The organism is Achromobacter sp. GbtcB20, from assembly GCF_019091095.1.
Taxonomy (GTDB): domain Bacteria; phylum Pseudomonadota; class Gammaproteobacteria; order Burkholderiales; family Burkholderiaceae_B; genus Achromobacter; species Achromobacter mucicolens.
In genome coordinates this window covers 395,002-617,041 of record NZ_JAGXJZ010000001.1, presented here as the reverse complement: position 1 = coordinate 617,041, position 222,040 = coordinate 395,002, and the positions used below count along the sequence as shown (strand labels likewise).

The following is a 222,040-nucleotide window of genomic DNA, read 5'->3' as shown; positions in this document are numbered from 1 at the left end:
AGCCCGCTTGCACCACGTCTCCGGTGCCGGCGATCGCACCGCCGATCACGACGTGATTCGCGCGGTTGAACACCAGCGTGCCGTGGTTGATGAACGCGCCGCTTCCGATGGCGCCGCCTACGGCGCCAACGCCGAGTTGCAGCGTGCCGCCGTCAATCTGCGTCACGCCGTTGAAGTTGCCGTTTGAGAAGATGACCAGGGTTCCGCCGCCCGTCTTGGCAAAGTGGCTGCCGTCTCCGCCCAGCACCCCATACACCAGCGATTGCCGTCCGTCTTCGATGTCGATCGCGCCGGTGCTGTTGACGACCACGTCACGATGGAGGGCGGCATCGTCCTGGACCTGCAGCGTTCCGCCGTCCAGCGTCACGGCAACGTCCACGATGCCAAGACTGTGGTCGTCGGCGATGGCCAACGTGCCGCCCCTGATGCGCCATGGCGTGCGTGCCTGCGAGGGCAGATTGATCAATTGCCATGTCCCTTCGGAGGTTTTCTCGAAAGCAGAGAAGCCCTGGTAGACGTCCTCGCTGGCAACGTACGCTGCGCCGCCCAACTTCCACACGTCGAAGGCCACTGAAGAGCCGGTCATCGGGTCGACGCTCGCCGCGCCGTCGAGCACGAGCGTGTTGTTGGTGGATCGGGTGGCATCCACCATGCCCCGGATTTCGCTGCCGGCCTGCAACCGCAGCACCGAATTGTGGGCCGTGTCGGCGTACAGGATCGCCACCGATTGCGCCGACCCCGTGCCTGGGACAATGCGGCCGGAGTTCGTGATCACGGTGTCGGCGCCCACGACGTGTATGCCATAGCCGCCCAACGACGTACCGCCAGCGCCAGACCCATTGGGTCCGCCCACGGCGCCGCCGCCTCTGCCTCCCAAGCCGCCGGGTGCGCCCCCCCCGCCGCCTCCGGCGCCGGTCTCGTTCCCCGTCGCGGACCCGCCGTCCGTGCCATTCAGGTTGGTGGACGCGCCGGGCTGCCCGCCGGCCGCGCCCAAGACTGTACCGCCGCCGTGCCCGGCCGCCCCCCCGCAACCACTACCGGCGCCAGCGCCGCTTCCGCAACCAAAGGGATTGATGCTGCCTCCCGCCCCGCCGCCGCCACCGCCATATTGATGGTTGCCCGCGGTCCCATCCAGCCCTGGCTGACCGCCGTTGCCGCCGTCGCCTGGCAGCATGGGCACGCCACTCAAGGGAATATCGCCGCCACCGCCGCCACCGCCGCCCGCGCCGCCCACGCCATCGCCGCCTCGCCCTCCTGCGGCCGACCCCAGGTTGAACGAGCTGCCGCCGCCGCCGCCGCCGCCGCCACCGGCCCCCCCTTGCAGCAGGTCGCGGTTGGTCAACACCGCGCCGTCCGCGGCCAGCTCGACGCCGTGCCCGCCCTGGCCGCCATTGCCCCCGTCTCCGCCGCTGCCGCTCACCAGGCCCCCGCCTCCACCGCCGCCTCCTCCCCCGCCGCCAGCGCCGCCGATCAGGCGTTCCGCGTTGACGAAGGGCGTGGTGTCCGTGATCACGACTGCCGTGTGCCCCGCGCCGCCATCGCCGCCCCGCATGCCGGTCGCGCCACCCAGGCCGGCCACACCGCTTTCACCGATGATGTCCGCCAGCGCGGAGACCGGCGCCAGCAACGCCATGCCCGCGATGAAACACGTTGCGCGGCGGCGTTTGAACCCACTTGGGCCAGCGTTTCCGAAACCGGTGAATAGGGATGTCGTTGTTTTGACGTGGCCGGTTTCGGCTGAAACCGAATGCACACCGTTTCCCACAAACTCGTACCGTGAACGCATTTGCCCTCCATGCACAGATTGGCTGATAAAACCGCATCGACATCGCCTCGCACGCCGGGACGAGAAGCGCAACAACCCCTCTCATCGGAGGCGAACGACACAAGCGGTTTGCAATAGGGGTGAATGCTAGGAAACTCTTCAAAATAAATATTGAGCACAAATACTCAGATTTAATCCGGTTACCTAAGAATTAACGTTTCTGTATATCGATCTTTTGATTGACGCGCGCCGAAATTAATATTCCGCTATAAGGCGAGATTTTTTAATATTTTTATTAATACCGTCACATCGATCGAAATACTCGCGACGCGGCCTGGATCAACGACAGCATGGATTCATTGCATGTCGGCACGCCGTGTCGATGCCCAGGCCACCCACCGCGACCGCGCGCCCTCGCCCGCGGGTAAGGGCGCCCGGCAATCGGCGCTACAATCCGCGCCGGATTTCCGCTGCGTGCGCCCTGCGCCACCCGGCCCGCGCCCAAGCGCATGGCATTGCCCCCGACAAGCCAGGCGAACCCTGTCGCACTTCCCCCCACCCCATTGATCGTTTGTCCGGTCGCACCGGATGCTTTGTGCTGTTCTGGAAATCGAGGATTTCATGTCTCGGCAGTTGTTGGGCCTGGTGCTCGGGCCCCTTCTTGGCTTGTTCGTTGTCTGCATCGGCAACGCCTTCATCTCTTCCCTGACGACCTTGCAGTTGGACGCGGCCGGCGAATCGGCCACCGTCATCGGCATCATTTCGTCGTCATACTTTATCGGCCTGACGCTGGGCGCGATCTTCAATGACCGCCTGATCCTGCGCATCGGCCATATCCGCGCCTACAGCAGCTTTGCCTCGCTCATCGCCGTGACGGTGCTGCTGCAGGGACTGATCTTCAACCGCGAAGCCTGGTTCGTGCTGCGCCTGATCAACGGCTGGGCGAGCGTGGGCGTATTCCTGGTCGTGGAAAGCTGGCTGCTGCTGGCGGGCGATGCCAAGGTGCGCGGGCGGCTGCTGGCGCTGTACATGATTGCGCTGTATGGCTCGGGCATGCTGGGCCAGCTGGAACTGGGCGCCATCACTCAGCTGGGGCCAATGGCGCCGTTCATGGTGGCCGGCCTGCTGGCGTCGCTGTCCGTGATGCCCATGGTCATCATTCCGCGCGTCTCGCCGCTGGTGGAACGCGTCGAGCCGTTGCTGCCGCAGCATCTGGCGCGCATGACGCCCACGGGCGTGATGGGCTGCTTCGGGTCAGGCGTCGCGATTGCCGCCGTCTACACGCTGCTGCCGCTGTATCTGCAGCGCATTGGGCTGGACGTTGCCGAGGTCGGCAAGATGATGGGCGCCGTGATCCTGGGCGCCATGGTCCTGCAGTATCCGGTGGGGCGCTGGTCGGACCGGCGCGACCGTCAGGTGGTGCTGATCGCGTTGGCCGTGTTCTGCGCCGTTCTCAGCCTGCTGATCCTGTTGCTGCCGCCCGCCTCGCCGCTGCTGATGCCGCTGTTGTTCCTGCTGGGCGGCGGCGTCTTTGCCATTTATCCGGTGGCCGTCAGCCATGCGGCGGATCGCGCGCCCGCCGACGCGCTGGTGCGCATGATCCAGGGCTTGCTGCTCATTAATTCGCTGGGCTCGGCGCTCAGCCCCCTGGCCATCTCGCCCGTGATGACGAAGTTCGGCGAAGCGGGTCTGTTCTGGTGCTTTGCGCTGCTCAACCTTGGGCTGGTCACCTTTTTCGTCTGGCGCCGCAACGAGCGCCCGGCGCCGGCGCCGGTGGCGCCCTTTGCAGCGGCCGCGCAGATGTCGCCAGTGGGAGTGGAACTGCGCGTGACCGAAGACCTGTTCCAGGGCGCGCTGGACCACGAGATGACCGAGGACCTGACCCACGCGGTGCCCGGCGCCGAGGCAGCCGAGCCCGTGCTTTCCACAGTGCAGGAGGTCCCGCCGGCGGCCTGACCGGCGGCTGCATCAGCCGCGCTGGTTCAACGCGCGCGCAATGCGGTTGCGCGCCACCGTCGTGCGCGGCACCTTGAACGGGAACCAGCTGCGCACGTCCTCTTCCAGCCCGATGCCGTGCATGAAGTTGTAGATGGCCTTCTTCAGGCCTTTGCCCAGCGCGTCGTGATCCACGCCCGTGGGGTCATGAAAGCCCACATCGTTCTTGGCAAACGTGACCTCGGGCAAGGGTTTGAGCTTGATGCCGTATTCGTCCGGATTCTGACCCACCGGCGAATGCACCGTACAGGCGAAGCGGTGAAAGAACCCGCTCTGGATGCAGTCGTTTTCGAATAGCTGGCGCACGTACTCCAGCGCATCGACGGTGTCCTGCACGGTCTGCGTCGGAAAACCGTACATCAGGTAGGCATGCACCAGCACCCCGGCATCGCTGAACGCACGCGTCACGCGCGCCACCTGGTCGATCGACACGCCCTTTTTCATCAGGTTCAGCAGCCGGTCAGAGGCGACCTCCAAGCCGCCGGAAACCGCAATGCAGCCGCTATCGGCCAGCAGTTCACACAGTTCCGGGCTGAAGGTCTTTTCGAAGCGGATGTTGCCCCACCAGGAAATCCCGGTGTTGCGTTCGATCAGCTCGGCGGCCAGGGCCTTGAGCGCCTTGGGCGGCGCAGCCTCATCGACGAAGTGAAAACCCGTCTGCCCTGTCTCGGCCACGATGGCTTCGATGCGATCGGCCAGCACGGAAGCCGACGCCCCCTCATAGCGGCCGATGTAGTCCAGCCCCACGTCGCAGAAGCTGCACTTCTTCCAGTAACAGCCGTGCGCGACGGTCAGCTTGTTCCAACGCCCATCGCTCCAGAGCCGATGCATCGGGTTAAGCATGTCGAGCAGCGACAGATAGCGATCCAGCGGCAGGCCGTCCCACGTGGGCGTGCCCACTTCGGCAAATGCAACGTCAGGCTCGACCAGGTTGACGTAGCGCACCGCACCGCTGTCGGCATCGCGCACGAAGGTGCGCACCAGGCGCTGACGCGATCGCTTGCCCTGCACGTGTTCCAGCAGCGCCAGCAGCGGCCGCTCGCCGGCGTCCAGCGTGACGAAATCGAAGTAATCGAACACGCGCGGGTCTTTCAGTTCGCGCAATTCGGTGTTGACGAAGCCGCCGCCCAGCACGGTAACGATGCTGGGATCCTGTGCCTTGATCGCCTGTGCGATACGAAACGCGGCGTACACCGCGCCGGGAAACGGCACCGACAGCAGGACCATGGTCGGCGTATGGCGCGCCAGCGCGGCCTCGGTAAGCTCGCGCAGCGTTTCGTCCACCAGGTTTAGCGGGGCATCCAGCGCCTGGGCCAGCGGATCGAACGTGGGCTGGCTGCCCGCAAGCGACTCGGCATAGCGCACAAATTCAAAGCGCGGATCGATCGCGTCGCGCAGCACGTCGGCCAGGTCGTTCAGGTACAGCGTGGCCAGGTGCTTGGCCCGATCCTGCAACCCCAGCGCGCCGAACGCCCAGCCCAGCGGATCGCCGCCGTCCTCGTCCAGATAGACGTCCAGCGTCGCAAAGCGCGGCCCTTCGGGCAGGTAGTTGCGCCCCGCAATGCGATGCGCCAGCGTGGGGTCGCGGCCTTGCAGAAAGCCGATCACCGGGCCGATGGTGGCCAGATAACGCGCCTGCATGGCGACGAATGCCTGGATGGGCTGCGTGTGCTTTTCAAGGGGCAGCGCGTCGATGCGGCTTGCCACGGCCCGCAGGCCGTCGGCCGAGAGCAGGCGCAGCACCAGGGCCAGCGCCAGATCTTCCTGGAACGCAGTGACGTCGCGCGACCGCAGGAAGCCGGTCAGATAGGCGGTGGACGGATAGGGAGTGTTCAGCTGCGTCATCGGTGGAATCACCGACAGCACGCGCAAAGGCAAGGTCGACATGAGGCACGGCAGGGCTGCCGTCAAAAAGCGGGGATCGGTGCAATTATAGGCAGCGCGGCGGGCGGGGACGGACCCCGCCTTACAGCACCCCGTCCAGCCAATCCAGCACGCGGCGATTCAACAGCGACCGGTTCGCGGACTCGCAGTGATCGCCCGCCCCCTCTTGCGCCGAGAAGCGCAGCAGCGTCTTGGGACAGCGCAGCTTATCGAAGAACTGCTCAGTGCCGGCGGCCAGCGGGTCGTTTTCGGCCAGCGTCATCAGCGTGGGACACCGAAGGCCTTCGATGCGGCCGTCCATCGTAAAGGGCTCCACCGCGCGCAGATAGTCGCGCAGGTTGTCCACGCCGTGCACCCAGAAGCCGCGCTGCACGATCTTCCACGTGAGCGTGCGACTGGCCATGACGAACTCCCACATGCGGTCGATGACGGCTTGCGGGAGTTCTCCCAGATTCATCGCATTGTCCGGGCTGGCGCCCAGCTTGACCGCCAGGGGCCGGAATGAGCCGGCGATGCTCCACTGGCCCGGATCGGCAATGCAGGCGGCCAGGCGCGGTTCGCCCGAGGCGGCGCGCGGCGCCAGATGACCGCCCAGGCTCCAGCCGCTGAGCGCGATGCGCGTCGCATCGACGATCGGCAGCGCGACGGCGTAGTCCACCACCGCGCTCACCACCGTCTCCCAATCGGGACGCATGGGCACGCCCTGTTCGTACAGTGTGCCGCCCTGCCCGGGGCCGTCGAACACCAAGGCGTGGTAGCCCCGTCGCGTGGCGGCGACTGCGCTCGCGAAATACATGTCCGTCACCGTGGCGTCATAACCGTTGGTGAAGATGACCAGCGGCCTGACGGCGGTCTCGTAGCCTTCGGCCGGCACCAGGTAGGCGGGCAGGCGTGCGCCCTCCAGCGCAATGCTCAGGAGGTGGACAGGATGCGGCGAGAGCGCCAGGCCCCGGTCAAACGCGGCCATCTGCGTGCGATAGGCATTCAGCAGCCGAGGATCGGCGGGCGCGCCGTACAGGGGCCGGTACGCCGTCGCGTAGAAGGCGCTGGCGCGCAGATACAGCGCGCGCGCGCTGGCCATGAGCTGGCGGGCTTCGGCATCTTGCGCCTCGCCAGCCAGCCGGTCGCCCGCCGCCATCCAGGCCTCAAAAAACGCGTCGTCGTCGCCGTTGCCCACCGCGCGGCCCACGGCCAGGATTTCCCCCAGGTCCGCCCCGCCATAGGGCATGTAGGCGACGGGCCGCATGCCGAAATCGTCGTGCAATTCATTTTGGAAAGCCAGGCCCATGGGGTTCTCCGAAGTCAGGGCGGCGATGGCGCCGCAATCACAATCTTCAAACCGGCGGACTATCGTTCAATACGGCAGGCCGGCCGGCTGGCACATTGCGCGGGTCCCTCATTATGGCAACCGAAGGAGTCATCCATGCCCATCAATGCGACCCCCACGCCCGGCGCCAAGCTGCTGTCCCCGCACGATCACACGCTCATCATGATCGACTTCCAGCCGCAGATGGCGTTTGCCACCCATTCTATCGATGCCGTCACGCTGCGCAGCAACGCCGCGCTGGTGGCCCATGCCGCCGCCGGCTTTGGCGTGTCCGCCATTCTGACGACCGTTGCCGAAAAGGGCTTTTCGGGCCCCATGTTCGAGGAAGTCACCACCCCGTTTCCCGGCCAGCCGCTGCTGGACCGCACGTCCATGAACACCTGGGAGGACGCCGCCGTCATCAAGCAGGTCAATGAGATCGGCAAGAAGCGCATCGTGCTGGCTGGCCTGTGGACCAGCGTCTGCATCGTCGGCCCGGCCCTGTCCGCGCTGGACCAGGGCTTCCAGGTCTACGTCATCACCGATGCCTGCGGCGACGTGTCGGACGAAGCCCACAACCGCGCCATTGAGCGTATCGTTCAGGCAGGCGGCCAGCCCATCACGGCACTGCAGTACCTGCTGGAAATGCAGCGCGACTGGGCGCGCATCGATACTTACGACATGACGACCGGCATCGCCAGAAAATTCGGCGGCGCCTATGGCCTGGGCATCATCTACGCCAAGTCCATGTTCAACGCCCACGAAGGCTGACAGGAGCTCACCCATGAAGGTCTACCTTGTTTCGCTGGGACTCGGCCTGCTGGTCGGTATCATCTATGCCCTGTTCAATGTGCGCTCGCCCGCGCCGCCCGTGATCGCCCTGGTGGGCCTGCTAGGCATCCTGGCGGGGGAACAGATCCCCCCGCTGGTCAAACGCTTGCTTGCGGACGAGCCCACCCGCACTTCGTTCATTCATGAACAGGTAAAACCGCATATGTTCGGCGAACTGCCAAGCTGCCCCAAGCCTTCCGCCGACGCTTCCCGCCAACCCGCCGACGCATGTGGAGACAAGCGCAATGGCTGATACCCTGGATCCCGCGCGCCAAGGCGCCCCCGACCTCATCCTGCATCAGGGCCGGTTCACCACCCTGGACTCCGCCAATCCTACCGCCGACGCGGTCGCCATCAAGGACGGCCGGTTCACGCGCGTGGGCGCCGCCGGCGACATCCTGCCGCTGGCAGGCCCAGCCACCCGCGTCATCGCGCTGGGCGGACGCGGCGTGCTACCCGGACTGATCGACAACCACCTGCACATCATCCGTGGCGGCCTGAACTACAACATGGAACTGCGATGGGACGGCGTGACCAGCCTGGCCGACGCCATGGCCATGCTGCGCCGCCAGGTGGCCATTACGCCCGCGCCGCAGTGGGTGCGCGTGGTCGGCGGCTTTACCGAACACCAATTTGCGGAAAAACGCCTGCCCACCATCGAAGAGCTGAACGCCGTGGCGCCCGATACGCCGGTGTTCATCCTGCACCTGTACGATCGGGCGCTGCTGAACGCCGCGGCCCTGCGCGCCGTCGGCTACGACAAGAACACCCCGGCGCCCCCCGGCGGTGAGATCGTGCGCGATTCCGCGGGCAACCCGACCGGCCTGCTGCTCGCCAAGCCCAACGCATCGATCCTGTACGCCACGCTGGCCAAAGGGCCCAAGCTGCCGTTCGAGTACCAGGTCAATTCCACCCGCCACTTCATGCGCGAGCTGAACCGCCTGGGCGTCACGGGCGCCATCGATGCCGGCGGGGGCTTTCAAAACTACCCCGAGGACTACCAGGTCATCCAGCAACTGGCCGACGCCGGCCAACTGACGATCCGCCTGGCCTACAACCTGTTCACGCAAAAGCCCAAGCAGGAAAAGGAAGACTTCCTGAACTGGACGGCCACTTCGCAGTACAAGCAAGGCACCGATTATTTCCGCCACAACGGCGCGGGCGAAATGCTGGTGTTTTCCGCCGCCGACTTCGAAGACTTCCGCCAACCGCGCCCCGAAATGGGACCGGAGATGGAGGGTGAACTTGAGGAAGTGGTGCGCATCCTGGCGCAGAACCGCTGGCCGTGGCGTATGCACGCCACCTACGACGAGACCATCGCGCGGTCGCTCGACGTATTCGAGCGCGTGAACAAGGACGTGCCGCTTGCCGGGCTGAATTGGTTCTTCGACCACGCCGAGACCATCTCAGAACGCTCCATCGACCGCATCGCCGCCCTGGGCGGCGGCGTGGCCGTGCAGCATCGCATGGCCTACCAAGGCGAATACTTCGTCGAACGCTACGGGCCGGGCGCCGCTGAGGCGACGCCCCCCGTCAAGCGCATGCTCGACAAAGGCGTCAACGTGTCGGCCGGCACCGACGCCACCCGCGTGGCTTCCTACAACCCGTGGGTATCGCTGTCGTGGCTCATCACCGGAAAGACGGTGGGCGGCCTGCGCCTGACGCCGCAGCGCAACTGCCTGGACCGCGATGCCGCCCTGCGCATGTGGACCGAGAACGTCACCTGGTTCTCCAACGAGCAAGGCAAAAAGGGCCGCATCGCCGTCGGCCAGCTGGCCGACCTGGTCGTGCCGGATCGCGACTTCTTCTCGTGCCCCGAGTCCGATATCGCGGACACGAGCAGCCTGCTCACCGTTGTGGGCGGCAAAGTGGTCTGGGGTGCGGGCGAGTTCTCGGCGCATGACGAAGCCGCCCCGCCGCCCGCCATGCCCGACTGGTCGCCCACACGTCTGTTCGGCGGCTACGGCGCCTGGGGCGACAGCGAAGGCAAGCCGCTGCAGGCCACCTTGCGCGAGGCCGCGGCCGCCTGCGCCTGCGCCAACGACTGCAACGTCCACGGCCACCAGCACGCCGGCGCCTGGGCCAGCAAACTGCCCGTCTCCGACCTGAAAGGGTTCTGGGGCGCCCTGGGCTGCGCCTGCTGGGCAGTCTAGGGATGCACCACGCGGCCGAGGCGTCACCCCCTCGGCCGCAAGCGATTCGCCTGAACCTTCACTTGGCGGTGATCCCCCCTTCGCGGATGACCTTTGCCCATTGGTCGATTTCGGCGTTCAGGCGCGCCTTGGAAGCGTCCACATCAAGCGGGTCCGCGTAAACACCTTGCTGCAGCATCTGCGCCTTGGCATCGTCCTTGGCCAGCGCCGTGGTCAGCGCCTTGTTGATCTTGGCCACGATGGGAGCCGGCGTACCGGCCGGCGCCATCACCCCGAAGAGCGAACTGACATTGAAACCGCTGAACCCCTGCTCCTCGGCGGTGGGAATGTCCGGCAGCATCGAGATGCGCTGCGGCGTAAGCACGGCCAACGGACGGAGCTGGCCCGATTTGATGAAGGAGATCGCGGCGGGAACCGTCTCGGTCATCGTCTCGACCTGCCCACCGACCAGGTCGGTCATGGCCGGGCCGCTGCCGCGATAGGCCACGTGCACGATGTTGACACCCGCGATCTGCTTGAACAGCTCCATGGCCATGCGCTGCGGCGCGCCGGCGCCCGACGAGGCGAAGTTGAGCTTCCCCGGATTCGCCTTGGCGTAGGTCACCAGTTCGTCCAGCGACTTGATGGGCAGCTTGGGATTGACCACGGCCACCAGCGGCACGAAGCCGACCACCCCAGCGGGCGCGAAGTCCTTACGCAGGTCGTACGCAATGCTGTCTTTCTCCAGGGTCGCCATGACCGAGTGCGAGGTCAAGGCGCCCATGAGAAGCGTGTAGCCGTCGGGCTGGGCGCGCGCCACCTCGGCGGCGCCGATGTTGCCGCCTGCCCCGCCCCGGTTCTCAATGACAACCTGCCCGCCGATCTCTTCGCTCAGACGCTGACCCACGATGCGCCCGATCACGTCGGTCGCCCCGCCCGGCGGATAAGGAATGATCAGGCGAATGGGTTTGCTGGGATAGTTGTCAGCGGCCTGCGCGGATGCAAGGCCGGGGACGGCGAACACGGCGGCCGCGATGTAGGTGGCCGCAACAATGCTGATGCGCCTGCGCGCAGCGTGCTTACAGATCATGGTTGTCTCCCGTTGCGTTCTTATGGCTAGAAAGCTTTAAGCGCATATTCGCAAACTCTCGCCTGCGCAAAGAGAAAAACTTTTATGGTCTGTCTAAAAAATCCTTGCGGGTCTTAGGCCATTTGGATGAGGGAACGGGGGCTGCCCGAGAACGACGCGCTTCATGGCAGTCCGCCGGGTTGTCCCGCGCAAACGCGATTCAAGGCGCGGTGCGCGACTCGAGATCGATATCAGCCGGCCATTGGACTTTGGGCGCAAGACGCAGGGCTAAGTGATAGGGGGGCACGTCGTTGTTCCAGTCACGAGGCGGGTTTGGGTACTGGGGTAACGCCCCCGGCCCCTGGTTCATGAACGCGCGCGCCATGGCCCACATGTGTTCGCCGTTGGCGTTGCTGCCGGCTAGTTGAAAGCGGTCAATGACGTGATTGGTGCCCGGCGCCACCACAGCGATATCAACGCCCCACGCGAAGATCGGCACACCACTGGGACTCGGCGCCTTGCGGCTCCAGGCTTCGGCTCGGAGGTCTTTCCAGTCGAATGCCACCGGGCGAACACCCCAGCCTTGTCGACTAATGGGTCCGCCGCTGTGGAACCGATAAACGTAGATCTTGCCGCGCTTGCGATTGAATCGAATGGGCTCGTCTCGCGGGGGCAGAATGCCCGTTCGAAGCATTCCAACACCACCGATCAACATGCCAATCGCGAGGACTAACGTCAGGAAAAACCAAAATGGATCTGTTTTGAGCTCTCTCATGCTCAACGTCATGATCAAAGCGATCGAACATGGAAACACGCCAAGCGCGGAAAGAACTACAACGGTGCGATTCAACAGACGTGAAGTATGCAGCTCTAGACAGATATCGCTAACGAAATTGGGTGGCATACCAACAGGGGGCATGCGTTCATTTGGAGGGCAGTCTGGGGTGGGCAGATCGGCGCGCCATCCCGTAGTCGGTTTATCCAACAGCGGTTTGCTAGCGCTCATTATTTAACTTCCACCAATTCCGTCCGCGCCATCATCTCGGCGTCGTGGGCGTTCGGTAGATACTCAACGCGCACTCTTGCCGTATCAATATCGTTCGCTATAGACAATTCGATGTTTCCGTGGACGACTAGAAAGTTGGTTTGGTCTCCCTCTGCTGCCGTAACCACCCTCTCCGCAATGGTTGGATTGGTGCTATCGGGGAGGTAGTCCAATCGTTTTAACCGCGTGCGCTGCTGGTCTGGTTTAGGACCATCGTCCGGATGCACTCCTGAGGCGAGAACTTGCTCACCGGAGTAGCGATTTACGATAAGTTGCCACTTATAAGCCGCACGGGAGGCGTCGTATCTGGGAATCACAATCTGATACTTGAGTCGTGGAATAACTGCGAGTCCCGCCTCCATTCCCCCCATAGCAGCCGCCATTCCCTCGTAGTGCGATACACGCACGTCCGAGTCAAAAGCCAGATATACATCCACGCCAATGACGGCAGCGTTTAATGCGGCCACTGCCGAATTTGCATCGGAAAACTTGTGGTCCTTAGCCATTCCAAAGTAACTGTAGTAACTCCAACGCTCCAGAGGAGACGACTCGGCTTCTTCTCCGAATTTCCAAAATGCATACGCCACCACCCCCGCAAGAATCGCCCAGCCGACGGGCCCGAGGATCCAATTTGCGCTCAAGATGGCCGTCGATTTAAAGTAAAGCGCATATGTCATGAATAATGCCCCCCCGGCGTAAAAGGCAGACGATCTGAAATACCAGGTTTGAGCCGAAATCCCGCTCGCAGCCGCCGCACGTCCTGCAGCCCTGAAGGATGCAATAGCGTCAACAAATCCAGAAATAGCGCCGAGGATTCCACCAAACCGTGCCAGTGCTCTACCGGCGTCTGCAACCAGGCTGATGGCCCCACCCCCCGTTGCAGGAACGAGAAGCACTTTCCGCGCGTGTTCGGCGCTGCCCTTCATCGTCAGTCCCACTACCTCAATACTTCCCCCCAACACCCCGATCGACGCCGAGTACACCGCCAGCACGGCTTCTTCGTGTTTGGCTCCAAAGGCGACATCCACGGCCTCAACCGATTTGCGCAAACCCTGCGCTAGTAGGTACGTGCCGCCAACAGCAACCAACAATTCAGCGCTTCCGACCGTTCCTCGGGCAATCGCAGCAGCACTGCGCGCGCCCCTCAACCCGGAGCGTGCAAGGTCGGCAGCCTGCAACGCGCTGAGCTGAAGACCGGCCAAGGCCTTGCGCGCCTCCGGCTCCAGCGTACCCGCCAGCACCTTGAGTTCGCTCAGCGCTTCGCCAGCCCGGCGCGTAGCATCTCCGATGACCTCTCCCGTTTGCTGGATGGCGTCCTGGGCAACGCCGCCAAAGCGCTTGCGCAGGTCATTTGCATTACCTTCGACCCACAGCACCACGTCGACCATTTGCTCCGCCAACTTGGGATCGCTCAGGGCCAGACTGAGGACACCAGCAGTCAGCACCGAACGCACTTGCTTGTGCGCCTTACCGGTCGCTTTCTCAATGGCCGCTGCAAGCCTGTTTCGGTCTTCCCCGATCTGCTTGCACATCAACGTGTAGAACTCGCCCAGCTTCATCTGAACGGCGACCTGGGTCATGTAAGTGCGCGAATACAGCAAGAGCAACGCGCTGTTCACGCACGTGGCGACGTTGCGCACGCCGGCATCAACCTTCAGTTCCAGTCGGCTCACCGCGCCGTTGTAAGCCGCCAGCACGCTGGCGATTGCGTCCTGAACGTTAGACCAGATGAGTTTGTTGCCCAGGTCGCTACTGTTCATGATCTTGGTGACCGGGGCGTAGAGCTTGCCGAAGTCGTTCCAATCCAGTTCGCCCTGATTGCTGAACGTGGGGACCAGGCTTTGCATCAGGTTTTGGTCAAGCGCGAGCAAGGTCTTGAACACAATGCTCTGCCCATCCTTGATCCAGGCTTCCCAAGCGCGCGCCGACGGCCCGGAGACGGGTCGAATATTGCCCTCGGCATCGGGTTTAGGCGTTGCTTCGGTGATGCCCCCGCTCAGGCACAGCTCCATCGTGCGGATGTAACCCAATACTGAGTACGCATTTTGCGCATCGTAGTCATAGTGCTCCGCCAGACGGAACATCGGGTTGTTAAGGATCTGGTCTGTGTACAGTTCGGCAAGCTTATCCACTTGCGTCTGCAACCGCGCCTTGTGCGCTTCGAACGCCCTCTCCCAACTGGCGCGCGCCGCTTCGTCGTATCGCTCATCAAGGCGCGCAAGCAGCTTCCCAGCCTTGTGCTCGACCTGTTCGGCTCGCTCGCGAGCGGGATCGCCGAATACCGGCGGCCCGCCAGACTCGCTAGGCATCATCTGCCAGGCCACATTTGGGCTAGCGGCGATGGCGTCGTCCGCGGCCACCTTGCAAAGTTCACGCAGACGTTTGAGGCTTTCGGACGTGAAGAATTTGTAGTTGTTGAGCGGGTCTGCCTCATAAGCCTGCCGCTCCCTTAGCCAACCCAGGCGCTGATGATTGATTTCCTGGACCAACCCGACCGGGTCGGGCAGGACCAACGCCAACACGCCGTTCGGCAACTGCTCGCGCTGTGTCTGGGTCCGCACGAAACCCTCTAGCGCGTTCAAGCGATGATTGCGCGAGCAAAAGCCGTGCACGCTGACAAAATCGCCGATCGTGGGCGTGGCGTATTCCAGTACCTGCTGATCGACCTGAAGGCTCTGCTCCATCATTGCGATGCCTACGCTCGCGGGGTCGTTGCGGGCAGTCTGTAAGTCAAGCTCGTAAAACCTGGCGGCCACTGGCGACTTTTCGCCCGCGAAACTGTGGAGATAGCGATTCAATACGCGGTCGGACCACGGATCGCTGGAAAACGCGATCCACGCGGTCTTGAACAGTTTGGTATCGATGTTGATGAAAGAAGCGGGGACGTCGTGGTCTCGGTGGATGCATCTTTCGCTCAGCGGCTCTGGCGCTGCCCGCGGCATGGCAAATGGGTTGAACTGGCGAAGCGCCCCGTCGGGCGTCACCTCATAGGCCTGCCACTCTTGTTTGTCGAGCAGCACATAGAGATACCCTTCACGCAGGGCACGCGGCTGGTCGAGCCGCATCGGCACGGCAGCCAGATCGCCGCCGCCGGCAAGCGGCCGCTTTGATGTGGCGGTGGGCGTGGGCGCGTAGGCCAATCGCAACGGAAGAATCGGCAGCCCAGTGCGTTCGCAGGCGTTGCATGTGCCCGTAGGGTTGGGTAGCGCTTGGCGGATCGCCAGGCCCAGGGTCTTGCTGACGCTCATAAGTTCCTTTGCTTGGCGCAGTGAGGCCGTATTCGGTGATGACCTCCCGCCTCAATGCAAACGCTGTGCCAGCTAGGTTGCGTCGTTTCCGTTGTCCTTTCTTATCAACTGCTTAGGCGTGTTCCGCCGCCAAGCATGGCGATCTCAATCTCGTCGCAACAGCGATAGTGTTTTTTTCTTTGGATATTCGGGCCATTCGTGGCCCGAACATCCTTAATGATTTGAAAACACACGAAAAAAATCGGGCCAACTTTGGCCCGGTTGAGCCAAAGTTGGCCCGATCATCCATGTTTAGGCGAATCGCGGATCTTGTTGTCGACGCATTTTTTCCCCTCGCTTCTGCCCATCCGCCCTGCCCTCAGTGCGCCGACGCATCCAGAAACCGATGCACCACCCGCACCGCTGCCGCGCCCTCGGCAATGCTCGCCAACACATGCTTCACCGACCCCGCGCGCGCCGCGCCCACCGCAAACACGCCCGGCTGCGAGCTTTCGTAGTCCCGAGCCTGCATCGACCCCGCTGCGGCACGACCCGTATGGATACAGCCCTGGTCGTCTGTGTCCAGCCACCCGTCCAGCCACGCCGTGTTGGCTTGACCTGTCCTCGCCTGCACATCGCCCTCCTGCATCCCCGTCGCAACGATGAGGCAACGTGCTTCGATCATCCGGCCGTCGTCCAGCCACACCCGATACGGATAGCAGCCGCCATCGAAGCGGCTTACGGTGCGCAGCGGCATCACGTGTGCGCCAAAGCGCTTGCTCTGGTCCTCGGCGCGGCGCAGCAGCGGGCCTTCGCATAGACCGGTGAACGTGCCCGGAAAGCCCGTGAACACGTCCAGCCCTGGCACGTCGCCACAGGAGAGTGAGCCGCCCACCAGCACGGTCTGCAGTCCCTCGGAGGAGGCGTAGGCGGCGGCGGCCAGTCCGGCCGGCCCGCCTCCGATCACCGCCAGGTCCATGACGGCGTCCTCTTGTTCGCTCTTCTTCACCGACCGCAGGATGGCGCCTCCATACGGACGGCGCTGCAGATAGCCGATACGACGCAGCATGAACGCGCGCAGGATGATTTCCGCCAATGGCCGTTCGGCCAGAATCAGCGCCTCGAGCGCAGCGCGGCTCAGCCGCAGCAGGCGGCATGGTGCATTGGCGCGCACCGTGACCGCGTTCGGCCGGTCGGTGAAGAGGTCCAGGCTGCCCGTGAATTCGCCGTCGCGATGGACCAGCAGACTGCGCATCACGCCGCCGGCCGCGGGTTCCAGTACCTCGGCATAACCCTGGAGCAGGATGTAGAACGCGGCTTCGCGATCACCGCTGTTCAGCAGCACACGGCCCGGTTCGGCCGACATCTCCTCGCCATAGCGGGCCGCGCGTTCGATCAGCGCGCCCCGCAGCATGGGGAACGCCTGCGCATGCAGCGCGGCAAGATCGGCCGGTGGAGGGAGGGCCGGCGCGGCGCCGGCGGCAGGAACACGCATTGAACGGTCTCGGACCACCCGAGATAAGTGACAGTGACCCCATCAAGATAACGTCGCGGCGCGGGCACGTCTTGCCCACTTGCGTCCTGCTTTGTTTGAAAGAGCAATGATCGCAGCGCTGCTGCAACGGCCCCGCCCCCGAACCGCCTGACGCCGAATCGGCGGGGAACCCGCCTTCTTGCCGGCCGGCGTTCCCACGCGCTGCGTCCAGCTCGCCTGCCGCATTTGAGCGCCAATTCAGCGCAGCAATGCGCTGCCAAAGCGATTGCGCGCTATCTCAACCGCCGTGTTCCCTGCGCCAAGCACCAGGCGCCACGCCGACCACGCTCGTGAACACCCGGGTCATGTGCGCCTGGTCGGCAAAGCCGCACAACAGCGCAATGTCGGTGATCGACCGCCCCGGCGTGCGCAGCAGTTCCTGCGCCTTTTGCACCCGTTGCTCCAGCAGCCAGCGATGCGGCGTGGTGCCGACCGTCTGCCGGAACGCCTTGATGAAGTAGCTGCGCGACAGATTGCAGGCCTCTGCGATGTCCGCAATCGACGCGTCTTCCCGCAGCGACGCCAGCAGCATGTCCTTGGCCCGCGCCTCCAGTTTGCGCGACAGCACCCGGGCGCCGCCCGACTCTGCCCAGCCGCTGGTCGCCCCGGCCCCGTATTGCGTCAGCAGGTGGGTGCCAAGCGCCAGATTCAGATGCTCTACAAAAAGGCTGCTGGTCTGCGCGGGGTTTGCCACCACGCTGGCCAGCACCTGCGATAGATGGCCCAGCACAGGATCCGGCTGGCCCGCGCGCGGCAGCAGGCTGCTGACGCGCGCCCCGCCCTTTTCGTCGTTGATCCGCTCAATGAAGGCGCGCGACAGCTCGACCAGCAGGAAGTCGAATCCGCTAAGCATGTCGGCCCGGTAATCATCGGTGAAATCGCGGATGTAGATCGAACCCGCAGCAAAGTCATGCGTGGAGGCGAGATTGCCCTGCAGGATGCGGCGGCGATGGCCGCCCTGCAGCGCCACGCCCACGAGAAAGCCGCGATCGGACGCGGGCGTCTCCACACTGCCGAAGTGATCGTTGTGGGTGCGCTTGCGATAAAACGTCAGCCCGCCGCCATGGAACTCCTGGTCCAACGCCAGCTTGCTGGCCGAGCAGCCCAGCGTGTCGGTGGACCGCGCGGGTTGCGAGTCGGAAATCAGGGGCTGGGTGGCGGGCATGGAGATGTCCAAATCAGGGCAAACGCGCTTTCGGGCTCGAAGATAGCAGGCGATGCTGCCTCGCAACAAGCAACATTTGGCAAGAAGCCCCCGCGCGCTTCCGCCTGTCAGCGCGGGACGACGTTGTCCACAAACGCAGCCAAGTCCCGGTTGAACCTTTCCGCCTCCTCCATGAACGGCGCATGCCCGGATGCCGCATATATCGTGTTCCTCACGCGGGGGTTCAGTTGCCGCGCCCGCTGGATCGACGGCGCTGGCTGGACCAACGCGTCTTTTGCTCCGTAGATCAGCAGCAGAGGCTTGCGCGCCGAGCCAAGGCCGCGCGCCGCCTCGACCGTCATGGCTTGCACGGCGGCCTGCATGTCGAAGGACGCCATCGCGGCATTGGCCAGGAGCCGTTGGAACGTGTCGGCATCGGGCGGCTGCGCAAAGCACAATCCGATGAACTCGCGCTCCGCGTCCAGATGGGTTTTCAGGTCGGACGACACCATGTCGCGGTACAGCGCGGGATGCTGCACGATCTGTTTCGCATCCAGTTCGATCACGCCACCCACGTAGACGGCGCCCGCAATCCCCGCATCGCCGTACATGGCGAGGTAGTTGGTCGTCACCGCGGCGCCAAGCGACCAGCCGACGACGACGGGGTGGGCGACGCCGGTCGCCTTCATCACAGCGGCCAGATCGTCGGCCCAGCGTCGCCCGTCGGTATACGCCGCCGCATCCGCCGGCTTAGCCGACAGGCCATGGCCCCGCAGGTCGTAGGTGATCAGCCGATACCGTTGCAGCGCCGGGCTGGCGAGTTGGGCCTCCCAGTTGAGGCGGCTGCCCAGCAACCCGTGCACGAAGATCACTGGCGGACCATCGGCATTGCCGGCCTCCTGGACGGCGAGCGTCACCCCATCGGGCGCGGTGACCGTGTATTGCCTGGACTGCGCGTGCGCGGCCGCCGAAGCCACGATGAACAAGGCTGCCGCCGCCACTCGGCGGAAAAAGGTTCTGCGTTGCATGCTGATGCATCCGAAATAGGGAAGGACGGCCAGTCTCAACCCTCACACCAATGTCAATGTCAAGCGCCTATCTGCTAATCTTTCCCCCATGAAAACGCCCGTGCTTCACACCCCCATGTCGATCGGCGAATTGGCCCGCAAAACGGGCGCAAGCCTGCGGTCGCTGCGCCATTACGACGACCAAGGTCTGCTTTTCTCGGCCCGGGCAGACAATGGGTACCGTACCTTTCCCGCGACCGCCGTCACGCAGGTAAGGCAAATCCAGCGCCTCATCGCTGCCGGCTTCTCGTTGGCGGAAATTCGCGGGTTTCCCGATTGCATGCGGCTGATCGAAGGCGCGGCGGCGTGCCCGGAGACGTCCGAGGTGCAGCGCCGGCGGTTGGCATCCGTCGAGCGCCAGATCGCTGACCTCGAGCGCCGCCGCGCCCGGCTGCGCCAGATGTTGGAAGATTCAGGCTCTGCTTCTCCGCACTGAAACACGGAAACATCCACAACCTGTAGCGCACGCTTTCCTACCGGGATTTCATGGCTACCGAACCGCCCCGCTCCCCCGTCAAGACCGCGCCACGCTGGTTGCGCTGGCTGCCCGGTCTGGCGCTGTTGCCGTCCTACCAGGCGGCGTGGCTGCCCAGGGACATTGCCGCCGGCCTCGTCCTGACGACCATGCTGGTCCCGGTGGGCATCGCTTACGCCGAAGCCTCGGGCGTACCCGGCGTCTACGGCCTGTACGCCACCATCATCCCGCTCCTGGCGTATGCGCTGTTCGGTCCAAGCCGGATCCTGGTTTTGGGACCGGATTCCGCGTTGGCGGCGCCCATCCTGGCCGTCGTGCTTAGCGTCTCCAACGGCGATCCCATGCGCGCCATCGCCGCAGCCAGCATGATGGCCGTGGTCTCGGGCCTGTTTTGCATCGTGATGGGTTTGATGCGCCTGGGATTCATCACAGAGCTGCTGTCCAAACCCATCCGCTACGGCTACATGAACGGCATCGCGTTGACCGTGCTGGTCAGCCAGTTGCCCAAGCTCTTCGACGTGTCCATCGACGACGCCGGCCCATTGCGGGAAATGCAGCAGCTGGCGCTGGCCGTCGCCGATGGACAAGCCCTCTGGCCAAGCTTTGCTGTGGGCGCGGCCAGCCTGGCCGTGATCCTGGTGCTAAAGCGTTTTGATCGCGTGCCAGGCATCCTGATCGCCGTGATCCTTGCCACGCTGGCGGTCGAGCTCGTCGGATTGGATGCCAAGGGCGTCAAGGTGCTGGGAGAGATTCCGCAAGGCTTGCCCAGTTTTGCCTTGCCCTGGCTCAGCAACGCCGATCTGGTCAAGATCGTGCTGGGCGGCTGCGCGGTGGCGCTGATTGCCTTTGCGGACACCAGCGTGCTGTCGCGCACCTACGCGGCGCGCACGAACACGCGCGTGGATCCGAATCAGGAAATGGTGGGACTGGGCGTCGCGAACCTGGCGGCGGGTTTTTTCCAGGGCTTTCCGATCAGCAGCAGCGCATCGCGCACGCCGGTGGCCGAGGCAGCCGGCTCGCGCACGCAGCTCACCGGCGTCGTCGGTGCGCTGGCCGTCGCCGCGCTGCTGATCGCCGCGCCGAACCTGCTGCGGCACCTGCCCAACAGCGCGCTGGCCGCGGTGGTGATCGCCGCGGCCATCGGCCTGTTCGAGTTCAAGGATCTGCGGCGCATCTACCGCATCCAGCAATGGGAATTCTGGCTGTCCATGCTGTGTTTTGCGGGTGTCGCCGTCTTCGGCGCGATCCCCGGCATCTGCCTGGCGGTCGTCATCGCCGTCATCGAGTTCCTGTGGGACGGCTGGCGTCCGCACTTCGCGGTGCTGGGCCGCGTGCCGAACCTGCGCGGCTATCACGACCTGAAGCGTTATCCGCATGCCACGCTGATCGACGGACTTGTCCTGTTCCGCTGGGACGCCCCGCTCTTTTTCGCCAACGCCGAACTCTTCCAGCAGCGCCTGCTTGAAGCCGTGGAGGCCTCGCCCACGCCCGTACGGCGCGTGGTGGTGGCTGCCGAACCCGTCACCAGCGTGGACGTCACCTCAGCCGACATGCTGCGCGAACTGTGCGAAACCCTGTCGCGCGAAGGGGTCGCGCTGCACTTCGCGGAAATGAAGGATCCCGTGCGCGACAAGCTCAAGCGTTTCGAGCTGTCGCGGCTATTCAGCGACGACCGCTTTCATCCGACCGTTGGCAGCGCGGTGGACGATTACCTGCAAGGCGACCACGCATCCTAGACCCGGCTCCCTTTTGCCGCGCTGGACCGTCGACGCACGCTTGCCGCTCAAGGCGTCACCTGATACCCCCGCTGCTGCATGCAGGCGGCATACGCGGAAGACGCTGCCGCAGCCTGCTGGTTCTGGGTGGCGCGGTCCTGACGCCGATCCTGCCGCTGGCGCGACCCGCCCACCACCATTCCCGCCGCCGCTGCGTCCTTTGCCTGGTTTTGCCGGTACGCCTGCTTGGTGTCGTCGTCCATGCGGTCGTAGACCTCCTCGTGCTGCCGTCCGCGCGCACCGGCCACCGCGGCGCCAGCGGCCGCGCCAGCCGCCGCGCCACGCGCACGGCCACCAGCCTCGCGCGAATCCGGGCTGCTGCTGGCCGCGCTGCCTGTCTGCGACTGGCATGCCGCGATGTCTTGCTGGGTAAGTTCGGGGGATTGGCCTTTGAGCGGCGTGACGGTCTGCGCGGACGCAGTCAGGCAGACGCCAGCGGCCAGCATGGCCACGCAGGGAAAGATGATCGTATTCATGACAACCTCCATGGAAGTCAGAGCCCTGATTCACCAGCGTAGCGCTGGGTTCTGCGCCGGTGCAACATGGGTTATGCGGCTGGCCTGGGCGCCTTGGCGCAGCTCGCTTCGTGCTTGCCCAACCAAATATCCAAAACTCTTATATCTGAAATGTCCACAAACCTATAGTTCTTTAGAACCCGTTGACATAAAGAGGGGCATTGCCGATGATGCGGAAGGCCGCAAGCGCTGGGCCGCCCATAAGCACAACACCGCGCCTGTTCCGCGGGACGCGGCAACCAGAGAGGCAAGCCATGGAGACAACCCCACGCAACCCCGCACGGCGCCGCATGCTGGCCGGCAGCGCCAGTGCCCTGGCCGCGGCCGGGCTGGGCGCCGCGGGCATTGCGCGCGCCAGCGATGCGCCCGCCAAGCCCGCAGGCGCAGCGCCCGCCGCTACCCCCGCCGCGCCCGCTGCCAAGCAGCTGCCGCCTTACGCGGCGTGGAAAGACGCCGACAGCGTCATCGTGCACAGCGCCAACACCATCGAGACCCGCCGCAGCGCGTTCGGCGATGGCGTCATCACGCCGTCGCGCCAGCTATACGTGCGCAATAACCTGCCGCCGCCCGACGCCGCGATCCTGAACGACCGCGATGCATGGAAGGTCGAGATCGAAGGCGTCAAGCAGCCCCGCACGTTCACCGTGGGCGAACTGAAGACGCTGGGCATGGAAACGCTGGCGACCGTGTTGCAGTGCTCGGGCAATGGCCGCGGGTTCTTTCCCCACAAGCCCAGCGGCACGCCGTGGGAAGTGGGCGCGGCCGGCTGCGTGATGTGGACGGGCGTGCCGGTGCGCACCCTTGTCGAACACCTGGGCGGCCTGGCGGGCACGCCTGCCTTCATGACCGGCACCGGCGGCGAAGTGCTGCCCGAAGGTCTGGATCCCAAATCGCTGCTGGTGGAACGCTCGGTGCCGCGCGAGGCGATGCAGGACGCCCTGTTGGCCTGGGAGATGAACGGCGAGCCGCTGTCGCTGGCGCACGGCGGCCCATTGCGCCTGATCGTGCCGGGCTACACCGGCGTGAACAACGTCAAGTACATCAAGCGGCTGGCGTTCACCGCCGAACAGAGCCCCGCGAAGATCCAGCAGACCGGCTATCGCCTGACGCCCATGAACGCCAAGCCCAGCCCCGACCAACCATCGGTCTGGGCCATGGAACCCAAATCCTGGATCAACGCGCCGGGCGCAAACGGCCAGCCGGTGAAGGCCGGGCGGGTGGTGGTGCGCGGCGTGACCTTTGGCGGCATGCATGCGGTCAAGCGCGTGGACGTGTCGATCGACGGGGGCAAGACCTGGAAACAGGCCGCGTTGATCGGACCGGATCTTGGCAAGTACGCCTGGCGCCAGTTCGCGCTGCCGGTGGAACTGTCCGCCGGTCAGCACATGCTGGTCAGCCGCGTCGAAGACACCGAAGGCAATGTGCAGGTGGAAAACCGGTTCGAAAACGCGCCGGGCTATATCAACAGCAGTTGGCGCGACCACGGTCTGGCCATCAACGTGTCCTGATCGAGGCAGCATCGATGCACAACAGTCAAGTCATGCAGCATGCAGCAACCCGCCGCCCGATCGGGTGGCGGGCTTCCTTTGCGCTCGCGGCAGGTGTCTGGTTGCTGACGGGCGCGCAGGCGTGGGCGGCCGAACCGCCCAATGCCGAAGCGGGCCGGGCCTTGTTCCTGAAAGCGACCACCCCGGCCTGTTCCGTCTGTCACACGCTGGCCGACGCCGGCGCGGCAGGCACCATTGGTCCCAACCTGGACGAGCTCAAGCCCGATGCCAACCGCGTCACGCAGGCCGTGCGCAACGGCATCGGCGTGATGCCGGCCTTCGATGCCTTGAGCGATGAGCAGGTGCAGGCGTTGGCGAAATACGTGTCGGGCGTGACCGGGGCGCAGTAGCCGGCCCGTGCATCGCGGACAGCGGCATCGTGGTAGGCTTTCCGCCAGCCGGATTGCCTACCCATCCTCACGTTCACGACGACACGCACCATGACGCTCAGATCGCTCGCCCTGCTGCTTTCCGCGGCGGCCCTGACCCCGGCGCTTCATGCGCAACCGGCTGGCCACGGCGCCGCCTGGACGCCGACAGGCCCGACGGCATGCCGCTTTTCGGGCTGGACCACCAACGACAAGCCCGCGATCCCGGTGCGCGCGGCAGCCTCCTACAGCGCCAGGCAGTTGGGCGCGCTGCCGACCACGCGCGGCGACAGTCCCGACCCCGATGTGGATCTTTACAGCGTTACCTTCGACGTGACCGAGGCGCGCGACGGCTGGCTCAGGATTCGCAACGCCAGCGACGCCATGAGCGGCAGCGACCGCCACCCGCCTCGCCCCGTCTATCAAGGCGAAGGCTGGATCGCCGCCGCGGACGCGCAGGTCGGCATCCAGTCGGCGCGCGGATACGCGCGCCCCGACGCCGCCAGCGAACGGCTGCTTGACCTGGGCGGCGACTGGCTGACTGAACGCGCCACCTTGCGCGGCATCGTGGCCTGCGATGGCGAATGGCTGCTGCTGGATTACGAGATGCGCAACAGCGCCACGTTCGAACGGCTGGCCGACAAGGACCGCACGCGCGGCCGCGCGTGGTTTCGCGGCGTGTGCGCATCGTCCGAGACCACCTGCGACATGCGCTCGGTCGACGGGTAATCCGCGCTACCGGCGCTCAAGCGGCCAGACTTCCACCACGCCGTGCGCCACGGCGCAGGGCGTGCGGGACACCTTTTCGATGGCCTCGGCCATATCGGCCGCTTCGATGACGGCAAAACCGGCAATCGGCAGCGGCGCATTCATGAACGGCCCCTTCGCCGTCACCACGCCGGACGCGTCCGGATTGCGCACCTGAACCGGCGTGCCCGCGATCCCCATCAGCACCCCTGCATGCTGCAATGCCGCGTCGTGCGCATGCGCAGCCTCGCGCACGGACACCGGGGTGCTGTCGTAGCCCGCCTGATCGCCGTAGCCGATTGTGATGAACATGGGCATGGTCTTCTCCTTGAGATTGGCGCCGCGCCTTGTGGCGAGACGCGTGGCGTGCTCATGCGCTACCACCGCACCCGCGCCGGATTGCCAACCACCTTTGCACCCGCGGGCACATCCCGCGTCACAACGCTGCCCGCGCCGATGATCGCATCGTCCCCCACCGTCACACCGGGCAGGATGATCGCCCCACCGCCGATCCACACCTGCCTGCCGATGTGCACGGGCCGCCCGAACTCCAGCATCGCGCGCCGCTGCTCGGGGTCGTGCGGGTGGTCTGCCGTGTAGATCTGCACCGCCGGGCCGATTTGCGTGCCTTCGCCGATGGTGACCTGCACGACGTCCAGGATCACGCAATTGAAGTTCATGAAGACGTTCGCGCCCAGCGAAATGTTGTAGCCGTAGTCGCAATGAAACGGCGGGCGGATCAGCGCGCCCTCGCCGACACTGGCCAGGCGCTCGCAAAGCAGCGCATGCCATTGTTCGGGCGGCTCGCCCAGCAGCGCGTTATACCGCTGCATCCAGGCGCTGGCGGCCAGCTGGTCCGCCTGGATCTCGGCGTCGGCGGCCGTGTACAGCGCTCCGGCCAACATCCTCTCTTTCTGCGTGCGTGTCATGGCAGTCTCCTGTCCGGTACGTTGCAGCATACCGAACATTGCCGTGCCGCTACGCCGCTTGCGGCAAGACTCCGACGTAACGGCCGCGCGGCCGGATGACCTGCGCAACGCTGAGTTGCTCCAGGCCGTGCGCCAGAAGGCCAATGCTGCGCGCCGTGGCGAACAGCCCGAATGCCGCATCGTCCGGCAGGCCGCAATGCGCCGCCAGCGCGGCCAGGGCGACGTCGATGTTGGGATGCAGACCCGTCAGTTGCGTGGCCTTGCCAATGAAGCGCGTGATGACCTCGGCCGGTTCGAAGCGCGCCAGCAATGCGGCTGCGCGCGGATCTCCGTCGGGATACAGGTGATGGCCAAAGCCCGCCAGCGGCAGGCCCGTGGACAGGTAATGCGCGATCACGTGGTCTTCGCCCTGGCGCGCCACGTCGTCGAACAGCGCCTTGACGCGGCCGGACGCGTCGCCGTGCAGCGGCCCGGACAAGGTGGTGAGGCCGGACAGCAGGCACGCCGGCAGCGATGCGCCCGTGGACGCCGCGATGCGCGTGGCGAATGCCGAACTGGTCAGTTCGTGATCCACCAGCAGGACCATGGCGGTGCGCAAAAGCTCAGCGGATTGCGGCGATAGCTTCCACGCCTGCGCAAAACGCAGGTGCAGCGGGCGCTTGCCATGCTGCGCGCCAAATGCATTGGCCAGTTGGCCGACAAGGCTCTGGCACTCGGTGTGCAGCACGCGCGTCATGCGGCCGCGGGTGGAATGCCCGGTGGCGGCCAGCGCGGCCAGCGACGTGAAGGCCGCGACCCGGCCGGGCGTAGACACGCGCGCCGCGCACGAAAAGTCTGCCAGCTGATCGGAATTCCACAGCAATTGGGCCACCTCCTCCAGGCTGGCCGACGCGGCCAGCGCGACGGCATCCTGCCCGCGGTAGTACAGGCGTTGCCGGTGAAAGGTGGAAATGGCCGTGGGAATGCTGGGCTCGGCGCCGAAAAGCGTGTTGGTCGCCAGGGTTTCGTGCTTGCGGCCCGCCTGCTTGCGCTTGGCCAGCCCAGCAACGTCTTCGGCGCGATACAGGCTGCGGCGCGTATCGGCCGGATCGGGCATGACTTCCAGCTTGCCGCGGCTGACGTAGGCGTAGATGGTTTGCGGCCGCACGCCAAGCTGGCTGCACGCTTCGGCCATCGATATCCAGGTGCCCATGATCTTCTGTAGCAAAGTTTATATGTTGATTTTATAGATCAATATTGCTTTACAAATCAATCATTAAATACCATGGGATCCATGTTCAACGCGGACCCGCAGCCGGTCCCCCAACAGAGCCGAACCGACATGAAGCCCCAGGTCCTGCAACTCAATCCCATCCTGATCCCCGCGGTCAACGACGAGCTGGCCTCGCGGTATCAGGTGCACAAGTTCTTCGAGATTCCGGATCAGGCAGCCTGGCTGCGCGAGCACGGCGCCGGCATCGAGGCCGTCATCACCGGCGGCCACACCGGCATCTCGCGGGCGATGCTGGAACAGCTGCCGGGCGTGAAGGTGGTGGCGGTCAATGGCGTGGGCACCGACGCGGTAGACCTGGCCTATTGCCGCGGCCGCGGCCTGCCGGTCACCGCCACGCTGGGCGCGCTGACCGAGGACGTGGCCGACCTGGCGATCGGCCTGTTGATCGCCGCCTGCCGCAACCTGTGCGCGGGTGACCGTTTTGTGCGGGAAGGCCTGTGGGAACAATTCCCCTCGCCCAGCGCCATCCCGCTCGCACGCCGCTTCAGCGGCATGCGCGTCGGCATTGTCGGCATGGGCCGTGTGGGCCGCGCCGTCGCCACGCGCGCCGCGGCCTTCGGATGCCAGATCCGCTACACCGACTTGCGCGCCATGGACGACCTGCCGCATGAATTCGTGCCCGACCTGATCGAACTGGCGCGCAGCTCCGATGCGCTGGTGCTGAGCGCCGCGGCCGACAAGGCCGAGGGCATCGTCAACGCCAAGGTGCTGGATGCGCTGGGCCCGCGCGGCTTCCTGGTCAACGTAGCGCGCGGGCGTCTGGTCAACGAGGCGGACCTGACCGAGGCGCTGGTGGCCGGGCGCATTGCGGGTGCGGGGCTGGACGTCTTTGTCGATGAACCCCGCGTGCCGGCGGCCCTGCGCCAGTCGGATCGCACCACGCTGCAGGCGCACCGCGCAAGCGCCACCTGGGAGACGCGTGCCGCGATGGGCCAGATGGTGCTGGACAGCATCGCGCAGGCCTTGGCCGGCGAACGTCCGTCGATGAGCCTGACGACCTGAGCCGCAAGGCACGCATTGAGAACTGTCATGACGGACCTGGTCTTTCCCGCGCTTGCACCCACCCTGCTTCCGATCGCCGGCAGCGCGGCACGCTTTCCGGTCGCGCGCGTCTTCTGCATCGGACGCAACTACCGCTGGCTGCCCGACGAGCCGCGTCCCACCGACATGCCGGCGTGGTTCATGAAGCCTGCCAGTGCGGTGTTTCCGGCCAGCGGCGCGTTGCCTTATCCCGCGGACACGGCGGACTTCTGCCACGAGATCGAACTGGTCGTGGCGATTGGCCGCGGCGGAAAAGACATCGAACCCAAGGAGGTCGAAGCGCGGCACATCTGGGGCTATGCGGCAGGGCTGGACATGACCCGGCGCGACGCGCAGCAGCAGGCCAAGCGCGCGGGCGGCCCGTGGGAACCGGCCAAGGCCTTCGATCATTCCGCGCCCTGCACGCCGATCGTGCCGGCCACCGTGTGCGGCCATCCTCGCCAAGGCGCGGTGTGGCTGACGGTCAATGGGCAAGACCGCCAGCGCGCCGACTTGTCCGGCCTGCTGTGGTCCGTGCCCGAGCTGGTGGCGATGCTGTCGCGGTCGGTAACGCTGGCGCCCGGCGATCTCGTCTACACCGGCACGCCTGCGGGCGTTGGCCCGTTAACGCCTGGCGACGTCGTCAGCGCGGGTGTGGCCGATATCGGGGCTTTGACCATGACCGTTGCCCGCCCTCGCGCCGCCTGACGGCTCACGCCGATTCCTTCCATCACCCATCGCTATTCCATCCGCCCCAGGAGACACGCTTTGAACGAAAGCACCACCCAAAAGATTGCGCTGGTCACCGGCGCCGGCAGCGGCGTCGGCCGCGTCACCGCCGTCGCGCTGCTGGACGACGGCTGGACCGTCGTGCTGGCCGGCCGGCGCGCAGACCCTTTGCAGAGCCTGCAGGCCGAGGCCACCGCACGCGGCCAGACTGCGCTGGCCGTGCCCACCGACGTTACCCGCCCGGAAAGCGTCGAAGCCCTGTTCAACACCATTGAAAGCCGCTTCGGCCGGCTGGACCTGCTGTTCAACAACGCCGGCGTCAACGCCCCCGCCGTGCCCATGGACGAACTGCCGCTGGAAAAGTGGTTCAACGCCATCAACACCAATGTGACGGGCGTCTACCTTTGCGCGCGCGCGGCTTTCGGGTTGATGCGACGCCAGTCGCCGCAGGGCGGCCGCATCATCAACAACGGGTCGATCTCCGCGCATACTCCCCGCCCCTTCACCGCGCCCTACACCGCCAGCAAGCATGCGGTGACGGGCCTGACCAAGTCGCTGGCACTGGATGGCCGCGCCTTCAACATCGTGGCCGGGCAGATCGACATCGGCAACGCGATGACGGAACTGTCCGAACGCATGACGCGCGGCGTGCTGCAAGCCAATGGCACGGTCGCGCCCGAGCCCATGATGGACGCCGTGCACGTTGCAAAGGCGGTACGCCACATGGCGTCGCTGCCGCTGGACGCCAACGTCCTGACCATGACCGTCATGGCCAGCGCCATGCCCTTTACCGGGCGCGGCTAAGGCCCTGACTGCGCCCCCAACCCGCGCCCCGGATGCAGCACGCCAGGGCGCTTCACAGAGTTGACAGAAGTTGACCACCCCGAGGAGACAAGCATGACCTTCACCACGCTGGCCAAGACCCTGGCCTTTTCGGCAGTCCTTGCCGCCGTGCCCGGCCTGGCCGCGGCGCAGAACTACCCCGCCCGTCCCATCAGCATCATCGTGCCCGCGCCGCCGGGCGGCGGCATCGACATGATTGCGCGCGTCGTCGGCGAAAAGCTGTCGCAGTCGCTGGGCCAGCCCGTCATCGTCGACAACCGGCCGGGCGCCTCCAACAACCTGGGCACCGCGCTGCTCGCCAACGCCAAGCCCGACGGCTACACCATCGGCATCGTGGGCGGCAGCCACAACATCAACAAGTACCTATTCAAGAACCTGGGCTGGGATCCGCAAAAGAGCTTCGAGCCGATCGTCTACACCCACGAAATTCCGCTGGTGTTCGCGGTCTATCCGAAGATCCCGCCCAAAACCCTGCCCGAACTCGTCGATTGGATGAAGGCGCATCCCGACGACGCCAAGGTTGCCACGTCTGGCCGCGGCAGCGCGCAGGAAATGGCGGCCGAAATGTTCCGCATGGTCAGCGGCGCGCCCATGCTGCTGATCCCGTACAAGGGTTCGTCCGCCGCGCACCCCGATCTGCTCGCGGGCCGCACTGTCCTGTACATCGACACGCTGAGCGCGATGCAGGAGCAGGTCAAGGCCGGCAATGTGCGCGCGGTTGCCGTGTCCACCGCGAATCGCACCAAGGCGCTGCCGGACGTGCCGACCGCGCAGGAACAAGGCTTGAAGGGCTACGACGCCAACACCAACGGCGGCTTCCTTGCGCCAGCGGGCACGCCCAAGGAGATCGTCGCCAAGCTCAACGCCGAGATCAACGCGGTGCTCAAGCAGCCGGCCGTGCGCGCCAAGCTGGAAGCCGCGGGCATCGAAGTCCAGGGCGGCACGCCGCAGGAATACGCGGCGGTGATCCAGTCGGACCTGGACAAGTGGGGCAAGGTCGTTAAAGAGGCGAAGATCGAGGCCGAGTGACCTTTGACCGGCATGCAAGAGACTGCGCCGCCGCCGCAGCCGCTTGCACGCGCGTGGCGCGATCCGATGGAGCCCGGATCGCGCTACGCCGCCTTTCCGGTAACCCTGAGTATTGCCAAGGTAACAGGGCGTTAAGGGCCTTTTGCCCCTGCCTGGCGCGGCCCATCCGTCGCGAATACCCCGCAATTCCTGCGCATACGCACGCCCGCGCCCGCCCTGGCCGCGGGCGCCGGCGGCATGCGCCGCCCTCCATGCCGCGCAAGAGTTGCCTTGACACCCTTCTCGCCCCCCTTCTATGGTCGAGCCCGCCGGTCGATTTGGCACTATTAATTCCCCATGCAGCCCGTCTTGCGGCGCCCACCGGCACCGCGACCCGATGGCGCGCCGGCGGCGACTGGCGATGGCTGCATATCGCGATAGAGAGAGAAGAAGGACATGGCGTCTACACGCAAGTCGGAAGGAAAGGGTTTGCGAACGGGCAACGCGGCAGCGGCCGCCCTCCTGGTGGCGGCGATCACTGCCGCATTCGCGGCGATGAGCCCGACGCCTGGGAACGCAGCGCAAGAGAAGGCCGCAGCACCGGCCGCCGGAGCGCCGGCCGCCGGAGCGCCGGCAGCCGCACTATCCGCTGCCTCGGCATCGGCTGCCGCGGAACCGGCTAACCCCGCCTCGGCCACGTCCGCGCCCACGCCTTCCGCTGCCGCCAGCGCGCAGGCCGCCCTGCCTGACGCCGCATCGGTCCTCTACGCGATCCACCAGGTCGACAGCAAGGGCGCCGACTCCGCAGACGTGGCTAACGGCAGCGTGGCCACCTATTGGTTCGGCCACGCCTTCGAAATGGATGGCACGCCGTACTTCACGGGCTTCGTGTGGGAAACCGCTGAACGCTATGGCAAGCCGGGAGAGGACGATGTCGGTCCGATGACGACGGTGAATCTTGCCGAGGCGACCTTCATCCGCGATCCCGCATCGCCGTCGAGCCCCTGGAAGTTCCGTGGCATGGAACCGACCATCGGCGAGTTCGGCGCGTACGAGCGGCCGCCGGAAGTCGACACCCGGCGCAAGCCGCGGGAATACCGCACGGCAGCCGGCAAGCTGCTGCTGGCGGTGCCCACCGAGACGTTCGACAACGGCATCACGATCAGCGGCTACACCCTGCTCGTCTTCACGCCGCCGGAAAAGCGCCAGGACGAAGCCAAGGACAAGGTGTGGGCGTATGCGGGCGAGGTGATTGCAGGCGAGGACAACGGCCCAGCCTGTGCGGATGGCGACGTCATGCCGTGCACGCGCAGCGAGGGCGAACTGGTCTTTAGCGCCACCGGCACCGCCGACCTGCCGCGCGTGACCGTGCAGTTCTCCGGCACCACCATCTCCGGCCCGGGCAAGACCCGCAAGCTGGGTCCGGCCGACGCCGTCATCTACACCTACGACACAACGCGCAAGGCCTACGTGGCGCAGCAATGACCCCCGGGGCCTTGCCGCCGATCAAGCCGTGACCGGCGCGGGTTCGCCGGCCAGTTCCGGCCGGTTGCCGCCCATTTTCTTGGCCCGGTAGAGCGCCTGGTCCGCGATGGCCAGCGCGTCCATGATGGTGGGCGTGTCGCCCTCGAAGCGGGCCAACCCGATGCTTACCGTCGCGGCAATGCCGATGCCGTCCATCCGGTTCGAGACGGTGACCGCGAAACGCTCGGCCATGGCCTTGCCCAACGTGTGGGCGCCCTTCGCGTCATCCCCCCACAGCAGCGCGGCAAATTCCTCGCCGCCGATGCGCGCAAGAATGGTGTCGTCACCGAGGACCTCGCGCGCGGTTTCGGCAAATGATTTCAGCACCTGATCGCCCGCCTGATGTCCATAGCGGTCATTGACGGACTTGAAGTGATCCAGGTCGAATGCCATCACCGCCACTGTGCCCCGCCCTTCCTTGCCGTTCAGGATGCGCGCGCCTTGTTCGACGAACCAGCGCCGGTTTCCCAGCCGCGTCAGGTAATCGGTCTGCGATTCCATCAGCAGCTGGCTGTGGGTTTCGTCGCGGATGAGCTTGAGCAGCATCATGGGCAGCACCACGGAATACAGCACGCCTTCATAGATGGTGAGCTTGCCAGCCAGCGCCAGGACCTGGCCGCCGGACTCGGTCGCGAACCACGGCAGGACAAGCGCACGTGCGGCATACACGGCGGTATGCACCCCGGCAACCGCAACCACGATGTACCGTGAGCGCCGTGGCTTGAGCGCCTGGCAGCGCAACAGCTCCCAGGCCGTCAACCCGCTGACGAGCGCAATCGGCACCGAGCTTACGTGCGTCCACATGACGTCCAGCCAGCGCACGCCGCCGATCACCCAGGTCAGCCCCATGCCCACCAGCACACAGGCGGCGGTGCGCACATAACGCCGTCCGCTCAGCGCGGCAACGCCATTGAGCACCAGCAGGTAGCCACCCAGGATGACCAGATTGCTGATCGCCGCGCCGCTGACACCAGGCAAGTCGCGGCGATACAGCGCTGCCGCGCAGCCGACAGCCAGCGTGGCGAATCCAGATGCCAGGATGCGCAGTTCCTTGCTGCGTTTGGGATTGGCCCGCTGCTCCCAGAACATCAGGCCGGCGCTGACAAGCAGTGTTCCGACTGCCAACAGGTAAAGAGTGAGAAGATCGACGTACATCTCGAAAGTCAGGAGATTTCGCCGAAATATCGCGGCGGCTGCGGGATTTTACGGGGCTTTCCCACGCGTGCAACATCCTTACCGGGGCCTGTCATCCGACCCCGGATTTTTGTTCCATCGACAGGTCATTCTTGCTGATACGGCCCCCAAAACCGGAGATTCCAATCCACGGAACTGGCCCGGCGTTTCACCGCGCGCGCTGCCCGCTCTGCAAACCGCGGCATCATCCCCGGCGCGCGGCTTCGATGGTCGCAATGTCGATCTTCTTCATCGTCATCATCGCCTCGAATGCACGCTTGGCAGCTGCCTGGTCAAGATCCGTGACTGCCGCGAGCAGCGCCCGGGGCGTGATCTGCCAGGACACGCCCCATTTGTCCTTGCACCAGCCGCAATCGCTCTCCTGGCCGCCATTCGAGACGATCGCGTCCCACAGGCGGTCGGTTTCGGCCTGATCGTCGGTCGCGACCTGAAAGGAAAACGATTCGTTGTGCTGAAATGCGTCGCCGCCATTGAGCCCCACGCAGGGAATGCCCATGACGGTGAAGTTGACCATCAGGATGTCGCCCTGCTGACCCGACGGGTAGTCGCCGGGCGCGCGATGGACGGCGCCCACCTCGCTGTCCGGAAACGTCCGAGCGTAGAAATTCGCCGCGTCCAGCGCGTCGCCGTCGTACCACAGGCAAATCGTGTTTTTGCTGGCCATCTTGCTCCTCCTTGGCAGGAAAGTGATGCGCTCAACCCTTGCTGCAATGCGCGACGTTCAAGCATAGTGCACGCGGCGCCGGCCGAAAACCGGGCACGGATCGCGCCTGAGCAGGCCGCGACTGAGCAGGCCGCGTCAATGCCCGCCACACCGATGCCGGCCGCCCCACATGCCGGCGCACGTTCACACCGCAATGCGGCCGTCGATGCACGTCACGGATTGCCCGCCCACGCGAATGGCGCCGTCCGCACCGAACGCGATGTTCAGCCTGCCCGACCGCCCCACCGCCGCGCCCTGCGTGCTGAGGTATTCCGTCCCGAACTGCTGCACTTGCCCCGCATCGCGGATGAACGCCGCCACCGATCCGTTGCCGCTCCCGCACACCGGGTCTTCGTTTGCGCCCAGGCTGGGCGCAAAGGCGCGGACCTCGATGGCGCTTTCCGCGCCTTCGCCGTACGCCCCATACACCACGATGCCGGCGGCCTGGTTGCGGCGGTCGAACTCGGCCATGCGGGAGAAGTCCGGGCGCAGCGTCAGTACGGCCTGCGCGCTGGGCAACTGTGCGATCGTCCACACCGGGCCCACATTGACAAGCTTGGGCGCGGGATCGTGCAGCACCGCCGAACCCAGTATCCCTTCCATCTCATCGACAAGGTCCGCGCCAAGCTCGGTCAACTGGGCCACGGGAAGCGTGAAGGCAATACGCGGACTGCCGCCGGCGATCTCGGTGACCGACAGGTCGATCAGGCCCGCGGCGCATTCCTGCACCAGCCTGCCGCCGCGCGCCTGGACGATGCCAGCTTCCAGCAGCGCGTGCGCCGTTCCCAGCGTGGGATGCCCCGCAAAGGGCAGCTCGGCCTGCGGGGTGAAGATCCGGACTAGATAGTCAGCGCCGGACTGCGTTGGCGGCAGCACAAAGGTGGTTTCCGACAGATTCGTCCAGTTGGCGATACGCCGCATCTGCTCGTCGGTCATGCCCTGCGCCTGCAGCACCACCGCGACGGGATTACCGCGATAGGGTTCGCTGGTAAATACATCCACCTGCTTGAATGGCACGCTCATGACTTGCTCCTTAACATGAAGCGCCGCCCGGACAAGTCCGGGCGGCAGCTCTCATTCAATACCCGGATGCCTGTCCGCCAGCCGTTGGCGGCGCACACGCAGCGCATCCAGCTTTTCTTCCAGCGCCGCGATCTCGGCATCCACGTCCTGCACACTTTGTTCAATGTGCTCGTACGCCTGCTGCAACAGCACCTTGGCTTCCTTGCGGCTGGAAGCGGTCGGTGTCTCGCCGCGCAGCGGCCGGTTGGCGGTCTCGGGCAGGAAGAACGAGGTGATCAGCCCGATGAGCGACGCCGCCATCAGGTAATACGCCGGCATCATCAGGTTGTCGGTCTCTTCGACCAGCCACGCGGCCACGGTGGGGGTAAGCCCGGCGAAGATGATGGCCACATTGAACGAACTGGCCAATGCGCTATAGCGGATGCGCGTGGGGAACAGCGCCGGCAGCGTGGAGGCCATGATGCCGATCAGGCAGTTCAGGAAAATGGCGATCAGCAGCAGTCCCAGGAAGATCAGCGCGGTGTTGTCGCTGCCGATCAGGAAGAACGACGGGATCGCAGTAACCAGGAGCCCCAGGCTGCCGACCAGCAGAAACGGCTTGCGCCCGACCTTGTCGCTGACGAAACCCACCACCGGCTGCACGAACAGCATGCCCACCATCACCACGACGATGATGAGCACCCCGTGGCCTTCGGTGTAGCCCAGGCTGCCCGACAGGTAAGTCGGCATATAGGTCAGCAGCATGTAATAGGTGATGTTGGTCACCAGCACCATGCCGATGCTGACCAGCAAGGCGCGGCGGTATTTGGCGAAGATCTCGCGGAAGGACACCGACGGCTTTTCCTGCACGGCGTCGCGATCTTCCTTTTCCATCCGTTCGAGCTGCTGCGTGAAGGCCGGGGTTTCTTCGGCCGCATGCCGCAGATACAAGCCCAACAGGCCCAGCGGCCCCGCCACGAAGAAAGGAATGCGCCAGCCCCAGTCCAGAAACGTCTGCTCGCCCAGCATGGTCTGCAACAGCACGACCATGCCGGCGCCCACGACAAAGCCGGCTATCGAGCCGAAGTCCAGCCAGCTGCCCAGGAAACCCCGCTGCCTGTCCGGCGCGTACTCCGCGACGAAAACGGCCGCACCGGTGTATTCGCCGCCGACGGAGAAACCTTGCGCCAGCTTGCACAGCAGCAGCAGGATCGGCGCCCACAGGCCGATCGTGGCGTATGCGGGAATGAGGCCAATGCAGAACGTGCTGATGGCCATGATGATGATGGTGAGCGACAGCACCTTCTGGCGCCCGAAGCGATCGCCCATGACGCCGAAGAACACGCCTCCCAACGGTCGCACCAGAAACGGCACGGAAAACGTGCCGAGCGCGGCGATGGTTTGCACGGCGGGCGAAGCGTCGGGGAAGAACACCTTGCCCAGTGCGAACGCCACGAAACCGTAGACGCCAAAGTCAAACCATTCCATTGCATTGCCAAGCGCCGCCGCCGTGACGGCTTTCTTGAGCTTGGTGTTGTCGATGACCGTGATGTCGCCGATCTCCAGCGGACGGATCTCTTGCGACGACGTGGGGGTTTCTGCCATGGTGCGACATCCATAAAACGAGACATGCCGATTATGGACCCGATTTCGGCGACGGTCATCGCCCGCTGCATTGCGCAAGGCGCGAACGCGCGCCCATAATGCCCCACCCACCAGATACTCGCCGGAGCCATCGATGCCACAGCCCCCCAAGCCGCCGCTGATCTACCTGGAAGACCTGTCCGTCGGTGACGTCTTTGTCAGCAAGACCCATGCCTTGGACGCCGAGCAGATCGTCGGCTTTGCGTCGCAGTTCGACCCGCAACCCTTTCATCTGGATCCGGAGGCGGCGCGCGACACGCTGTTCCAGGGGCTGGCGGCCAGCGGCTGGCATACGGCGGCGCTGACCATGAAGCTGCTGGTCGAGAGTTTTCCCGTGGCGCGCGGGGTCATTGGCGCAGGCGCCGAACTGGCTTGGCCGCTGCCCACCCGGCCGGACGATGTGGTCAAGGTGACGAGCACCGTGATCAGCATCACGCCATCGCGCTCCAAGCCCGATCGCGCCATCGTGGTCGTGGAATCGATCACATCGAATCAGCGCGACGAGGCGCTGCAGAAGCTGACGAGCAAGGTCGTCGTCTTCCGCAAGCCTTGATAAGCCGCAGCGCCGCCCGATCAAGCCGCCGCGGCGTCGGGCACCTTGGCGATGACCTTGATCTCGAACTGGAATCCGTACAGCCAGGTGACGCCCACCGCCGTAATGTTCGGATACGGCGCCTCGCCCCAGAATTCGGGCACCACTTCCCACATGGTTTCGAACTGCGACTGCGGATCGACCATGAAGACCGTCACGTCGACGACGTCGTCAAACGTCGCACCCGCCGCGTGCAGGATGGCGTTCAGATTCCGGAAGGCCATCCGCACCTGCTCGCGCAGGTCGGGCTCCGGCGACCCGTCGTCATGGCTGCCGACCTGGCCGGACACGAACAGAAAGCCGTTGGAGCGAACCGCCGGCGAATAACGGTTGCGCTCGTAGAGCGCATGGCGATTGGGAGGAAAAACAACGTCGCGTTTGGTCATGGCGTTCTCCTGGTGGTGGGCTGTCCGACAGCCCGCGTTGACATGGGCAAACTGTAAAAGCGCCCGTCCCAGGGATAAACGGTCAACTGCATCCATCACTATTTGTAGAATCCAAACAATCCCAATTCTCTTCGAGCAGCCATGGACAGATTCGACGCAATGACCGCGTTTGCGCGCGTGGTGGAAACCGGCAGCTTCACCAAGGCCGCCGAAACCCTGCACATGAGCAAGACGAGCGTGACGCAGCTGGTCCAGCAGCTTGAGGCACGCCTGCGGGTGCGCCTGTTGAACCGCACCACGCGCAAGGTCAATGTCACGGCCGATGGCGCGGCGTACTACGAGCGCGTGATCAAGCTGCTGGCCGACATGGACGATGCCGAAACCAGCCTGTCCAGCGCCGCGGAAGCGCCGCGCGGCCGGCTGCGCGTGGACGTGCCCAGTCCGCTGGCGCGCATGGTGCTCGTGCCCGCCTTGCCGGACTTTCACGCGCGCTATCCCGACATCCAGCTCGACATGGGCGTCAGCGATCGCATCGTCGACCTGATCGGCGAAAACATCGATTGTGTCGTGCGCGGCGGCGAGCTGACCGACCAGTCCCTGATGGCCCGCCGCGTCGGCGACCTGCAACTGGGCGTCTACGCCGCGCCCTCGTACCTGAAGCTGGCCGGCAAGCCCGCGCACCCGCGCGAGCTTGAAGACACGCACCACCGCATCGTGGGTTTTCTGTGGCAACGCACCGGGCGCGCGCTGCCTTATGCCATGCGTCGCGGCAAGGAGGTCGTCAATGTGCACGGCCGCTACGTGCTGGCGGTGGACGATGGCAATGCCTACCTGGCGGCGGGGCTTGCCGGCATGGGCGTGATGTGGCTGCCGGACTACATGTCCGCGCCGCACCTGGCCAAAGGCGAGCTGGTCCCGGTCTTCGAGGACTGGCGCCTGGACCCGATGCCGATGTACGTGGCGTTCCCGCCCAACCGCCACGTCAGCGCCAAGCTGCGCGCCTTCATCGACTGGATCGTCGAGGTGGTGGGCGCATATTCGCCCGCGGGCCGCACCTAGCGCGAAGCCACTACCGCGCGGCCGCGCCTATTTCCTGGCAAGCTCCCCCGCCAGTTCCAGGGCCCGCGCCAGAAACGCCGACGCATCGTCCTTGCGATAGCTGACGATCACGGGCGACACGAAGGCATCGGCCTCGATGCGCACGTGGGCCACATCCTGGCGCTGCAGGCGCTGCACGGAGGCGGGCACCACGGTCACCCCCAAGCCCGCCGCGACCAGCCCGATCGCGGTCTGCAGTTCGTTGGCCTCTTGCACCACCTGCAGCGAGTAGCCGGCCGCGCGAAACAGGCCCAGCACATGATCCGCGTAGTTCGGGCGCGGACGCGCCGGATACAGCACGAAAGGCTCGCGCGCCAGGCGGCTGACGGCGACGCTGCCAAGGCCGGCCAGCGGATGATGCAAGGGCACCGCGGCCATCAGCGGCTCGGTCATCAACACGCGCCGCTCGATCGCGGGGTCGTCCAGCAGGATGCGGCCAATGCCCAGATCGATGCGCCCCGCCTTCAGCGCCTCGAGCTGCGGCAACGTGTTCATTTCCATCAGGCCCACTTCGACCCGCTCATCCGCGCCGCGCAGCAGCCGGATCAATTCCGGCACGAAACCGTAAAGCGTCGACGGCACGAAGCCGATGCCGAACCAGCGCCGCTCGGTCTGGCCCAACCGGCGCGTGCCTTCCAGCACTTCGTCCAGACGGGCGGTCAGCAGGCGCGATTGCTCCAGCAGGAAACGGCCCGCCTCGGTCAGGCGCAGCGCCCGCGTGGTCCGTTCGAACAGCTGCACGCCCAGCTCTTCCTCCAGCTGCTTGATCTGGCGGCTGAGCGGCGGCTGCGCAATGTGCAGCCGCGAGGCTGCCAGCGTGAAACTGCCTGCGTCGGCCACCGCCTGGAAGTACCGCAAGTGCCTGAGTTCCATGGCGATTAAGACCCTGGAGGTATGAATTGAAACCCATATAGTCTTGGACACTTGAAAAAAAGGCAAGCGATACTGCGCCCATCGGGCAGGCACCGTCGATCAGAGTATTAATCGCGCTCGGACCTCGCCACCAATAAATCAAGCGTCACGGAGACAACCATGCGCATGCGCCACGTATTCAGACCCTTTGCCCGCGCATTGCTGGCCGCCTCGCTGCTGGCCGGCGCAACCGCCGCGCAGGCCGATGCCTATCCGGATCACCCGGTGAAGTGGATCGTGCCTTTCCCGCCCGGCGGCGCGATGGACAGCATCGCGCGCACGCTGGGCGAATCGATGGGCAAGCAGCTGAACACGTCCTTCATCGTCGAGAACCGCGCCGGCGCGGGCGGCAACATTGGCGCGGCGGCGGTGGCGCGCGCCAAGCCCGACGGCTACACCATCCTGATCGTCGCCAACGGCATGGCCGTCAACCCGGCGCTGTACCAGGACCTGAACTACGACCCCATCAAGGACTTCGCGCCCATCTCGCTGCTGGCGGTCGTGCCCAATGTGCTGGTCACCAATCCGGCGCGTACCGGCGCAACCAGCGTCGCGGACGTGATCGCTAAGGCCAAGGCGCAGCCCAAGCACTACACATACGCCTCCGCGGGCGTTGGCACCTCCATTCACCTGGCCGGTGAGATGTTCGTGTCGATGACCGGGGTGGACATGCTGCACGTGCCTTACAAGGGTAGCGGCCCCGCCGTCGCCGACCTGCTGGGCGGCCAGGTGGATTACATGTTCGACAGCATCACGTCCGCCAAGCCCCACATCGCGAGCGGCAAGCTGCGCGCGCTGGGCGTCACCACCACCAAGCGGTCGGCTGCCCTGCCCGACGTGCCGACGATGCAGGAGGCCGGCGTGCCCGGTTATGAGCTGATGCCCTGGTTCGCAGCCTTTGCGCCCGCCGGCACGCCGCCGGAAGCGGTAGCCAAGCTAAATGACGCCATGCGCGCCGCGCTGGCCGATCCCAAGGTGAAGGCGACGCTGGATTCGATCGGCGCCGAGCCGATCGGCAGCACGCCGGACGCGCTGCGCGACCATCTGGCCAAGGAAACGGCGCAGTGGAAGGATCTGGTCAAGGAACGCGGCATCAAGATCAATTGACTGCAGGCCGCGGCGCCGCCGTGGGGATGGGGTATCGTTGACAGCTCCCCTCCCTGCGAAGGATGCATCATGGCCCTCAAACATGCGGATCCCGGGCAAGTCATCGATCTCAAGCCCTACGGGGCCGCGCTAGCGCAAAAGCAGTCGATCGCGCTTTTCAAGTCCGAAGACCTAGAGGTCATGCGCCTGGTGCTGCTCGCCGGCAAGACCATGGCCTCGCATGACGTCGCCGGCGAGATCACCCTGCAGTGCCTGGAGGGCAGCATCGAGGTCACCGCCGAAGGCGCCACGCAAGTCCTCTACCCCGGCCACCTGATGTACCTGCCGGGCCGCGCGCCGCACGCGCTGTTCGCGCTGGAAAACGCGTCGGTGCTGGTGACCGTGGCGCTCAAGCGCGCGTAGCGCATGCGGCCGGGGTGAGGCGCTGACCGGCTTTGCTCGATGCGCCCGGTCCTACTTCGCCGCGCGCCCCTTGACCTCCTTGCCCAGCACCTGAACGAAGGCGTCATTGAACGCGGGAATATCGTCCGGCTTGCGGCTGGACACCAGCACGCCGTCCACGACCACTTCCTCATCCACCCACTGCACGCCCGCATTGCGCAGGTCATCCTGCAGCGACGGCCAACTGGTCATCTTGCGCCCCTTGACCATGCCGGCCGAGATCAGCAGCCAGGCGCCGTGGCAGATGACCGCCACCGGCTTGCCCGCGTCCATGCAGGCGCGCACCAGTTCCTGGGCCTTGGGCTGCATCCGGATCTCGTCGGCATTGACCACACCGCCGGGCAGCAGCAGGGCATCAAAGACGTCCGGCTCGGACGCAGCCTGCAGGAACGTGAGGTCCACGGGGAACTTGTCGCCGGGCTTGTCGTGGTGCATGCCCTGGATCGGGTCAGTGCGCGCCGATACCACCACGGTGCGGGCGCCTTCTTCGTGCAGACGGTCGCGCGGCCCCGTGAGTTCGACCTGCTCGAATCCGTCGACGGCCAGAATTGCGATGTTGATGTCTTGAAGTGTTGCCATGTTTGCTCCTGTGCGGGGCCTGCGAACACTGCTGCGCAACGCACGCGCACGCTCGGCAGGCCCTCTGTAAATAAGATTTAAGGCCGCACCGCTGCGACCGGCTTGGGCGCCTCTGCGGGCGTGACGCGCCAGATCGTGTTCGACAGGTCGTCGGCCACGATGAGCGCGCCCTTCGGATCGACCGTCACGCCCACCGGACGGCCGCGTGTCGTGCCGTCGTCGTCGCGAAAGCCCGCGACGAAATCAACGGGCGGCCCGGACGGGCGCCCATCCGTGAACGGAACGAAGACCACCTTGTAGCCCACCGGATCGGCGCGGTTCCAGCTGCCGTGCTCGCCGACGAACACACCGTTGGCAAACCGGTCGCCCATCGTCGCGGTCGAGAAGTCCACGCCCAGCGCCGCCACGTGCGAACCCAGGCTGTAATCCGGCGCAATGGCCGATGCAACCTTGGCGGGATCCTGCGGCCGCACGCGTTCGTCCACGTTCTTGCCCCAATAGCTGTAGGGCCAGCCGTAGAACGCGCCTTCCTTGACGGTCGTGAGGTAGTCGGGCACCAGGTCCGGCCCCAACTCATCGCGTTCGTTGACCACGGCCCACAACTGGCCCGTGTCCGGTTGGATCGTAAGCGCGGTCGGATTGCGCAGGCCCGTGGCATAGGTCTTGTATTCGCCCGTGCTGGCGTTGATGCGCCAGACGCGCGCCCGATCCACTTCCGCCGTCATGCCGCGTTCGGTGATGTTGCTGTTCGAGCCGATGCCCACGTACAGATACTGCCCGTCGGCGCTTGCCGTCAGCGCCTTGGTCCAGTGGTGGTTGATCTCGGCGGGCAGCGGCGTGACCGTTTCCGGCGGTCCGCTCGCCTTGGTCTGCCCCGGTTCATAGGCGAACCGCACCAGCGCGTCCTGGTTGGCCACGTACAGCTGATTGCCGACGAGGGCCAGACCGTACGGCGCGTTAAGGTTTTCCGCAAAGACGGAGGCCTCGTAGGTGCCATCGCCCTTGGTGTCGCGCAGCAGCGTCAGCCGGTTGCCGCCCTTCACCGGACTGGTGCCCCGGGCCTTGATGATGCCCGCGATCACGTCCTTGGGTTTGAGGTCGGGGGCACTGCCGCCCCGGCCCTCGGCGACCAGAATGTCGCCATTGGGCAGCACAAGCGTCTGACGCGGAATCTTCAGGTCCGTGGCGATGGCCGAGATCTTGTAGCCCTCGGGCACCGTCGGCACTTTGTCGCCCCATTTGGCGGGCTTGGCGATCACCATGTCCGGCAACAGCCCCCGCTCGGGCTTGGGCAGATCGGGCGACGGTCCATACTGGCCTGCGGTCTGCGCGCCGCACACGCCTGCAATCACCAGCATCGAAACGCCGGCAAGCAATCTCGTCTTCTTCATAGCGGCCCCCGGATGTGCGGCGTGCGAAAGCCCAGCCAGAGGGCAACGAGGGCCAGCACCGCGCCCACGACAGACAGGATCAAGCCGTTGGGCATGCTGGCCCACGCGTCGCGCGCATGAACGAACGCATTGAACAGCCCCACCAGCCAGGCCGCCAGCAGCACCACGGCATAGGGAACCACACCGCGCGCCCGCTGTGTGGCCCTGAACAGGTCGACGATGGCAAACAGCAGTGCAATCGCCCCAAATATCAGCCCGCCAACGAGCAGCCAGGACGCGAAATTATTCCATTGGATGTGAAAAGTCTGCGCATACGCACCGTCCGCGAGCGCCGCGCCAAGAAACAACGGGAACATCCCGGCAAGGAACACCGCGGGGAAGCGGCGCACGGTAAGGGCATACCGGTTTTCGATGAGTGTGGTCACGGGAATCGCCTCGTGGGTTGCGGGCACAACCTGCTGCCCGTGGTGGGCGGCGCAGCAAGTGGCATGCCTATAACGCCTTGCGGAGGGTGCTACACGCCGATCTGGACGGATAGATCCCCCAGCCACGCGCTGGCCATCGGTTGGCGCCCTGCCAGAAAGCGCAGCGGCCCATCAGGCGCGATGCGCCAACTTGCGGACCCGAAGCGCGCCATGCCCCGCAGAGCGCAACGTGTGCGGATCAGTCCCGCTTTGCCACCTTGAACCGTCCACACGGCAAGGCGCAACGGCACCGCGAGGCGCAGGCCTGGCCGAAATTCAACGCTTGCGACGGCCGTCCCGCCGGTCGCCATGGACGCCTGCTCTTCGGCGACTAAAGACGCGTACGTTCCATCTGCCGGCAAAGGCACGAAGTGGCCCATCTGTTTCGGAATGCCCCACAACTGCCTACCGCCCGCCGCAGCCGCCTCGTCGTCGACCCAGATCGGACCCACGGTGCACGCCGGCGCCAGCAGCCCCGCGTGCCGCACTGCCGTAGCGAAGAGCAACTCGTTGTAGGCCAGCGTGCCGCCCGATTCGTAGGCCGTCCAGACCGTGGCGCAAATGGCGTGGCGTCCCAGAGTGACCAGGCGCGCATCGCCGGGAGGAAGCATGGGCAGGTCGGCAAGCGGCACACGCCACATGCTGAGGAGTGCATGGCCGCTCAGTTTCCACGGCGCCTGCGGATACGAAGATGGCGAATCCGTGGGCATTGCGTCGTCCGCCAAGCCCTGCGTCATGCCGCTCGAAAGAGGCATCATGCTGGCAATCTCCTGTTCGGAAGCGATGGTGCAAAGACAACACCGCGCACGTTGCACTCGATCTTAAACGTCCCTGCGACAGAACGCCGCACGCGATTCAATTCGGTCAGAATGCGTGAAGTTCTGTAATAGAATCCCGCCCATGCCTACTCACCGGGACTCTGCGCAAAAGCCCCGCGGCCTGCCTTGGCGGTTTCTCGTCTGCCTGGCAATGGCCGCTTTCGTGCTGCGCGCCCTGATCCCAAGCGGCTTCATGGCGGCGCCGTCCACGACGTCGCTGATGCTCTCGTTGTGCGAAGCCGGTGGCGCGATCAGCGTGACCTTCGACCTGCCGGCCGAGCCGAAGTCCAAGCATGCGGCAAGCGATGCGTGCGCCTTCGGCGCCCTGGCCGCGCATGCGATTCTGCCGGAGACGGGTCTTGCGCCCGTGCTGACGGCGCAAGCCGCCTACGCGGCCCCAGAAACGCCCGTCCACCGCGCGGCGCCGCCCCTGCCCGCGCTGGGGCCGCCCCTCGGTTCACGCGCCCCGCCTTCCCTGTCTTCCTGATCCGCCGCGCCCGCGCCTAGCGCCGGGCCCGGCCGCGCCTTGCCGACCGGCTTTTCCGCGGTCGGCAGATCTTGTCGAAGACATCGAAGAAGAGGGATTCTCTTGACCATCGCTCGTTCGCACGCGTGCCTCGGCACGTCCCTGCTCCTGGCCGCTTTCAACGCCGCCGCCCAAACCTCCCCCGCCACCCTCGCCCCCATCACCGTGATGGGCGACGCCGAAACCGCCCTGACGACGGAAGCCTCCACGGGCTCCAATCTGGGCCTGACGCCCATGCAGACGCCGGCCAGCGTCGATATCATTTCGCGGGAACAGATCGAGTCCCGCGGCGATGCCAGCGTGATCGAGGCCATCACCCGCGCGCCGGGCTTTTCGGCCGCGCCCCATCCAGGCAACGGCAACAGCGCCTTGTCGGTGCGCGGCTTTACCGACAGCACGTCGGTCATGCGCCTGTACGACGGGCTGCGCCAGTACGGCGGCGTCGGCCTGACGTTTCCGTTCGATACGTGGTCGGTCGAGCGCATCGAGGTGCTGCGCGGGCCCGCGTCCGTAATCTATGGCGACGGCGCGATCGGCGGCGTCGTCAACGTGATCCCCAAGCGTCCGACGCGCGGGCCCATCCAGAACGAGGTGCAGGCCACCATCGGCACGCAGGATACGGCGCGGATAGGCTTGGGCAGCGGCGGCGCGCTCAGCGATACGTTGTCGTATCGCCTGGACGTCAGCGGCAACTACACGGACGGCTACGTGGACCGGGGCCAAGCGGGCGATGCCACGTTCTCCGGCGCGCTGCGGTGGGACGCGACGCCGGACCTGAACATGACGCTCAGCTACGCCTACGGCTACCAGCGCCCGATGCGGTATTTCGGCACGCCGCTCATCAACGGCGAGCAGGACGACGCCGTGCGCAAGCAGAACTACAACGTGTCCGACAGCTTCATGCGCTTTCGCGATCAGTGGACGCAACTGGACACGGTCTGGACGCCCAACGACGCGACCACGGTGCGCGCGCGCCTGTACCACGTGCAAAGCGACCGCGACTGGCGCAATGCCGAGCGGTACGTGTACAACCCCGCAACGCGCCTCATCGACCGCTCGGACAACACGCAGATCACGCACGACCAGACCCAGACCGGCCTGACGACCAGCGCCGTGTTCAAGGGCCAACTGGCCGGCCTGGACAACACGGTGTCCGTCGGCTTTGACGTCAACCACGCCACCTTCAAGCACATCAACAACACATACACCGGCAGTTCGGGCCCCGTGGATCCCTATGATCCGGCACATGGCCACTACCAGAGCAACGTGCCGTTCATCCCGCGCTATCGCAACGAGGCCGACCAGTTTGCGCTCTTCGTGGAAGACCGCCTCGCGCTGACGAGCAAGTGGTCCCTCATCGGCGGCCTGCGCTACGACCATGCGAAAGTGACGCGCGACGATCTTGTCACCGGCCAACGCGCCCTGTCCAGTACGTATGCCGACGTGGGTTGGCGCGTGGGCACCGTGTACGACCTGACGCCGGATCTGGCTGTTTACGCACAGTACGCGGAAGCGGCCGATCCGGTCAGCGGCCTCTTGATGCTCAGCCCGGCCAACGCGGGGTTCGACATGTCGCGCGGCAAGCAGATCGAAATCGGCTTGAAGCAGAATTTCCTGGATGGCCGCGGCGAGTGGACGCTGGCGGCCTACGAGATCCGCAAGACGAACCTGTTGTCGCGCGACGCCGATGATCCCAGCCTGCGAGTGCAGGTCGGCGAGCAATCGTCCCGGGGGCTGGAGGCATCGCTGTCGCTGGCGCTGGCGCCCGGCTGGACGATCGACGCCAACGCCACCGTGCTGCGGGCCAAATACGACGACTTTTCCGAGTCGGTCGGCGGCGCGGCCGTGTCGCGCGCGGGCAATGTGCCGCCCAACGTGCCGCAACGCCTGGCAAACCTGTGGCTGAGCTGGAACTTCCAACCGGGCTGGACGGCAATGGGCGGGCTGCGGTATGTGGGCAAGCGCTATGCGGACGGCGCCAACACGGTCGAATTGCCCTCCTATACGACGACCGACCTCGCGCTGCGCTGGGACGTCGACAAGGACACTGCCATCACGGCCCGGGGTTTCAACGTCTTTGACCGTGCGTACTTCACCACCGCGTACTACACCAATACGCAGTGGTTCTACGGGCCTAGCCGCCGGTTCGAGCTGACGTTGAACCACCGGTTCTAAGGGGCGCCGACCATGGACGCCAAGGCGCGCCTGCGCAGGCTGACCTACCTGGCTCACCGCTGGCTGGGCGTAGCCGGCTGCCTGCTGATGTTTGGGTGGTTTCTCAGCGGGATTGTCATGCTGTATGTCGGCTACCCGAAGCTGACGCCTCACGAGCGTTTCGCCAGCCTGCCCGTACTGACCGTGGACGCTTACCGTATGCCCGACGCGGCGCAAGCCGCGCCCGGCCCTGCCGTGCTGACGTCGGTGCGCGGCGAGGCGACGTTCATCCTGCCGACCCCGGATGGTCCGCGCGCATGGTCCGCGTCGACAGGCAATCCTGACGGGACGGTGACGGCGGACATGGCGGTGGCCGCCGCCCGCGCGTTCTGGCCGGCGGGCGCCGCGCGCCATGCGGGCCTGGTGGACGAGGACCGCTGGACGCATTCGCGCGGGCTGGACCGCCATCGCCCGCTGCATAAAGTGAGCATGTCGGGGGAAGCGGCCGGCACGCTGTATGTCTCTTCGGCAACGGGCGAAGTCGTCCTGGACGCGCCCCTTGCGCAGCAGCGCTGGAACTACGTGGGCGCGTGGCTGCATTGGCTGTACATGGCGCGCGACCGGTCCGTGGATCCGGACTGGAGCTGGACAGTGATCGTGCTGTCCGCCCTGAGCACCGTGCTGGCGATCAGCGGCGCGGTGGTCGGCGTGTGGCGCTGGCGCTTTCGCGGCCGCTACAAGTCCGGCGCACGCACGCCGTACCGCGAGGCCTGGATGCGCTGGCACCACATCGCGGGCCTCGTCTTCAGCGCGTTCGTGTGCACATGGATCTTCAGCGGCCTCATGTCGATGAATCCCGGCGGGATTTTCTCCGCGCCCCACGCAGGGCCCGACAGGCAAGCCATGACGGGCGTGCAGGCAGGCACGGCGGTAGGCACCGCGGTAGGCACAGCAAGCATGGCGCCGTTGCCGGTGCTGCAAGCGCTGCATGACGCGGGCTTTCAAGCTGTCCAGCTCGAATGGCGGTGGATGGCCGGAGACCCGTACGTGCTGGCCCGCGACGCATCAGCCAACAGCCGGATCATCCGCCAGCAGGACGACGCGCTCATCGTGCAGGCGGCCTGGCAGCCGCAAGCCGTCATCGATGCCGCGCGCGCGCTGTTTCCCGGCGCAGCAATGCAGGCGCAGGTGCTTGACCACTACGACGCGTACTACTACGCCCGCCACGCCGAAGCCATGAACGGCGGCGCGCCCCGTGGTCTGCCCGTGCTGCAGCTGGATTTCGGAACCCCGGCGGGCGACCGCGTGTACGTGGACCTGCGCACCGGCGAACCGGCGGTCAGCCTGTCCCGGGCGCAGCGCGTCAGTCGCTGGCTCTTTTACTTCCTGCACAGCTGGGATACGCCCGCGCTCTTGAATGCCGGCATGGGCCGCGACCTGGCGATCATCCTGCTCAGCCTGGGCGGCCTGGCCGTATCCGCCACCGGCATCGTGCTGGGCGCGCGGCGGCTGAGACATGCGACGCGTGGGCGCGGCACATGCTGACCTCGCGGGCCGATCAGGCAGGCTATCTGCAAGCGATCCTGCCAAACGGGCCGTATTCACGCACCGTGCGTCAATCCGAATGCGGCTGCGGCGGGGTGTCCAGCGACGCATCGACCTCGGAGATCGTCTCGCCCGGATACGCGACGCGCGCCGCGGCAGCGGCGTCGTCGCGCGTTGGATAAACGCCGGCATCCTCCTGGACGCCCAGCAACGCAATGCCCCGGAAGCCCCAATGACCATCCGCGCGTTGAAAGACTTCGACGATCATTGCGATTCCTCTTCGCCGCTGGGCGCGGGTCGATTGCCGCTCCCGCCGGTCGGCGCCCCGCTGCGCGCCTCGGCTTCCTCCTGGGCAACGGCCTGATCGAAGCCCGGCTGGTCATAGCTGCGCGCGCTCGGCGGATGGTCGATATCGGGCACGCGTTCCGGGGTGGTGGCGGGACCGGACGGGCGCAGCGCGCCCGCGTTGACATCGGGCTGGCCCGGAATGGAATCACGAGCGCTGCCGGATTTGGATTGAGTCATGGACGGCTCCTGTGCATCAAGGGTAGTGAACGGGCGAGCAAGTGCCGTTCCTGACCGGCATGCGGCGATGGTCTGCGCGAGCAGCCCGCCCCCGGCCGGCTGCTCAAGGCCCGCCGGGCAACGTGCGTAGAAACGCGGCAATGTCTCGGGCATCCTGTTCGCTGACCCCGAGGTCGGGCATCGCCGTGCCGGGCTTGACGGCGGCGGGGTCGCGCAACCAGCGCTCCATGTTTTCGGGTTTGTTGGGCAGGACACCCGCGATATACGCCCGCTCGCCCATCTGATCCAGCGCCGGTCCCACGTAGTTCCATGCCCCCGGCACGCCCGGAATCGCGTGACACGTGACGCAAAGGTACTGCTGAAGCGCGATGCGGCCCGCCATGGCGTCTGCCTCCCGGACCGGGGGCTGCGCCGATGCATGCGGCGCGGCGACCGCTTGTGCCGCGCCGTCCCGCTGGTAGTCCTGGGCAGACATCGCGGGCAAGACGCGCAAGAATGCCACCACGTCCCAGATCTCGTCGTCGGTCAGCCGGTACTGCCACGCCGGCATGCCGGTCATCTTGATGCCTTGGCGGGTCAGCCAGAAGATCTCTGCCGCGGTACGGGTGCGTGCAGACGCCACCAGCGCGGCGGGCGCCGGATTCAAGCCCAGCGCGTACGGTTGCGGCGCGACGCCGGGCCCGCCGTGGCACTGGGCGCAATTGGCGCGATAAAGGCGCGAACCATTCTGGATGCGCGCGGGCACGTCCAGATCGGGCGCCGTGATGTCCGCCGATCGCATCTTCACGGCCCGCGTCAGCGCGACGTCGAGCAGATGATGCACCGGTGTGGTATGCGGCGACGTGGCGGTCACGTCGTACCCGCCGAAATACACCACCGCGCCGCCCAGCGCGCCCCCGGTGGCGGCAGCGCCCGCTAGGGTCAGGGCGGCGGTTCGCTTCCAACGCTTCATGGCGCCCTCGCGTTGCCGCGGCCGGCATCCCGCAGCAGATAGGCCGCGATCGCTTCAGCGTCCGCCTGGCGCAAGCCCGTGTCGGGCATGGCCGTCCTGGGATTGACGGCGGGCGGGTCCATCAACCAGCGCACCATGTTCTGTGGGGTGTTGGGCAACAGCCCGGCAATGTAAGCCTGCCGCGCCATGTCGCCCAGCGGCGGGCCAACGCGAGACGCCGGGCCGCTGACGCCCGGTACCGTATGACAGGCCGTGCAGCCGCGTTCGGCGATCAGCCGCCGCCCCCGTTCGGCGCCGGCCCCGCCCAGCAGCCCGTCCGACGCACCCGGGGAATAGAGCGGCGGCTGCCGATCCTGGCAGGCGGCCAGCGCAAGACTTGCCAGCAATGTGGGCAAGAGGCGGTTGGGTCGGGCAATCCGGCGCAAGGCGGTCTCCTGATTCGCGCGGAACCACGCTGAACGCGCACCCGCCAGCAACCCGCGTGCCCACTGCGCGCGTACGCACACGGGAATGGAACGTGCTGATGGCGCCCATCGCGGGGCCGGCGGCATCCCACCCGCTGGGCCACCGCCGCGCCGGATCGCCGGCTCGCGGCGGGGGATCATCCACCACCAGAACATGGCGAAACTCCTTCTCATCCTGATCGCCGGATTGCCGACCGCCGCACGGGCGCAGCCCAGCGGTGAGGACGCCGCGCGGATCGCCGACATCGGCTGGGTGCTTTACGTGGGCGCGACGGCGATCTTCGTGGGGGTGGCCGCACTGATCGCGCTGTCGATGTTTGGCCCGGCGCCCCTGCGCCACAGGCTTTCGCGGCCCGCCCTTATCGTGGGCGCGGGCATCGTGTTTCCGGTCGTGGCGCTGACCGCGTTGCTGGTCTACGTGATGAAGCCGTCACCGACCTCGGCGCGCGAGGCGGCCTACGCCGCGCGCATCGAGGTGACGGGTGAGCTGTGGTGGTGGCGCGTGCGCTACCTGGACGCGCAAGGCGGGCTGCTCTTCGAGACGGCTAACGAGATACGCATTCCGGCCGGCAAGCCGGTGCAATTCCTGCTCAAGTCGGGCAACGTGATCCACAGCTTCTGGGTCCCCGAACTGGCCGGCAAGCTCGACATGATCCCGGGCCGCGTGAACAAGATGCGCGCGCTGGCGCGCACGCCCGGCACGTTTCGCGGCCATTGCGCCGAGTATTGCGGCGCACAACACGCCCAGATGCGGTTCGACGTGCAGGCGGTGGACGCTGCGGCGTTCGACGCGTGGGTGCAGGCGCAACGCCAGCCTGCCCGTGCCGCCGAACCAGCGCTGCGGCAAGGCGAGCGGCTATTCATCCAGGCCTGCGCGCAATGCCACACCGTGCGCGGCACGGCGGCTGGCGGAATGCTGGGACCGGACCTCACCCATGTAGGCAGCCGGCCTACCCTGGCGGCCGGCATTCTGCCCAACAACGTGGGCGCGATGGGCGGCTGGATCGCCGGCAGCCAGCAGATCAAGCCCGGCAATGCCATGCCGTCCTTTGACCGATGGCCGGGCGAGGATCTGCGCGCCGTGGCCCGCTACCTGGAAAGCCTGAAGTGACGCCCCCAACCACCCCGCCCCCGCTTCCCAACGCGCTGCCGCGGCCCGCGGACGAATTCGCGCAGCTCGAGCGCGCCTGGAAGCGGCCAACGGGATGGCGATCGCTGACGGTCGTCAACAACACGTCCATCGGCCTGCTGTACATCGGCACCGCGTTGCTGTTTTTCATCCTGGCCGGCGTGCTGGGGCTGATGATGCGCACGCAGCTGGCCGCGCCCGACAGCAACCTGATCGGACACACGCTATACAACCAGCTTTTCACCATGCACGGCACGGTGATGATGTTTCTCTTCGCCGTGCCCGCGGTGGAAGCGGTGGCGGTGCTGCTGCTGCCCAATATGCTGGGCGCGCGCGACCTGCCGTTTCCCAGGTTGTCGGCCTACGCCTACTGGGCCTATGCCATTGGCGGACTGGTCTTCTTCTGCAGCATCTTCGTGGGGCTGGCGCCCGATGGCGGCTGGTTCATGTACCCGCCGCTGACCAGCGCGCAATACTCGCCCGCCGTGAACGCCGACCTGTGGCTGCTGGGCATTGGCTTCATCGAGATCTCCGCCATCGCCGGCGCGATCGAGCTTGCCGTGGGCATCCTGCGCACGCGCGCCCCGGGCATGACGCTGGACAAGATTCCTGTGTTCGCCTGGGTCATGCTGGTCTTCTGCGGCATGGTGATCGTCGCCTTTCCGGCCGTGATCGTCGCCACCACGCTGCTCGAACTGGAACGCGCCTTCGACATGCCGTTCTTCATCACCGGACGCGGCGGCGATCCGCTGCTCTGGCAGCATCTGTTCTGGTTTTTTGGCCATCCCGAGGTCTACATCATCTTCCTGCCCGCCGCCGGAATGGTGTCGATGATGATTCCCGCGATGACGGGCACGCCGCTGGTGGGCTACCGGCTGGTGGTGCTGGCGGTCATCTCGACGGGGTTCCTGAGCTTTGGCCTGTGGGTGCACCATATGTTCGCCACCGGGATCCCGCAGTTGTCGCTCAGTTTCGCGTCGGCCGCGAGCATGGCGGTGTCGGTGCCGACCGCGATACAGATATTCGCCTGGATCGCGACCCTTGCCGCGGCGGTGCGGTTAAGGCCGATCAAGACACCGATGCTGTACATCCTGGGGTTCTTCTTCGTGTTCGTCATCGGCGGCCTGACCGGCGTCATGGTCGCCGTGATCCCGTTCGACCTGCAGGCGCACGACACCTACTTCGTCGTGGCGCATCTGCATTACGTGCTATTCGGCGGCATGGTGTTTCCGCTGTTCGCGGCCTTCTATTACTGGACACCGTTCATCAGCAAGCGGCCCCTGTCCGAGCGGCTGGGCCGCTGGGGTTTCTGGCTGATGTTCGTGGGCTTTAACGTGGCCTTCTTTCCGATGCACTTCACCGGCCTGGCCGGCATGCCGCGCCGGGTGTACACCTATGCGGAAAGCCAGGGGCTTGGCCCGCTCAACCTGCTCTCGACCGTGGGCGCATACCTGATCGCCGCGGGTGTGCTGGTGTTCCTGATCGACCTGGCGCGCAATTTCCGGCCGACCATCGACAACAACGCGGGCAACGTCTGGCGCGCGGGCACCTTGGAATGGCTGCCCAGCGGCAGTTACGGGCTGCGCAGCGTGCCTGCGGTAACCAGCCGCGAGCCGCTGTGGGACCAACCGGGCCTGGCGCAGCAGGTGGACGACGGCCAGCATTTTCTGCCCAACGCACCCGCCGGCCTGCGAACCACGCTCGTGACCAGCGCCCTGGAGGCCCGGCCCGACTACGTACTGCCGCTGCCCGGCCCCGCGTGGTCGCCCCTGCTGGCAGCCGTGGGCACCGCCGGCTTCTTCCTGCTGCTGACCTTCAAGCTGCTGCCGCTGGCGGCGGCGTTTGGCGTGCTGGCCGTTGTCTCGCTATGGCGCTGGCTGTGGGACGCGGACACCGGCCCCGACCACCCGCCCGTGGACATCGGCGGCGGCCTGCGGCTGCCCATGATGTGCTCGGGCAGCGCGTCGCATGCGTCGTGGGCGATGGTGCTGCTGCTGATTGTCTGCACCAGCATCTTTGGATCGCTGATGTTCAGCTACCTGTTCCTGTGGACCACGAACCCGCAGGCCTGGCCCGATTCCGGCGACTTGCCTTCGCCGGTCCGGCCAATGCTGTCGGCCATGATGTTGCTTGCGGCCGCCGCCCTTGCCCTGGCCGCCGGGCGGATGATGACGCAGAACCGCCAAAGGGCGCTGCGCGGCTGCGTGGCCGGGGCGGCGCTGTTACTGGCCGCCGCGCCGGCGCTGGATCTGGTCACGCATTGGCAGGCCGGCCTTCGGCCGCAGGCCAGCGCCTACACCGCAGCCACGTACGCGGTTGCGGGCCTGCAGGCGTTTTTTGGCGGCCTGGCTGTGGTGATGGCCGCCTTTACCGTGGCGCGGTCGATCGCAGGGCGGCTGCGCCCCACGCGCCGCGCCGCGCTCGACGCCACGCGGGCGATGTTGCTGTACGCCGTGGCGCAAGGGCTCATCGCATTGGCGCTGCTGCACGCCTTTACGCGGCTGACGGGATGACCATGAAAACGCGCTTTTCGGTCGAACTGCTGTACCTCATCGCCGGCCCGCTGATATGGCTGGCGCACTTCCTCTCCATCTACATCGTGAACGCGCTGGCCTGTGCCCGGTCGGTGCTGGCCGGGTTGTGGCTGGGCCTGCCCATCTCGTCATGGATCATCGTTGCGGGCAGCGCCGCGGCGTTGGCGGCGATGGCGGTGGCTGCCTGGCGCCAGCGGGCGCGGGTGCGGGCCCGGAACGCGCCGCCGTTTCACGCCTGGCTTGCCGCCACGCTATGCGGCCTGTCCGCGGTGGCGGTCGTGTGGGAAACGCTGCCGGTTTTCCTGCTGCCGGCATGCCAGTAGCAAGGCGCGCCGGTCGCCCCCTGCGGCAACGCTATTCCGCCCATTCCGGGTCGCCGGTAAACACCACCGTCAACCAGCGATCCGGGCTGTCGGCGCCCAGCGCGTTGCCGATCTCGTCGCGCAGGCTGTCCCATGCCGCGACGGTGCGCGCGGGCATATCGGGCGGCACAATGAAATACAGTTCGATTTCCTGCGAACGCCCCACCTTGGCGACATACGCGCGATAGGACGCGAAGCGATAGCGTTCCACGAACGCCTGCGCCACCGAGTCCACATGCTGCTTCAGGTCGGCGGGCGTGACCAGCAGCATCTCGGACAACGCCTGGCGGATGACCGACAGCGGCAAGGGGATGATCACCGCGCACACGACCGCCAGCACGGCCGGGTCGATATAGGGCGAAATCCACTCGTACCGGGTGCCCTGCACGCCGTATCCAATGCAAAAGGCCACCAGCAGCGCGGCGGTGATGCTGGCCGACATGATCCAGCCCTTCAGGTCCATGTGCAGGAATGCCGACCGGATCCGGCGATTGGCGCGCGCCTCGGCCAGCGCAATCGCCACACAGGCTGTCAACGTCAGCACGGCATAAATCAACGCCAGGCCGAACTCCAGTTCGCGCCCCCCTTTGAGCAGACTGCTCACCGCGTTGATGAGCGCGTAGACGGCCACCCCGCTGAGGAGTATCCCGTTCAGCGCAAGCACCATGGGCTCCAGATGCCAGAAGCCCATCGTGAAGCGTTCGCGAAGCTTGCGCGGCAGCCCGCGGGCCGTGGCGTACGACGTGATTAGCCGCACCACCACCAGCGACAGGGCGCTCATGCTGGCGTCCACCAGCGAATAAACGCCGTCGAACACGATGGAGAACGAACCGGAAGCCACCCCGAAACCGATGCCGATGACGGCGATGCAAAGCGTGACCGCAATCGAGATCCGCAACACGCCCTGCTCCGTGCGCAGGTCGAACAATGCCGTGCCTGAGGTCATGGTTCCTCCGAGGGGACTGCCGTGGCGCTCACGATAACCGTATTGCCCCTGATTAGGGTGACAACGACGCCGCGACGGGATACCCCTCGCTGGCGAAGGTCTTTTGCCACAACCTACTTAACGTAGGTTACGATTGGTAGGTTACTCCCTTGCGAACAGGACTTTCACCGTGCACGCCCTCATCGTCGTTGCCCATCCCGACCCCGCGTCCCTCACGCACGCCATTGCCGATCATGTCGCCCAAGGCATTGCAGACGCCGGGCCCCAACATTCCTTCGAGCTCGCGGACCTGGCCGCGGAAGGCTTCGATCCCCGGTTCTCCCAAGCCGACGCCGCCCTGCACCTGACCCCATCCAACCCGCCCGCCGACGTAGCCGCCGAACACGCGCGCATCGATCGCGCCGACGCGCTGGTGCTGGTGTATCCCGTGCACTGGTGGTCGTTTCCCGCGCTGCTCAAGGGGTGGATCGACCGCGTGTTCACCAATGGCTGGGCCTACGATGCCAATCCCGACGGCAAGGTCGTCAAGCGGCTGCAACGCCTGCAGGTGCACCTGATCGCCAGCGGCGGCGCGGACATGCGCACCTATGCTCGTCACGGCTACTTCGGCGCGATGAAAACCCAGATCGATCACGGGATCTTCGGCTATTGCGGCGCGCGCGTGGCAACATCCGACTTGCTGGTGGCGTCCGACGCCGGCTATCCCGAAGGGCACCTGGCCACCGCCCGGACCGTCGGCCAACGCATCTTTGCCCCGCAACCCTGAAACCGACCTCGATAGCCGCCCTGATGACGTCTCACCCTGCCCCTCCCCCCCGCCGCCGGCTGTCCAAGGACGCGCGGCAACGCCAGCTTATCGAGGTGTCCTGGGCGCTGATCCGCGACGAAGGCACGGACGCCCTGACCCTGGGCCGGCTTGCCGAGAAAGCGGGCATCTCAAAGCCCGTCGTCTACGACCACTTCGGCACCCGCAACGGGTTGCTCGCGGCGCTTTACCAGGATTTCGACCTGCGTCAGACCGCGATCATCGACAGCGCCATCGCCGCCAGCAAGCCGACCCTCGCCGGCAAGGCAGACGCCATCGCCACGCAGTATGTGGAATGCGTGTCGGTGCAAGGGCGCGAGATTCCCGGGGTGCTCGCGGCGCTTAACGGCTCGCCGGAACTGGCCGCCGTCAAACGGCAGTATCAGCACGCCTTCATCACCAAATGCCAGGCCATCCTCGCCCCGTTCGCCGGCCGGCAAGGCGTGTCCCTGGCCGGCATGTGGGGCATGCTCGGCGCGGCCGATGCGCTCTCGCAAGCTGCCGTTTCGGGCGAAATCACCCAGGAAGCCGCGCGAGCCGAGTTGTTCCGGATCATCGTGGACCTGGTCAAACGCGCTCCCCCCAGCTAGCGTCCCGATCCGGCCTTACTTTGTCGCGACGATCACGTGCGCCTGGATCCGGCCCGTGATCGGGCCCGCGCCGTAGCGGTCGGCCAACGCCTCAGCCGCCCGTTCCGTGGCCAGTTGCATGAGGCCCGCGTCGCGCGCTTCGATCTCGTTGCGCAGTGGCGTGCCCTGGCAGTAGGCGGTGGCCGCCTCCAATGGCCCCGCCGCGCGGCTGACGTCCGCACGGGTTTCCACCCGAATATCCTCAAAGCCTGCGCGGCGAAGGTCGTCGCGGATCTTTTCCACGTCGTGGTAGCCGTGCGGCGTGCGCGCCAGAAAGCGTGGCGGGTCCTGCGGAAACACAGCCGCCATCGCGCGCGTCACGTCGTCGGCGAACTCATTTTCCTCGATGCGGTCCCACACGCTGAAGACGAAGCGCCCCCCGGACTTCAGCACCCGGCGCGCCTCGGCAAAGCCCGCGGTCCGGTCCGAGAAGAACATGACGCCGAATTGGCAGCACACCACGTCAAACGACGCGCAGTCGAACGGCAGATCCAGCGCATCCGCCCAGCGCCATTGCACCGCGCAGCCGGCACTCTGCCGGGCGGCCGCGTAATTGAGCATCGGTTGATTCAGGTCGGTCGCCACATAACGCGCCCCGGGGTCCAGCAGAGGCGCCAGCGCCCGCGTCACCGCCCCGCTGCCTGCCGCGGTCTCCAGCACGGCCCGGGGCGCAAACCCCGCGACCAGCGCCGCCATGTGGTCGGCGTAACCCTGGAAGATCAGCGGCACCATAAGCGTGTCGTAAAGCGCCGGAATCGATCCCGCGAACACCTTGTCGAAGTCGGCCATGATGCGGCTCCTTTAACGGCGTTGCCGATGCCCGACATCAACACGAGGCGAGTCGGGCAAGGACGCACAGACGTCCACAGCCCCCAGCTTAACGCCGACCCGCCTCGCCTACACTAGCCGCGCCCCCTCACTCCACCGACGCGCCCGACTTCTTCACGACTTCCGCCCAGCGCGGAATCTCGGTCGCCATCAGGTCGCGCAGCTGCTCGGGCGTGCTGCCCACCAGCTCCATGCCCATGGTCTTGCCCAGCTTTTCCTGCACGTCGGGCTCTTTCAGGATCAGGGCGATCTCGGCGGCCAGTTTGTCCAGGATGGGCTTGGGCGTGCCCTTGGGCGCGTAAACCGCCTGCCAGGACGCCATCTGGAAGCCGGGTACGCCCGCTTCCTGCATGGTCGGCACATCGGGCGCGAGCGCAATACGGTCTTTGGTCGTGACGGCCAGCAGCTTGAGCTTGCCGGTCTGCAAGAGCGGCAGCGCCGCCGTCATCTGGTCGAACATGAAGGTCACCGCGCCGGACGATACGTCCACCATCGCGGGCGGCGTGCCCTTATAAGGCACGTGCGTGAGGGGCACGCCGATCATGCCGGAAAAGAGCTCGCCGGCCAGGTGCGTCGAGGTGCCCGCCCCCGAGGACGCGAACGTGCGCTTGGTGGGGTCGCGCTTGAGCAGCGCGATCAGGTCCGCCACCGAATTGACGCCCAGGTTCGGATCCACCAGCAGCACGTTGGGCAGGAACGCGATCAGCGACACCGGCTCGAAGTCCTTGACCGGGTCGTACTTCAGGTTCTTGTAGAGGCTGGCGTTGATGGCGTGCGTGCTGATCGTGCCGCCGAACAAGGTGTAGCCGTCGGGCGGCGCCTTGGCCACGTAGGTGGCGCCGATGCCGCCCGCGGCGCCCGGCTTGTTCTCGACGATCACGTTCTGATGCAGGCGGTCGCCCAGCTTCTGCGCCAGTACTCGGCCGACCACGTCGGTCGAGCCGCCCACGGTGAACGGGACGACGTAGGAAATCGGCTTTTGCGTGGGCCAGTCGGCGGCGCTGGCGGGCAAGGCCAGCGTGCCAAGGACGGCGCCGGCCAGTAGCGCGGCAAGCGCGCCGCGTCGTTTAGTGTTCATCATGTGTCTCCTGCCTTGTTTTATAGGTATGCGTATGGGGGTGCCGGCAGCGCCGGCGGCAAGGCTCAGCGGCCTTGTTCTTTGCGCCAGGCGGCGAACTTGTCCTTGGTGCCCGGGTCGGTCGGCGGATACAGGCCAAGAATGGAAGCGCCGCTTTGCACCTGACTGGTCACGAAGTCCTCGAAGGCCGTCATTTCCACGGCTTCGATGGCGATCTCGTCGGCCAGGTGCGCAGGAATGACCACCACGCCCTCACGGTCGCCCACGACGATATCGCCCGGCCACACCGCCACGTCGCCGCAGCCGATGGGCGCGTTGATGTCCAGCGCCTGGTGCAAGGTCAGATTGGTGGGTGCGGACGGACGCTGGTGATAGGCGGGAAAACCCATCTCGGCGATTTCGGGCGAGTCGCGAAAGCCCCCGTCCGTCACCACGCCCGCCACGCCGCGCTTCATCAGCCGGGTGACCAGGATGGAGCCCGCGGACGCGGCGCGCGCGTCCTTGCGGCTGTCGATGACGAAGACCGCGCCTTCCGGGCAGGTCTCGACCGCGGCGCGCTGCGGATGTGCGCGATCCTCGAAGACCTTGATGGTGTTCAGGTCTTCGCGGGCCGGGATGTAGCGCAGCGTGAAGGCCGGGCCCACCATGTTGGGCAGATTGGCGTTCAGCGGCCGCACGTCCTGGATGAACTGGTTGCGCAGGCCGCGCTTGAAGAGCGCCATGCACAGCGTGGCGGTGCTGACGCCGGCCAGCCTGGCGCGGGTTTCGGGATTCATTTGGGACACGATGGCTCCGGGAGTTTGGGGCGGATGTTGAGTGATGAAGGGAATCAGAAGATCGCGGGCTCGGGCACGGGCGCGCCGAATTCCGTTTCCAGAAAATCGAAGTCGCAGCCGTCGTTGGCCTGCAGGATGTGCTGGGAGTACATCCAGCCGTAGCCGCGCTCGTAGCGCTTGGGCGGCGGCGTCCAGGCGGCGCGGCGCGCGGCCAGCTCCTCGTCGCTGATATTCAGGTTGATGCTGCGGGCGGGCACATCCACGGTGATCGTGTCGCCCGTCTTCACCAGCGCCAACGGGCCGCCGATGTAGCTTTCGGGCGCGACGTGCAGGATGCAGGCGCCATAGCTGGTGCCGCTCATGCGTGCATCGGACAGGCGCAGCATGTCGCGCACGCCCTGCTTGACCAGCTTGGTGGGAATGGGCAGCATGCCCCATTCCGGCATGCCCGGACCGCCCTGCGGGCCGGCATTGCGCAGGATCATGATGTGGTCCGCGGTCACATCCAGGTTTTCGTCCTCCACGGCGGCCTTCATGCTGGGATAGTCGTCAAAGACCAGCGCCGGGCCCGTGTGACGCAGGTATTGCGGCGCGCATGCACTGGGCTTGATGACACAGCCGTCCGGCGCGATGTTGCCGCGCAGCACGGCCAGCGCGCCCTCGTCGTAGATCGCCTCGTCCAGCTTGCGGATCACGTCGTCGTTGTAGACCTCTGCGCCCGCGATGTTCTCGCCCAGCGTCTTGCCCGTGACCGTCATGGCCGACAGGTCCAGGTGATCATCCTGCAGCCGGGTCATCAGCGCGGGCAGCCCGCCCGCGTAGTAGAAATCTTCCATCAGGTAGGTGTCGCCGCTGGGCCGGATATTGGCGATCACGGGCACTTTGCGGCTCGCCGCATCGAAATCGTCCAATCCCACCGCGCAGCCCGCGCGGCGCGACATGGCGACCAGGTGAACGATGGCATTGGTGGAACAGCCCATCGCCATGGCGACATTGATGGCGTTCTTGAACGAGGCCACGCTCAGGATGCGCTGCGGCGTCAGGTCGTCCCAGACCATCTCGACCACGCGCCGGCCGCATTCGGCCGACATGCGCATGTGGTTCACGTCGGCCGCCGGGATCGACGAGGCGCCAGGCAGCGTCATGCCGATGGCTTCGGCGATGGCGGTCATGGTGCTGGCCGTGCCCATCGTCATGCAGGTGCCGTAGCTGCGGGCAATGCCGCCCTCCACTTCCGTCCATTGCTCCTGCGTGATCTTGCCGGCGCGGCGTTCGTCCCAGAGCTTCCAGGCATCCGATCCGGACCCCAGGATCTTGCCCTTCCAATTGCCGCGCAGCATTGGGCCCGCAGGCACGTAGACGCATGGCAGGCCGGCGCTGATGGCGCCCATGATGAGGCCCGGCGTCGTCTTGTCGCAGCCGCCCATCAGCACCGCGCCGTCCACCGGGTGGCTGCGCAGCAGCTCCTCGGTCTCCATCGCCAGGAAGTTGCGGTACAGCATGGTGGTGGGCTTGACGAAGGATTCGGACACCGAAATGGCGGGCAGTTCCACCGGAAAGCCGCCGGCCTGGAACACGCCGCGTTTGACGTCTTCGACGCGCTGCTTGAAATGGCTGTGACAGGGATTCAGGTCGGACCAGGTGTTGATGATGGCGATGATCGGGCGGCCGGCCCAATCGTCCGGGCCGTAGCCCATCTGCATCATGCGGGAGCGGTGGCCGAATGAACGCAGGTCGTCCTTGGCCATCCAGGCGGCGCTGCGCAAGCTTTCGTAAGTGCGTTTCATGGGAGATGCGAGGGATGCGGAAGTCGGGGTGAAAGCATTTAAACACTAATACATTAGTGCGTCAGCTAGGTGAATACCCGCTACACTGCGACATTCGTTATCAGCCTTTCCCCACGCGGGACCCGGACACGCTTACCTGATGCAAAGCCAAAAGCTCAGACTGGATCGCTCCCGCCATGCGGCCCCCCAGGTTTTCGACCATCTGCGGCGCCAGATCATCTCGCTGGAGCTCGCGCCCGGCGCGCCGCTGTCGCGCGTCACGCTGGCGGACTGCTACGGCCTGAGCCAGACGCCCATCCGCGACGCGCTCATGCGCCTGGCCGAGGAAGCGCTGGTCGAAATCTATCCGCAGCACACCACGGTGGTCAGCCGGATCGACATCGCCGCCGCGCGCCAGGCGCATTTCCTGCGCCGGTCGCTGGAGCTGGAAATCGTCCACTTGCTTGCCCAGCGGGCCGACCCGCTGCTGCTCCAGCGCCTGCAGTCCTCCATCGACCTGCAGCGCGCCGCCCATGCCAGCGGGCAATACCAGCAGTTCATCAACGCGGACCAGGCATTTCACCGCGACATGCACGAGGCCGCGGGTGTGGCCAGCCTGTGGGAGATGGCGCAGCGCTATAGCGGCCATCTGGACCGGTTGCGCCGGCTGCATCTGCCCGAAACCGGCAAGGCCGAACGCATCCTGGACGATCATCAGCGTCTGCTGGATGCCATCGCCGCGCAGGACCCGGCGCGGGCGCAGCAGGTGCTGCGCGAGCACCTGTCCGGCACGCTCAGCCAGGTCGCGGAAATCTGCAAGCGCTATCCCGAGTACGTGGTGGCCGACTAACCGCCGGCGCGGGACCCGCGTTTCGACTCAGTCCAGCGGATAGCGCTGGATGACGGTCTTGCCGCCGCGCTCGGCAAGCGTCAACAGCGCGTCGCCCGTCTGGTCCAGGCCCAGCAGCCCGCGCTCCTGCGCATGCGACAACTGGAACGGCCGCCAGGAGCGGCCCTTGTCGCGGCTGTAGAAGTAGGTCTTGGTGTAGTCGGCGCCCGAGAACAGATGCTCGGCATAGGTCTTGATGACCCACGCATTGCGGCCGAACCACGCCTGCCCGATCCAGGACGAGGCGCCGCGCACATCGGGCGACCGCGACCGCTTCACCCAGGCCATCCCCGGCTTGTCCAGCTGGTAGATGCTGTCGCCCGCGGTCTCGAACACGGGCTGATCACGCGTCAAAAGCGCATGGGCATCCTGCGACGGAACCCGGGGCACCTCCGGGGTAATGCGGAACGCAGGCGAGGCGCCTTCCTGGAATTGCACCTCGAAGCGCCGCGTTTCGATCAATTGGGGCGCCTCCTGGCCTTCGGGACGCACCCGCGTGCGCCAGCTCCAGCCCACCGCCCGCGTCTCGTCCAGCGGGTACAACGACCAGCCATATCCAAGCTGCTCGACGCCGTAAGCCTTGCGGTCCCGCTCCGCCGTCTCGGCAAACTTGCGTTCGAAGGCGGCCGAATCCGGCCAGACCTGTTCCTTGAGCCGGGTCGCCGCCCAACGCTTGGCGCCGTCGCAGCTATAGAGCAGGCGCACGCCGGTCTCATGGTGCTCCAGCGCAATCGCCAGCCGGTCGGTCAGAAAAGCGGTGTGCTGCTGCGGCACGCCCAGCGTCACGTCGGGATCATAGGTCCAGGTCGCGCCCAGGTCGTCCGAACGCAGGGTGTCCCAGGCGGGCGGCTGATCGCCTTCGCCCGAACTGCGCAGCGTGCTGGTGATGAGGTACAGCGGCTGGCCGCCCGGCGCGCCGATCAGGGTCACGCCGGTATCGCCGCTGATGGAGCCCAGCAGCTCGAACACACCCGTGCCGTGGCCCCCATAAATGAGGTTGCGGGCATCGGTGGTGGTGCGGCCGGTCTGCAGCATGGTCAGGGCCAGATCGCCCTGGCCGTGGGCCAGCGTGGTGATCGCGCCGGCCTGCGCCAGCCGGATCCGCTGCTTCTGCAGACGTTCCTTCAGGGCCGGAACCTGCGTATCCAGCACGGGCGCCTGCGCCAGGCCCTCGATGTCCTTGGCGGTGACCAGAAGTTGGCCGGTCAGCAATTGGCGCTCGCCGAAACGCTGGATGGCAACCCGCGAGTATGAAGCCAGCGCGGGCCCGTTCAGCTCTCCCACGAACTCGCTGCGCGGCAGCGGATCGCCCATTGGGATGATCTGATAGATGCCCCGGGCCAGCACGGCGGCGGAGATGACCGCAAGGCCGGCGGCCACGAGTCTGATGGTCTTGGGTCCAGGCATGCTGGGCATAATGCCAGCCCCCCGCGCCGCCAGCCATTTATCGAACGGACGAAACTATAGCGCGTTGCGCCCGGTTCTCTATACTGGCGTAACGCATGCTCACGTCTTGCCGGACGCGCGCCCCTGCCCCGACACCACGGAACCGCCCATGACCGCAAGGCCTCCCTCTGCTCTATTCGCCCTGGCCCTGTTTGTCGCGGCTAGCGGCAGCCCGATCGCGCACGGCGCCGCCGCCAACGATCCGGCCTGGGTGCCGGTCGACCCGCAGGCGATGCCGGGCGTGTTCTACGACAGCCATTCGATCCGCGCCGTGTCGGAGAATCCGGCTGTCAGGGCAGTGACCGTGGCCTGGTTCTACGCCCAGCCCCGGATTTCCGAGGCCAACGGGCAGCCCTACGGTTCGGTCACCCAGCCGGTGACCATGAACTGCAGCGCCAACACGTATACGGTCACCCAGGTCTTGCACCACGCGGGCAACGACGCCACCGGGGCGATCGTCGAATCGATTCCGGTGGCGGGCATCCGCAACGCCCCCGTGACGCGCGACCCGGTGCAGCGCCGGCTGCGCGACCTGGTCTGCGCGGCCAACGGAAAAAGCGCGCGGAAATAGCGCGCTTTTCCTGTCGAAACCGCCCGGGGTCAGACCTGCGCCAGCGCCTGGTCCAGATCGGCGATCAGGTCGTCGATGTGCTCGATCCCGATGGACAGGCGCACGGTTTCCTCGCGCACGCCGGCCTTTTTCAGTTCCTCGGCATTGAGCTGGCGGTGCGTGGTGGACGCCGGATGCGTCGCCAGCGACTTGGAATCGCCAATGTTGACTAGGCGCGTGAACAGCTGCAACGCATCCTGGAAGCGCGCGCCAGCCTCGCGGCCGCCCTTCACGCCAAACGTGAATAGCCCCGGCACCTTGCCGCCCAGGTACTTCTTGGCGAGCGCATGGTCGGGATGGTCCGGCAGACCCGCGTAGTTCACCCATTCCACCTTTGAATGCTCGCGCAGGTAGCTGGCGACCTTGACCGCGTTCTCCACGATGCGGTCCACGCGCAGGGCCAGGGTCTCGATCCCCTGCAGGATCTGGAACGAGTTGAACGGCGAGATCGCGGCGCCGGTGTTGCGCAGCGGCACCACCCGGGCGCGGCCGATGTACGCGGCCGGTCCGAAGGCCTCCGTGTACACCACGCCGTGGTAGCTCACATCCGGCTCGTTCAGACGCTTGAAGCGCGCCTTGTGCTCGGCCCACGGAAACTTGCCCGAGTCGATGATGGCGCCGCCCAGGCTGGTGCCGTGTCCGCCCAGATACTTGGTCAACGACTGCACAACGATGTCGGCGCCATGCTCGATGGGACGCAGCAGGTACGGCGACGGCACGGTGTTGTCGACAATCAGCGGCAGGCCGTGGCGATGCGCCAGCTCGGCCAGCGCGGCGATGTCGGTGATGTTGCCCAAGGGGTTGCCAACCGATTCCGCGAAGATGGCCTTGGTGCGGTCGTCGATCTGCGCCTCGAAGGCGGCCAGGTCGGACGGATCGGCAAAGCGCGTGGTGATGCCGTACTGCGGCAGCGTGTGCGCAAACAGGTTGTAGGTGCCGCCATACAGCGTGCTGGACGACACGATGTTGTCGCCGGCTTCGGCAATGGTCAGGATCGCGTAGGTGACGGCGGCCTGGCCCGAGGCCAGCGCCAGCGCGGCGATGCCGCCTTCCAGGGCCGCCACGCGCTGCTCCAGCACGTCGGTGGTCGGATTCATGATGCGGGTGTAGATGTTGCCCGCGACCTTCAGGTCGAAGAGGTCCGCGCCGTGCTGCGTGTCGTCGAACGCGTAGGCCACCGTCTGGTAGATGGGTACGGCCACCGCGCGCGTGGTCGGATCGGGCCGGTAGCCGCCGTGGACAGCCACGGTTTCCAGGCGCCAGTTGGGCTTCTTCGCTTCAGTCATCAGTCTCTCCGGTAAATGCGTGTTTGAAAATTCAGATCAGGCGGCAAACGCGCGTGCGGCGCGCAGAATGCGTTCGATGACTTCATGGTTGTTGTAAGCGCCGACAGACAGGCGCACGTAACCATACTCCACGATGCTCGCCACGACACCTGCCTGCGCCAGGTGCGCAAGCGCCGCGGCGGGGTTGGCGACGCGCAGCGCCGTGGTGGTGCTGCGCACCTCGTCGCCCGGCGGCGACACCACCTGCGCGCCCAGACTCCGCAGTCCATCGCTCAGGGCCTGCGACAGCGCCAGCACCCAGGGTTCGATGCGCTCGGGCCGCGCCTGTTCGATAAGGTCCAGCGCGCCCGCCCAGCCAGCAAGGCCGGGATAGTTCAGGTTGCCCGTTTCCAGCCGGCGGGCATCCGCCGCGTCAGACACCGCCACCTGCCATTGCAGGCCGGACTTGTCCAGCGTGGTCACGCCGGACGGGCCGACGTAATGCGGATTCAACGCAGCCAGCAGCCCCGGCGACACGTGCAGCAGCCCCACCCCCAGCGGTCCCAGCATGCCCTTGTGCGCGCCGCACGCAAACGCATCGACGTGCCAGTCGTCCACCTGAGCGCGCAGCAGGCCCGCACCCTGGATGCCGTCGACCACCAGCCAGATGCCGCGCTCGGCGCAGCGGCGTCCCAGCTCCCGGATGTCGGTCCGCAGTCCGGTGCCGTACTGCACCCAGGACACCGCGATCAAACGCGTGCGGGCGTCGACGTGCTGCCACAGGTCATCCACCGTAAAACGATGCGCGCGCGCCTGCGCCACACGCACCTGCACGCCGCGCCGGCGCAGATTCAGCCATGGCAAGGCGTTCGACGGATGCTCCTGGTCGTCGACGACGAGGTTGTCGCCTTCCTGCCAGGCCAGTCCTTGCGCGACCGTGTTCAACCCCTCGGTGGTGTTTTTGGTGAACGCCAGCCGGCGCGCGTCGCCGCCGATCAGCCGCGCCAGCCGCACCCGCAACGCGTCGGCATCGCGCAGCCATTGCGGCTTGTCGCTGCGCGCATGCGTGATGCTGTCAAAGAACTCCGCCACGGCGTCCGACACCCGAGGTGACAACGGGCTGGTGTATGCAATGTTGGCGTATGCCTTGTCGCGCGTGATGGGAAACCACTGTCTGAATTCGTCCTGCCAAGCCATGCGCAACCTTCGTCGCCGGACCACCCGGCATGCGGGCATTCTAGGTATCTGGCGCGCATTCGGATAAGGCTTAGTTTTCATATTGATATGCGTATTAAGTCGCTCGGCAAGCCGCGCCCCGCCCATAGAATTCGTGCCTCTCTTGCACACAACAACCTTGGGAACAGCATGCGTTTGATTCATCTATTCAAGGCCGCGGGCGTGGCCGCCGCGATGACGCTTGCGGGCACATCGCAAGCCGGCACGGTGGACACCATCAAGAAGCGCGGAGAATTGGTCTGCGGCGTCAGCCAGGGCTCGGCAGGCTTGTCGATCGCGGACAAGCAAGGCCGCTGGACCGGCCTTGACGCGGACCTGTGCCGCGCGCTGGCGGCCGCCGTGCTGGGCGATCCGGAAAAGACCCGCTTCGTGCCGCTGAGTTCGCAGCAGCGCTTTCCAGCCCTGCAGTCCGGCGAGATCGACGTGCTGAACCGCAACACCACGATCACCTCGGGCCGCGACGCGGGGCTGGGCATCGTGTCCGCCGGCATCGTGTTCTACGACGGACAGGGCTTTTTGGTGCCGCGTAAATTGGGCGTCAAGAGCGCCACCGAACTGGAAGGCGCGCAGGTTTGCGTGCAGCCCGGCACGGTGAACGAACAAAACCTGGTCGACTACTTCAAGAAGAACAAGCTCACCTATCGCCCCGTGGTGATCGAGAACCTGGTCGAACTTGAACAGGCCTTCTATGCCGGACGCTGCGACGTCTACCTGTCGGATGCGTCCACGCTGGCCGCCAGCCGAGCGGCGCGCGCCAGCCAGCCGGACGACTTCGTCATCCTGCCCGAGCGCATCAACAAGTCGCCGCTCGGCCCCTTCGTACGCCAGGACGACCCGAACTGGGCCGCCATCGTGCGCTGGACGGTCAACGCGCTTGTCGCCGCCGAGGAGCTGGGCATCACCGCCCAGAACGCCGACAGCCAGGCGCAAAGCAGCGACGCGCAGGTGCGGCGGCTGCTGGGCGCGGACCCCGGCATTGGCAAGAGCTTTGGCCTGGACGAAACCTGGGCACGAAACGCCATCAAAGCCGTGGGCAATTATGGCCAGGTGTGGGACCGCAACCTGGGCGCTGCCACGCCGCTCAAGCTGGAGCGTGGCCTGAATGCGCAGTGGAACAAGGGCGGCCTGCTGTATTCGCCGCCGTTCCAGTGACGCGTGTCGCTTGATGCGCTTCGCGCGATGCATATCGCGTGACTCAAATTGTTTGACGCGCGTTGCTTGATGCGCACTGCTTGATGCGCACTTCATGATGATTCGCGGGCGGGCCGCCGGGTCCGCCCTTCTTGTTCCTTCCTTTGCCGCATGACCTGCCATGACCGCCACCACGCTCCCCTATCCGTTGACTGCGCCCTGGCGCCGCTGGTTGCCTGCATTGGCGTGGGGTTTGGGACTGGGCGCAATGGCCGCCATTCTGGTGCTGCACATCGAATCGGTGCAGGCCGCACGCGGTATCCAGGGCGGGTTCGGCTTCCTGCTTCAGCCAGCGGGCTTCCGCATCTCGGAAAGCCTGCTCAATGTCACGCCCGAAGATCCTTACTGGATGTCCCTTGCGGCGGGACTGGCCAATACGCTGACCGTCGCCTTCGTGGCAACACCCCTGGCGACCGTCCTGGGCGCGGGCCTGGGATTCATGGGGTTGTCGTCCAACCCGCTGGCGGCGCGCGTCGCCGCCCTTGTCATTGCCCCCTTGCGAAATACACCCGTGCTGTTGCAGCTCTTCGTCTGGTACGGGTTGCTGCTGCGCCTGCCTGACTTGCGGCAGGCATGGTCGCCGCTGCCTTCCGTGCTGCTATCCAATCGCGGGTTGGCCTTGCCCGCGCTGCATGGCTGGCTGCCTTATGCGGGCGTGGCATTGGCCGCGCTGGCGCTGGGATGGCAAGCCCGCCGCCGGTGGACCCATGCTGCGTTCACCGCCGCGTTGACCGCAATACTGACCGCCGCCGCAATCGCGTGGGCACTATTGCCGCCCATGCAGATCGACCTGCCCGTCAAGCGTGGGCTCGGCTTGCAGGGCGGCTGGCAACCCAGCATCGAATTCGCCGCCCTGACCATCGGCCTCGTGGTCTTTCACGCCGCCTACATCGCCGACATCGTGCGCGGCGCGGTGCGCGCGGTTCCCGTTGGCCTGGTCGAAGCCGGCCAGGCCATGGGTCTCACGCCTTACAAGGTGCTGCGGCTGGTGATCGCGCCCTACGCCACGCGCGTCGCGCTGCCGCCCTATGCCAACCAATGCCTGGCGCTCGTCAAGAACAGCACGCTTGCCATCGCAATCGGCTACCAGGAGCTGATGGCGGTCATCAACACGGCCATCACGCAGACGGGGCTGGCGCTGGAAGGCATTGCGCTTGCCATGGCCATTTACCTGACGTTGGCGGTCTGCCTGGGCGGCGGGCTCTCCGCCTGGAATGCGCGCAATACCCGACACGGCCCGGGCGACACGCACGGGGCGCGCCTGGGTGACCGGGCGTGCTGGGATGGCGCTGGGGGCAAGGCCAGGACGCTTCGACGCAACGCGATGTCGGCCGTTCTGACATTGCTGCTGGCCACCGTGGCCTGGTCGCTGCTCGACTGGGCAGTGCTGCGCGCTGTGTGGTCGGGCAATCCGGCGATCTGCGCGAATGCGGCGGGCGCCTGCTGGGCCGCCGTGGGCGAAAACCTGCCGCTGTTGTTCTACGGCACCATGTCCGACGCGCACCGGGGGCCGGCGCTGATCGCGTGCCTGGCGCTTTTGGCTGCCATTGCCGTCTTCCTGGGCGCACGTCACGTACCGGCGCGCCTACGCATTGCCCTATTGACTGCACTATCAAGCATTACCGTGGCAGCCCTGACGGGCTGGCCGTGGGGCGGCGACCTCATCGGCCCGCAACGCTGGGGCGGACTGCTCGTCACGTTGATTCTGGCGATCGCGGCGCTCGTTGCGGCCGTACCGCTCGCCTTCGCGCTCGCCCTGCTTCGCCGGTCAGGCAGCCCGGCAGTTTCACTGGCCGCCGCCGGTCTGATCGAAGCGGTACGCGGTGTGCCGCTGGTGACCCAGCTGCTGTTCGCGTCCTTTGTGTTGCCCATGCTGCTGGGTGGTGGCGTGTCGAAGTTCAGCATGGCGCTGGCGGCGCTGACGCTGCATACCGCTTGTGTGCTGGCCGAAGTGCTGCGCGGTGCGCTGCAGGCGATTCCGCCCGGTCAGATGATGGCTGCACGCGCCTTGGGCATGCGGCCCGCGCTGGCCTATGCGTGCGTGATCTGGCCACAGGCCCGCCGCATCGCCTCGCCCGCAGCGCTGGGTGTGTTTGTGGGCGCGGTCAAGGACACGTCGCTGGTCAGCATTATTGGCGTGTTTGACGTGCTGGGCGCGGCCAAGGCGGTGGTGGCGGGCACCGACTGGCGCCCGTATCACGTCGAGGTTTATCTGGCCGTGGCGCTGCTGTATCTGGCCGCCAGCCTGGCGCTATCGCGCGTGGCACGCCGCATGGAAGGCCGGCGTGCTTGAACAGCGGGGAGATCAGCCGCCTGCCCCGCCCTCCATGCCGCTGTTTGCGGCAGTCATGCGTTGCAGCCACGCCGGCCGGGGCGCCGCGTCCAGCCAGTTCTTGACGATCAACCCCAGTTCGGTGTCGCCGGCGATACGCAGGCGGCGCTGGAAGAACAAGGTGTCGGCATCGGTTTCTTCGCGCATGAGCGCCAGGAAGTCCGCCAGCTTTGCGCCCAGCTCAAGCTCCGCGGCGCCGTTGGACCCGCGGTTCCAGAGGGGCCGGAACGCACCATCCCGCACGACAAAGCTGCTGCGCAGACCCAGGTCTTCGACGGTGATGGCAAAGCTGCGGCCGTTCAGTTCCGCTGGCGGCTCCAGCCACTTGAGCCGGCGCGCCAGCTCAAGCCCTGCCACGAAATGCAGCGACACAAACGGGCCTGGCACGCGGCGGCCCAGCTTGGCGAACACAGGCGGCAAATTCAGGGCGGCGCTCATGCGACGGCCTCCTCAAGGCCAATGCCGGCCTTGCCGTAGTAGTAACCGTTGCAGCGGCCGATACCCGCGGGCGGCGACACCGGCTCGGGCTTGACGCCTTGCCGCATTGCATCCAGTGCGGCAATGGCCTCAAGCGTGCCCGCCGATTGCGGACTGACGCGCAGCACATCAACGCCCATTCCCGCCAGTTCCGGTGCTTCGGCCAACAGGTCCAGGCAGGCGGCCGATTGAACCTGGATGCCGTTGATGCCCAGGAACTCGCGCGATTCGCGCGTGCGCATATCCAGGCCATCGGGATGCTCGATGCAGCGAAAGCCGCAATCGTCCTTTTTCAGGCGGAAGTGCCGCGCGGTGAAGCAGCGGGCGGAAAACGCCAGCGCCATCCTGCCCCACACCATCACTTCGGCCTGCATGCCAGCGGGACGCTCTTGCAGCAGGCGTTCGAGCGTGGTGCCATCCATTTCAAGCGGCGCGACGAAGCGCACAGCGCCGCGATTGGCCAGCCAGGTCAGCGTGCCCCCGTGGTAGGCGTTGATGTGCGGACCGGCGACAAAGCCACGGCCGCTCAGGTGGCGCACCGCGCCCAACTCGCCTGCCTCGACCATGAAATCCTGCTGGTCGCAAAGCTTCTTCAAGGCGTTGGCCTCGGCGCCCGTCTCGATCAAGGTGCGGCCAGACAGCACCACCGTCTTGCCCACTGCGCGCAAGTCGCGCGCCAGTTCAAGCCAATCGTCGGCGCGCAGTTCGTGACGCCGGCTACAGACGGTCTCGCCCACGTAGATGATGTCCGCAGGACTTTCGGCCAGCGCGGCGTAGAAATCCATGGTGCGTTGGCGCGGCCAGTAGTACAGCAAGGGGCCGACAGAAATCTGGAATGGGATGGGGGTCATTTCCATGGACGTTCGAAAGCGCCTTGTGTGACTTGTGAACCCTCGGCATGGCGCGCCAGCATGGCGTTCCATTCGGGGCGCGGAGAAAAGCGCGATGCGTCCGCATGCACGCTATCCAGCGCGGCGCGCAGCGTGGACACCACCTGCGTGACATAGGCCGGGCTGCGCTGGCGCCCTTCGATCTTGATGGCCGACACGCCCATTTCCGCCAGCTTGGGCAACAGGCCGATGGCGTTCAGGCTGGTGGGTTCTTCGAGGGCGTGGTCGGCTTGTCCGTCCACTTCGAAGCGCCCCTTGCACAACGTGGGATACGCGGCGGGCTCGCCCGGTTCGTAGCGGTCGATGAGGATGCCCGACAGGCGCGCGTCCATGCGGCCGTCTTCTTCGACCCAGCGCACCGCGTGCGCGGGCGAACAGACGCCCTTGTTGTTGGGGGAATCGCCGGTGGCGTACGACGACAAGAGGCAGCGGCCCTCGGCCATGACGCACAGGCTGCCGAAGCCGAAGACCTCGACTTCGACGCTGACGTTGGCGCAGATGCGGGCAATCTCCGTCAGCGTCAGGACGCGCGGCAGGACCACACGGCGGATGCCGAACTGCTCTTTCATGAGTTCAATGGCGTCCGCGTGGGTGGCCGAGCCCTGCACCGACAGATGCAGCCGCAGGTCGGGATAGCGGTCGCTTGCGTAGGCCAGCAGTCCCGGGTCGGCCATGATGACGGCGTCGGCGCCCAGGTCGTGGGCGGCATCGACGGCGGCCTGCCATTCGGCCATGCGGCCTGCCTGCACAAAGGTGTTGATGGCAAAGAGCACATGCCGGTTGTGGCGATGCGCCAGTTCGACGCCGGCGCGGATGTCGGCTTCGGTGAAATTGAGCCCGGCGAAATTGCGGGCGTTCGTGGCGTTCTTGAGCCCGAGATAGACGGTGTCGGCGCCCGCTTCGATCGCCGCTTTCAAGGCGGCCAGACTGCCTGCCGGGGCCACGAGCTCTATGGGAGAGGTTCGAGTTTGCATGACGGCCAGTCTATGGGCCGCCCGCCCCCCGGGCCTTGTCGAAAATCAAACGGCGTGGCGCGCGCGGCGCCTTTTTGTGCTGCCTATTCCTCGGTGTACAGGCCGCGCTCCACGGCATAGACAGCGACCTGCACACGGCTCGTCAGATTGAGCTTCTTCAGCACATTCTGCACATGGATCTTCACGGTGCTTTCGCTCACGTCCAGTTCGCGCGCGATGACCTTGTTGCTGGCCCCGCGCGCCAGCCATTGCACGATCTGGGTTTCACGCGCGGTAAGACGATGGCGCTCGGCCGACCCGGGCGGCGGCGGCGTCTGGCTGGCCTGACCGCGGAACTGTTCGACCAGCTTGGCCGTCATGCTATCGGCAATGACGGCTTCGCCGTTGGCGGCGCGGCGGATGGCGGACACCAGCGCATCCGCGTCGATGTTCTTGACGAGATAGCCGCGAGCGCCGTCGCGCAGCGCCTGGCCAAGCTCATCGGCCTCTTCCGAGACGGTCAGGATGATGACCGCGCAATTGGGCAGGTCCTGCGTCAGCAGCTGCAGCGTTTCCAGCCCCGACAGGCCGGGCAGGTTCAGGTCAAGCAGCACGACGTCGGGTTTGAGTTCCTTGGCGCGCTTTATGCCTTCGACGCCGTCGCCCGCCTCGGCCACGACCTCGAAGTCGGGCTGGCGCTGCAACAGCAGGCGGACACCGGAGCGGAACAGGGTGTGGTCGTCGATGAGCAGGATGCGGATGGTCATGATGGGCAAGGATGTCAGGCTGCCTGGCGTTCGGCGCCAGGCAAGGTGAGCGCCACGCGCGTGCCGGCGCCGGGCTGCGATTCGAGTTTTATCACGGCGCGCATGCGGGCGGCGCGCTCGCGCATGATGTGCAGGCCGACATGGGATTCGCCCCGTTCGGCGACATCGGCCGGGTCGTAGCCCTGGCCATCGTCCGAAATCAGCAAGGTGAAATCCCGGCCGTTCTCAACGGCGATCCGCACGCGGCTGGCTTCCGAGTGCTTGCGCACATTGGACAGCGCTTCCTGCAGAATGAACAGCACCTGCAACTGCTGCTCCGGCTGCAACGGCGCGCCCTCGCCCTGGGTGAACGTCAGGTCGGTCTCGATGGCGGTCTGGCGGCGAAAACGCGAAACTGTGTCCTCGATGGCGGCTTGCAGGTCGCCTTGCGACAACTTGCTGCGGAAGTTGGTCAACAGTTCGCGCACGTCCTGATAGCTTTCGTCCACGCCGGTGCGCAAGAGCGGCAGGATCTCGCTGACTTCTTCCTCATCGCCGCGCTTGATGGCGGCATCGAGCATCTGCAATTGCAGGTTCAGGAAATTCAGGCCTTGGGCAAGGCTGTCGTGCAGGCCCTGCGCCACCAGCCCGCGCTCCTGCACGACGGCCAATTGGCGCGCCTGCGCGCTCAGGCGCCGGTTGTCCAGCGCCACGCCCAGGTGCTGGCCCAGCGTTTCCAGCAGCTGCGACTCCCGACGCGGCCAGGCGGCGGTGCGTACGGAAATGCAGCGAATACGAGCCCAGCACTTCGTCACGCGTCACGATGCGAAACACCGCCACGCTGGCAAAGCCCTCGCGCTGGCAGTTCAGATCCAGTTCGGGTGGCGACTGGCGGAAGTCCTGGATGACGATCACGCCCGCCTTGCGCGTGGCGACACCGCAATAGCAGTCGTCGACCTTCATGCAGTGTTCGGACTCGACCAATTCTTCGGACAGGCCCACGGACACCACGAGGTTCAGCTTTTCGTTGTTGGGATCCAGTGCCCGGATGCTGCCTGCTTCGGCATCGAACTGCAGCATCACGCGGCGCAGGAAACCATCGCACATGGCCTCGATTTCATTGGGCTGGTTCAGGAATGCCGCCATGTCATACAGCGCCCCGATGTCGCGGTTCTGAGCGGCCAGCTGCGCCGTCTTCTGCTCGACCCGCTGCTCCAGGCTGGTGTACAGGTCCTGCAGCTCGTCCGCCATGCGGTTGTAGCCGCGGGCCAGCACGCCGAACTCGTCCTGGCTTTCGACCGGCAGTCGCGTGCTGAATTCGCGATCGGCCATGCGCTGCAGGCCGTCGCGCAGACGCAGCACCGGTGAAATGATCCACAGATACAGCAGGTAGATCATGGCAAGCGTGCCCGCGCTGGCGATTGCCGCCAACACGCCCTGCGACAGCCGCAGCGACGTGGTCTTGCCGGCGTTGTCCTGTTCGATCATCCGGACCAGCGTATCAGCGCGCGCCACGAACTCGGGCAACGTTTCCAGATAGCTTGATGCGTCCGGCTGGCCAATGGCGCGCAGCGCCGCCGGCTTCATGATGTCGCGCCAGTACGCGGCCACGTCGTGCCATTGCGCGCGGATGGCGTTGTCGTTGGGAATGAAGAGCGGCCGCGCGGGGTTGCCCCGTGCCAGGCGCGCGATGGTGTCGTCCAGAATGGCAACTTGTTCGGTGGTGCGCACTTCGCGCCCGGCCTGCGGCCGCATCAGTTCGACGGCGACGCGATTGGCTCGCATCCGCAGGCTGCCGGTATCGTTGATGGCAGCGCCCGCGCCTTCCAGTTGCCAGGACAGCCACAGCGTCCAGCTCACCATGGACAGCACCACGACCAGCGCCAGCAGCGAGCTTGCCACGATGCGCGTGGACAGGCGGTGCCGAGGCGACGGCAGCACGTCGGAGGGAGTGGCGGTATTCGAGGACTTCATGGGTGTCGGGGCGAAAAGCGCGGATCGGGTATCAGTGTAGTCGCTTCCCGCCCGCCTTCCGGCGCGATTGCGCGCGTTTTAGCCCCATGCGATCAGGCCAAACCGAGGGTGCGGCACAGAAAATCGGCAACTTGGGCGGGGTCGTTCAGGGGCAGGCACGGCAAGGCGATCTCAAGCGGCGCATCCGTCACGACGGCCAGGAATGAAGGATCTTCGGTGTGCAGCGGCGGCTTGCCCAGCGCCGGACGGTAGACCTCGATACGCGGGATCGCGGCCTGCTTGAAGCCCTCGACCAGCACCAGATCGGCGGGCGACAAGCGTGCCAGTTGGGCCTCAAGCGTGGGTTCCGGCGTGTCGCGCAGTTCATGCACGATGGCATACCGGTATGGCGAGGCAATCATGACTTCCTGCGCGCCCGCAGTCCGAAAGCGCGCGCTGTCCTTGCCGGGGGGCTCCATCTGAAAATCATGATGGCTGTGTTTGATGACGTTCACCCGCAGGCCGCGCGCGCCGAGCAGCGGCAGCATGGCCTCGATCAGGGTGGTCTTGCCGCTGCCGGAGCGGCCGGCGATACCGAATACGGGAGTCATACGAGTGCGGGTTCCGTCAGCAAGGGACATACGATGGGCAAAAACGTGTCCGCCCGCGGGGAGTATGCCAGCAAAGCGCCCGCCACCAGGTCGAAATACCACCCGTGCAGGGACAGGCTGCCCGCGTCAACCGCCCGCCGCACGAAAGGCAGGTCCTCCAGGTTGCGCAGCGAGATCAGAATGGAAGCCTGTTCGCAGGCGCGCCGGCGCTCTTCCTTGGTGGCGTCCGGCATCTGCCGCAGCACCTGCTCGCGCGCGGGTTCGGCGATGTCCATCCAGCGCCCAAGATAGTCGGTCTCGCCGTCGCGGCGGATGCCGCGCTCCATCAGTGCCCGAATCCCGCCGCATTGGGCGTGTCCCAGCACGATGATGCGGCTGACCTGCAACTGTTCGACGGCAAACTGGATTGCTGCCAGGACGCCTTGAAGGCCGCGGTCCTTGCTGCACGGCGGCACCAGATTGGCCACATTGCGCACGGTAAAGATGTCGCCGGGATCACAACCGAGCAGCATGGCCGGGTCCACGCGGGAATCGCAACAGCCGATCAGCAATGTGCTGGGATGCTGGCCGTCGCGCAGGTTGCGATACAGCGACGGCGCGTCTTCGTAGTACTGTTGCTGAAAGCGCTGGAAGCCGCCAACCAGTCGTTCAAGATCCTGCATGTCAGCCTCCCGTTTGCGACATGAAGCGCACGATGCGTTCGGGCCGGGCGTTGAATTCGTGGCGCTCCGGCTTGGCGGCGATGCCCGCCCAGATGGCCTGGATGAGATCGGCGTCGCTGGCGCCCGCGCGCAGCAAGCGTCCGAGCGGCACCTGGTCTTCCTGGCCCAGGCACAGATACAAGGTGCCGTCCACGCCCAGCCGCACGCGGTTGCAGGTGGCGCAGAAATGACGCGACATGGGGGTGATGACGCCCAGCACGGGCGCGCCCTGCCCGCTGGTCCAGTAGCGCGCCGGGCCGTTGCGTGATTCGGCCAGCGACGGCACCAGCCCGGCGTCGGCGGCCAGGCGCGCGCCCATCGCGTTCAGGTCGGTGTGCGTAAAACCGCGGCCGCACTCGCCCATCGGCATCGGTTCGATCAGCCGCAGCACGAAGCCTTGCTCCACCGCATAGGACAGCAGGCGGCGCACTTCGGATTCCGGCGTGGCCGCATGCACCACGCTGTTGAGCTTGATGGGGGAAAAGCCAGCCTGCCGCGCGGCCGACAATCCGGCCAGCACGGCGTCCAGGCAGTCGCGTCCGGTGATCTGCGAGAACGCGGCGGCGTCCAGCGTGTCCAGGCTGATGTTCAGACGGTCCACCCCCGCTGCCCGCAACGACTGCGCATGGCGCGATAGCTGCGTGGCGTTGGTGGACACGGACAGGTCGCGCAGCCCGGGCATGGCGGCGATGGTGGCCGCCAGCCCGGCCACGCCCTTGCGCAGCAGCGGTTCGCCGCCGGTCAGCCGGACCTTGGCCACGCCCAGGCTCACGAACAGCCCGATCAGCCGGGCCATTTCGTCGTGGGTCATCCAGTTGGCCGGCGTTTCGAAACCCTTGAAATCCTTGGGCAGGCAGTAGCTGCACCGCAGGTCGCAGCGATCGGTGACCGAAACGCGCAGATAGTCGATGCGGCGGCCGAAGCCGTCCGCCAGGGCGGCGGGGGCTGGCTCGTCCATCATGCGGCGCTCCCGGCGAAGACCCGTTCGGGTTCGCCGTCGTCCAGATCGATGCCCGAAATCTTGGCGCGCCCGACCAGCAGCTTGGTGTATTGCCGCCAGGCGGTATCGCGGCTCATGGACGTGAGCGCCGTGGCAATCTGCTTGGCCACGTGTTCGTAGGGCAAGAGCCGCCCTTCGACACGCCGGACCACGCGCACGATGTGCAGGCCGTGCCGCGTCTGCAGCAACTGCGGCAGCAACCCGCCCGAAGGCAGCGCGAACACCGCGCGTTCGAATTCCGGCACGGTGTCGCCGCGCCCCAGTTGACCCAGGTTGCCGCCGACGGCCGCGGACGGGCAATTGGATTGTTCGCGGGCCACCTCGGCAAACCGCGAGGGATCGGCCAGCAGCTCGGCCAGCACCACATTGGCATGCGCCTTCAGCATGTCCAGGTTCACGTCGGGCGTGACCTGGAACAGGATGTGGTCGGCCTCGACCAGTTCGCCCACCATGAAGCGTTCGGGGTGCATCTGGTAAAAGCGCCGGCAAGCGGCGTCGTCGGCTTCGGGCGCCGGGGCCTGACTGGCGAGCAAGGCGCCAATGGCGCTTTCCTCGTCGGACACATCCAGGCCCTGCCGGCCGGCCTCGTCCAGCAGGACGCGCCGCAGCACCAGGGCCGTGACGGCCTCGCGCATGGGATTGCCGGCTTCTGCGTGCAAGGGCAGTTCACGTTCCAGATCCGCGTCGTTCAGTTCGACGCCGTTGACGATGACAGGCATGTTCGGCTCCTAAGACAGGGAATCAGCGCGGACGGACCAGCTGCCAGGCGCGGCCCAGGTAGCCCACTGACGCGAAACCGCTCCAGACGTGCACCAGACGGGTGAACGGGAAGATCACGAAAAGCGTGAGGCCCATGAAGAGGTGCGCCTTGAACAGCAGCGGCACGCCGGCGATGTAGCTGGCGGCGTCGCCCTGGAACGTGACGATGTGCTGCGCCCAGGTCATCAGGTGCACCATCATTTCGCCGTCCATGTGGCCAGCCGACAGCACGATCGTGGACAGCCCGAGCAGCAGCGTCACCAAAATCCACAGCAGCAGGATCTTGTCGCCGGGCCGCGTGGTGTGGGCGATGCGGGGGTCGGTCAGGCGGCGGTGGATCAGGATCAAGAGGCCGATCAGGCACAGCCCGCCCATCACGCCGCCCGCCACCATCGCAACCATCTGCTTGAGCGAGTGCGAGACGCCCAGCGTGTCCCACACGATGACGGGGGTGAGCAGGCCGACCAGATGCCCGAAGAACAGGCCCAGGATGCCGATGTGGAACAGGATGTTCCCCAGCCGCAACTGGCCGCGATGCAGCAGTTGCGAGCTGTCGGATTTCCAGGTGTATTGCTCGCGCTCAAAACGCGCCAGGCTGCCGAGCAGAAAGATCGTCAGTGCGATGTACGGATAGATGCCGAAAAGAAACTGGTTCAGGGAGTTCATGATGCGTCGTCCTGGGCATTAATGAGTCGCGGCGGAACGGGGATGGAAGTGCACGGTCTGCACCCCGCCTCCCGCAAACGGCCGCAGCAGCGGTTCCACGCCGTCGGGGCCGGCTCCGAAGGCCTCCATCGCCTCGTCCATGTCGCGCACCGGCGCCCCGGTCTGCACGCGCGGAATCACGCGGGACTGGGCGCGCAGCACGGCAAAGACGCAGGCGTAGGAGCTTTCGCTTTTGACCAGGCGCGCGCCGATGGCCGCCAGCACGTGGATGGCTTCGTCCAGCAGCTCCTGGGCTGTGTCGGGATCGATGACTCCCAGGAATTCCAGGAACAGCGGCACGTGGTCCGGCAGTTCCGACACCATCGGCTCGAAGCCGTGCGCGCGGTAAGTTTCGAGCAGGTCCACCATCGCCTGGCCACGGTCGCGGCTTTCGCCGTGGACGTGCTCGAACAGGTGCAGCGAATGCGAGCGGTTGCGGTCAAAGGTGGCGACGTAGTTCTCTTGCAGGGGAATCAGGTCGTTCGAGGCCAGGTAGCTGACCAGCGGCTGCAGGGTTTCCTCGGCGTCCGGATAGGCCGCCAGGGCCTCTTCCAGTTCGCCCAGGTAGTCCAGCAGCTCCGGCTCGGGGTAGCACAGCATGGCGGAAAGCAGTCGGTACAGGCTCATGGTGTTCTCCTTTCCTCAGGCCGAAACGGCCTTCTTGCGCGACTTGGGCATTTCGATGAAGATCTCGCTGCCCTGCGGCTTGCGGCCGAACAGGGTGCCTTCGGACACGCCGCCCGAGCAGCCGTTGCCAAAGGTAAAGCCGCAGCTTCCCTTCTCGTTGAAGCTGTCTTCGACCACTTCCTTGTGGCTGCTGGGCACGACGAAGCGGTCTTCGTAGTTGGCGATGGCCATGATGCGGTACATGTCCTGCACCGTTTCCTCGGTCAGGCCGACCTGCTCCAGCAGGGCCGTGTCGCGTTCGCCGTGGACGGTCTCGGACCGCTTGAAGGCGCGCATGGCCAGCATGCGTTCCAGGGCCTGCAGCACCGGCGCTTCCTTGCCGGCGGTCAGCAGGTTGGCCAGGTAGCGCACGGGGATACGCAGTGTCGACACGTCGGGGATCATGCCGCTCTTGCCCACGGTGCGCTGGGGCATCTTGCCGGACTCGGCGGCCGTCTGGATGGGCGACAGCGGCGGGATGTACCAGACCATCGGCAGCGTGCGGTATTCCGGGTGCAGCGGGAAGGCCACCTTCCATTCGACGGCCATCTTGTAGACGGGCGAATTGCGCGCGGCTTCCAGCCACGATTCCGGGATGCCCTGCTCGCGCGCCGCGGCGATCACCTCGGGCGAATGCGGGTCCAGGAACAGGTCGAGCTGCGACTGATACAGATCCTGCTCGTTCGCGGTGGCGGCGGCATTTTCGATCTGGTCGGCGTCATACAGCAGCACGCCCAGGTAGCGGATGCGGCCCACGCAGGTTTCCGAGCACACGGTCGGCTGGCCGGCCTCGATGCGCGGATAGCAGAACGTGCACTTCTCGGCCTTGCCGCTGTTCCAGTTGTAGTAGATCTTCTTGTACGGGCAGCCCGAGATGCACATGCGCCATCCGCGGCACTTGTCTTGATCGACCAGGACGATGCCGTCGTCTTCGCGCTTGTAGATGGAACCGGACGGGCAGCTGGCGACACAGGCCGGATTCAGGCAGTGTTCGCACAGGCGCGGCAGGTACATCATGAAGGTGTTCTCGAACGTCGAGTACATCTCTTTCTGCACGCCTTCGAAGAGCGCATCCCGGCTGCGCGAGCTGAATTCGCCGCCCAGGTCGTCTTCCCAGTTCGGGCCCCAATGGATCTTGTCCATCTTCTTGCCCGTCAGCACCGACACCGGACGCGCGGTGGGCGGCGTCTGCGACAGCGGCGCGTTCTTCAGGTGCTCGTAGTCGTAGGTGAACGGCTCGTAGTAGTCGTCGATGGCGGGCAGGTTCGGGTTGGCGAACAGGTTGGCCAGGATGCGCAGCTTGCCGCCTTGGCGCGGTTCCAGCTTGCCGGCGGCCGTGCGGCTCCAGCCGCCCTTCCACTTTTCCTGGTTTTCCCATTCCTTCGGATAGCCGATGCCGGGCTTGGTTTCAACGTTGTTGAACCATGCGTACTCGACACCGTCGCGGCTGGTCCAGACGTTCTTGCAGGTGACCGAGCAAGTGTGGCAGCCAATGCACTTGTCCAGGTTCAGCACCATGCCGATTTGGGCGCGTATCCTCATGATTGCTTCTCTTCTTGTTGCAGTTCTTCGACGAGCGGGCCTTCCAGCCAGTCCACCTTCTTCATCTTGCGCACGACCACGAACTCGTCGCGGTTGGCGCCCACGGTGCCGTAGTAGTTGAAACCATAGGCCTGCTGCGCGTATCCGCCGATCATGTGCGTGGGCTTGAGCACCGTGCGCGTGACCGAGTTATGGATGCCGCCGCGCTTGCCGCTGGTTTCAGCGCCCGGCACGTTCACGATCTTTTCCTGTGCGTGGTACATCAGGCACATGCCGACCGGCACGCGCTGGCTCACGACCACCCGGGCGGTCAGCGTGCCGTTCACGTTGAACACTTCCACCCAGTCGTTGTCGACCAGTCCGGCCTGCTTGGCCTCGGCTTCGGACACCCACACGTGGGGGCCGCCGCGGCTGAGGGTCAGCATGCGCAGGTTGTCCGAGTACGTGCTGTGGATGCCCCACTTCTGGTGCGGCGTGATCCAGTTCAGGACCAGTTCCTTTTCGCCGTTCGGGTATTTGCCCAGCATGGGTGCAACCGTCTTGGTGTCGATGGCGGGCTTGTACACGCAGGAGCCTTCGCCAAAGTCCAGCATCCAGCGGTGATCCTGGTAGAACTGCTGGCGGCCGGTCAGGGTGCGCCATGGGATCAGTTCATGGACGTTGGTATAGCCGGCGTTGTAGCTGACCTCTTCGCTTTCCAGACCGGACCAGGTGGGCGCCGAAATGATCTTGCGCGGCTGCGCCTGAATGTCGCGGAAGCGGATCTTGTCGTGCTCGCGTCCGACCGCCAGGTGCGTGTGGTCGCGTCCGGTGATCTTGCCCAGCGCTTCCCAGGCCTTGACCGACACATGGCCGTTGGTCTCGGGTGCGAAGGTCAGAATCATCTCGGCCGCGTCGATCGCCGTGTCCAGACGCGGACGGCCCTGGCTGACGCCGGTTTCGGTGACGCTGTCGTTGATACCAGCCAGCTCGTGGACCTCGTGCTGGGTGTTCCAGTTGATGCCCTTGCCGCCGTTGCCCAGCTTGTCCAGCAGCGGACCCACCGACGTGAACTTGCGGTAGATGTCGTTGTAGTCGCGTTCGACCACCGTCATGGACGGGGCCGTCTTGCCCGGAATCAGGTCGCATTCGCCGAGCTTCCAGTCCTTGGGTTCGAAGGCCTGGCCCAGTTCTCCCGGGGTGTCGTGCATCAGCGGGGTCAGCACCAGGTCGCGGCGCTTGCCCAGGTACGGACCGCCGATTTCGCTGAATTTCTTGGCCAGCAGCTTGTAGATTTCCCAGTCGGTCTTGCTTTCCCAGAGCGGCTGCACGGCTTCGCTCAGCGGGTGGATGAAGGGGTGCATGTCGGACGTGTTGAGGTCGTCCTTTTCGTACCAGGTGGCGGTGGGCAGCACGATGTCGCCGTACAGGCACGTGGTGCTCATGCGGAAGTCCAGCACCGTCAGGAGGTCCAGCTTGCCTTCGGCGGCGTCGTCCTCAAAGGTGACTTCGGACGGCTTGATGGCGTCGGCTTCGTCGCCGAACACGGCGTTCTGGGTGCCCAGGAGGTACTTCAGGAAGTACTCGTGGCCCTTGCCGCTGGAGCCCAGGATGTTGGAGCGCCACACGAACATGTTGCGCGGAAAGTTGGCGGGATCGTCCGGGTTTTCGCAGGACATGCGCAGCTCGCCCGACTTCATCAGTTCGACGGCGTGCGCGACCGGATCCTTGCCCAGGCTGTCGGCCTGTGCCACGACGTCCAGCGGATTGGTGCGCAGCTGCGGCGCCGACGGCAGCCAGCCCATGCGCTCGGCGCGGGCGTTCAGGTCGATCATGCTGAGTTCGCTGTACTTGGCGCGGTCGGCGGTGGGGCCGAGCACTTCCTGCACGTTCAGCTTTTCGTGACGCCATTGGCTGGTATGCGCGTAGAAGAACGAGGTGCCGTTCATCTGGCGCGGCGGACGCACCCAGTCGGCGGCAAACGCCAGCGGGGCCCAGCCGAACTGCGGGCGCAGCTTTTCCTGGCCCACGTAGTGCGCCCAGCCGCCGCCGCTCTTGCCGACGCAACCGCACATCATCAGCATGTTGATGATGCCGCGGTAGATCATGTCCATGTGGTACCAGTGGTTCAGGCCGGCGCCGACGATGACCATGGACTTGCCTTCGGTGTCGTGCGCGTTCTGGGCGAACTCGCGCGCCACCTGGATGACCTGCGCGCGCGGCACGCTGGTGTGCTTTTCCTGCCAGGCGGGCGTATAGGGAACGTCGTCGTCGTACGAGGACGCGACATTGCCGCCGCCCAGGCCGCGATCCAGGCCATAGTTGGCCATCTGCAGGTCATACACGGTGGCGACCAGCGCCTCGGTGCCGTCCGCCAGGCGGATGCGGCGGGCGGGCACGTTGCGCACCAGCACCTCGTCGTGTTCGCTGCCGAAGTACGGGAAGCCCACGCCGACCACGTCGTCGGACTTGTCCAGCAGGCTGAGCGTGGGGAGGATTTCGCGGCCCGAGCCGCCATCCTTGGATTCCAGGTTCCAGCGGCCGACCTTTTCGCCGCCGTTGACGGCGCCCTCGCCCCAGCGAAAACCGATGCTGCCGTTGGGCGCCACCAGATCGCCGGTGGACTCGTCCAGCACCAGCGTCTTCCAGTCGGGGTTGTTCTGTTCGCCAAGCGCGTTGTCCAGCTGCGAGGCGCGCAGGAAGTGGTCAGGGGCGTAGAAGCCGTCGCGTTCCTTGAGCTGCACCAGCATCGGCATGTCGGTGTAGCGGCGCACGTAGTCCGTGAAGTAGGCCGACTTGCCCGACAGGTGGAATTCCTTGAGGATGACGTGGCCCATGGCCATGGCGAGCGCGGCGTCGGTGCCCTGCTTGGGCGCCAGCCAGATGTCGCCGAACTTGACCATTTCGCCGAAGTCGCTGGACACGGCCACGGTCTTGGTGCCCTTGTAGCGGACTTCGGTGTAGAAGTGCGCGTCCGGGGTGCGGGTCTGCGGGACGTTAGAGCCCCAGACCATCAGGTAGGTGGAGTTGTACCAATCGGCCGATTCGGGCACGTCGGTCTGTTCGCCCCAGATCTGGGGGCTGGCGGGGGGAAGATCGCAGTACCAGTCGTAGAAGCTGAGACAGGCGCCGCCCAAAAGGCTAAGGTAGCGGGCGCCGGCGGCGTAGCTGACCATCGACATGGCGGGAATCGGCGAGAACCCGATCACGCGGTCCGGGCCGTACTTCTTGATGGTGAGCGCGTTGGCGGCGGCAATGATTTCCGTGGCGGTGTCCCAATCGGCGCGGACAAAGCCGCCCAGGCCGCGCACCGACTTGTAGCGCTTTGCGCGCTTGGGATCCTGGCTGATCCATTCCCAGGCCGAGATCGGGTCCATCGTCTTGCGGGCTTCGCGCCACATTTCGATCAGGCGGCCGCGGATCATGGGGTACTTCACGCGCTGCGCCGAATACACATACCAGCTGTACGACGCGCCACGAGGACAGCCGCGGGGCTCGTGGTTGGGCAGGTCGGGACGGGTGCGGGGGTAGTCGGTCTGCTGGGTTTCCCAGGTGATCAGGCCGTTCTTGACATACACCTTCCAGGAGCAGGAGCCGGTGCAGTTCACGCCGTGGGTGGAACGCACCACCTTGTCGTGCTGCCAGCGGGCGCGGTAGGCGTTCTCCCACTTGCGGTCCTCGTTGACGGTTTCGCCGTGACCGTTCGCGAAGGTGGACTTCACCCGCGACATGAACTTCAACCGGTCCAGAAAATGACTCATTGTGTTTCTCCAAGAACGCCGGCCTGGCCGGCGCGTACTGCGATCAATGCTGATGAAACAACTTTAGGGCTGGGCTGTCTGGCCGACCATTCGCCGGTGGCACAACCCGGGTTCGGCAGAGTGACTAGTTACCCGGGTAGGCCGAACTAGTCGGGCCGCGCAAGGCCGCCGGGGCCCGGCCACGCAACGTGTGCGCGGCCGGGCCCCGGCGAACACTCCTTAGCAGGGAATGGGCGCGTTGCGGCGTGCGTAGTACCACCACGTGATCAGCATGCAGGTGGCATAGAAGCCGATGAAGCAGAACAGCGCGGTCTGGACGCTGCCCGTCATTTCGAGCGACGTGCCGAAGCTGCGCGGGATGAAAAAGCCGCCGTAGGCCCCGATGGCTCCGGAAAAGCCCAGCACCGCGGCCGATTCCTTGGCCGCCTCCGACATGGCCTGCTTTTGCGCGGCCGGGCCCTTGCCCTGCGCCGCCTGCGTGCGTTCGCGCAGGAAGATCACCGGAATCATGCGGAACGTGGAACCGTTGCCCAGGCCGGTCAGCGCGAAGAGCACGATGAACATGGCCAAAAAGCCGTTGAAGTCGCCCAGGCGGCCCTCACCCGGCAGGAACGTCACGACGCCGGCCACCGCGGCGATCATGGCCGCGAAGGTGAAGAGCGTGACCCGGGCGCCGCCCAGCTTGTCGGAGATCCAGCCGCCCACGGGACGCGTCAGCGATCCGACCAGCGGTCCCAGGAAGGCGTATGCCATGGGATTGACGGTGGGAAACAGCGTCTTGGTCAGCATGGCGAAGCCCGCCGAGAAGCCGATGAACGACCCGAACGTGCCCACGTACAGCCAGCACATCAACCAGTTGTGCTTGCGCTTGAAGATGACCGCCTGGTCGGCGAACGAGGCGCGCGCATCGGCGATGTCGTTCATGCCGAACCATGCGGCGATGGACGCCAGCGCGATGGGGATCACCCAGATGAAGCCCGCGTTCTGCAGCCACAGATTTTGCTGCGCGCCATTGGCGTTGATGACCTGCGGTTCGCCGCCGGCAACGCCGAAGACGCCCATGGTGATGACGACCGGCACGACGAACTGCACCAGCGACACACCCAGGTTGCCGATGCCGGCGTTCAGGCCCGTTGCCAGCCCCTTCTTTTCCTTGGGAAAGAAAAAGCTGATGTTGGCCATGCTGGAGCTGAAGTTGCCGCCGCCCAGGCCGCACAGCAGCGCCAGCACCAGAAGGGTCGGAAACGAGGTGGTCGGGTCGCGCAGCGCGAAACCCATGCCCAGCGCCGGAATCAGCAGCGAGGCGGTGGAGATGGCCGTCCATTTGCGCCCGCCGAAGACGGGCACGAGGAACGAGTAGAAGATGCGCAGCGTCGCGCCCGACAACGCGGGCAGCGCCGTCAGCCAGAAGAGCTGGTTCTTGGACAGCATGAAGCCGGCGCGGTCAAGGTTGACGACGACCACGCTCCAGAGCATCCAGATGCTGAACGCCAGCATCAGCGCCGGGATCGAGATCCACAGATTGCGGTTGGCGACGCGCGCGCCCGTCTGTTTCCAGAAACCGGGATTATCCGGCTCCCAGCGCGCAAGGACTTGAGTGGACATGAGGTTCTCTCAGGATGGTGGGTGGGTCAGGCGGCTTGCTGCCGGGCGATGGCCGCGCTTTCAGGCCGGAAACTGAAGTGCATGAAGATCAGCGAGACGCAGACGGTGCCGTACAGCAGCATGAAGGCGCTGGAGCGGATGCCGGTCAGGTCGAGCAGGACGCCGAACATGATGGGAAGCACGAAGCCGCCCAGGCCGCCAGCCAGTCCGACGATGCCGGACACGGCGCCGATGTTGTCGCTGAATTCATCGGAGATGAACTTGAAGACCGAGGCCTTGCCGATCGCCATGGCGATGCCGACGACGAACAGCAGGATGGTGAAGGTGACCGGGCCAAGCGCGATGCCGAAGGAACGCGGGCCGCCGGCGGTCATGACGGTGAATTCGGTTTGCGGATAGCTCAGGAGGAAGAAGGCAACCCAGCACACCCACATCACCCACCACGTGGTCTTGTAGGCGCCGTAGCGGTCGGAGATCCAGCCGCCGACGGCGCGCAGCACGCCGCCGGGCAACGAGAAGCATGCGGCCAGCAGCGCGGCCAGCTTCATGTCGAAGCCGTACTCGCCGATGTAGTACTTGGTCATCCACAGGGCCAGCGCCACATAGCCGCCGAACACGACCGAGTAATACTGGCAGTAGCGCCACACACGCGGATCCTTCAGCATGGCGAACTGGGCCGACAACGAGGCGCCGCCCGCGACGCGGTGCGAGGGATCGGACGACGAGAACATCCAGAACAGGATGGCGGTGACCAGCAGCGCCACGGCGTAGACCTGCGGCACGATGACCCAGGCGCCGCCGGCAGCCGCGATGAGCGCGGGGGCCACGAACTTGGTGATGGCCGAGCCCGAGTTTCCGGCGCCGAAGACGCCCATGGCCAGGCCTTGCTTGTTGCGCGGGAACCAGCGGGCCACATAGGGCGTGCCCACGGAGAACGAGCCGCCGGTCAGGCCGACGAACAGCGCCAGCACCAGGAACTGCCAATACTCCGTGGCGTAGGACAGCAGCCAGATCGGCACCACCGCCAGCAGCATCAACACGAAGAACACGGGACGGCCGCCGTAGCGATCGGTCCAGATGCCGAGCGGCACGCGCACGAGGGAGCCGGTCAGGACCGGCATGGCGGCCAGCAGGCCGAATTGCGTTTCGGACAAGCCGAGCTGCGCCTTGATTGGGATCCCCAGCACGGCAAAGATCATCCACACCGCAAAACAGATGGTGAAGGCAAACGTGCTGGATATCAGGACCCGCATCGGCGCACCGGCCGAGGATTGATGTGCTGCCATGGTTAGTCTCGCTTTTTGCTGAGAAATACGTATGTCGGTAGCCTAAGCAGCCCTCCCATCTGCAGCCATTCCCCAGCCGACCAAAGGGCTATTTCCGAAGTGCCTAGTCATGCGGGTGTTCCAGACAGCCTTGCGCTGGATCAAATCCCCGGATCGCGTCGCGATGCGGCCAGATGTAATATGTATTTCAAATACACGTTCAAAACCGCAACGGCGCGCGCCCCGCGCGCACGGGCCACACCATGACCACCCTGCTTTCCATCGACGAACCCGCAAAGAAGCCGCGCCCCGCCCCGCCCGGGTGGGGCGCGTTCACTGAAATGGGTTTCCGCCCGTTGTATCTGGCGGGCTGCTTTTGGGCGCTGTTTTCGGTGTTGCTATGGGTGCACGCACCCGCGCGGCTGACCGGCATGCTGAACGGCATGTTCTGGCATGCGCATGAAATGCTGTGGGGCTTCGTGGCCACGATCGCCGTGGGCTTCCTGCTGACGGCGGGCGCCAACTGGACGGGCAAGAATCCCCTGAAAGGCAATCCGCTTGCCGCACTGTGCGGGCTGTGGATCGTGGCGCGCGTGGGGTATCTGGTCCCCGGGCGCACTGCCTTCGTCGTCGCGGCCGCGGCGGACCTGCTGTTTTTCCTGTGGGCGGCCGGGGCACTGGGACGCGCCGTCGTGGTCACCCGGAACCAGCGCAACTATGGCGTCCCGTTCCTTCTGCTGGCGCTGGGCGCAACCAACGGGCTGTACCTGTGGGCGACGGTCCAGGGCGACTACGTGACGCTGATGCGCTATTTCAATGCCGGGCTGCTGTCGATGGCCGTGCTGACCTTGCTGATCGCCCGGCGGGTCATGCCCTTCTTCGCCAAGCGCGCCGTTGCGGGACTGGACATTCCTCCCCATACCAAGAGCGGTCACTGGCAGCTTGGCTTTGGCGTCGTCGCCATCGCGTGCCTGCTGGCCGGCGTGCAGCAGGCCGCCGCGCTGGCGCTTGCGGCAAGCGGCGCGATTGCGCTGGTGCAGTGGGTGTCCTGGAAGCCGTGGGCCGTGCGGCGCGTGCCGCTCCTGTGGATTCTCTATGCGGGGTATCTGGGTCTGGGGATCGGCCTGCTGGTGGGCGCGGCGCAACTGGCGGGCATTGTGGTCCGGCAGGCTTGGCCCGCGCACGTCATCGGCGTGGCCGGGTTCTCGGTGTTGATCCTGGGCATGGTGACCCGCACCGCACTCGGCCATCTGGGCCGTCCGCTGCACACGGACCGCAGCATGGTCCTGAGCTACGCGCTGATGATCCTGGCGGCGTTGCTGCGGTTGGCGGCCCTGCTGCCGACCGCTGCAACGCTGGGCCTGCTGCATGCGTCGGCCACCGCGTGGGCGCTGGCGCTGGGACTGTACCTGTGGCGGTTCTTCCCCATGATGATCCGCCCGCGCGCGGACGCGGCGGCCAAGCAGGCGGCGCCCGTCATGCGGGTGATGCCGGTGTCGCGGCCCAAGAGCTGATGAGGCCGCGTCAAAGACACCGCCTGCCCCGGCACTATCGCTTCACGACCGGCCTTCGCGCCGCTCCATCGCGGCAACTTCACGCCGCATGGCCTTGAGCCAAGCCTTGAGCAGCGATTCGTCCGAGAACTGCATGACCTCGTGTTCAAGTTCCTGGATGTACTCCTGGATGTCCTTGATGTCGTCATCCAGCTCTTGCATCACCGTTTCCGGATCGAAGGTGGCGAACGGGTCCAGCTCATAACGCAGCGTGAAGCCTTCCTCGGCAAACTGAACCTGGGTAAGGATCTCGTCGAGCTGAGCGGCCAGCACCGCATTGGCCGCTTCCAGCTGATCGTCGGGGATGTCGGCGGCGGCCTGCACGGTGGCGCGCAGGTTGGGATCCTGGGCGGCCTGGGCCAGCCGCTCCCGCTCTGCCGCTTGCAATGCGTCCCAGGCGACGGCGTTCGTCACGGTCGGCATGCGGACCACGCGAGCGTATTCCAGCAGCTCTTCCGCGTCTTCGACTTCGTACTGATCCTGGATGACCTGCAGCAACTGCATGGGCGACATCGAGTCCAGGTCGGCAACGTCCAGGTCCAGCGCATCGGCCAGTTCTTGCCGCGCGCTTTCGGTCAGTTCGGCAAGATTGGCGTCGTAATCGGCCCCGCGGTGTTTCTTGTAGAGCGTCTTGAGCCGCGCGGTGTCGCAACCGGCCGGTAGCGCCGACTTGGCCGACAGCACCAGCAGTTCTTCCGAGAACTCCGTGACCAGTTCGGACACGAACTCGCGTTCGGCCTTGGACAGACCCATTTCCTTGTAGGCGTGGTCAAAGCACAGCACCAGCTTGTAGCGCAGCTGGTTGAGCTTGTCTTCGAGCGGCCGCAGCGTCTCGGTGTATTTGTGGTGGTAATCCGCCTCGATCGACTGCCATTGCGCCAGCCGGGCCCGTTCGGCCGCCAGTCGTTCCTGCAGGCGTTCGCATAATTCACGCGGACTTTCGAGGGATTTTTCGCTCATGGACCCACTCCTGTTGCAAACCGGGGTATTGAAAACAGCCGCCACTCTAAACGATACGCGCAAACCCTTCTTGAATATCGGCATCAATAACGCTAATCATTATTATTAATATAGAATCTCGGCTGTCCGCTATCCCCTTGCCTGGCAGCCCTGATGTCCCTGCGCTTCCTTGCGGGCCCCACCCCCTCACGCAAACGCCTGATCCTGATCGCGGCCGCCCTGGCGCTGGCCCTGCTGATTGGTGTGGCGCTCTGGCTGGCGGGCAACAAAGGCCCGGCCGCTCCGCCTCCCCCGAACTACGGGAAGCTCCCCGTCGCGGTGAGCGTCGCCGCTGCGCGCGTCGGTCCGCTGCAGCGCGACCTGCACGCGCTCGGCACCATCACGCCGCTGGCGCAGGTGACCGTGCGCAGCCAGGTCGACGGCGAACTGGTCAAGCTGCACTATCGGGAAGGCCAGACCGTCGCGCAGGGCCAGTTGCTGGCCGAGATCGACCCGCGTCCGTACCAGGCCGCGCTGGCGTCTGCCGAAGGCGAGCTGGCGCAGACGCAGGCGCTGCTGGATAACGCCGAAGCGGACCTGCGGCGCTACCGCAAGCTGGCGCGGCAGGAAGCCGTGGCCGGCCAGCAGCTCGATACCGCCGAGGCCCAGGTAAGGGCCTACGCCGCGCAGCGTCAACGGAACCTGGCGCAAGTCGCGGACGCCCAGCGCATGCTCGGCCACACGCGCATCCTGGCGCCGCACGCCGGCCGCGTGGGATTGCGGCGCGTCGATGCCGGCAACCACGTGCGTGCAACGGACGCGGACGGATTGACCTCCGTGGTCCAGATGGCCCCCATCTCGGCCCTTTTCAGCATCTCGGAAACTCGCCTGGACATTCTGCGGCAGGCGCAGGCAAAGACACCCGTGCTGCGCGTGCAGGCCTGGGATGCCGACGAACGCCGGCTGCTTGCCGAAGGCACGCTCGAGGCGCTGGACAACCGCATCCAGGCCGCCAGCGGCACGGTGCGGCTGCGCGCCCGTTTCGACAATGCCGACGAATCGCTGTTTCCCAATCAGTTCGTGAACATCCGGCTGGCCGTGGTGCAGGAAGATGACGTGGTGACCATTCCGGCCGCGGCCGTGCAATACGGGTCGCAAGGCGCGTTCGTGTTCGTCATCGGCGACGACAACCGCGCCACCCGCCGGGTGCTGACGCTGGGCCCGGCAAACGCCGGCCGCATCGTGGTGCTGACGGGCCTGGCCGCGAACGAGCGCGTGGTCGTCGAAGGCGTGGACCGCCTGCACGACGGACGCGACGTGCAAATCGTCGACCCGCCCGGCCACGACGAGGAGTCCGCATGAGCCTGTCACGCCCCTTCATCCTGCGTCCGGTCGCGACGTCTTTCCTGATGATTGCCCTGCTGCTGTCGGGCATCCTGGCCTGGCGCCTGCTGCCCGTGGCCGCGTTGCCGCAGGTGGACTACCCGATCATCCAGGTGACCACTCAGTATCCGGGCGCCAGCCTCAATGTGACGGCGCGCGCGGTCACCGCGCCGCTGGAGCGGCGCTTTGGGCAGATACCGGGACTGAAGCAGATGTCGTCCACCAGCGGCAGCGGCATCTCGGTCATCACGTTGCAGTTCGCCCTTGACGTACCGCTGGGCGTGGCCGAACAGGAAGTGCAGGCCGCCATCAGCGCCAGCGATTCGCTGCTGCCGGGCGATCTGCCCACCCCGCCCGTGTACCGCAAGGTCAACCCCGCCGACGTGCCGATCCTGACGCTGGCCGTCACGTCGGATTCACTGCCCCTGCCCAAGGTCTACGATCTGGTGGACACCCGCATGACGCAACGGCTGTCGCAGTTGTCGGGCGTGGGCATGGTCAGCCTGGCCGGCGGACAGCGCCCCGCCGTGCGCGTGCAGGTCAATCCGATGGCGCTGGCCGCGCGCGGCCTGAAGCTGTCGGACGTGCAGGAAGCGATCGCCAAGGCCAATTCCAATCAGCCCAAGGGCAGCTTCGACGGCCCCGTGCGGTCCGTCATCATGGACGCCAATGACCAGTTGCAGAGCGCGCAGGAGTACCGCGACCTGATCGTCGCCTGGAAGAACGGCGCGCCGGTGCGGCTGGGCCAGATCGCGACGGTGGAGGACGGCGCCGAGGACCGCTACCTGGCGGCGTGGGTCGACAGGCAGCCCGCCGTGCTGGTGAACATCCATCGCCAGCCCGGCGCCAACGTCATAGCGGTGGCCGACCAGGTCAAGGCATTGCTGCCCCAATTGACCGCCAGCCTGCCCGCCGCCGTGGAGGTGCGCATCCTGACCGACCGCACCGAAAGCATCCGCGCGTCCGTGCGCGGCGTGCAATGGGAACTGGGCTTCGCGGTGGGGCTGGTGGTGCTGGTGACGTTCCTGTTCCTGCGCAACCTGCCGGCCACGCTGATCCCCAGCCTGGCCGTGCCGCTGTCGCTGATCGGCACCTTCGGATTCATGTATCTGGCCGGCTTTTCCACCAACAACCTCACGCTGATGGCGCTGACGATCGGCGCGGGCTTCGTGGTGGACGACGCCATCGTCATGCTGGAGAACATCGCACGCTACCGGGAACAGGGGCACAGCCCGATGGCGGCCGCGTTGAAGGGCGCCGGGCAGATCGGCTTCACGCTCGTTTCGCTGACGCTGTCGCTGATCGCGGTGCTGATCCCGCTGCTGTTCATGGAAGACGTGGTGGGCCGGCTGTTCCGCGAATTCGCCATCACGCTGGCCGTTGCCATCCTGATATCGCTGGCCGTATCGCTGACCCTCACGCCCATGATGTGCGCGCGGCTGCTGCCGCCGCACGCGCCGTCCAGGCCCGGACTGCTGGATCGCCTGCAGGCGCGCTATGCAGGCTGGCTGGACATGACGCTGCGTCATCAGCGGCTGACGCTGCTGGTGATGCTGGCGACCGTCGCGCTCACCGCGCTCTTGTATGTCGCGGTGCCGAAGGGCTTCTTCCCGGCGCAGGACGGCGGGGTGCTGCAAGGCGTGACGCAGTCGTCGCAAAGCACCTCGTTCGACGCGATGTCGCGCCGCCAGCAGGCGGTGGCGCAAAGCCTGCTCGCGGATCCCGACGTCGCCACACTGTCTTCCTTCATCGGCATCGACGGCATGAACGCCACGCTGAACACGGGGCGGCTTCTGATCAACCTGAAACCCTGGAACGACCGCACCGCCCCGCTGGCCGACATCATGGCGCGGCTGGACGCGCGGGCCCGCGACGTGCACGGCATCTCGCTCTACCTGCAACCCGTCCAGGAACTGAACATCGAGGATCGCGTCAGCCGAGGCCAGTATCAGTTCAGCCTGACCTCGCCGGATGGCGCGCTACTGTCGCGCTGGACCCGCGCGCTCATGGAGCGCCTGGCGCAAGCGCCCGAACTGGCCGACGTTTCGTCCGACCTGCAGGGCGACGGCCGCCAGGCCTATCTGGAGGTCTCGCGCGACGCCGCCGCGCGTCTGGGCCTCACGATGGACGATGTGGCGCAAGCCTTGTACAACGCATTCGGGCAGCGTCAGGTCGCCACGCTCTTTACGCAGTCGAACCAATATCGCGTCGTGCTGGAAGTTGACCGCAAGATGGCGGCCAGCCCCGACGCGCTGGAACGCATCCATCTGCAAACGGACGCCGGCCAGCCCATCCCCTTGTCTGCGCTGGCCACCGTCAGCGAGCGCGCCGTCCCGCTGGCGGTCAATCACCTGTCGCAGTTCCCCGCAGTGAACCTGTCCTTCAACCTGCCGCCCGGCGGGTCCCTGGGCCAGGCCATCGCCGCCATTGAGTCGGCGCGCCAGGAGACCGGCATGCCCGAGAGCGTCGAACTGCGGCTGCAGGGCGCGGCGTCCGCCTTTGAGGCGTCGCTGTCGAACACGTTGTGGCTGATGCTGGCCGCGGTGGTGACCATGTACCTGGTGCTGGGCATGCTGTACGAAAGCGCCATTCACCCGGTCACTATTCTGTCCACCCTGCCCTCGGCCACCGTGGGTGCGCTGTTGGCGCTGCTGCTGACCGGCCGGCCGCTGGACCTGATCGCGGTCATCGGCATCATCCTCTTGATCGGGTTGGTCAAGAAGAACGGCATCATGATGGTCGACTTTGCGCTGGAGGCCGAGCGCACGCGCGGCCTGGCGCCGCAGGCCGCCATCCGCGAGGCCGCGCTGCTGCGCCTGCGTCCCATCCTGATGACGACGCTGGCCGCGCTGTTTGGCGCGCTGCCGCTGATGCTGGCGACGGGTTCGGGCGCTGAATTGCGCCAGCCGCTGGGCTGGGTCATGGTAGGCGGGCTGCTGGTCAGCCAGGTCCTGACGCTGTTCACCACGCCCGCCGTCTACCTGTTCTTTCACCGTCTGGGCCACCGGCGCGCTCAAGCCGCACCGGCGCCCAACGCCGAAGGCCCGGTGAAATGATCCGCGCGTTGCTGCACCGTCCGGTCGCCTGCATTTTCCTGGCGCTGGCGCTGACGCTGCTGGGTGCCGTGGCATGGCAGCTCTTGCCGGTGGCGCCGCTGCCGCAGGTCGATTTTCCGACCATCGAAGTGCGAGCCGACCTGCCCGGCGCCAGTCCCGAAAGCATGGCCAGCACGGTCGCGGCGCCGCTGGAGCGGGCGCTCGGCAGCATCGCCGGCGTCAGTTCCATGAGCTCTTCCAGCAATCAGGGCGCAACGCGCGTTCAGTTGCAGTTCGACCTGGACCGCGACATCGACGAGGCCGCGCGCGACGTGCAGGCCGCAATCAACGCCGCGCGGGCCGAATTGCCCTCGGGCATGCCGGGCAATCCCAGCTACCGCAAGGTCAATCCGTCGCAGGCGCCCATCATGGCGCTGGCCCTCAGTTCCGCCACCCGGCCCGCGGGCCAGCTCTACGACCTGGGTTCCACCGTGCTGGCGCAAAAGCTATCGCAGATCAGCGGCGTGGGCGAAGTCACGATGGGTGGCAGCTCGCTGCCCGCCGTGCGGGTCCAGGTGAACCCCAACGCGCTGGCGCACTATGGCGTGGCACTGGACGACGTGCGCGAGGCCATCTCGAACGCGGCGCCGATGGGTCCGCAAGGCCAGCTGGATTCGACCGCGCGGCGCTGGGAGGTCGGCGCCCCCGAGCAGCCGCGCCGCGCCCAGGACTACGACAGCCTGATCGTGCGCTACCAGGACGGCGCGGTGATCCGGCTGTCGCAGGTGGCCCGCGTCAGCGATTCGGTCGAGAACCGCTACAGCAGCGGCTTTCACAATCGCAATCCGGCCGTGGTGCTGACCATCAGCCGCCAGCCCGGCTCGAACATCATCGAAACCATCGACGCCATCAACCGGGCGCTACCGGGCCTGCGCCAGCTGATGCCCGCCGACGTGGACCTGACGGTGGCGCTGGACCGCTCGCCCGGCATCAAGGCGACACTGCGCGAAGCCCACATCACCCTGGCGCTGGCCGCCGGGCTGGTCATCCTGGTGGTGTGGCTGTTCCTGGGCAACGCGCGCGCCGCCGCGATTCCCAGCGTGGCCATTCCCGTCTGCCTGATCGCCACGTTTGCCGTCATGTACGCGTGGGGCTTTTCGCTGAACAACCTGTCGCTGATGGCGCTGATCGTGGCCGCCGGCCTGGTCGTGGACGACGCCATCGTCGTGCTGGAGAACATCTCGCGCCACCTGGAGCGCGGGCTGACGCCGGTCAAGGCCGCCCTGCGTGGCGTGCGGGAAGTGGGATTCACTTTGGTGGCGATGACGGTCGCGCTGAGCGTGGTCTTCGTGTCGATGCTCTTCATGGGCGGGCTGGTGGAACGGCTGTTCCGCGAGTTCTCGATCACGTTGGTGGCCGCAACAGTGATTTCGCTGGTTGTTTCGGTGGCCATCATTCCGGCGCTATGCGCGCGGTGGCTGCGGCCCGTCAGCGCCGCCGCGGCCAAGCCATCGCGCATGCAGGCCGTGTTTGCCCGCCTGCACGACGGGTATGGCGTGTCGCTGGCGCGCGTGCTTGGCCATGCACGCCTGACATTGCTGCTGCTGGCCGGCGTCGTGGGGCTGAACGTCTACCTGTACGTGCAGGCGCCCAAGGGCTTTTTGCCTGTACAGGACACGGGCCAGCTCATGGGCTTCGTGCGGGGCGACGACGGGTTTTCGTTCCAGGTGATGCAACCCAAGATCGACCAGTACCGGCAACTGGTCCTGAAGCACCCCGCCGTCGAGGACGTCATCGGCTACAACGGCGGCGGCCTGGGCATCAGCAATTCGCTGTTCCTGATCCGCTTGAAGCCTGCCGCCGAACGCAACGAGTCCTCGACCGAAGTCATCAACTGGATGCGCACCCACGCCCCTGCGGTGCCGGGCGGCATGTTCTTTCTGAACGTGGACCAGGACCTGCGCATGCCCGGCGGCTTCGGCAATTCCGGCGACCACGAGCTGGCCATCATGGCCAGCGACGTGCCCGCGCTGCGCGAATGGTCGCGCAAGATTTCCAAGGCCATGCAAGAGATCCCCGAGCTGCGCGACGTCGACGCCCAGGGCGACGGCGCCACGCAGCAGGTGGTGATTGACATCGACCGCAGCGCGGCGCAGCGGCTGGGCGTGGACATGGAGACCATCAGCAGTGTGCTGAGCAATTCGTTCAGCCAGCGCCAGGTCTCGACGCTGTACGACGCCATGAACCAGTACCGCGTCGTGCTGGAACTGGACCCCCGCTACACCGAGGATCCCGAGGTCCTGGAACGGGTGCACGTGGTGGCCGCTGACGGCAACCGCGTGCCGCTGACCGCGTTCGCCACCTACGACAATGGCCTGGTCAACGACCGCGTCTTTCACGACGGGCTGTTCGCCGCCGTGTGGGTCGGGTTCTCGCTGGCGCCCGGTGTATCCCTGGAACAAGGCCTGGCCGCCATCGACGCGGCCACGGCAAAGCTGATGGTGCCTTCGCACATCCAGACCCGGCTGGGCGGCGATGCGCGCAACTTCCAGCAGAGCCTGCAGGACCAGCCCTGGCTGATCCTCGCCGTGCTGGTCGCCATCTATCTGGTGCTGGGCATCCTGTACGAAAGCCCGCTGCATCCGCTGACGATCCTGTCCACCCTGCCCTCGGCGGGCGTCGGCGCCCTGCTGGCGCTGCGGCTGGCGGGCATCGAGTTCACCCTCATTGCGCTGCTGGGGCTGTTCCTTCTGGTGGGGATTGTCATGAAGAACGCCATTCTGATGATCGACTTCGCCCTCAGCCTGGAGCGGCGCGAAAACCTGACGCCCGAACAGGCCATCCACCGCGCCGCCATGCTGCGCTTGCGGCCCATCGTCATGACCAATCTGGCGGGCCTGCTGGGCGCCCTGCCCCTGGTGCTGGGCATGGGCGAAGGGTCGGAACTGCGCCGCCCGCTCGGCGTGGCGATCGTCGGCGGACTGATGATCAGCCAGTTCCTGACGCTGTACACCACCCCGATCGTCTATCTGGCGCTGGAACGCCTGCGCCGGCTGGCCTGGGACAAGCGCCGCACGGCCTGACCGCGCATCCTGCGGGCCCGCCATCTTCCCGCTAGCCGGAAAATAAAAAGCTCAATAGAATCGTTTGGCACGCTGACGAAAGCCGCCTGATCCGGCCCCGGTGCACATTTGCGCCCCCGGAATGCGGCTTTCCGCCCGCGATGCCGGCGCGCACGCCTGACTAAGCGTCGCTGCCGGGCTTTCCGGCGTTCGCGGTGCGGGGCCCCAAAAGCGCCGACACCGGAACTCGCAGTTTGGTCTCTGACAGACATGGTGCCCAATGTGGCCGATGACTTGTTCGAATGGACTGCTGCTGATGGGCATGCTCAGCCTCGGCGGATGCGTGCAGGTGGGGCCCGACTTTGCGCCGCAGCGCGTCGACTGGTCCAGTCAGTGGGACACGCCGGCGCTGCGGCAGGCCACCGAATCCGGCACCCAGCCGGATGCGCGGCAATGGTGGCGCATTTTCAACGACCCCGTTCTTGAATCCCTGATTGCCCAAGCGGACGCGAACAATCCGGGCGTGCAGGTGGCCGGCCTGCAGATCATGGAAGCGCGCGCCCAGCTGGGCATCGCGCGCAGCGGCCTGTTTCCGCAGTCCCAGGTTGTGGGCGCGGACGCGCTGTACCAGCATCGCGCGTCGCGCTCGGCCGAGGGCAATCCCCGCCCAAGCAGTTTCTGGCAATACAGCGCGGGCTTCAACATCGGCTGGGAGCTGGATTTCTGGGGCCGGTTTTCCCGCGCCATCGAGTCCGCCGACGCGGCCTACTTCGCCGCCGAAGCCAATCGCGAAGACGTGCTGGTGCTGCTGCACGCGCAGGTCGCCGAAAGCTATTACGCGCTGCGCACGGCCGAGGCGCGGCTGCGCATTGCCCGCGACAATGCGGCGATCCAGAAGCGCAGCTACGAGATCACCGAACGCCTGTTCAAAAGCGGCGAGACCGACGAACTGGACCTGCAGCAGGCCCGCACGCAATACCTGGGCACGCTCAGCACCATCCCGGAATTCGAAAGCCAGATCGCGCGCACGCGCAATGCGCTGGCGGTGCTGGTCGGCAAGCCTCCTGGTCCGATGCCCGAATTGCCCGACCTGGCATCCAAAGAGGCCGTGATTCCGCTGATCGACAAAGCTGTCCTGCAGGACGTGCCCGCAAACCTGCTGCTGCGGCGCCCGGACATCCGCGCCGCCGAACTGCGTATCGCGGCGCAGTCCGCGCAGGTGGGGGTGGCCAAGGCGGAGCTCTACCCCTCGCTGACGCTGTTGGGCAGCATCGTCTGGACCGCCGCGTCGCTGGCCGGCACGTCGGGCGGCGCGGCGCTGCTTGCCGGTCCCAGCCTGAACTGGAACGTGTTCGACCACGGCCGGATCACCAACACGGTGCGCCTGCAGGACGCGCGCCTCCAGCAGCTTATCGTCATCTACCAGGACGCCGTGCGTCAGGCGGCGCGCGAAGCCGACGACGCGGCCACGGGGCTCATCAAGGCGCTGGAGCGGGACGGCATTCTTTATGACTCGGCGCTTGCGGCCAAGCGTTCGCTGACGCTGGCCAATGCGCTGTACCGCGAGGGATATTCCGATTTCCAGCGGGTACTGGACGCCCAGCGCGCGCTGGCGACCCAGCAGGACACCTATCTGGTGAACCGGGGCAACGCCGTGAGCGATCTGATCGCGCTGTACAAGGCGGTGGGCGGCGGCTGGTATAGCGGCCAGCCGGTGATCGATCCCGCCACACGGGACCAGATGCAGCAACGCACCAATTGGGGCGACCTGCTGACCGAAGCCGGGCGGCCCGCCCCCGCCTCCGCGATTTCCAAGACCACGAGGCGATCCGATGACTAGTCCCCGGTCCGCGCCGCCATCGGGCAGCGCAGCCAGCCCCGCGCCCGCCGCCAGCCCCCCGCCGCCCGCCGCACCGCCGCCCGCGCCGGATCCCGCCCGGAAAGGTATCCGATGGGTCGTCGTGGTGATCGTCCTCAGCCTGGTCTGGTATCTGCTGGCGGACCGCTATACGCCCTACACGCAGCAGGCGCGGGTAGAGGCTTTCGTGGTCCCGGTGGCGTCCGAAGTGGCGGGCCGGGTGATCCAGGTTCGCGTGCGCAACAACCAGGACGTCCAGGCGGGCGCCGTGCTGTTCGACGTCGACGCCGAACAGTACCGCATCGCCTTGGACCGCGCGCGGGCCGACCTGGACGCCACGCGCCGCCAGATCGGCGCCAGCACCGCCGGCATCGACTCGGCGCAAGCGTCATTGCGCGCGGCGCAAGCCAACGAGGTCCGCGCGCGACAGGACAGCACCCGCCTCGAGCGCCTGTACAGCGACGACCGGGGTACGGTCTCGCTGCGCCGCCTGGAGATCGCGCGGGCCAACCTGGCGCAGGCGGTCAGCCAGGTTGCGGCCGCGCGCGCCGAGGTGCAGCGGGCGCGCGAGCAGGAAGGCGGCAGCGAAGAAGACAACGCCAAGCTGCGCAGCGCAGCCGCCGCCGTCGCGAAGGCCGAGCTGGACCTGGCCAACACGCAGGTGCGCGCGCCCGCGGCCGGGCTGGTCACCGACCTGCGCACCGATGTGGGCCAGTTCGCGGCGGCGGGCAAGCCCGTCATGACGCTCATCGCCATCCATGACGTGTGGATCAACGCGGAAATGACCGAGAACAATCTGGGGCACGTCGACCCCGGCACGCCGGTGGCGATCATCCTGGACGCGCTGCCAGGCCAGATCTTAGAAGGCCGGGTGCGCAGCGTGGGCTATGGCGTGAGCGTCGGCACGCCCACGCAGCCCGGCAGCCTGCCCACGGTGCAGAACAGCCGCGACTGGCTGCGTCCGGCGCAGCGCTTCCCGGTGGCCATTGACCTCGATCCCGGGCAGCTCCCCTCCCTGCGCGGCATTCGCGTGGGCGGACAGGCGGAAGTGATGGCATTTCCCCATCCGGGCAATCCGCTCAATCCGCTGGGGCGCCTGTATTTGCGGCTGATGAGCTGGCTTTCCTATGCGTACTGACGACCGCACCGCTCCCCGCGACCCGCGCGGCCAGCGCGCCCTGCGACTGGGCGTGGGGACGGCGCTGTGCCTGGCGATCAGTTTCGGGCTGGACATGCCGATCCCGATGGTCGCGCCCGTGCTGGGCGTCTTCCTGCTGGCGCAGATGAACCGGCCGTTGTCCCTGAAGGCCGGCGTGGGCCTGGCGCTGGTGGCGGCGTTCACCACCGGCACGGGCCTCGTGCTCATCCCGTTGCTGCGCTATTACCCGGCCGCCGGTGTCCTGATCGTCGGCCTGTGCCTGTTCCTCGCGTTCCGTCATGGGCTGCGCGGGGGCAACAACCTGGTGTCGACCTTTCTCATCATCGGCCTGACCATGATTTCGGCGGCGGGCACCTTCGACTTCGGTCTGGCCGTGACGGTGATCGAGGCGCTGGTCAAAGGCCTGCTGCTCGCGGCGCTGATGCTGGGCGTCTGCCACGCGCTGTTCCCGGATCCGCCTGGCCTTCCGGCCCCGCCGCCCCCGCCCGTGCTATCTGCGGGCGAGGCCAACCGCATGGCCCTGCGCGCGGCCCTGGTGGTGCTGCCGGCTTTCCTGTTGGCAATGACCGATCCGCTGGGCTACATGCCCATCATCCTGAAGGCGGTCAGCTTGGGAAGGCAGAGCTGCGTCACGGCAGCGCACGGAGCGGCGCGCGAAATACTCGGTTCCACCCTGCTGGCCGGCGTGCTGGCCGTGGCGTTCTGGCTCGGACTCAGGCCGTTTCCCAGCCTGTGGATGTACTTCCTTTGGATGCTGCTGTTCGCGCTGGTGATCGCCCGCAAGCTGTATCGGCTGAGCCCCACGCCGCACGCCCCGAGCTTCTGGTTGAACACCCTGATCACGCTCGTCATCCTGCTTGGCCAGTCGGTCCAGGACAGCATTGCGGGCAATGATGTCTACACGGCCTTCGCCATTCGCATGGGTCTGTTCATCGCGGTCACGCTGTATGCGTGCCTGATGCTGCAGTTGCTTGAACCCCGGCCGCGCGGACCGGGCTTTTCCGCACGCCATCCGTTCTCACGCCTTAAAAGGAGTCCGCCATGAGTGTCCAAGACATGCCTACCCCCCCTGCGCCAGCGATGGGCTGGCGCTTCAAGTGCGGAATCGCCCTCTTCATCCTGGCTTTCGCGCTCTGGTTCCTTATCCCCATTGGCGCCGCGATGGACATCCCGGGGTCACGCATCGCGGCGTTGACGGGCGCCATCTTCATCGCCAACAAGGTGCTGCTCATCACTTGCATCGCCGTCATGGGCAAAGAGGGATTCCAGCAGCTCAAGGCCATCATCGGCGGTCACGCGAAGAAACTGGCGCCCGTGCAGAAGGTGGGGCCGGTGCGCCATGCGATCGGCATGGTGATGTTCATCCTGCCGCTGCTGACCTCGATGCTCGAGCCTTATGTCGACCAGATCTGGCCCGGCCTGCGCCCCCGGATATGGCAGGCGCAGCTGCTGGGCGACGTCATGCTGGTGGCCAGCTTCTTCGTTCTGGGCGGCGATTTCTGGAACAAGCTGCGGGCGTTGTTCGTGCGGTCGGTCTAGCTCACGCGTCGCCCTTGTCCGCATCCGGCGCGCGGGGCGTGGCGGTGAGCCGCTGCGCCATGAAATCCAGGAACTCCTTGGCCAGCGGCGGCAAGGTGCGCCCCTGCAGCGTCACCGCCTGAATGCTGCGCTGGCGCATCTCGGGGTTGCTGAAGGGCACCGCGGCCAGCGCGGCCCCCTGCGGGTCGCCCATCAGCGTCAGGTAGCCCGTCAGCGCCACGATGCGGCTGCCCGGCAGCATGGGCAGGAAGGCCGCCGAATTGTTCGATACGTAGGCCGGCTCGATGTGCAGCCCGGCGTTGGCGCAGGCGTTGTCGAATAACTGCCGGACGGTCGTGCCGGTATCGCCCACCGACACCGGCACCTCCGCCAGGTCACGAAGGCTGACCGTGCGGCGGCTGGCAAGCGGATGCCGCCGGCACATCACCGCGTACACCGGTGCCCGGGTCAGCAGCTCGGTCTTGAGTCGATCGTCCTGTGCCACCGTGTAGTGCAGCGCGATCTGGGACAGTCCCTCCAGAATCCGGCGAATCACCTCTTCCGGCCGATCCACCTGCAGATGAAAGCGCGCCTCGGGCCGCATCTGCTTGAAGTCGGCCATGCACATCGGCATGAAACGGTGCGCGAAGCCCTCGCTGCAGGCCAGCCGGATGGTGACGTCGCCCAGCGCACTGCGCCGCCGGATCTCGGTGGTGACGCGTTCGGCCTCCAGGGCGGCGGCCCGGGCGTAGGCGGCCAGTTGCAAGCCTGCCTCGCTGAGCTCCATGCCGCGCGCCTGACGCTCGAACAGCACGATGCCCAAGCTGTCCTCCAGCTTGGCGATCTGCCGGCTCACGGCGGACGCCGCCACGTGCAGGGCCGCCGCCGCGCCCGCGATCGATCCGCAGCGCGCGACTTCCAGGAAATATCTGAGGCCTAGGGAAATCATGGCGGGCTCCCAAAGACATGCCATTTAAGCAACGCAAAAGTGCGAAATATCTAATTGTGGCACGTTAAGAAGCGCAATAAATTTGTGCTTCCAACCCCCGCACCGAGAACCGCCATGACCCGCGAACAAGCCATTCTCCACGCCGTACAAGCGTATGACAGCGGCGTCCTTCTGGACACCCTGGCGCGCCGGGTCGCATTTGCGACCGAAAGCGAAGTGCCCACGCAGGCCGCGGCGCAGCATGCCTACCTGAAGGACGAACTGGTTCCGCGCCTGTCGGCGCTGGGCTTTTCCTGTGCGGTGCACGCAAACCCGGCCGGGGTGGACCTGCCGATCCTGGTGGCGCGCCGCATCGAAGCGGCCGAATTGCCCACGGTCCTCATGTATGGCCACGGCGACGTGGTGCGGGGCAACGCCGCCAAATGGGAATCCGGCCGCGACCCCTGGCAGCTCAAGGTCGAAGGCGACCGCTGGTACGGGCGCGGCACGGCCGACAACAAGGGTCAGCATTCGATCAACCTTGAAGCGCTGTCCCGCGTCATTGATGCGCGCGGCGGCGCGCTCGGTTTCAATACCATCTGGCTCATCGAAACCGGCGAGGAAGCCGGCTCGCCGGGCCTGTCCGACTTCTGTAAGACGCACCGCAATCTCCTGGCCGCCGACGTCTTCATCGCCAGCGACGGACCGCGCCTGAACGCCGCCCGGCCCACGCTGTTCATGGGCTCGCGCGGCGCGATCAATTTCGAACTCAGGGTGCGGTCACGGGACCGCGGCTACCACTCCGGCAACTGGGGCGGACTGCTCGCCAATCCGGCCATCCGCCTGTCGCACGCCATCAGCTCGCTCGTGGACGCCAACGGCCGCATCGCCGTCCCCGGGCTGCGTCCCCCGCCCATCCCCGCCGCGGTCGCCCAGGCCCTGGCCGACCTTGAAGTCGGCGGCGGGCAAGACGATCCGGCCATCAACACGTGGTGGGGCGAACCCGGCCTGACCTCGCCTGAAAAGGTGTTTGGCTGGAACAGCCTGGACGTGCTGACCTTCGGCGCGGGCGACCCGGCCAAGCCCGTGAACGCCATCCCCCCCGAAGCCGTGGCCTGGTGCCAGTTGCGCTTCGTGGTGGGCACCGACTGGCGCGGCCTGCAGGATCATGTGGCCGATCATCTGCGCCAGCTTGGCCTTGCCGACGTGGAAGTGCGCATCGGCATGCAGGCGGGCGCAACGCGCCTGTCGCCAGACACCCCGTGGGTACGCTGGGCCGCCGCCTCGCTGGAACACACCACCGGCAAGCGCCCGGCGCTCCTGCCCAACCTGGGCGGCTCCCTGCCCAACGACATCTTTGCCGACCAGCTTGGCCTGCCCACCCTGTGGGTCCCACATTCCTACCCCGCCTGCGCGCAGCACGCGCCCAACGAGCATCTGCTGGGCAGCGTCGCCCGGGAAGGCCTGGCCATCATGGCCGGCCTGTTCTGGGACCTGGGAACCCAGGGCGCCGACGTACTCGAACAAGCCTGCGCCCAATCGTCCACTTACGCCTGACAAGACCGAGCCCCGCCATGACCGCCAGATTTCGCACCGCCCTGTTGGCGTTGACCCTTGCCGCCACCGCCGCCCACGCCCAAGACGCCCACGCGGCCTATCCGGACCAGGCCATCAAGATCGTTGTCCCCTTCACACCCGGCGGCGCCACCGATGCGGTGGCGCGCCTGCTTGCCACCAAGCTGTCGGGGAAGTTCGGCCAGCCCGTCATCGTTGAAAACCGCCCCGGCGCCTCGACGCTCATCGGCGCCGAAGCGGTCGCCCGCGCCAAGCCGGACGGCTACACGTTGATGCTGTCGGGCAGCACAACCTACAGCGTCCTGCCGGCACTCAAGCCCGCGTTGCCCTACGATCCCGTGCGCAGCTTCGAGCACGTGGGCATCGTCGCGATGGCCCCCGTCGTGCTGCTGGCGCAGAATTCGCTGCCCGCGGCCACGCCTCACGAGGCGGCCGAACTCGCGCGCCAGCAGACTGCCAAGGGCGGCCTGATGTACGGCACGTTCGGACCGGGATCCGCCCCCCACCTGACGGGCGAAATGTTCGCCCAGGCAGCCGGCGCCAAAATGGTGCCGGTTCCCTACAAGGGAAGCGCGCAGCTCATCACCGCGCTGATCGGCGGCGAGATCGCCCTGGCCGTGGACACGGTGTCGGCGTCGGCGGCCCAGGCGCGCGCCGGCAAGGTCCGCGCGCTGGCCGTCACCGGCGATCAGCGCATGCCGCAATTGCCGGACGTGCCGACCTTCGCGGAAGCCGGCATGGCGGATGTGTCGTTCGTGGGCTGGTACGGCCTGGTTGCGCCGGCCCAGACGCCATCCACCGTCATGCACACGCTGAACCGGGCCATGACGGAAATCATGCACGACGAACAAGTGCGCAAGAGCGTATCGGACCTGTCGCTCAATCCCGTCTTCCTGCCCGGCCAGGCCTTCAGGGACCAGATCACGATCGAGATCGCCAGATTCAGCGCCGTCGCCCAGCGTGCAGGCATTACGCTTGAGTGACCGCAACACGGGACGCCCACCGGCGTCCCGCCTGCTTTGTGCCGCGTCATCAATCCGGCACCATGCTGCTGATCTTGGATCCTTCCAGCCCCATCCCCGCCATCAGGCCCTGCTCGCCAAACGGCACCGCGTACACGTCCTGCGTCAGGGTCGTGGTCGAGATGCTGGCAGCATAGCCCTGGTCGACCACGACCAGGCTCGGGCCCGCGCCCAGCGCCCAGCCGTCGCTCTGATTCAGATACGCCAGCGCGGGCTCGTTCATGAAGAACAGCGCGTACGAAAACTGTTGCGCGCCCGCCTGCAGTCCGAACGACAGCGCCGAGATCGAATAAAAGCCCTCGACCTGACCGCGCCGGATCAAGGCGCCCGAGCCGCGCTCGCCACCCACCAGGAAACCGCCCTTGATGATGTTGGGAAACACCAGTACCGCAACGGCTTTGTCGCCCAGTTGGCGGATGCGCGGGTCCTGCGTGTAAAGCTGCTCAAGCGCCGCCGTTGCGTCGGCGCCTATCTCCGACGCCGACGCCGCCCGCGCGGACGGGGAGACGCCGATCAGGGCGGAAAAAGACAAAAGGCTGGCACAAAGCCAGCCAACGAATTTCACAGGCAACACGGACGCTCGGTTCATACGGCCTCCCCGGTTAGACAGGGCGAGCGCCCGATGCGCTCGCCCGACCTGCCGGCTCAGTATTCGAGAGGCGTCCCGCGGGTGTCAATGGTCCTTGCTTACCCGTGCTGCCGCGCCCCTCATACCTTGGGCGGCGTCGTCTCCCGTTCCGGATGGCGATGTTTGCCCAAGGCGGCAATGAACGCTTGCGGATCCTCGCCGCCCAACAGCAGTCCGCCATCGTTCGGATCGGGGTCGATGCCCGCCGCGGCGTACACCTGAACGCCGTCGCCGACACCCATCAGCGTCTTGCCGTGGCGATAGGCGTCGCGCAGGAACTCCAGCGCCCGTCCGTCGGCCGCCAGGCGTTGCACGGCGTCGGCGCCACCGACAACCACCGCGCCGTCAAACACCACGGACGGATGGTTGTCCAGCGACGCATCCGCATCGAACGCACCGCCCTCGCCCGTCTGCATCGGACCAATGCGCTGGCCCACCAGCCGCACGACGGCGCCTGCCTGCATGAGCGCGTCGGCCACGGCGGACAGCGCCTTGCCGTCCACGCCTTCCGCCGCCAGGATGGCGACCTTGCGCGTCGCCACGCCGCCGTCGCCAGGGCGGGCGGTCAGCGACAGCGAGGGCGACACCTGCACTTCGGACTTGGGCGGATTCTTCGTCGCGCGCGGCAAGGGATCCGGCAAGGGCATGCCGATTTCATCGGCCACGCCCTGCGCCAGTTCGTCCGACACATTGCGCAGGGAAGCGACCATGCGCTCGCGGATCTGCGGCACCGTCACCTTGCTGAGCTCGAACGCGAAGGCGTCGATGATGTGCTTGCGTTCCCATGCGGTCTGGCTGTCGTAGAACAGCGTGGCCTGGTTGTAGTGCTCGGCAAATTTTTCCGGATGTCCGCGCAGTTCGTCGCTTGTCACCGGCTCCGGAAACGACACGAACCCGTCCATTCCCGCCTGGAACGGACAGCCGCCGGCAAGGGAATTGGGCTCGTAGGACACGCGGCCGCGATGAATGGTCTGGCGATGCATGCCGTCGCGCTGGTTGTTGTGCACCGGCGCCAGCGGCGCGTTGATGGGGATCTCGTGGAAGTTCGGGCCGCCCAGGCGCGAGATCTGCGTGTCAACGTAGGAATGGATGCGGCCAGCCAGCAGCGGGTCATTCGTGAAGTCCACGCCGGGGACCACGTGCGCGGCGCAGAAGGCCACCTGCTCGGTCTCGGCAAAGAAGTTGTCGGGGTTGCGATCCAGCACCATGCGGCCGATGGGCACGACCGGCACCAGTTCCTCGGGCACGATCTTGGTGGCGTCCAGCACGTCGAAGCTGAAGCCTTCGGCCTGGTCTTCCGTGAAGACCTGCACGCCCAGCTCCCATTGCGGACCATGACCCGCGTCGATGGCTTCCCAGAGGTCGCGGCGGTGATAGTCGGGGTCTGCGCCCGACACCTTGACCGCCTCGTTCCACACTTGCGAGTGCGTCCCCAGGATGGGATTCCAGTGGAATTTCACCAGGCGCGATTCACCCTGCGCGTTGACGAACCGGAACGTGTGCACGCCAAAGCCCTGCATCATCCGGTAGCTGCGCGGGATCGCGCGGTCCGACATCACCCACATCAGCATGTGGGTGGACTCGGGCATAAGCGACACAAAGTCCCAGAAGGTATCGTGCGCGGACGCGGCCTGCGGCATGCCATGGTGCGGCTCGGGCTTGACCGCGTGGACCAGGTCCGGGAATTTCATCGCATCCTGGATGAAGAACACCGGCATGTTGTTGCCCACCAGGTCCCAGTTGCCCTCGTCGGTATAGAACTTGACGGCAAAGCCACGCACGTCGCGCGCCGTGTCCTTGGATCCGCGCTCGCCCGCCACCGTCGAAAAGCGCACGAACACCGGCGTGCGCTTGCCGGCCTCGGCAAACAGCGACGCGGCGGTCAGGTCGGTCAGCGGCTTGTAGCACTCGAAGTAGCCGTGGGCCGCCGAGCCGCGGGCGTGCACGATGCGCTCGGGAATCCGCTCATGGTCGAAGTGCGTGATCTTCTCGCGAAGGATGAAATCCTTCAGCAGCGCCGGCCCGCGCAGGCCAGCCTTGAGCGAATGCTGGTTGTCGCTGACGCGAACGCCCTGATTGGTGGTCAGTTCCTGGCCGCCGCCGTCCGCGCGCACGCGCGGCAGTTGGCCGTCGACACGGTTCACGCCCGGGGTCGCGGCGTCGCCGGTCTTGTCCGACACTTCCTTTTCGGACAGCGAGCTTGCGCCGACGGCGGGGTCCACGGCGCCCACGTGCGCGCCGGCGTACGGGCAACGCGCGGCCTGCTCGCCGTACTCGGCTTCCTTGTTGGTGTTATGGGGCATGGCGCCCACGGTGGCGCCCACCGCTGCCGCGCGCTTGAGCGCGGGGTGGCTCGGCTTGCCGGCCGGTCCGCTTGCGGGACCGCTGTCGGTGTTCATGTAGGCGGTGTCCAGTGCACCGCCCTGGCCGGCCTTGGCTGGCTTTTTGCTTGCCATGAGTCTTTCTCCTTAATGGGTTAGCATCGAGTCGCGCGCCTGTTCGGCGCGGGATGCGCCAATGGCGGTCTCGACCTTCTTCACTTCTTCGGGCGGCGGCAGCACGGCGGGGAAGCCGAGCGACTCGATCCACAGTTCGCGCGACCAGCCCTGCGTGTGATAAAGGTGGTGGTCCTCGTCGGTCGCCACCGCGTCGTAGGCTTGCTTGAGGATCTTGGCCTGCTCGCCCGACTGCTGCTCGGCAATCAACCCGATCAACGACCAATTGGCGTGATCCTTGGTCTCGGCCAGCACCACGCATTCGGTGGCCACGAGCTGCGCGGCTTCGGGATCGCCGGCCGAAATGGCCATCTTCATGGCCTTCACCAACGATTCGCCCAAGTGCCGCACCACGTCGCGGCCCGGCGACTTGGCCTGCGGGTCGAGCTTCAGTTGCTCGAAGACGGTCAGCAGCACGCGGCGATGCGTGCGCGTTTCTTCCAGATAGCCCAGCCATTCCTTCTTCAGGTCTTCGTTGATGGCACACGACACTGCGGTCTCGTAGATGGCGAGGCCGCCAATTTCGGTTTCCAGGGCCTGGTACAGCAGTTCCTTGATCTGATCGGCGTTTCCGGCTTTGCGCTTCATGGTTGGGCTCCTTGTGGTAGGTCATCAACGATCCGCACGCGGCGATCGTTCCGGATGGAGGCGCGAACCCAGCAATTGCCGTTCCTGCGATGGCAAAGCGCCTGCAAACGCCGCGCAGACGGGCCTTGCGGGGCGTCGCGGGGGCCGGCCGATCCGCACACGCTCCGCATCGCCCGGAAGAAAATACAAAGCCCCGCGCGCCGGACGCGCCGCCGATTCCCGTAGAATCAGGGTCGTTACCCATCAAAGCGCCAGCGCGCCGCGCCCTCACACAGGGTCGGCAACTCGCGCAAGACGTGCAGCCGCATGACCCTGAATGACCTCTGCGCAATCGCGATGGCCTTGCTGCTGACTTACGCCGGCATGGCTTGCCTGGCCCTGGCCACCCCCCGCCACTACCACCAGGTCTGGACGCGCAATCCCCGCGCGGCCCACACGCGCGTGCTGCGCGGCGCTGGCGCGCTGCTGATGGGGCTGGCGATCCTGCCTTGCGTCGGACTGTGGGGCGATGCGCTGGGCATGATGGTCTGGCTGGGCTGGCTCTGCGCGGGCGCGCTGCTGTGGTTTGGCAAACTGTCCTGGACGCCACGGCCTGCCGCAGGCGCTGCCGCCCTGGCGGTGGCGATATCCCTGGTGGGCGTGGGCATCGGGTTTTGACGGTGTTTTACTGAGCACCTGGCCGCGACCCATCGCAGCATTGCGCAATTTCGCAGACCATTTTGCCTGTTTGACGCCGGTCAACCTGCGCCCAGATGCCAACCATTCAGCACCATATGTGGTGGTAGAGTTTTCGAACTCCACTACATATGGTGCCAACAATGGGAATCCAACACATCCTCAAGCGCGACGGCCGCGTCGTTGCATTCGATAGCGAGAAGATCGCGCAAGCCATGGCGGCGGCGGGCCAAAGCACCGGGGAGTTGGACCTGCAAGGCGCACGCGCCCTGACCGGCACCGTCATCGCAAAGCTGGACGGCAATGTTTGCCCCGGCGTCGAAACCATCCAGAACCGCGTCGAGGAAGCCCTGGTCCAGGCGGGCCACTGGCGCACCGCGCGCGCCTACATCGTCCACCGCGAGCAGCACGCCCGCCTGCGTTCCCTGCGCCACACGCTGGTCGACGTGGAAAGCGCCATGGAAGAGTATCTGGAACAGCGCGACTGGCGCGTGAATGCCAACGCCAACCAGGGTTACAGCCTGGGCGGCCTCATCCTGAACGTGGCCGGCAAGGTCACCGCCAACTACTGGCTGTCCAACGTCTTCACGCCCGAAGCCGGCCACGCCCACCGCGAAGGCGACATCCACATCCACGACCTGGACATGCTCAGCGGTTACTGCGCCGGCTGGTCGCTGCGCCAGTTGCTGACCGAAGGCTTCAACGGCATCCCGGGCAAGGTCGAATCCACGCCCCCGAAACATATGTCGGCCGCCATAGGCCAGATCGTCAACTTCCTGGGCACGCTGCAGAACGAATGGGCCGGCGCGCAGGCCTTCAGTTCGTTCGACACCTACATGGCGCCATTCATCCGCCGCGACGCGATGACCTACGCCGACGTCAAGCAATCCATCCAGGAACTGATCTTCAACCTGAACGTGCCCAGCCGCTGGGGCACGCAGACGCCCTTCACCAACCTGACCTTCGACTGGACCTGCCCGGCCGACCTGAAGGACCAGATCCCGTACGTGGGCGGCGAGGAAATGCCGTTCTCCTACGGCGACCTGCAAGCCGAAATGGACATGATCAACCGCGCCTACATCGAGGTCATGATGGCTGGCGACGCGAAGGGCCGCGTGTTCACGTTCCCCATCCCCACCTACAACATCACGCCGGATTTCGACTGGGACCACCCGAACACCGAGCGCCTCTTTGAAATGACGGCGCGCTATGGGCTGCCCTACTTCCAGAACTTCCTGAATTCCGACCTCGAGCCGCACATGGTGCGCTCGATGTGCTGCCGCCTGCAGCTCGACCTGCGCGAACTCTTGAAGCGCGGCAACGGGCTCTTCGGCTCGGCCGAGCAGACGGGGTCGGTCGGCGTGGTGACCGTGAACTGCGCCCGCCTGGGCCATACGTGCCGCGGCGACGAGGCACGCCTGATGGAACGCCTGGACTATCTGCTGGCGCTGGGCCGCGATGTCCTGGAAACCAAGCGCAAGGTGGTGCAGCGCTACATCGACCAGGGGCTCTACCCCTACACCCGCCGCTACCTGGGCACGTTGCGCAACCACTTCAGCACGCTGGGCGTGAACGGCATCAACGAGATGATCCGCAACTTCACCGACGACGCCGAAGACGTGACCACGCCCGCCGGCCACGCCTTTGCCGTGCGCCTGCTGGATCGCGTGCGCCAGCGCATGACCGAATTCCAGGAAGAAACCGGCCATCTCTACAACCTGGAGGCCACGCCCGCCGAAGGCACCACATACCGATTTGCCCGCGAAGACCGCAAGCGCTATCCCGGCATCCTGCAAGCGGGCACGGACGCCCAGCCTTACTACACCAACTCCAGCCAGTTGCCGGTGGGCTACACGGACGATCCCTTCCACGCACTGGAACTGCAGGAAACGCTGCAAAGCAAGTACACGGGCGGCACGGTGCTGCACCTATACATGAACGAAGCCGTGTCCACCGCCGAGGCCTGCAAACAGCTCGTGCGCCGCGCGCTCACCAACTTCCGCCTGCCCTACATCACCGTCACGCCCACGTTCTCGATCTGCCCGAATCACGGTTATCTGGCGGGGCACCACGAGTTCTGCCCCAAGTGCGACGCGGAGCTGCTGGCCAAGCAATCGGCCTGCTGCACGCCGGCGTAGCGTTTCCGGACCCGGACCGGCGCGTGGCATCCCGGCGCGCGCTGTCCTTCACCCGCCGGGCATGCGTCCGGCATTCACTCCCGAGGAAATCTCATGCAAACCTTGACCGCCCCCGCCGCCACGTCCGCTTCCGCCGTCCAACTGGACGACAGCCAGCGCGTGCGCTGCGAAGTCTGGACCCGGGTGATGGGCTACCACCGCCCGGTGTCTTCCTTCAACACCGGCAAACAGGGCGAATTCAATGAGCGCCGCTTCTTCGTCGAACGCAGTGCCTGAAGGCGGCTCGCCCGTGGGCGCTTCGCAGGCCGGCGGCGCCGGCCGGCCCGCCAGCCAGGCCGTGCGCCTGCTGACCGACCGGCCAGCCTATGCCTCGCCGCCCCAACCCGTCATCCAGCCCCTGCCCCGGCACTCGCCCGCGGTCGGGGGGCTGGTGCCTTTTTCCACCGTGGACTGGCCGGGCCAGCTGGCGGCGGTCGTCTTCATCTCGGGTTGTCCGTGGCGGTGCCACTATTGCCACAACACCGAGCTGCAGACGCGCGCCGCCCGTTATGACTGGCGCGAAGTCCGTGCCTTCCTTGAAACCCGCAAGGGCCTCCTGGATGCGGTCGTGTTCTCCGGCGGCGAGCCCTTGAGCGAACCGCGCCTGCCCGCCATGATCCGCGACATCAAACGCATGGGCTACCGCGTGGGCCTGCACACCGCAGGCATCTATCCGTTGCGGCTGGCCGACGTGCTGCGCCATCTGGACTGGGTGGGCATGGATATCAAGGCGGACGCCAAGGGCTATGACGACATCACGGGCCGTCGCGACTCGCAGCGCCCGGCGCTCGCGTGCCTGACGCAGTTGCTATCGGCAGGCACGGACTTCGAATGCCGCATCACCTGGCATCCGGACTGGCTGGACGAACCGCGCCTGATGACGCTGGCGCGCGAACTCTCGCGCCGCGGCGTGCGCCAGTTTGCGGTGCAAGCGGCACGCGCCGCGCCCGGCGCCCCGGTCGCGCGCGCGCTCAGCAACCAGGCGCAGGCCGAGCTGCGGCAAACCTTCGAGGAATTTGCCTATCGCTGAGCCAGGTGCGCGGCCAGGGTGGCATGAAACCGCGGCGACACCACGGCGCCCACATTGCAGCGGGACCACGGCGACACCGCCTTGGGGTCCACGCTGAACACGCGGCCCGGCGCCATGATGACCTTTTCGGGCATCAGCGCCTCGGCCAGCGTCAGCGAGTCCGGCACGCCCGGAAACGCCGCCCACAGGTACAGCGAGCTGGTCGGCCGCGTAAACACGTGGGCGCCCAGCGCGTCCAGCACCTGCAAGGCCTGTCCGGTCGCGGCCTCCAGCCGTTGCCGCAGCCGCACCAGATGCCGCTCGTAATGGCCCTCGCGCAGCATCACGTCCACCATCCGTTCGCAGTATTCGGAACTGCTGACATGCACCAGCGCCTTCAGGTCGGCCAGATCGCTGGCCAATGCCGCATTGCAGGCGATGAAACCCACGCGCAGCGCCGCGGAGAACGACTTGGAGAAGCTGCCGATGTATAGCGTGCGCTCAAGCTGATCCAGCGCCGACAGCCGGACCGAGGACGTGGGCTTGAAGTCCGCCAGCGGATCGTTCTCGACCACCATCAGGTTGTAGCGCTCTGCCAACTGCAGGATCTTGTAGGCCTTGGCCGGCGTCATGTCCGAGCCGGTCGGGTTGTGCGCGATCGATTGCGTGAAGAATAGCCGCGGCTTTTCGCGCTGCAGCAACGCTTCCAAAGCCACCACGTCCGGCCCGTCGGGCAGGCGCGGCACGCCCACCATCCGCACCCCGGCCAGCTTCAGCTTGCCAAAGAGCGGGTAGTAACCTGGGTCGTCCACCAGCGCCGTCGACCCCGGCGGCAGGAAGTACCGGATCACCAGGTCCATGGCCTCGTTGGCGCCATGCGTGAGCACCAATTGCGACGGCGCGGCGTTGATGCCCACATCGCCCAGCTTGCGCACCAGGCTTTCGCGCAGCGGCGCGTAGCCGAAACGGCTGCCATAGCGGAATAACGCCCCGAGCCCCGTGCGCACCACCTTCTGGTGGTAGCGGTCCATGCGCATGTCCGCCAGCCACTCCACCGGCGGAAATCCATCGCCCACGGCAACCGCGTCCGGCTGGGTCTTGAGCTGCTCGCGCATGAGCCACACGATATCCATCGCCCGGCTCAGTTGCCCCGGTTCCTCGTCCGCCGCGGGTCGCGCGTGGTCCACGTCCAACACGTAAAAGCCAGAGCCGCGCCGCGGCTCGACCAGCCCGCGCGCCACCAGCATTTCAAATGCCACGACCACCGTGTTCTTGGCATAGCGGTGCAACTGCGCCAGCTCGCGCAAGGACGGCAACTTGTCGCCGGCGCGATAGACGCCGTCTGCGATCTGCTGGCCGATCAGGTTGGCCAGGCTTTCGGCGATGGGCGCCGGGCGCTGCGGCCTGCCAGGCGGATTGGCGTCTGCCACGTTGGGATCCCCATGAATGCGTTGCCGAAAATTGGTGCAGTGCAATGGTACTGTTTGCCCAAACTGTACCTCTGAATAGCGGTACAGTTTACCTAGAATCAGGCCACTCGATTCTTATACGGAGACACGCCATCGTGGCCGATTCACGCCTGCCCAACTTCCGGGCCCTCACGCCCGCCCAACGCCTCGCTGCCATTGCCGACGCCGCCTCGCTTACGGCAGAAGAGCGCAGCCTGCTCGCCGAGCCCGGCGCCCTGGGCCTTGCCCGCGCCGACGGCATGATCGAAAACGTGCTGGGCACTTTCGAGCTGCCGCTGGGCGTGGCGGGCAACTTCCAGGTCAACGGCCGCGACGTGCTGGTGCCGATGGCGGTGGAAGAACCGTCCGTCGTGGCTGCCGCTTCGTTCATGGCCAAGCTGGCGCGCGAGTGCGGCGGCTTCGAGACATCCAGCACCCGGCCCCTCATGCGTGCGCAGGTGCAGGTGCTGGGCCTGACCGACCCGCATGGCGCGCGGCTGGCCCTGCTGCGCGAGCGGGAGCGGATCCTGACGCTGGCCAACAGCCGAGACAAGGTGCTGATCGAACTGGGCGGCGGCTGCCAGGACATCGAAGTGCACGTCTTTCCCGACACGCCGCGCGGTCCGATGATCGTGATGCATCTGATCGTCGACGTGCGCGATGCCATGGGCGCCAACACCGTCAACACCATGGCCGAGGCCGTGGCGCCGCTGGTCGAGGAGATCGTCGGCGGGTCGGTGCGGCTGCGCATCCTGTCCAACCTGGCCGACCTGCGGCTGGCCCGCGCCCGCGTGCGTCTGACCCCGCAGACGCTGGACACCAAGGAGCGCAGCGGGGCCGAGATCATCGAAGGCGTGCTGGATGCCTACACGTTCGCCGCCATCGACCCGTACCGCGCCGCCACGCATAACAAGGGCATCATGAACGGCATCGACCCGGTGATCGTGGCCACGGGCAATGACTGGCGCGCGGTCGAGGCCGGCGCGCACGCCTACGCCAGCCGCTCGGGCCGCTACACGTCGCTGACGCATTGGGAAAAGGACACCTCCGGCGCCCTGGTCGGCACCATCGAAATGCCCATGCCCGTGGGCCTGGTGGGCGGCGCCACCAAGACCCATCCGCTGGCGCGCCTTGCACTGAAGATCATGGACGTGCGCTCGGCGCAGGAGCTGGGCGAAGTCGCCGTCGCGGTCGGCCTGGCGCAGAATCTGGGCGCGCTGCGCGCGCTTGCCACCGAAGGCATCCAGCGCGGCCACATGGCGCTGCATGCCCGCAACATTGCCCTGGTGGCGGGCGCCACCGGCGCGGAGATCGACGAAGTTGCCAAGCGCATGGCGGCCGAAAAGGATGTCCGCACCGATCGCGCGCTGGCCTTGCTGGAGGAACTGCGCGCAGCCCGATAACCCGCAAGGCAGGTATCCGAGACGGCGCCGGCCCCCAACGCGCGCCGTCCGATAAACACAGGAGAGAGACATGAAACAAAGCCTCCCGGCGCCCTCCACGCGCCTGGCTGAAGTCTGGAGCGACACCGTGGATCTCAGGCATCTGGCCTGGGCCATCGGCATCGGCATCACGATCAGCGTGGCGGGCTTCTTTGCCGCCAGCCGCTGGTTGCGCGGCATGGTCGCCTCGCCCGAGCTGGCGCACGCCTACGCCATGCTGGCCGGGCTGGCGGGCTGCGTGCTGGCCGGCGTGATCTGCGCGCGGCTGTTTCCGCCCAAGCGCGAGGTCATCGAGCGCAGCGCCACACATGATCCCGCCTGGCGCGCCGAGGTGCTGGCCGAACTGGCCGAGCAGCCGGGCGGCCTGGGCACACTGGCGGACCTGCCCGAGCCGGTCGTGCGCGAACTGAAGGAACTGGATCTGTACGACCTGTTCGCACAGCCTGCTGCCGCAGCCGGCGCTGGTGCCGGTGATGGCATCACCGGTGGCATCACAGACAGCGCCGCCAACGCCGCCGCCGCGCGGCGCGGCGCCGCCAAGGAGGCACTGGCATGAGCGACCCCGCACTGCTTGAACAAATCATGGTGGCCGCCGGCATGGGCCTGTTGGGTGCGGTCGTGTTCGCCGCCATCGGCCTGGTGTCCGGCACCGACGAAACCACCACGCTGGCCCCGCTGACCCTCCTGGTGGTGCTGCTGGGCGTGCCGCCGGCCGGCGTCTTCACCTTTTTCCTGGCGGGCGCGGTGGCCAAGCACATGACGCACGCCGTGCCCACCGCGCTCTTGGGCATCCCGGGCGACACGCTGGCCACGCCATTGCTGCAGGATGCAAACATGCTGCGCAAACTGGGCGTGCCGCACATTGCGCTGCGCAAGATGGTGTCCGGCGCCATCGTGGCGGCCTTTGTCGCGGTGCCGCTGGCGGTGCTGTTTGCCGTACTGCTTGCGCCGTTCGGCGCCGCGATCACCAAGTCGGCCCCCTGGATCTTCCTGGCGGCCGCATTGCTGATCGCATATTTCTCCGCGGGACGCTGGGCCGCCGTGGCGCTGCTGGTGCCGTTCGTCATGGTCATCATTGCGCTGCAAAGCCTGACGGCCAAATACGGCGTCAAGCTGAGCATCAGCTATTTCCTGGGCATTGCGATCGGACCGCTGATCGCCGACCTGTTCACTGTCCTCTCGCCGCAAGGCCGCGGCAAGATGATGCGCGACAAGGTGCGTACGTTCTCGCTGGCGCCCGATGTGAAGGGCTGGTCGGGCTACTTCCCGAACCCGCTGAAGGTCATGGACCGGGTGCAGACCCGCTGGACGCTTGCCACCGCGGCCGTCTCCAGCGCCACGTTCGTGTTCAGTCCGGTCGCCATGACCGTCGTGCTGGGCGAACTGGTGGGCTCGCGCGTCAAGCACGCCTATCACCGCCTGACCACGGTGCTGAGCGCGCGCAACGGCGTGACCGAAGCCACCTACATTGCCGAGGCCCTGATTCCGCTGATCGCGTTCGGGCTGCCCCTGAGCCCCGTGGCCGCGGGACCGGCGGCGCCGCTCTTTAACGCGCCGCCCCGCTTTACGGTGGATTCGGCAACGGGCCAGACGCACAACCTGCACAACCTGCTGAACCACTGGGAATTCCTGGGATACGGCATGCTGGCGGTGCTGCTGGCGGCGGTCGTCTCCTACCCCTTCGCCATGAACTTCGCGCGCCGCGCCGCGCTGTTCGTCTCGCGCCGGGTCAGCCACGAAGCCATCATCGCCACGTTCGTGGGACTGATCATCGTGATCAGCGTCTGGGAAGGCCAATTCCTGGGCCTGCTCGTCATCCTGACCATGGGCCTCATTGGCGGCCTGCTGTCGCGCCTGTTCGGTTTCAACACCGGCGTGCAGTTCATGGGCTACTACACCGCCGTGCTCTCGGTGCCGGCGATCGTCAAGCTGCTGGGATAAAGCGTGACGGATGGGCGGGCATTTAGCCCCGCCCATTGCCGCACCACTTGATCCTTCGCAAGGCGGCGCTCCCCACCTTGCTCTAGCCTCTGGTCTCTTGACCAGAGGAAAGACTCATATCATGACGTGGTTCAAATCACTCACCCTCGCCGGACGCGAGTTGCTGCCCATCGTGCAGGGCGGCATGGGCGTTGGCGTATCCGCCCATCGCCTGGCCGGCGCGGTTGCCAGCCAGAACGCCGTGGGCACCATTGCCAGCGTCGATTTGCGCCATCACCACGCCGATCTCGTGGAAAAAACCGAAAAATGCAATGACCGCGACACGATCGACACGGCCAACCGCGAAGCCCTGCATCGTGAAGTGCGCGCCGCGCTGGACACCGCGCAAGGCCGCGGCCTGGTGGCGGTGAACGTCATGAAGGCCGTGCGCGACCACCCCGCGCTGGTGCGCCAGGCTTGCGAAAGCGGGGCCGAGGCCATCGTCATGGGCGCCGGCCTGCCGCTGGACCTGCCCGAAATGACCGCCGACTTCCCCAAAGTCGCGCTGGTGCCCATTCTGTCCGAGGCCCGGGGCGTCGCCGCCGTCCTGAAGAAATGGATGAAAAAGGGACGCCTGGCCGACGCGGTCGTCATCGAACACCCCGGTTATGCGGGGGGCCACCTGGGCGCGGCCCGGCTCGACGACCTGCACAGCGAGCGTTTCGATTTCAAGAAGGTGCTGGCCGAATGTCACGCCCTCTTCAGTGAATTGCAGTTGGGCCGCGATGCGCCCCGCCTGATCGTCGCGGGCGGCGTGGGCAGCCACGAACAGGTCCGGCACTGGCTCAGCAACGGCGCCGACGGCGTGCAGGTCGGCACCGCGTTCGCCGTCACCCACGAAGGCGACGCCCACGAGAACTTCAAGCGCGTGCTGATCGACGCCGATCCCACCCAACTGGCGGAATTCACCAGCGTGGCCGGCCTGCCGGCCCGCGCGGTCGCCACGCCGTGGCTCACGCGCTACCTGCGCCAGGAAGGCACGCTTCAGGCCAACACCCGCGCCGATCCGCGCCGCTGCAGCCAGCGCATGGACTGCCTGACGCAATGCGGCCTGCGCGACGGCATCGCCAAGTTTGGCCAGTTCTGCATCGACCTGAAGCTCGCAGCCGCCATGCGCGGCGAAGTCAGCCGCGGTCTGTTCTTCCGCGGCGCATCCAAGCTGCCGTTCGGCAGCGCAATGCGCTCAGTGCGCGAGCTGATGGATTACCTGCTGCACGGCGAAATGCCCGCCGCGGCCTAAGGCCTCAGCAACCCTCAGATGATCTCCGGCAGGCGCCGCAGATCATCGATCACTTCAAAGGCGCCCTCGTCCAGCAACCGCTGCCGCTGTTGCGGCCCGTTGTGCGAGGCGCCGACGAATCCCACCGCCCGCATGCGCGCCGCCCGGGCGGCGCGTACACCCGGCACACTGTCCTCGACCACGACGCAGTCCAGCACCGCGGCCCGCATCTGCCGCGCTGCATACAGGAATATGTCGGGCGCTGGCTTGCCCTTGGCGACCTGCGCCGTGCTGAACACGTGGGGCGCAAACATCTCCCACAGACCCACCATCTTCAATGCCGCCTCAAGCTTGGCGGGCATGCTGCTGGACGCCACGCACAGGTCCAGGCCGCGTTCGCGCAAGACCTTCAAGGTTTCATGCACATGCGGCAGCGCGCGCAGCTCGGTGCGGAACGTGCGTTCCAGCCGGTCTGCATACTGCCGGGCAAATTCGTCGGGCAGCGAGCAGGCGTTTTCGGCCTGCAACGTGCGCCACATGTCCGCATCGGGAATGCCGGCGAAGCGCTGCGCGGCCTCTTCAGGCGTGATCGCGATGCCGTGTTCGGCCAGCGCGCGGGACTGGGCGCGCGCAGCAATGATTTCGCTGTCGATCAGGACGCCATCGCAATCGAAGATCACCAGGCGTGGAGCGGACGTGTGCATGAAACCTCCATCGTGTCGTGCGCTCCATGATAGGCCAGCCGGGTTACCGCGCCGATCTGGCCGAATGACCTGCGCCTGGCGGCGCAAGCAGGCGAGTCCCCGCGCGCACGACCCGGTCCGCCCGCGTCAAAGACGGACGCCTTTCACGCGCCGCAGACGCCAGGCCACCGCCACACCAGCCAGACCCGCGGCCGCGACGATGAACGAGGCGGACGTCCAGCCAAAGCGGTCGATCGCCCCGCCCACGGCCACCGGTCCCATCACCTGCCCCAGGTTGCTGCCCTGCATGACCAGTCCCACGGATGCGGCGGTCAGCGCCGGACGCGGGGCGACCAGTGGCGCGGTGCCCAGCAGCGTGGCCGGGATCAGTCCGCCCACGGCCGAGAACAGCACGCACAACAGAAAGGTGGTCATGGCGGGCAGCGCCGATCCGAAAATCAGGAGCGCCACGGCCGCCATCACCGAACTGGCCAGCGCGATCAATGTGGACCGGCGCCATCCGCGCGCCAGCAGCACGCCCGCGCCCAGGTTGCCCACCACATTGGCGGCGCTGGCGATGGCGCTGTACAGGCCGGCTTTGGCAAGCGTCAGCCCCAATTGCTCCATCAGCAGCACGGGCAGGAACGTGAAGAGCGCAAAGAACATCAGGCTGTAGAGCGTGAAGGACAGCGCCAGCAGCACCGGGCCGGCCGCGCCCATGGTGTCGGCGGTGTCCTGGCGCAGGCCCTGCCACGACAGGCTGGCTCCCCGGGGCGTGGGCGGGGCCAGCACGGCGATGCTGACCAGCGCCACGCCGGCGGCAATGCCCGCGCACCACCAATAGGCGTGCCAATCGTCAAATGCCTGCGAGGCAAGCATGGCAATTGCCATCCCGGCCGGCATGTAGCAGCTCCAGAGCGCGAAGGCGAAGTCGCGCCTGCCGCCCGCGACGATGCGCTGCAACGCCGCGGGGCCGGCCACCGTGACGAGCAGGAAACCCAGTCCCTCGACGATCCGCGACCCGAGCAGCAGGCCGTACGTCGGCGCCAGGGCACCGGCCGCGGTGCCCGCCGCCGTGGCCGCCAGGCCCAGTATCAGCATGCGCCGCGCGCCAAAACGTGCAATCACGCCGCCCGCGGCGATGCCGCCCACCATGCCCAGCACCGAGAAGACCGCCGTCAATGTGCCGATGGAGGCCAGATCCAGTCCCATGTCCTTGCGCAGCAGCGGCGCGGCAATGATGACCTTGCCCACCTGCAACGCCGCCACGACGCCCGCGCCGACGATGGCCAGCACCGCGCCCCAATGTTGTCCCGCTGCGCGGCTGTCTGCCCCCCCCCCATCAACCTTGTCCATCATGCCCTCGTTTTTGCCGGAATTCCGGCATCATGCCGCGCAAAGCCGATCCCGCTAAGTGATAACCTTTTGACGTTTTTGATCGAAGAAATAGATCAACATGATTGATGCCCTGACCCTGGACCAACTGCGCGTATTCGCCGCCGTGGCGGACACGGGCAGCTTTCGTGCGGCCGCGCGCCGCCTGGCGCGGGTGCAATCCGCCGTCAGTCACGCCATCGCCAACATGGAAGCGCAACTGGGCGTGCCGCTGTTCGACCGCACCGGCCATCGTCCCGTCATGACGCCGCAGGGGCAAGCCCTGCTTGCCAACGCCCGCGACATCCTCTTGCGGGTCGATGCGATGCGCGCCCGCGCCCAGGGGCTGGGCGAAGGCGTGGAATTGGAACTGTCGCTGGTCATCGATACGCTCTTTCCCATCGAACAGGCGGGCGCGGCGCTCAACCGGATGCGCGCCGCGTATCCCTCGGTGTCGCTGCGCGTGTCGGTGCTGCCGCTGGGCGGGCCGGTAGAGGCGCTGCTGGCCGGCACGCACACGCTGGGGATTCTGGCCGGCGAGCATTTCAGGCATCCGCGCATCGCCGTGCAGGCATTGGGCGCCGTACAGATGGTGGCCGTCGTCGGCGCCTCGCACCCCTTGGCGCAGAACGCGCGCGCAGGGCAGGCGCTTGCGGCGGCGGACCTGGCGGATCACTTGCAGATCGTGCAATCCGATCCGTCGCCCCTGTCCGAAGGCCGAGACTTTGCCGTCCTGTCGCCGCAGACCTGCCGCGTCAGCGGACAGGACACCAAGCATGCGCTGATCCTGTCCGGACTCGGTTGGGGCCGCCTGCCGCTTTGGCAGGTGGCGCGCGATCTGGCCGAAGGCCGCCTGCTGCGCGTGCCCGCCGCCAGCCTAGGCCGCGACAGCCAGATCGCCATGGAAACCTATCTTGCGCACCGCATCGACCGGCCGCTGGGGCCGGCCGCGCGCGCGCTGGCGGCGGCGCTGCAAGCCGGCGCTCAACCCTGAGCCTTGGGCGGTTGGGCGTAGCTCACGCCCATGCCTGCACGCACGTCGTTCTGAATGCCATACGGCGCAATGGGATAGCGCAGGCCGTTGGCCGACAACGCCTTCATACCTTCTATGGCAATGGGCAGATAGCGCGGCGGCAGGGCCATGAGCATTTCTTCATCGGGCACCCCGCCATATCTGCGCTCGGCAAAACAGGGCAGCGACAGGCTGGGTTCGCCCGTGGCGAGCGCCCTGCCCCAGGAATCCGCACAGGCTGTCTCGCCCACGACGCTCCAGTCAAAGCGCCGGTAGTTTTTCCATTGCAGGCCGTTGATCAGGATGATCATCTGGCCCGGCGTGGCATACACCAGACAGATGTCGGGCGGGTCCAGGCGTCCGGATGCCAGCGGCGACACCACCATCGCCCGGTACTTGCCGGCCGGCACACAGGACAGGGCCTCCTGGCGCGCCCGAGCGTCCGCTTCGGTCGCGTGCCAGACGCCCACGTATTCCTTGCCCTGCTTCCATGCCTCGTCCTGCGGGCCCAGCCCGATGACGGCGCGGCATTGCGCGCCGACCAGATCGTCCCCCGTGATGCCCACCGTCCAGCCCAGCCGCGCGGCCATGCCCACGATCTGGTCCGTGGTGTGGGTGGCCTGGGGCCGGCGCAGGCCTTTCACGCCTGCCATGTCCGCCTCGTGCTCGTACAGCTTCAGGCCGATGACCGTGGTCTTCAGGCGCAGCAGCCGGTTCAGGTCGTCGACCAGCGCCGCCCAATCGAGCGGGGGTTCCTGTCTTGTCTCTTCCATGTTCGTCCTTGGGACTGTTGTACGCGGTCTGGCCGGCCGTCCGCCGGGGCTGCCGCACGCGGCTAAGACTACAACGCGTCAGGCGAACCCGTCGATGCCCCGCATCAGCGCCGCCGCCATCCGGGGTTGGCGCAATTGGTCCAGCCACCAGCGCAGCGCGCGTCCATCGTGATCGCTGCGCCACACCAGGTACAGCAGGTTCGGTTCGCGCGGGGTTTCCGTGGCCATTTCCACGAGTTCGCCTCGCGCCAGGAGCGATGCCGCGCGGTGCCGCGGCACCCAGCCCACGCCCAGTCCGACGCGCTGCGCCAGGATCTTGGCCCGCATGCTGGGCACCGCCAGCGTGGCCTGCCCGCCCACCCCGCCGTAGCCGCGAGCCGCCGCGCCGCGCGCCGTGTCGGCGACGACGACGGCACGATGCTGCTGGATCTGGTCCTGGCGCAGCGGCGCCTTGGCGCGCGCAAGCGAATGGCGCGGCGACACGGCGAACAGCCACTCCATTTCGCCCAGCGCCGCCCACTGCAGGTTCGGCATGGTTTGCGGTTCGTTGGTGGCACCCACGATCAGGTCCGCGCGGCCCTCGCGCAGCGCCTCCCACGTGCCGCCCAGCACCTCGTGCGTGAACCGCAGCCGCACGCCCGAGTCCAGCTTGTCGAATGCCTGGATGAGCGGCGCCATGAGCTCGAATTCCAGGATTTCGTCGCTGACGATGCGCAGCCGGTCCTCCCAACCGCTGGCGACCTGCCGCACCCGCTGCGTCAGCCGGCTGATGTCCTGGGCCAGCCGCCCGGCTTCGTCGGCCAGCAACTGGCCCGCGGGCGTGAGTTGCATCCGGTAGCCCCGGCGGTCGAATAGCAGCGCGTCAAAGCGCTCCTCAAGCTGCCGGGTGGCGTCGCTGCCACCGCGCCGGTGCAGATCGTGGGCGCAAGGTCGATTGCGATGACGCCCAGGCCTGGGAGTTCGCCGCCGTCGCAATGCGTCTGGGCGAAGCCTCCGGCACGTATCGCGCGCAGGCATCGGGTACCGCGCAGGTGTGGATGACGTTCGGCCAGGTGTCGCTGTCGGCGGCGTCCGGGCAGTAAAAATTCAAGGTGTCTGACACCCAGGCAAGCGCGTCGTCAATGTGAGACGACATCTCGCGGGTGTCAGACACCGTATCGCGCCCTACCGGTACAGCACCGTCGGCAGCCACATGCCGATTCCCGGGAACATGTACAACAGGAAGATGGCGACGACCTGGATTCCCATGAACGGCATCATGCCCAGGAAGATCTGGTTCAGCGTCACGTGCGGCGGTGACACCCCCTTCAGGTAGAAGGCCGACATGGCCACCGGTGGCGACAGGAATGCGGTCTGCAGGTTCAACGCCACGAGCAGGCCGAAGAACAGCGGGTCGATGCCGAACGTATTGAGCAGCGGCACGAAAATCGGCATGAAGATCACGATGATCTCGGTCCATTCCAGCGGCCAGCCAAGCAGGAAGATGATGATCTGCGCCAGCAGCAGGAACTGGATCGGCGTCAATCCCAGGGATAACACCCATTCCTCGATGATGCGCTGTCCGCCCAAAAGGGCGAACGCCGCCGAGAAGATGGACGATCCCACGAACAGCCAGCAGACCATGGCGCTGGTCTTGGCGGTCAGGAACACCGATTCGCGCAGCACCGGCAGGTTTAACCGGCGATAGGCCAACGCCAGCAAGGCCCCGCCCATCGCGCCCATCGCGGCGGCCTCGCTGGGGGTGGCCAGGCCGAAGCCGATCGACCCCAGCACGGCCGCGATCATGACCGCCAGCGGGAAGAACGAGCCCATCAGCATCTTGAAGATTTCCAGCCGCGCCCACGTCAGCGCGGCGTAGAACACCGCCAGAATCACCGCGCATATGCCCGCAAAGATCCAGAAGCCCGTGGGCGCAGCGATCCGGGGTTCGGCCTCGGCAGCCGCGCCGGATTGCGCGGGTGCTGCGGGGCCGACTGGCGGTTGGGCGGCGGGCGTGCCGGGTGGCTCGCTCAGCCCGGACGCCGCGGGCGCGCTGCCTGGGGGTTCGGCCAGCTCGTTGGAAGGCGGTTCGGGCAGGTCGTTCGAGGGCGGCTCGGCCAGCCCATCGACGGGCGGCTCGCTCAACCCCGAGCCGGAATCGAAGTCGCTGGAGCCCAGGCGCAATTCAGCGGGAATCTCGTAGACCTCGGGCGGCTTGGTCAGCGCGTGGTGCACCACCGCCAGCATCAGCACGGTGACGACCAGCGGCGTCAACGCCACGGCCATGTTGCGCGTCAGGTACGCGAACGACACCGCGCTGTTGCGCCGGCCCTTGAACATCGCGGCCAGCATGCCGGACACGGCGCGCGTGTACTGACCTGCCGCCAGCGCCGCCGTTCCGGGCGGCAGCGGCACGCCGCGTTCGTTCTCGGGCAGCGGCGGCGCCATGTCGGGCCGCAGCTTGGCCACGATGATGACGTAGACCATGTACAGGATGGCCAGCATGATGCCGGGAAACAGCGCGCCCGCGTACAGCTGCACCACCGACACGCCGGTGGTCGCGCCATATACGATCAGCATCACTGACGGCGGCAGCAGGATGCCCAGGCACCCGCCTGCCGTGATGGAACCGGCCGTCAGGCGCACGCTGTAGCCGGCCTTGAGCATCGCCGGCATCGCCAGCAGCCCCATCAGCGTGACCACCGCCCCGACAATCCCCGTGGCCGTCGCGAAGATGGCGCAGGTGGCCAGCGTGGCAACCGCCAGCGCGCCCGGCAGCCGCGCCAGCGCCAGGTGCATCGACCGGAAGAGCTTTTCAATGAGGTTGGCGCGCTCGACCAGATAGCCCATGAACACGAAGAGCGGGATCGAGATCAGCGAGTCGTTGGTCATGGTGGCGTATGTGCGCTGCACCATCAGATCCAGCGTCTGCCCCAGGGACCGCCCCGGGTCCGAACTCTGCATGTAATACGCCAGGAACGTGAACAGCACGCCCATGCCCATCAACGTGAACGCGGTCGGAAATCCCAGCATGATCGCCACCACGATCAGGGCCAGCATCAGCAGCCCGATATGACCGGTGGTGAGGTTGTCCCACGGCGTGAGGAACGCGATCATCAGGAGCACCAGCGCGATGCACGACAGGCCGAACCACAAAGCCTTGTGGACTTTCATCGCTTCGACTCCCCGTGTGTGACGTAACGATCGAGCTGGGCGATGTCTTCGTCCTTCACGTGCACCATCTCCTTGAGCTTGTCGACGTCCACTTCCTCGACGTCCTCTTCGCGCGACGGCCAGTCGCCTTGCCTCAGGCACAGGATGCAGCGCATGACCTCGGCCACGCCCTGCAGCAGCAGGACCGCGCCGGCGGCGGGAATGAAGGCCTTGAAGGGAAAGATGGGCGGCCCGTTGGCCATCAGCGACGAATGTTCGCGGATGGCGATGGAATAGCCGGCGTAATACCAGCCGGCCCACACCAGGGCGATCACGCCGGGAAAGAAGAAGACGATGAACAGCAGCAGGTCCAGGCCGGCCTGCACGCGCGGCGGCAGAAAGCCGTACAGGATGTCGCCGCGCACATGCCCATTCTTGGCCAGCGTGTAGGCGCCCGCCATCATGAACAGGATGCCGTAATACATCATCTGCAGGTCGAAGGCCCAGGCGCTGGGCTGGTTCAGGATGTAGCGTGCGGCAACTTCCCAGCACACGTGCAGCGTCAGCACCACGATCAGCCAGGCAAAAGTCTTGCCCACCAGGGTGGAGATGCTGTCTATGAAACGTACGATTCGGATCATCGAAGGTCCTGGAGTCGGGCCCGCTCACGCAACGGCTATCCTGCCGCTGACGCGCACGGACCCTGGACACGCATGGCGAGGCGCCGCGCGCCGGCCAGGCGGCGCGCGTGGCCTGCGTGAAACCGCGTCAGGCTGGCTTGGTGCTACGCGAGAAGTAGTGGTTGTAAGCCATGCGGTAATTGACCGTGGTGTCGCCGTGCCAGCGCCCCACCCGCTCGGCGAACGCGCGCTGCGAATCCAGGACCTTCTTGAAGAGCGGGTTCTCGGCCGACCGCTTGGCGATCATCTCGTCCCAGATCTTGAGCTGCTGCTGCAGGATCGCGTCCGGCGTCTTGTAGAACTTGACGTTGTGATCCTTCTGCAGCTTGATGTAGTCCTGCGAGTAGCGGTTCGCCGCTTTCCAGGACATGTCCGCGCTGGAGGCCTGCGCGGCATAGCTCAGGATGTGCTTCAGGTGTTCAGGCAAGGCGTCGTACTTTGCCTTGTTGAACAGCACCTCGAACTGTTCGGCGCTCTGGTGAAAGCTCTGCAGCATGCAGATCTTGGACACGTCCTGGAAGCCCAGCGCCAAGTCCGACGAGGCATTGTTGAATTCCGCGCCGTCCAGCAACCCGCGGTCCAGCGCCGGCACGATTTCACCGCCGGGCAGCGCGTTCACGGCCGCGCCCATCGCCGTGTACATGTCGATGGCCAGGCCCACGGTGCGGAACTTCACGCCCTTGACGTCTTCGACCTTCGTGACGGGCCGCTTGAACCATCCGAACGGCTGGGTCGGCATCGGTCCGTACATCAGCGACTGCACGTTCACGCCCATGGCCTTCTGGATCTCGACCAACAGCTCCTTGCCGCCGCCGTATTCGTGCCACGCCAGCAGCATGTTGGCATCCATCCCGAACGACGGACCCGACCCCCACAGCGCCACGGCCGTGTTCTTGCCGTACCAGTACGCCACCACGCCGTGGCCGCCGTCCAGCGTGCCCGCCGAAACCGCGTCCAGCAGATCGAACGCCTTGACCACGGCGCCCGCGGGCAGCACTTCGATCTTCAACTGGCCGCCGGCCATCTCGTTGACCTTGTTGGCGTAGTCGCGGGCGAATTCGTGGAAGATGTCGTTCGCGGGCCAGGTGCTCTGAAAGCGGAACGAGATGGGCGCGTTCTGCGCCTTGGTGACGGCGGGAAATCCTAGCGCCACAGCGCCGGCGGCGGCGGCGCCGGAGATGAACTTGCGGCGGCGGGGCTTTGTAACGTGTTGCATGGCTTGTTGTCTCCTGGGGTGGACTACATGGACCAGCGTGTAGTTACTACGGCTGCAAGGGTGCGGCGGGAACGGCCTGCGGTGGGCTTTCGTCTGCCGTCTGATGCGTCTGATGCGCAACTTTGGAGTGATTAAACCTGCCTGACAAACGGCTGACAATCAGCTTTTAGTCAGGAATAACCCTAGAAGACGGACTAGGGCGAAATAGCGAAAGGCCAGCAAACCGCGCGATGCGGCGTGCTGGCCTTGTTCCTGGCCAAGTGCGCGGGGCCGTGCGAGGCCCGCGGCGTGACGACGGTGTGCTACACGGCCGACACCGACCCCGCCTCACCGCCGCCATCGCGCAGCGGCGGGGCCGTCACGATCGACGTCAGCGCCGGTTCGGCCGGGCGCAGCGCGGCCAGGTCGGGGCGCGGACGACGCAGCGCGTCCGTGCCCGCGAAGGCCTGCTCCATCGCCTGCGCCGCGGCCAGCACCTGAAGGTCGCCACGGAAGCGGCCCACGATCTGCAGGCCGAACGGCATGCCGTTCGCATCGCGCCCGCAAGGCAAGGTAAGCGCCGGGTGCGTGGTCAGCGTGACGACATAGGTCAGCGCCAGCCAGCGGTAATAGTTCTCCTGGGCGACACCGTTGATCTTGTCTGCATACAACTGCGTCCACGGGAAGGGCGACACGGGCGTCGTGGGCGAAAGGATGAGGTCGTAATCGTCGTAAGCGCGTTGAAAACGCTTGATCAGGCGTGTCTGCTCGGCCTGCGCCCATGCGCAGTCCTTCAGGCTCATCGCCGCGCCCATCTCGAAGTTGGCGCGGGTGTTGGGGCCAAGGCTGGACGGATCCTTCTCGTACGCGTCGCGCATGCCGGCGACGAAGGCCTCGGCGCGCAGCACGTCAAAGCATCGATGGGCCTCACCGACATCCAGGTCGATCGGATCGCAGGCCGCGAACAGATGACGCATGGCCGCGATCTTTTCGCGGAAGGTGGCGCGGATGCCGTCGTCCACGTCGCACGCGCCGAAGTCTTCGGTGTAGGCCACACGCAGCGAGCCCAGATCGGCGAGGCCGGGGTTCAAGAATTGCAGCGGGTCCAGCGGATAGCTGAGCGGATCGCCAGCGTGCGGGCCGGCGGAGGCCGCCATCTGCAGGCAGGCGTCAGCCACGGTGCGACCCATCGGTCCCACCACCGAGATCGGCGTCCAGCCCAGCGGTTTGCGCACGCTGGGCACGATGCCCGGGGACGGCCGGAATCCGACCACGCCGCACTTGGACGCAGGAATGCGCAGCGAGCCGCCCGTGTCCGAGCCCGTGCAGACCGGCAGCATGTCGCTGGCCAGGGCAGCGGCCGAACCGCCCGACGAGCCGCCGGCATTCAGGTTGGGATTGAAGGGGTTGCCGGTGGCGCCCCACACCGTGTTGCGCGAGTTGGCGCCCGCGCCCATCTCGGGCACGTTGGTCTTGGCGGCGACGATGGCCCCGGCGCGGCGCAGGCGCGCCACCAGCTCGATGTCCTCGTCCGGCACGTGGCCGCGATATAGAGGCGAACCGTAGGTGGTCAGCACGCCGGCCGTGGGCTCCAGATCCTTCACCCCCATCGGCAAACCGTGCAGGAGGCCCAACGGCTCGCCCGCCATCACGGCGCGCTCGGCCGCGCGGGCCTCCGCCCTCGCCCGCTCAAAGGCGGTGGCGGTGACGGCGTTGATGTACGGGTTCACGGCCTGGATGCGCGCGATGCACGCTTCCAGCAGTTCCACCGGCGAAAGCTGGCGGGCGCCGATCATGCGCCGCAATTCCACGGCGGTCAGCGATACCAGGGAGTCGTCCAAAGCCATCGTCGTCTTCCTTCAGTCGATCTTGATGTTGGCCCGTTGCGCGACCTCGCGCATGATGGGCAGTTCCTTCTGGATCAGCGCCTCGCCTTCCGCGGCGCTGGCGAAGGCAGCCTCAAAGCCTTGCGCCTCCAGGCTCTTGACCACTTCGGGCGATTCCACCGTGGCCTTGAGCGCCTGCTCCAGACGCGTCTTCACGTCGGCGGGCAATCCGCGCGGCGCGGCGACCATCAGCCACGTGTCCATCGCGACCGAGGGGTAGCCTTGTTCGGCGAACGTGGGCACGTCGGGCAGGAAGGCCGAACGCTTGGGACTGGACACCGCCAGCACGCGGACCTTGCCCTGCTTGCTTTGCGGCAACGCTGCGGCCACGGTGTCGACCGAGAACGGAATCTGGCCGCCGATCAGGTCGGTCATCGCGGGCGCGCTGCCCTTGTACGGCACGTGCGTCATTTTCAGATTGGCGGCGGAGATGAACGCCTCGCCCACGAAATGCGCGGTCGTGCCCGTGCCGAACGAGCCGTACGGGGGCTGGTCATGCGCCGGGTCCTTCACGTACGCGACGAACTCTTTCAGGTCCTTGACCGGCACCTTGGGGTTGGCCAGAAGGGCCAAGCCGGTGCGGCCGACGATGCCGATGGGCTCGAAACTCTTGACCGGGTCATACGGCAGGTTGGCCTGGATGGCCGGATTGACCGTGAAGGTCGTGCCCGAGCTCACCAGCAGCGTATAGCCGTCGGGCGCGGCCTTGGCCACGTAGCTGGCGCCGATCACCGTGCCCGCGCCGGCGCGGTTTTCCACCACGACCGTGCGTCCCAGTTCCTGTCCCAGCTTCTGGGCCACCACGCGGCCCAGCACGTCCGTGGCGCCCCCCGGCGGGAACGGGACGATCATCGTGAGCGGACGCGAGGGATAGGCGTCCTGGGCCACGGCGGGCGCGGCCGCGCCGAGGGTGCTGGCAAAAGCGAGACTGACTGCAAGAAACGAGGTTTTCATGGCGGTGCTCGATGGGAGGTGGTGGAGATGCGGCGCGTCTGTCGGCGCCTAGTTGCCGGCCGTAAGCGAACGCCCACGGCTCAGGAATCGGTCATATTCTTCGTCGGGCACGAACAGCCCGCCCGTCGTCCAGGCCAGATGCGTGGCCTGCGGCAGGTGCGCCTGCAGGCCCTGCGCCCGCAGCCACGCCCGGCCGGCATCGGTGCCGCACAGATGGCGGGGGCCGCTGAAGCCCGCGGCGGCGGACGGTTCGATGCGCAGGCCTTCGCTGTCCTTTAAGCGCGCCAGGTCCGCGTACAAGGTGTCGTCTTCCACGGTGTAGACGCCGCGCAGTTGCGCACCCACGGCCGCGTAGGCCAGTTCGGAGGCCGTCGGCACCGCCAGGCCGTCGGCCTCGGTCACGTTGGTCAGCCCCACGTCGTACACCGACGCGGACGCCGGCGCGCCCGGCAGTTCGCCGCGGCCCGCCATCATTCGCACCAGGAAGCACGGCGACTGCACCGGCTCGGCAAAGAAGCAATGCACGTGGGGGCCGAAAAGCTGCGTCAGGCCGAACGCGATGCCGCCCGGCGCCCCGCCCACGCCGCAAGGCAGGTAGACAAAAAGCGGATGCTCGGCATCCACACGCACGCCGGCTTCGCCCAATTGCACGCGCAGGTGCAGCGCGGCGGCGGCGTAGCCCATGAACAGGGACGCCGACCGCTCGTCGTCCACGAAATAACCGAACGGATCCGCTTCGACCTGCGCCCGGCCCGCGGCCACGGCCTTTTCGTAGTCGCCCGCGTGCTCGACGACCTCGACCCCGCGCGCGCGCAGCCGCGCCTTTTTCCATTCCTTCGCGTCGGCCGACATATGCACCGCCGAGCGGAATCCCAGCGCCGACGCGATCACGCCGATCGACAAGCCCAGGTTGCCCGTGGACCCCACGGCGACCTGATAACGGCCGAACACGGCGCGGGCCTCGGGGCCGGCCAGCTTGCGGTAGTCGTCGCCCTGGCGCAGCACACCCTCACGCATGGCCAAGGATTCGGCAAATTCCAGCACCTCGTGGATCCCGCCCCGCGCCTTGATCGACCCGGCCACCGGCAGCGCGTGGTCTGCCTTGATCCACAACTGGCCCGCGTCCTGCGGCAGGCCCATGGCCGCCTGCATGGCGGCGGCGGGCAACAGCGGCGACTCGATCACGCCGCCCGTCGCGGCCAGCTCGGGAAACAATTCCGCCAAGAGCGGCGCAAACCGCGCAAAGCGCTCTTGCGCGGACAGCACCTGGTCCATCAGGAAGTGCGCGCCCGGCCCAGCAGCCGCACGCGTTTCAGAGCCGGTCCACAGCACCGGCTTTGCTTGACGGAGCGAGTCCAGAACGGGGGATTTGGAGGGAGCGTCGGATTGAAACATGTCTGTGCTAGCGAATGAGAGCGCAAGGAATGCCCACATCCTAGAGGCGCCCGACGCTTTGCAGCAATATCAATGGTTAGAATTCTTCTTTGCGCTTTCCGCAAACCTTGGATCCGACCATGAACCCTCGTGTCCTGCAGGAGATTTCCCTGCGCTATTTCCTGGAAGTCGTGCGCACCGGCTCGGTCAGCGAAGCCGCCGCCCGCCTGGATGTCGCCCCGTCGGCCGTCAGCCGGCAGATTGCCCGCGTCGAACGCGAACTGGGCACGCTGCTGTTCGAGCGCCGTGCGCGCGGCATGGTCCCGAACGCCGCCGGCGAACTGCTGGCCGCGCATGCCAAACGCATGCAGCAGGACGTGGAGCGCGTGGCGGGCGACATCCTGGCGCTGCGCGGGCTGCGCCAGGGTCATGTGCGCATCGTCAGCACCGAGGGCTATGCGTCGGAATTCGTCCCGGCCGCCATCGCGGCGTTCCGGCAGCACTACGCCGGTATCCGGTTTTCACTGGATGTCTGCTCGCAGCAGGAGATTCCCCAGCGCATCCGGGACGGCTCGGCGGACATCGGCGTCACGCTCAGCCTGACGTCTCAGCGCGATATCCGCGTGGAAGCGCGCGTGCCCGCGCCAGTGCGCGCGATCCTTTCGGCCGGCCATCCGCTGGCCGACCGCCGCGAGTTGGCGCTGGCGCAACTGATGGCGTATCCGCTTGCGCTGCCCACGCCCGATTCCACGCTGCGCCAGCTGATCGACATCAGCTGCAGCCGCCAGCAGCTGCACTGCGAGCCGGCGTTCACCAGCCGCAGCATCGACGCGCTGGTGGGTTTTGCCAGCGCGGGCGGCGGGGTCGCCTTCTGCGGCGAACTGGCGATCCGAAACCGCCTGGCGTGGGGAAAAATCGTCGCCGTGCCCCTGCGCGACCGCGAGATGAACGAGCGCCACTTCGAGGTGCAGACGCTGGCCGGGCGCATCATGCCGGAAGCCGCCAAAGCCTTCATTGCCAGCATCGCCGAGGCCGCGCGGGCGGCGTCGGGGCCAATCGGCCCCGCCTAGGCGCGCTGCGATCAGTACTGGTAGCGCATCGTCAGCATCGCGCTGCGGCCCGCGGCCCACGCGCCCTGGCTGTAGAAGCCGATCTGGCTGTAATACTTGCGGTCGAACACGTTGTTCACGTTCAGTTGCGCCGACAGATTGCGGTTGAAACGGTAGCGCGCCATGAGGTTGGTCACGGCATAGCTGCCCTGCCCCACGCGCTCGTCGCCGTTGGGGCCGCTGGCGATGGTGTAGACGTGGCTTTGCCAGTTCACGCCCCCGCCCACGGTCAGGCGGTTCCAGTCTCCCGGCAGTTGGTAGGTCGTGAAGACGCGCACCAGGCTGCGCGGCTGGTCGGTCTGGATCGCGTTGCCGTCGCCATCGCGCGCGGTCCAGTGCGACCACCCGGCCGCCACGTTCCAGCCCGGCGTCACTTCGCCCGACAGTTCCAGGTCGAACCCGCGGCTGCGCGTGCCTTGCGCTGCCGTGTACGCCTGGTTGGTCGTGCCCGGCACCATCTGGCCGGGATCCGCCTGCGCCACGTTGTCCTGGTCGATCTGGAAGACGGCGGCGCTGGCATTCAAGCGGCCGTCCAGCCATTCGCCCTTGATGCCGGCTTCATACGACTTGCCTTCCAGCGGGTCCAGCCAGTTGCCGTTGCGGTCCTGATAGGTCTGCGGATTGAAGATGCCTGTGTAGCTGACGTACGCCGTATAGGTGTCATTGATGTCGTACAGCAGGCCGGCGTATGGCGTGAAGTCGTTCTTGTCGAACTCGGTGCGCCCTTCGCCGCCAAAACCGACCGAGTTGGTCTTCCAGGTGCTGTAGCGCCCGCCCACGATCAGCTTGAGCGGGTCGGCCAGGTTCAGGCGCAGCGCGCCGTACCAGCCGGTCTGCGTGGTGGTGTAGCGGTTGGCAATGATCGAATCGTTCCAGTCGGGTTCAGGATACGAGCCGTCCCAGTCCAGGAAATTGCCCACGGCGGCGGCGCCGATGGCAGACCGGTAGTTGAAGTCGCCCTTCTGACGGTTGAAGCTTGCACCCACCACGGCTTCGTGGCGGCGGCCGAACAATGTGAACGGGCCGTTTGCCTTCAGGTCCAGCGCGTTCTGCTTGCGGTCGCCCAGATACCAGGCCGGCGAGGCGCCCATGCCCAGTCCGGTTTCCCGATCCGGCCAGCCGTACAGGTACAACAGCTTGCCGTCCATTTCATTCTTGGAATACGAGCCCACGGCCTGCACACGCCAGTCGTTGTCGAAGCGGTGCTCCAGGCTGGCAAACGCGCCCTGCGTGGTGCTGCCCCATGAGGACCAGCGCGCGCCGGTGTTCAGCGACCGGCGCCAATCGGTGCGCCCGCCGTCCGCGTACCAAAGCGGAAAGCCGCCCCACGTGCTGCCCTTTGGCTCGTTGTCCTGGTAGTTGTAGCCCACGCTGAGCGTCGTGCGCGAGGTCAGGTCGGCGTCCACCACGCCGTAGAAAACCTTCTTCTTGTTCTGGTAGTAGTCCAGGAACGAATGGTTGTCCTGGTACGCCGCCACGATGCGGCCGCGCACGCTGCCCTCGGCATTGAGCGGCGTGGACAGGTCTGCCGTGGCGCGATAGGTGTCCCACGTGCCCACGCCCGCGCTCAGGTCCGCCTTGAACTCGCGGCTGTCGGCGTGCTTGCGCACCAGGTTGATCGAGGCCGACGGATTGCCCGCGCCCGTCATCAGGCCCGTGGCGCCCCGCACGACTTCCACGCGGTCGTAGATGATCGGGTCGACGGACGACTCGCCTGCCGCATAGCCCACGTCGAACGCCGTGGGCACGCCGTCGTACATGTAGTTGGTGATGCTGAAGCCGCGCGAATTGAAGGTGTAGCGCTCGCTATCGAAGTTCTGCACCGAAATGCCGGGCGTGCTGGCCATCACGTCCGCCAGCGACCGCATGTCCTCGTCGTCCATGCGCTGGCGCGTCATGACGGTGACCGACTGCGGCGTCTCACGCAGCGTCAGCGACAGCCCGGTGCTGGCTGCCGTGGCGCGCGGCGTGTAGGAACCGGTTCCCTCGGTCGTGTTCGCGTTGGCGGTGTCGCCCACCACCTGCACCGACGGCAGCGTCGCGACAGCGGCCTCCTGCGCGACCGCGCCTCCCGAGGCCAACGCCAGAAAAACCATCGCCGACGTGCGGCGCAGCACAAAACGAGGGTGAACAAGGGGGCCGCGCGCGACGCGTCTCTGATCTTGCATTGTGGCTTCCTACCGAATTGGAATAAGAGTGACAAATCGGCACGAAGTTTAAATGCAAATACTTCTCATATCCACTAATGTTGTATTTTTCCCATTGTCCAGGGTCAACTGGACGCTTTTGCGGGGCGCTGCACCGCCCGCACCTTGCCGCTCTCGCCGCCTCCGCAGTAGAACGTGCCGCCGCCGTCGGATTCCAGTCCCGACACGCCCACGCCCGCCGGCATCTCCACGGCCTCCAGCACCTGCCCGGTGCGCGGTTCCAGGCGCCGCAGCTCGCTTTCTTCCGCTTCCCAGGTGCCATGCCACAGCTCGCCGTCCACCCACGTCACGCCCGTCACGTAGCGGTTGGAATCAATCGTGCGCAGCACCTTGCCGGTGCCGGGATCGACCTGGTGAATCTTGCGGTCGCGGTAGGCACCCACCCACAGACTGCCTTCGGCCCACGCCATGCCGGACACGCAGTCGCCGCCCGGCGCGGGGATCGTGGACAGGATTTCCCCGCTCGAGGGGTCCACCTTCTGGATGTGGCCGTCGGCAATCTGATAGAGATAGGTGCCGTCGAAGGCCGTGCCCGCGTTGGCCGTGATGTCGAGCGCGCGGGAGGTCTGTCCGGTCACGGGGTCCATGGCGACGAGGCGGTCGCCCGTGGCAAACCACACCTGTTCGCCGTCGTACGTCAGCCCATGGACCGCATCGACACCGGGGAACGGACCATATTCACGCAGGATTTCGGCTTGGGATCGTTTCATGTCGGCTTCCTTTTGGAGGGTCCGTTCATGCTAATGGCCCGGCAGAATCACCGGAAGTAACAAGCTTGTCGTGAATCCCGGCACGGGCGGCAGCATCCAGCGCCGCGCGCGCCCCTGGCCGAAGGCCTGCACCTTGCCGGCCGCGGCCAGCGTCTCAAGCGCGCGCTGCACGGTGCGCTGGCTGGACCCGACGACCAGCGCCAACGCGGAACTCGACCAGCCCTCGCCGTCGGCCAGAAAGGCAAGCAGTGCGCCCGCCTCCGGATCCGATTCCTCGCCCGCGGGCGCCAGCAGCGCCACGTCGCTCGCCACACGGGGCTTGAGCGCGTAGCCGTGCCGGGTGGCCTGCACGCCGGCCAATGGGCCGAGCACGACCCGCAGACGGCCCATTTCGACACGCAGGCGCGCGCGGTGCGTGTCGTCGAAATAGCGCGTGCGAAAGGCCTGGGCGATGAGCGCCTCGCGCGTCGCCTCGCCGGGCCAGTTTTGCGCCAGCCCCCGCAAGAGCGCAAACAGCACGGGGCGGCCGGCCAGCGCGACGGTCCTTTGCGCTGCGCGCACGGCGTGCCGGCAGGCATCCACGACCAGCGCCCCGGACGCGAGCAACGCCTCGACCTCGTCCAGCGACAGGGTCCTTTCGCCGTCGTGTGCAATGCGCCGCGCCGCCGGCGCGTCCAGCGCCTGTTCGGCGTGTTCCACTTCCGCCATCAGCGCCGGAATCCTTGCCTGGCCGGCGCACTGCGCCGCGCGCGTGAGTGCGGCCCGGCCTGCCGCAGCCTGCTGGCGGCGGATGGCGATGCCCGCGACGATGAGTTCATGAATGGCCCGCGACGCCCACGGCAACGCGGCCACGTCCAATCCGGCAAGCGTGCGCTCGGCTTCGTCAAGACGTCCCAACAGCAACTGGCGGCGAGCCGCCAGGTGGCCGGCATGCGCCGCATTGACCACATCGCCGTGCGCCTGCAGCGTGGCGCGCGCGGCATCCAGCGCCTTCTCGCCATTGCCCAGGTCGCGCGAAGCCAGCGCGATTTCGGCCCCGGCGACGATGCAGCGGGCCCGCGCCACGGCCTGTCGCGGCCCAAAAGCACGGGCGGCGCCTTGGAGCAGGCTACGCGCGCGCGCCAGATCGCCGAGCTGCGCCATGGCGATGCCGCGCAAGGCCAGCGCGGGCGCGTCGCTGCGCAGCGCCACGTGGTTCAACGCACCCAGCGGGTCGCCCGCCGCCAGCGCGCGCGCCGCCGCCGAGATCAGAAAGTCCATGGAAAGTGCGCCACGCCTTGCCCCATTGTTCTGGCCAGGACACAAATCTACACCGTCGCGCCGCGCGGTTATTGCGGGGACGACACCGGCATGGGGGAACCGCCGGGCGAAATCAGGAGCGGATAGGGATTGAGCGCCCCGCCCCCCGCGTAGATGCCGTAGTGCAAATGCGGCGGCGTGCCTTTGGCGTTGCCCGTATTGCCGACAAAGCCCAGTACGTCGCCCGGCGCAACGAGCTGGCCGCGGCGGATGTCCGCATAGCCGTCCAGGTGCGCGTAGTAGTGCATCTGCCGGCCCGGCCCCATCACCCAGACCACCTGGCCGCCCAGTGTGTTCTCGCCGATGCGCGTGACCACGCCTTCGGTTGCCGACAGCACCGGCGTGCCGCGCTTGGCGAAGATGTCGATGCCCTGATGCGTGCGCCCGCCCGACCGCGCGGCGCCCCAGGTGTCGGCCAGCCGCCGGGGCGCCACGCCCTGCACGGGTACGGGCAACGACAGTGGCGCGTCCTGCCAGGAAAGCCGCGCCATGTGCCAGGGTGCGCGCGCCGCTTCGGGCAGGCGCGGCCAGGCCCACACCGCCAAGGCGGCCAGCGCGGCAAGCATGAGGAGTCGTCGGGTAACTCGCCAGGGGGTGCGGGCATCCATGCAGGGTTCGACGCACGGGCGGGCCGAGGGTTCCTGCCCGCCGGGTGGCGACACAGTGTTGCGGCAGCGGCGAAGCGCCGGCCATGATGCGACCCCATTTTGTGCTTCGTCCCCGGTCCGGGCGTCCCGACAGGCCCTCCGAGGCCGTCGCAGCGTGTAAACTCCCCCCTTTTTGACTCTGGTGGTATGTTGCAAGCCCCACAGCGCACAGGTTTAAGCGGCCCGACGCTCATTCGCTTGCTGACTCGCCTGACGGACGCGGAAGTCCAGCAGTCCAGGCAGTCGCTATCCGACCATCTGAGCCAATGGCTTGGCTGGACGGACGCGATCGCCCTGTCGGCGGCGCTCAATACCGCTCCGCCCGTGATTGCGCCCGGCGCCCGCATGTTCAGCAGCGCCGAAGAACGCGAATGCGTGCGGGTGCGCACCACGCTTGCCGACGCCATCGCCAGCGACACGGCGGCCACGGCCGCCAAGCGGGTTGCCCCGGCTCGGGCGCCCGCCAAGAAGCTGGCGGCCGTCCTGGCCGAGGATGAGTTCGATTATTCGAGCTTTCGCCAGCGGTATCTGTCGTTGCAGCACACGATGGAAACCAGCATTGGCAACCTGCGCAGCCGGCTGCGCGGAATGGTGGCCGCCCGCAACGGGGAATGGACGCGTCTGGCCGTCGTGGACGCGATCATGGACCGCGCGCTGCTGCCCAAGGAGCGGGCCCTGCTGGGCGCAATCCCGAAACTGCTGCAGGCGCACTTCGACCGCCTGCGCAAGGCCGAGGAAGCGGCGCTGGCGCAGGCTGCGGAGCAGGCCCTGGCTGAACCGGGCGCGCCGGCCGATGCGGCGGCCAACGTGCAAGGCGATACCGAGGCGCCCGCCGTTGACGCCGCGCAGGCCGGGACGTCGCCGCCCGCCCCGGCCATTACCGCCGGCGCGTGGCTGGACACGTTCCGTGCCGACATGCGCGCCGTTCTGCTGGCCGAATTGGATGTTCGTTTACAACCGGTCGAAGGGCTGCTCGCCGCCCTTCGCACCAGCTAATTAGGACACTATGTCCAAGAATCTGATCAATATCGTGGTTTTCCTGGCCGGACTGGCCGTTGTGGGCTGGATCGGCGCGGGTTACGCGGGCACGAACCCGCTGGCGCTGGCCGTGACGCTGCTGATCGGCGTCTGTTACCTGGCGGGCGCGCTGGAACTGCTGCGCTACCAGCAGGCAACGTCGTCGCTGACGCGCGCAGTATCGGACCTGAACGAAGCGCCGGGCAGCCTCGGCGCCTGGTTGGACAAGCTTCCGGCCGGACTGCGCAACGCCGTGCGCCTGCGCATCGAAGGCGAGCGCGTGGGCCTGCCCGGCCCGTCGCTCACCCCATATCTGGTGGGCCTGCTGGTTCTTCTGGGCATGCTGGGCACTTTTCTTGGCATGGTCGTCACGCTGCGCGGCACTGGCCTTGCGCTTGAAAGCTCGACCGATCTGGCCGCGATCCGCGCGTCGCTGGCCGCCCCCGTCAAGGGTCTGGGCTTTGCCTTCGGCACCTCGATCGCCGGCGTTGCCGCGTCCGCCATGCTGGGCCTGTTGGCCGCGCTGTCGCGGCGCGACCGCGTTCACGCGGCGCAGCTTCTCGACATCAAGACCGCGACCACGCTGCGCGTGTACTCGCAAGGCTACCAGCGCGAAGAATCCTTCAAGCTGCTCCAGCGCCAGGCCGAGATCATGCAGCGGCAGGCCGAAGCCATGCCCGCCATCGTCGGCCAGCTGGAATCCATGATGAAGAGCATGGAGCAGCAGAACCAGGCGCTGAACGAACGCCAGATCGCCAGCCAGACCGCCTTTCAGGGCAAGGCCGAAGCCGCCTACGCCCGGCTGGCGTCCGTCATGGAACAGTCCATGAAGGACAGCGTGGCGCAAAGCGCGCGCTCTGCCGGCGAGGCCCTGCAGCCTGTCGTGCAGGCCACGATGGACAGCCTGTCCCGCGAAACCGCCACCCTGCAGGACACCGTCGCCCAGGCCGTGCGCCAGCAGCTCGAAGGCCTGACGGCGGGCCTGCAAGCCGCGACGACGGACGTCGCGGGCATCTGGAGCCAGGCGGTCGCTGGCCAGCAACGCGCCAGCGAGGCCATGGCCCAAGACCTGCGCGCATCGCTCGACCGCTTTGCCCAGACCTTCGAACAACGCTCGGCCAGCCTGCTGGACAGCGTGTCGGCACGTCTGGAGGCGTCGTCGGGCGACATGTCGCAAGCCTGGACCGAAGCGCTGTCGCGCCAGCAGCAGGCCGGCGAAAAACTGGCCGGTGACAACCTTCAGGCGCTCACCGCCGCGGCCGCCAGCTTCGAGCAGCATTCGGCGTCGCTCTTGCGCACCCTGAACGCTTCGCACGCCGCGCTGCAAACCGACCTTGCCTCGCGCGACCAGCAGCGCCTGGCCGCCTGGACCGAAACGCTGGGCGCGATGGGCGCCACGCTGCGCCAGGAATGGGAGCAGTCCGGCGCGCAGGCCGCCGTCCGCCAGCAGGAAATCAACGACACCCTGGCGCAGACCGTGCGCGACGTTGCCGAACAAGCCGCCGCGCAGGCGGCCCTGCTCGAAGGCGTGTCGGCCCGCATGGAGGCCGCCGCCAACGGCGTGTCGGACCAATGGACCCGCGCGCTTGCCCGTCAGGAAGAAGCCAGCAGCAAGCTGGCCGCCGGCAATCAGGCCGCGCTGGAAGCCGCCACGGCGGCATTCGAGCAACACGCCGCATCGCTCCTGCGCACGCTGGACCAATCGCACACCGAATTGCAGGCCGCCCTGGCCGCCCGCGACGAAGAACGCCTTGCTGCGTGGAGCGGCACGCTGGGCGCCATGACCGCCAAGCTGGGCCAGGACTGGGAACAGGCCGGCGCGAACACCGTCGCCCGCCAGCAGGAAATCAACGACGCGCTCGCCCAGACCGCGCGCGGCATCGCCGGCCAGACCGAAGCGCAAGCCCGGCTGCTGCAAGACGTGTCGACCCGCCTGGAAACGGCGGCCGGCAGCGTCACGCAGGCCTGGACGGACGCCCAGACCCGCCAGGAAGACCTGGGCAAGCAACTGGCCGCCGACAACCAGCGCGCCCTCGAAACGGCGGCGGCCGCCTTCGGCCAGCATGCCGACGCGCTGCTGCGCACGCTGGACCAGTCGCACGCCGACCTGCAGGCCGCGCTGGCTTCGCGCGACGAGGAACGCCTGGCCGCCTGGACCGGCTCGCTGACGGCGATGGCCGCCAAGCTGGGCGAAGAATGGGAACAGGCCGGCACGCAGGCCGCCCTGCGCCAGCTGGAAATCAGCGACGCGCTCAGCCAGACCGCCCGCGACATCACCGCCCAGACGCAGCAACAGGCCGCGCTTCTGGAAACCGTGTCGTCTCGTCTGGAGACGGCCGCCGGCGGCGTCACGCAAGCCTGGCTAGACGCGCAGACCCGCCAGGAAACCGTCGGCAAGCAACTGGCCGACGACAACCGCGACGCGCTGCAGACCGCGTCCGCCGCCTTCGGCGCGCATTCGGCCGAGCTGCTGCAGACGCTGGAACAATCGCACACCGCCCTGCAAGCGGCACTGGCCGCCAACGACGAGGAACGCCTGACCGCCTGGACGGCCAAGCTGGCGGACATGGCCAATGCGCTGCGCGCCGAATGGCAGCAGGCAGGCGCGCAGGCGGCCGGCCTGCAACAAGAGATCTGCGCCACCCTCAGCCTCACTGCGCAGGACATCACCGCGCAAACACAGGCCCACGCCAGCGAAACCATCGCCGAGATCGGCCGTCTGGTCCAGGCCGCGTCCGAGGCGCCGCGCGCCGCCGCCGAAGTCATCGGCGAACTGCGCCAGAAGCTGTCGGACAGCATGGTGCGCGACAACGACATGCTCGAAGAGCGCAACCGCCTGCTCGAGACGCTCGGCACGCTGCTGGACGCCGTCAACCACACCGCGGCCGAGCAGCGCACGGCCGTCGATGCCCTGGTGGCGTCGTCGGCGGACATGCTGGAACGCGTGGGCGCGCAGTTCACCGACAAGGTCGAGTCCGAAACCGGCAAGCTGACCGAAGTCGCCTCGCTGGTCACCAGCAGCGCGGTCGAGGTCGCCAGCCTGGGCGAATCCTTCGGCGCCGCCGTGCAGGCCTTCGGCGAATCGAACGACAAGCTCACGGCGCATCTGCAACGCATCGAAGCGGCGCTGGACAAATCCATCGCGCGCGGCGACGAGCAACTGTCCTACTACGTGGCGCAGGCCCGTGAGGTCGTCGACCTGAGCCTCATGTCGCAAAAGCAGATCATCGAGAACCTGCAGCAGCTTGCCGCCCAGCGCGCCACGGCCGGAGCGGAAACGGCATGAGCGAGGATATCGACGGCGGCGTGGAGCCGACGGCGCCGGCCTGGGCCGTCTTTGGCGACCTGATGTCGGTGTTGCTGGGCGCCTTCGTCCTCATCCTGGTCAGCGTCGTCGCGGTGCAGTTGCAGTTGTCGACGCAGCTTGAGGAAGAGGTCAAGCAGCGCCAGGAAGAAACGCAGCGCCGCGAGACGCTGGAACAGGCGCTGGCCGGCCCGCTTGCCGCTGGCCGCGTGACGCTCGTGAACGGCCGCATCGGCATCAGCGGCAGCGTGCTCTTCGCCCTGAACTCCGATCAGCTTCAACCCGAAGGCCGCGAGATCCTGAAAAGCCTGATCGAACCGCTGTCCGCGTACCTGAAAACCCACAACGAAATCCTGATGGTCAGCGGCTTCACCGACGACCAGCAGGTGCGCGAGGGGAACCGCCGCTTTGCCGACAACTGGGATCTTTCCGCGCAGCGCGCCCTCACCGTGACGCGCGCGCTCATCGACGAAGGCGTGCCGTCATCGATGGTCTTTGCCGCGGCCTTCGGGGCCGAGCAGCCGGTCGCGTCCAACGCGGACGAGGAAGGCCGCGCCAAGAACCGGCGCGTCGAAATCACGCCCATCCCCAAACCCTCGAACGAAGCGGGTAAGCCCGGTGAGCAGTGACGGCAGCCGCGAGGCGCTCCTGGACCCGCGCGCCGTGCTGGACGGCTGGCGCGCCAGCGGCGCCGACCGCGCCGACCCGCTGCGTTTTCATCTGATCGACGCGCTGGCACGCCGCGCGGCCGCGTATGACGGCCCCGCCCGCCTGCGGCTGGATGCGCGGCTGGCTGGCCTGATCCAGGCGTACGAATCAGCACTGCCTGACGCGGGCGCCGCCGAGGACCGTCCCGCCGCGCCGGCTGCCCGCGAGCCCGGCCCCCTCGCAGGCCTGGTCGCCTACCTGGACAACCCCGCCGCCGCGCGCGCACCGCAGACCGCGAACGCCGAGCCGGACAGCGCGGCCGCCGACCGGCTCAACCCGCTCGACGATCGCGACCCGCTGGGCCTGCGCGCCGCCTATCCCGAGCTGCCGCTCCTCGACGAATTCCAGACGCTCTGGTCGCGCTTCAGCGCCGACCGCCAGGTCCGCCAGTCGCAGGAACAGGTCCACAAGAACGCTGGCCCGCTCAACTCCAATCAACTCGTGCACCGCGCGCTCTCCCTGATGCGCGAAATGTCGCCCGGTTACCTGCAGCAGTTCCTGTCGTACACGGATGCGCTGATGTGGATGGAGCAAATGACCGCGGCAGCCGCCCCGGCGCCCAAGGAAGCGCCCCGAGCCGGCGCCGCCAAGAAGTCCGCGCGCAGTAAGCCCCGCAAGCCAGCCAAGGAAAGCAAGGAATCCGCCTGAGGCCGATTTGCACGCCGCAGCTAGGCGCAGTACGATACGTTCCATATACGAAACATATACGGAACACATCCACCATGGGTATCGTCAAAATTTCCGAGCAGATGCACGAGAACCTGCGCGTCGCCAGCGGCGCCCTCAGCCGCTCCATCAATTCCCAGGCCGAACACTGGATGCGCATCGGCATGCTCTCCGAGCTCTATCCCGAACTGCGCCATGCCGACATCTGCCAATTGCTGATCCGCATCGACCAGGCCGAAGGCTTCACCATCGCCTCCCTCTCGCAAGGGTTGCCGCAACCCGCGCAGCAGGAGGCCGCATAAATGGCCAAGAAGGTTTCCATCAAATCGGCCGCCGACATCGAAATGGCCCGCAAGGCGGGCGCCATGGCGGCCGAAGTGCTGCACATGATCGGCGAACACGTTCGCCCCGGCGTCACCACCGACGAGCTTGACCGCGTCTGTCACGACTACATCGTCAACGTGCTGAAAGCCACGCCCGCCAACGTGGGCTACCACGGCTTTCCCAAGACCATCTGCGCGTCGGTCAATCACGTGATCTGCCACGGCATTCCGTCGGCCAAGGTGCTCAAGAACGGCGACATCCTGAACATCGACGTCGCGGTCATCAAGGACGGCTGGTTTGGCGACACCAGCCGCATGTACTACGTTGGCCAGCCAAGCCCGCTGGCCCGCCGCCTGGTCAACACCACCTATGAAGCCATGCGGGCCGGCATCATGGCCGTCAAGCCCGGCGCCACGCTGGGCGACATCGGTCACGCCATCCAGACCGTCGCGCACCGCGAGCACTTCAGCATCGTGCGCGAATACTGTGGGCACGGCATTGGCCAGATCTACCACGACGATCCGCAGGTGCTGCACTATGGCCGGCCTGGAGAAGGCCTGGTGCTGCAGCCCGGCATGATGTTCACGATCGAACCCATGATCAATGCCGGCAAGCCGCAGACCAAGCAACTGCCTGACGGCTGGACCGTCGTCACCAAGGACCGCTCCCTGTCCGCCCAATGGGAACACATGGTCGTCGTCACCGAGACCGGCTACGACGTGCTGACCACCTGGCCTGACGGCTTCGGCGACTACCCACCCATTCCCTGACCGAAGCGCGTCCTTGCCGCACAGCAAGGACCGGAGTGCGGGGCCGCAAGGGTACGATCAACATCGTGCCCTTGCCGTTTGCGCGGCGCCCGCCGCTCCCTTCCAATGCCCGCCCTGCCCTCCGCCTTCCGCCGCCTTGCGGCGTCGAACCTTGCCGCGCAATTCTCCGAGCAGATCGCGCTGGCGGCAGCGCCCTTGTATGCCGTGCTGACCCTGGGCGCCACCGCGGCGCAGACCGGCTATCTGCAGACCGCGCAAACGCTGCCGTTCCTGTTGCTTTCCCTGCCCGCCGGTGTGCTGGCCGACCGGATGTCGCGCCGGTCCCTCATGACTGGCGCCGAATGCGTGCGCGCGGCAAGCCTGATTGCACTACTGACGCTTTTGTGGACGGGCGGCCTCAGCCTGCAATGGCTGGCGGCGCTGGGCTTTGCCGGGGCGGTGGGCACTGTCGCCTACAACGTCGCGGCCCCCGCGTTGGTGCCCAGGCTGGTCCCTCCTGCCGAACTGTCCAACGCCAACCGCTGGCTGGAGCTGGCGCGCAGCGCTGCCTTTTCTGCCGGTCCGGCCGCGGGCGGCGCGCTGGTCGGGTGGATGGGCGCATCCACCGCTTACGTGCTTGCCACCACCCTGTCGCTGCTGGCCGCCGTGTTTCTTGCCGGCCTGCCGCAAGATGCGCCCAAGCCCGCCATGCGGCGCCATCCGCTGACCGAACTGCGCGAAGGCGCGGCATTCGTCGCCACGCATCCCTTGTTGCGCCCGGTTCTCTTGACCGCCCTCTTCTTCAATACCGCGTGGTTTGTCCTGCTGGCCATCTACGTTGCCTACGCCGTGGATCGGCTGGGCTTGTCGGCCGCGGGTGTCGGCATCACGCTGGGCATCTACGGCGCGGGGATGCTGGCCGGCGCGTTGGCTGCACCGTGGCTCGCGCGCCGGCTATCGTTCGGCGCGATGATCGGCGCGGGACCGCTATCCGCGTTGCTGGCCAGCATCATCCTGCTGACGACGCTGGTCTTTCCGTCTGGTGCATGGGCGGCGGTGGGCTTCTTCCTGTTCGGCGCAGGGCCCATCCTGTGGACCATCACCACGACCACCCTGCGCCAATCGGTCACGCCCAACGCCTTGCTGGGCCGTGTGTCATCCGTCATCGTGACGGCCAACTTCGGCGCGCGGCCCATTGGCGCATTGATCGGCGCCACCTTGGCTGCGAAGTTCGGCGTAGAAGCCTGCCTCTGGGTGTCGACCGCCGGCTTCGTCATCCAGTTCGCCGTGCTGTTCACGTCGCCGGTGCTGCGGTTGGAAAGGCAGCCGGAATCGGTTCCTGCGCAACCCGCGATCAAGGCCAAGCAATCCCGCTGACGAACGCCGTAGCCCGCAAGACGACATCGCCGCATCCGCGGCCCATCGTGATCACATGTTCACGGTCTGCCAGCAGCTGCAAGTGCACATTCGTGTTGCGCGCCGTTTTCGCGATCTCGAACGCGCCGGATACGGTCGCGACGTCGTCGTGCCGTGCATGGATAACGAGGCACGGCGCTCGCACCATGTCCATCCGGCGCCGTACCGCGGCCGCCAGCTTACGCATCTGGCCCAGCGCCCCCAACGGCGTGCCAGGCAAGCCCGCGCGGCGCAGCCGTCCCGGCACCGCGCGATGCCGGGCGATGCCCAGCATACGCAACACCGGCAGCAGGAAGGCCGTGCTTGCCCGGCGCGGACCCGCACGGTCGTCATGACGGAGCACGGGCGATAACGCCAGGACGCCGGCTACGTGGAACGGCCGCTCCTGCGCCAGGGCAAGGGCCAGCACGGCGCCCGTGGCGATTCCGCCGACGACGATGCGATCGGTCCGGCAGGCCAGCATGTCTGCCCCCCGGCGCACGCTGGCCAGCCAATCCATCCACCCTGCGCCGGCCAATTCTTGCAGCGACCCGCAATGGCCCGCCAGCTTGACCGCCATGACGCTGTAGCCCTGTTCATTCAGACCGCGCGCCAGTTCGTGCATTTCCCAGGGTGCGCCGCCCAGACGGTGGATCAGCAGGATTCCCGTGCGCGCGCGCTCGCCCTGGCCCACAAGCAACTGCTCGCCGGCCTGGGGCGCCAACGGCGGCAGCGGGCCGTCGCATGCCGTCGCCGTCCGGATGACGGACGTCGCGCACGGGTCCGGACACGCCGCCACCTTGCAGACCCTGTCGATCGTGGTCATGCCGACGCCCCGCCGCGCTGATAGCGTTCGGGCGGCAAGCGTGCGCCCACGGCGACGCGATACGCCTCAAGCGTGCGGAACATCTTTTCTCCCAGGCGCAGATGCGCATCTGCGAACGCCCGCGCGTTGGCCACAATGGTCTGCGCATGCCACGGCCGGTTCCGGATCTGCAGGATGCAGTCGGCATACGCCGCGACGTCACCGGGCGCGGCAAGCCAGCCGGTACGGCCCGGCACGACGATCTCCGGCAGCCCACCCACATTGCTGGCAACGACGGGCCGCTCGCCGGCGAAGGACTCGGGCACGATGCGCGACCAGGCTTCGGTTGCGGACGGAACCAGCACCACGTCCGCGGCGCGGATCATGTCGGGCACGTCGGTCCGGTGACCTGCAAACACAACATGCTCCGCGATGCCCAGATCCACGGCCAGGCGGTACAGCGAATACGCATAGGGTTGTGTGCGCGCGGTTGCCATGCCCACGACCAGGGCCACCGCGGGCACGCCTTGAATGCGCAGGCGTTGCACCACGTGGAGCAGATCGGCCTGGCCTTTCTCCGGGCGCAGCATCCCCACGGTGGCGATGACGTAAGACGCCTTGGGCGCCGGTATCCCCAAGCCGCGACGGATCCGCAGGACGGCATCCGGCGCGTCACCGGACTGAAAGAACGCGTCGCCGGCCCACTCCCCGACCACGCTGATCCGGTCGTCCGGCACCAGCCGGGCCGCCAGCAGTTCTTGTTTGCCGACGTCGCTGGTGGCGATGACGTGGTCGCAGCCGAGCTTCCATTCCAGCCGGCGGCGCAGGGATGAACGCATGGGCTTGGCAAAATGACGCGTGCGCACGACGGCGCACAGATCCCGGCACAGCGCGGCCGTCTTGGCGTCTGCGCGGCTATGGCTATCGATGACCTGGATGCGCATCGCCTGGACGGCCCGGCGCAGCGCCAGGACGGTCCTCGGCGAATAGGCAGGGTTGAAGTCAATATCCACGGTCGTCAGCTTGCGCTCGCGCGCGGCGTGGCTCACGGCGCTGCCCGAGGGCGACGCAATGGCCACTTCGTAGCCGTGAAGGTGCAGCCAGCTCGCCTGCTCCAGCGTGCGGAATTCCAATCCGCCCAGACTGCGCTCAGCCAGCGTGTGCAGTATGCGCATGATGATCCAATACATCCAGACAGGCCGCCAGCACTTCACCGGGCGTGATCGAATTGATGCCGCTTGGCGGATGCCGCGGCACCACGAACGCCGACCCGCGCCGGCGCCAGAACCACTCGGGATTCGCTTCGTTGAAAACGCCCACATACGGCACGCAAGCGCCTTGCGCGATGTGCGAGGGGCCGCAATCGTTGGCTACCACCAGCCGCGCGCGCAGCATGATGGCGCTCAGCTCGGCGATGGGCCGGCAATAGGCAATGGAGAAGTCCGGCCGCTGCATCGCGCGCAGGGCATCCCGCTCCGAGGCTTCCTGCTGGCCCAGCACGAAGAGAAAACGGGTGCCGGCGCCCAGCAGCGGTTTCAGCCTGTCGGCCAGCCGCAGGTAGTTCGACAGGCTCCAGCGCTTGAAGTCGCCGGCGCCGCCCCCGGGAATCATCACCACGTCGCCGCCCAACGGCACACGCAGGTGCGGACGCGCCAGCGTATAGAAACAGGCGCGCGTCGCCCCCTCCAGGTCGAATGGCCGGTACGACGCCAGCAAGCGCAGATTGGCCTGGCCGATGTATTCGGTGATGTCCTTGCGATGGCAATGCGTCCAGGCCACGTCGCTGAAGCGGGCATTGCGAAAGCCCAACCGGATCGCCGGACGGCGCAGCAGATTGACCACGCCGAATCGCTCGCTGCTGTGATGCAGGCTGACGGACATGCGGGTCTCGGATTTCAGGCTGCGCAGGTAATCGATGAATGTCGAGGCACGTACGAACTCGTCGACCCACGGCAGCGCCCGGTAGAAATTGCCCACGTCGTCACGGGCGACCACCTTCAGCCGGCGCGATGGCCACCATGTCTTGAGCTGATACAGCGTTGGCATGGCGACGATCTGGTCGCCCAGCTGCGGCTGGCTTCTGACATACACAACGATCTCCGACACCTGCGGCCTCCGTATTGACGGCCAGTTGGCCGATGGCCGGCAATGTATCGGGAGGCGTCAGGCAAATTTCCGGGATCTCTTTAACAATTGTGAAGAAGCATTAAGCGGCCCGGCATACCACTGCACAACGCCGGCGGCCGCGCGCGGCGGGCGGGTCGGATCAGGCCGCTTGCCAGCGAATCACGAAGCGGGCGCCGCCCAGCGGGCTCTCGGACACCAGCGCCTCGCCGTTGTGCCATCGCGCCACGCGGCGCACAATCGCCAGGCCCAGCCCGGTACCGCCAGTGCCGCGCGCTCGGCTTTCGTCGAGCCGGATGAAGGGATCGAACACGCGCTCGCGATCGGCGGGCGGCACGCCCGGCCCATCGTCGTCCACCGTCAGCACGTACTGCCGTGGCGCGGGGCTGGCAAGTCCGACCTGCACTTGCCCGCCGGCGTGGCGGATGGCGTTCTGCAGCAGGTTGAGCAAGGCGCGCGTCATATAGCGCGGGTGCAGCCGCACGTCGCCCGCATCGCAGTGCGTCACCACGCACTGCACCCCCGACAATTCGGCCTCGAACGACGCATGCTGCACGACGGAATCGAGCCACCCGCGAGCGTCCTGGGCTTGAAGCGGAATGTCGTCGCTCTTGTGTTCCAGGCGGGCGTACATCAGCAATTCCGACGCCATGCTGTCCAGCTCGGCGACATCGTTTTTCATGTCTTCGACCAGTCGCCGGCGCGCGGCGGGATCGGCCTCTCGCTCGATCATGTCCAGCTCGAACGACAAGCGGGCGATGGGCGTGCGCAGTTCGTGCGATACCGCGTTGGTCAGTTCGCGCTGATTGCTGATCAGCGCGCTGATGCGTTCGGACATCTGGTTGAAGGTGTCGCCCAGCCCACGGATGCTGGAAAACCGCGACAGCTGGGCGCGCACCCGCAGGTCGCCCTGCCCCATTCGCTGCGCGGCGGTCTTCAGCGCCTCCAGGTCGCGCCAGACCGGCAGCGCCCACACCAGCATGAAGGCGCACAACAGCACGCCCAGGGCAGCGTAGATTGCGACGATCACCCACGTGCCGACGAGCGGCTCGGGCGGCAGCTTGACCATCAGCCACTGTGCCCCCGGGCCCGGTATTGCCGCCACGAAGCTCATCAGGTTGTCGCGCAGGAAGAACCCGCCCGCGTCGATGGTGCGCCGTTCATCGCCGGTCAGCGCGAAATCGGCCGCGTTGTAGTCGGCCGGCTCCAGTACCTGCAACGCCAGCCCGTAATGTGGCGCCAGCGTGTTGCGCACGTAGTCGGGGCGCGCGTCCGGCGGCACGTGGGCGAGCTCCTGCTTCAGGCTGTGCAACTGGCCTCGGACAGCTTCGCGCGTGTAATTGGCCGTCTCCGACTCAAAAAGATAGTTTGCCGCCCGGTCGACGACTTCGTTGGACAAGACGAAGCCAATGGCCAGCACCACGAAGATGCGCAGGACGAACTTAAGCATCGTCCTGCTCGTGACCCTTGGGCGAGAACAGGTAGCCCTTGCCCCAGATGGTCTTGATGCGGGCCGGATCCCGCGGATCGTCATCGAGCTTGCGGCGCAATTTGCTGATGCACACATCCACGGTGCGATCCAGCCCATTGAATTCGATGCCGCGCACCGCGTTCAGCAGGTCGTCGCGCGTCAACACCTGCCCAGCCTGGCTGGCAAGCGCCCAGAGCATTTCAAATTCCAGTGTCGTCAGGTCGACCTCGACCCCGGCCACCATCACCGCGCGCGTCTGGCGGTCGATGGACAGCGCGCCGAAATCCAGGCGTTCAGGCTGCAGCTCGGTCTGGTTGTGGCGCCGCATCAAGGCGCGGATACGCGCCAACAGGACGCGCGGTTCCACGGGCTTGATGACGTAATCGTCCGCGCCGGACTCCAGGCCCAGGATGTGATCCAGATCGTCTTCGCGCGCCGTCAGCATCAGGATCGGCGCAGTCGAGAACGCACGCAGGTCGCGGCAGACCTGCAAGCCGTCGCGGCCCGGCAGCATCAGGTCCAGGATGGTGATGGCCGGCTCGTGGCGGCGGAACGCATCCACCGCGTGATCGCCGCGATAAGCCTGGGCGACATTGAAACCGTGTTGTTCCAGAAACTGCGCGATCAGGCGCGCCAGCTTCGTATCGTCTTCGACTAACAGGGCCTTGGTCATGGTGGGCAGACAGAGGTTCATGCACCGTCACGGTGCAATGGCGCGGCAAGCATACACCGAAGCCCGACCTCTGCCGCGCGCGCGACGCCGGCTCCCCACTCATACCGGGGCAGTCGGACACGTGTGATGTGACGGCATTCTGTTCTGGCTGCGCATCCCCCGATCTGTATCTGGCGATGGCCCTCGCCGCCCGCTAGACTGCGGCGATCCTGTACTTCCGAACGCTCCGCCGGGCTGGCTGTCATGCTGAAAATTCTGGGTAAGGCCTCGTCCATCAACGTGCGCAAAGTGCTGTGGACGTGCGCAGAACTGAACCTGCCCTTCGATCGCGAAGACTGGGGCAGCGGTTTCCGGCCGACGTCCGATTCGCAATTTTTGGCGCACAATCCCAATGCGATGGTGCCCGTGATCCAGGATGGCGACTTCGTCCTGTGGGAGTCCAACACCATCATCCGCTATCTGGCGGGCCAGTATGACGGGCGGCATCTTTATCCGGCCGAGCCCAAGGCGCGGGCCCGGGTGGATCAATGGATGGATTGGCAGGCAACGGACCTGAACCGGTCCTGGAGCTACGCGTTCATGGCGTTGGCCCGGCAGTCGCCCGCGCACCAGGACGCCGCTGCCATCGAGGCGTCGTGCAAGGAATGGGCGCGGTTCATGGGGATCCTGGACCAACGCCTGGCCGACACCCGGGCGTACGTGGCGGGCGACACCTTCACGTTGGCCGACATTCCCGTCGGGCTGTCCGTGAACCGGTGGTTCCAGACGCCTTTCAATAAGCCCGCGCTGCCGTCGGTGGCGGCCTATTACGACCGCCTGGCCGGGCGCGACGGCTACCGGCAGTACGGCCGCAACGGGACGGCCTGAGCACGGGACGCGATCGGCGCCGGCCGGGCCGGCGCCGTCATCCTTCCTACTTCACGACGCCGCAAACCAGGCGTCCGCCTCCGCCGCCCAGCGGCTCGGGCTTGTCGCTGTAGTTGTCGCCGCCCGCGTGGATCATCAGCGCGTGCCCCTTCACGTCCGCCAGCTTCAGATGCGGCGCCAGAACGCTTTTCGTCGCGCTGCCGTCGGCCGCAACGGTGAGGAACGGCAGGTCGCCCTGGTGTCCGTCGGTAGCCATCGGTCCTTTGTGGGCCTTGGTGCCCTTCGGGTCCAGATGGCCGCCCGCGCCGCCACCCGGGGCGGTCTTGCCGTTCACCATGCCCGGCTCGCAGGAGCCTTTTTCGTGGACATGGAAACCCCGCTCGCCCGGCGGCAGGCCTTTGAGGTGCGGCGTGAATTGCAGCCCCTCCTTGGTGTCTTTCAAGGTGATGGTGCCGGCGCTCTTGCCCACGCCTTCTGGCGTCAGGAACGACATCGAGACGTCTTCGGCCAGCGCCGCGCTGGACGCGCCCGCCAAAGCCAGCGCCGTGACAAGCATCGAGAATTTCTTCATGAATTGCCTCCTGGAAAGATGCCCGCGAACTGCGGGCGGCCAACGGAGCGAGACGCGCGCCTCGCGCGATGGGTGGCGCCAATGAAGATAGCACCGGCGCCGGGCGGTCCGCCAGCAAACTTCATTCCTGATACAAGGTTTGACACGGCGTAGGACACCGCGCCGTTTATCCGTTCACCAGCAGGATCACCGCGTGCAGCAGCACGCCGATCAACCCCCCGACCAGCGTGCCGTTAAAGCGGATGTATTGCAGGTCGCGCCCCACGCTGAGTTCAAGTTCATCGACCAAATGGCGCTCGTCCCAATTCTTGACGGTGCGTGAAATGTGCTCGGTGACGCCCACGCGCAGCCGGCCGGTCAGCCGCCGCGCGCCGCCCAGGATGTGGTTGTTGATGGCCTCGCGCAGCCTGGGGTCTTCGCCCAGCTTGCGGGCCAGCGCCAGCAGCGCGCTTTCCAGGTGCGCGGCCAGCGCGGAGTGTTCGTCCGCCAGGTCACGCCGCAGCGCCGCATGGATGTCGTCCCACAGACCCTGGACATACTCCTGGACCTTGGGATGGTCGATGGCCCGCTGCTTCAGCGCTTCGGCCTGGCCGGCCAGGGCGGGATCCGTCTTCAGGCGTTCGATGTAGTTCATCACCCAGGCCTCGTAGTCACGGCGCACCGGATGATCGGGCTGGGACAGCACATCGCGCAGCTCTTCGACGAGCGCGCGCGCCAGGCGGTCGGCCAGGTTGTCGGCGATGTTGTCGACGGACTTGACCACGTCGACGGCGGCGATGATGCGCGGCCATTCCTTGCGGGCGAACTTCACGAGCAGCGTCGAGGCCCGTTCCTTGACGTCTTCCTCGGCCAGATAGCCGCCCAGGCGCTCCAGCGCGGCGTCCAGCAATTCCTGGTGCCGCCCGTCGCGGGTCAAGAGGCCCAGAACCTCGCCCGCCGTGGCGGCCGCGTCCCAGCGGCGCAGATTGCTGACCACGAACTCCTGGATGACGCCCCGCACGGCGCGGTCATCCAGCAGGTCCAGCGTTTGCAACGCCACCCGGCGCGCGCCGTCGCTCAGGGCGCGCGCCTGGGCGGGCCGCGCCAGCCAGCGGCTGAGCCGGGCGGCGGGGTCGAAGACGCGCAGCTTTTCGATCAGGGTATCGGGGTCCAGGAAGTGATCGCGCACGAACACCGCCAGGCTGTCGCCGATACGGTCCTTGTTGCTGGGGATGATGGCGGTGTGCGGAATGGGCAGGCCCATGGGCCGCCGGAACAGCGCCACCACGGCGAACCAGTCGGCCAGCGCGCCCACGGTGGCGGCCTCGCAGAAGGCGCGCACCCATGCCCACGCGCCCTGCCCGCCCATGACGTGGCTGGTGATGAAGCCGCTGACCATGGCCGCCAGCAGCGCCAGCGCCGCGATCTTCATGCGGCGCAATTGCGTGCGCCGCGCATCCAGGGATGGCGCGGCGCGCACGCCGGAGAGCCGGTCGGAACGGAAAGTGTCGGTCATGGAGAATCCGGTGATTCGAGGTGCAAGCATACCAATCGCACGCCGCCCGGCCATTGCGGCCGGGCCTGCCCGCAAGGCCTACTCGCTCAGGAACTCGGACAATGCCTCCAGCCCTTCGATGTGGTCGGAAACCACCTTTGCGATGAACGCAATGGGCAGCGACAGCAGCGTGCCCCAGATGCCCCACAGCCACGTGAAGAGAAGCAGCACGATGAACACGGCGACGGCGTTCATGCGGGCGATCCGCCCCGACATCCACGTGGTGACGAGCACGCCGATCAAGAGCGCGATCGCAACCGAACTCATCGAGATCGCCAGCGCCGGGCCAAGTTCTCCGAACTGGATCAGGCCGGCAATGCCCGTGCCGACCGCCGTCATCAGCGGACCGAAGTACGGGATGATGTGCAGCGCACCGGCCACCACCGCCCACGTCGCGGCGTTTTCCAGCCCAAGCCAGCGGAACGCCACCCACGACAGCAGACCCAGCGCCACGTTGGTCACCAGCATCATCGCCATGTACATGTGGATCGAATTGTTGATCTGGTCCAGCATGTGCACGCTGATCTTCTTCTGCGACAGCGTATTGCCCGCCATCTTCACGAACTTGCGCTTGAACGCGTTGCCCGACAGCAGCAGGAAAAAGACCAGGAACACGCACATGGTCGCCTGCCCCACGAAGGTCGCCAGGCCTTTCGAGCCCCACAGCAAGATGTCGCTCAGGCCCGCGTCCGGGTTGGCGACGACGACCCGCCCGCCTGCCTTGGGCGCGCCGGATTCCTGCAGAATGCTTGCTGCATTGCGCAATTTTTCCAGGAACGACCCGTCCCCGCTCAACAGGCCGCCCAGCGTGCGGGACAGCTTGCTCGATATCTCGGGCAACGCATTGACGATGTCGGTGACCTGGTCCTTCGTGAAATAGATCACACAGCCTATTCCGAACGCGATGGCGCCCATGACGACCACCGTGCCCAGCGACCGGGGCACGCGGTACCTTTCAAGCATTGCCACCACGGGGTCCAGGGTGTAGGCGACCACGATCGCCATCACCACCGGCACGATGAATTCTTGCGCAGCCTTCAGGCCGAACAGCACCGCCAGCACCGTTAGCGTCACGAGGCAAAAGCCGCTGACGCGCACGAGCGGTGTCGGCGCGGGCGGCTTGATAAGGCCGGCGTCCTGGGCCGTGACCTTTTCTTCTGGCGGTTCGGGTTTATCGTCGGCCGGCGGGGCCGTCACCGGCTCCGGGCCCTGCCTCGGCGTCGAGGTGTCCACTGGCGTCGCGCTGTCCATCATTCCCCTCACATCCAATTTGCGAAGGCCTTCAGCAAGTCTCGTGCCCGCGCGGTTCAACCAGGGCTTACCGCCAGCAGACCGGGTTCGCCGTCATGCCGCCGCTGCGCGCGTTCGAGGATGAATTCGATCATCATCGCCAGCGCGCGCGGATGATGGCGGTTGGGCATGTACAGCATATACATGCCGCGCCCGAAAATGCTCAACCGCCAGTCCGTCAGCGCCGGTAACAGCTCGCCGCGCGCGATGTCTTCATGCACCACGTAATCCGGAACCACACCCACGCCCAACCCCGCGCGGATGGCGTCGCGCAGGAAGGCGTAGTTGCGGGAAATGACGGTGGGTTCCAGCACCACATGCTGGCGGGGCTGGCCGCCGTAGTAGGCAGACAGGCGCAGCGGCCGCCCGATCACGGCGGCGCTGATGACGGGCGTGCCGGCCAGGTCTTCCGGCCGCTGCGGCAGGCCGCGGCTTGCCGCATAGTCGGGGGACGCGCAGGCCACGTAGCGCACCTGCCCCAGTTCGCGAGCGACCAGATGCTGCGGCGGGTCGGACATGATGCGCACGGCGATGTCGACCTCGTCGCGCAGCAGGTCTTCGACGCTGTTCTCGAACAGCACGTCCAGCACGATGTCGGGGTAGGTCTTCTTGAATTCCAGCAGCCAGGGCGTCATCACGAACTGCCCGTACCCGCTGGGCACGCTCAGGCGCACCTTTCCCTGCGGCGTTTTGCCCAGCGTTTCGATCGACTCGCGCGCGGCCGCCAGTTCGTCCTGAATGCTGCGGCCGTGCTTGTACAGCTTCAGGCCAATCTCGGTGGGCTCCACGCGCCGGGTCGTGCGCCGCACGAGCTGCATGCCCACCGATCGCTCGAGCTGGCTCAGGTGATAGCTGACGTTGGCCCGCGTCATTTTCAGGCGGCGCGCGGCTTCGCTGAGATTGCCCGCGTCCAGGATTTCGACCAGCAGGGTGAGGGATTTGGTGTCCATGACGGCGCTCCTTGCCGTGCATTGTCAAATTTTCTTATCCGGAGTGTCAATTATCGATGCCATTGTCAAGACATCTTTGCTGGGAAAGAATAAAGCCATAACAGACGGGCCACGCCTGGCCCGCCCCAGGCTCCGCTCGCGCAGCCGTCGGCGCTCCGGCATGCCGGCGCGGCGCGCGAGCCGGAAGCCATTAAGGAGACACTGTCCATGACAGACAGCGCAAGCACCGGCGCGGCCCAGACGCGCCGCCATGAAGACATTATGGTCGTCGTCATCGACCATCCTCCCGTCAACGCCCTGAGCGCCACCGTGCGCCGCACGTTGTCCGAGGCCATCGTGCAGGCGCAGACCGACACGCGGGTGCGCGCGATCCTGCTGATTGGCGCCGGCAAGAATTTCATCGCGGGCGCCGACATCCGCGAATTCGGCAAGCCGCCGCAACCGCCCCTGCTGCCGGACCTGTGCAACCAGATCGAAGCCAGCGCCAAGCCGGTCATTGCCGCCTTGCATGGCGCGGCACTGGGTGGCGGGCTGGAGATTGCGCTGGCGGCGCACTACCGGGTCGCGCTGGCCAGCGCCAAGCTGGGCCTGCCCGAAGTGAACCTGGGCCTTTTGCCCGGCGCGGGCGGCACGCAACGCGCACCCCGTTTGATGGGCGCCGCCGCGGCGCTGGACCTGATGCTGAGCGGCAAGCCCCTGTCCGCCGATGCAGCCCTGGCAGCGGGGCTGGTCGACGCCCTGGCCGCCGAGGACGATCCATTGGACGCCGGCCTGGCCTACACGCGGCAGCTGCTGGCGCTGAACGCAGGCCCGCGCCGCACGCGCGACGCGGGTCATGCGCTGGCGGACCAGACTGCGCAACGCGCGGCGCTGGACGCCGCGGCCGAACGCGTGGCCGACACCACCCGTGGCCTGTATTCCCCCGCCAAGATCGTGCAAGCCGTGCGCGCCGCCATCGACCTGCCCTTCGACGAGGGCCTGCGCACCGAACGCGCCCTGTTCATGCAATGCCTGGACAGCCCGCAACGCGCCGCGCTCATCCACGCGTTCTTCGCCGAGCACGACAGCGCCAAGATTCCCGAGCTCAAGGAAGCCCGTTCCCGCCGTCTGGAACGCGTGGGCATCGTGGGCGGCGGCACGATGGGCGCGGGCATCGCCGTGGCGGTGCTGGATGCCGGTCTGCCGGTGGTGATGGTCGAACAGGACGATGCGGCCCTGGCGCGCGGCCGCACCCGCGTCGAACAGGTGTACGACCTGCTGGTCAAGAAAGGCCGCATCACCGCTGACGAACGCGCGGCCCGCCTGGCGCGCTTTACCGGCGCCACGGATTACGACGCGCTCGGCCAGGCCGATCTCATCATCGAAGCCGTGTTCGAGGACATGGCCGTCAAGCAGGCCGTCTTTGCGCAACTGGACCGCGTGGCCAAGCCCGGCGCGGTGCTGGCCACCAATACCTCTTATCTGGACGTGGACCGGATCGCCGAAGCGACGCGCGGGCCCGCCGACGTGCTGGGGCTGCACTTCTTTTCGCCCGCCAACATCATGAAGCTGCTGGAAGTGGTGGTCGGCCGTCACACCGCGCCGGATACCGTGGCCACCGGCTTCGAGCTGGCGCGGCGGCTGCGCAAGATTCCCGTGCGCGCGGGCGTCTGCGACGGCTTCATCGGCAACCGCATCCTGGCCGTGCACCGGCAGGCGGCCGACATGATGATGGAGGATGGCGCCTCGCCGTACGACATCGACGCCGCCGTGCGCGCGTTCGGCTATCCGATGGGTCCCTACCAGATGGCCGACCTGGCGGGTGGCGACATCGGCTGGGCCACACGTAAGCGCCGCGCCGCCACGCGCGATCCCGCGCTGCGCTATGTGCAGATTCCCGACCGCCTCTGCGAGCGCGGCTGGTTCGGGCAGAAGACCGGCCGCGGGTTCTATCTGTATCCCGACGGCGCCCGCCAGGGCACGCCCGACCCCGAGGTGCTGGCCATCATCGACGAGGAACGCCGCCGCGCCGGCGTCACGCCCCGCCCATTCACGCAGGAAGCCATTTTGCGGCGCTATCTGGCCGCCATGGTCAATGAAGCCGCCAACGTGCTGCATCAGGGCATCGCGCTGCGCCCTTCCGACATCGACGTGGTGTTCCTGTCCGGCTACGGCTTTCCGCGCCATCGCGGCGGCCCGATGCACTACGCCGACAGCGTGGGCCTGGCGCAAATCCTGGCCGACATCCGCGGCTACGCGGCCGAAGACCCCGCGTTCTGGAAGCCATCGCCGCTGCTCGTGCAGCTGGCCGAATCCGGCCGCACCTTTGGCAGCCTGAACGCCGCCTGATCCAAACACCTTTTAGGAACCCCAATGCGCGAAGCCGTCATCGTCTCCACTGCCCGCACCCCCATCACCAAGGCGGGGCGCGGCGAATTCAACCTGATCGCCGGGCCCACGCTGGCCGCGCACGCCGTGCGCGCCGCCGTGGAGCGTGCCGGCATCGACCCCGCGCTGATCGAAGACGCGTTCATCGGCTGCGGCTATCCGGAAGGCGCCACCGGCCGCAACATCGGCAGGCAGGCCGTCATCCGTGCCGAGTTGCCTGTCAGCGTCGGCGGCGCCACGATCAACCGCTATTGCGCGTCCGGCCTGCAGGCGATCGCCTCGGCCGCGAGCCGCATTGTGATGGATGGTGCGCCCGCCGTGATCGCCGGCGGCGTGGAACTGGTATCGCAGATCCGCACGCGCGACGACGGCGTCAGCGGCATGGACCCGTGGATCGTGGCCAACAAGCCCGCGCTGTATCTGCCCATGATCGAGACCGCCGACATCGTGGCCGCGCGTTACGGCATCAGCCGCGAGGCGCAGGACCGCTTTGCCGCGCAAAGCCAGGCGCGCACCGAGGCCGCGCAGGCCGCCGGCCGCTATCGCGAGGAGATCGTTCCGGTCACGACCACCATGTCCGTCACGGACCGCGCGACGGGCGCCGTCACCGAGCGCGAAGTGACGGTGGACAAGGACACCTGCAACCGCCCCGGCACCACCTACGAGGCGCTGGCCGGCCTGGCCCCTGTCCGGGGCGAGGGCCAGTTCGTCACGGCGGGCAATGCCTCGCAGCTGTCGGACGGCGCAGCGGCCTGCGTGCTGATGGAAGCCGCCGAAGCGCAGCGCGCCGGCATCCGGCCGCTGGGCGCGTTCCGCGGCTTGGCCATCGCCGGCTGCGAGCCCGACGAAATGGGCATCGGCCCGGTGTACGCGGTGCCCAAGCTGCTGGCCCGCCACGGCCTGAAGGTGCAGGACATCGACCTGTGGGAACTGAATGAGGCATTCGCCTCACAGGCGCTGTATTGCCAGGAAAAGCTCAGCATCCCCATGGATCGCCTGAATGTGGACGGCGGCTCTATCGCTCTGGGCCATCCCTTTGGCGTCACGGGCGCGCGGCTGGCAGGCCACGTCCTGATCGAGGGCCGCCGCCGCGGCGCCCGCTACGCCGTCGTCACGATGTGCATCGGCGGCGGCATGGGCGCGGCCGGCCTGTTTGAAATCTACTGAGAGACCCGCATGGATCTGGAATTCACCCCCGAAGAAATCGCCTTCCGCGACGAGGTGCGCGCCTTCCTGGACGCGAAGCTGCCGCGGCGGCTGTCGGACAAGGTCAGCGAAGGCAAGCTGCTGACACGCGATGACATGACCGAGTGGCATGCCATCCTGAACGCGCAAGGCTGGCTGGCCACGCATTGGCCCATTGAATACGGCGGCACGGGCTGGAGCGCATCGCAGAAGTACATCTTCGATAACGAATGCGCGCTGGCCAATGCGCCGCGCATCGTGCCCTTCGGCCTGAGCATGCTGGGACCCGTGCTGATCAAGTACGGCACCGAGGCCCAGCGCCGCTACTGGCTGCCACGCATTTTGGACGGGTCGGACTGGTGGTGCCAGGGCTACTCGGAACCCGGCGCGGGCTCGGATCTGGCGTCGCTCAAGACCACGGCCATGCGCGACGGCGACAGCTATGTCGTCAACGGCCAGAAGACGTGGACCACGCTGGGCCAGTACGCCAACATGATCTTCTGCCTGGTGCGCACCTCGCAGGAAGGCCGGCGCCAGGAAGGCATCAGTTTTCTCTTGATCGACATGAACAGCCCGGGCATCGAAGTGCGCCCGATCATCACGCTGGACGGCGAGCACGAGGTCAACGAGGTGTTCTTCTCGGACGTGCGGGTTCCTGCCGAAAACCTGGTGGGCGAGGAAAACCGCGGCTGGACCTGCGCCAAGTACCTGCTGACCTATGAACGCACCAACATCGCGGGCGTCGGCCAGTCCACGGCCGCGCTGGAACGCCTGAAGGCCGTGGCCTCGCGCCAGAAACGGCACGGCCGCACGCTGGCCGAAGACCCGGATTTTGCCGCGCGCCTGGCGCGCGTGGAGATCGAGCTGGCCAACATGCGCACGACCAACCTGCGCGTGGTCGCGGCGGTGGCTGGCGGCGGCGCGCCCGGCGCGGAGAGCTCGATGCTGAAGATCCGCGGCACGCAGATCCGACAGGAGATCAGCGCCTTGAACCGCCGCGCCATGGGCCCGTACGCGCGCCCCTTCGTGCCCGAGGCGTTGCACGACGGTTACGACGCGCCCGCCATCGGTCCGGACGGCGCAAACAGCGCCGCGGCGCAGTACTTCAACAACCGCAAGCTGTCGATCTTCGGCGGCTCCAATGAAATCCAGAAAAACATCATCTCCAAGATGATCCTGGGACTGTAAGGGCTGGCCATGAATTTCGAACACACCGAAGACCGGCGCATGCTCTCGGACATGCTGCGCCGCTTTGTCGCCGAGCAATACGACTTCACCACGCGCATGCGCCACGCCGAATCGCGCGAGGGCTACAGCCCCGAGTTCTGGCGCCGCTACGCCGAGCTGGGCGCCATCGGCGCACTATTCACCGAGGCCGATGGCGGCCTGGGCGGCGCGGGCTTCGATATCTCCGTCGTCTTCGAAGCCCTGGGACGAGGCCTGGTGGTCGAGCCCTTCCTGGACGCCGTGATGGTCGGCAGCGCCATCGCCGCGGCGGGCTCGCCGGCGCAGCGCGAGGCGCTTGACGGCCTGATCGCCGGCAGCCTGACCGCTGCATTGGCCCACGCCGAACCGGCGTCGGGCTACGACCTGAATCAGGTGGCCACGCGCGCCGAATCCAGCCCCGACGGCTGGGTGTTGAACGGCGCCAAGGCCGTCGTCTACGCGGGCGAGCATGCCGACCTGTTCCTGGTATCGGCGCGCACGGCAGGCAATGTTGACGACGAATCGGGCATCGGCCTGTTCCTGGTGACCCGAGGCACGCCGGGCTTGGCGCTGCGGGGCTACGGACTGATCGATGGCGGCCGCGCAGCGGAACTGGTGCTGGACAACGTCAAGCTCGCCCCTGACGCCCTGCTGGGCGAGGCGCACGCCGGTCACGCGCTGCTGGAACGCGCCGTGGGCCGCGGCATCCTGGCGCTGTGCGCGGAAGCCGTGGGCGCCATGGACTGCGCGCGCGACGCCACGCTGGAATACCTGCGCACGCGCCGCCAGTTCGGCGCGCCGCTCGGCAGCTTCCAGGCCTTGCAACACCGCATGGCCGACGTGCTGCTGGAAATCGAGCAGGCCCGCTCGGCCGTCATCAACGCGGCAGCCGCCGTAGACCATCCGGATCGCGCCACGCGCGAACGCGCGCTGTCCGCGGCCAAGGTCACGATCGGCCGCATCGGCACGCTGGTGGCCGAGGAATGCATCCAGTTGCATGGCGGCATCGGCATGACGTGGGAACTGCCGCTGGCGCACTACGCCAAGCGCCTGGTCATGATCGATCACCAACTGGGCGACGAAGACCACCACCTGCGGCGCTACATCGCGCTGGGGCAGGCTTGAGCGCGCAGGCACGGCCATGATCGACTCCCCTACCTCGACCCGCGCCCGCCCCATTGCCGCGCCCTTTGCCGCGCCGTTTCCGGTACGCACAGCGCAGGACGTGCAGCGGCTGCAGGCGCGGCCGCTGGCGGACACGCTGACGGTACAAAGCACGTACGAGATCTTCTGCAATTCCGCCGCCGCGTTCGGCGACAGGCGGGCGCTGACCTTCCTGCGCAGCGCCGACCCGGCTGACGATGCCATCAGCTGGACCTACCGTGAACTGCTGGCCGGCATCCACCAGACCGCCAACCTCTTGCACAGCCTGGGCATCCGCGAAGGCGACGCCGTGGGCGTGCTGCTGCCCGGCTGCCTGGAATACCACCTGGCGCTGTGGGGCGGCGAGGCGGCAGGCATCGTGCAGCCGCTCAATCCCCTTCTGACCGACGACAAGCTGGCGTCCTTGATGACGACGGCGGGCGCCAAGGCGCTGATCGCCTATGGGTCCGACGTGGAATGCGGCTCGTGGTCCAAGGCGCTGCGCCTGATGGAACGCGTGCCGACCCTGAAAACACTGCTCCGCGTGGCCCCGTGGCACGAGCCCGAAGCCGACCGCCCCGCGCTGCCTGACTTCGCGCGCGATTTCAACGCGGCCCGCGCGGCCCAGCCCGCCGACCGCCTGGTCAGCGAACGCGTCATCCGCGCCAGCGATGTGGCTGCCTACTTCCACACCGGCGGCACCACGGGCGCGCCCAAGCTGGCCATCCACAAGCACACCAACCAGGTGTTCTCCGCGTGGGCGGCCGTGCAGCTGCAAAACGCCGGGCCGGGCGACGTGGTCATCAACGGCTATCCGCTCTTTCACGTGGCGGGGGTGCTGCCGGCGTCGCTGGCAGCGTTGTCGGCTGGCGTCGAAACCGTCATCCCGACCACCCTGCTGCTGCGCAACCGCGATGTGCTGCGCAACTACTGGCGTCTCGTCGAAAAACACCGCGCCACCTCGTTGCAAGGCGTGCCGACCATCCTGGCCGCGCTGGCCGAGGTGCCGCTGGACGGCGCCGACATCTCGTCCCTGCGCTACTGCCGCACGGGCGCGGCGCCCCTGCCCGCCGAGCTGGCCGCGCGCTTCAAGCGCCTGTTTGGCCTGCATGTCAGCGAAAGCCTGGGCATGACCGAGATGGCCGGCATCACGTCGATCTCGCCGCCGGGCTGTGAATTTCCGGTCAATTGCGTGGGGTTTCCGCTGCCCTATGTACAGGTGCGCATCGTGGGGCTGGACATGCCCGCGGGCCAGCCCGCGCGCGACCTGCCCGCCGGCACGCCGGGCATGGTGCTCATCAAGGCGCCCAACGTCATCCCGGGCTTTCTGGATCCCGCGGACACCGCGCACGCCTTCACTGAGGACGGCTGGCTGATCAGCGGCGACGTCGGCTTCATGGATGCCGAGGGCCGCCTGCATCTGCAAGGGCGCGCCAAGGACCTGATCATCCGCGGCGGCCACAACATCGATCCCAAGACCATCGAAGACGCCCTGGCCACGCATCCGGCCGTGCAACTGTGCGCGGCGGTCGGCGCCCCCGACGCCTACGCGGGGGAATTGCCGATCGCGTTCGTCACGCTGGCCGAAGGCCGTGACGCGACCGAGGCCGAACTGGTGGCCTACGCCGCCGCGCACGTGGACGAAGGGCCCGCACGGCCCAAGCGCGTGGTGATTCTGGACAGCATGCCCATGACCAACGTGGGCAAGATCTACAAACCCGATTTGCGCCGCCTGGCGACCGCCGTGTCGGTCGAGGCCGTGGTGGCGCGCACCCTGCAAGCGGCTGGCCGCGCCCAAGACGATCCCGTCTTTCGCGTGCTGGCCGATGCGCAACCGGATGTCGCCGTAGAAGCCGGCGCCGGTGCGCCCGCGCCGCTGATCGCCAGCCTGCGCGAGGCGCTATCCCGGCTGCCTGTCAAAGTCGACGTGCGCGATTGACTGGCATCCCATAACAACACCCACCAGGAGACAACACCCATGGCCCGACTGCCCCTGCGACGCGCTTGCCTCGCCGTCCTTACGCTCACCCTGGCAAGCGCCGCCTTGCCTTTTTCCGCCAGTGCGCAGACCGACTTTCCCACCAAACCCATCACGCTGATCGTGCCCTTCCCGGCCGGCGGCTCGACCGACCGGCATCTGCGCATCGTGGCGCAGGATGCCTCCAAGTATCTGGGCCAGCCCGTCATCGTGGAGAACCGTCCCGGCGCGGGCGGCACGCTGGGCACCGCCACCATGGCCAAGACGGCCAAGCCGGACGGCTACACCATCGCCCTGTACACGCTGGCAATGCTGCGCATGCCTTACATGCAGAAAAGCAGCTGGGATCCGATCAACGACTTCACTTTCATCCTGGGCCTGTCGGGCTATACGTTCGGCTTCACCGTCCGCTCGGACTCGCCCTACAAGACGTTCAACGAGTACATCGAGGCCGCGCGCAAGGCGCCCGGCAAGATCGACTACGGCTCGACCGGCATCGGCTCGTCGCCGCATCTGATCATCGAAGAGATCGCCATCAACGCGAACGTCAAGCTGAACCATGTGCCGTTCAAGGGCAACGCCGACATGCAGCAGGCGCTGCTGGGCGGCCACGTCATGGCGCAGAGCGACGCCACGGGCTGGGACCAGTTCGTCGATTCCGGCAAGATGCGCCTGCTGGTCACCTTTGGCGACAAGCGCACGACCCGCTGGCCCGACGTGCCCACCGCGCAGGAGCTGGGCTACAAGGTCGTGTCCACTTCCCCCTACGGTCTGGCCGGTCCCAAGGGCATGGACCCGGCGGTCGTGAAGATCCTGCATGACGCGTTCAAGAAGGCCCTCTTCGATCAGGCCAGCATGGACGTCATGAAGCAGCTCAATCAGGAGCCGGCCTATCGCAGCAGCGAGGACTACAAGGCGTGGGCGCAGGCGACCTTCGTCAAGGAAAAGGACCTGATCGAGCATTTGGGGCTGATGGCCAAATAACAGTGGCCTGACCGGGCGCCGGGGTTGGCGCCCTTTTGGGCCCGGCAGCCGGCGCGGCGTGCGGACAGATTTTGCATGCAAGAAATGTCCACCGCCGCGCCTGCCTTTTGTTAGACTGGCTGCCCGATGATTTTCCACACCGGCAGCCCCTGCCGCGCCTCATGATCCAGGACGTACAGCCAGACCCCAGCGCCGACGACATCGCAAGGGAAGTGTCCGCCGCCATCGTGGCGCACAAGCTCCCGCCCGGCACCCGGTTGCGCGAAGAGGCCCTGGCCCGGGTCTACAAGGTCAGCCGCACCAAGATCCGCGCGGCGCTTCTGATGCTGTCCAAGGACAAGCTCATCAACATCGTGCCGGACAAGGGCGCCTTCGTCAGCAAGCCGGATGCGAACGAGGCGCGCGAGGTCTATGCGGTGCGCCGCATCCTGGAGGCCGCGCTGGCCCGGGAATTCGTGGCGCGCGCGACGCCCGACGATTACCGCCGTATCGACGACCACCTGGCCGAAGAGCGCCGCGCGCTCGACAGCGGCGACGTGCAGACACGCAACCGCCTGCTCAGCCATTTTCATATCCTGCTCGCCGAAGCCGTCGGCAATTCCGTCCTGACCGGCATGTTGCGCGAACTGTCGGCGCGCAGCGCGGTGATTACCGTGCTGTATCAGACCTCGCACGACGCAAATTGCTCGTCGCGCGAGCATCACGCCTTCATCGAGGCGGCGCGCGCGGGCGACGCCGAGCGGGCCTGCGCCCTGATGGACGAACACCTGGAGCATGTGTTGACCGCGCTGGACTTCAACGGGGACAAGCAGGCCGGCAGCGACCTCGTCGCCGCGCTGCTCAGCTGACACCCCTTTCGTGCCGCTATCCGGCGCGCAGCAGTTGCTCCATGCGCTGCTGCAGCCAGCGCTCGGTCTCGTTGAGCACCGCCCCCTGCATCCATAGCGTGCGCACAGCCAGCATGGGCAGCGCCAGTTCCGCGCAGGGCAGCGGCCTGAGCGTCGTACGAAAACTCTCGTACTCCGCAATGTTCAGGGGCAGGATCGCAAAGCCCAGCCCGTCGGCCACCATGCCCGCAATGCTGTAGAAGCTGTCGGTGCGCCAGACCGTCGGGCTCAGCACCATGTCCTCCACGCCCTCCATCTGCATGACCAGTTGGCGGTGACGCGCCAGGTCCTCGCGCGACACCTGCGGCAACCCCGCCAGCGGATGGCCGGACGCCACGAAAATCCCTTGCGCCACGTTGCCCAGGGATTGGTGCGCGAAGTCGCTGCCGGGATCGCCCCGGTCGAAGTGGAATGCGATGCTTGCCCGGCCCTGGCGCACGTAATCGGCGACCTCGGTCGCGGTGCCGTTCAGTTGCGTCAGCTCCAGCGCCGGAAACCGCTCGGCCAGTTCCACCACCAGCGCGCCCAGCACCAGATAAGGCAAGGCTTCATCCAGCGCAATGGACAGGCGCGCCTCCTGTCCGCCGGCGAACGCCAGCGCCCGCTGCGACAACCCGCCGGCCTGGCGCAGCAGTTCCTTGGCCTCCAGCAGCATCACCTCGCCGGCCGGCGTCAGCACCGCGTTGCGGCGCGACCGGTCGAACAGTTCCACCCCAAGATCCGCCTCCAGCAGCCCCACCGCCGTGCTGACGGCCGACTGCGCGCGCCCGATGCGCCGCCCCGCTGCCGAAAACGAACCCGCTTCCGCGGCTGCCACGAATTGCCGTAATTGATCCAACGTCCACTGCATGCGGTGCTCCTGATTAACCATCTATTTTATAGATGGAATCCAACTTTTTATGGCCAATATCTAGATGGATAATGCGTTCCGTGATCCCGAGCGCGCCCGACGCGCCGGGATCATGGTTTTCAATAAGGAGTAGAACCATGCAGCGGACTCATTCGAACGCTGTCGCCGCGGCCGCCCCCGGCCGCTGGCTCGTGCTGGCCATCGTGTCCAGCGCCTTGCTGCTGATCGTCGTGGACATGACGGTCCTGTACACCGCCCTGCCGCGGCTCACCCATGAACTGGGCGTCACGGCCTCCGCCAAGCTGTGGATCGTGAACGTTTACGCGCTTGTCGTGTCCGGCCTGCTGCTGGGCATGGGCACGCTGGGCGACCGCCTGGGGCACAAGCGCCTGTTCATGATGGGGCTGGCCGTGTTCGGCGCGGCATCCCTGGCCGCCGCTTACTCGCCCGGCGCACTCGTCCTGATCCCCGCGCGCGCGTTGTTGGGCGTGGGCGCGGCGATGATGATGCCCGCCACCCTGTCCATCCTTCGTCTTGCGTTTGCCGACGAGCGCGAGCGCGCCGTCGCGATCGGCGTCTGGGCGTCGGTCGCCTCGGGCGGCGCGGCGCTGGGGCCCGTCGTGGGTGGCCTGCTGCTGGAGCATTTCTGGTGGGGTTCCGTGTTTCTCATCAACGTGCCCATCGTGCTGCTGGCGCTGCCGCTGGCATGGCGCTTCATTCCGGCCAGCCGGCCTGACGCGTCGCGCCCCTGGGATCTGGCCGGCTCGCTGCAAGTGATGGCAGGCATGGTGCTGTGCGCCTACGCGCTCAAGGAGCTGGGCCGCGCTTCGCCTTCCTGGCTGAACGCCGCGCTGGCCTGCGCGGCAGGCGCCACCATGCTCGCCATCTTCGTGCGGCGACAGCGGCGGCGTCCCTACCCGCTGATCGACTTCGCGATCTTCCGCAATCCATCCTTCAGCTCTGCCGTGGCGGCGGCGCTGTTTGCCGCAGCGGCGCTACTAGGCATGGAACTGGTGTTCAGCCAGCGGCTGCAACTGGTGCTGGGCATTTCGCCCATCCAGTCCGCGCTTTTCATCCTGCCGCTGCCGCTGGCCGCGTTCGTCGCCGGGCCGCTGGCCGGTCTGCTGCTGGGGCGCATCGGCAGCCGGCGCCTGCTGTTCCTGGCGCTGCTGGTGTCGGGCCTGGGCATGGGTGGCTATCTGCTGACCTACGACGGGGCCGTGCTGCCGCAACTGATCAGCCTGTGCGTGCTGGGCCTGGGCATCGGCGCCACCATGACGGCCGCCTCCAGCACCATCATGCAAAGCGCCACCCCCGAGCGCGCCGGCATGGCCGCGTCCATCGAGGAAGCCTCGTACGAGCTGGGCGGCGCGCTGGGCGTGACCTTGATGGGGTCCATCCTGTCTGGCGTCTACGCGCAATCGCTTTCCGTGCCGGCAGGCGTGACGGCCACCGGCGCGGCGCGCGACAGCCTGGACGAAGCGCTCATCGTGGCCGACAGCCTGCCCGCTGACTTGGCGGCGACGCTGGCGTCGCTGGCCCGAAGCGCCTTCGAGACCGGCTACGCCGCGGTGATCGCCACCGCCACGATCATGCTGCTGGGCACGGCCGCGTTCGTGCTGCTGAACCGCGCCCGGCGGACAGCGCAACCGGGCTGAAGGCGCGCCCGCCCGGCCGCAACGTCAGCACACCGCCCGGCCCGCAACGCTCAACCGTTGCGGAACGCGTGATCCAGGTCCGCGATCAGGTCTTCCTCGTGTTCCAGGCCGATCGACACCCGGATCAGCCCTTCGGACACCCCCGCCGCATCGCGTTCCTCGGCGGGCACGCCGGAATGCGTCGTCGATGCCGGGTGGCACACCAGCGTTTCCGTGCCGCCCAGGCTGACGGCCGAGCGGAACAGATGCAGGGCATTGATGAAGCGGAACGCGCGCTCGCGGCCACCTTCCAGCACGAAGGCGAAGGTCGAACCCGGTCCGGTGCACTGGCGCTTGTAGACCTCTTGATAGGCGCGGTCCGCAATGAGTTCAGGGTGAAACACCTGCACCTTTTCGTACGGGTTTTCCGCCAGCCACTGCGCGACACGCGTCGCCGTGCGCGCCGCCTGCTTCATGCGAAGCACCACCGTTTCCATCGACCGCGTGATCATCCAGCATGAATGCGGGTCCAGTTGCGAGCCGAAGGCGCTGCGGATGGCGCGCACCTTCTTGATGAGCGCCTTGCTGCCGGTGACCGCCCCCGCCACCAGATCGCTGTGGCCGCCGACGTACTTGGTCAGCGAGTACACCGACAGGTCCACCCCGTGTTCCGCCGGCTTCTGAAAGATGGGCCCCAGCAGCGTGTTGTCGCATACCGAGATCGGCCGGTAACCATGCCGTGTCTCGAACGCATCCAGCTCGTTCTTCATTGCCTCGAAATCGAACAGCGCATTGGTCGGATTGGCGGGCGTCTCGACATAAAAAAGCTTGACCGGGCCTTTCTCGGCAGCCGCGTCCAGCGCCGTGCGCATGCTGCGCGGCGACAACCCGTCCGCGACGGGATGCGAACCAATGCCCCACTCCGGAAAGATCTTGCCGATCAGCGTCTCGGTGCCGCCATAAAGCGGCACGGACTGCACCAGTTGATCGCCCGGCCGCAAAAAAGCCATCAACACCGCGCTGATCGCGGACATGCCGCTGGACGTGACCGCCGCGTCCTGCGAGCCGTCCAGCAGCGACAGCCGGTCCTCCACGATCTCCAGGTTCGGGTGATTGAACCGGCTATACACCAGCCCCGCCGTCTCGCCCTGCGGCAAGGGCTTGCGGCCCGACACCAAATCAAAGAACGCCGCGCCGTCTTCGGCCGTGCGGAACGCAAACGTGGACGTCAGAAACACCGGCGGCTTGACCGCCCCCTCGGACAGATAGGGATCGTAGCCATAGGACATCATCTGGGTTTCGGCATGCAGGGGACGGCCGAAGATGTCCTTCTTGTGGTAGTTCGAGTACGTCATGGTGTGCCTCTTTCTGGTGTTCCAGCCAAGCGGGCAGGCGCGTCACGCATCTTTCAGACAATAACGCCGGGGCGCGAGCGAGGGGTTGCAGGTTGTGACCCCCGGGAGCGAATGTTTTTTTAATGTACCCAGAATGACAAAAACCTAGGGTAAACACCTTCTATTCCCCAACAAATTGGCGATCTATAAACACACATTGTTTTTTTTATGTGTTTTTAAGATGAAAATCGCACTGATTGGATGCGGCGAAGTCGGGCACTGCTATACCCGCGCCTGGACCGCCGCAGGTCACCGCATCGTCGGCATCTGCGAACTGCGCGCGGACGAAGAAATGGCAGCGCGCGCCCGGGAAGCCGGCGCCGCCCTGCGCACCGAACCTGGCCCCTGGCTGGCCGAGGCGGACGTCGTGGTTTCCGCCGTGTACGGCTACAACGCCGCCGAGGTCGCGGCCCAGGCGCTACCGCATATGCGCGCCGATGCGGTGTACGCCGACTTCACCACCGCCAGCGCCCCCGACATGCAGAAGGCCGCCGCCGCGGCTGCCGCGCACGGCATTGCTTTCATGGACGTCGCCATCATGGGCGCCATCGCCCTGCTGGAGGAGAAGACGCCGCTGCTGTGCGCCGGCGATGGCGCGGCGGTTGTGACGGCGCTGGGCGAAAGCGCGGGCGCGACGGTCCGGATCATCGAAGGAAAGCCTGGCGATGCGGTGCGTCTGAAGCTTCTGCGCAGCATCATGACCAAGGGCATGGAAAGCCTGGCGGTCGAATGCCTGGTGGCGGCCGAACGCATGGGCCTGCGCGATTCGCTTTACGAAGTGCTGGCCGACATCGACCGCACGCCGCTGACGGCGTTCATGGATTCGTTCGTGCGCTCGCACGTGCTGCACGCGCCGCGCCGTCTGGCCGAAGTGCGGGAAGCGCGCGACCAGTTGCACGAAGCGGGTCTGGAGCCGCTGGCGCTCAATGGCGTGGAAGCGCTCTTTGCCCGGTCCGCCCGCGGCATCGAGGCCGCGCGCGCGAACGGCGAGGCCCCAGCCGCCGACACGGTCCAGGCGCGTCTTGCCTGGCTGACCACGCTGGCTCGCCAGTCCTGACACCCCACCGCGCCCCAGAGCGCGGACCGAATCCGCAATAACACTTAGTGAGGAAGACAATGAAACTGTTCAAGAAACTGCTGGCCGCATCCCTGGTGCTGGGCTGCGCCGCGGCGCAGGCCGCCGACCTGGGCTCGGCGCCGATCACCCTGATCTCGCCCTTCCCGCCCGGCGGCGGCACCGACACGCTGACGCGCATGATCGGCAGCGCGATCAGCCAGGACGCCGGCTGGAACATCGTGGTCGAGAACAAGCCCGGCGCCGGCGGCAACCTGGCGCTGGACGCCACGGCCCGCGCCCGCCCGGACGGCCACACGCTCGTCATGGCGCAGACCGACAACGTCGTGCTGAACCCGTGGCTCTACAGCAAGCTCAGCTACGACACCTTCAAGGACTTCAAGCCGGTAGGCCCCGTGGCCTCCTCGCCCAGCGTCTTCGTCGTGCTGCCCGACTCGCCCTTCAAGTCGCTCGGCGACGTCGTGAAGGCCGCCCAGGCCAAGCCCAACCTGGTTTCGCTGGGGATCCCCGGCATCGGCGGCACCGGTGACCTGACCGGCTATCTGTGGCGCAAGGCGGCCAAGATGGAACTGATGCACGTGCCCTACCGTGGCTGGAGCCAGGCCTTCCCCGATCTGGCCAGCGGCCGGATCGACATGTACGTCGGCTCGGTGGCGTCGCTGCTGCCGCAGATCCGCGGCGGCAAGGTGCGCGCGCTGGGCGTGGTCGCCAATGAGCGCTCGCCCGCCCTCCCGGACGTGCCCACCTTCCCGGAAAGCGGCTTTCCGACCATCAACCAATCGATCTGGTGGGGCCTGATGGCGCCGGGCAAGACGCCCGACGACGTCGTCGCCGCGCTGAACACCGAATTGCAGAAGGTGCAATCCAACCCCGAATTGATCAAGAAGCTTGAAGAGGCCGGCTACAGCGTCCTGAAGGGCTCGCCCGAGGACCTGGCGCGCCGCCATCGCGCCGATCACGACGCCTTCGGCAAGGTCGTGCAAGAAGCCGGCATTCCCAAGCAGTAAGCCCCACACGTATCCATCCAGCGATCAGGAGCAGAGATGACAGGTTTTGAAATCCACGCCCGCCAACGGGCGGTCAGCAAGGAACTCGTCGAGAAATTCCGCCAGGTGCCGGTGGCCAACGTCAGCGACTGCATGTCGCGCATGACGGCCGGCGGCGCTCGCCTGCGGCCCATGCACGACGGCACGCCCCTGGCCGGGCCGGCCCTGACGGTGCGCACACGTCCCGGCGACAACCTGCTGGTGCACAAGGCGCTCAGCCTAGCGCAGCCGGGCGACGTCATCGTGGTCGATGCCGGCGGCGACCTGACCAACGCGATCATCGGCGAGATCATGACCACCTATGCCGAGTCGCGCGGCATCGCGGGCATCATCATCAATGGCGCCATCCGCGACTGCGGCACCATCCGCCGCAGCGCCTTCCCCGTCTATGCGGCGGGCGTCACCCACCGCGGGCCGTACAAGGACGGCCCGGGCGAGATCAACTGCGTCGTCGCTCTGGACGGCATGACCATCGCGCCGGGCGACCTGATCCTGGGTGACGACGATGGACTGCTCGCGGTGCCGTACGAACAGGCCGAAGCCATCTATCAGGCGGCAGCCGCAAAGCACGACGTGGAAACCAAGATGCTGGCCGATATCGCCGCCGGCACGCTGGACACGTCGTGGATCGACGCCCGCCTGCGCTCGCTGGGTTGCACGGGAGTCTAGCCATGCGCGATGCGGCAGTCAGCAGGCCCGATCTGCGCGTCGTGCGCCTGGATCTGTGGATCGATCCCGCGTTTGACGAGGCCATCACGCGGGACGCCACGCTGGACCTGCGCGTGCTGCCGGCGCAAGGCGACGCGGTGACCGCGGCCGGCTTGGCCGGCGCCCACGCCTACCACGTCAGCGCGGCCAAGGACGAAGTCCCCGCGCGGTGGCAGGTGTCCGCCGACCTTTTGGCCCAGTGCCCTCATTTGCTGTGCGTATCGTCCGGCGGCGCCGGCTACGACACGGTCGACGTCGCCGCCTGCACCCGTGCGGGCGTCGCCGTCGTGAACCAGGCCGGCGCCAACGCCGCGTCGGTGGCCGAGATGACCTTCGCCCTGCTGTTGTCGCTGGTCAAGCGGTTGGGCGAGTCGGAAGCCGCGCTCAGGGCGGGCACCGCTGTCAGCCGCGAGGCGCTGATGGGCCGCGAGATCGACGGCCGCGTGATCGGCATTGTCGGCATCGGCGAGATCGGGCGCCGCGTCGCCCGTATCGCGGCGGGATTCGGGTTGAAGGTAATTGCCTACGATCCGCTGCTGGCCGACGCGCAGATCGCCGAACGCGGCGCCGAGCCCGTCAGCTTTGATGCGCTGCTGGAACAGGCCGACATCGTCAGCCTGCACTGCCCGCTGAACGCCGTGACGCGCGGAATGTTCGGCGCGGCCGCGCTGCGCCGGATGAAACGCGGCGCGCTCTTCGTCTCCACCGCGCGCGGCGGCATTCATGACGAGGACGCGCTGCTTGCCGCACTTGAGTCCGGCCATCTTGCCGGCGCGGGCCTGGACGTCTGGCAGGTGGAGCCGCCCCCGCCGGGCAGCGGCCTGCTGCAACGCCACGACGTGGCCGCCGCGTTTCACACGGGCGGCGTCACGCACGAAGGCCGACGCATGGTGGCGCAGGGCTCGGCCACGCAGATCATCGACATGCTGGCCGGACGCAAGCCCGCGCGCCTGCTCAACCCCGAGGTCTGGCCGCGCTTTCTGGCGCGTCTGGCCGAGCACGGGGTGAAGGTGTAGCGTCCGCCGTTGGTATAGTCGCAGCTTTGAAAACCGGGAAGAGCCAGCCTCCTCATGTCGAGCGCCAGTGATTACGTCTACGGCGAATTGCGCCGCCGCCTGATGGCCGGATCGTTCCTGCCCGGCGAACCGCTGCGCGAGGAACACATCGCCGCCCAGCTCTCGGTCAGCCGCACGCCCGTGCGCAACGCGATCGAACGCCTGATCGCGGACGGCCTGGTCACCCGCGAAGGCCGGCGCGGCGCGGTCGTGCTGGGCTGGCAGGACCGCGACATCGACGAAGCCTTCGAGCTGCGCATGCTGCTGGAACCCTACGCCGCCAAGACCGCCGCCGAGCGCGCCACGCCCGAGCAGATCGACGCGCTGGAACGCATCAATCAGTGCATGCTCGACGCGGTCAACTCCGCCGCGCCCGACCACGTCGCCCAGGTCCAGCACTACAACAACCTGTTCCACCACGCCCTGCTCGAGGCCGCGCAGTCCGCGCGCGTGCGCTCCCTGGTCGAGAACCTGCTGGACATGCCGATCATCATCGGCTCGTTCTATTTCTACGGCCGCGAAGACATGCTGCGCAGCGTGGAACACCACCGCCAGATCATCGCCGCGATCCGCGCGCGCGACCCCGAATGCGCGCAAATCGCGGTGCGCTTTCACCTGGCTTCAACGCATCTACTGTTCCGCTCGCACCGGAAGGACGGGAAGACGGGCGGATAGGCTCGCGCAGGCCGGCGGCCAGACGCCTTAGATCTGTCCCGGCACCACCCGGTTGCGGCCCTGCCGCTTTGCTTCATACAGACCGCGGTCGGCCGCCTGGATCAGCTCCGTGCACGGTTGCCCGTCCAGCGGCACGGCGGTCGCCAGGCCGATGCTCACCGTCAGCCACGGCCCGAAGCCCGCGTCGCGTTGGGGAATCTGCATGGCTTCCACTGCGCGGCGCAGCTTTTCGGCGGCCAGGCGCGCGCTGCCGCCGGGCGTGCCCGGCAGCACCAGCGCAAATTCCTCGCCGCCAAAACGCGCCGCCAGGTCGGTGGACCGGTCGCAACTGGCGAAGATGGTGTTGGCGACGCGCTTGAGGGCTTCGTCGCCCGCAATGTGGCCGTAGGTGTCGTTGTAGGACTTGAAGTGATCCACGTCGATCATCAGCATGCTGATCTCTCGGCTGTCCCGGCCCGCGCGCTGCCACTCGGCATTCAGGTACTCATCGAAATAGCGCCGGTTGCCCAGCCCGGTCAGGCCGTCCGAGTTGGTGAGCCGGCGCAGTTCCATGTTGCTTTCCAAGAGTTGCTGCTGGCTCTGGCGCAATGCCTGATAGGCTTCGTCGCGCTGCACCAGCGCCATGTAGGAACGCGAGTGGTAGCGGATGCGCGCAATCAGCTCGATCGAATCCGGCAATTTCACCAGGTAGTCGTTGGCCCCCGCCGCGAAGGCCGCGCTCTTGATGGCGGGATCTTCCTTGGTGGACAGGACGATGATCGGGATGTCGCGCGTCACGGGATGGCCGCGGTATTCACGCACCAGGGAAAGGCCGTCCACGCCGGGCAGCACCAGATCCTGCAGGATGACCGTGGGCCGCGTCTGGATCGCCACGCTCAGCGCCTTGTAGGGATCCGAGCAATAGTGAAAATCGATGTTGGCTTCAGGCACCAGCGCACGCCGGATGGCTTCTCCCACCATGACCTGGTCATCGACGAGCAACACCATCGCCCCGTGCGAATTGAGATCCGCGGAAACCGTGTCTTCAGGGGATGGCAGCATAGTGGGTCCTTGATGTCCTACGTTGTGCCGCGCCTCAGGCAAACGCCCGGATGACGCGAGACGCAATTTGATCGAGCGGCCGAATCTCGACCGCGGCCTTCATGGCGGCAGCCGCTTTCGGCATGCCATAGACTGCGCTGGTGGCCTGGTCCTGCGCGATGGTGAGGCATCCGCGTTCGCGCAGCGCCTTCAGGCCGCGCGCCCCGTCCTGGCCCATGCCGGTCAGCAGCACGCCGACCGCAATGCCGCGCCAGTGCTGCGCCACGCTATGGAAGAAAACATCGATGGAAGGCCGATACAGGCTTTCCCGGGGGCAGTCGGTGTACCGCAGGGTACCATCCTCGCAGAGCGCCAGATGATCATCCGTGCCCGCGAGCAGCACCTGGCCGGGCAGCGGCGACTCGCCTTCGCGCGCCAGCCTGACCGGCAGCGGCACCTGGTCATTGAGCCAGTCGGCCATGCCGGCCGCGAACGAGGCGTCCACATGCTGCACCAGCACGATACCGGCTGGAAAATCCAGGGGAAGATCGCGCAGCAGCTGCGCCAGCGTCGCCGGGCCGCCGGCCGAAGCGCCGATGGCAAGCAGGCGCCGCGCGCCGGCGGACGCGGCGGGCTTGCTGACCGGGCTGAGCGCCGGCCGGTTGCCGTAGCGGCCGATCAGCCAGCCGATGTTGCGGATCTTGCGCAACAGCGGCGCCGCCGCCGTGCGCATGTCCGTCGCGCCCACCATGGGCGTGTCCACGGCATCCAGTGCGCCGTGCCCCATGGCATCGAAGACGCGCGAGGTGTGGCCCGCCACGTCGGAGGTCACAACGACGATGGCGCACGGCGTTTCCGCCATGATGCGGCGCGTGGCCTCGACGCCGTCCATGACGGGCATGATGAGGTCCATCAGCACGACATCGGGACGGTCGCGCGCGCATTGCTGCACGGCTTCCAGGCCGTCGGACGCCGTCCAGGCAATCTCCAGCCCGGGTTCCAGCGCGATGACGCGCCGCAGGACTTCGACGGCAAGCGGCATATCGTTGACGATCCCGATTCTCACGTCCGAGCCTTCCCGATGAGGTCTTCCACGGCGTCGAGCAGCGCATCATCGTGAAAGCTGCCCTTGGCCAGATAATAGTCGGCGCCGGCGTCCAGCCCGCGCTGCCGGTCCTCTTCCCGGTCCTTGTACGACACCACCATGACGGGCAGCGCCTGCAGCCTGGGGTCGGCCTTGATGCGCGTCACCAGTTCGATGCCGTCCATCCGCGGCATGTCGACATCGGTCACGATCAGGTCGAAGTCCTCGTTGCGCAACATGTTCCAGCCATCCATGCCGTCCACGGCGACTGCCACATCGAACCCGCGGTTCAGCAGCAGCTTGCGCTCAAGCTCGCGAACCGTCAACGAATCGTCCACCACCAGCACGCGCTTGCGGCGGCGCGCGGCCGCCGCGCCCGCCCCGCTGTCCACCCGCGACAGGCGCCCGCCCTCGATAAGCTTCTGAACGGACACCAGCATATCCTCGACGTCCAGAATCAGGAGCGGCGTGCCGTCGTCCATCAGCGAGCCGGCCATGACGTCCTGCACCTTGCCCAGCCGGGGGTCCAGCGGCTGCACGACCAGCGTGCGCTCGCCCACGTACCGGTCGACGGCGATGCCGTAGAGGCGGTCGTGATCGCCCACCACCACCACGGACAAGGTATCGGCGGCCGGGGCGGCCTCGCCGGCGCGCAGGATCTGCCGCGCCGACACCAGGCCGATCTGCCGCCCCTGGAAACGGAAGTGCTGCTGGCCTTCCAGCTGCTCGATGTCGGTGGCGTCCACCTGCAACGCGTGGCTGACGTAGGCCAGCGGAAATGCGTAGATCTCGTCCTGCACCTGGACCAGCAGGCTGCGCACCACCGACAGCGACAGCGGCATCTCCAGCACGAAACGCGTGCCCCGGCCCTGCTGCTGGTGGACCCGCACGGCGCCGCGCAACTGGCGCACCATCGTCTGCACCACGTCCAGCCCCACGCCGCGTCCGGAGATTTCAGTCACTTCGTCGCGCGTGCTGAAGCCCGAGAGGAACAGGAATTCCAGCAGTTCGGCTTCGCTCAGGCGTGCCGCGGTTTCCGCATTGGTCAGCTTGCGTTCGACCACTTCCTCGCGCAGGTGATCCAGCGATATGCCGGAGCCGTCGTCGGCCAGTTCGACCAGCAGCATGCCCGCCGAATGGCGCGCCGACAGCGTGATCAAGCCCTCGGCCGGTTTGCCCGCCTGTTCGCGCTGCGCGGGCGACTCGATGCCGTGGTCCACGGCGTTGCGCAACAGGTGCATGAGCGGCGCATCCAGTTTTTCCAGGATGTCCCGGTCCACCTGCGTGTCTTCGCCCTCGATCTCCAGGCGGACCTGCTTTCCCAACGAGCGGCCCAGGTCGCGCACCATCCGCGCCATGCCGCCCACGCCGTCGCCAAAGGGCCGCATGCGGCACGCGAGCGCGGTGTCGTACAGCCGCCGCGTCAGGTGGTTCATGCGCCAGCCGAATTCGTCGACTTCACTGGCGCGCAGCGTCAGTTCCCGCTGGCATTGTTCGAGGATGCGGTGGGCATCGTCCAGCGCCGCCTGGCCGCGCGCATCGAGCTGCTGTTCGGCCAGCACGGCGCGCACCCCGTCCAGCGCGTGCGCCGCGCCCGCCTGCAGCCGCCGCAGCCGCAGCATGGCGGCGCTGAAGGGCCCTACCCATTGCGACTCGACCAGCGTTTCGCTGGATAAGCCCAGCAGCTTGTTCAACGTATCGGCCGTGACTCGCAGCACCCGCTCGCCCTCGCCCGCGCTGCGGTCCGAACTGCGGCGCGCGGACGGCACCGCGGCGGCCGCGTCCACCACTTGGGGCTTGTCTGCGGGCGCCGGGGCTGCCGGGACGGGCGCATCTTCCGTCAGGCGTATCGGCGGCAGATGGCCGCTCGGCCGGGAAGGACGCGCCACCGCCGCCGACGACGTGGCGGGCAGATTGGGCGCGCTGCTCAGCCGCGCCACCAGGTCGCCGATCTCGGCATCGAGCTCCACGCCGGGCGTGGCCACGCGTTGCAGCAGGTCCGTGCCCAGCAGCAAGGCGTCGATGTCGCCGGCCTGCAGACGCAGGCGGCCCTCCTGGGCGGCCACAAGGCAGTCTTCCATGGCGTGCGCGATACGCACGGCCGGATGCAGGTCCACGATGCGCGCGGCGCCCTTGAGCGAGTGGGCGGCGCGCATGCAGGCCTCGAGCTGCGGCGCGGATGTGGGATTTTTCTCCAGGGCGAGCAGCCCGTCGTTGAGCACCTGCACCTGGGTGCGGGTCTCGATCTGGAACAGTTCGAGCAGCGAGGCATCGCGCATCTGATCGGGATTCACGCGAGGCTCCGTTCCAATGCCTGCATCAGCAGGGTTTCATCCAGCACGCCCACCGCGCGGCCGCCGCAGCGCGCCACGCCGCGCGAGTACTTCAGGCTGGCGCCTTGCACCGTCGAGGGCAGCGGCTCAAGCGCGTCCAGGTCCACCTCGTGCATGCCCTCCACTTCATCCACCGGCAGCACGACGGCACGGCCCGCGCCGCCGAATATCAGCATGCGCGCCGTGGCAGGCCGCTCGCGGGCCTGCGGCGCCGAGGCGTCCAGTCCCAACAGGCGCGTCAGCGATACGCAGACAGTCAGCGTGCCGCGCACGTTGGTCATGCCAAGCACGGCGGGATCACGCCGGTGCGGCAGGCTGATGATGCCCCGCGTGCCGGCAACCTCGTCCAGCGATCGCGTCGGCAGGCCTATCCATTCGCGATGCAGCCTGAACACCAGGAGCGACGACAGGTTGGCCGCGTGCTGCGGTGGCGCGGCTTCCTCGTCTTCCTGCATGGCGGGCGGCAGACGGTCAAGGATGCGCTTGGCCGCCGCGGCATACACCGGACAGTTGCGGCAATGCACGTGTTCGGCCAGTTGCCCGCAACTTTTGTCGCCGCGGATGCCGATGCGGTTCCAGCAGTCGTCCACGCCAGAAAGCGATGCCATTGCGTCAGTCACGTCGCGCCTCCCCGCGCGCTGCGCGCGCCTGCAGGCGGCGGGCGCCCTCTTGATCCCCGTCCGAGGCCACCAGCGCGGCCAGATGCAGCAACGCCTCGCGGTGGTTCGGATCCAGGTAGAGCGCCTTGCGGTAGGCGGCCTGCGCCTGCCGCGACTGACCTTGCGCATCCAGCAGCAAGCCCTGCAGATGCAGGACCTCGGCGCTGGCGCCATGAATGTCCAGATGCGCCTGGCACTGCGCCATCGCGTCGCGCACCCTGCCCAGGTCGGCCAGCGCGGCGATCTCGCGCAGCGATGCCTGGGCCGCCTGTCCCGCGCCTTGGGCGGACGGCGCGTCGGCTATCGCGGCATGCGGCACGGGCAGCCGGGGCGCGGGCGTCTGCGCCACCGGGCGGCGCGGCGGCGTCCAGGCATGCACGAGCGGCCGCTGGCCGGTCAGCGGCGCGCGCGCGGGGGTCGGCAACCCGGCCGGCGCCGGCGCGGGCGTGGCGCGAAATGCAAAGGACCGCGCCAGCGGCACCGCCGGCAGGCGGCGGCCCGTCAGAAGACTGGTTTCGGCGGGTCCCACGAACAGCAGGCCGTCCTCGCGCGCGAACCGGCGGAGCACTTGCACGGCGCGTTCCTGCGTAGCCATGTCGAAGTAGATCAGCAGGTTGCGGCAGAACACGAAGTCATACGGCGCGGCCACTGCCAGGAGGTTTGGATCGAACAGGTTGCCGGGCTGGAACCGGACCTGTCCACGCACCCGCGCCGCCAGCTGATGGCCTTCCGGCACTTCGGAAAAATGGCGGTCGCGGAACGCCAGATCGCCCCCGCGAAACGAATTGCGCCCGTACACGGCGCGCTGGGCAAATTCGACCATGCGCACGCTGATGTCCACCGCATCCACCTGGAACCGATGCGCTGGCACGCCCGCATCCAGCAGCGCCATCGCAATGGAATACGGCTCTTCGCCGCTGGAACACGGCACGCTCAACACACGAAGCACGCGGTTTTCGCAGCCCGGCGCAAACAGGCGCTCGCGCGCCAGCGTCGCCATGGCGACTTGGGATTCCGGATAGCGGAAGAACCAGGTCTCCGGCACGATCACGGCTTCGATCAGCTGCTGCATCTCGGCGGGCCAGGCCTGCACGCGCATCAGGTAATCCTGCTCGTCGTCCACGCCGGCCGCGTGCATGCGATGCCGCACGGCGCGCTCGACGGCCGCCTGACCGATGGACCCGCTGTCCAGCCCCATGCGGCGCTTGAGCAGCCCGCTGAATTCCTCGATCAGGCTCATGGCTGCGCCTCAGTCATCGAAGCCTCGCCACCAGCCGGAAACAACATTGCCCGCACGAAATCGGGCAACAGGTCATCCACGCTGACGGCTTGCACCATGCCGTGCGCGTCGGACAGAACGGGACCCAGATACCGCGCCTCGGCATTGTCCAGCGCATGCGGCTGAAACGCCGCCGGGTCGTAGTGGACGGTTTCGGTGGCCTGCTCCAGGATCAGGCCAAGCAGGCGCTCGGCGCTGGCCGGGCCGGGACGGTAGCGCACCAGCGCAAGCCGCGTGCTGGTCACCGCGGCGCACGCCCCTGCACCGGCCAGCGCGCTCATGTCGATGACCGGCACCGCCGTGCCGCGGCGCGCCATCATGCCCGCGACCCAATGCGGCGCGCCCGGCACCTGCTTGAAGACGCGCAGCCCCAGCACTTCGGCGATGTCCGCGGCGTCCAGCGCATAGCGGTCTGCGCCAATCCTGAATAGCAGGTACAGCCGGCGCGCCGGGCCGGCATGGCCCGCGGCGGCACGTGGGCGGACGGCGGAAGCAGTCATGGACGCAATCACACCTTGAAGCGCGACACGCCACTGCGCAGGTCATTGGCCACCAGCGTCAGTTCTTCGATGGCAAGGCTGGACTGCCGCAGCGACTCAACTGTCTGCTGGGCCGCGTCGCTGAGCTGCTGCAAGGCCTGGTTGATCTGTTCGGCGCCGGTGGCCTGGGCCTGCATGCCTTCGTTGACCATCTGCACGCGCGGCGCCAGCGTCTGCACCTGCTGGATGATCTGCGACAGCTGGTCGCCCACCTGCTGCATGTCGGCCATGCCGCGGCGCACTTCCTCGGAAAACTTGTCCATGCCCATCACGCCGGCCGACACCGACGACTGGATCTCGCGCACCATCTGCTCGATGTCGTAGGTGGCCACGGCCGTCTGGTCCGCAAGCCGGCGGATCTCGGTGGCCACCACGACAAACCCGCGGCCGTACTCGCCGGCCTTCTCGGCTTCGATCGCCGCGTTCAGCGACAACAGATTGGTCTGGTCCGCAACCTTGGTGATCGTGGTCACCACCTGCGTGATGTTGCCGGCTTTTTCATTCAGCACCGCCAGCTTGGCGTTGACCGAACCCGCCGCCCCGACAACGTTGCGCATCGTGTCTTCCATGCGCGCCAACCCCACCTGGCCGCTGCCCGCCAGCGTGGCGGTCTGCTCGGCCGCGCTGGAGACTTCGGTCATGGTGCGCACCAGTTCGCGCGACGTTGCCGAGATCTCACGCGAGGTGGCGCCGATTTCCGTCGTGGTGGCGGCCACTTCCGACGCGGTCGCCTGCTGCTGCTTGGACGTCGCGGCAATTTCCGTCACCGACGTGGCCACCTGCACGGCCGACCGCTGCGTCCTGCCCACCAGGCCGGTCAGTTCGTCGACCATGCCGTTGAAACCGGTTTCGATGGCGTTGAATTCGTCCTTGCGCGCCAGCTTCAAGCGCCGGGTCAGATCGCCGCTGCCGGTGGCTTCCAGCGTCTTGACGATGTCGCGCATGGGGTTGGCGATGGCGCGCATGAGCAGGTAGCCGCACACGATCGACGCGGCAATGGCCATCACCAGCGACACCAGCATCCCGGTTTCGGCCGCTTCCACGGATTGCTGAATGCTGACCGCGGCATCGTCGGCCTGCTTCTTGTTTTCGCTCACCATCCTTGCCAGGACGTCGCGCCCCCGGTAGAACGACGGGCGCAGTTCGCTCACGATGCGCGCCTGGGCGCGCACCGCGTCCGCCGCCACCGCGGGCGACAGGATCTCGGTGCGGATGCGCTTGTACTCCTGCAACTCCTTCTGGAACGCGTCGAACATCTGTTGGTCGTCCTGCCGGGAAATCGTGCGCCGGTAGAACTCGATGTGCTCTTCAAGCTGCTGGTCGTTACGCGGCAGGGCTTCCAGCGCGACACGACGGTCGGCCTCGGTCGGCGCATTGAACGCGTCCTGCACCACGACGAAGCCAGCGAACCACGACGCCCGGATCGACGTGCTGTAGTAGATGCCAGGCACGGCGTCGTCGTTGATCATCTGGGCTTCGGCTTCGACATGCAGGAGCCGCCGGTAGTCCACCACCACCATCAGCGTCATGATGGCCAGAATGGCCAGGAAACTGACCAGGATTCTTTGGCGGAGCGTCACATTCTTCATACCGGGAGACCTTTGTCCTAAATCGACTCGTCGACGCCCTGCCGGGACGCCCCTGGGTTATTCCCGCGCCAGCCACGCCACAACCGGCGCTTTTTACGGGAATATGGGAAATTTCGACAATTATTACAAAGGTGCCGCGCCGCAGCCATGAAAAACGCGGGAAAACGCGAAACATGGCGGCCTTGTCGGAAAAAAGCAAAGGTCTCTTACATAAAATCAATCGCGCGCGTGTCCGAACGGTTACATCTGCGGTCAGCCAGCGGCGCGCCACAGCGCGACCGGCGGCCGGTCCTGCACCCAGTCGCGGGCCTTTTCATAGGCGTGCGCCAGGTGCAGCACAGCCAAATCGCCCCGGGGCGGACCGATCAGCTGCATGCCCATCGGCAGCCCATCGGCATTGAAACCCACCGGCACGCTGATGACCGGGCAACCGGCCAGCGTCCAGGGCGTGACGGTTTCCATCCAGCGGTGATACGTATCCATGGGCCGGCCTGCGATCTCCTTGGGCCAATCCAGGTTGACGTCGAACGGGAACACCTGCGCGGACGGCACCGCCAAAAAGTCCACGTCTTCAAACATGCGCAGCACGGCCTGATACCACGCACTGCGTTCTTCCGTGGCCTGATAGATCTGACGGGCCGTCATGCCTTCCAGGCCCTCGACCTCCCAGATCAGCGCGGGCTTGACCAGCTTTCTCGTGTCGGGATTGTGGACCAGGTCGTGGAACTGCCCGCCCACCATCAGGTGACGGTGCGCCAGCCAGATGCGCCACAGGCGGTCGCCCGCGAACGGCACCCGGTAGGCGTCGACCTGGCACCCAGCCGTCTCCAGGTCCTTCAGGGCCTGCTCGCACAGCCCCAGGATCCCCGGTTCCATCGCCAGATAGCCGTCCCAATCGCCCAGCCAGCCGACCCGCTTGCCGCCCAGATCCGCATCCAGCGGCTGCGCGTACTGCGCCGGATCGTCCGTCAGCGACAGCGGCGCGCGCTTGTCGTGGCCGGCGATCACCGACAGCAGCAGGGCCACGTCGCGCGGCGTGCGGCCCATGGGGCCTTCGTAGGAAAGTTGCTTGAGAAAGACTTCGGGCGACGGGCCGGACGGCACGCGGCCGGCCGAGGGGCGCATGCCGTACACGTTGCAAAAGGCCGCCGGGTTGCGCAGCGAACCGCCAAAGTCGCTGCCGTCCGCCACAGGCAGCATGCGCGCGGCCAGTGCCGCCGCCGCTCCGCCGCTGCTGCCGCCCGCCGTCTTGGTGGCGTCGTAGGGATTGCCGGTGGCGCCATACACGCGGTTGTAAGTGTGCGAGCCCAAGCCGAACTCCGGCACATTGCTGCGGCCGATGAAGATCGCGCCGGCGGCGCGCATGCGCTCGACCAGGATGGAGTCATGCTGCGTCACCGTGTCCTTGTAGACCAGCGAACCCATCGATGTGACCATGCCGCGCACGGCGGTCAGGTCCTTGGGCGCCTGCGGCATGCCATGCAGCCACCCCTGCCACTGCCCCGCGGCCAGCTGCGCATCGCGCGCATCGGCTTCGCGCAGCAGCTCGTCGCTGTCGCGGCGCGCGACGATGGCGTTCAGCTTGGGATTGACCTGGTCGATATGCGCCAGATACGCCTGCATCACTTCGCGGCAGGACACCCTGCGGCCACGAATGGCGTCCGACAGCGCATGCGCGGGCATGGCCACGATGTCATTGAGCGGGGCGGAAGTCGGCATGGCTTTTCGTCTCCTGGGCGCGCGCCACGGATCCGCCGGGCGCGCATGTTGTCATGGGGCGCAGCGCGGCGGCCGGCCGCGCGCATCGCGACAATACTACGCAAATCGGCGGCGCCGCGCCTGGGAAAAGCGCCGGATGTCAGGCGCGGCGGACGCCGCCAAGGTGCCAGCCCGCACGGCTCCATCCTGGCAATTTCCGCCAGGCGAGTCTTAACGATTGGCTCAAGCAACCCTGCTGACAATTGCGCCAGGTCAAACCGCGCGATTCGCCCCCCGTCCTAACATCGCCTCCTGCCATCCCGCCCGGAGATCCTCTTGACCACTAGCGCCCCCGACGACATCTGCACCGAAGCCGAAATCCAGGACATGGTCCACACCTTTTACGGCAAGGCGCGCGCCGACGAAGCCCTGGGCCCCATCTTCAATGGCATGGTCCACGACTGGGACGAACACCTGTCCACACTCTCGGATTTCTGGTCCGCCGTGATTCTGGGCACCCGGCGCTTCACGGGCATGCCCATGCCCAAGCACGCGGCCATGCCCAACCTGAAGGCCGAACTCTTCGAACGCTGGCTGGTCCTTTTTGGCGAAACCACCGACGCCCTGCCCAATCGCGCCCTGGCCGACGCCGCACAGGAAATGGCCAGGCGCATGGCCCGCAGCCTGTGGTACGGCTACCAGTTGTCTCGCGACCCCAACCAGCCGCTGACCGAACTGCGCCCCGCCTGACGCCTTGCAAGGTCAGTCCACCCGCCACCACCCCGGCAACAGCCCGCGCACCTTGGCGCGCCGATAGCGGTCATCGATGAGGTGCACCGTGCCCTCATCGTGTTCGGTCCGGATCACCCGGCCGGCCGCCTGCACCACCTTCTGCATGCCCGGGTACAGGTACGTGTAGTCGTACCCGTTCTCCTCGCCATAGCGCATGTCCATGGCGCGCTTCATGTTCTCGTTCACCGGATTGACCTGCGGCAGGCCCAGCGTCGCAATGAAGGCGCCGATCAGCCGCTTGCCCGGCAGGTCCACGCCTTCCGAGAACGCGCCGCCCAGCACCGCAAACCCCACCCCCTGCCCCGTTTCGGTGAACCGCGCCAGGAAGGCCGCCCGCCCCGGCTCGTCCATGCCCGGCGTCTGCAACCAGATCGGCACCTGCGGATGGCGCTCCCGCATCAGGTCGGCCACGCGTTTCAGATAGTCGAAGCTGCTCAGAAAGCCCAGGTAATTGCCCGGCCGCTCGGCGTACTGGCGCGCGATCAGGTCCGCGATGGGCGCCAGCGAACGTTCGCGATCGCGAAAGCGCGTGGACACGTTGCCCACGACCCGCACCGCCAGCTGGTTGGCCTTGAACGGCGCGGCCACATCCATCCACGGGGTGTCCTTGGGCAAGCCCAGCGTGTCCCGGTAGAACTGCTGCGGACTCAGCGTGCCGGAGAACAGCACCGTCGCGTGGGCCGCGGCATGCCGGGCGGCCAGATACGGCGCGGGAATCACATTGCGCACGCACAGCGTCGAAGGCGGAGTCTTGGCGCTGCTGACGCCGGCGTCGCCAAGCGTCACATCGAACAGCGCGTGCGAGCCGAACTGCTCGGCCAACCGCATGAAATGCAGCGCCTCGAAATAAAACCCCAGCAAGGGGTCGTCCTGCGGCAGCGGCGTCTGGCCGATGAATTCGGTAATGGCGGCCACCGCCTTCTGCACCGCCGTCAGCACGCCGGCCGGCGCGGCATCGTAGGCCTGATAGCGTTCGGCCTGCTTCTTGTTCAGCGCGTTCCACGACCGGTGCAGTCCATCCAGCGATTTCTTCAGTGCCTTGGGCGCCGCGTACCGCGCGGCGGTCAACCGGCTCTGGTCGAGTTCGCCGGTGTACATGCGCCGCGCACGATCCACCAGGTTATGGGCCTCGTCGACCAGCACGGCCACCTTCCATTGATGCGCCTGCGTCAGCGCATGCAGCATGGCCGTGGCGTCGTAGTAGTAGTTGTAGTCGCCCACCACCACGTCGCTCCAGCGGATCAGCTCCTGCGACAGGTAGTAGGGACACACGTCGTGCGCAAGCGCGGTGGCGCGCACGGCGGGCGCGTCCAGCCGCGTGTATTCGAGCGCGGCGGCGCGAGCCTGCGGCAGGCGGTCGTAGAAGCCGCGCGCCAGCGGGCAGGAATCGCCATGGCAAGCCAGATCCGGATGTACGCAGCTTTTATCGCGCGCTTGCAGATCCAGAATGCGCAAGCCAGGCTTGGCGGGTTGCGCATTGATGGTTTCCAGCGCCTCGACCGCCAGCCCCCGGCCCGACCCCTTTGCCGCCAGGAAGAACACCTTGTCCAGGCCCGTGCCCGGACTGGCCTTGAGCAGCGGAAAGATCGTGCCCAGCGTCTTGCCGATGCCCGTGGGCGCCTGCGCCATCAGGCAGCGCCCATCGCGCGCCGTGCGGTACACGGCCACCGCCAGATCGCGCTGCCCGGCGCGGAACTCGCCATGCGGAAACGACAACGTCTCCAGCGCGGCGTCACGCGCCTGCCGGTGCGCGAGTTCGGTCTTGGCCCACGCCAGAAAACGCTCGCATTGCAGCTGGAAGAACGCGGCCAGGTCGGCCGCCTGGTGGGTCTCCACCAGCACGGTCTCTTCCTCGGTCGCCACGTTGTAGTACACCAGCGCCACCCGCACGTCGGCCAGGCCACGCGCCTGACACAGCAGATGGCCGTACACCTTTGCCTGCGCCCAATGCACCACGCGGTGGTTTTCGCGCACGCTGTCGAACTGCCCGCGGTAGGTCTTGATCTCTTCGAGCTGGTTGGCGGCAGGGTCGTAGCCATCAGCACGCCCGCGCACCAGCAGGTCACCGAACACGCCCGACAGCGACACTTCGGTTTCGTAGTCCGGCCCGCGCCGCCCTGTCACGGCCGCATGGCCCGCCATGCCTTCCAGGCCGCTGGGCGCGGGCGTGAAACGCAAGTCCAGATCCCCCGCCCGCGCCGTGAATTCGCACAACGCCCGCACCGCCACCGCATAGCTCATGCGGCCTCCTGCAACCAGCTCACGTGACACACGCGCACCGGCATGCCGTGCGCAACACAATATTGCAGCCAGCGGATCTGGTTGTCCTGCAGCTTGTCGCCCGGCCCCTTCACCTCGATCAGTTCATAGCGGCGCTCGGCGGGCCAGAAGCGCACCAGGTCCGGCAGACCGGTCCGGTTGCCCTTCACGTCGCGCAGCAGCCGCGTGAAGAAAAGCTTCAGGTGCGCGGCCGGCACGCAATCCAGCGCCTGCGCCAGCAGCGTATCTGACAAGGCGCCCCAGAACACGAACGGCGACTGCAGGCCGGCCTTATCCGCATAACGCTGCAGAATCACGTCCCGGTAAGCCGGCGTATCAAGGAGGGCCAGGCAGGCCTCGAACTGCGCCTGACGCCGGGCATGAAAGTCCGGCGCGTCCAGATCCGCCGGACCGCGTTGGAACGGGTGAAAGAACGCGCCCGGCAGCGGTGCGAACACGGCCGGCCAGCACAGCAATCCGAATAGCGAATTGATCAGCGTGTTCTCGACATAGTGCACCGGCGCGTCGTCGTGATGCAGGTGATCGCGCGTCACGTATTCAACCGCGGACGGTTGCGCCGGGCGGGCCAGCGCCAGCTCCGTGCGCGGCAGGATGGGCGCCGCGGCGCGTGCCGCCGCGCCATGCCCCAGCCCGCGCCGCAGCCGCGGCATCATGCGTGCCACGCGCTGGCTTTCTTCCTCGCTTTCGGGCGCGCTGGCGGCTTGCTGGGCCAGCGCCATGGCGTCTTCGAAGCGCTGCATCCTTTCATACACCCGGATGCGCCGATGCCGCGCGCCGGGATAGCCGCAGGCCGCGTACACGCGCTGGGCGGCTTCCCAGTCCTGTGCGCGTTCGCAGGCTTGACCAATGCGCAGCAACACCTTGGCGCGGCGCTTTTCCAGCCATGCGTTGCCGCTGATGCACGCCTGCGCCGCCTGCAACAGATCGTCCACCGCCGCCCCCTCGTCCAGCGCCTGGCGGCAGGCGTGCAGCGCCAGATAGCAATTCACGTCCGCCCGCGTCTGAAAGGCCCGCGACGCCGCATCGAACGGCACGGTCTCGTACTGGAACACGCCCAGGTCCGCCAGCACGAACTCCGACCAATCCTGATGCAGATTGCCGAAGAACATGAGGCGCAGGCGTTCGCAACGGTCCGCCACCAGCACACGCCAGACGGCTTCGGCGGATTGCGGCGCCCACTCGCCGAATGGCCGGGTTTGCGTCAGATCGGCGCGCAGCGCTTCAAGCATGTCGGCCTTGCGCACGCCCGGCCTGGCTGCCGCGTGCGAGGCGAAGACCCGGCAGAGCTCGGGCTTGGTCAACAGCACGAACAGTTCATCCAGCGCCATCGGCGCGCGCCGGTCCAGCCACCCCAGCGCTTCGAGCGGCCGGGCCGCTTCCTCGACGGCCGGGATCTCTTCGTACACCAGCCGGCTGGCGCGAAACCATGGTCCGCGCCGCATCAGCATGCGCACCATCAACGCCTGCGACGCCTGAGGCAACGCCGCGAAGTCCGCCAGAAAGCGGCAATCGTCCTCGTCCAGCAGATCGGCGTAGCGGTCCGAGACCCACGCCAGCGCGCGCTGGAAATTGTGCAGATAGTAGTAACGGTGCGGGGGCAACATCGGCGGCGGCCGGCTGGACTGTTTATTTATCCAGTAATCATAGCAGGCCGGCAGTCTTCGCTGAGCCGCAGGCCCGGGGCCGCCCGGCAACCCGCCGCCCGTCCCGAACTGCACGCACCGCCTTTCGCACAGGGAAAACTCGGCAGGTCGGCGGCTCATCTACTCACGCATGAAAAACGGCGCCGGAAAGCCTGTGCTCTCCAGCGCCGTTTGCGTCCCGCCCATCACAAGGCGGGACAGTCAATCACGACATCGTCACATCACTGCGCGCGCACCGGTTGCGGCGCCGCGCCGATTTCCTTGCGGACCTTGGCAACGTCCGACGCGCTGACCGCCGCGCCCTTGTTGCCCCAGCTCGACCGCACGAAGCTCACGACATCGGCAACTTCCTTGTCGGTCATGCGCCAGTCGAAGCCCGGCATCGCGTACGCGGTGGGCGCCGAGGCCGTGCCCGGCATCTGCGCGCCCTTGAGCACGATGTGGATCAGCGAGCCCGGATCGGCCGAGTTGACCGTCGAGCTCAATGCCAGCTGCGGGAACGTTTCGGTATAGCCCTTGCCCGTGCTGCGATGGCAGGCCGCGCAGTTGTTCAGGAAGGCCATCGCGCCGTCGCTCTTGTCCTTGCCGGACCGCAGCGCTTGCGCCACGGTTTCGTCATAGGCCAGCGGCTTGGTCGCGTCCTTGTTCACGGGCGGCAGGCTCTTCAGGTACACCGCGATGGCGTTCAGGTCGTCATCGGTCAGGTGCTGGGTGCTGTCCTCAACCACCTGGGCCATGCCGCCAAACGCCGCCGAATGGCCGTTGCGGCCGGACTTCAGGAAGGTCGCAATATCCTCCTTGCTCCAGCTGCCCAGGCCGTCGGTCGCGTCGCCGCGCAGGTTCTTGGCCAGCCAGCCTTCCACCACGCCGCCCGACAGGAAGGCCGAGCCGTCCGCGTCGGTCAGCGCCTTTTCCTGCAAGGCCACGCCGCGCGGCGTGTGGCAGGTGCTGCAATGGCCCAGGCCCTCGACGAGGTACTGGCCGCGCAGCAGCGCCTGCTTGTCCGCGCCGCTCGTGTTCACCGTGACAGGCGCCGTCGCAACGTCAGGCGCGAACATCCAGCGCCACACCGTCAGCGGCCAGCGCATGGACATCGGCCAGACGATGTCGGTGTCCTTGTTCTCCTGCTTAACGGGCTCGACGCCGTGCATGAAGTAGGCGTACAGGGCCTTCACATCCTCGGGCGTGACGTTGGCGTACGCCGTGTACGGCATGGCCGGGTACAGCGAATGTCCGTCCTTGGCCACGCCGTGGCGCACGGCCCGGTCGAAGTCCTCGTACGAATAATTGCCGATGCCCGTTTCCTTGTCCGGCGTGATGTTCGTCGAATAGATCATGCCCAGCGGCGAATCGATGCCCAGGCCGCCGGCAAAAGGCTTGCCGCCCTTGGCCGTGTGGCAGGCGATACAGTCGCCGGCGCGCGACAGGTATTCGCCCTGCTTGATCATCTGCGCGTCGCTGGACGCCGGCGTGCCGTCGGCCGCGAACGCGGCGCTGGCAACGAGGGCCGAGAAGGCCGCAACAATGGTGTGCTTGATCATTGTTCCGTCTCCTTAAGCCTGGACCAGCGGGCCGGGGTTCTTCAGGTACTGGTCGCGAATCGCCTGCGCCGCCCAGTAAGCCAGTGCGCCGACCAGACCCGTCGGGTTGTAGCCCATGTTCTGCGGGAACACGCAGGCGCCCATCACGAACACGTTTGGCACGTCCCAGCTCTGCAGGTACTTGTTGACGACGCTTTCCTTCGGGTTGCTGCCCATGATGGCGCCGCCCGTGTTGTGCGTGCTCTGGTAGACGCGCGTGTCATAACGGGCGCCCTTCTTGCGCACGGCCACGAAGTGCTTTTCAGGATTCATGGCCTTGGCCACGGTCTCCATGCGCTTGCCCATGTAGCCCAGCATGTCGAACTCGTTGTCGTGCCAGTCGAACGTCATGCGCAAGAGCGGCTGACCATAGGCGTCCTTGTACGTCGGATCGAGCGACAGGTAGGCGTCGCGGTACGACATCACCGAACCGGAAATCCCGATCGTCATGAAGCGCTGATAGGCGTCCTGCACGCCCGCCTTCCAGGCCGTGCCCCACGTCGGCGTGCCCGGCGTCGTCGGCGTCTGCTTGATGGGACGGCCGCCGTAGCGCACGTGGCGGATGCTGGCGCCGCCCACAAAGCCCAGCGGACCGTGGTCGAACTGGTCGCCGTTCAAGTCGTCCATGCCCACGCCGCCCGCGCCGGTGCCGACGAAGGGGTTGAGCTGGGTACCCTTGGGCAACAGCACGTTGACCGCGCCGTTCATCTGGTATGCATAGTTCTTGCCGACCACGCCTTCGTTGGTCTTCGGGTCATAGGGCTTGCCGATGCCCGACAGCAGCAACAGGCGCACGTTGTGCATCTGGTAGGCCGACAGGATCACCAGATCCGCGGGCTGATCGATCTCGTTGCCGTCCGCGTCGATGTACGTTACGCCCACGGCCTTCTTGCCGGTCGAATCCAGATTGACCTTGATGACCTGCGAACGCGTGCGCAGCTCGAAATTCGGCTTCTTCAGCAGCACCGGCAAAATGGTGGTCTGCGGCGAGGCCTTCGAATACATGTAGCAGCCGTAGTTCTCGCAGAAGCCACAGAAATTGCAGGGGCCCAGGCGCACGCCGTACGGGTTGGTGTACGGACCCGAAGCGTTGGCCGCGGGCGTGGGATACGGGTTGAAGCCGACTTCGCGCGCGGCCTTCTCGAACAGCGACGCGCCGTAGGTCGTGGCCAGCGGCGGCAGCGGGAATTCCTTGCTGCGCTTGCCTTCCAGCGGGTTGCCGCCTTCGACGATCTTGCCGTTCAGGTTGCCGGCCTTGCCCGACGTGCCACAGACGTATTCGAACTTGGAGAAGTACGGCTCCAGTTCGTCGTAGGTCACGCCGAAGTCCTGGATGGTCATGCCTTCCGGAATGAACTTCTTGCCGTAGCGCGTTTCGTAGCGCGTGCGCAGTTCCAGTTCTTCGGGCAGCACACGGTAGTGCATGCCGTTCCAGTGAAAGCCCGCGCCGCCCACACCCGTTCCCAACAGAAACGAACCGTTCTGGCGATACGGCACGGCCACGTCATCCACGCCATGGCGAATCGTCACGGTTTCCTTGGACAGGTCCTGGAACAGATAACCGCGCACCGAATACTTCAGCTCGTCGATCACCTTGGGATACTCGGCATCCTTGGGCGTGTCCTGCATGCCGCCGCGCTCCAGCGCCAGCACTTGCAGGCCCGCTTCGGTCAGCTCCTGGCCCAGAATGGCGCCCGTCCAGCCGAACCCGACCAATACCGCATCAACTTTGTCTTTCTTGATCGCCATGATTTAACCCTTCTCCCCAGAGATCGACACGGGGCCATAGGGGTACTTGACGTTGGGCTGGTCCGCCCAGTCCATGAAGTCGGCGCGCGCGCCGGGAAAGCCCACCATCTTCCAGCCCACCATGCCCTTGTTGCCGCCATAGATCGGGTCGGCGAAAAAGCCTTCCTTCGTGTTGGCAAGCAGGAAGCTGAAGAACGTCTTGGACGGCACGGACTCGAACGCGATCTTGCCGGACTGCAGGTCCTTCAGGATCTGCTCCTGCAAGGCCTTGTCCAGCTCGGCATACGACTTGCCGTGCGTCTTCACGCAGAAGGCGTCACAGGCCTTGATGCCGGCGCGATAGACCTGGCGGGGATTCTGGTCGAGCTGATAGCCCAGTTCCGGCACCTGGTCGGTGTGGAACGGCCCGTCCATGTACCACAGCTTGCCGTGGCCAAAGGGCGTTTCCATCTGACGATCGATAAACTCCGGCACGCCCGCCGCGATGGCGCCAGGACCGTATTCGTCGGCGGGAATCAGATGATCCACCGCGGCAACGATGAAGGCCCATTCGGCCTTGGTGAAATAGGTGGGCTCGTACGGCTTGGCCGCCTTTGCGGCATTGCCGTCGGCGGCGTTCGTACAGCCGACGGTCAGGCCGCCGACCGCCAGCGTCGACGCTGGCACAATGGCCATCGCCTGCAGAAACCGCCGGCGCGGTTGTGCGTCATCAGTCATGGACATCTCCGTGAATATTCCAAGTTGTCCTAGCGCGCTACCGAACATGCAACCTGGAAACACGAACTGCCCGAGCTAGTGACAACACGCTCTTTTCTTGCTCAAGATCAAGACTGCTCTTTGAAAAGGGACGTAAGAGCAGGTGCGGGCATTATGCGCTTCTGATCCGCTCGTTCGACCGTATCAGATGGAATTTCTTGACGTGGAAAAGTCTTTTGCATTAAGGACAACGTAAGAACATCCAAAATGCATTGCTTTCTGACAGGAAGGTGAACAAAAACCGCCGTCGCCCGTCCAGTACAATCCGCGTTTGGCGACGTTGTGATCGCCCATCTGTCTGGACCCCAAGCATGTTGCGTCTGTCTGAAATCAAGCTGCCGTTGAACCACACGCCCGAGGAACTGCCCGCGGCAATCCTCAAGAAACTGGGCATCCCGGCCAGCGACCTGAACGGCTTCACCATCTTCCTGCGCAGCTACGACGCGCGCAAGAAGCACAACATCCTGCTCATCTATGCGCTGGATGTGGACGTAGCCAACGAAGCCGCAATCCTCGAGCGCTTTCACGACGACCGCAACGTCAAGCCGTCTCCGGACACCGAATACAAATTCGTCGCTCAAGCCCCCGCCACACTCGCCAAGCGCCCCGTCGTCATCGGCACCGGGCCCTGTGGCCTCTTTGCCGGCCTGGTCCTGGCGCAAATGGGCTTCAAGCCCATCATCCTGGAACGCGGCAAGGCCGTGCGCGAACGCACCAAGGACACCTGGGGCCTGTGGCGCAAGCGCATCCTGAATCCCGATTCCAACGTTCAATTCGGCGAAGGCGGCGCGGGCACGTTCTCGGACGGCAAGTTGTACAGCCAGATCAAGGATCCCAAACACTACGGCGAAAAGGTCCTGAAGGAATTCGTTCTGGCCGGCGCGCCTGAAGAAATCCTTTACGTCAGCAAACCCCACATCGGCACATTCCGCCTGGTCGGCATGGTCGAAGTCATGCGCGACACCATCACCAAGCTGGGCGGCGAAGTCCGCTTCTCCAGCCGGGTTGAAACCCTGCACCGCGAGAACGGCAAGGTCACCGGCGTCACGTTGGCAAACGGCGAGCACATCGAAGCCGACCACGTCGTCCTGGCCATCGGCCACAGTGCCCGCGACACCTTCCAGATGCTGCTGGACCAGGGCGTCTTCATGGAAGCCAAGCCCTTCTCCATTGGCTTTCGGATCGAACACCCGCAATCCCTCATCGACCGCGCACGCTTCGGCCCCAACGCCGGCCACCCCATCCTGGGCGCCGCCGACTACAAGCTGGTGCATCACGCCAGCAACGGCCGCTCCGTCTACAGCTTCTGCATGTGCCCCGGCGGCACGGTTGTCGCGGCCACGTCCGAACCGAACCGCGTCGTCACCAACGGCATGAGCCAGTACTCGCGCAACGAGCGCAATGCCAACGCCGGCATCGTCGTGGGGATTTCGCCGGAAGTCGACTATCCGGAGCACGTGCTGGCTGGCGTCGACTTTCAGCGCAAGTGGGAATCGCAGGCGTTTGAGCTGGGCGGCCGCGACTACAGCGCGCCGGGGCAGTTGGTGGGCGACTTTCTCGCCGGCAAGGCATCCACCGAGTTCGGCGCCGTCAAGCCCTCGTACACGCCCGGCGTGCACCTGACCGACCTGGCCACCGCCCTGCCCGACTTTGCCATCACCGCGATCCGCGAGGCCCTGCCTGCGTTCGACAAGACCATCAAGGGCTTCAACATGCCCGACGCCGTACTGACCGGCGTCGAAACCCGCACGTCTTCGCCTATCCGCATCAAGCGCGATAACGACACGCTGCAGAGCATCAACACGCAGGGGTTGTTCCCGGCCGGTGAAGGCGCAGGTTACGCGGGCGGGATTCTGTCGGCGGGGGTGGACGGGATCAAGATCGCCGAAGCTGTGGCCCTTAGCATCATGGGCCGTCAGGGGTAAGCAGGCTCGCCGCCGCGCGCCATCGCGTTCATTCAGATGGCCGCGTCTGCGTCAGCCCCGTGGGCGGCCCGTCAATTGCCGTCCACCCTGCATCCACCGCCAGGCTGCTGCCCGAGATATAGCTCGCGGCATCCGACGCCAGAAACGCCACCGCCGCGCCCACCTCGGAGGGCTGACCCCAGCGGTTCAGCACCGTATGGCCGGCGTATGTGTTGTAGATGTCGGGACGTTCCTTCAGCGGCTCGGTCAGACGGGTCTCGATGATGCTGGGCATCACCGCATTGACGCGCACGCCGTAGGGGCCGACCTCCGCCGCAAACGCCTTGACCATCTGCTCGATGCCCGCCTTGGTGGCGGCGTAAATGCCCAGTCCGGGCTCGATCGTCACGGCACGCATCGACGAACACAGGATCATGCTGCCCGCGCCCTGCTTCATCATCGGCCGTCCGAAGTGGCGCATGAAGTGAAACGCGCCGCGAAGATTCAGGTTCACCACCTGGTTGAACTCGTCTTCCGTGTAATCGACGATGAGCTTGCGGATGTTCAGCGCTGGTGTGGACACCGCGATGTCGATCCTTTTTTGCTCGGTTAAAACCCTGGCGGCCAACTGCGCGATGGACTCGCCGCTGGCCGCATCGGCCTGCATCCAGCCGGCCGCGCCGCCGCCGTCGATGATCTGCTGCGCAGTAGCTTGCACGCCAAGTTCGTCGCGGTCCGCGCACATCACGTAGGCGCCCATCGCGCCCAGCGCGTGCGCCGACGCCTGACCGATGCCGGAAGCGGCGCCCAGGACGACGGCGATTTTTCCTTGAAGACTGAAGAGTTGCGGATAGTTGGTCATGAACGCTTTGAAAACGGTTTAAATGGCAACCCGTCTGGCTGCGGGCGCTTGGCGATTATCCTGGCATGACTGAACCGCTGACTATCGCAACCATATGACAGATCACTGCGAGGCCACGCGAGCCGCGCTGCCTCGAGGATTTGCGCCATCGAATAAACGTCGAGGCGTAAAAAAACCGGCGTCTGCCGGCTTGGTTGGAATTAGCGCGCCATACCGATCTGCAGCACCGAGGGGTCGCGCTGCATGTACCGGTTCATGATCTGGCTCAGAATTGGGTTGCCCGCGTTCTCCGCCTTCGGCGCCGTCAGGCTGACCACGGCCGCGCACAGCTTGCCCGCCTGAACGGTGTGCCCCTTCACATCGGCTTGCACCGTCGCCGCCATGGCTTTTTTCCAGGCCGCGGCAACCCCATCGACTGCCTGCTGCGCAACGCCGCAATCCGAGTAGGACAGCGAAAGCACCACCGCAGGCACATCCTTGACCTGCACGTCCGCAATGATGCCGCCAAAGTAAGGCGGAATGCCTTCGTTGCTGGATGCCGCAGCTGCTTGAAGCTTCTGCTTCGCACTCTCCAGGTCGGCCGGCGATGACATCAACACCTTTGCCGGATCCACCCCTTGCAAGCCAAAGACCGGCGAGATGACAGCCGCCTGCACGATCCGCCCGCCATCCGTAGGCACTGCCCCCTTCAGCCCCGCAATGGAAGCCGCAACGATCTCGCTGTCCGCAACGGAAGGCTTGGGCTGAGACAACGCCTTCATGCCCGAGGGCGCCGCTGCCTGCACCAATGCCGTATCGAGTGGCAAGACAAACGTCGGCATACCCATCGTGCCCCGCCAAGGCTGCTGCCCCGTGGCTTTGGTCAGATCGGGTTTATTGGGCTCGCCGTTTGCCATCAATCCGGCCACATCGCCGTCCACGGCCTTGAAGTCTGCCTGCTTCAGACGATCGGCAAACTTGTCCGCCGATTGTTTGTCCTTCAGCCCCCAGTAGGTGACATTGCCGGGCGACTGGCCGAAGCCTGCAAAATAGGACAAATCATTGAGAGGGATATGCGCGCTGTCGGACCATTTATCCAGACCGTAGCCCATGGATTGCAGCGGCGTGATCGCCTGCGCGATCGACAACCGGCGCATCGCATCGGCGGTGGGCCCATCTTTTTCAAGGCCGCGCCACGCCTGCACATCAAGGAAGGATATCTGTATCGCTTCAGGGGCACTCAACACCACCTGCGGTACTTGCTTCAAGGCCTGTTGCAAGGTTTGCGTGCTGTCCTGTGCTGCCATCGACGTACCGCAAACAGTCATCAAGCCAAGTGCAAGGGCCTTTAAGCGCATCCGATATCTCCTGTGGGGTGTTACCTAAATGAGATCGGGCAGTATATCAATGGTCGGTCACCATTTAAGGAGCGCGCGATGAATGGCTTTGGCGTTCAACAACGCCGCGGCGAATCAGATTATTCCTATTGGCATCCCTTTTCGCGGCACTGTAGCCTCAAGGCCAACATCACCGCCATTCGAACGCGCCGCATGACTAACGATGAAGCCCTCATGATTGCCATGAACACCGTCCTGATCTTCATTGCCTCCTCAAGTGCCAGAAAGAGTGCGCTGTCTTCCAAACCCAACATAAGACGGACTGCGATCACTGTTTTCCTGGTCTGCTTCGCGACGACGTATCTGGTTGCGTACTACGTACGCCTTCTCCCGTTCGACAGAAGCGTGCTGTCCGCCGCGGTATCGGCGCCCATATTCACCTTGTGCTTCTATGGCTTTCGCTGGGGATGGTCACGGAGCAAGAAATAAGGCGACACCACTAAACGCCGCCCGATGCAAATGCCGAAAGCCCGCGTTTATGCGGGCTTTCGGCGTATTGCTTACTGCTTGATGCCGGTCTGTGACGGCCGCGGGTTTACTCCCACTCAATCGTCGCCGGCGGCTTGCTCGACACGTCGTACACCACCCGATTAATCCCGCGCACTTCATTGATGATTCGCGACGAAACGCGAGCCAGCAGCGGATGCGGCAGCGGTGCCCAGTCAGCCGTCATGAAGTCAAACGTCTGCACGGCACGCAGCGCAACCACGTACTCATACGTGCGGCCATCGCCCATGACGCCCACAGACTTCACCGGCAGGAACACGGCGAACGCTTGCGAGGTCAGTTCGTACCAGGTCAGGCCGCTGGCCTCGTCCTTGGTGTTGCGCAGTTCTTCGATGAAGATCGCGTCAGCACGGCGCAGCAGTTCGGCGTATTCATGCTTGACTTCGCCCAGGATGCGCACGCCCAGGCCCGGACCGGGGAACGGGTGGCGGTAGACCATCTGCGGCGGCAGGCCGAGTGCCACGCCCAGTTCGCGGACTTCGTCCTTGAAGAGTTCGCGCAGGGGTTCAAGCAGTTGCAGGTTCAGCGTGTCGGGCAGGCCGCCCACGTTGTGGTGCGACTTGATGGAGGTGGCCTTGCCCGTCTTGGCGCCGGCGGATTCGATGACGTCGGGGTAGATCGTGCCCTGGGCCAGCCACTTGGCGCTCTTTTGCTTGCCGGCTTGTTCCTGGAAGACTTCGACGAATTCGCGGCCGATGATCTTGCGCTTGGCTTCAGGGTCGGCGACGCCGGCCAGCTTGCCCATGAATTGCGCGGTGGCGTCGACATGAATGATCTTCACGCCCATGTTTTCGGCGAAGGTCTGCATGACCTGCTTGCCTTCGTCCAGGCGCAAGAGGCCGTGGTCGACGAAGACGCAGGTGAGCTGGTCGCCAATGGCCTTGTGGATCAGCGCGGCGGCAACGGAGGAGTCCACGCCGCCGGACAGGCCGAGGATGACTTCGTCGGTGCCGACCTGCTCGCGGATGCGGGCGACGGCCTCCGACACGTAGTCAGGCATGTTCCAGTCGCCCGAGCACTCGCAGATCTCGTTCACGAAGCGGGCCAGCATGGCCTTGCCCTGAACAGTGTGCGTGACTTCGGGGTGGAATTGAACGGCGTAGAAGCGGCGGTCTTCGTCGGCCATGCCGGCGATCGGGCAGGACGGCGTGGACGCCATCAGCTTGAAGCCCGGGGGCAGCTCGGTGACCTTGTCGCCGTGGCTCATCCAGACCTTGAGCATGCCGTGGCCTTCGGGCGTGCTGAAGTCTTCCAGGCCTTCCAGCAGCTTGGTGTGGCCGTGGGCGCGGACCTCGGCGTAGCCGAATTCGCGGTGATCGGAGAAGCTGACCACGCCACCCAGTTGCTGCGCCATGGACTGCATGCCGTAGCAGATGCCCAGCACGGGCACGCCCAGCTCGAACACGGCGTGCGGGACGCGCATGGAGCCCTCTTCGTAGGCCGAAGCGTGGCTGCCAGACAGGATGATGCCCTTCAGCCCCTGCGCCATCTGTTCGCGCACGAAGGCGTCGTCGACGTCGCCAGGGTGGACTTCGGAATAGACGCCGGCCTCGCGGACGCGGCGGGCGATCAGCTGCGTGACTTGCGAACCGTAGTCGAGGATAAGAATGCGCTGGTGCATGGAGACTCTACCCGTTGGAAATAAAACCGCACCGGCAGACCCGCTGATCGTTGCGGTTCTGCCGGTGCGTGATGCATGACATTGTAGTTGACTGTGCGGATCAGTCGGCGCGGTAGTTGGGCGCTTCCTTGGTGATCTGCACGTCGTGCACGTGGGACTCGCGAACGCCCGCGGAGGTGATCTCCACGAACTCGGCCTTGGTGCGCATGTCGTCGATGGTGGCGGCGCCGCAGTAGCCCATGGAGGCGCGGATGCCGCCGACCAGTTGGTAAATGATGGCGAGCACGCTGCCCTTGTAGGGGACGCGGCCTTCGATGCCTTCGGGGACCAGCTTGTCGGCGTTGTTGGCCGGGTCCTGGAAGTAGCGGTCGGCCGAGCCTTCCGTCATGGCGCCCAGGCTGCCCATGCCGCGGTACGACTTGTACGACCGGCCTTGGAACAGCACGACTTCGCCGGGGGCTTCTTCGGTGCCGGCGAACATGCCGCCCATCATGCACGAGAACGCGCCGGCGGCCAGCGCCTTGGCGACGTCGCCCGAGTAGCGGATGCCGCCGTCGGCGATAAGCGGAACGCCCGTGCCTTCCAGCGCCTTGGCAACTTGCGAGATGGCATGGATTTGCGGCACGCCAACGCCGGCCACGATACGCGTGGTGCAGATGGAGCCAGGGCCGATGCCGACCTTGACGCCGTCGGCGCCGTATTCGACCAGCGCGCGCGCGGCGGCTGCGGTGGCGATGTTGCCGCCGATGACTTCAACCTTGGGGTAGTTCTGCTTGACCCAGCGCACGCCTTCGAGCACGCCCTTGGAGTGGCCGTGCGCGGTGTCGACGATAAGGACGTCGACGCCGGCGGCGACCAGCTTTTCCACGCGTTCTTCGGTGTTGCCGCCCACGCCCACGGCCGCGCCAACGCGCAGCTGGCCTTGGCCGTCCTTGCTGGCCATCGGGTGCTCGGTGTTCTTGACGATGTCCTTGACGGTGGCCAGGCCACGCAGTTCAAAGCCGTCGTTCACGATCAGCACGCGTTCCAGACGGTGCTTGTGCATCAGGGCCTGCGCTTCTTCGAGCGTGGCGCCTTCCTTCATTGTGACCAGGCGCTCCTGCGGCGTCATGATGTTGCGCAGGGGCTGATCCAGGTTTTCTTCAAAGCGCAGATCGCGGTTGGTGACGATGCCGACCAGCTTGCGGCCTTCGACGACCGGCAGGCCCGAGATGCCATGCTGGCGCTGCAACGCAATGGCGTCGCGCACTTTCATCTGGGGGGTGACGGTGACCGGATCGATCACGATGCCGAATTCGTGGCGCTTGACGCGAGCCACTTCACGCGCTTGGGCGTCGGCGGAGAGATTCTTGTGGATGATCCCGATGCCACCCTCTTGCGCCATGGCGATGGCCAGACGAGATTCGGTGACGGTGTCCATGGCGGCGGACACGAGGGGAATATTCAGGCTGATGTTGCGAGTCAGGCGCGTGGCCAGGGAGGTGTCGCGCGGCAACACCTCGGAATACGCAGGCACCAACAACACATCGTCGAAGGTGAGCGCTTTTTGTACGAGACGCATGGGTAACTCCGGGCGCAAAGCGAGATTATACGCCGCCAGCCTGATTTGACTAGGTGTTAACCATAGGTCGAGGTGGATATTTATGACACCGCAACGACACGACAACCTGAGTGACTTATTTTTACCCGGGTCATATTGACAGGGAATTTTGACGGGGTAATAATCCACTCCATAAATTTACCCGGACAAAAAAATGATTCCAAATCCTTCCGACTCTCATACCGCCTTCGAAGGCCATCGGCTGCTGGCGGCGGGTTCGCTGGCCGACGTGGCGCTGGCGGTCAAGCAGGCGCTGGCCGCGCGCCGTAATGACGCCGTGCTGGTGTTCCAGGATTCGACAGGCAAGCAGGTCGATCTGGACGTAAGCGGTGATGATGCGCAGATCGCTGACCGGTATGCCCGGACGGACACTGCCGCCCCCGTGGTTCAAGACACGCAGCCCGACGAGGCGCCGCGCGGCCGGGGCCGCCCGAGACTGGGCGTGGTGCCGCGCGAGGTGACCCTCTTGCCGCGCCATTGGGATTGGCTGGCCGCCCAGCCAGGCGGCGCTTCCGTGGCACTGCGAAAACTGGTGGAGCAGGCCCGCCGCGACAACGAGGCGCAGGACGCGCGACGCCATCGCCAGGAGGCGGCGTACCGGTTCATGACCAGTGTCGCGGGCAACCTGCCTGGTTTCGAGGAAGCCACGCGCGCGCTCTACGCGAACGATCGCGACGCCTACGCGCGGCATGTGGGGCAATGGCCGCACGACGTGCGGCGCTATGCAATGGCGCTGGCGTGGGACGCTGCCCAAGCGCCGGCCGAAGATGTTTGAATCCGGCCGCGGGCTACCCGGCGTCAATGGGCGCCGCCGCGCGCGGCAAACTACAGCGCAAGCCGAAGGCGTGCCCCGCAACCATCCCGCCGGATTTATGAGGTATGTTCCCGGAACACCCGACGGATCCCGACCATGCAGTCCGACGAAAACTATCTCCTCTACGACGGCGATTGCCCGTTCTGCTCAAACTACGTGCGGATGATGCGGCTACGCAAGGCCGCCGGGCCCATTGCCATGCTGAACATGCGCGACCATCCCGAGCTGGCCGCGCACCATCGCGCGCAAGGCTACGACCTGAATCAGGGCATGCTCCTGCATCTGGACGGCCGCGATTACTGGGGCGCCGACGCGATCCACCGGCTGGCGTTACTCAGTACCGGCAGCGATGTGTTCAACCGCCTGAACGCCACCATCTTCAGCAACGCCTGCCTGTCCAAGGCGCTATATCCGTTCATGCGCACGGGCCGCAGCCTGACGTTGGCCTTGCTGGGCAAGAAGAAGATGCCTTGATGCGTGCGCCGCGCAACCCAGGCAACTCGCGCAACTCGCACACGCTACGCGCCCTAAGGCCACGCCTGCTGGCCGCGGGCCTCGCAACGGCGCTTTGCTGGCAGGACGCTTGCCCGCCCCGCCGTTTTATCCAATCAATCCGGAACTGACCTGATGATCTACTTTGTTGGCGCCCTGCTTCTCGCATGCACGCTGGCCGCGGCCGTCTATCGCCGCATGCAGCGCCGGCCCGCGGACTCGGGCCGCGCCATGTCCCGCGACATGCTGGCGGGCGCGGCAATCTTTGCATTTATGGGGCCGGCCGTCGGCATGGTGGTGATGGCCGTCGTCATATCCATCGGTGCGCAGGATCCGGAGATGCTCTTGTTCGGTCTCTATGGGCTGCCGTGGGCCTATCTTTTCGGCGGCATCCCGGCGCTGCTTTGCGGAATGACCGCGGGCGCGCTCAAGCCTGCCGCGCCGTCCTGGCTGGCAATCCTGCGCATGGGTCTGATCGGCGCGGCGTATGCCTTCGTCTTCTTGCTGACGTTCGGCACGCGCGACCGGTCCCTTGCGGCCCTGGGGTTCCCGTTGGTCATGGGCGCCCTGCCCGCTGCGGTGGCCGGCCTGGCGTGCGCGCGGGTGCTCTACGGCAAGCCGGTGGCGGTTCGCCAGCCGGCTTAGCGCCGGCAGCCAGGATCGCACGTCACTGCTTTGCGGTGCGCACGAAGAAGAATCGCAGCATCTCGGCCGTGGCGTCCGGACCGGACCGATCCGTGTAGGACCCTTGCTCCGATCCGCCCGCCCAGGCATGTCCGGCGCCGTGAATGTCCCAACGTTCGGCGACGATGTCGCCCGTGGCGTCGCGGTACAGATGCCGGGTGCTGTGCCGCTTATTGGCGGCGCCAGGAACGCGCACGGTTTCAACGCGCGCGCCGGGCCCCACGCTGGCCGCGATCACGTTGTCGGCATTGCCGGGGTGCACGGTGGCATCGCGGTCGCCGTGAAAGACGATGACCGGCACGCCGGCATTGGCCGGCGCGGCCGTCTTCAGGCCCACGCCCTTCATGGCGGACAGCGCCGACGGAAGATCCGACGCCACGCCAGCAGCCAGCCCCGAATGCACGCCAGCCGCCGCATACAGGTCGGGATAGGCGTCGGCCAGGATCGCGGCCATGGCCCCGCCCGCCGACAGTCCGGCGACATACACGCGCGCCGGATCGATGTTGTGGGTGGCCATGACCTCGCGCGTCATGCCCGCCAGGATGGCGGGTTCACCGCGCCCTTGCTGCTGGTGGTTGTGCTTGAACCAGTTCCAGCACTTCTGGGGATTGGCATCGCGCGCTTGCACGGGATACAGCACGTAAAAACCCTGTTCGCGGGCGGCGTCGTTCATGGCGGTGCCCGCCGCGAAATCGTCGGCGTCCTGGGTGCAGCCGTGCAGCATGACAACCAGAGGACGCGGCGCGCCCTCCGGGTTGGGCGGCACATACAGCTTGTAGCCGCGCTGTCCGGACGCATTGCGAAATGATCCCGACGTGAACGTATCGCCCGAGACGGCGGCGGTGTGCGTGGGGGGGGCGGCTTCGTTGAACGCGGGCCGGGCCGCACGAGAGGCCCGGCCGGAATCGGGAACCTCCCAGGCCTCAACGTCGATGACGTCGGCATCTTCGTTGCTCGGCGCGGCAGCGGCCGGCAAGCCGCGCAGCGCGGCCTGGATCGCGGCGGTGGCAGCCGTCAGATCGCCGGCTTGCGTGAGCTGGGTGGCGCGGTTCATGAGGTGTTGGAATTCAGGGTGCATTGAGTGACCTTTTTGCGGCGTGGACGATCAGCGGATGCGCTGACGCAAGGCGGCTTTGACGGCGGGGCTGGCATGCAGCGCCCCCAATACCGTTAGAGATTCGATCGTGGCAAGCGCGAGCTCGGGCGTGACATCGGCCGCGATGGTCGCCAGGCCCAGCACCCGTATCTGAAGCATTTCGCCCGCGGCTTGAACCGCCAGCAGCTCCTGGGCGGTGTAGTGCTGGATGCCAAGCACCAGCGTTTTTCGGCTGACGGCCTGACGCACCGCGTCGCCATGGGTGGCAAGTTGATTGCGGATCGCCGTTCGGATCAGGTCCGTACGGTTTGCATAGAACCCTTCCTGGACGAGCAGATCGATCTGGCCCAGGTCGACATAACCCAGGTTGATCGTGATCTTCTCGTCCGCAGGTTTGGGGGTGGAGGCGAGTTGTGAGGTGCGAGGCGGCATGGATCGAATCATAAACCATCCACTTGGATGGTCTATGGATGTTTCAACTTGATATATCCGCGCTGGTCCCGTTGATGCTGGCAAGGCGCGCGCCGCTCCGCTACTGTGGTCTTGAACCCCAGGGGATTCCTATGCCGCGACGGCTTGTTTCGGGCTTGCTCATGTTTGCTGCATGCGCCACCGCGGCCAGCGCACAGCCGGTCCCGCCCGATCTGCATGGCGCCCTGATCGTCTCGTCAACGTATCGCTACTACGCCTCGATCCTGTACGGCTCCGCCGCAGCGGCTCGCGGCAGCGCGCTCGCCGCTTGCCGCGAAGACGAGCCCCACGCCACCTGCGCGGTGTATGCCAGCTTCAAGAACCAATGCGTGGCGGTGGCTGCGAACGGCGCGCAGCACGTCGTGGCCATTGGCGAGCGTGCGTGGGACGGGCAGCGGACCGGGGATTACGTGCTGGGCCTGTGCCGCGACAAGACGGGATCCGAATGCAGGCTGGTGCTGACCGCGTGCTCGACCCAGGCGCAGCAGTTGCAGGATCAAGGCGCCCGCGCCGACGCGAACGGGGCGATGCAATTTGCGCCGGACCTCGCGCCCCACCACTAGAAAACCGATGGATTCATCCCTGTCCGCCGCGGCGGATCGCGCCCGGGGTATCCAGTTTTGCCACGCGCTGCAGGAACGCGTCCAGCGCCGGGTTGTCGTGCTGCGCGTGCCATGCCAGGTACATATCCGCGTACAGGTTGCGCTGGTCGATGGGCCGGAACACCACGCCTTCAAAGCGCAGTTCCCGCGCCGAATCCGGCACGATGCCCACGCCCAGTCCCGCGCGCACCAGCGCCAGCAGCGTATGCGTCTGCCCGGCGCGCTGCACGTACTGCGGCTGCACGTCCGCCAGGCCGAAGGCGCCCACGATGCGGTCATAGAAGTACTTTCCTTCCCGCGGCGAATACAGCACGAATGGCTGGCCTTGAAGCAATTTCAGGGGCACGGTCGCGTGTTCGCACAACGGCGAATCGGCGGGAAGCGCCAGGACCAGCGGTTCGCGTTCGACCAGGCGCGATTCGATGCCGGCCTGCTGCGGCACGCTGCGCGCCAGGATGGCGTCCAGCTCATGGGCCAGCAGCAGACGGGCCAGTTCGGTGGTGACGGTTTCTCGAAGCTGGATCTCCACGCCCGCCAGCAGCTTGCGCGCCTGCACGATGAGCGACGGCATCAGGCGGTACGACGCCACGGCAGTAAAGCCCAGCGTAATGTGGCCGGCCTCGCCGCCCGATGTGCGGCGCGCGGTGGCGGCCGCCTGTGCCGAAAACTCCAGCAGGTGGCGAGCATCGCGCAGAAAGCGCCGGCCCGCGGCGCTTAGCACGACCTGACGACTGTTGCGCTCGAACAGCGTGACGCCCAGATCCTGCTCCAGCAACTGGATCTGGCGCGATAGCGGCGGCTGCGTCATGCACAGCCGTTCGGCGGCGCGGCCGAAGTGCAGTTCCTCGGCAACCGCAATGAAGCATTCGAGCTGGCGGAATTCCATCGATTCAATCCTTGAATTGATTGATGCTATTTATAGCTCGAACGGATATCCATGGACAGGCCTCCCTATACTCGCCTGCAGGGCCGCGAATCCGGTCCGCCAAGCATCAGGAGCCTTACCCGCAGCACCATTTTTTGCGGCCTCGCCGCCATCAACGCCATAAAAGAGAAAATCCATGGAGACAAAGAACCCCGCCCGGATCCGCGTCCGGCTCCTCGCCGCGGCGCTGGCCCTGGCCGCCACCGCGGCCATGCCCCACGCGGCCAGCGCCGCCGGCTATCCGGAACGCCCGATCAATCTCATCGTTCCCTTCTCGCCCGGCGGCGGCACCGACATCTCGGCGCGGTTGCTGGCCGCGGCCCTGGGTGAAAAATTCTCGTCGTCGGTGGTGGTGGACAACCGGCCGGGCGCGGGCGGCCAGATCGCCGCCGACCTGGTGGCCCGCTCGCAGCCCGACGGCTACACGCTGCTGTTCGCGAATTCGGGAATGCTGGCGATCAACCCCTGGATCTACAAGCTGCATTCCGACCCGGTCAAGGCGTTTGCGCCCGTGTCGCTGTTTTCGGACCTGCCGTTTGTGCTGGTGGTGCCCGCCAGCCTGCCCGCCAAGAACGTGGCGGAACTGGTCACGCTGACCAAATCCCAGCCGGGCAAGCATACGTTTGCCAGCTCGGGCACGGGCGGCGCGCCCCATCTGTCCGGCGAAATCTTCCAAGAAGCGACGGGCGTGGATTTGGTGCACGTGCCCTACAAGGGCGGCGGCCCGGCCATGACCGACCTGATGGCCGGCCGCGTCGACATGCTGTTCGCGTCGGTTCTGGAGACCATACCCTACGTCACGGCCGGCAAGCTGCGCGCGCTGGCCGTCACCGGTGCGACGCGCTCGCCCGCCATGCCGGACGTGCCCACCATCGACGAAGCCGGCGTGAAGAACGCGCAAAGCGGCTCGTGGACGGCGGTGCTGGCGCCTGCCGGCACGCCGCAGGCCGTGATCGACAAGCTTTCCGAGGCCATCCGCGCCGTCGCTGCCGATCCGGCCGTCAAGGCCAAGCTGGAATCGCAGGGCGCCGTGGCGCATGGCTCAACGCCAAAGGAACTGCAGGATCTTGCCGCCAGCGAGCGCGAACGTTATGGGCAGATAATCAAGTCCCGCAACATCCAGACCAACTGATTCCGGTCCCGGCCCGCTTCGGCGGGCCTTTTCCTCTAATTAGATAAGCCGTATCCATGACTGCATCCCTTCCCGCTTCCGCCGCCGATCTGCTGATGGTCGGTCCCCTGCTGCCCGACCTGGTGGCCGACCTGGAATCGCGCTACCGCGTCCATCGCCTCTGGGAGGCCCAGGACAAGGCGGCGCTGCTGCGTGAGCACGGCGCCGCCATCCGCGGCATCGCCACCAGCGGCCGGTTTGGCGCGACGAAGGAACTGATCGACGCCCTGCCCGCGCTGGAAGGCATCTTCAGCTTTGGCGTGGGTTACGACACCATCGACATCGCGGCCGCCAAGGCGCGCAACGTCGTCGTCACCAACACGCCCGGCGTGCTGGACGCCTGCGTGGCCGATACCGCGTTAGCCCTGATGCTGGCGGTCTCGCGCCGTATCGCCGAAGCCGACCGCTTCGTGCGCGCGGGCCGCTGGCCCAGCGAAGGATTCGGCCTGGGTTCGCGCATGACCGGCAAGCGCTGCGGCATCGTCGGCCTGGGCAACATCGGCTTGCAGATCGCCCGCCGCGCGCAGGCCTTCGACATGGAAATTCTTTACACCAACCGCAAGCCGCGCCCTGACGCGCCGGAGTCGTATCGCTATTGCCCGACCATCGTGGACCTGGCCTCGCAATGCGATTACCTGGTGCTGGCCGTGCCGGGCGGCAGCGCCACCCGGCACATGGTGAATGCGCAGGTGCTGGATGCGCTGGGCGCCGACGGCTGGCTGATCAACATTGCGCGCGGCACGGTGGTCGACGAGGCCGCGTTGGTGGCGGCGCTGCAGAATAAGCGCATCGCGGGCGCGGGGCTGGACGTGTTCGAACATGAGCCCGCCACGCCCCCGGAATTGAACGCCATGGATAACGTGGTGATGCTGCCGCACATCGCCAGCGGCACCCACGAAACGCGCCGCGCGATGGCGGATCTGATGCGCGCGAATCTGGATTCGTGGTTCCGCGAAGGCCAGGTGCATACGCGGGTGGTGTGATCGCAGCGCGACCTGCGCTACCTCCCTGTGGCCCATTCTAGGCGCAGTTGGGAAAACACCCACTCGCTCCTTGGACGCTGGCGGATTATACTGGATATATAAACAGTATTTTCCGCCATGCCGTTCAAAACCCCGCTCTCCCACGCTGACCTGCGCTCCATCCGCGAGCGTCAGCCCTGGAATCCCGATGTGATCGCCCTGCTCTGGGAGGTCAAGCGTCTGCGCTCGATTCTTTTGCGCGCGTATCAGCTGTCCGGCGATTTCAAGCGTCCGGCTGGCATCACCGGCGAGCTCTACGACGATTTCATGCGGGACCTGCACCACGAACCCTGTGTGCTGGAACGCGACGACATGAAGGACGCGCTCATGGAACCCGCCAACAGATTGCGCAAGGGAATGGCGCCCAGATAGGACTGGAGCGCGGGCGGGCGCGGGAGTATCGTCAAGACGCATCCCTGATCCAGGAACGGAGGCGCCCATGACTGAAAAACCCGAAATAGACATCGAAGCCGGCGCGTCCCAGATGGGCAACCTGGTGCAATTCCTGATGTGGATCGCCGCCCGGCCGCGCACCTATGCCGAAACGATGGAGGCCTGGCGCACCAATTGCCCCCGGCTGTCGGCTTGGGAAGACGCCACGGCGAATGGCCTGATCGACATGTCGCCGGGCGAAAGCTCGGTGCGCGGGGAAGCGGTGGTGGTGCTGACGGAAAAGGGGCGCGCCGTCCTGGCGGGCGCAGCCGGCCGCACTGAACGCGGATCTGATTCAGCGCATTCCTGACGTCTACGCCGGCCGTAGTCTGGCAGCGCGCCGGCTTGGAGCTGCCGCGCAAAGGCAGGCATAATTGCCGCCCGCTCATTGTCCCCAATTCGGTACGCCCAAGTCGGCCAGAGGCCCCCCGCACATAAGGATCTCCATGCACTTGCTCAACCGCGCCATCTTCGCCTGCGCCCTGCTCGGCGCGGCGTCCTCCGTTTGGGCAGCCGAGATTGACAGGGCCAACTGCACCTACAAGGGCATCCCCCTGTACGGCAAAGTGAAGATCGTCAAATCGTTTCCTGACATCGAAGTCAAAGTGGCCACCGCATTCCCCGATTTGCTGGTACAGAAAGTCAGCTCATTCCCCGACCGCTGCGGCAGATGGCAAATCGTCGAAAACTTCCCGGACTTCACGGTCAGGTTGGTCGATTCGTTTGGCGACTTATCGATTAAATGGATCGACCATTTTCCCGGTCTGCCGTGACATGCCGGGATCGCGCTTCTGGACCAGTGCACCCGCCAAGCGCGCAGCAATAAGCTAAGCAATTGAAATAACGCGAAGTTATCAACTTCCCTAAGGAAAACCCCATTAGGGAATTTGCTTATGCGCTTTTATTATTTGCAAAGCGCATACTCGAGCGGCCAGAATTCGTCCTTGGCATAAATCAAGACCAATGGAACTTCGTCAACTCGAGGCCTTCGCGGCCGTCATGTCCACCGGCAGCGTCACCGCGGCCGGACGGCTGCTGGGACGCTCGCAGCCTGCGATCAGCCGGTTGCTGCAGGAATTGGAGGCCGAAATCGGCTATCCCCTGTTTAACCGCAGCGGTCCTCGCGTGACGCCCACCGAACAGGGCTTCCTGCTCTACGACGACGTTGAACGCGCGTTGTCCAGCCTGCAGCAGATCCGCAGCCGGGCCGACGAAATTGCGCGCGGTCAGGCGCAGCCGCTGTTGATGGCTGCCACTTCCGCCCTTGCCGCCGGCCTGGTGCCGGCCGCCCTCAAACGCATCGAAGACCGGCTTGGACCCGCCCGCGTGCAGTTGCGCAGCGCCTCGCCCGAGCGCGTGGTGCACGCCGTGCTGTCGGGCGCCGCGCAGTTGGGCGCGACCAGCCTGCCGCTGGAGCACCGCGGCCTGACCGTGCACTGGATTGCACAGGCGCCTTGCGTGGCGGCATTGCCCGAAGACGATCCCGCCGCGCGCCACGCCGTGGTGCCGGTATCGGCGCTGGCCGGACGCCGCCTCATCACCATGGCCAACCCCTATCGCCTGCGCCGCCGGCTGGACGCGGCCCTCGCGCACAACGTGCAGGCGCTGGGCACCATCGAAACCAATTCGTCCGTCAACGCCCTGGCCGCGGTCCGCGCGGGCCTGGGCGTATCGGTGCTGGAACCCGTGACCGCCTATGGTTCGCCGATGGCGGGCGTGGCGATCCGTCCCATCGATCTGGACATTCCTTTCTTCTTTGGGGTCATCACCCCGCAGTCGCAAACGCTGTCGCCCGCCTGCCAGGCGATGGCCGACGCGTTGGCCGAAGCCGCCGCAGACCTGCTGCCCGGCTTTGTGCTGCACGACGCGTCCGAGCATTCGGCGCTGCTGCAGTCGATCTACGGCGATGACGCCCCTGTCATGGAAACACCCGCATCATGAATCTGCCCCTCGCCACCCCGCCGCAAGGCCTGCCCGCCCTGGAGGCGCGCCTTCGGCAAGACCTCTCCTGGCTGGAAATTCCCGCCAAGAACTGGGTGACGCCCCGGCTGGTCGACGGCCAGCAGGTGCTGGATGTGGCGATCATCGGCGGCGGCATGGCCGGCTTGGCCGCAGCGGCGTCTCTGAAGCACCTGGGCATCGATGCGCCGATCTTCGATCAGGCGCCCGAAGGCTACGAAGGCCCGTGGGCCACGACGGCCCGCATGGAAACGCTGCGCTCGCCCAAGCAACTGACTGGTCCCGCGCTGGGCCTGCCCGCACTGACCTTCCGCGCCTGGTTCGAGGCGCAATTCGGCCAGGAGGCCTGGGAAGCGCTGGACAAGATCCCCCGCCTGCAGTGGATGGACTATCTGCGCTGGTACCGCCGCGTGCTGAACCTGGACGTGCGCAACGAACACCGCATCCTGTCCGTGCAGCCGCGCGCCGATCAGCTGGTTGCGCTGGACATCCAGTCGCCGGCCGGACGCACGACCGTCCTGGCTCGCCGCGTCGTGCTGGCCACCGGCCGCGACGGCCTGGGCGGCGCGTACGTGCCCGACTTTGCAAAGAAGCTGCCGCGCGACCGCTGGGCGCATTCGTCCGACGTGATGGACTACAACACGCTGGCGGGCAAGCGCGTTGGCGTCGTGGGCGCGGGCGCGTCCGCCATGGACAGCGCGGCGACCGCGCTGGAAGCCGGCGCCGCCAGCGTCGATCTGCTGATACGCCGCAATGACATCCCGCGCATCAACAAGGGCAAGGGCGCGGGCAACCCGGGCCTGACCCACGGCCACCTGACGCTGCCGGACGAATGGAAGTGGAAGATCCGCCACTACATCAACGCCGCGCAAGTGCCGCCCCCGCGCGGCAGCACGCTGCGCGTGTCGCGCCATCCCAATGCGTTCTTCAACCTGGGCTGTGGCGTGCTGGACCTGGCCCTGGTCGATGACGAGATCCATGTCACCACGCCCAAGGGCGTGTTCAAGCTGGACTTCCTGATCTTCTCCACGGGCTTTCGCATCGATTGGACCGTGCGGCCGGAGTTCGCGCCGCTGGCGCCTCACGTGCGCGCCTGGGGCGACCGCTACACGCCGCCGCCCGGCGAGGAGGACCAGGAACTGCATGACTCGCCTGACCTGGGACCGGTGTTCGAACTGCAGGAGAAAGTCCCCGGCGCCTGCCCGGGCCTGGATCGCGTGCACTGTTTTTCGTACCCCGCCGCGCTGACGCACGGCACGATCTCGGGCGACATCCCCGCCATCAGCGAAGGCGCCAAGCGCCTGGCGCAAGGCATCGCCGGCCTGTTCTACCGCGAAGACGTGGTGACGCACTACGCCAACATGGAAGCGTTCTCGGAGCCCGAAGTGTTCGGTGACGAGTGGACGCCGGCCGCCGCACCGGCCACGGCTTCGCAGGCGGAGACCGCGCAATGACCGCATGGCTGCTACGCCGCGTGGCGCAGGCTGCGGTGGTCGTGTTCCTGATGACGCTGATCGTCTTCGTGGGCCTGCACGCCATCGGCAACCCCGTGGACATCCTGATCGGCCAGGACGTGGACCAGGTGGACCGCGCGCGCATCATCGCCGAACTGGGGCTGGACAAGCCGCTTTGGCAGCAATACCTGGCCTTTCTGAACGGCGCGCTGCACGGCAACCTGGGCAACAGCTTCGTCTACAACATTCCGGCGATCGAACTGGTGATCCAGCGCCTGCCGGCCACGCTTGAACTGGCCATCACCGCCCTGTCCTTTGCCGTCATCATCGGCCTGCCGCTGGGCCTGTTTGCCGGTCTGTATCCGGACAGCCGCGCGGCCAAGATGATCATGGCGGGCAGCATCGTCGGCTTTTCGCTGCCTACCTTCTGGGTGGCGCTGATGCTCATCATGGCGTTCAGCGTGTCGCTGGGCTGGCTGCCCGCCAGCGGCCGCGGCCAGACGGTGGAGTTCCTGGGCTTTCAGTGGTCGTGGCTCACGGCAGATGGCTGGCGCCACCTGATCCTGCCGGCGTTCAACCTGTCGCTCTTCAAGATATCCCTGGTGATCCGCCTGACCCGCGCCGGCGTGCGCGACGTGATGCCGCTGGACTTCGTGAAGTTCGCGCGCGCCAAGGGCCTGTCGCCGTTTCGCGTGGTCTGTGTCCACGTGCTGCGCAACACCATGATCCCGCTGGTGACGGTGCTGGGCCTGGAGCTGGGCTCGACCATCGCATTTGCCGTCATCACCGAAAGCATCTTTGCGTGGCCCGGCGCCGGCAAGCTGATCCTGGACAGCCTGAACGCGCTGGACCGCCCCGTGATCGTGGCCTATCTGATCGTGGTGGTGTGCCTGTTCGTGACGCTGAACCTGATCGTCGACATTCTGTACAAAGTGCTGGACCCCCGGGTACGGCTGGAGGCCACGGCATGAGTTCCGTATCCCAAACCGCGCAGGCGCCCGCCCTGCGCCGCGAGTCGCCGTGGCGCCGCAACCTTGCCGAGTTCATGTCGTCCAAGACGGCCGTGCTGGGCCTGGTTGTCGCCACTCTGCTGATCCTGGCCGCCGTGCTGGCGCCGTGGATCTCGCCGCAGAATCCCTATGACCTGCTGCAGATCGACGTACTGGATTCGCGCCTGCCGCCGGGTTCCATGAATGGCCTGGACACGTTCCACTACTGGCTGGGCACCGACGGCCAGGGCCGTGACCTGCTGTCGGGCATCCTGTATGGCCTGCGCATCAGCCTGATGGTGGGCGTGGGCTCGGCGCTGATCGCCGGCATCATCGGCACGCTGCTGGGCCTGTTGGCCGCCTACGCCGGCGGCAAGGTCGACGCCTTCATCATGCGTCTCGTGGACCTGATCCTGTCCTTCCCGTCGATCCTGGTCGCGATGATGATCCTGGCTTATCTGGGCAAGGGCGTGGGCAACGTGGTGCTGACGCTGGTGATCCTGGAATGGGCCTACTATGCCCGCACCGCGCGCGGCCAGGCCCTGGTCGAGCGCCGCCGCGAGTACGTGGAAGCCGCCCGCTGCCTGGACATTCCCAACTGGCGGATCATGTTGAAGCACATCCTGCCCAACTGCCTGCCGCCGCTGATCGTCATCGGCACGCTGCAGATTGCGCGCGCCATCACGCTGGAAGCCACGCTGAGCTTCCTGGGACTGGGCGTGCCCGTGACCGAACCGTCGCTGGGCCTGCTGATTTCCAACGGCTTCCAATACATGCTGTCCGGCGAATACTGGATCAGCTTCTACCCCGGCATCGCGCTGCTCATCACCATCGTGGCGATCAACCTGGTTGGCGACCGCCTGCGCGACGTGCTGAACCCGAGGACCCACAAATGACCGACCGCTCTGCCTCGGCTGGCGCGCCGGCCACGCTTGAAGTGCGCAACCTGCGCACGCACTTCCACACCCGCGCGGGCGTGCTGCCCGCCGTGGACGACGTCTCTTTCACCTTGCCACGCGGCAAGATCCTGGGTCTGGTCGGCGAATCCGGCTCGGGCAAGTCCGTGACGGGCTTTTCCATCATGGGTCTGGTCGACGCGCCGGGCCGCATCGTGGGCGGCCAGGTCCTGTTCCAGGGCCGCGACCTGACCACGCTGCCCCCGCGCGAACTGCGCCGCCTGCAGGGCAACCGCATCGCCATGATCTTTCAGGATCCGATGATGACGCTGAATCCCGTGCTGCGGGTGGACGTGCAGATGATCGAGACGGTGCGCGCGCATAACAAGATGAGCAGCGCCCAAGCCCGCATCCTGGCGCGCGACACGCTGGGCATGATGGGCATCCCCAGCCCCGAGGAACGCTTGCTCGCCTATCCGCACCAGCTGTCGGGCGGCATGCGCCAGCGCGTGGCGATTGCCATTGCCATGCTGCACCGGCCGGACCTCATCATTGCCGACGAACCGACCACCGCGCTGGACGTCACCATCCAGGCGCAGATCCTGTCCGAAGTGCAGAAGCTGGCCCAGCAGCACGGCACCAGCCTTATCTGGATCACCCACGACCTGTCGGTGGTGGCGGGCCTTGCCGACGAAGTGGCCGTCATGTATGCCGGGCGCATCGTCGAACACGGCAAGGTCGACGACGTGCTGGACCGTCCGCAGCACCCCTACACCGTGGGCCTGATCGACAGCCTGCCCAGCAACAATGCGCGCGGCCAGCGCCTGCGCCAGATTCCCGGCATGACGCCGAACCTGCTGCACCTGCCGGCCGGCTGTGCCTTCGCAGCGCGCTGCGCGCGCGCCACCGCCGCCTGCGGCCAGCAACCCGGCATCACCGAAGCCTTACCCCAACACAACGTGCGCTGCTTTCATCCTTCCATCCAGATCCACCGCGAGGTGGCGGCATGAGCGCCACCTCCACCGCCAACGCCCCCACGCCACTGATCGACCTGCGTCAGGTCAGCAAGCGCTTTGGCGAACGCAAGGTCGGCGCCGCCGGCCGCGCCATGCAGTCGCTTGGCCTGTCCAAGCCGCCCGCCATCACGCGCGCCGTGGACCACGTCGATCTGATCGTGAATCCCGGCGAGGTCGTCGGCCTGGTCGGTGAATCCGGCTGCGGCAAGTCCACGCTGGGCCGCATCGCGGCGGGGCTGCTCACGCCCTCGGGCGGCGAGGTCCGCATCAATGGCGTGCGCCCTGCGGACATGAATGCGGCCGAGGCCCACGCCGCGCGCCTGAAGGTGCAGATGATCTTCCAGGATCCCTACGCCAGTCTCAACCCGCGCCTGCGCGTGGACGAGATCGTGGGCGAGGCCGCCCGCATCCACGGCCTGGTCGGCAACGGCGACTTCGACGACTACGTCAGCGCGCAATTGGAACGCGCGGGCCTGGATCCGTCGCTGCGCCAGCGCTACCCGCACCAGTTCAGCGGCGGCCAGCGCCAGCGCATCGGCATCGCCCGCGCGCTGGCGGTGCAGCCGTCGATGCTGGTCTGCGACGAAGCCGTGGCCGCGCTGGACGTCTCGATCCAGGCGCAGATCCTGAACCTGTTCATGGACCTGCGCGAAGAACTGAACCTGACGTATCTGTTCATCAGCCATGACCTGGGCGTGGTCGAACACCTGTCCGATCGCGTGGTCATCATGTACCTGGGCCGCGTCGTGGAAACGGCGACGGTGGAAGAAGTCTTCCGGCGTCCCAACCACCCTTACACGCAAGCCCTGCTGGCCGAAATCCCCAGCCTGAAATCGCGCCACAAGACCTTCACCGCGATCAAGGGCGAGATTCCCAGCCCGCTCAATCCGCCCACCGGCTGCCATTTCCATCCGCGATGTCCGCACGCGATGCCGCGCTGCAAGACCGAGGTTCCCACGTTGAAGGGAATCGCCATCAACCACCTGAGCGCCTGTCACCTGAACGACATGGCCTGACGATCACTGGCCGCGGCACGACCGCCGCGGCCGCTGGACCCACACCGTTCCCCCTTCACCAAGGATCCCGGACAATGAAACGCCTGATTCTCTCGACCCTCACCGCCGCCATCCTGGGCGCCTCGGCCGCCGCCTCCGCGGACAACCTGTCGATCGGCTTTGCCGACCCGCTGTCGTCGCTGGACCCGCAGCTGAACAACCACGCCGGCGATCGTTCGGTGGCCCTGCACTTCTGGGATCTGCTGATCGAGAACAAGTGGAACAAGCTGCAGCCGGGCCTGGCCGTGAGCTGGAAGCCGCTGGACAACACCACCTGGGAATTCAAGCTGCGTGAAGGCGTCAAGTGGCAGGACGGCACGCCGTTCACCGCCGACGACCTGATCTACTCCTACACCCGCGCCCGCGGCGTGCCGGGCAGCGTCGCCACCTACGCCGGTTACCTGCGCACCATCGACACGATGACCGCCAAGGATCCGCTGACCCTCATCATCAAGACCAAGGCCCCCAACCCCGACCTGCCGCTGAACCTGGCGTCCATCCACGTCGTCAGCAAGCACGTCGGTGAAAAGTCTTCGACCGAAGACTACAACTCGGGCAAGGCCATGGTCGGCACTGGCCCCTACAAGTTCGTCTCCTACACGCCCGGCGACCGCGTCCTGATGGAACGCAACGACGCCTACTGGGGCGACAAGCAGATCTGGGAGAAGGTCAACTACCGCTACATCAACAACGCCGCCGCTCGCACCGCCGCCCTCTTGGCCGGCGACGTGGACGTGATCGACAAGGTGTCGGTGTCCGATCTGGCCAAGCTGGAGAAGGCCGCCAACATCTCGGTCTACCCGTACGACGGCCTGCGCGTCATGCTGCTGCAACCCAGCTTCAACCCCGCGCCCAACCAGTACATCACCGACAACAACGGCAAGCCGCTGGACAAGAACCCGCTCCTGGACGTGCGCGTGCGCCAGGCGCTGAACCTGGCCATCAACCGCAAGGCCATCGCCGACCGCATCCTGCAAGGCGCCGCCACGGAAGCCAACCAGTGGATGCCCAAGGGCACCTTCGGCTACAACCCCGAGATCAAGGACATCCCCAACGACGTCGCGCAAGCCAAGAAGCTGCTGGCCGAAGCGGGCTTTCCCGACGGTTTCAAGTTGACCATGCACGTGCCCAACGACCGCTACCCGCAAGGCCCGGAAACGGCCCAGGCGGTGGCGCAGTTCTGGACCCGCGTGGGCGTCAAGACCCAGGTGGAAGTCGTGCCGTGGGCCGTGTACTCGGGCCGCGCCAACAAGAACGAATTCGCCGTCAGCATGCTGGCATGGGGCAACGGCACCGGCGAAGCCAGCTACGCGCTGGTCAACATCCTGGCCACCGTCGACGCCAAGAAGGGCCTGGGCGCCTCCAACTGGGGCCACTACACGAACCCCAAGGTCGACACAGCGCTGGAGCAATCCACCTCGGAATTCGACGTGGCCAAGCGTGAAGCCATCCTGCGCGACTCCGTCAAGCTCGTGTCCGACGACGTCGGCATTATCCCGCTGTTCCACTACAAGAACATCTGGGCCACCAAGAAGGGTCTGAAGGTTACCCCGATGACCAGCGACCGCACGGCCGCCATGATGGTCACCAAGGTCTCGGACAAGTAAGCCATGGCGCCGACCCTGCACATCAGCCCCGCGGACGCCCTGATCGACGTCCCGCGCCAGATCCGCGTCGAACACGTCGCGCCCGGCGCCACCGTCGAGATCACCGCCCTCACCCGCCGCAACGGCGTGCTCTGGCAAGCCCAGGCCGCCTACACGGCAGGCGAGGACGGCGCCGTCGATCTGACCCGCGACGCGCCCGTCTCGGGCGACTACACCGGCCTGGCCCCGATGGGCCTGATCTGGGCGCAGTCTCCCGATGACGGCAAGAGCCGCGAGTACTTCAACCAGCCGGTGACCGATGCCCTCGTCACCGAAGTGGTGGTCCGCGTCGAAGGCGCCGAGGCGCGCGGCAGCTTCACCCAACGCCTGGCGGCCGACGGCGTCACGCGTGTCGAGGTCCGCGAGGAAGGCCTGGTCGGCACCCTGTACCTGCCCGCCGGCAGCGCCCCGGGCTCGCATCCCTCCGTCATGATCCTGAACGGGTCCGGCGGCGGCATCAACGAACCGCGCGCCGCCCTGTACGCCTCGCGCGGCTACGCCGCCTTCGCGCTGGCGTACTTCAAGGCGCCCGGCCTGTCGGACTACATTTCCAACACCCCGCTGGAGTACTTCCAGACGGGCCTGCGCTGGTTGCGCAAGAAGGTCCAGCCCCTGCACGACTTCGTCGCCATCAGCGGCCAGTCGCGCGGCGGCGAACTGGTGCTGCTGCTGGGCGCCACCTTCCCGAAGGAAGTGTCGGCAGTGGTGGCCTACGTGCCCGGCGCCGTCGTGCACAGCGGCCAGAACGCCTGCGACCCCAAGATCGGCCGCGAAGGCCCGACCTGGCTGCTGGGCGGCAAGCCCATCCCCCACGTCTGGGAAAACAACCGCACGGCCACCTGGGCCCCGTTCGATGAAGGCCCCGCGCCCCATCGCCACGAGAAAGCCATTTTGACGGCCTTGCAGGACCCGGACGCCGTGGCGCGCGCGCGCATCCGCGTGGAGGACATCGAAGGCCCGGTCATGCTGCTGTCCGGCACGGACGACGGCTCGTGGCCGTCCAGCCTGTACTCGAAGATGGTGCAGGACAAGCTGACCGAAGTGCGGCACCCGTACCCGGTCCAGTGGCTGGACTACGAAAACGGCGGCCACTCGATCCTGTTCCCCTACGTGCCCACCACCCAGCTCGTGTATGCCCACCCCGTGTCGGGCAAGATCAGCACCAGCGGCGGCAACCCCAAGGACAACGCCCGCGCCGACCAGGAATCCTGGGAAGGCGTGAAGACGTTCCTGGACGCGGCGGTAAAGGCCAAGGGCGCGGCGGCTGGCAAGCCGGCAGCGACCGCGAACGATGCCTCGGGCAACGTCCGCTGAACGAAACTTTAGGAGACCTCCTCAATGGCACAACAACCGATCGTCTACGACATCAGCAAAGACATCGTCGACCAGCTCGTGGGCCTCACGCCCGGCACTTCGACTTTTGACGTGCGCCACAAGCGCGACAAGGTCGCCGCCGCCACGCAAGGCAGCTACGACGCCCTCTTCGACCCCGCGCTGCCCGGCCTGCCCCTGGCCGACCGCCTGCTAGTCGCGCTGTACGCCACGCGCATCACGCCGTCGCCGCTGTTGGCCGCGCACTATCGCGCCCGTGCGGTCGAGGCCGGCGTGCCGGCCGCGGACATCGCCGTCGCCGAATCCGGCAAGCCGGCCGATGCCGCCGACCCGCGCCTGGCCGCCATCCTGGAATTCACCCGCAAGCTGATCGAAAAGCCGGTCGAAGGCGACGAAGCCGCGTTGAAGACGCTGCCGGCTGCGGGGGTTTCCACCCCGGCCGTCGTCACGCTGTCGCAGCTGATCGCGTTCCTGTCGTATCAAACGCGCCTGGTGGCCGGATTGGTCGCGATGAAAGCGGCTGAAGGGCTTGAGGCGGGTGCTGGCGCCGCGGATGCCACGTCCGTCATCAACCCCGGCAACACCGAACCCGGCGCCGTCATCAAGGCCCATGGCTTCACCAACGAAGTCCTGGAATGGAAGGCATGGCTGGACGTCGTCAACGTCGACACCGCCACCCCCGAACAGATCGCCGTCCTGGAAGAAAGCCACCCCAAGGCCAAGGTCTCGGACTATTACCTGTTCCTGGTCCACCAGCCCGAAATCCTGCGCCAACGCTCCACGGCCTTCAACGCCATCATGTACGCACCGGGCGGCCTGTCGCGCGCCGAGCGCGAACTGGGCGCCACGGTGGTGTCGCGCGTAAACGGCTGCGTGTACTGCGCGTCGGTGCACGCGCAGCGGTTCGAGCAACTGGCCAAACGCAATGACGTGATTGGGCAGGTGTTTGAGGATCCGGTCACGGCTGGCACGACCAAGCGTGAACAGGCGATCGGCAAGTTCTCGATCCAGATCACCGAGGCGCAGGCCGACGTCAACGCGGCCAGCATCCAGGCGCTGAAGGATGTGGGCCTGAATGACGGCGAGATCCTGGATCTGCTGCATTCGGACGCGATCTTTGCGTGGGCGAACCGGTTGATGCTGAATTTGGGTGAGCCGGAGCTGGTGACGGTCTGACGCGGGGCGCCCTACATTCAGCCGGTGTCTGACACCCGCATACGCTCGCTTGGGTTCCCTTGCCTGCTCATATGGGTGTCAGACACGCGGAAGGATCGGCTGGTGTCAGACACGCGGAAGGATCGGCTTGTTACACTGTCCCTTCCCGCACCTACACGCGCCCCGCCCCAGCGGGGCGCTTTGCCTTTCCCCATGTCCGAAAAAACCCACGACATCCGCCCCGGCCAGTCGATCGAACTGCTCAAGGCCCTGCACATCCTGACCCGCGACGGCAAGATGAACCAGGACAGCCGCCGCAAATTGAAGCAGGTCTATCACCTGTTCCAGTTCATCGAGCCGCTGCTCAAGGATGTCCAAGACCAACGCGGCGCCGTCACCCTGGCCGACCACGGCGCGGGCAAGTCGTATCTGGGCTTCATCCTGTATGACCTGTTCTTCAAGGATCAGCCCGAGGCGCTGAAGAACGGCTCCCATATCTACGGGATCGAAACCCGCGAAGAACTGGTGAAGTCGTCGGAAGATCTGGCCAAGCGGCTGGGCTTTGGCGGCATGTCGTTCCTGAACCTGTCGGTGGCGGAGTCGATCACTTCGGACAAACTGCCCGCGTCGATAGACGTGGTGACCGCCCTGCACGCCTGCAATACGGCTACCGACGACGCGATTCACTTTGCGTTGGAGAAGAAGGCCAAATACATCGTGGTCGTGCCGTGCTGCCAGGCCGAGGTGGCGTCGGTGCTGCGCAAGAACAAAGCAAAAGCACTGGCGGATCCGTTGGCTGAGATCTGGCGGCATCCGCTGCATACGCGGGAGTTTGGTAGCCAGATTACGAATGTGCTGCGGTGCCTGCAGCTTGAGGCGCACGGATATCAGGTCAGCGTGACCGAGCT

Annotated in this window: 191 protein-coding genes and 3 pseudogenes (1 of these 194 cut by a window edge); 93 read left to right on the top strand and 101 right to left on the bottom strand. The window is 66.5% G+C overall.

From position 1 onward, the window contains the following. Positions 1 to 1,633, bottom strand: a pseudogene (locus KVT32_RS32050) (hypothetical protein); the annotation flags it as partial. 753 nt (positions 1,634 to 2,386) lie between these two features. Between KVT32_RS32050 and KVT32_RS02790 the strand changes: the two are divergent. Continuing rightward, a complete protein-coding gene (locus KVT32_RS02790) occupies positions 2,387 to 3,721 on the top strand; it encodes an MFS transporter (protein WP_217617660.1) in 1,335 nt (444 codons plus the stop codon). A gap of 12 nt (positions 3,722 to 3,733) precedes the next feature. On the opposite strand, the gene KVT32_RS02785 is transcribed toward KVT32_RS02790, so the two are convergent. Together KVT32_RS02785 and KVT32_RS02780 are read right to left on the bottom strand one after the other, a co-directional pair. Next, positions 3,734 to 5,647: a radical SAM protein gene (locus KVT32_RS02785; RefSeq protein ID WP_217617659.1), complete on the bottom strand. Its 1,914-nt coding sequence runs from the start codon at positions 5,645 to 5,647 to the stop codon at positions 3,734 to 3,736. 79 nt (positions 5,648 to 5,726) lie between these two features. Further along, the gene (locus tag KVT32_RS02780) at positions 5,727 to 6,932 is read right to left on the bottom strand and encodes a S9 family peptidase (RefSeq protein ID WP_152384544.1); all 1,206 of its coding nucleotides are present in this window, start codon (positions 6,930 to 6,932) and stop codon (positions 5,727 to 5,729) included. A gap of 135 nt (positions 6,933 to 7,067) precedes the next feature. Between KVT32_RS02780 and KVT32_RS02775 the strand changes: the two genes are divergently transcribed. Genes KVT32_RS02775 through KVT32_RS02765 form a run of 3 tightly spaced genes read left to right on the top strand, consistent with a single transcriptional unit; the run spans position 7,068 to position 9,934 of the window. After that, a complete protein-coding gene (locus tag KVT32_RS02775) occupies positions 7,068 to 7,721 on the top strand; it encodes a hydrolase (RefSeq protein WP_152384545.1) in 654 nt (217 codons plus the stop codon). A 13-nt stretch (positions 7,722 to 7,734) separates the two neighbouring features. Next, on the top strand, positions 7,735 to 8,034 hold the full coding sequence (locus KVT32_RS02770; RefSeq protein ID WP_108696431.1) for a XapX domain-containing protein: 300 nt from the start codon (positions 7,735 to 7,737) through the stop codon (positions 8,032 to 8,034). Then, entirely contained in the window at positions 8,027 to 9,934 is a 1,908-nt protein-coding gene (locus KVT32_RS02765; RefSeq protein ID WP_152384546.1) for an amidohydrolase, read from the top strand. The genes KVT32_RS02770 and KVT32_RS02765 overlap by 8 nt, the downstream gene beginning before the upstream one ends. 58 nt (positions 9,935 to 9,992) lie before the next feature. Here KVT32_RS02765 and KVT32_RS02760 read toward each other — a convergent pair whose 3' ends face one another. The 6 genes from KVT32_RS02760 to KVT32_RS02735 all read right to left on the bottom strand — a co-directional run bounded on the left by KVT32_RS02760 (position 9,993) and on the right by KVT32_RS02735 (position 18,960). After that, entirely contained in the window at positions 9,993 to 11,003 is a 1,011-nt protein-coding gene (locus KVT32_RS02760) for a tripartite tricarboxylate transporter substrate binding protein (protein ID WP_152384547.1), read from the bottom strand. Positions 11,004 to 11,202: 199 nt separating this feature from the next. After that, a complete protein-coding gene (locus KVT32_RS32045) occupies positions 11,203 to 11,988 on the bottom strand; it encodes a DUF6708 domain-containing protein (protein WP_254636725.1) in 786 nt (261 codons plus the stop codon). Further along, positions 11,988 to 15,275 (bottom strand): T6SS effector BTH_I2691 family protein, encoded by a 3,288-nt coding sequence (locus tag KVT32_RS02750; protein ID WP_152384548.1) that lies wholly within the window; start codon positions 15,273 to 15,275, stop codon positions 11,988 to 11,990. The genes KVT32_RS32045 and KVT32_RS02750 overlap by 1 nt, the downstream gene beginning before the upstream one ends. Before the next feature lie 358 nt (positions 15,276 to 15,633). Further along, on the bottom strand, positions 15,634 to 16,749 hold the full coding sequence (locus KVT32_RS02745; RefSeq protein WP_152384549.1) for a cyclic nucleotide-binding domain-containing protein: 1,116 nt from the start codon (positions 16,747 to 16,749) through the stop codon (positions 15,634 to 15,636). Positions 16,750 to 17,026: 277 nt separating this feature from the next. Further along, positions 17,027 to 17,953 (bottom strand): AraC family transcriptional regulator, encoded by a 927-nt coding sequence (locus KVT32_RS02740; RefSeq protein WP_152384550.1) that lies wholly within the window; start codon positions 17,951 to 17,953, stop codon positions 17,027 to 17,029. A 107-nt stretch (positions 17,954 to 18,060) separates the two neighbouring features. Continuing rightward, complete coding sequence (locus KVT32_RS02735) at positions 18,061 to 18,960, bottom strand: alpha/beta fold hydrolase (protein WP_152384551.1); 900 nt, start codon at positions 18,958 to 18,960, stop codon at positions 18,061 to 18,063. Between the two features lie 88 nt (positions 18,961 to 19,048). Here KVT32_RS02735 and KVT32_RS02730 point away from each other — a divergent pair, with 88 nt between their 5' ends. Continuing rightward, positions 19,049 to 19,435 (top strand): MerR family transcriptional regulator, encoded by a 387-nt coding sequence (locus tag KVT32_RS02730; RefSeq protein WP_152384552.1) that lies wholly within the window; start codon positions 19,049 to 19,051, stop codon positions 19,433 to 19,435. 50 nt (positions 19,436 to 19,485) lie between these two features. Continuing rightward, complete coding sequence (locus KVT32_RS02725; RefSeq protein ID WP_217617658.1) at positions 19,486 to 21,210, top strand: SulP family inorganic anion transporter; 1,725 nt, start codon at positions 19,486 to 19,488, stop codon at positions 21,208 to 21,210. Positions 21,211 to 21,257: 47 nt separating this feature from the next. Here KVT32_RS02725 and KVT32_RS02720 read toward each other — a convergent pair whose 3' ends face one another. Then, entirely contained in the window at positions 21,258 to 21,725 is a 468-nt protein-coding gene (locus tag KVT32_RS02720) for a YMGG-like glycine zipper-containing protein (protein WP_254636724.1), read from the bottom strand. A 293-nt stretch (positions 21,726 to 22,018) separates the two neighbouring features. On the opposite strand from KVT32_RS02720, the gene KVT32_RS02715 reads away from it, so the two are divergent. The 3 genes from KVT32_RS02715 to KVT32_RS02705 all read left to right on the top strand — a co-directional run bounded on the left by KVT32_RS02715 (position 22,019) and on the right by KVT32_RS02705 (position 24,408). After that, positions 22,019 to 23,272 (top strand): sulfite oxidase, encoded by a 1,254-nt coding sequence (locus KVT32_RS02715; protein ID WP_217617657.1) that lies wholly within the window; start codon positions 22,019 to 22,021, stop codon positions 23,270 to 23,272. Positions 23,273 to 23,286: 14 nt separating this feature from the next. Continuing rightward, entirely contained in the window at positions 23,287 to 23,661 is a 375-nt protein-coding gene (locus KVT32_RS02710; RefSeq protein ID WP_254636723.1) for a cytochrome c, read from the top strand. Positions 23,662 to 23,751: 90 nt separating this feature from the next. Beyond that, positions 23,752 to 24,408 carry a hypothetical protein gene (locus tag KVT32_RS02705; protein ID WP_217617656.1) on the top strand — a complete coding sequence of 219 codons (657 nt, stop codon included), beginning with the start codon at positions 23,752 to 23,754 and terminating at the stop codon, positions 24,406 to 24,408. A gap of 6 nt (positions 24,409 to 24,414) precedes the next feature. Here the strand turns inward: KVT32_RS02705 and KVT32_RS02700 are convergent, their stop codons facing one another. The 3 genes from KVT32_RS02700 to KVT32_RS02690 are packed head-to-tail and all read right to left on the bottom strand — an operon-like array spanning position 24,415 to position 26,547. Further along, entirely contained in the window at positions 24,415 to 24,744 is a 330-nt protein-coding gene (locus tag KVT32_RS02700; RefSeq protein ID WP_128829279.1) for a YciI family protein, read from the bottom strand. A 59-nt stretch (positions 24,745 to 24,803) separates the two neighbouring features. After that, entirely contained in the window at positions 24,804 to 25,355 is a 552-nt protein-coding gene (locus tag KVT32_RS02695) for a sugar O-acetyltransferase (protein WP_152384555.1), read from the bottom strand. A gap of 49 nt (positions 25,356 to 25,404) precedes the next feature. Next, a complete protein-coding gene (locus KVT32_RS02690; RefSeq protein WP_056318818.1) occupies positions 25,405 to 26,547 on the bottom strand; it encodes a citrate/2-methylcitrate synthase in 1,143 nt (380 codons plus the stop codon). A gap of 129 nt (positions 26,548 to 26,676) precedes the next feature. Between KVT32_RS02690 and KVT32_RS02685 the strand changes: the two genes are divergently transcribed. The 5 genes from KVT32_RS02685 to KVT32_RS02665 all read left to right on the top strand — a co-directional run bounded on the left by KVT32_RS02685 (position 26,677) and on the right by KVT32_RS02665 (position 31,713). Next, positions 26,677 to 27,630 carry a 2-hydroxyacid dehydrogenase gene (locus tag KVT32_RS02685; protein WP_142055081.1) on the top strand — a complete coding sequence of 318 codons (954 nt, stop codon included), beginning with the start codon at positions 26,677 to 26,679 and terminating at the stop codon, positions 27,628 to 27,630. A 27-nt stretch (positions 27,631 to 27,657) separates the two neighbouring features. After that, entirely contained in the window at positions 27,658 to 28,356 is a 699-nt protein-coding gene (locus tag KVT32_RS02680; RefSeq protein WP_152384556.1) for a fumarylacetoacetate hydrolase family protein, read from the top strand. Positions 28,357 to 28,416: 60 nt separating this feature from the next. Further along, positions 28,417 to 29,181, top strand: coding sequence for an SDR family oxidoreductase (locus KVT32_RS02675; protein ID WP_062841421.1), 765 nt, complete (start codon positions 28,417 to 28,419; stop codon positions 29,179 to 29,181). A gap of 93 nt (positions 29,182 to 29,274) precedes the next feature. Next, positions 29,275 to 30,249 carry a tripartite tricarboxylate transporter substrate binding protein gene (locus tag KVT32_RS02670; protein ID WP_056318489.1) on the top strand — a complete coding sequence of 325 codons (975 nt, stop codon included), beginning with the start codon at positions 29,275 to 29,277 and terminating at the stop codon, positions 30,247 to 30,249. Positions 30,250 to 30,783: 534 nt separating this feature from the next. Then, a complete protein-coding gene (locus tag KVT32_RS02665; RefSeq protein WP_371825562.1) occupies positions 30,784 to 31,713 on the top strand; it encodes a hypothetical protein in 930 nt (309 codons plus the stop codon). A 21-nt stretch (positions 31,714 to 31,734) separates the two neighbouring features. Here the strand turns inward: KVT32_RS02665 and KVT32_RS02660 are convergent, their stop codons facing one another. From KVT32_RS02660 to proP, 4 genes are all read right to left on the bottom strand, one after another. Continuing rightward, the gene (locus tag KVT32_RS02660) at positions 31,735 to 32,907 is read right to left on the bottom strand and encodes a diguanylate cyclase (RefSeq protein ID WP_217617655.1); all 1,173 of its coding nucleotides are present in this window, start codon (positions 32,905 to 32,907) and stop codon (positions 31,735 to 31,737) included. Positions 32,908 to 33,130: 223 nt separating this feature from the next. Further along, the gene (locus KVT32_RS02655; RefSeq protein WP_062841431.1) at positions 33,131 to 33,610 is read right to left on the bottom strand and encodes a VOC family protein; all 480 of its coding nucleotides are present in this window, start codon (positions 33,608 to 33,610) and stop codon (positions 33,131 to 33,133) included. Between the two features lie 183 nt (positions 33,611 to 33,793). Further along, positions 33,794 to 34,672, bottom strand: coding sequence for a PhzF family phenazine biosynthesis protein (locus tag KVT32_RS02650; RefSeq protein ID WP_152384558.1), 879 nt, complete (start codon positions 34,670 to 34,672; stop codon positions 33,794 to 33,796). A gap of 51 nt (positions 34,673 to 34,723) precedes the next feature. Then, complete coding sequence (gene proP, locus KVT32_RS02645) at positions 34,724 to 36,256, bottom strand: glycine betaine/L-proline transporter ProP (RefSeq protein WP_056318474.1); 1,533 nt, start codon at positions 36,254 to 36,256, stop codon at positions 34,724 to 34,726. 133 nt (positions 36,257 to 36,389) lie between these two features. Between proP and KVT32_RS02640 the strand changes: the two genes are divergently transcribed. Further along, positions 36,390 to 36,848: a MaoC family dehydratase gene (locus KVT32_RS02640; protein WP_056318470.1), complete on the top strand. Its 459-nt coding sequence runs from the start codon at positions 36,390 to 36,392 to the stop codon at positions 36,846 to 36,848. Positions 36,849 to 36,868: 20 nt separating this feature from the next. Here the strand turns inward: KVT32_RS02640 and KVT32_RS02635 are convergent, their stop codons facing one another. Beyond that, complete coding sequence (locus KVT32_RS02635; protein ID WP_217617654.1) at positions 36,869 to 37,273, bottom strand: RidA family protein; 405 nt, start codon at positions 37,271 to 37,273, stop codon at positions 36,869 to 36,871. Between the two features lie 141 nt (positions 37,274 to 37,414). Between KVT32_RS02635 and KVT32_RS02630 the strand changes: the two genes are divergently transcribed. Further along, on the top strand, positions 37,415 to 38,332 hold the full coding sequence (locus KVT32_RS02630; RefSeq protein ID WP_063954218.1) for a LysR family transcriptional regulator: 918 nt from the start codon (positions 37,415 to 37,417) through the stop codon (positions 38,330 to 38,332). 27 nt (positions 38,333 to 38,359) lie between these two features. Here KVT32_RS02630 and KVT32_RS02625 read toward each other — a convergent pair whose 3' ends face one another. Next, a complete protein-coding gene (locus KVT32_RS02625) occupies positions 38,360 to 39,244 on the bottom strand; it encodes a LysR family transcriptional regulator (protein WP_152384560.1) in 885 nt (294 codons plus the stop codon). 159 nt (positions 39,245 to 39,403) lie between these two features. Between KVT32_RS02625 and KVT32_RS02620 the strand changes: the two genes are divergently transcribed. After that, a complete protein-coding gene (locus KVT32_RS02620) occupies positions 39,404 to 40,390 on the top strand; it encodes a tripartite tricarboxylate transporter substrate binding protein (RefSeq protein ID WP_175155570.1) in 987 nt (328 codons plus the stop codon). 69 nt (positions 40,391 to 40,459) lie between these two features. Next, positions 40,460 to 40,792 (top strand): cupin domain-containing protein, encoded by a 333-nt coding sequence (locus tag KVT32_RS02615; protein WP_152384562.1) that lies wholly within the window; start codon positions 40,460 to 40,462, stop codon positions 40,790 to 40,792. 51 nt (positions 40,793 to 40,843) lie between these two features. Here the strand turns inward: KVT32_RS02615 and KVT32_RS02610 are convergent, their stop codons facing one another. The 4 genes from KVT32_RS02610 to KVT32_RS02595 all read right to left on the bottom strand — a co-directional run bounded on the left by KVT32_RS02610 (position 40,844) and on the right by KVT32_RS02595 (position 44,023). Continuing rightward, positions 40,844 to 41,410, bottom strand: coding sequence for a type 1 glutamine amidotransferase domain-containing protein (locus KVT32_RS02610; protein WP_217617653.1), 567 nt, complete (start codon positions 41,408 to 41,410; stop codon positions 40,844 to 40,846). A gap of 77 nt (positions 41,411 to 41,487) precedes the next feature. Next, the gene (locus tag KVT32_RS02605; protein ID WP_217617652.1) at positions 41,488 to 42,801 is read right to left on the bottom strand and encodes a sorbosone dehydrogenase family protein; all 1,314 of its coding nucleotides are present in this window, start codon (positions 42,799 to 42,801) and stop codon (positions 41,488 to 41,490) included. Beyond that, complete coding sequence (locus KVT32_RS02600; RefSeq protein ID WP_217617651.1) at positions 42,798 to 43,226, bottom strand: DUF2231 domain-containing protein; 429 nt, start codon at positions 43,224 to 43,226, stop codon at positions 42,798 to 42,800. Before KVT32_RS02600 ends, KVT32_RS02605 begins: the two co-directional genes overlap by 4 nt. Positions 43,227 to 43,315: 89 nt before the next feature. Then, positions 43,316 to 44,023: an acetoacetate decarboxylase family protein gene (locus tag KVT32_RS02595; RefSeq protein ID WP_217617650.1), complete on the bottom strand. Its 708-nt coding sequence runs from the start codon at positions 44,021 to 44,023 to the stop codon at positions 43,316 to 43,318. A 142-nt stretch (positions 44,024 to 44,165) separates the two neighbouring features. On the opposite strand from KVT32_RS02595, the gene KVT32_RS02590 reads away from it, so the two are divergent. The 3 genes from KVT32_RS02590 to KVT32_RS02580 all read left to right on the top strand — a co-directional run bounded on the left by KVT32_RS02590 (position 44,166) and on the right by KVT32_RS02580 (position 48,308). Then, positions 44,166 to 44,570 carry a DUF2946 family protein gene (locus tag KVT32_RS02590; protein ID WP_142055052.1) on the top strand — a complete coding sequence of 135 codons (405 nt, stop codon included), beginning with the start codon at positions 44,166 to 44,168 and terminating at the stop codon, positions 44,568 to 44,570. Positions 44,571 to 44,672: 102 nt separating this feature from the next. Next, positions 44,673 to 46,784 carry a TonB-dependent receptor gene (locus KVT32_RS02585; protein WP_371825561.1) on the top strand — a complete coding sequence of 704 codons (2,112 nt, stop codon included), beginning with the start codon at positions 44,673 to 44,675 and terminating at the stop codon, positions 46,782 to 46,784. A gap of 12 nt (positions 46,785 to 46,796) precedes the next feature. Beyond that, positions 46,797 to 48,308, top strand: coding sequence for a PepSY domain-containing protein (locus KVT32_RS02580; protein ID WP_152384568.1), 1,512 nt, complete (start codon positions 46,797 to 46,799; stop codon positions 48,306 to 48,308). A gap of 70 nt (positions 48,309 to 48,378) precedes the next feature. Here KVT32_RS02580 and KVT32_RS02575 read toward each other — a convergent pair whose 3' ends face one another. The 4 genes from KVT32_RS02575 to KVT32_RS02560 all read right to left on the bottom strand — a co-directional run bounded on the left by KVT32_RS02575 (position 48,379) and on the right by KVT32_RS02560 (position 50,210). Beyond that, positions 48,379 to 48,576, bottom strand: a complete 198-nt coding sequence (locus KVT32_RS02575) for a hypothetical protein (RefSeq protein ID WP_152384569.1) — start codon at positions 48,574 to 48,576, stop codon at positions 48,379 to 48,381. Further along, on the bottom strand, positions 48,573 to 48,833 hold the full coding sequence (locus KVT32_RS02570; RefSeq protein WP_175155577.1) for a hypothetical protein: 261 nt from the start codon (positions 48,831 to 48,833) through the stop codon (positions 48,573 to 48,575). The genes KVT32_RS02575 and KVT32_RS02570 overlap by 4 nt, the downstream gene beginning before the upstream one ends. A gap of 103 nt (positions 48,834 to 48,936) precedes the next feature. Continuing rightward, positions 48,937 to 49,785 carry a c-type cytochrome gene (locus KVT32_RS02565; protein ID WP_217617649.1) on the bottom strand — a complete coding sequence of 283 codons (849 nt, stop codon included), beginning with the start codon at positions 49,783 to 49,785 and terminating at the stop codon, positions 48,937 to 48,939. Continuing rightward, entirely contained in the window at positions 49,782 to 50,210 is a 429-nt protein-coding gene (locus KVT32_RS02560; protein ID WP_254636722.1) for a cytochrome c family protein, read from the bottom strand. Before KVT32_RS02560 ends, KVT32_RS02565 begins: the two co-directional genes overlap by 4 nt. A gap of 193 nt (positions 50,211 to 50,403) precedes the next feature. Here KVT32_RS02560 and KVT32_RS02555 point away from each other — a divergent pair, with 193 nt between their 5' ends. The 3 genes from KVT32_RS02555 to KVT32_RS02545 are packed head-to-tail and all read left to right on the top strand — an operon-like array spanning position 50,404 to position 54,235. Next, entirely contained in the window at positions 50,404 to 51,360 is a 957-nt protein-coding gene (locus KVT32_RS02555) for a cytochrome c oxidase subunit II (RefSeq protein WP_217617648.1), read from the top strand. After that, positions 51,357 to 53,891 carry a cbb3-type cytochrome c oxidase subunit I gene (locus KVT32_RS02550; RefSeq protein WP_371825560.1) on the top strand — a complete coding sequence of 845 codons (2,535 nt, stop codon included), beginning with the start codon at positions 51,357 to 51,359 and terminating at the stop codon, positions 53,889 to 53,891. Before KVT32_RS02555 ends, KVT32_RS02550 begins: the two co-directional genes overlap by 4 nt. Positions 53,892 to 53,893: 2 nt before the next feature. Beyond that, entirely contained in the window at positions 53,894 to 54,235 is a 342-nt protein-coding gene (locus KVT32_RS02545; RefSeq protein ID WP_152384575.1) for a hypothetical protein, read from the top strand. Positions 54,236 to 54,266: 31 nt separating this feature from the next. Here KVT32_RS02545 and KVT32_RS02540 read toward each other — a convergent pair whose 3' ends face one another. Next, the gene (locus tag KVT32_RS02540) at positions 54,267 to 55,220 is read right to left on the bottom strand and encodes a cation diffusion facilitator family transporter (protein WP_056318405.1); all 954 of its coding nucleotides are present in this window, start codon (positions 55,218 to 55,220) and stop codon (positions 54,267 to 54,269) included. A 169-nt stretch (positions 55,221 to 55,389) separates the two neighbouring features. On the opposite strand from KVT32_RS02540, the gene KVT32_RS02535 reads away from it, so the two are divergent. Both KVT32_RS02535 and KVT32_RS02530 read left to right on the top strand, forming a co-directional pair. Continuing rightward, entirely contained in the window at positions 55,390 to 55,986 is a 597-nt protein-coding gene (locus KVT32_RS02535) for an NAD(P)H-dependent oxidoreductase (RefSeq protein WP_152384577.1), read from the top strand. A 23-nt stretch (positions 55,987 to 56,009) separates the two neighbouring features. Next, positions 56,010 to 56,615 (top strand): TetR/AcrR family transcriptional regulator, encoded by a 606-nt coding sequence (locus KVT32_RS02530; RefSeq protein WP_152384578.1) that lies wholly within the window; start codon positions 56,010 to 56,012, stop codon positions 56,613 to 56,615. 15 nt (positions 56,616 to 56,630) lie between these two features. On the opposite strand, the gene KVT32_RS02525 is transcribed toward KVT32_RS02530, so the two are convergent. The 4 genes from KVT32_RS02525 to araD form a co-directional block, all read right to left on the bottom strand. Continuing rightward, positions 56,631 to 57,443, bottom strand: a complete 813-nt coding sequence (locus KVT32_RS02525; RefSeq protein WP_152384579.1) for a class I SAM-dependent methyltransferase — start codon at positions 57,441 to 57,443, stop codon at positions 56,631 to 56,633. Positions 57,444 to 57,570: 127 nt separating this feature from the next. Continuing rightward, a complete protein-coding gene (locus tag KVT32_RS02520) occupies positions 57,571 to 58,560 on the bottom strand; it encodes a tripartite tricarboxylate transporter substrate binding protein (protein ID WP_152385511.1) in 990 nt (329 codons plus the stop codon). A 65-nt stretch (positions 58,561 to 58,625) separates the two neighbouring features. Next, the gene (locus KVT32_RS02515) at positions 58,626 to 59,336 is read right to left on the bottom strand and encodes a ribonuclease activity regulator RraA (RefSeq protein ID WP_217617677.1); all 711 of its coding nucleotides are present in this window, start codon (positions 59,334 to 59,336) and stop codon (positions 58,626 to 58,628) included. A gap of 53 nt (positions 59,337 to 59,389) precedes the next feature. After that, complete coding sequence (araD, locus tag KVT32_RS02510; RefSeq protein WP_152384580.1) at positions 59,390 to 61,123, bottom strand: L-arabinonate dehydratase; 1,734 nt, start codon at positions 61,121 to 61,123, stop codon at positions 59,390 to 59,392. A gap of 139 nt (positions 61,124 to 61,262) precedes the next feature. Between araD and KVT32_RS02505 the strand changes: the two genes are divergently transcribed. Continuing rightward, entirely contained in the window at positions 61,263 to 61,952 is a 690-nt protein-coding gene (locus tag KVT32_RS02505; RefSeq protein WP_142055024.1) for a GntR family transcriptional regulator, read from the top strand. A 27-nt stretch (positions 61,953 to 61,979) separates the two neighbouring features. Here KVT32_RS02505 and KVT32_RS02500 read toward each other — a convergent pair whose 3' ends face one another. Further along, complete coding sequence (locus KVT32_RS02500; protein WP_217617646.1) at positions 61,980 to 63,398, bottom strand: hypothetical protein; 1,419 nt, start codon at positions 63,396 to 63,398, stop codon at positions 61,980 to 61,982. A gap of 148 nt (positions 63,399 to 63,546) precedes the next feature. On the opposite strand from KVT32_RS02500, the gene KVT32_RS02495 reads away from it, so the two are divergent. Next, positions 63,547 to 64,008 carry a surface-adhesin E family protein gene (locus KVT32_RS02495; protein ID WP_227741240.1) on the top strand — a complete coding sequence of 154 codons (462 nt, stop codon included), beginning with the start codon at positions 63,547 to 63,549 and terminating at the stop codon, positions 64,006 to 64,008. A 29-nt stretch (positions 64,009 to 64,037) separates the two neighbouring features. Here the strand turns inward: KVT32_RS02495 and KVT32_RS02490 are convergent, their stop codons facing one another. Both KVT32_RS02490 and KVT32_RS02485 read right to left on the bottom strand, forming a co-directional pair. Further along, positions 64,038 to 65,333: an O-acetylhomoserine aminocarboxypropyltransferase/cysteine synthase family protein gene (locus KVT32_RS02490; RefSeq protein ID WP_128828269.1), complete on the bottom strand. Its 1,296-nt coding sequence runs from the start codon at positions 65,331 to 65,333 to the stop codon at positions 64,038 to 64,040. 36 nt (positions 65,334 to 65,369) lie between these two features. Beyond that, complete coding sequence (locus tag KVT32_RS02485) at positions 65,370 to 66,509, bottom strand: aminotransferase class V-fold PLP-dependent enzyme (protein WP_217617645.1); 1,140 nt, start codon at positions 66,507 to 66,509, stop codon at positions 65,370 to 65,372. Between the two features lie 168 nt (positions 66,510 to 66,677). Between KVT32_RS02485 and KVT32_RS02480 the strand changes: the two genes are divergently transcribed. Together KVT32_RS02480 and KVT32_RS02475 are read left to right on the top strand one after the other, a co-directional pair. Beyond that, entirely contained in the window at positions 66,678 to 67,700 is a 1,023-nt protein-coding gene (locus KVT32_RS02480) for an amino acid ABC transporter substrate-binding protein (protein ID WP_217617644.1), read from the top strand. Positions 67,701 to 67,860: 160 nt separating this feature from the next. After that, complete coding sequence (locus KVT32_RS02475) at positions 67,861 to 70,032, top strand: ABC transporter permease subunit (RefSeq protein ID WP_217617643.1); 2,172 nt, start codon at positions 67,861 to 67,863, stop codon at positions 70,030 to 70,032. Between the two features lie 12 nt (positions 70,033 to 70,044). On the opposite strand, the gene KVT32_RS02470 is transcribed toward KVT32_RS02475, so the two are convergent. The 15 genes and pseudogenes from KVT32_RS02470 to KVT32_RS02400 form a co-directional block, all read right to left on the bottom strand. Continuing rightward, on the bottom strand, positions 70,045 to 70,509 hold the full coding sequence (locus KVT32_RS02470) for an SCP2 domain-containing protein (RefSeq protein WP_217617642.1): 465 nt from the start codon (positions 70,507 to 70,509) through the stop codon (positions 70,045 to 70,047). Further along, positions 70,506 to 71,399 carry a U32 family peptidase gene (locus KVT32_RS02465; RefSeq protein ID WP_227741385.1) on the bottom strand — a complete coding sequence of 298 codons (894 nt, stop codon included), beginning with the start codon at positions 71,397 to 71,399 and terminating at the stop codon, positions 70,506 to 70,508. The genes KVT32_RS02470 and KVT32_RS02465 overlap by 4 nt, the downstream gene beginning before the upstream one ends. Next, on the bottom strand, positions 71,396 to 72,412 hold the full coding sequence (locus KVT32_RS02460; protein WP_056318371.1) for a peptidase U32 family protein: 1,017 nt from the start codon (positions 72,410 to 72,412) through the stop codon (positions 71,396 to 71,398). The genes KVT32_RS02465 and KVT32_RS02460 overlap by 4 nt, the downstream gene beginning before the upstream one ends. Positions 72,413 to 72,495: 83 nt before the next feature. Then, positions 72,496 to 73,158: a response regulator transcription factor gene (locus KVT32_RS02455; RefSeq protein ID WP_056318368.1), complete on the bottom strand. Its 663-nt coding sequence runs from the start codon at positions 73,156 to 73,158 to the stop codon at positions 72,496 to 72,498. A 14-nt stretch (positions 73,159 to 73,172) separates the two neighbouring features. Then, a pseudogene (locus KVT32_RS02450) lies at positions 73,173 to 75,111 on the bottom strand (type IV pili methyl-accepting chemotaxis transducer N-terminal domain-containing protein). 92 nt (positions 75,112 to 75,203) lie between these two features. After that, positions 75,204 to 75,701 carry a molybdopterin-guanine dinucleotide biosynthesis protein B gene (mobB, locus tag KVT32_RS02445; RefSeq protein WP_056318363.1) on the bottom strand — a complete coding sequence of 166 codons (498 nt, stop codon included), beginning with the start codon at positions 75,699 to 75,701 and terminating at the stop codon, positions 75,204 to 75,206. Then, complete coding sequence (locus tag KVT32_RS02440; protein WP_056318361.1) at positions 75,698 to 76,363, bottom strand: carbonic anhydrase; 666 nt, start codon at positions 76,361 to 76,363, stop codon at positions 75,698 to 75,700. Before KVT32_RS02440 ends, mobB begins: the two co-directional genes overlap by 4 nt. 1 nt (position 76,364) lies before the next feature. Beyond that, on the bottom strand, positions 76,365 to 77,363 hold the full coding sequence (gene moaA / locus KVT32_RS02435; RefSeq protein WP_175155594.1) for a GTP 3',8-cyclase MoaA: 999 nt from the start codon (positions 77,361 to 77,363) through the stop codon (positions 76,365 to 76,367). Then, positions 77,360 to 78,121 carry a peptidylprolyl isomerase gene (locus KVT32_RS02430; RefSeq protein WP_062841461.1) on the bottom strand — a complete coding sequence of 254 codons (762 nt, stop codon included), beginning with the start codon at positions 78,119 to 78,121 and terminating at the stop codon, positions 77,360 to 77,362. The genes moaA and KVT32_RS02430 overlap by 4 nt, the downstream gene beginning before the upstream one ends. A 22-nt stretch (positions 78,122 to 78,143) precedes the next feature. Next, positions 78,144 to 78,827: a respiratory nitrate reductase subunit gamma gene (gene narI / locus KVT32_RS02425; protein ID WP_062841462.1), complete on the bottom strand. Its 684-nt coding sequence runs from the start codon at positions 78,825 to 78,827 to the stop codon at positions 78,144 to 78,146. Between the two features lie 18 nt (positions 78,828 to 78,845). Then, positions 78,846 to 79,493: a nitrate reductase molybdenum cofactor assembly chaperone gene (gene narJ, locus KVT32_RS02420; protein ID WP_217617641.1), complete on the bottom strand. Its 648-nt coding sequence runs from the start codon at positions 79,491 to 79,493 to the stop codon at positions 78,846 to 78,848. Between the two features lie 15 nt (positions 79,494 to 79,508). After that, positions 79,509 to 81,074 carry a nitrate reductase subunit beta gene (gene narH, locus KVT32_RS02415; protein ID WP_063951845.1) on the bottom strand — a complete coding sequence of 522 codons (1,566 nt, stop codon included), beginning with the start codon at positions 81,072 to 81,074 and terminating at the stop codon, positions 79,509 to 79,511. Next, positions 81,071 to 84,814 (bottom strand): nitrate reductase subunit alpha, encoded by a 3,744-nt coding sequence (locus KVT32_RS02410; protein ID WP_217617640.1) that lies wholly within the window; start codon positions 84,812 to 84,814, stop codon positions 81,071 to 81,073. The genes narH and KVT32_RS02410 overlap by 4 nt, the downstream gene beginning before the upstream one ends. Positions 84,815 to 85,033: 219 nt before the next feature. Beyond that, positions 85,034 to 86,419 carry a NarK family nitrate/nitrite MFS transporter gene (locus KVT32_RS02405; protein ID WP_056318339.1) on the bottom strand — a complete coding sequence of 462 codons (1,386 nt, stop codon included), beginning with the start codon at positions 86,417 to 86,419 and terminating at the stop codon, positions 85,034 to 85,036. A gap of 26 nt (positions 86,420 to 86,445) precedes the next feature. Beyond that, entirely contained in the window at positions 86,446 to 87,705 is a 1,260-nt protein-coding gene (locus KVT32_RS02400) for a nitrate/nitrite transporter (protein WP_056318336.1), read from the bottom strand. 242 nt (positions 87,706 to 87,947) lie between these two features. Here KVT32_RS02400 and KVT32_RS02395 point away from each other — a divergent pair, with 242 nt between their 5' ends. Next, entirely contained in the window at positions 87,948 to 89,198 is a 1,251-nt protein-coding gene (locus tag KVT32_RS02395; RefSeq protein WP_152384591.1) for an NnrS family protein, read from the top strand. A 42-nt stretch (positions 89,199 to 89,240) separates the two neighbouring features. Here KVT32_RS02395 and KVT32_RS02390 read toward each other — a convergent pair whose 3' ends face one another. Continuing rightward, positions 89,241 to 90,197 (bottom strand): molecular chaperone DnaJ, encoded by a 957-nt coding sequence (locus KVT32_RS02390; RefSeq protein WP_217617639.1) that lies wholly within the window; start codon positions 90,195 to 90,197, stop codon positions 89,241 to 89,243. Between the two features lie 153 nt (positions 90,198 to 90,350). On the opposite strand from KVT32_RS02390, the gene KVT32_RS02385 reads away from it, so the two are divergent. From KVT32_RS02385 to KVT32_RS02355, 7 genes are all read left to right on the top strand, one after another. Continuing rightward, complete coding sequence (locus KVT32_RS02385; protein WP_217617638.1) at positions 90,351 to 91,538, top strand: efflux RND transporter periplasmic adaptor subunit; 1,188 nt, start codon at positions 90,351 to 90,353, stop codon at positions 91,536 to 91,538. Next, a complete protein-coding gene (locus KVT32_RS02380) occupies positions 91,535 to 94,615 on the top strand; it encodes a multidrug efflux RND transporter permease subunit (protein ID WP_217617637.1) in 3,081 nt (1,026 codons plus the stop codon). The genes KVT32_RS02385 and KVT32_RS02380 overlap by 4 nt, the downstream gene beginning before the upstream one ends. Next, entirely contained in the window at positions 94,612 to 97,677 is a 3,066-nt protein-coding gene (locus KVT32_RS02375; RefSeq protein ID WP_217617636.1) for an efflux RND transporter permease subunit, read from the top strand. The genes KVT32_RS02380 and KVT32_RS02375 overlap by 4 nt, the downstream gene beginning before the upstream one ends. 259 nt (positions 97,678 to 97,936) lie before the next feature. Then, positions 97,937 to 99,496, top strand: coding sequence for an efflux transporter outer membrane subunit (locus KVT32_RS02370; RefSeq protein WP_217617635.1), 1,560 nt, complete (start codon positions 97,937 to 97,939; stop codon positions 99,494 to 99,496). Continuing rightward, positions 99,489 to 100,652: an HlyD family secretion protein gene (locus tag KVT32_RS02365; protein WP_217617634.1), complete on the top strand. Its 1,164-nt coding sequence runs from the start codon at positions 99,489 to 99,491 to the stop codon at positions 100,650 to 100,652. The genes KVT32_RS02370 and KVT32_RS02365 overlap by 8 nt, the downstream gene beginning before the upstream one ends. Beyond that, positions 100,642 to 101,718: a DUF2955 domain-containing protein gene (locus tag KVT32_RS02360; RefSeq protein WP_217617633.1), complete on the top strand. Its 1,077-nt coding sequence runs from the start codon at positions 100,642 to 100,644 to the stop codon at positions 101,716 to 101,718. The genes KVT32_RS02365 and KVT32_RS02360 overlap by 11 nt, the downstream gene beginning before the upstream one ends. Before the next feature lie 11 nt (positions 101,719 to 101,729). Next, positions 101,730 to 102,212 (top strand): transporter suffix domain-containing protein, encoded by a 483-nt coding sequence (locus KVT32_RS02355; RefSeq protein ID WP_128828234.1) that lies wholly within the window; start codon positions 101,730 to 101,732, stop codon positions 102,210 to 102,212. A gap of 1 nt (position 102,213) precedes the next feature. On the opposite strand, the gene KVT32_RS02350 is transcribed toward KVT32_RS02355, so the two are convergent. Next, on the bottom strand, positions 102,214 to 103,140 hold the full coding sequence (locus KVT32_RS02350; RefSeq protein WP_152384600.1) for a LysR family transcriptional regulator: 927 nt from the start codon (positions 103,138 to 103,140) through the stop codon (positions 102,214 to 102,216). Positions 103,141 to 103,254: 114 nt separating this feature from the next. On the opposite strand from KVT32_RS02350, the gene KVT32_RS02345 reads away from it, so the two are divergent. Next, a complete protein-coding gene (locus KVT32_RS02345; RefSeq protein ID WP_217617632.1) occupies positions 103,255 to 104,676 on the top strand; it encodes a M20 family metallopeptidase in 1,422 nt (473 codons plus the stop codon). A 17-nt stretch (positions 104,677 to 104,693) separates the two neighbouring features. Continuing rightward, entirely contained in the window at positions 104,694 to 105,677 is a 984-nt protein-coding gene (locus KVT32_RS02340; protein WP_056318309.1) for a tripartite tricarboxylate transporter substrate binding protein, read from the top strand. A 49-nt stretch (positions 105,678 to 105,726) separates the two neighbouring features. Here the strand turns inward: KVT32_RS02340 and KVT32_RS02335 are convergent, their stop codons facing one another. The 3 genes from KVT32_RS02335 to KVT32_RS02325 form a co-directional block, all read right to left on the bottom strand. Further along, positions 105,727 to 106,248, bottom strand: coding sequence for a YSC84-related protein (locus KVT32_RS02335; protein ID WP_254636721.1), 522 nt, complete (start codon positions 106,246 to 106,248; stop codon positions 105,727 to 105,729). Between the two features lie 176 nt (positions 106,249 to 106,424). Beyond that, complete coding sequence (locus KVT32_RS02330; protein WP_180098626.1) at positions 106,425 to 108,800, bottom strand: catalase; 2,376 nt, start codon at positions 108,798 to 108,800, stop codon at positions 106,425 to 106,427. A 12-nt stretch (positions 108,801 to 108,812) separates the two neighbouring features. Continuing rightward, complete coding sequence (locus KVT32_RS02325; protein ID WP_152384605.1) at positions 108,813 to 109,427, bottom strand: hypothetical protein; 615 nt, start codon at positions 109,425 to 109,427, stop codon at positions 108,813 to 108,815. A gap of 306 nt (positions 109,428 to 109,733) precedes the next feature. Here KVT32_RS02325 and KVT32_RS02320 point away from each other — a divergent pair, with 306 nt between their 5' ends. The 4 genes from KVT32_RS02320 to KVT32_RS02305 all read left to right on the top strand — a co-directional run bounded on the left by KVT32_RS02320 (position 109,734) and on the right by KVT32_RS02305 (position 113,309). Then, complete coding sequence (locus KVT32_RS02320) at positions 109,734 to 110,084, top strand: DUF3325 domain-containing protein (protein ID WP_056318298.1); 351 nt, start codon at positions 109,734 to 109,736, stop codon at positions 110,082 to 110,084. A 161-nt stretch (positions 110,085 to 110,245) separates the two neighbouring features. Continuing rightward, positions 110,246 to 112,240, top strand: a complete 1,995-nt coding sequence (locus KVT32_RS02315; RefSeq protein ID WP_152384606.1) for a ribonucleoside triphosphate reductase — start codon at positions 110,246 to 110,248, stop codon at positions 112,238 to 112,240. A gap of 93 nt (positions 112,241 to 112,333) precedes the next feature. Continuing rightward, entirely contained in the window at positions 112,334 to 112,516 is a 183-nt protein-coding gene (gene nrdD, locus KVT32_RS02310; protein WP_152384607.1) for an anaerobic ribonucleoside-triphosphate reductase, read from the top strand. Continuing rightward, positions 112,482 to 113,309 (top strand): anaerobic ribonucleoside-triphosphate reductase activating protein, encoded by an 828-nt coding sequence (locus KVT32_RS02305; RefSeq protein WP_062840971.1) that lies wholly within the window; start codon positions 112,482 to 112,484, stop codon positions 113,307 to 113,309. The genes nrdD and KVT32_RS02305 overlap by 35 nt, the downstream gene beginning before the upstream one ends. Here KVT32_RS02305 and KVT32_RS02300 read toward each other — a convergent pair. Then, the gene (locus KVT32_RS02300; protein ID WP_217617630.1) at positions 113,300 to 114,718 is read right to left on the bottom strand and encodes a PLP-dependent aminotransferase family protein; all 1,419 of its coding nucleotides are present in this window, start codon (positions 114,716 to 114,718) and stop codon (positions 113,300 to 113,302) included. The genes KVT32_RS02305 and KVT32_RS02300 overlap by 10 nt on opposite strands. 131 nt (positions 114,719 to 114,849) lie before the next feature. Here KVT32_RS02300 and KVT32_RS02295 point away from each other — a divergent pair, with 131 nt between their 5' ends. The 4 genes from KVT32_RS02295 to KVT32_RS02280 all read left to right on the top strand — a co-directional run bounded on the left by KVT32_RS02295 (position 114,850) and on the right by KVT32_RS02280 (position 119,398). Further along, positions 114,850 to 116,139: a hydroxymethylglutaryl-CoA reductase, degradative gene (locus KVT32_RS02295; RefSeq protein WP_217617676.1), complete on the top strand. Its 1,290-nt coding sequence runs from the start codon at positions 114,850 to 114,852 to the stop codon at positions 116,137 to 116,139. 70 nt (positions 116,140 to 116,209) lie between these two features. Beyond that, positions 116,210 to 116,734, top strand: a complete 525-nt coding sequence (locus KVT32_RS02290; RefSeq protein ID WP_175155610.1) for a hypothetical protein — start codon at positions 116,210 to 116,212, stop codon at positions 116,732 to 116,734. Then, complete coding sequence (locus tag KVT32_RS02285) at positions 116,731 to 118,119, top strand: tripartite tricarboxylate transporter permease (RefSeq protein ID WP_217617629.1); 1,389 nt, start codon at positions 116,731 to 116,733, stop codon at positions 118,117 to 118,119. Before KVT32_RS02290 ends, KVT32_RS02285 begins: the two co-directional genes overlap by 4 nt. Positions 118,120 to 118,240: 121 nt before the next feature. After that, on the top strand, positions 118,241 to 119,398 hold the full coding sequence (locus KVT32_RS02280; RefSeq protein ID WP_056318276.1) for a nitronate monooxygenase family protein: 1,158 nt from the start codon (positions 118,241 to 118,243) through the stop codon (positions 119,396 to 119,398). Between the two features lie 14 nt (positions 119,399 to 119,412). On the opposite strand, the gene KVT32_RS02275 is transcribed toward KVT32_RS02280, so the two are convergent. Both KVT32_RS02275 and KVT32_RS02270 read right to left on the bottom strand, forming a co-directional pair. Beyond that, complete coding sequence (locus tag KVT32_RS02275) at positions 119,413 to 120,081, bottom strand: HAD family phosphatase (RefSeq protein WP_128828222.1); 669 nt, start codon at positions 120,079 to 120,081, stop codon at positions 119,413 to 119,415. Between the two features lie 126 nt (positions 120,082 to 120,207). Further along, complete coding sequence (locus tag KVT32_RS02270) at positions 120,208 to 121,416, bottom strand: CynX/NimT family MFS transporter (protein WP_254636744.1); 1,209 nt, start codon at positions 121,414 to 121,416, stop codon at positions 120,208 to 120,210. A 100-nt stretch (positions 121,417 to 121,516) separates the two neighbouring features. On the opposite strand from KVT32_RS02270, the gene KVT32_RS02265 reads away from it, so the two are divergent. Further along, positions 121,517 to 122,428: a LysR family transcriptional regulator gene (locus KVT32_RS02265; RefSeq protein WP_217617627.1), complete on the top strand. Its 912-nt coding sequence runs from the start codon at positions 121,517 to 121,519 to the stop codon at positions 122,426 to 122,428. Here KVT32_RS02265 and KVT32_RS02260 read toward each other — a convergent pair. From KVT32_RS02260 to KVT32_RS02225, 8 genes and pseudogenes are all read right to left on the bottom strand, one after another. Next, positions 122,419 to 123,219, bottom strand: coding sequence for a DUF169 domain-containing protein (locus KVT32_RS02260; RefSeq protein WP_217617626.1), 801 nt, complete (start codon positions 123,217 to 123,219; stop codon positions 122,419 to 122,421). The two genes, KVT32_RS02265 and KVT32_RS02260, sit on opposite strands and share 10 nt — an antisense overlap. Positions 123,220 to 123,297: 78 nt before the next feature. Next, positions 123,298 to 124,116 (bottom strand): annotated as a pseudogene (locus KVT32_RS02255) (LysR family transcriptional regulator); the annotation flags it as partial. 267 nt (positions 124,117 to 124,383) lie between these two features. Then, positions 124,384 to 126,372 (bottom strand): TRAP transporter large permease subunit, encoded by a 1,989-nt coding sequence (locus KVT32_RS02250; RefSeq protein WP_217617624.1) that lies wholly within the window; start codon positions 126,370 to 126,372, stop codon positions 124,384 to 124,386. Further along, positions 126,369 to 126,992 (bottom strand): TRAP transporter small permease subunit, encoded by a 624-nt coding sequence (locus tag KVT32_RS02245; protein WP_217617623.1) that lies wholly within the window; start codon positions 126,990 to 126,992, stop codon positions 126,369 to 126,371. Before KVT32_RS02245 ends, KVT32_RS02250 begins: the two co-directional genes overlap by 4 nt. A gap of 127 nt (positions 126,993 to 127,119) precedes the next feature. Further along, entirely contained in the window at positions 127,120 to 128,247 is a 1,128-nt protein-coding gene (locus KVT32_RS02240; protein WP_062840984.1) for a TRAP transporter substrate-binding protein, read from the bottom strand. A 302-nt stretch (positions 128,248 to 128,549) separates the two neighbouring features. Next, positions 128,550 to 130,073 (bottom strand): amidase, encoded by a 1,524-nt coding sequence (locus KVT32_RS02235; RefSeq protein ID WP_217617622.1) that lies wholly within the window; start codon positions 130,071 to 130,073, stop codon positions 128,550 to 128,552. Positions 130,074 to 130,085: 12 nt separating this feature from the next. Continuing rightward, the gene (locus KVT32_RS02230; protein WP_217617621.1) at positions 130,086 to 131,066 is read right to left on the bottom strand and encodes a tripartite tricarboxylate transporter substrate binding protein; all 981 of its coding nucleotides are present in this window, start codon (positions 131,064 to 131,066) and stop codon (positions 130,086 to 130,088) included. 48 nt (positions 131,067 to 131,114) lie between these two features. After that, positions 131,115 to 132,461 carry a D-serine ammonia-lyase gene (locus KVT32_RS02225; protein ID WP_217617620.1) on the bottom strand — a complete coding sequence of 449 codons (1,347 nt, stop codon included), beginning with the start codon at positions 132,459 to 132,461 and terminating at the stop codon, positions 131,115 to 131,117. 119 nt (positions 132,462 to 132,580) lie between these two features. Here KVT32_RS02225 and KVT32_RS02220 point away from each other — a divergent pair, with 119 nt between their 5' ends. After that, entirely contained in the window at positions 132,581 to 133,510 is a 930-nt protein-coding gene (locus KVT32_RS02220; RefSeq protein ID WP_056318235.1) for a LysR family transcriptional regulator, read from the top strand. A gap of 11 nt (positions 133,511 to 133,521) precedes the next feature. On the opposite strand, the gene fhuE is transcribed toward KVT32_RS02220, so the two are convergent. From fhuE to KVT32_RS02200, 4 genes are all read right to left on the bottom strand, one after another. Continuing rightward, on the bottom strand, positions 133,522 to 135,717 hold the full coding sequence (gene fhuE, locus KVT32_RS02215; protein WP_217617619.1) for a ferric-rhodotorulic acid/ferric-coprogen receptor FhuE: 2,196 nt from the start codon (positions 135,715 to 135,717) through the stop codon (positions 133,522 to 133,524). Between the two features lie 104 nt (positions 135,718 to 135,821). Beyond that, positions 135,822 to 136,466, bottom strand: a complete 645-nt coding sequence (locus KVT32_RS02210; RefSeq protein WP_217617618.1) for a DUF5074 domain-containing protein — start codon at positions 136,464 to 136,466, stop codon at positions 135,822 to 135,824. Between the two features lie 30 nt (positions 136,467 to 136,496). Continuing rightward, positions 136,497 to 137,726, bottom strand: coding sequence for a helix-turn-helix domain-containing protein (locus KVT32_RS02205; protein ID WP_217617617.1), 1,230 nt, complete (start codon positions 137,724 to 137,726; stop codon positions 136,497 to 136,499). A 68-nt stretch (positions 137,727 to 137,794) separates the two neighbouring features. Continuing rightward, on the bottom strand, positions 137,795 to 138,373 hold the full coding sequence (locus KVT32_RS02200) for a M23 family metallopeptidase (protein WP_254636720.1): 579 nt from the start codon (positions 138,371 to 138,373) through the stop codon (positions 137,795 to 137,797). A gap of 186 nt (positions 138,374 to 138,559) precedes the next feature. Here KVT32_RS02200 and KVT32_RS02195 point away from each other — a divergent pair, with 186 nt between their 5' ends. The 7 genes from KVT32_RS02195 (at position 138,560) to KVT32_RS02165 (ending at position 146,557) form a co-directional block, all read left to right on the top strand. After that, positions 138,560 to 139,408, top strand: a complete 849-nt coding sequence (locus KVT32_RS02195; RefSeq protein ID WP_175234361.1) for a DUF3348 domain-containing protein — start codon at positions 138,560 to 138,562, stop codon at positions 139,406 to 139,408. Between the two features lie 10 nt (positions 139,409 to 139,418). Next, a complete protein-coding gene (locus KVT32_RS02190) occupies positions 139,419 to 142,715 on the top strand; it encodes a DUF802 domain-containing protein (protein ID WP_217617616.1) in 3,297 nt (1,098 codons plus the stop codon). Further along, positions 142,712 to 143,362: an OmpA family protein gene (locus tag KVT32_RS02185; protein WP_056318218.1), complete on the top strand. Its 651-nt coding sequence runs from the start codon at positions 142,712 to 142,714 to the stop codon at positions 143,360 to 143,362. Before KVT32_RS02190 ends, KVT32_RS02185 begins: the two co-directional genes overlap by 4 nt. Next, positions 143,352 to 144,089, top strand: coding sequence for a DUF2894 domain-containing protein (locus tag KVT32_RS02180; protein WP_217617615.1), 738 nt, complete (start codon positions 143,352 to 143,354; stop codon positions 144,087 to 144,089). Before KVT32_RS02185 ends, KVT32_RS02180 begins: the two co-directional genes overlap by 11 nt. Before the next feature lie 74 nt (positions 144,090 to 144,163). Further along, a complete protein-coding gene (locus KVT32_RS02175; RefSeq protein WP_056318213.1) occupies positions 144,164 to 144,409 on the top strand; it encodes a ParD-like family protein in 246 nt (81 codons plus the stop codon). Continuing rightward, positions 144,410 to 145,201 carry a type I methionyl aminopeptidase gene (gene map, locus KVT32_RS02170; protein WP_056318211.1) on the top strand — a complete coding sequence of 264 codons (792 nt, stop codon included), beginning with the start codon at positions 144,410 to 144,412 and terminating at the stop codon, positions 145,199 to 145,201. It begins immediately after the preceding gene. A 105-nt stretch (positions 145,202 to 145,306) separates the two neighbouring features. After that, positions 145,307 to 146,557 carry an MFS transporter gene (locus tag KVT32_RS02165; RefSeq protein WP_217617614.1) on the top strand — a complete coding sequence of 417 codons (1,251 nt, stop codon included), beginning with the start codon at positions 145,307 to 145,309 and terminating at the stop codon, positions 146,555 to 146,557. Here KVT32_RS02165 and KVT32_RS02160 read toward each other — a convergent pair. The 5 genes from KVT32_RS02160 to KVT32_RS02140 form a co-directional block, all read right to left on the bottom strand. Then, positions 146,535 to 147,401: a carboxylesterase gene (locus tag KVT32_RS02160; RefSeq protein ID WP_152384626.1), complete on the bottom strand. Its 867-nt coding sequence runs from the start codon at positions 147,399 to 147,401 to the stop codon at positions 146,535 to 146,537. The genes KVT32_RS02165 and KVT32_RS02160 overlap by 23 nt on opposite strands. Continuing rightward, entirely contained in the window at positions 147,398 to 148,555 is a 1,158-nt protein-coding gene (locus KVT32_RS02155; RefSeq protein WP_217617613.1) for a glycosyltransferase family 4 protein, read from the bottom strand. Before KVT32_RS02155 ends, KVT32_RS02160 begins: the two co-directional genes overlap by 4 nt. Then, complete coding sequence (locus KVT32_RS02150) at positions 148,530 to 149,486, bottom strand: glycosyltransferase family 9 protein (RefSeq protein WP_217617612.1); 957 nt, start codon at positions 149,484 to 149,486, stop codon at positions 148,530 to 148,532. Before KVT32_RS02150 ends, KVT32_RS02155 begins: the two co-directional genes overlap by 26 nt. 160 nt (positions 149,487 to 149,646) lie before the next feature. Further along, positions 149,647 to 150,954 carry an ATP-binding protein gene (locus tag KVT32_RS02145; RefSeq protein ID WP_217617611.1) on the bottom strand — a complete coding sequence of 436 codons (1,308 nt, stop codon included), beginning with the start codon at positions 150,952 to 150,954 and terminating at the stop codon, positions 149,647 to 149,649. Beyond that, entirely contained in the window at positions 150,947 to 151,648 is a 702-nt protein-coding gene (locus tag KVT32_RS02140; protein WP_279989020.1) for a response regulator, read from the bottom strand. The genes KVT32_RS02145 and KVT32_RS02140 overlap by 8 nt, the downstream gene beginning before the upstream one ends. Positions 151,649 to 151,891: 243 nt before the next feature. Here KVT32_RS02140 and KVT32_RS02135 point away from each other — a divergent pair, with 243 nt between their 5' ends. Further along, positions 151,892 to 152,515: a glutathione S-transferase family protein gene (locus KVT32_RS02135; protein ID WP_217617609.1), complete on the top strand. Its 624-nt coding sequence runs from the start codon at positions 151,892 to 151,894 to the stop codon at positions 152,513 to 152,515. A gap of 46 nt (positions 152,516 to 152,561) precedes the next feature. Here the strand turns inward: KVT32_RS02135 and sodC are convergent, their stop codons facing one another. From sodC to KVT32_RS02115, 4 genes are all read right to left on the bottom strand, one after another. Then, positions 152,562 to 153,086, bottom strand: a complete 525-nt coding sequence (sodC, locus tag KVT32_RS02130) for a superoxide dismutase family protein (RefSeq protein ID WP_217617608.1) — start codon at positions 153,084 to 153,086, stop codon at positions 152,562 to 152,564. 166 nt (positions 153,087 to 153,252) lie between these two features. Then, a complete protein-coding gene (locus tag KVT32_RS02125; RefSeq protein WP_217617607.1) occupies positions 153,253 to 154,581 on the bottom strand; it encodes a DUF445 domain-containing protein in 1,329 nt (442 codons plus the stop codon). A 78-nt stretch (positions 154,582 to 154,659) separates the two neighbouring features. Continuing rightward, entirely contained in the window at positions 154,660 to 155,874 is a 1,215-nt protein-coding gene (locus KVT32_RS02120) for an AI-2E family transporter (RefSeq protein ID WP_254636719.1), read from the bottom strand. A gap of 53 nt (positions 155,875 to 155,927) precedes the next feature. Beyond that, positions 155,928 to 156,860, bottom strand: coding sequence for a LysR family transcriptional regulator (locus KVT32_RS02115; protein WP_152384631.1), 933 nt, complete (start codon positions 156,858 to 156,860; stop codon positions 155,928 to 155,930). A 207-nt stretch (positions 156,861 to 157,067) separates the two neighbouring features. On the opposite strand from KVT32_RS02115, the gene KVT32_RS02110 reads away from it, so the two are divergent. The 7 genes from KVT32_RS02110 to KVT32_RS02080 all read left to right on the top strand — a co-directional run bounded on the left by KVT32_RS02110 (position 157,068) and on the right by KVT32_RS02080 (position 166,571). Further along, entirely contained in the window at positions 157,068 to 159,188 is a 2,121-nt protein-coding gene (locus tag KVT32_RS02110; protein WP_217617606.1) for a 3-hydroxyacyl-CoA dehydrogenase NAD-binding domain-containing protein, read from the top strand. 24 nt (positions 159,189 to 159,212) lie between these two features. Further along, positions 159,213 to 160,394 carry an acetyl-CoA C-acyltransferase gene (locus KVT32_RS02105; protein WP_217617605.1) on the top strand — a complete coding sequence of 394 codons (1,182 nt, stop codon included), beginning with the start codon at positions 159,213 to 159,215 and terminating at the stop codon, positions 160,392 to 160,394. A 9-nt stretch (positions 160,395 to 160,403) separates the two neighbouring features. After that, complete coding sequence (locus tag KVT32_RS02100) at positions 160,404 to 161,600, top strand: acyl-CoA dehydrogenase family protein (protein WP_217617604.1); 1,197 nt, start codon at positions 160,404 to 160,406, stop codon at positions 161,598 to 161,600. 9 nt (positions 161,601 to 161,609) lie between these two features. Continuing rightward, complete coding sequence (locus KVT32_RS02095) at positions 161,610 to 162,743, top strand: acyl-CoA dehydrogenase family protein (RefSeq protein ID WP_217617603.1); 1,134 nt, start codon at positions 161,610 to 161,612, stop codon at positions 162,741 to 162,743. A 16-nt stretch (positions 162,744 to 162,759) separates the two neighbouring features. Next, the gene (locus KVT32_RS02090) at positions 162,760 to 164,700 is read left to right on the top strand and encodes an acyl-CoA synthetase (RefSeq protein ID WP_217617602.1); all 1,941 of its coding nucleotides are present in this window, start codon (positions 162,760 to 162,762) and stop codon (positions 164,698 to 164,700) included. A gap of 39 nt (positions 164,701 to 164,739) precedes the next feature. Then, positions 164,740 to 165,723 (top strand): tripartite tricarboxylate transporter substrate binding protein, encoded by a 984-nt coding sequence (locus KVT32_RS02085; RefSeq protein ID WP_217617601.1) that lies wholly within the window; start codon positions 164,740 to 164,742, stop codon positions 165,721 to 165,723. 161 nt (positions 165,724 to 165,884) lie between these two features. Continuing rightward, positions 165,885 to 166,571 carry a GntR family transcriptional regulator gene (locus KVT32_RS02080; RefSeq protein ID WP_217617600.1) on the top strand — a complete coding sequence of 229 codons (687 nt, stop codon included), beginning with the start codon at positions 165,885 to 165,887 and terminating at the stop codon, positions 166,569 to 166,571. Between the two features lie 16 nt (positions 166,572 to 166,587). Here the strand turns inward: KVT32_RS02080 and KVT32_RS02075 are convergent, their stop codons facing one another. After that, positions 166,588 to 167,460, bottom strand: a complete 873-nt coding sequence (locus KVT32_RS02075; RefSeq protein ID WP_152384638.1) for a LysR family transcriptional regulator — start codon at positions 167,458 to 167,460, stop codon at positions 166,588 to 166,590. Between the two features lie 137 nt (positions 167,461 to 167,597). On the opposite strand from KVT32_RS02075, the gene KVT32_RS02070 reads away from it, so the two are divergent. Then, complete coding sequence (locus tag KVT32_RS02070; protein ID WP_152384639.1) at positions 167,598 to 169,118, top strand: MFS transporter; 1,521 nt, start codon at positions 167,598 to 167,600, stop codon at positions 169,116 to 169,118. Positions 169,119 to 169,168: 50 nt separating this feature from the next. On the opposite strand, the gene KVT32_RS02065 is transcribed toward KVT32_RS02070, so the two are convergent. Next, positions 169,169 to 170,452, bottom strand: coding sequence for a cystathionine gamma-synthase family protein (locus tag KVT32_RS02065; protein ID WP_152384640.1), 1,284 nt, complete (start codon positions 170,450 to 170,452; stop codon positions 169,169 to 169,171). 220 nt (positions 170,453 to 170,672) lie between these two features. Between KVT32_RS02065 and KVT32_RS02060 the strand changes: the two genes are divergently transcribed. The 5 genes from KVT32_RS02060 to KVT32_RS02040 are packed head-to-tail and all read left to right on the top strand — an operon-like array spanning position 170,673 to position 175,050. Then, entirely contained in the window at positions 170,673 to 171,548 is an 876-nt protein-coding gene (locus tag KVT32_RS02060) for an NAD(P)-dependent oxidoreductase (protein WP_152384641.1), read from the top strand. A gap of 59 nt (positions 171,549 to 171,607) precedes the next feature. Further along, positions 171,608 to 172,573, top strand: a complete 966-nt coding sequence (locus KVT32_RS02055) for a tripartite tricarboxylate transporter substrate binding protein (RefSeq protein ID WP_152384642.1) — start codon at positions 171,608 to 171,610, stop codon at positions 172,571 to 172,573. A 36-nt stretch (positions 172,574 to 172,609) separates the two neighbouring features. Continuing rightward, positions 172,610 to 173,281 (top strand): RraA family protein, encoded by a 672-nt coding sequence (locus KVT32_RS02050; RefSeq protein ID WP_056318150.1) that lies wholly within the window; start codon positions 172,610 to 172,612, stop codon positions 173,279 to 173,281. A 2-nt stretch (positions 173,282 to 173,283) separates the two neighbouring features. After that, positions 173,284 to 174,336, top strand: a complete 1,053-nt coding sequence (locus KVT32_RS02045) for an NAD(P)-dependent oxidoreductase (RefSeq protein WP_152384643.1) — start codon at positions 173,284 to 173,286, stop codon at positions 174,334 to 174,336. Positions 174,337 to 174,390: 54 nt separating this feature from the next. Then, on the top strand, positions 174,391 to 175,050 hold the full coding sequence (locus tag KVT32_RS02040) for a GntR family transcriptional regulator (RefSeq protein ID WP_152384644.1): 660 nt from the start codon (positions 174,391 to 174,393) through the stop codon (positions 175,048 to 175,050). A gap of 27 nt (positions 175,051 to 175,077) precedes the next feature. Here KVT32_RS02040 and KVT32_RS02035 read toward each other — a convergent pair whose 3' ends face one another. From KVT32_RS02035 to KVT32_RS02000, 8 genes are all read right to left on the bottom strand, one after another. Beyond that, positions 175,078 to 176,091 (bottom strand): PleD family two-component system response regulator, encoded by a 1,014-nt coding sequence (locus KVT32_RS02035; RefSeq protein ID WP_056318137.1) that lies wholly within the window; start codon positions 176,089 to 176,091, stop codon positions 175,078 to 175,080. A 34-nt stretch (positions 176,092 to 176,125) separates the two neighbouring features. Continuing rightward, positions 176,126 to 177,136, bottom strand: a complete 1,011-nt coding sequence (locus tag KVT32_RS02030) for a chemotaxis response regulator protein-glutamate methylesterase (RefSeq protein WP_056318132.1) — start codon at positions 177,134 to 177,136, stop codon at positions 176,126 to 176,128. Next, entirely contained in the window at positions 177,133 to 179,448 is a 2,316-nt protein-coding gene (locus tag KVT32_RS02025; RefSeq protein ID WP_217617599.1) for a hybrid sensor histidine kinase/response regulator, read from the bottom strand. Before KVT32_RS02025 ends, KVT32_RS02030 begins: the two co-directional genes overlap by 4 nt. Further along, a complete protein-coding gene (locus KVT32_RS02020) occupies positions 179,445 to 180,095 on the bottom strand; it encodes a chemotaxis protein CheW (RefSeq protein ID WP_152384646.1) in 651 nt (216 codons plus the stop codon). The genes KVT32_RS02025 and KVT32_RS02020 overlap by 4 nt, the downstream gene beginning before the upstream one ends. Positions 180,096 to 180,099: 4 nt before the next feature. After that, entirely contained in the window at positions 180,100 to 181,386 is a 1,287-nt protein-coding gene (locus KVT32_RS02015; RefSeq protein WP_217617598.1) for a protein-glutamate O-methyltransferase CheR, read from the bottom strand. Next, complete coding sequence (locus KVT32_RS02010) at positions 181,383 to 181,925, bottom strand: chemotaxis protein CheW (RefSeq protein WP_217617597.1); 543 nt, start codon at positions 181,923 to 181,925, stop codon at positions 181,383 to 181,385. The genes KVT32_RS02015 and KVT32_RS02010 overlap by 4 nt, the downstream gene beginning before the upstream one ends. A gap of 8 nt (positions 181,926 to 181,933) precedes the next feature. After that, entirely contained in the window at positions 181,934 to 183,553 is a 1,620-nt protein-coding gene (locus KVT32_RS02005; RefSeq protein ID WP_217617596.1) for a methyl-accepting chemotaxis protein, read from the bottom strand. 252 nt (positions 183,554 to 183,805) lie between these two features. Next, positions 183,806 to 185,272, bottom strand: coding sequence for an amidase (locus KVT32_RS02000; RefSeq protein WP_217617595.1), 1,467 nt, complete (start codon positions 185,270 to 185,272; stop codon positions 183,806 to 183,808). 366 nt (positions 185,273 to 185,638) lie between these two features. On the opposite strand from KVT32_RS02000, the gene KVT32_RS01995 reads away from it, so the two are divergent. Then, positions 185,639 to 186,001 (top strand): group III truncated hemoglobin, encoded by a 363-nt coding sequence (locus KVT32_RS01995; protein ID WP_062841103.1) that lies wholly within the window; start codon positions 185,639 to 185,641, stop codon positions 185,999 to 186,001. A 12-nt stretch (positions 186,002 to 186,013) separates the two neighbouring features. On the opposite strand, the gene KVT32_RS01990 is transcribed toward KVT32_RS01995, so the two are convergent. From KVT32_RS01990 to KVT32_RS01970, 5 genes are all read right to left on the bottom strand, one after another. Next, positions 186,014 to 188,284, bottom strand: coding sequence for an ATP-dependent DNA helicase (locus tag KVT32_RS01990; protein WP_217617594.1), 2,271 nt, complete (start codon positions 188,282 to 188,284; stop codon positions 186,014 to 186,016). Next, complete coding sequence (locus KVT32_RS01985; protein WP_217617593.1) at positions 188,281 to 189,927, bottom strand: VRR-NUC domain-containing protein; 1,647 nt, start codon at positions 189,925 to 189,927, stop codon at positions 188,281 to 188,283. Before KVT32_RS01985 ends, KVT32_RS01990 begins: the two co-directional genes overlap by 4 nt. 260 nt (positions 189,928 to 190,187) lie before the next feature. Next, positions 190,188 to 191,507: a cytochrome c gene (locus KVT32_RS01980; protein ID WP_217617592.1), complete on the bottom strand. Its 1,320-nt coding sequence runs from the start codon at positions 191,505 to 191,507 to the stop codon at positions 190,188 to 190,190. 12 nt (positions 191,508 to 191,519) lie between these two features. Further along, positions 191,520 to 193,295, bottom strand: a complete 1,776-nt coding sequence (locus KVT32_RS01975) for a GMC family oxidoreductase (RefSeq protein ID WP_128828262.1) — start codon at positions 193,293 to 193,295, stop codon at positions 191,520 to 191,522. A gap of 3 nt (positions 193,296 to 193,298) precedes the next feature. Further along, positions 193,299 to 194,012, bottom strand: coding sequence for a gluconate 2-dehydrogenase subunit 3 family protein (locus KVT32_RS01970; RefSeq protein WP_152384655.1), 714 nt, complete (start codon positions 194,010 to 194,012; stop codon positions 193,299 to 193,301). 350 nt (positions 194,013 to 194,362) lie between these two features. Between KVT32_RS01970 and KVT32_RS01965 the strand changes: the two genes are divergently transcribed. Continuing rightward, positions 194,363 to 195,976, top strand: coding sequence for an NAD(P)/FAD-dependent oxidoreductase (locus KVT32_RS01965; protein ID WP_217617591.1), 1,614 nt, complete (start codon positions 194,363 to 194,365; stop codon positions 195,974 to 195,976). Between the two features lie 28 nt (positions 195,977 to 196,004). Here KVT32_RS01965 and KVT32_RS01960 read toward each other — a convergent pair whose 3' ends face one another. After that, positions 196,005 to 196,817 (bottom strand): SDR family NAD(P)-dependent oxidoreductase, encoded by an 813-nt coding sequence (locus KVT32_RS01960; protein ID WP_217617590.1) that lies wholly within the window; start codon positions 196,815 to 196,817, stop codon positions 196,005 to 196,007. 200 nt (positions 196,818 to 197,017) lie between these two features. Further along, entirely contained in the window at positions 197,018 to 198,154 is a 1,137-nt protein-coding gene (locus KVT32_RS01955; protein ID WP_254636718.1) for a hypothetical protein, read from the bottom strand. A 78-nt stretch (positions 198,155 to 198,232) separates the two neighbouring features. Between KVT32_RS01955 and KVT32_RS01950 the strand changes: the two genes are divergently transcribed. After that, the gene (locus tag KVT32_RS01950; RefSeq protein ID WP_152384658.1) at positions 198,233 to 198,622 is read left to right on the top strand and encodes a hypothetical protein; all 390 of its coding nucleotides are present in this window, start codon (positions 198,233 to 198,235) and stop codon (positions 198,620 to 198,622) included. A gap of 106 nt (positions 198,623 to 198,728) precedes the next feature. Here the strand turns inward: KVT32_RS01950 and guaA are convergent, their stop codons facing one another. Continuing rightward, positions 198,729 to 200,321 (bottom strand): glutamine-hydrolyzing GMP synthase, encoded by a 1,593-nt coding sequence (gene guaA / locus KVT32_RS01945; RefSeq protein WP_062841038.1) that lies wholly within the window; start codon positions 200,319 to 200,321, stop codon positions 198,729 to 198,731. A 100-nt stretch (positions 200,322 to 200,421) separates the two neighbouring features. Beyond that, positions 200,422 to 201,882, bottom strand: a complete 1,461-nt coding sequence (gene guaB / locus KVT32_RS01940) for an IMP dehydrogenase (RefSeq protein WP_056319209.1) — start codon at positions 201,880 to 201,882, stop codon at positions 200,422 to 200,424. 193 nt (positions 201,883 to 202,075) lie between these two features. Here guaB and KVT32_RS01935 point away from each other — a divergent pair, with 193 nt between their 5' ends. The 3 genes from KVT32_RS01935 to KVT32_RS01925 all read left to right on the top strand — a co-directional run bounded on the left by KVT32_RS01935 (position 202,076) and on the right by KVT32_RS01925 (position 203,872). Further along, positions 202,076 to 202,696 carry a DUF2239 family protein gene (locus KVT32_RS01935; protein WP_152384660.1) on the top strand — a complete coding sequence of 207 codons (621 nt, stop codon included), beginning with the start codon at positions 202,076 to 202,078 and terminating at the stop codon, positions 202,694 to 202,696. 135 nt (positions 202,697 to 202,831) lie between these two features. Beyond that, the gene (locus KVT32_RS01930) at positions 202,832 to 203,209 is read left to right on the top strand and encodes a DCC1-like thiol-disulfide oxidoreductase family protein (RefSeq protein ID WP_152384661.1); all 378 of its coding nucleotides are present in this window, start codon (positions 202,832 to 202,834) and stop codon (positions 203,207 to 203,209) included. Between the two features lie 153 nt (positions 203,210 to 203,362). Beyond that, a complete protein-coding gene (locus KVT32_RS01925; RefSeq protein ID WP_217617589.1) occupies positions 203,363 to 203,872 on the top strand; it encodes a hypothetical protein in 510 nt (169 codons plus the stop codon). Positions 203,873 to 203,894: 22 nt separating this feature from the next. Here the strand turns inward: KVT32_RS01925 and KVT32_RS01920 are convergent, their stop codons facing one another. After that, positions 203,895 to 204,989, bottom strand: a complete 1,095-nt coding sequence (locus KVT32_RS01920) for a PHB depolymerase family esterase (RefSeq protein WP_217617588.1) — start codon at positions 204,987 to 204,989, stop codon at positions 203,895 to 203,897. Between the two features lie 27 nt (positions 204,990 to 205,016). After that, positions 205,017 to 205,439 carry a CopG family transcriptional regulator gene (locus tag KVT32_RS01915; protein WP_217617587.1) on the bottom strand — a complete coding sequence of 141 codons (423 nt, stop codon included), beginning with the start codon at positions 205,437 to 205,439 and terminating at the stop codon, positions 205,017 to 205,019. 161 nt (positions 205,440 to 205,600) lie between these two features. On the opposite strand from KVT32_RS01915, the gene KVT32_RS01910 reads away from it, so the two are divergent. Beyond that, a complete protein-coding gene (locus KVT32_RS01910; RefSeq protein ID WP_217617586.1) occupies positions 205,601 to 206,041 on the top strand; it encodes a DUF4189 domain-containing protein in 441 nt (146 codons plus the stop codon). 13 nt (positions 206,042 to 206,054) lie between these two features. Here the strand turns inward: KVT32_RS01910 and KVT32_RS01905 are convergent, their stop codons facing one another. Then, positions 206,055 to 206,966 (bottom strand): LysR family transcriptional regulator, encoded by a 912-nt coding sequence (locus KVT32_RS01905; protein WP_217617585.1) that lies wholly within the window; start codon positions 206,964 to 206,966, stop codon positions 206,055 to 206,057. Between the two features lie 175 nt (positions 206,967 to 207,141). Here KVT32_RS01905 and KVT32_RS01900 point away from each other — a divergent pair, with 175 nt between their 5' ends. From KVT32_RS01900 to KVT32_RS01830, 15 genes are all read left to right on the top strand, one after another. Further along, positions 207,142 to 208,137 carry a tripartite tricarboxylate transporter substrate binding protein gene (locus KVT32_RS01900; RefSeq protein WP_152384666.1) on the top strand — a complete coding sequence of 332 codons (996 nt, stop codon included), beginning with the start codon at positions 207,142 to 207,144 and terminating at the stop codon, positions 208,135 to 208,137. Between the two features lie 56 nt (positions 208,138 to 208,193). Then, positions 208,194 to 209,159 carry a 2-hydroxyacid dehydrogenase gene (locus tag KVT32_RS01895; RefSeq protein ID WP_152384667.1) on the top strand — a complete coding sequence of 322 codons (966 nt, stop codon included), beginning with the start codon at positions 208,194 to 208,196 and terminating at the stop codon, positions 209,157 to 209,159. A gap of 117 nt (positions 209,160 to 209,276) precedes the next feature. Beyond that, complete coding sequence (locus tag KVT32_RS01890; protein WP_152384668.1) at positions 209,277 to 209,570, top strand: hypothetical protein; 294 nt, start codon at positions 209,277 to 209,279, stop codon at positions 209,568 to 209,570. 67 nt (positions 209,571 to 209,637) lie between these two features. Further along, positions 209,638 to 209,940 carry a hypothetical protein gene (locus KVT32_RS01885; RefSeq protein WP_254636717.1) on the top strand — a complete coding sequence of 101 codons (303 nt, stop codon included), beginning with the start codon at positions 209,638 to 209,640 and terminating at the stop codon, positions 209,938 to 209,940. A gap of 136 nt (positions 209,941 to 210,076) precedes the next feature. Further along, positions 210,077 to 210,403: a hypothetical protein gene (locus tag KVT32_RS01880; protein ID WP_217617584.1), complete on the top strand. Its 327-nt coding sequence runs from the start codon at positions 210,077 to 210,079 to the stop codon at positions 210,401 to 210,403. Positions 210,404 to 210,593: 190 nt separating this feature from the next. Further along, entirely contained in the window at positions 210,594 to 211,571 is a 978-nt protein-coding gene (locus KVT32_RS01875) for a LysR family transcriptional regulator (protein ID WP_142054871.1), read from the top strand. Further along, positions 211,568 to 213,043, top strand: coding sequence for an NAD(P)/FAD-dependent oxidoreductase (locus tag KVT32_RS01870; RefSeq protein WP_152384671.1), 1,476 nt, complete (start codon positions 211,568 to 211,570; stop codon positions 213,041 to 213,043). The genes KVT32_RS01875 and KVT32_RS01870 overlap by 4 nt, the downstream gene beginning before the upstream one ends. Next, positions 213,040 to 214,014: an ABC transporter permease gene (locus KVT32_RS01865; RefSeq protein WP_152384672.1), complete on the top strand. Its 975-nt coding sequence runs from the start codon at positions 213,040 to 213,042 to the stop codon at positions 214,012 to 214,014. The genes KVT32_RS01870 and KVT32_RS01865 overlap by 4 nt, the downstream gene beginning before the upstream one ends. Then, a complete protein-coding gene (locus KVT32_RS01860; protein WP_056319169.1) occupies positions 214,011 to 214,928 on the top strand; it encodes an ABC transporter permease in 918 nt (305 codons plus the stop codon). The genes KVT32_RS01865 and KVT32_RS01860 overlap by 4 nt, the downstream gene beginning before the upstream one ends. Next, the gene (locus KVT32_RS01855) at positions 214,925 to 215,938 is read left to right on the top strand and encodes an ABC transporter ATP-binding protein (RefSeq protein ID WP_152384673.1); all 1,014 of its coding nucleotides are present in this window, start codon (positions 214,925 to 214,927) and stop codon (positions 215,936 to 215,938) included. Before KVT32_RS01860 ends, KVT32_RS01855 begins: the two co-directional genes overlap by 4 nt. Further along, positions 215,935 to 216,960: an ABC transporter ATP-binding protein gene (locus tag KVT32_RS01850; protein ID WP_152384674.1), complete on the top strand. Its 1,026-nt coding sequence runs from the start codon at positions 215,935 to 215,937 to the stop codon at positions 216,958 to 216,960. The genes KVT32_RS01855 and KVT32_RS01850 overlap by 4 nt, the downstream gene beginning before the upstream one ends. Before the next feature lie 74 nt (positions 216,961 to 217,034). Beyond that, positions 217,035 to 218,606, top strand: coding sequence for an ABC transporter substrate-binding protein (locus tag KVT32_RS01845; protein ID WP_056319159.1), 1,572 nt, complete (start codon positions 217,035 to 217,037; stop codon positions 218,604 to 218,606). A gap of 3 nt (positions 218,607 to 218,609) precedes the next feature. Further along, positions 218,610 to 219,959 (top strand): acyl-CoA thioesterase/bile acid-CoA:amino acid N-acyltransferase family protein, encoded by a 1,350-nt coding sequence (locus KVT32_RS01840; protein WP_152384675.1) that lies wholly within the window; start codon positions 218,610 to 218,612, stop codon positions 219,957 to 219,959. Positions 219,960 to 219,983: 24 nt separating this feature from the next. Beyond that, positions 219,984 to 221,153 carry a CMD domain protein gene (locus KVT32_RS01835; RefSeq protein WP_152384676.1) on the top strand — a complete coding sequence of 390 codons (1,170 nt, stop codon included), beginning with the start codon at positions 219,984 to 219,986 and terminating at the stop codon, positions 221,151 to 221,153. Between the two features lie 192 nt (positions 221,154 to 221,345). Beyond that, positions 221,346 to 222,040 carry the 5' portion of an SAM-dependent methyltransferase gene (locus KVT32_RS01830; RefSeq protein WP_128828897.1) on the top strand. The gene runs 154 nt beyond the window's last position, so 695 of the gene's 849 nt are visible here — the first part of the coding sequence; the start codon lies at positions 221,346 to 221,348; its stop codon lies off the right edge, out of view.

Coding starts and splice junctions, on each gene's coding strand:
- KVT32_RS02790 (WP_217617660.1), top strand. CDS start 2,387: ATGTCTCGGCAGTTGTTGGGCCTGGTGCTCGGGCCCCTTCTTGGCTTG.
- KVT32_RS02785 (WP_217617659.1), bottom strand. CDS start 5,647: ATGTCGACCTTGCCTTTGCGCGTGCTGTCGGTGATTCCACCGATGACG.
- KVT32_RS02780 (WP_152384544.1), bottom strand. CDS start 6,932: ATGGGCCTGGCTTTCCAAAATGAATTGCACGACGATTTCGGCATGCGG.
- KVT32_RS02775 (WP_152384545.1), top strand. CDS start 7,068: ATGCCCATCAATGCGACCCCCACGCCCGGCGCCAAGCTGCTGTCCCCG.
- KVT32_RS02770 (WP_108696431.1), top strand. CDS start 7,735: ATGAAGGTCTACCTTGTTTCGCTGGGACTCGGCCTGCTGGTCGGTATC.
- KVT32_RS02765 (WP_152384546.1), top strand. CDS start 8,027: ATGGCTGATACCCTGGATCCCGCGCGCCAAGGCGCCCCCGACCTCATC.
- KVT32_RS02760 (WP_152384547.1), bottom strand. CDS start 11,003: ATGATCTGTAAGCACGCTGCGCGCAGGCGCATCAGCATTGTTGCGGCC.
- KVT32_RS32045 (WP_254636725.1), bottom strand. CDS start 11,988: ATGAGCGCTAGCAAACCGCTGTTGGATAAACCGACTACGGGATGGCGC.
- KVT32_RS02750 (WP_152384548.1), bottom strand. CDS start 15,275: ATGAGCGTCAGCAAGACCCTGGGCCTGGCGATCCGCCAAGCGCTACCC.
- KVT32_RS02745 (WP_152384549.1), bottom strand. CDS start 16,749: ATGCGTGTTCCTGCCGCCGGCGCCGCGCCGGCCCTCCCTCCACCGGCC.
- KVT32_RS02740 (WP_152384550.1), bottom strand. CDS start 17,953: ATGCCCGCCACCCAGCCCCTGATTTCCGACTCGCAACCCGCGCGGTCC.
- KVT32_RS02735 (WP_152384551.1), bottom strand. CDS start 18,960: ATGCAACGCAGAACCTTTTTCCGCCGAGTGGCGGCGGCAGCCTTGTTC.
- KVT32_RS02730 (WP_152384552.1), top strand. CDS start 19,049: ATGAAAACGCCCGTGCTTCACACCCCCATGTCGATCGGCGAATTGGCC.
- KVT32_RS02725 (WP_217617658.1), top strand. CDS start 19,486: ATGGCTACCGAACCGCCCCGCTCCCCCGTCAAGACCGCGCCACGCTGG.
- KVT32_RS02720 (WP_254636724.1), bottom strand. CDS start 21,725: ATGAATACGATCATCTTTCCCTGCGTGGCCATGCTGGCCGCTGGCGTC.
- KVT32_RS02715 (WP_217617657.1), top strand. CDS start 22,019: ATGGAGACAACCCCACGCAACCCCGCACGGCGCCGCATGCTGGCCGGC.
- KVT32_RS02710 (WP_254636723.1), top strand. CDS start 23,287: ATGCACAACAGTCAAGTCATGCAGCATGCAGCAACCCGCCGCCCGATC.
- KVT32_RS02705 (WP_217617656.1), top strand. CDS start 23,752: ATGACGCTCAGATCGCTCGCCCTGCTGCTTTCCGCGGCGGCCCTGACC.
- KVT32_RS02700 (WP_128829279.1), bottom strand. CDS start 24,744: ATGCCCATGTTCATCACAATCGGCTACGGCGATCAGGCGGGCTACGAC.
- KVT32_RS02695 (WP_152384555.1), bottom strand. CDS start 25,355: ATGACACGCACGCAGAAAGAGAGGATGTTGGCCGGAGCGCTGTACACG.
- KVT32_RS02690 (WP_056318818.1), bottom strand. CDS start 26,547: ATGGGCACCTGGATATCGATGGCCGAAGCGTGCAGCCAGCTTGGCGTG.
- KVT32_RS02685 (WP_142055081.1), top strand. CDS start 26,677: ATGAAGCCCCAGGTCCTGCAACTCAATCCCATCCTGATCCCCGCGGTC.
- KVT32_RS02680 (WP_152384556.1), top strand. CDS start 27,658: ATGACGGACCTGGTCTTTCCCGCGCTTGCACCCACCCTGCTTCCGATC.
- KVT32_RS02670 (WP_056318489.1), top strand. CDS start 29,275: ATGACCTTCACCACGCTGGCCAAGACCCTGGCCTTTTCGGCAGTCCTT.
- KVT32_RS02665 (WP_371825562.1), top strand. CDS start 30,784: ATGAGCCCGACGCCTGGGAACGCAGCGCAAGAGAAGGCCGCAGCACCG.
- KVT32_RS02660 (WP_217617655.1), bottom strand. CDS start 32,907: ATGTACGTCGATCTTCTCACTCTTTACCTGTTGGCAGTCGGAACACTG.
- KVT32_RS02655 (WP_062841431.1), bottom strand. CDS start 33,610: ATGGCCAGCAAAAACACGATTTGCCTGTGGTACGACGGCGACGCGCTG.
- KVT32_RS02650 (WP_152384558.1), bottom strand. CDS start 34,672: ATGAGCGTGCCATTCAAGCAGGTGGATGTATTTACCAGCGAACCCTAT.
- proP (WP_056318474.1), bottom strand. CDS start 36,256: ATGGCAGAAACCCCCACGTCGTCGCAAGAGATCCGTCCGCTGGAGATC.
- KVT32_RS02640 (WP_056318470.1), top strand. CDS start 36,390: ATGCCACAGCCCCCCAAGCCGCCGCTGATCTACCTGGAAGACCTGTCC.
- KVT32_RS02635 (WP_217617654.1), bottom strand. CDS start 37,273: ATGACCAAACGCGACGTTGTTTTTCCTCCCAATCGCCATGCGCTCTAC.
- KVT32_RS02630 (WP_063954218.1), top strand. CDS start 37,415: ATGGACAGATTCGACGCAATGACCGCGTTTGCGCGCGTGGTGGAAACC.
- KVT32_RS02625 (WP_152384560.1), bottom strand. CDS start 39,244: ATGGAACTCAGGCACTTGCGGTACTTCCAGGCGGTGGCCGACGCAGGC.
- KVT32_RS02620 (WP_175155570.1), top strand. CDS start 39,404: ATGCGCATGCGCCACGTATTCAGACCCTTTGCCCGCGCATTGCTGGCC.
- KVT32_RS02615 (WP_152384562.1), top strand. CDS start 40,460: ATGGCCCTCAAACATGCGGATCCCGGGCAAGTCATCGATCTCAAGCCC.
- KVT32_RS02610 (WP_217617653.1), bottom strand. CDS start 41,410: ATGGCAACACTTCAAGACATCAACATCGCAATTCTGGCCGTCGACGGA.
- KVT32_RS02605 (WP_217617652.1), bottom strand. CDS start 42,801: ATGAAGAAGACGAGATTGCTTGCCGGCGTTTCGATGCTGGTGATTGCA.
- KVT32_RS02595 (WP_217617650.1), bottom strand. CDS start 44,023: ATGATGCCTCTTTCGAGCGGCATGACGCAGGGCTTGGCGGACGACGCA.
- KVT32_RS02590 (WP_142055052.1), top strand. CDS start 44,166: ATGCCTACTCACCGGGACTCTGCGCAAAAGCCCCGCGGCCTGCCTTGG.
- KVT32_RS02580 (WP_152384568.1), top strand. CDS start 46,797: ATGGACGCCAAGGCGCGCCTGCGCAGGCTGACCTACCTGGCTCACCGC.
- KVT32_RS02575 (WP_152384569.1), bottom strand. CDS start 48,576: ATGATCGTCGAAGTCTTTCAACGCGCGGATGGTCATTGGGGCTTCCGG.
- KVT32_RS02570 (WP_175155577.1), bottom strand. CDS start 48,833: ATGACTCAATCCAAATCCGGCAGCGCTCGTGATTCCATTCCGGGCCAG.
- KVT32_RS02565 (WP_217617649.1), bottom strand. CDS start 49,785: ATGAAGCGTTGGAAGCGAACCGCCGCCCTGACCCTAGCGGGCGCTGCC.
- KVT32_RS02555 (WP_217617648.1), top strand. CDS start 50,404: ATGGCGAAACTCCTTCTCATCCTGATCGCCGGATTGCCGACCGCCGCA.
- KVT32_RS02545 (WP_152384575.1), top strand. CDS start 53,894: ATGAAAACGCGCTTTTCGGTCGAACTGCTGTACCTCATCGCCGGCCCG.
- KVT32_RS02540 (WP_056318405.1), bottom strand. CDS start 55,220: ATGACCTCAGGCACGGCATTGTTCGACCTGCGCACGGAGCAGGGCGTG.
- KVT32_RS02530 (WP_152384578.1), top strand. CDS start 56,010: ATGACGTCTCACCCTGCCCCTCCCCCCCGCCGCCGGCTGTCCAAGGAC.
- KVT32_RS02525 (WP_152384579.1), bottom strand. CDS start 57,443: ATGGCCGACTTCGACAAGGTGTTCGCGGGATCGATTCCGGCGCTTTAC.
- KVT32_RS02520 (WP_152385511.1), bottom strand. CDS start 58,560: ATGAACACTAAACGACGCGGCGCGCTTGCCGCGCTACTGGCCGGCGCC.
- KVT32_RS02515 (WP_217617677.1), bottom strand. CDS start 59,336: ATGAATCCCGAAACCCGCGCCAGGCTGGCCGGCGTCAGCACCGCCACG.
- araD (WP_152384580.1), bottom strand. CDS start 61,123: ATGAAACGCACTTACGAAAGCTTGCGCAGCGCCGCCTGGATGGCCAAG.
- KVT32_RS02505 (WP_142055024.1), top strand. CDS start 61,263: ATGCAAAGCCAAAAGCTCAGACTGGATCGCTCCCGCCATGCGGCCCCC.
- KVT32_RS02500 (WP_217617646.1), bottom strand. CDS start 63,398: ATGCCTGGACCCAAGACCATCAGACTCGTGGCCGCCGGCCTTGCGGTC.
- KVT32_RS02495 (WP_227741240.1), top strand. CDS start 63,547: ATGACCGCAAGGCCTCCCTCTGCTCTATTCGCCCTGGCCCTGTTTGTC.
- KVT32_RS02490 (WP_128828269.1), bottom strand. CDS start 65,333: ATGACTGAAGCGAAGAAGCCCAACTGGCGCCTGGAAACCGTGGCTGTC.
- KVT32_RS02485 (WP_217617645.1), bottom strand. CDS start 66,509: ATGGCTTGGCAGGACGAATTCAGACAGTGGTTTCCCATCACGCGCGAC.
- KVT32_RS02480 (WP_217617644.1), top strand. CDS start 66,678: ATGCGTTTGATTCATCTATTCAAGGCCGCGGGCGTGGCCGCCGCGATG.
- KVT32_RS02475 (WP_217617643.1), top strand. CDS start 67,861: ATGACCGCCACCACGCTCCCCTATCCGTTGACTGCGCCCTGGCGCCGC.
- KVT32_RS02470 (WP_217617642.1), bottom strand. CDS start 70,509: ATGAGCGCCGCCCTGAATTTGCCGCCTGTGTTCGCCAAGCTGGGCCGC.
- KVT32_RS02465 (WP_227741385.1), bottom strand. CDS start 71,399: ATGACCCCCATCCCATTCCAGATTTCTGTCGGCCCCTTGCTGTACTAC.
- KVT32_RS02460 (WP_056318371.1), bottom strand. CDS start 72,412: ATGCAAACTCGAACCTCTCCCATAGAGCTCGTGGCCCCGGCAGGCAGT.
- KVT32_RS02455 (WP_056318368.1), bottom strand. CDS start 73,158: ATGACCATCCGCATCCTGCTCATCGACGACCACACCCTGTTCCGCTCC.
- mobB (WP_056318363.1), bottom strand. CDS start 75,701: ATGACTCCCGTATTCGGTATCGCCGGCCGCTCCGGCAGCGGCAAGACC.
- KVT32_RS02440 (WP_056318361.1), bottom strand. CDS start 76,363: ATGCAGGATCTTGAACGACTGGTTGGCGGCTTCCAGCGCTTTCAGCAA.
- moaA (WP_175155594.1), bottom strand. CDS start 77,363: ATGATGGACGAGCCAGCCCCCGCCGCCCTGGCGGACGGCTTCGGCCGC.
- KVT32_RS02430 (WP_062841461.1), bottom strand. CDS start 78,121: ATGCCTGTCATCGTCAACGGCGTCGAACTGAACGACGCGGATCTGGAA.
- narI (WP_062841462.1), bottom strand. CDS start 78,827: ATGAACTCCCTGAACCAGTTTCTTTTCGGCATCTATCCGTACATCGCA.
- narJ (WP_217617641.1), bottom strand. CDS start 79,493: ATGAGCCTGTACCGACTGCTTTCCGCCATGCTGTGCTACCCCGAGCCG.
- narH (WP_063951845.1), bottom strand. CDS start 81,074: ATGAGGATACGCGCCCAAATCGGCATGGTGCTGAACCTGGACAAGTGC.
- KVT32_RS02410 (WP_217617640.1), bottom strand. CDS start 84,814: ATGAGTCATTTTCTGGACCGGTTGAAGTTCATGTCGCGGGTGAAGTCC.
- KVT32_RS02405 (WP_056318339.1), bottom strand. CDS start 86,419: ATGTCCACTCAAGTCCTTGCGCGCTGGGAGCCGGATAATCCCGGTTTC.
- KVT32_RS02400 (WP_056318336.1), bottom strand. CDS start 87,705: ATGGCAGCACATCAATCCTCGGCCGGTGCGCCGATGCGGGTCCTGATA.
- KVT32_RS02395 (WP_152384591.1), top strand. CDS start 87,948: ATGACCACCCTGCTTTCCATCGACGAACCCGCAAAGAAGCCGCGCCCC.
- KVT32_RS02390 (WP_217617639.1), bottom strand. CDS start 90,197: ATGAGCGAAAAATCCCTCGAAAGTCCGCGTGAATTATGCGAACGCCTG.
- KVT32_RS02385 (WP_217617638.1), top strand. CDS start 90,351: ATGTCCCTGCGCTTCCTTGCGGGCCCCACCCCCTCACGCAAACGCCTG.
- KVT32_RS02380 (WP_217617637.1), top strand. CDS start 91,535: ATGAGCCTGTCACGCCCCTTCATCCTGCGTCCGGTCGCGACGTCTTTC.
- KVT32_RS02375 (WP_217617636.1), top strand. CDS start 94,612: ATGATCCGCGCGTTGCTGCACCGTCCGGTCGCCTGCATTTTCCTGGCG.
- KVT32_RS02370 (WP_217617635.1), top strand. CDS start 97,937: ATGTGGCCGATGACTTGTTCGAATGGACTGCTGCTGATGGGCATGCTC.
- KVT32_RS02365 (WP_217617634.1), top strand. CDS start 99,489: ATGACTAGTCCCCGGTCCGCGCCGCCATCGGGCAGCGCAGCCAGCCCC.
- KVT32_RS02360 (WP_217617633.1), top strand. CDS start 100,642: ATGCGTACTGACGACCGCACCGCTCCCCGCGACCCGCGCGGCCAGCGC.
- KVT32_RS02355 (WP_128828234.1), top strand. CDS start 101,730: ATGCCTACCCCCCCTGCGCCAGCGATGGGCTGGCGCTTCAAGTGCGGA.
- KVT32_RS02350 (WP_152384600.1), bottom strand. CDS start 103,140: ATGATTTCCCTAGGCCTCAGATATTTCCTGGAAGTCGCGCGCTGCGGA.
- KVT32_RS02345 (WP_217617632.1), top strand. CDS start 103,255: ATGACCCGCGAACAAGCCATTCTCCACGCCGTACAAGCGTATGACAGC.
- KVT32_RS02340 (WP_056318309.1), top strand. CDS start 104,694: ATGACCGCCAGATTTCGCACCGCCCTGTTGGCGTTGACCCTTGCCGCC.
- KVT32_RS02330 (WP_180098626.1), bottom strand. CDS start 108,800: ATGGCAAGCAAAAAGCCAGCCAAGGCCGGCCAGGGCGGTGCACTGGAC.
- KVT32_RS02325 (WP_152384605.1), bottom strand. CDS start 109,427: ATGAAGCGCAAAGCCGGAAACGCCGATCAGATCAAGGAACTGCTGTAC.
- KVT32_RS02320 (WP_056318298.1), top strand. CDS start 109,734: ATGACCCTGAATGACCTCTGCGCAATCGCGATGGCCTTGCTGCTGACT.
- KVT32_RS02315 (WP_152384606.1), top strand. CDS start 110,246: ATGGGAATCCAACACATCCTCAAGCGCGACGGCCGCGTCGTTGCATTC.
- nrdD (WP_152384607.1), top strand. CDS start 112,334: ATGCAAACCTTGACCGCCCCCGCCGCCACGTCCGCTTCCGCCGTCCAA.
- KVT32_RS02305 (WP_062840971.1), top strand. CDS start 112,482: ATGAGCGCCGCTTCTTCGTCGAACGCAGTGCCTGAAGGCGGCTCGCCC.
- KVT32_RS02290 (WP_175155610.1), top strand. CDS start 116,210: ATGAAACAAAGCCTCCCGGCGCCCTCCACGCGCCTGGCTGAAGTCTGG.
- KVT32_RS02285 (WP_217617629.1), top strand. CDS start 116,731: ATGAGCGACCCCGCACTGCTTGAACAAATCATGGTGGCCGCCGGCATG.
- KVT32_RS02280 (WP_056318276.1), top strand. CDS start 118,241: ATGACGTGGTTCAAATCACTCACCCTCGCCGGACGCGAGTTGCTGCCC.
- KVT32_RS02275 (WP_128828222.1), bottom strand. CDS start 120,081: ATGCACACGTCCGCTCCACGCCTGGTGATCTTCGATTGCGATGGCGTC.
- KVT32_RS02270 (WP_254636744.1), bottom strand. CDS start 121,416: ATGGACAAGGTTGATGGGGGGGGGGCAGACAGCCGCGCAGCGGGACAA.
- KVT32_RS02265 (WP_217617627.1), top strand. CDS start 121,517: ATGATTGATGCCCTGACCCTGGACCAACTGCGCGTATTCGCCGCCGTG.
- KVT32_RS02260 (WP_217617626.1), bottom strand. CDS start 123,219: ATGGAAGAGACAAGACAGGAACCCCCGCTCGATTGGGCGGCGCTGGTC.
- KVT32_RS02250 (WP_217617624.1), bottom strand. CDS start 126,372: ATGAAAGTCCACAAGGCTTTGTGGTTCGGCCTGTCGTGCATCGCGCTG.
- KVT32_RS02245 (WP_217617623.1), bottom strand. CDS start 126,992: ATGATCCGAATCGTACGTTTCATAGACAGCATCTCCACCCTGGTGGGC.
- KVT32_RS02240 (WP_062840984.1), bottom strand. CDS start 128,247: ATGCAACACGTTACAAAGCCCCGCCGCCGCAAGTTCATCTCCGGCGCC.
- KVT32_RS02235 (WP_217617622.1), bottom strand. CDS start 130,073: ATGGCTTTGGACGACTCCCTGGTATCGCTGACCGCCGTGGAATTGCGG.
- KVT32_RS02230 (WP_217617621.1), bottom strand. CDS start 131,066: ATGAAAACCTCGTTTCTTGCAGTCAGTCTCGCTTTTGCCAGCACCCTC.
- KVT32_RS02225 (WP_217617620.1), bottom strand. CDS start 132,461: ATGTTTCAATCCGACGCTCCCTCCAAATCCCCCGTTCTGGACTCGCTC.
- KVT32_RS02220 (WP_056318235.1), top strand. CDS start 132,581: ATGAACCCTCGTGTCCTGCAGGAGATTTCCCTGCGCTATTTCCTGGAA.
- fhuE (WP_217617619.1), bottom strand. CDS start 135,717: ATGCAAGATCAGAGACGCGTCGCGCGCGGCCCCCTTGTTCACCCTCGT.
- KVT32_RS02210 (WP_217617618.1), bottom strand. CDS start 136,466: ATGAAACGATCCCAAGCCGAAATCCTGCGTGAATATGGTCCGTTCCCC.
- KVT32_RS02205 (WP_217617617.1), bottom strand. CDS start 137,726: ATGGACTTTCTGATCTCGGCGGCGGCGCGCGCGCTGGCGGCGGGCGAC.
- KVT32_RS02200 (WP_254636720.1), bottom strand. CDS start 138,373: ATGGATGCCCGCACCCCCTGGCGAGTTACCCGACGACTCCTCATGCTT.
- KVT32_RS02195 (WP_175234361.1), top strand. CDS start 138,560: ATGTTGCAAGCCCCACAGCGCACAGGTTTAAGCGGCCCGACGCTCATT.
- KVT32_RS02190 (WP_217617616.1), top strand. CDS start 139,419: ATGTCCAAGAATCTGATCAATATCGTGGTTTTCCTGGCCGGACTGGCC.
- KVT32_RS02185 (WP_056318218.1), top strand. CDS start 142,712: ATGAGCGAGGATATCGACGGCGGCGTGGAGCCGACGGCGCCGGCCTGG.
- KVT32_RS02175 (WP_056318213.1), top strand. CDS start 144,164: ATGGGTATCGTCAAAATTTCCGAGCAGATGCACGAGAACCTGCGCGTC.
- map (WP_056318211.1), top strand. CDS start 144,410: ATGGCCAAGAAGGTTTCCATCAAATCGGCCGCCGACATCGAAATGGCC.
- KVT32_RS02165 (WP_217617614.1), top strand. CDS start 145,307: ATGCCCGCCCTGCCCTCCGCCTTCCGCCGCCTTGCGGCGTCGAACCTT.
- KVT32_RS02160 (WP_152384626.1), bottom strand. CDS start 147,401: ATGACCACGATCGACAGGGTCTGCAAGGTGGCGGCGTGTCCGGACCCG.
- KVT32_RS02155 (WP_217617613.1), bottom strand. CDS start 148,555: ATGCGCATACTGCACACGCTGGCTGAGCGCAGTCTGGGCGGATTGGAA.
- KVT32_RS02145 (WP_217617611.1), bottom strand. CDS start 150,954: ATGCTTAAGTTCGTCCTGCGCATCTTCGTGGTGCTGGCCATTGGCTTC.
- KVT32_RS02140 (WP_279989020.1), bottom strand. CDS start 151,648: ATGACCAAGGCCCTGTTAGTCGAAGACGATACGAAGCTGGCGCGCCTG.
- KVT32_RS02135 (WP_217617609.1), top strand. CDS start 151,892: ATGCTGAAAATTCTGGGTAAGGCCTCGTCCATCAACGTGCGCAAAGTG.
- sodC (WP_217617608.1), bottom strand. CDS start 153,086: ATGAAGAAATTCTCGATGCTTGTCACGGCGCTGGCTTTGGCGGGCGCG.
- KVT32_RS02125 (WP_217617607.1), bottom strand. CDS start 154,581: ATGACCGACACTTTCCGTTCCGACCGGCTCTCCGGCGTGCGCGCCGCG.
- KVT32_RS02120 (WP_254636719.1), bottom strand. CDS start 155,874: ATGATGGACAGCGCGACGCCAGTGGACACCTCGACGCCGAGGCAGGGC.
- KVT32_RS02115 (WP_152384631.1), bottom strand. CDS start 156,860: ATGGACACCAAATCCCTCACCCTGCTGGTCGAAATCCTGGACGCGGGC.
- KVT32_RS02110 (WP_217617606.1), top strand. CDS start 157,068: ATGACAGACAGCGCAAGCACCGGCGCGGCCCAGACGCGCCGCCATGAA.
- KVT32_RS02105 (WP_217617605.1), top strand. CDS start 159,213: ATGCGCGAAGCCGTCATCGTCTCCACTGCCCGCACCCCCATCACCAAG.
- KVT32_RS02100 (WP_217617604.1), top strand. CDS start 160,404: ATGGATCTGGAATTCACCCCCGAAGAAATCGCCTTCCGCGACGAGGTG.
- KVT32_RS02095 (WP_217617603.1), top strand. CDS start 161,610: ATGAATTTCGAACACACCGAAGACCGGCGCATGCTCTCGGACATGCTG.
- KVT32_RS02090 (WP_217617602.1), top strand. CDS start 162,760: ATGATCGACTCCCCTACCTCGACCCGCGCCCGCCCCATTGCCGCGCCC.
- KVT32_RS02085 (WP_217617601.1), top strand. CDS start 164,740: ATGGCCCGACTGCCCCTGCGACGCGCTTGCCTCGCCGTCCTTACGCTC.
- KVT32_RS02080 (WP_217617600.1), top strand. CDS start 165,885: ATGATCCAGGACGTACAGCCAGACCCCAGCGCCGACGACATCGCAAGG.
- KVT32_RS02075 (WP_152384638.1), bottom strand. CDS start 167,460: ATGCAGTGGACGTTGGATCAATTACGGCAATTCGTGGCAGCCGCGGAA.
- KVT32_RS02070 (WP_152384639.1), top strand. CDS start 167,598: ATGCAGCGGACTCATTCGAACGCTGTCGCCGCGGCCGCCCCCGGCCGC.
- KVT32_RS02065 (WP_152384640.1), bottom strand. CDS start 170,452: ATGACGTACTCGAACTACCACAAGAAGGACATCTTCGGCCGTCCCCTG.
- KVT32_RS02060 (WP_152384641.1), top strand. CDS start 170,673: ATGAAAATCGCACTGATTGGATGCGGCGAAGTCGGGCACTGCTATACC.
- KVT32_RS02055 (WP_152384642.1), top strand. CDS start 171,608: ATGAAACTGTTCAAGAAACTGCTGGCCGCATCCCTGGTGCTGGGCTGC.
- KVT32_RS02050 (WP_056318150.1), top strand. CDS start 172,610: ATGACAGGTTTTGAAATCCACGCCCGCCAACGGGCGGTCAGCAAGGAA.
- KVT32_RS02045 (WP_152384643.1), top strand. CDS start 173,284: ATGCGCGATGCGGCAGTCAGCAGGCCCGATCTGCGCGTCGTGCGCCTG.
- KVT32_RS02040 (WP_152384644.1), top strand. CDS start 174,391: ATGTCGAGCGCCAGTGATTACGTCTACGGCGAATTGCGCCGCCGCCTG.
- KVT32_RS02035 (WP_056318137.1), bottom strand. CDS start 176,091: ATGCTGCCATCCCCTGAAGACACGGTTTCCGCGGATCTCAATTCGCAC.
- KVT32_RS02020 (WP_152384646.1), bottom strand. CDS start 180,095: ATGGCATCGCTTTCTGGCGTGGACGACTGCTGGAACCGCATCGGCATC.
- KVT32_RS02015 (WP_217617598.1), bottom strand. CDS start 181,386: ATGAGCCTGATCGAGGAATTCAGCGGGCTGCTCAAGCGCCGCATGGGG.
- KVT32_RS02010 (WP_217617597.1), bottom strand. CDS start 181,925: ATGACTGCTTCCGCCGTCCGCCCACGTGCCGCCGCGGGCCATGCCGGC.
- KVT32_RS02005 (WP_217617596.1), bottom strand. CDS start 183,553: ATGAAGAATGTGACGCTCCGCCAAAGAATCCTGGTCAGTTTCCTGGCC.
- KVT32_RS02000 (WP_217617595.1), bottom strand. CDS start 185,272: ATGCCGACTTCCGCCCCGCTCAATGACATCGTGGCCATGCCCGCGCAT.
- KVT32_RS01995 (WP_062841103.1), top strand. CDS start 185,639: ATGGTCCACACCTTTTACGGCAAGGCGCGCGCCGACGAAGCCCTGGGC.
- KVT32_RS01990 (WP_217617594.1), bottom strand. CDS start 188,284: ATGAGCTATGCGGTGGCGGTGCGGGCGTTGTGCGAATTCACGGCGCGG.
- KVT32_RS01985 (WP_217617593.1), bottom strand. CDS start 189,927: ATGTTGCCCCCGCACCGTTACTACTATCTGCACAATTTCCAGCGCGCG.
- KVT32_RS01980 (WP_217617592.1), bottom strand. CDS start 191,507: ATGATCAAGCACACCATTGTTGCGGCCTTCTCGGCCCTCGTTGCCAGC.
- KVT32_RS01975 (WP_128828262.1), bottom strand. CDS start 193,295: ATGGCGATCAAGAAAGACAAAGTTGATGCGGTATTGGTCGGGTTCGGC.
- KVT32_RS01970 (WP_152384655.1), bottom strand. CDS start 194,012: ATGACTGATGACGCACAACCGCGCCGGCGGTTTCTGCAGGCGATGGCC.
- KVT32_RS01965 (WP_217617591.1), top strand. CDS start 194,363: ATGTTGCGTCTGTCTGAAATCAAGCTGCCGTTGAACCACACGCCCGAG.
- KVT32_RS01960 (WP_217617590.1), bottom strand. CDS start 196,817: ATGACCAACTATCCGCAACTCTTCAGTCTTCAAGGAAAAATCGCCGTC.
- KVT32_RS01955 (WP_254636718.1), bottom strand. CDS start 198,154: ATGCGCTTAAAGGCCCTTGCACTTGGCTTGATGACTGTTTGCGGTACG.
- KVT32_RS01950 (WP_152384658.1), top strand. CDS start 198,233: ATGAATGGCTTTGGCGTTCAACAACGCCGCGGCGAATCAGATTATTCC.
- guaA (WP_062841038.1), bottom strand. CDS start 200,321: ATGCACCAGCGCATTCTTATCCTCGACTACGGTTCGCAAGTCACGCAG.
- guaB (WP_056319209.1), bottom strand. CDS start 201,882: ATGCGTCTCGTACAAAAAGCGCTCACCTTCGACGATGTGTTGTTGGTG.
- KVT32_RS01935 (WP_152384660.1), top strand. CDS start 202,076: ATGATTCCAAATCCTTCCGACTCTCATACCGCCTTCGAAGGCCATCGG.
- KVT32_RS01930 (WP_152384661.1), top strand. CDS start 202,832: ATGCAGTCCGACGAAAACTATCTCCTCTACGACGGCGATTGCCCGTTC.
- KVT32_RS01925 (WP_217617589.1), top strand. CDS start 203,363: ATGATCTACTTTGTTGGCGCCCTGCTTCTCGCATGCACGCTGGCCGCG.
- KVT32_RS01920 (WP_217617588.1), bottom strand. CDS start 204,989: ATGCACCCTGAATTCCAACACCTCATGAACCGCGCCACCCAGCTCACG.
- KVT32_RS01915 (WP_217617587.1), bottom strand. CDS start 205,439: ATGCCGCCTCGCACCTCACAACTCGCCTCCACCCCCAAACCTGCGGAC.
- KVT32_RS01910 (WP_217617586.1), top strand. CDS start 205,601: ATGTTTGCTGCATGCGCCACCGCGGCCAGCGCACAGCCGGTCCCGCCC.
- KVT32_RS01905 (WP_217617585.1), bottom strand. CDS start 206,966: ATGGAATTCCGCCAGCTCGAATGCTTCATTGCGGTTGCCGAGGAACTG.
- KVT32_RS01900 (WP_152384666.1), top strand. CDS start 207,142: ATGGAGACAAAGAACCCCGCCCGGATCCGCGTCCGGCTCCTCGCCGCG.
- KVT32_RS01895 (WP_152384667.1), top strand. CDS start 208,194: ATGACTGCATCCCTTCCCGCTTCCGCCGCCGATCTGCTGATGGTCGGT.
- KVT32_RS01890 (WP_152384668.1), top strand. CDS start 209,277: ATGCCGTTCAAAACCCCGCTCTCCCACGCTGACCTGCGCTCCATCCGC.
- KVT32_RS01885 (WP_254636717.1), top strand. CDS start 209,638: ATGACTGAAAAACCCGAAATAGACATCGAAGCCGGCGCGTCCCAGATG.
- KVT32_RS01880 (WP_217617584.1), top strand. CDS start 210,077: ATGCACTTGCTCAACCGCGCCATCTTCGCCTGCGCCCTGCTCGGCGCG.
- KVT32_RS01875 (WP_142054871.1), top strand. CDS start 210,594: ATGGAACTTCGTCAACTCGAGGCCTTCGCGGCCGTCATGTCCACCGGC.
- KVT32_RS01870 (WP_152384671.1), top strand. CDS start 211,568: ATGAATCTGCCCCTCGCCACCCCGCCGCAAGGCCTGCCCGCCCTGGAG.
- KVT32_RS01865 (WP_152384672.1), top strand. CDS start 213,040: ATGACCGCATGGCTGCTACGCCGCGTGGCGCAGGCTGCGGTGGTCGTG.
- KVT32_RS01860 (WP_056319169.1), top strand. CDS start 214,011: ATGAGTTCCGTATCCCAAACCGCGCAGGCGCCCGCCCTGCGCCGCGAG.
- KVT32_RS01855 (WP_152384673.1), top strand. CDS start 214,925: ATGACCGACCGCTCTGCCTCGGCTGGCGCGCCGGCCACGCTTGAAGTG.
- KVT32_RS01850 (WP_152384674.1), top strand. CDS start 215,935: ATGAGCGCCACCTCCACCGCCAACGCCCCCACGCCACTGATCGACCTG.
- KVT32_RS01845 (WP_056319159.1), top strand. CDS start 217,035: ATGAAACGCCTGATTCTCTCGACCCTCACCGCCGCCATCCTGGGCGCC.
- KVT32_RS01840 (WP_152384675.1), top strand. CDS start 218,610: ATGGCGCCGACCCTGCACATCAGCCCCGCGGACGCCCTGATCGACGTC.
- KVT32_RS01835 (WP_152384676.1), top strand. CDS start 219,984: ATGGCACAACAACCGATCGTCTACGACATCAGCAAAGACATCGTCGAC.